The sequence below is a fragment of the Enterobacter sp. D2 genome (assembly GCF_034427575.1).
Lineage (GTDB): Bacteria > Pseudomonadota > Gammaproteobacteria > Enterobacterales > Enterobacteriaceae > Enterobacter > Enterobacter cloacae_M.
In genome coordinates, this window is the sequence record NZ_JAXQPP010000001.1 from 745578 (window position 1) to 967259 (window position 221682).

Genomic DNA, 221682 nt, shown 5'->3' on the forward strand with positions numbered 1-221682 from the left:
AAAGGGTTCTAGAGTTCGAATCTCTACGCTTCCGCCAAATTCGAAACCCTGTGATAGCAATATCGCAGGGTTTTTTCGTTTTACAGCGCAATCACCAGCTCCCCGGAATGGCTCCGCGAGCAGCACAGAGCCACCTGCTGGTTTGGCGCGCCTTTTTCCGCCTCCGACTGCACGCTATCCCGATGATCCACCTCGCCGTCAATCACCGGCGTCAGGCACGCCCCGCAGATCCCCATTTCGCATGAAAGCGGCACGTCCACGCCATTTTCCTGTAATACCTGAGCGATGGTCTTATCCGCGGGCACCGGCCAGCGCTCCCCGGTCGAGGCGAGTTTGACCGTAAAGATCTCGCCTGCGTCACCGCGTGCGGCAGGGGCCGCGGGCTGAAACGCCTCGCTGTGAAGATGGCCATCATCCCATCCCCTGGCCGTCGCCACGTCTCGCACTTTTTCCATAAACCCTGCCGGACCGCAGATCCAGGCGTGAAGCCCCGACTCAGCCACCGGAAGATGTTCTGCCAGCGCCGTGCGCGGGCTGGCGGTATGAATCTGGCACTCACCGAACCGGGAAAGTTCGCGCGTAAACGCCGCGCTTTCGCGGCGTTTGACGTAATAGTGCAGCGTAAACGGCGTTCCGGCCGCCTTCAGCTGCAGGGCCATTGCATACAGCGGCGTAATGCCAATGCCTGCCGCCAGCAGCAACACCCGCTCAGCCTGATGCAGCGGAAACAGATTGCGCGGAGCAGAAATCGCTAATTTCTGCCCGGGTCGCAGCGTCTCGTGAACGTAGCGCGATCCGCCTCGCGAGGCAGTTTCCCGCCCCACGCAGATAAGATAGCTCTCGTCTCCACATGCCCCGGTCAGGGAATACTGGCGCACCGCGCCGCAGGGCAGGTGCACATCAATGTGCGCGCCGGGCTGCCACGCCGGCAGCGCGTTACCGTCTTCAGCTACCAGCCTGACGGCGAGGCTTTTATCGCCCTCGCGCCACAGCCCGTCAACAATTACGCTCAGCATATCGGCCTCCGTCATACGAGGAAAAATTCGCCAAAGCCCATCTTCTTCAGTCCCCGACGGTAGGCAATTGAGCTTTTATCGGCGGGAATATGGGCTTCCAGCGTCAGGTCCAGCGGCAGACTTTCCGGACGCTGGGTTTCGACCATCAGGCGATCCTCTTCAAAAATGCGCAGGTTAAAGGCATGTACATCCTCCACCGGAATATGCAGGTCAAAGTTGCGCGCGATAGGGGCGAACATGCGGGTGACGCGCGATGACACCGGCGACGCGGCGTTCATGATAACCAGTCGCGATTCTCCCGGAAAATGAATCGTCAGGGTGGCGGTAAACGGCAGATGCATTTCAAAATGGCGCAGCCACTGAAACCCTTCTGGCGCCTGCACGGGTGAACTGGCGGGATAGTTGCTCACGGAGCTCCAGTAATCCGCGACGAAGCCAAACGGTGTCTCCTGCGGCTGATAGGCGGGAACCAGCTGATTACTGGGATCGGCAAAGGTATCGGTGTGGATCCAGGCAAAGTGCGCTACGTCCAGAAACCCCTCTACCTGACGACCGGCAAAGCCGTTCACCTCAAACGCCGGGCAGTTGATCTGCTGAAATCCGTCGTCATCCCAGTGCGGCATGGTGGGCAGCGGTACAGGATTGTCCGGGTCAAACGCCAGGCAGGTCCAGATCAGGCCGAAGCGCTCTTCCACGGCGTAGTTTATCAGGTTCAGCTTCGCCGGAACGGGCTGGTCGGGGCTGGACGGAATACGGTTGCAGCGCCCGTCCTCCCCAAAGCGGAGGCCGTGGTAGGGGCAGATAATCCCATGCTCATCGTGAAAGCCGAGCGTCAGCGGCACGCCGCGGTGCGGGCAGACGTCACGGGCGACCACGACCTGGTCGTTAATCCGGTAAATCACCAGCTGTTCATCCAGCAGGGTCGCCTTAACCGGTGCCGGGCCAACGTCGCAGGCGCGCGCGACCGGATGCCAGCATTTCGCCAGGCGGAGCCAGTCCTCTGGCTCAAACGTGCAGTGGGCGGGTGGAGTCGGTTCTCTTTTCATCGTTATCCCTCTTACGTTCAGCCTAACGGGCCGCCCTGAATGGTCTCGCACAGACCGTTGATGATGCGCTCGCCGGTCTCCTCTTTGAGCTCCTGATACCAGGCCTGCGTCAACGCCATGTCTTTCCCGTGGGTGACGTCGCAGCGCTTACGGGCCTTCAGGACCAGGTCGCGCACCCGGTCGCAGCGCAGCGCCTCGTACTGCCGCAGCGCCAGCGTGATGTTGTGGTTTTCTCGCAGGCATTCTCCCAGCACCACGGCGTCCTCCATCGCCGCACAGCCGCCCTGGCCGATATCCGGCGTGGTGCTGTGTCCGGCATCGCCGAGCAGCGCGACGTTGCCGCGCACCAGGCTGTCGAACGGCTCAATGTCGTGGATTTCAATGCGGTTGGTCGTTTCAGGATCCAGCGCCGCGATAAGCTTCTGCACCGGCGGCGCCCAGCCGCGGAAGTAGCCCGTAAGGTCGGCGCGCAGGGTGGTGCGATCCTCCGCCAGGCCCGCGGGCAGCGGCACGTCAAAAAAGAAGTAGAAGCGTCCGCCGGAGACGGGCATCAGCGACACGCGTTTGCCTTCGCCAACGAAGGTGGTCCACTGGTGCGCCGGGGCGATTTCTTCGTCAATCTTCACCAGCCCGTTCCAGTTCACGTACCCGGCGTAGCGGCGCTCCGGGGTATACCCCAGCACGTACGGGCGCACGGCGGAGTGGCTGCCGTCGGCGGCAATCAGAAAATCGCCGGATACCGTGGTGCCGTCGGTGAAGGTCACGTTCACGCCCGCGTCGTCTTCATGGACGCGTTCGACGCGCTTGCCGAACTGCACCCTGTCGCGCCCCCAGAAGTCCAGCATTTCGCGCTGAAGCTCGGCGCGCGAGACGGGGCAGGGACGCCCGCCGGTACGCTCAACCAGCGGGGCAAGGCTGAAGCGGGTCAGGGTGTCGCCGCGCCGGTAATCCTTGTAGGCCATAAAACGCATCGGACCGCCGTACGTCTCGATGATGTCGCCCATGCCGAGGTGCTGCATGCATTTCACGCCGTTCGGCCAGATGGAGATGGCCGCCCCGACGGGCCTGATCTCTTTGACGGCTTCAAACACGGTACAGTCGATACCCGCTTTCTTCAGCGCGACGGCGGCGCTCAGGCCGCCAATACCCGCACCAATCACGATTGCTCTCATGCTTCTCTCCTTTTGCAGGGTGTAATGACATTCAGCAATTTGCGTACCAGGCTGCAGAGTGGCGAAAACGGCGTTGTGAGGGGGACGTTTGCACTGCTAAGGTGCGCAAACGCGGTGAGCGTGCCTTTTTTTGAATCAAAAATTTCCAGTTGAGCTATACGGAATCGACTGTTTCACGCCCGCGCTCAGAGTGGCGTGGTTTGTGCAATACCCGAAGGAAGACAATAAAGGAGACGCTATGATCGCACTGCACGACTTCAATCATCTTCCTCACGAAAAGGCGTTAGCGCTAATTCATCCCTGCGTGGCGCTCCCCGAGTGGGCCGATGCGCTGGCTCTGAGGCGACCCTACGCCAGCCGGGACGAATTGTTCAGTACGGCAAACGCGCTGACGCAAAACTGGGATGAAGCGGCGCTGGCGCAGGCCCTGAACGCCCATCCGCGCATCGGGGAAAAACCCGCTGGTTCACAGGCGGAGGCGGCGCTGTCGCGCCAGGAGCAGGGCGAGGTGAACGATCGCGATGCTGACCTTGCCCGGGCGCTGCGTGAGGGAAATGCCCGCTACGAGGCCCGCTTCGGACGCGTCTTTCTGATCCGCGCGAAGGGCCGCAGCGGCGAGGAGATTTTACAGGCGCTGCACGCGCGGCTGGAGAACAGCGACGCCCAGGAAGTCCGTGCCGCGCTGGAACAGCTGCGGGAAATTACGCTGCTACGGCTGGAAGGAGTCATTAGCGAATGAGCACACTCAGCACCCATATTCTGGATATCTCGACGGGCAAACCCGCAGAGGGCGTGACGGTTCATCTCGAACGGGAGGGCGAAATCATGGCGACGGGCGTGACCAACGCCCAGGGGCGCATCGCCGCGTTCGTTCCCTCTCTGCCTGCAGGCCGCTATCGGCTGGTGGCGGAGATCGGCGCGTGGTTTAGCGAAACCGGTCGCGACACGATCTGGCACTGCGCGCAAATTGATTTTGTGACTGGAGAAACGGCAGACGAACATTTCCACCTGCCGTTTGTGATTGCGCCCGGCGGGTGGTCAACCTACCGGGGCAGTTGACCACACCCGCTCGCCGTTGACCCAGGTCTCGCTGATGTTGCGCTCGTCGCCGAGGGTCATCAGCACAAAAAGCTGCTCGTAGATATCCTGGCAGCGGCGATTGCGCAGGCGCTGCAGCGGCGTCACGTCGGGGTCGATCACCACGAAATCCGCCTCTTTCCCGGGCGCGAAGTTGCCAATCTTATCTTCGAGCCTGAGAGCGTGCGCGCCGCCCAGCGTGGCGTGATAAAACGCCTCGCTGGCGCGAAGGCGGTAGCTCTGGAGCTGGCCCACCTTGTAGGCCTCACCCAGGGTGCGCAGCATGCTGAAGGTGGTGCCCGCGCCGACGTCGGTGCCGATGCCCATCCGCACCCTGTGCTGCCAGCAGGCGGGCAGGCGAAACAGCCCGCTGCCGAGAAACAGGTTAGAGGTGGGGCAAAACGCCACCGCCGAACCGGTGTCGTGCAGGCACTGCCACTCGCTGTGGTGAAGGTGAATCGCGTGGGCAAACATGCTGCGCTCGCCGGTCAGCCCGTAGTGGTGATATACGTCCAGATAGCGCTCGTGCTCCGGCCAGAGGTCGCTCACCCAGGCCACTTCGTTGGGGTTTTCGCTCAGGTGGGTCTGCATCCAGGTATCCGGGAACTCCTCTCTGAGCAGGCTGACCGCGGCGAGCAGCTCGGGGGATGAGGTCGGCGCAAAGCGCGGGGTAATGGCGTAGCCCAGCCGTCCCCGGTGGTGCCAGCGCTGGATCAGCGCCCGCGTCTGCCGGTAGCTCTGCTTCGCGTCTTCGCTCAGGTAGTCCGGCGTGTGTCTGTCCATCATCACCTTTCCGGCGATAAGGCGCATGTTCAGGCGCAGGGCTTCGGTAAACAGCGCCTCGACCGATTCCGGATGCAGCGTGCAAAACACCAGCGCGGTGGTGGTGCCGTTGCTCACCAGCTGCTGAATGAAAAATTCGGCGATCTCTTTCGCGTAGGCTTCATCGGAAAACTGGCTCTCCACCGGGAAGGTGTAGGTGGTCAGCCACTCCAGCAGCTGTTCGCCAAAGGCGCCGATCATCTCCGTTTGCGGATAATGGACGTGGGTGTCGACAAAACCGGGCAGCAGCAGCCTGCCGCGCAGGTCGGTGTAGCCCTTGTGGGGGTCAAGATACTGCTCACCCTCCTGCCACGGCATGTGCGCCAGAATTTTCCCGCTCTGTATAAACAGCAGCCCGTCCTCAAGGTAGCGCGCGTGTTGGGCAATCGCGTCTGCGCTGTCGCAGACCTGGGCAATATCAAAAAATGCGCCGCGGATCGCTGTCTGGTAATCCATCATGGTTCCTGCCTTAGTGTTTGCGTAGCGGGGTGATAAGGCGCAGCAAGAACGGTGCCAGAATGAACGGGCCGCAGATACGCTGCGGCCGGAGGAGGGGGTTACTCTTTTTGCGTTGCCACGCGGGAGCTGAACGACGTCGCGCCCGCCGTCTCGCGCTCTTCCCGCGCCAGCCAGCGGTAGGTGACGCCGCCGAGGAAGACCCCGATAAACCAGCTGAAGTTTGCCACCTCATGCAGGGCCGGGATAAAGCTGATCACCAGGCCCACGGCCACGGACGGGATCAGCGCGCCAATGGCTTTCGGGTTAAAGCCGTTGCGGTACCAGTATTTGCCCTTTGGCGTGTCGTCGAACAGATCGTCAACCGACACCTTGCCGCGCTTAATCAGGTAGAAGTCGGCAATCAGAATGCCGAACAGCGGGCCGATAAACGCCCCGAGCACGTCGAGGGTGTAGTGGATAAGCTCCGGCGAGTTGAACAGGTTCCACGGGGTGAGCAGGATCGAGCCGACGGCGGCAATCATGCCCCCGGTGCGGAAGCTGATTTTCTGCGGCGAGCAGTTAGAGAAATCAAACGCCGGGGAGACGAAGTTCGCGACGATGTTGATCCCGATGGTAGCGGTGATCATCGTCAGCAGGCCAATCGCCACGGCCAGATCGTTGCCCACGCGGCTGACGGTTTCGATCGGGTCGGTGATCATGCGGCCAAACAGCGACTGGGTGCCGGAGACAATGACTACGGTGACGATGGAGAACAGCAGGAAGTTAAACGGCAGGCCCCAGCGGTTGCCGCGGCGGATCTCGCCCATGCTTTTGCCGTAGCGGGAGAAGTCGCCGAAGTTGAGCAGCGGGCCGGAGAAGTAAGACACCACCAGTGCGGTCGCGGTGATCATCTGCCAGGTCTGCTCGCCCGCGCTCAGGGATTTGCTGGCGAGGGTGAAGGAAATGCCGTCAAAACCGGTCTTGTATACAATCCAGCCTGCGAGGGCCAGCATCACCACGTAGACCGCCGGACCGGCGATATCAATAAAGCGCTTGATGGCGTTCATGCCGTGCCAGAAGACCATCGCCTGCAGGACCCACATAATGGCAAAGCAGATCCAGCCCAGATGCGACAGGCCAAGGAACGCGCCGGTGGTGAGCGAAGAGAGCGACGGCCAGAACTTCAGCGCCACCAGCATCAGAGCGTTGGCGGCCAGATAGGTCTGAATGCCGTACCACGCGAAGGCAATCAGCCCGCGGATCACCGCCGGAATATTGGCCCCGAAGACGCCAAACGCCTGACGGCTGATCACCGCATAGGGCACGCCCGCCATCTGGCTCGGTTTGGCCACCAGGTTGGCGCACAGCTGCACGATGCAAATCCCCACCAGCAGGCAAAGCAGCACCTGCCAGCTTGCCAGCCCGAGCGTAAAGAAGCTCGCGGCGACAACATAACCCCCCATGCTGTGAACGTCCGACATCCAGAACGAAAAGATGTTGTACCAGCTCCAGTTCTGGTCACGCGTCGGTGCCAGATCCTCATTGCAAAGACGTGGGCTGTAAACCGCACCGGAATCAGCGGCCGTACCTTGCTGCGCGTTTTGACTGTTTGGCATGAAACCTGCTCCTGTGAATGAAAACCCGTTAAGCGGGAGTGCAGACGGTGTTGCAGGATCCAGGCCAAAATAATAAATCTTGTATGCAATATTTTATTTTTATGTATACGATTCGATAACGAAGAGTAAAAGACGGAGTGGTGAATGAACAACATAAATGCCCTGCAGACCGCGCCAGACCTGCATGACAAAGATGAATCGATCTTTCAGGCGCTGATGACCGCGATTGTCGAACATCAGCTGCTGCCGGGGAGCAAACTGCCGGAAGAGGCGCTGGCCGAGGTGTTTGGCGTAAGCCGCACGGGCATCCGCAAGGTGCTTCAACGACTCGCCGCTGTGCAAATGGTCACCTTAACGCCCAAGCGTGGTGCACACGTTGCCAGCCCGACGGTGGAAGAGGCGCAGCACATCTTCCGCACCCGCGCCCTGCTGGAGGTCGCTAACCTGCCGGACGTGCTGGCCCGCTGCCAGCCGCCGCACCTTGCCGCCCTGGAAGCCATTATTCGCCAGGAGCAGCAGGCGCACGAGGCGTACGACGGCCCGGCGGCAATTCGCCACTCCGCCAATTTCCACATTCAGCTGCAGGCCATCTCCGGCAACCAGGTGCTGACGGAGATGGTGACCGGCCTGAGCCAGCGCTCGTCATTGGTGATTGCCACATGGGGCGCGCCGTGGCGCCAGGGGTGCCGCTGCAACGATCACGAAAAGCTTGTGGATCTGCTGCGCCAGAAGGCGCTCCAGCCGTTCAGCGATGCCTTAATGCACCATTTTGAACATATCGTCGCCAGCCTCTGCTTCGAGCGGGCGGGCGAGTGTCTGCCTGATTTTGCCCGGCTGTTTGCCGGCCACAAGGAGTCGTAATGTCCTCTGTCTGTATACAAGTGATCAACCCCAACACCAGCCTCGCGATGACGGAAACCATCGGCGCGGCGGCCCGCGCGGTGGCGGCGCCGGGAACGGAGATCCTCGCGGTCTGCCCGAGCGCGGGCGTGCCGTCTATAGAAGGCCACTTTGATGAGGCCATCGCCGCCGTGGGGGTTCTCGAACAGGTTAAGCTCGGCAGAGAGCAGGGCGTGGACGGTCACGTCATCGCCTGCTTTGGCGATCCGGGCCTGCTGGCGGCGCGCGAGCTGGCGCAGGGGCCGGTTATAGGCATTGCGGAAGCCGCCATGCATATGGCGACGCTGGTGGCGACGCGCTTTTCGGTGGTCACCACGCTGCCGCGCACGTTGATTATTGCCCGCCATCTGCTGCACCAGTATGGCTTTCACGATCGCTGCGCGGCGCTGCACGCTATCGATCTCCCGGTGCTGGCGCTGGAAGACGGCAGCGGTCTGGCGCAGGAAAAAGTGCGTGCGCGCTGTATACAGGCGCTGAAAGAGGACGGCTGCGGCGCCATCGTGCTGGGCTGCGGCGGCATGGCTCAGCTGGCGCAGGAGCTGACGCGCGAGCTGAGCGTGCCGGTCATCGACGGCGTCAGCGCGGCGGTGAAGATGGTGGAGTCGCTTGTGGCGCTGGGGCTGTCGACCAGCAAGCACGGGGATCTGGCCTTCCCGGAGAAAAAAGCGTTAAGCGGACAGTTTCAGGCACTGAATCCATTTTAATTTTTGGGGGTGGCAATGGGGCTTTTTGAACAGAATTACCCGCGGGATCTGCGCGGCTACGCGGGCAACCCGCCGCACGCGCGGTGGCCGAATCAGGCGCGCATCGCCGTGCAGTTTGTGCTCAATTATGAGGAAGGGGCGGAGAACCACGTTCTGCACGGCGATGCCGGATCCGAGCAGTTCCTGTCGGACATTATCGGCGCGGCCAGCTACCCGGATAAACACATGTCGATGGACTCCCTCTACGAATACGGCAGCCGCGCCGGATTCTGGCGGATCCACGGTGAATTTCAAAAGCGCGGCCTGCCGCTGACGGTCTTCGGCGTGGCGATGGCGCTGGCGCGTCATCCTGAGATCGTCGAGGCAATCAAGGCAGCGGATTACGACGTGGTGAGCCACGGCTGGCGCTGGATCCACTACCAGAGCATGGATATCAGCCAGGAGCGCGAACACCTTCACAAGGCGGTGCACGTGTTGACCGACCTTTTCGGCAAGCCGCCGACGGGCTGGTACACCGGGCGCGACAGCCCCAACACCCGCCAGCTGGTGGTGGAGCACGGCGGCTTCGACTATGACAGCGACTACTACGGCGACGATCTGCCCTTCTGGACGGAAGTGGCCTGCGGCGACGGCTCCCGTAAACCGCACCTGATCGTGCCCTATACGCTGGATGCGAACGACATGCGCTTCGCCACCGCGCAGGGGTTTAACACCGCCGAGCAGTTCTATACCTACCTGAAGGACAGTTTTGACGTGCTGTACGAAGAAGGGGAAAGCGCGCCGAAGATGATGTCCATCGGCATGCACTGCCGCCTGCTGGGGCGGCCGGGGCGTTTTCGCGCGCTGCAGCGTTTCCTGGATTACGTGCAGCAGCACGAGCGGGTGTGGGTCTGTACCCGCCAGCAGATTGCCGACCACTGGCGGGATGTGCATCCGTTTCAGAAATAACTGAGCCGTGTTTAGCCGGGTGGCGGCTGCGCCTTACCCGGCCTACAGGACCCACAGGGCATACGGGACATCGCAGGCCCGGTAAGCGCAGCGCCACCGGGCGGGTTTTTCAGCGTTACACCATCAAACTCACCTGCGCCGCCACGATCCGCCACCCGTAGGCAAACCGCACCCACGTCTGCTGCTGGCGGCCAATGCGATCCGTGCCCTCGCGGGTAAACTCGGTGCTGCACACGGCATAATCCTCCCCGAAGGTGGTAATCACGGTGTGACGCAGCGTCCGCTGCAGCCCGGCGGCGGGGCGCGCCGCGCGAAAGGCGCGGATTTCATCAATCCCATACAGGTTTTCACCCGCCCCCAGACGCACCGTGTTTTTGTCGTGCCAGAACAGCTCGTCCAGCACCGCAACGTTGTTGCTCACCAGCGCGTCTTCATAGCGGTAAAACGCGGCGGTCACCTCGGCAACCACCCACGGCAGGTTAATGTCATCGTGATTCATCATGCGGCCACCTCCGCCGGACGCGCGTCGGCGATCCCACTCTCTTCCAGCACGCGCGCGACGCGCAGGCAGGCCTGCTCGTTAAACGGCGCGGCAATCAGCTGCAGGCCAATCGGCGCACCCTGGGCGGTGCGCAGCGGAACGGTGGTCACGGGCAGGCCCAGAAATGAAATCGGTTGGGTCAGCATCCCCATGCTGGCGCGAATGGGGAGCGGCTGACCGTTAATCTCCATGGTCTGCTCACCCGCGAGCGTGGCGCTGCGCGGCGTTGCCGGAGCGATCAGCACATCGGCCTGCACGAACAGGGTTTTAAAAGCCTGCCGGGCGTGCGCGCGAAACCGCTGGGCCTGAATGTACCAGGCGGAGGGGATCATTGCGCCTGCCAGCAGGCGTTCCCGGGAGTGCGGCTCAAACCGATCGGGCTCGCGGCGAAGCGCAGGCAGGTACTGATTTCCCCCTTCGGAGGCGCTGATGATAAACGCCGCGGAACGCGCCAGTTCGGCATCAGGGAACTGCAGCTCATCCTGCACGTCGAGCGCCTTCGCCACCCGCGCCACGGCGTCTCTGGCATCCGCGTCGCACCAGGTGGTGAAGTAGCCGCCGAGCACCGCGCAGCGCAGGCCGTCGAGCCCGCGGTCGAGCAGGGGGCGCGTCTGCTCGCGCGAGCTCTCTGCCTGAAAAGCGTCGCTGCTGTCCCGGCCCTGTAGCGCATCGTATACGGACGCCAGATCGCACACGCGGCGGGCAAAGGGGCCGATATGATCGAGGCTCGCGACAAACGGATGGCTGCCGGATCGTGACAGGCGGCCAAACGTGGGCTTCAGGCCGTAGATGCCGCACAGGGAGGCCGGAACGCGAATCGAGCCGTTGGTGTCGGTGCCGAGCGAAAAATGCACCAGCCCGGCGGCCACGGCGGCGGCCGAGCCGCCGGACGAGCCGCCCGCAATGCGCGCCAGATCGTGCGGGTTACGCGTCGTGCCGTAGTGGCTGTTTTCGGTCGTGAAGCCGTAGGCGTAGGCGTCCATGTTCACCATCCCGGTCAGCAGCCCGCCCGCGCTGCGCAGCTGGCGCACCGCGAAGCTGTCAGCGGCCGCGGCGGGGCGCTGGCTGAACAGCTCTGCCCCGGCAAGGGTGGTGTGGCCGGCAACGTCGAACAGGTTTTTTACCGCGTAGGGTACGCCCGCCAGCGGCGGCAGGGGGCGCTTTTCGCGGCGCAGGGTATCGATGCTCTCGGCCTCGGCGAGCATGCGTGCTTCCGTCACGGCGGTCCAGGCGCCGATCTGCGGGTTAACGCGCGCAATCGCCTCCAGCGTCTGGCGGGCAATCTCGCGAGCGCTCAGCTCGCCCGCGCCCAGCGCATGCTGGATCGCGCTGATACTCATCTCGTGTAGCCTCATGCTTTGTACACTCCAGCGATCTCCAGACGGTCGTCGAGCGGCAGCGCCATCAGCGGGGCGGCCATGCTTGCAATGCGGCTGAACTGCACCTGCAGCTCGGCGCGGCGGGCATCGTCCAGCGTCACGCCGAGCACGGACTCCATTTGCGCCAGATACGCCTGCCAGTCGGGTTGTTGTGTCGTCATTGTTTTCTCCTCAGAATCCGGCGGCCGCGCCGTTGCTGCGCGGGTCAAATGCCCCTTCGAACAGCCCGTTGGGGTGGCGGACAATCGCGCCCGCGTGGCCCATCGCTTCGCTGAAGTCAGGGAAGATTTCCACCTCGTGTCCGAGCGCCTGAAGCCGTGAGACCGTCTCAGCGGTAAAGCGTCCTTCCAGCTTTAACGTGTCCGAGGTTTGTCCCCAGGTGCGCCCCAGCAGCCAGCGCGGGCGGGAAATGCTCTCCTGCAGTGGCACGCCCTGAATCGCGTAGCGGGTAAAGAGCGCGGCCTGGGTTTGCGGCTGGCCGTCGCCGCCCATCGATCCGTAGACCATCACGCGCCCGTCCTTAAGACGCGCCGCCGCCGGGTTCAGGGTATGGAAGGGCTGCTTGCCCGGCGCGAGGGCCAGAAGACTATCGGGATCGAGGCTGAACGATGCCCCCCGGTTCTGCCAGACGATGCCGGTGTCGGGCAGCACCACGCCGCTGCCGAACTCGTGATAGATACTCTGGATAAACGACACGGCAAGCCCGCTGCTGTCCATCACTCCCATCCACACCGTATCGCCGGGGCCTTTTCCGGTGCCCCACGGCGCGGCGCGGCCGTCGTCAACCCTGTCGGCAAGCGCCTGCAGGGCGGCGGGATCCAGCAGACCCTGAATATCGGTTTTCAGCTCGCGCGGGTCGGTGATGTGGGCATCGCGCAGGCCAAAGGCCAGCTTGGTGGCTTCAACGATGCAGTGAATGGTGTCGGCGTCGTCGGCCTCCGCCATATTCAGGCGGTCGGTGATGCCGAGTATCGCCAGCGAGACCAGCCCCTGCGTCGGCGGGGCGTGGTTAAAGATCTCCCCCTGCTGATGCTGCAGCCTCAGCGGCGCGGTGCGCCGGGCGACGTGCGTGCGCAAATCGGCCAGCGTCACGGGCAGGCCCAGCGTCTCCATGCCGTGCGCCAGCACGTCCGCCAGCGGGCCGCGATAAAAGCTGTCCAGACCGTCCTCCGCCAGGCGCGTCAACGTCGTGGCCATGGCGGGCTGGTAAAAGCGGCTCCCGACCTCTGGCGGCTTGCCGTCCACCAGCCAGGTTTCCGCGAAGCCGGGGATGTCCTTCAGCTCGTCGAATTTGCTGGCCGTGGCATGGGCCTGCGAGGCCGTGACCGGCGTGCCGTTCTGCGCATAGTCAATGGCGTCGGCCAGCAGGCGGGACAGCGGCAGCGCCTTGCCGGTCAACTCGCGCGAGACCTTCAGCGCCTCGTCCCAGCCGCTCACCGTGCCGGCGACGGTCAGCGCCGCGCGGGGGCCGCGGTGGGGAATATGCGCCAGCCCGTCGTAGGCGGCGAGCGTTGCGCGCGATCCCGCCGCGCCGCTGGCATCAATGGCGACAGGTTCGCCTTCCGGCGGCACGATAAGCCAGAAGCCATCGCCGCCCAGCCCGTTCATGTGCGGGTAAACCACGGCAACGGTGGCCGCCGCGGCGACCATCGCCTCTATCGCGCTGCCGCCTTCGCGCAGTACCGCCAGCGCGCTCTGGCTGGCAAGATGGTGGGGCGCAACGGCCATGCCGTGCGTGGAGACATTACTTTGCATAAAGCGTCCTCGTAACCCTGAAAGTCACAAGGTGCTGCAAAAGCTGTTCCAGTTCTGAAAGAAAAGTTTCAGTAAACTGGCACGTATAATGAATACGCATAATAAAAGGTACAATGTGATGAAACAAAAGTTACAGAGGCGCTATGGAACAACTGGATGAACGACTGAAAGCACAATACGCGTCACTGTCGCCGCAGGAGCAGCGGGTGGCGGACTTTATTTTCGACCATTTTGACGACCTGATTAGCTACAACAGTGCCGAGCTGGCGCAGCTGAGCGGGGTGTCGAAAGCCACGGTCAGCCGTCTGTTTAAGCGTCTGGGCTATGAGAAATATAAGGACATGCGCGACGAGCTGCGCACCCTGCGCCAGAGCGGGATGCCGCTCACCGATAACCGCGACGCGGTGCAGGGCAATACGCTGCTGGCGCGCCACTATAAGCAGGAGATGGCGAACCTGACCCAGTGGGTCAATGCCCTCGACGCGCAGCAGTTTGCCGACGCCATGGCCTGCATGGTGAAGGCGCGGCGCATCGTCATTATCGGCATGCGTAACGCCTATCCGGCGGCGCTGCACCTGCGCCAGCAGCTGCTGCAGGCGCGCGGTCAGGTGCTGGTTCTGCCGCAGCCGGGGCAGAGCCTGGGCGAGGAGCTGGTGGATTTAACGCCGGACGATCTGGTGGTCATGATGGCCTTTCGCCGCCGCCCGCGCATCATCCGCCCGCTGATGCAGCAGCTTCAGAGCAGCGGTATTCCGGTGCTGCTGATGTGCGAGCCGCAGGCGCACAGCCTGTTTCCGCTGGCGAGCTGGCAGCTCTGCGCCCCGCTGGACAGCGTCTCGGCCTATGACAGCTACTCCTCGGTCAACAGCCTGATCAACCTGCTGGCAAACGCCTTCCTGCATGAGATTCTCGATAAAGGCCGTCCGCGCATTCACGAGATTGCCTCCCTCTACCAGCAGCTGGACGAACTCGAACAGCGATAATGGGGCATCAGGGTGGTGCTTTGCATTAAAATGGTGCATGTGGCGGGTCGGGAAAACGCTCGTTTTTTCGACCCTTCCCCGTTTTATCAGGCTTTACAAGAATATTTCCCGCTTCGCCCTATCTGGCACATTAGTTGCAAAATCACATTCAAAGAATCTTTTGTTTCATGTTAACGTTACGGGGAAGCACCATGAAAAAATTGTTGATTGCACTGGCCGGGGCCGCATGTCTCTTCACACAGCTGCCGGCAAAGGCTGACCAGCTTCAGGATATCGAGAAGCGCGGCACCATCCGCATTGCCGTTCCGCAGGACTTCCCGCCGTTTGGCTCGGTGGGGACCGACCTGCAGCCGCAGGGCTATGACATCGACATGGCGCGCTATCTGGCCAAACAGATGAAGCTCAAGCTGCAGCTGGTGCCGGTGACCAGCGCCAACCGCGTGCCGTATCTGCAAACCGATAAGGTGGATCTGGTCATTTCAAGCCTCGGTAAAAACCCGGAGCGCGAGAAGGTGATCGACTTTAGCCGCGCCTACGCGCCGTTCTTCCTCGGCGTGTTTGGTCCGAAAGGCGCCGAGCTGAAAGATGCCGCCGCGCTGAGCGGAAAAACCATCGGCGTGACGCGCGGGGCGGTGGAGGACATGGTGCTGACCGGCCTGGCGCCGAAAGACGCGGACGTGAAGCGCTACGAGGATAACAACACCACGCTCTCCGCCTACCTCTCCGGACAGGTGCAGTACGTGGCAACTGGCAACCTCGTGGTGGCGGCCATTTCGCGCCAGAACGCGGATAAAGCCCCGGTGCCGAGCTTTATGCTGAAAGATTCGCCGTGCTTTATTGGCCTGAAGAAAAACGAACCGGCCCTGAAGGCAAAGGTGGATGCGCTGATTGAGCAGGGCATCAAGGACGGCACGCTGAACGGCCTGTCCGAGCAATGGCTGAAGGCCCCGCTGCCGGCAAACCTTGGCGCCTGAGCCGATGACTGAGCAACTTCATTTCTCCGCGCTCTGGCCGCACTGGCCGGAGCTGCTGGCGGGGCTGTGGGTCACCGTTCAGCTGACGGTGATGGCCACCGTAGGCGGGCTGGCGATAGGGATTTTCGGGGCGGCGATCCGCAGCGGACGCAAAACCTGGTTCAGCCGGATCTGGGGCGGCTACGTGGAAATTATCCGCAACACGCCGTTTGTGGTGCAGCTGTTTTTCATCGTCTTCGGCCTGCCGAATCTCGGGCTGAAGATGACGGCCGGGGAAGCGGCGCTGCTGGCCATGGTGGTGAACCTGGGCGCCTACAGCACAGAGATTATCCGCGCGGGCATTCAGGTCACGCCGAAAGGGCAGTGGGAGGCCGGACGCGTGCTGGGGCTGACCCGCCTGCAGACCTTTATCCGCGTGGTGCTGCCGCCCGCGCTGCAGCGCATTTACCCGGCGCTGGTGAGCCAGTGCATCATCGTGATGCTCGGCTCGTCGGTGGTGTCGCAGGTCTCGTATGAAGAGCTGACCTTCGCCGCCAACCTGATCCAGTCCAGAACGTTTCTGAGCTTTGAGGTTTATCTGGTGACAACCGGGATTTACTTAGCGCTGTCGATTACCCTGCGCCAGCTGATGATGGCGGCGGGACGCAAATGGCTGGGGGTGCAGGCATGATGACCACCTTTACCGACTGGGACATTATTCGCAACCTGCTACTGGCCGGACGCTGGACGGTGCTGCTGTCGCTGGTGGCGTTTGTCGGCGGGGCGGCGGTGACGCTGCCGCTCCTGCTGCTGCGCCTCACGGGCGGGCGCACTGTCAGGCGCATCATCCGCGGCTATATTGAGCTGTTTCAGGGCACGCCGCTGCTGATGCAGCTGTTCCTGGCCTTCTTCGGCGTGGCGCTGTTCGGCATCGACGTTTCGCCTTGGACCGCCGCCTCGCTGGCGCTCACCTTCTACACCAGCGCGTTTCTGCTCGATATCTGGAACGGCAGCATTCGCGCCCTGCCGAAAGGGCAGTGGGAAGCGTCGCGCTGTCTGGGGCTGACCTTCGGCCAGACCCTGTTTCGCGTTGTCGCCCCGCAGGCGCTGCGCATCGGCATCGCCCCGACGGTCGGCTTTGCCGTTCAGGTGATCAAAGGCACCGCGCTGGCGTCGATCATCGGCTTTATTGAGCTGACCAAGGCCGGGACCATGCTGACCAACGTGACGTATCAGCCGTTTAAGGTCTTTGCGCTGGTGGCGCTCGGCTACTTTATTCTGTGTTATCCGCTGTCGCGCTACAGCCGCTATCTGGAGACGAAATTCAATGCCTCTCATCACCATTAATCAGGTGCAGAAGTACTACGGCGATAACCACGTGCTCAAGGGCGTCGATCTGGATATCGACATGGGCCAGGTGATCTCCATTATCGGGCGCAGCGGATCGGGCAAAAGCACGCTGCTGCGCTGCATCAACGGCCTGGAAGGCTATCAGGACGGCAGCATCAAGCTGGGCGGCATGACCATTACCGACCGGGATTCTCAGGCGCGCGAAATCAGCCGCTCGGTCGGGATGGTGTTTCAGAGCTTCAACCTGTTCCCACACATGACGGCGCTGGAAAACGTGATGCTCGCCCCGCGTCGGGTGCTGAAGAAAAGCGCCGCCGAATGCCGCGAGCTGGCGCAGCGCATGCTGGAGAAAGTGGGCTTAGGCGATCGTCTGGATTACTACCCGTCGAGCCTCTCCGGCGGCCAGCAGCAGCGCGTGGCGATTGCCCGCGCGCTGGCGATGTCGCCTAAAGTTTTACTCTGCGACGAGATCACCTCCGCGCTCGACCCGGAGCTGGTGGGCGAAGTGCTCAAGGTGCTGGAGCAGCTGGCGGCCGAGGGGATGACGCTCATACTGGTTACCCATGAAATGAATTTTGCCCGCGAAGTGGGCGACCGCGTGGTGTTTATGCACCAGGGGAAAGTCTGGGAGCAGGGCGACAGCAAAACGCTGTTCGCCAACCCGCAGACCACGGAACTGAAGCAGTTCATCTCCTCCGTGCGCGGCCTCAACTGATAAGGACTGACAAATGGATATCGCACGCTTTCCGCAAATCAACCCGCCCCAGCGCCTGCTGATGGGGCCGGGCCCGATCAACGCCGACCCGCGCGTGCTGCGCGCCATGTCGAGCCAGCTGATCGGCCAGTACGATCCTGCCATGACCCACTACATGAACGAGGTGATGGCGCTCTATCGCGGGGTGTTCCGCACCGAGAACCGCTGGACGATGCTGGTGGACGGCACCTCCCGCGCGGGAATTGAAGCCATTCTGGTCTCCGCCATCCGCCCGGGAGATAAGGTGCTGGTGCCGGTCTTTGGCCGCTTTGGTCATCTGCTGTGCGAAATTGCCCGCCGCTGCCGCGCGGAGGTGCATACCATCGAGGTGCCGTGGGGCGAGGTGTTTACCCCGGACCAGGTCGAGGATGCGATTAAGCGTATTCGTCCGCGCCTGCTGCTGACCGTGCAGGGCGATACCTCCACCACCATGCTGCAGCCGCTCGCGGAGCTGGGTGCGATCTGCCGCCGCTACGACGTGCTGTTTTACACGGACGCCACCGCGTCGCTCGGCGGTAACGCGCTGGAGACCGACGCCTGGGGGCTGGATGCCGTCTCGGCCGGGATGCAGAAGTGCCTCGGCGGCCCGTCGGGCACCTCGCCGATCACCCTGAGCGCGCGCATGGAGGAGGCGATCCGCCGCCGCAAATGCGTTGAGGAAGGCATACGCACCGACGCCCACCGCGACGGCGACGAGGAGATGATCTACTCCAACTACTTCGATCTCGGCATGGTAATGGACTACTGGGGGCCGGAACGTCTTAACCACCACACCGAAGCCACCACCGCGCTGTTTGGCGCCCGCGAGTGCGCGCGTCTTATCCTGCAGGAAGGGCTGGATAACGGCATCGCTCGCCACAGGCTGCACGGCGATGCGCTCCTGAAGGGCATTCAGGCGATGGGGCTGGAGACCTTCGGCGACCTGAAGCACAAGATGAACAACGTGCTGGGCGTGGTTATCCCGCAGGGCGTCAACGGCGACCAGGTGCGTAAGCTGATGCTGGAGGATTTCGGGATTGAAATCGGCACCTCGTTTGGCCCGCTGCACGGCAAAGTGTGGCGCATCGGCACCATGGGCTACAACGCGCGCAAAGACTGCGTGATGACCACCCTGAGCGCGCTGGAGTCGGTGCTGAACTACCTGAAATTCTCCACCACGCAGGGGGCCGCCATGCAGGCCGCGTGGGACCACTATCACCGCGAGACGCCGCAATGAGCCCGGCGGCAGAACGGGTGATGGCCCGCGCCGACGCGCTGGCCGCCATCAGCGAAACCCCGGATGCGCTGACGAGGGTCTATCTCTCCACCCAGCATCTGCAGGCCAACCAGCTGGTGGGGCAGTGGATGAGCCAGGCGGGAATGACCGTCTGGCAGGACAGCGTGGGCAACATCTGTGGACGCTATGAGGGCGCGCAGGAAGGGACGCAGGCGGTGCTGCTCGGCTCGCATCTCGATACCGTGCGCAATGCCGGGCGCTACGACGGCATGCTTGGGGTGCTCACCGCCATTGAGGTGGTGGACAGCCTGCACCAGCAGGGTGTGCATCTGGCGCAGGCCATCGAGATTGTCGGCTTTTGCGACGAAGAGGGGACCCGCTTCGGCATTACGCTGTTAGGCAGCCGGGGCATTACCGGCACCTGGCCGCAGGGCTGGCTGGAGAAAGCCGACGCCAGCGGAATCAGCGTGGCGCAGGCTATGACCCTGGTGGGGCTCGATCCTGCCCGCGTGCTGCATGCCGCGCGCCGTCAGGAGGATTTCAGCGCCTATCTGGAGCTGCATATTGAGCAGGGGCCATGCCTTGAGCAGGAGGCGCTCGCCCTTGGCGTGGTGGAAGCCATTAACGGCGCGCGCCGTCTGAACTGCCGCTTTACCGGCGAGGCCGGGCACGCGGGAACCGTACCGATGCTCCACCGCAGGGACGCGCTGGCCGCCGCCGCCGAGTGGATGGTTATCATTGAAAACGCTACCCGACAGCAGGGCGGCAACCTGGTAGCGACGGTTGGCGAGCTGCGCTGTCTGCCGGGGGCGGTGAACGTAATCCCCGGCGAGGTTCAGCTCTCGCTGGATATTCGCGGTCCGCAGGATGCGCCGCTTGATCGGTTGCTTAACGACCTGCTGGAACATGCCCAGGCGATCGCATCGCGCCGCGGTCTGGACTTCAGCGCCGAGGAGTTTTACCGCATTGCCGCCACGCCGTGCGATATCCACCTGCAAAAGGTGCTGGGGGAGGCCGTCACATCGGTACAGGGGCGCTCGCTATCGCTGCCCAGCGGTGCGGGCCACGATGCGATTGCCATCGCGGAACGCTGGCCGGTCGGCATGCTGTTTGTGCGCTGCAAAGGGGGCGTCAGCCACCATCCGGCGGAATCGGTGATGGCTGAAGATGTCGCCCTGGCGATTGAGGTGTTTTCGCGAGCGGTGATCCAGCTGGCGGACCGCGTTACTCCAGCCCCAGCGTATATTGCGCGATCTTAAAGTAGATAATCAGCCCGGTGCCGTCGATAAGCGTCGCGATAAACGGCGCGGAGACGACCGCCGGGTCAATGCCGCAGCGCTTGAGCACCATCGGGATCACGGACGACACAATCGCACTCCAGAGCGTAATGCACACCAGCGTCAGGCTGACGATAAGCGTAATTTCCAGCCCAATCCCCATCATCCAGGCGCGAATGCACCCGGCGACACCGAGCGTGGCGGCAATCATCAGCGAGGTGGTCATCTCTTTACGCAGCACGCGGCCAACGTCGCGCAGGCGGACTTCCCCCAGCGCCATGGCGCGCACCAGGGTGGAGGTGATCTGCGTCCCGCTGTTGCCGCCCGTGCCGATCAGCAGCGGAATAAAGAACGCCAGCGCGATGGCGGACTCCAGCGCCTCTTCAAAATGCTGGATCACCGAGCTGGTGTAGGCCTCCGCGACAAACAGCAGCAGCAGCCAGACGGAACGTTTCTTCCACAGGCTATACGGGCTGGTGTCCAGATAGGGCTTCTCCAGCGGCAGCGTCGCCCCCTGAAGCTGGGCGTCTTCGGTGACGTCATCTTCCAGCAGATGGGCGATTTCGCGCTCGGTCAGGCAGCCGACGAGCTTGCCGTGGGTGACCACGGGCACCACATCCGCGCCGCCGTGTGCCAGCAGTCCGGCAACGTCGGCACGTTCATCCTCCGGTTTGACCTGCAAAAACTGCGAAATCATCAGCGATTTCACCGGCTGTACCGTATCGGCGGTTTGCAGCAATTTACGCACGGCAATCATGCCCGCCAGGCGGCCATTGTCTTCAATAAAAATATGAGACGGAATATCGTCGTCTTTTAATTTTTCGAAGAATTGCTCGCGCGCCAGCGCCACGCATAATGAAATATCGAGGACAATAAAATCGGTATTCATATATTGCGCAATGGCGCTGTCATTGAATGCCAGATTCTGGTTGTGAATAGCGTAAGACATAGTGAATTCCCTTTGAATAATAACATCTCTCAGGGGCGAGCAAGACAGGGCATGTCGAAGAGGAGATCCCCACGTCCTGGGTTCAGCACTGTACACCGTATCCCGCGAGGGAAGTTATACTGACAAAGCCTTGATTCGACAGTGCCTGTTTTACCCTGTGTCGGTTCTCTCGAACCTACCAGAGCGATAACGTGTATTTGTACAGGAGCCTCGCCATAACGAGATCGTTGTAAAACGAGAGGAATAATACGCTTATTTAAATTTACCGCTCAGAAAATTAAATAATGTTTAAGAACGGTTTAGACGATTTTTATTAATAAAATGTTGAGGGTTTATTTAGGTTAATTCATTTCTAATGGAGGATTAAATAATCAACGAAGGAGAGGGTAATGGCGTGGTTTGATAATCTGCTGAATCATTTTGCGCTGTATCCGGCACATCTTTTCGCGCTGTTATTTGTGATGGCGCTGAGTAAATCGACGGTGCTGATCTCCTCCGTGCTGCCGCCCGCCTCGGTGATGCTGCTGGCGGGCATTACCGTTAGCCAGACGAGCATGCATTCTGCACTGGCGTGGCTGGCCATAGTTTTGGGGGCAACGGCGGGTTCGGTGCTGAACTACCATATCGGCCAGCTGATGGGGCACACCCGGCTGGTCACGCGTTTCACCTCAAAGCATGCCGATAAGTTCTTGCGGGTACAGCATCAGTTGCAAAAGAACGGTGTCATCGTGCTGTTTACGTCGCGTTTTCTGGCGGTGTTGCGCTACATCGTGCCGCTGGCGGCGGGCATGCTCAGGCTGAATGCAGTCAAGGTCTACGCCGTCAGCCTGCTTTCCGCCTGCGCATGGGCGGCGCTGTATGTCGGCATTATCACCGGCATCAGCGCCTTTTGAGTTACAAACTCCCCATTCCGCCGTCCACCAGCAGCTCCGTTCCCACCGTGTAGCTCGACTCGTCGGACGCCAGATAGAGCGCGGCTTTTGCCAGCTCCGTCGTCGAGCCCATTCTGCCGAGCGGCACCAGCTTGATGATCTCCGCCATCATCGCGTTAAGCGCCTCCTCGCTTAAGCCCGTTTTGGTAAACGCCGGGGTTTCCACCGGACCGGGGCTCAGGCCGTTGACGCGGATCCCGCGCGGCAGCAGCTCCGCCGACAGCGTGCGCGCCAGCGACAGCAGGGCAGCCTTGCTCGCGGCATACACGCTGCTGGTGGGCAGGCCGATACGCGCGCTCACCGAGCCGCAGAGGATCACCGACGACGGGTTATTCAGCAGCGGCAGCAGCGCCTGAATTAAAAAGAACGGCCCCTTCAGGTTGATGCCCATCAGGCGGTCCCACGCCTCCTCCTGCCAGGCTTCCAGCGGCGCGTGCGTTACGTCGCCGGCGTTGAGAAACACCGCGTCCAGGCGTGGCCAGCGGGCGGCGAGGGTTTCCGCCAGCGCTTTTTGTGAGGCGATATCTCCCGCATCGGTCGGGATCACCCAGGCCTTATCGCCAAGAATACGTTCTGCTTCGGCGAGGGTGTCCGGGTTGCGTCCGGTCACGGCGACGCGCGCGCCTTCGGCGATAAACGCCTGCGCGGTGGCAAGACCGATGCCGCTGGTGCCGCCGGTAATCAGCGTATATTTATCTGTTAAACGACCCATGTTCTTCTCCTGAAATGTCTCTGGAGAAAGCACTATAGAAACGTTAGTATCGAAAGGAAACCAGGTACCAAATGGATACTAAAGAGGCAAGAGGTGTGCTATGGCAGAAATGCTGGAGGTGTGCTGCGAAAAAAAAACTGAGGCGTATACCTGCCCGATGACGCAGTTTGTTAACCTGATTTCCGGTAAATGGGCGATCCCCATTCTCTACCGCCTGATTGTCTTTAACACGCCCGTACGCTTTGGCGATCTGCTGCGGGCTGCTGCCCCCATCACGCAGAAAGAGCTGACGAAGCAGCTGCGCCTGTTTGAGCAGCGCGGGCTGGTGACGCGGACGGTCTACCCGGAGATCCCCCCGCGCGTGGAGTATCAAATCACCGCGCTGGGGTTAACCCTGCAGGACGCACTCTCCCCGCTGGCCGCCTGGATGAGCGAGTACGGCGACCAGCTTGAGCGTTAGGCTACTGTTTTGCGTAGCGCGGTGCCGGAATGCCGGTGCGCGCGCTGTTGAACAGCTCAAGACGCGCCGCTTCGTAGCGATCCCACAGGCCGGCATCATGCATCGGCGGGATGGTGATCGGTTCACCCTGATCCAGACCCGCCAGCGATGCATCCACCATATCGTCGGTGGTCATCACCGATCCTTCCGGCAGATCGTTCACCGTGACGCCCGAATGGCTCCAGATTTCCGTCGCCGTGGCGGCGGGCAGCACAGCCTGAATGCGCACGCTGCTGTCGGCAAATTCTTCCTGTAACCCACGGGTAAAGCTCAACACCCACGCCTTGGTGGCGCTGTAGAGCGCGCTACCGGCGCGGACGTGCAGCGCTAACACCGAGGCGATATTGATCAGCGTGCCGCGATTGTTCTGCGCCAGGCGCGGCAGGATGGCGTAGGTCAGACGCATCAGCGCCGTGGTGTTCAGGGTGTTAATGGCCTGATGCTGCGCCACATCGCCTGCGAGGAACGGCGCCATCTGGGCGGTGCCCGCGTTGTTAATGAGCGTATCAATGGCGGTATTGCTGCGCAGCTCCTCTTCCACGGCGCGGATCCCCTGTTCATCGGTAAGATCGGCCACCAGAATATCGACGGCCACGCCGTAGCGCGCGCGAAGGTCGGCGGCAAGGGTTTTCAGGCGATCTTCGCGACGGGCGACCAGTACCAGGTTAGCGCCGCGCGCGGCAAGGCGATCGGCATAAACGGCACCAATTCCGGAAGAGGCGCCCGTAATCAGGGCGGTGGTGATTTGCGTAGTCATCGTGTGTTACCTCAAGGCAAAGTGGGTTATTTGGTTTCAAGATGAAACTGAATAAACTCTCTGCTATTTGGTTTTATAATGCAACCATATTTGCGAGCATTTTGTGCTTTTGCCGTCGGGAACTATCAGGAGGGGAGTTTCGCCACGATCTCTTCAGGCGTCAGTTCGCGGCCATCGTCGGCGATAAGCGCCAGTTTACGCAGGGGTTTGCGCTGTTCGGTATCGACCAGAACGGTGCCGCATTCGTTTTCAGCAAACAAAAATTCATTCCCCCACTGGGAGAGGGCAACCAGCACCGTTTGCAGGGCGCGCCCCTTCTCGGTCAGGACATACTCCTGCCAGGCGCTGCCGTCGGACGCGGGCTGAAGCCGGAGGATGCCTTCGTCGACCAGCAGTTTTAGCCGCGTGGTCAGCATGTTTTTGGCGATACCAAGGCTTTTCTGGAACTCGCCGAAGCGTTTAATTCCGCGCAGCGCGTCGCGCACGATCAGCAGCGACCACCAGTCGCCGATGATATCCAGCGAACGGGCGACGGGGCAGGTGCTTTCTTCGAGGCGGGTACGTTTCACGGTCAATTCTCCGGTGGGGTGTGGTTTTATTATAAAACTTATTGGTGCACACAGTAAGCACGTTAATCATCAGTTTGAGAAATGCTTCCCGGAAAATTGTCACCAATCTGTCACACTGAAGGCGACATTTTAAAACGAGTGAGGAATTAGGGATGAGAAAAGCACTACTCGCGCTGGCAGTCGCCGGTTCCATTTCAGCAACGTTTGGCGTGCAGGCGCAAGAGACGCCGGAAGGGTATCAGCTGGAGCAAGTTTTAATCATGAGTCGTCACAACCTGCGCGCGCCGCTCGCCAATAACGGCAGCGTGCTGGAGCAGTCCACGCCGAAGCAGTGGCCGGAGTGGGAGGTGCCGGGCGGTCAGCTCACCACCAAGGGCGGCGTGCTGGAAGTCTATATGGGCCATTACATGCGCGAGTGGCTGGCGCAGCAGGGGATGGTGAAGACGGGAGAATGCCCGGCGGCGGATAGCGTTTATGCTTACGCCAACAGTCTGCAGCGTACCGTCGCCACCGCGCAGTTCTTCATCACCGGCGCGTTCCCGGGCTGCGACGTTCCCGTGCATCATCAGGACAAAATGGGCACCATGGATCCCACCTTTAATCCGGTGATTACCGATAACTCGCCGGAATTCCGCGAAAAAGCGCTCAAGGCGATGGAGTCCGAGCGGCAGAAAATGCAGCTTACCGAAAGCTATAAGCTGCTGGAGCAGATGACGAACTACGCCGATTCGCCGTCCTGCAAGGAGAAAAAGGTCTGCTCGCTGGCGGACGCGAAAGATACCTTCAGCGCCGACTATGAAAAAGAGCCTGGCGTATCCGGGCCGCTGAAGGTGGGCAACTCGCTGGTGGATGCGTTCACGCTGCAGTATTACGAAGGCTTCCCGGCCGACCAGGTGGCTTGGGGCGAAATCAAAACCGACCAGCAGTGGCGCGTGCTGTCTAAGCTGAAGAACGGCTATCAGGACTCGCTGTTTACCTCTACCGAGGTGGCGCAAAACGTGGCGAAACCTCTGGTGAAGTACATTGATAAAACGCTGGTCACCGAGCAGGCGAAAGCGCCTAAGATCACCCTGCTGGTGGGGCATGACTCGAACATTGCTTCCCTGCTGACGGCCCTGGATTTCAAACCCTATCAGCTGCACGACCAGCAGGAGCGCACCCCGATTGGCGGCAAGATTGTCTTCCAGCGCTGGCATGACAAAAACGCCAATCAGGAGCTGATGAAAATTGAGTATGTCTACCAGAGTTCAGAGCAGCTGCGTAACGCCAGCGTGCTATCGCTGAAGTCCCCCGCGCAGCGCGTGACGCTGGAGCTGAAAGGCTGCCCGGTGGATGCGAACGGCTTCTGTCCTGTCGATAAATTCAATGCGGTGATGAATAACGCGGCGAAGTAAAGGAGAACCCCCCGCTGCGGCGGGGGGGAACGCTTAGACGTTTTTACGTTCGATGGTTTGCTCGCCCCAGAAGAGCGAGTCTTTATCCGTTTTTTCGAAGGCGCGCACCAGCACCTCATCGTTACCTTCATCCCAAATCTGCTCGGCCAGCTTTTCATCGTATTTCGCGACTTCAAAGATAGCTTCGGCAATCTCCGGAGAGGTGTTGCGTAAACTTGCCCATTCGCCCACGTGGTGAGCTTTGGATTCTTGAGTTGGCATGCTTGTCCTCCTGTTGGGTGTTAGCCGTTCAGTTTTTTGGCCAGACCCGCGACGTATTCACCCTGATAGCGGGCGATAGACAGTTCTTCATTGCTTGGCTGACGTGAGCCATCCCCACCGGCAATGGTGGTTGCGCCGTACGGCGTACCGCCACGCACCTGGGAAATGTCAAACAGCTCCTGGGCGCCGTAGCCAATCGGCACAATCACCATCCCGTGATGAGCAAGGGTAGTCCAGGTTGAGGTAATCGTCTGCTCCTGACCGCCGCCGGTGCCGGTTGAGCTGAATACGCTTGCGAGTTTCCCGTAGAGCGCGCCGGATGCCCAAAGTCCGCCGGTTTGATCGAGGAAGGTGCGCATCTGGCCTGACATATTGCCGAAGCGGGTCGGTGTGCCGAAGATAATGGCATCATAGTCCGCCAGCTCCTGCGGGGTGGCGACCGGGGCGTTTTGCGTTTTCCCCCCGGCTTTCAGGAAGGCTTCCGCCTGCATGGTTTCCGGTACGCGTTTCACCACAACCTCAACGCCATCAACCCTGTTCGCACCTTCTGCTACCGCGTGAGCCATGGTTTCAATGTGTCCATACATGGAATAATAGAGCACCAGAACTTTTGCCATTTTGCATCACTCCTCGTTTGTTTTTTCTGACAGCGGATCGCTGCGCTCATTTAAAGATATGTCATCACGGCCAGACTGCAAAAATGAACGCCATTTCTTTGATTTATAACAATATGGTTACAAAAAGTCTTTGTAGCAAAATGAAACAACTTTTTGGCGGCGGATTTTTGAAATGATAAGAAAGGTTTATGAATCGTCGTCGCGTCATCTCACTCGAAAGGCTGAGTTCATGTTGCAGAATATTACCTGCGGCTTGCCGGATAGCGGCATTTCACTAAGCTTAGTTTCACGCGGCACAGATAAAGGCTCTGTCCTTGTGTCGCGAGGTGAAAGAATCCTCTTTTACTGAATGCGATATGATGTCTAATGTTTCACATTCTGGAGGTTAGAGATGGCAAACCATCGTGGTGGTTCAGGTAATTTCGCAGAAGACCGTGAAAGAGCATCAGAAGCAGGCCGTAAAGGTGGCCAGCATAGCGGGGGCAACTTCAAGAATGACCCGCAACGCGCATCTGAAGCTGGCAAGAAAGGGGGTAAAAACAGCCACGGCAGCAGTAAGTAACACGCCGGGTTGAACCCCTGCCGCCGGGATCTCCCGGCGGTTTTTTTATTTCTGCAACATTGAACTGTAACCAAAGGCAACGCACACTAGAGAATTGATCTTAACCGCGAGTACCGCATGTCTGTCTCACGCTTCAAATTCTCCGTTAAACCGCAGGAAGCCATCCTCATTCTCATCACCATGTTCTGGGGCGGGACGTTTCTGGCCGTTCAGTACGCGGTGACCCTCAGCGATCCGTTCTTTTTTGTTGGCCTGCGCTTTGCGACGGCGGCACTTGCCGTGGGGCTAATTTCGCTTAAAACGCTGCGGGGACTGACGCTGAAAGAACTTAAGGCCGGCGTGGCGATCGGGGTGGCGATAGCGATGGGCTACAGCCTGCAGACGTGGGGATTGCAGACCATCTCCAGCAGTAAATCCGCGTTTATCACCGCCATGTATGTGCCGCTGGTGCCGCTACTGCAGTGGCTGTGCCTGGGGCGGCTGCCGGGGCTAATGTCCTGTATTGGCATCGTGCTGGCGTTTATCGGCCTGATCTTACTGGCCGGGCCGGAAAACAACCTGCTTGCGCTGGGGCCGGGCGAAATCATCACCCTGATTGGGGCTATTGCCATTGCGGCGGAAATTATTCTGATTAGCGCCTGGGCGGGCAAGGTCGACGTCAAACGGGTGACGGTGGTGCAGCTCGCCACGGCGTCGCTGGTGGCGTTTGCGACAATGGTTCCGGCAGGGGAATCCGTGCCGCCGATGTCCACCGGCCTGGTGGTGGTCGCACTGGGGCTGGGTATCTTCAGCGCCATTATTCAGGTCACTATGAACTGGGCGCAGCGCAGCGTATCGCCAACCCGCGCGACGGTGATTTATACCGGCGAACCGGTCTGGGCGGGGATTTTCGGACGCATCGCAGGTGAGCGCTTGCCGCTTCTGGCGCTGGTGGGCGCGGCATTTATTGTCGCCGGGGTGCTGGTGAGCGAGTTAAAGCTCAAACGGAAGAAAAACGCGCTGCCAGAAAATGACAGCGCGGCGTTAAATCAGGAATCCTGATGCACTACGGCGCCCTGCGGCGCGGCGGCCATCCGGCGGCTCAGCAGGGCGTTAAGCAGGATCGCGCCGAAGGTCGCCGTGCCAATCCCACCAATCGTAAAGCCGCCCAGCGTCAGGGCAAAATCACCCGCGCCCAGCACCAGCGTGACCGCCACCATAATCAGGTTGCCGTTCTGGCTGAGATCGACCCGATGCTGCACCCAGATGCGCGCGCCGGCTACGGCGATCAGCCCAAACACCACAATCGATGCCCCGCCGATGACCGGGGACGGAATAGTGTGGATTAGCGCGCCGAACTTCGGTGAGAAGCCGAGCAGCATCGCCATCACCGCCGCCGCCACGAAGACCAGCGTCGAGTAGACCTTGGTCACCGCCATCACGCCGATGTTTTCAGCATAGGTGGTGACGCCGCTGCCGCCTACGGAGCCGGAGAGCATGGTCGCCAGACCGTCACCGACGAACGCGCGGCCCATGTACGGATCCATGCTGCGCCCGGTCATCCCCGCAACCGCTTTCAGGTGGCCTAAGTTCTCCGCCACCAGGATCACCGCCACCGGTGCGATAAGCATCATCGCCTGGGTGTTAAAGGTGGGCGAGGTCACCTTCGGCAGGCCGAACCAGGCGGCCTGGTGGAGCAGCGTAAAGTCAACCGACTTGCCCAGACCGAAAACGTTGGCCAGCAGGGCGTAGACCAGGCAAGCCACGATGAGTCCGACCAGAATCAGCAGCCGCTGAATCATGCCGCGCGTGAACACCGCCACCAGGCCGATGCACAGCACCGTGATCACCGCCATCCAGCTTTCAAACGGCGAGGCGGAGACGCTCCTGACCGCAATTGGCGCGAGGTTGAGGCCTATCGCCATCACCACGGCGCCCGTCACGACGGGAGGCATCATTCGCTCGATCCAGCGCGTGCCGATTTTCATCACCACCAGACCAATCAGGGTGTAGACCAGACCACAGGCGATGATGCCGCCGAGGGCCACGCTCAGGTTGGGGTTGATCCCCTGGCCGTTAAACCCGGTGGTGGCGATGACGACGCCCACAAAGGCGGCGCTGGAGCCGAGATAGCTGGGCACGCGCCCGCCGGTGACGAAAAAGAACAGCAGGGTACCGATACCCGACATCAGAATAGACAGGTTGGGATCGAGTCCCATCAGCATCGGCATCAGCACCGTGGCGCCAAACATGGCGACCGCGTGCTGGACGCCCATCACCATCGTCTGCCCGAGCGGAAGACGTTCATCCGGCGCGACCACGCCTGCTTCTGTGGAGGTCGATTTCAACTGCCAGTGGGGAAATCCGAACATGGTCTGTCTCCTTAAGGCGGGTTAACAGGCGGGTCGCATAAGCGCGTGATAGCCGCGGTCAAACCACACCAGCCCTTGCGGCGCGGGGTGGCGAATAATCGAAATAATGTCGCAAAACAGAATGTCGTGGGTGCCGACGCTCACTACCTGGCTGATGCGGCAGTCAAACGAGGCCAGCGCATCTTCCAGGCGCGGACAGCCCGTGTCGCCCGTCTGCCAGCGTGCGGCGGCAAAGCGTTCCGCCATCGGCGTTTTCCCGCCAAACAGGTTAGATAAAGGCTCCTGTCCGGCGCTCAGGGTATTCACGCAAAGGGTGCGGTTTTCGCTAAACGTTGGCCAGACGGACGCGCCGCGGTTCAGGCACACCAGCAGGGTGGGCGGTGAATCCGTTACGCTGCACACCGCGCTGGCGGTGAAGCCTGCCATCCCCGCCGGGCCGTCGGTGGTGATGATATTGACCGCCGCGCCAACGCAGGCCATGGCGTCGCGAAAGGTTTGTTTATCCGGTGTTGTCATCATCGCTCCTTACGCCAGACCGCAGGCATCCTCGAAGTCCAGGCGCGGCAGACGCCCGTACAGTTTGTTCGTGTCGCCGTAGCCAATATTGATCAGCAGATTGCTTTTAAGCGTCGTGCCGGTGAAAAAGGCTTCGTCGACCTTTTGACGGTCAAAGCCCGACATCGGACCGGTGTCCAGCCCCAGCGCGCGACAGGCGAAGATCAGGTAGGCAGCCTGCAGCGAGCTGTTGCGAAAGGCGGTCTCTTCCGCCAGCGCGGGGCTTGCGGTAAACCAGCTCTTTGCATCGCCGTGCGGGAACAGCTCGGGCAGGCGCTCGTAGAATTCACCGTCCCAGGCGACAATCGCCGTGACCGGGGCGGTGAGCGTTTTCTCGAGGTTGCCGCTGGAGAGCGCCGGGCGCAGCTTCTCTTTTCCCTCCGCGCTTCGCACAAACACAATGCGCGCCGGGGAGCAGTTGGCGGACGTTGGCCCCCATTTCATCAGGTTGTAGATTTCGCGCAGCGTTTCGTCGCTGACGGGCATATTCTGCCAGCCGTTATGGGTGCGGGCGCCGGTGAACAGCGTTTCCAGCGCGGCGGGGGTAATGGCTTCGCTCATTAAAGCTCCTTATAAAGCGGGTTCCGGGCTGTGGAGCAGGCTGGCAAGCCCGTTCAGCAGCAGGGTGTTGAAGGTATCCGGCTCGGTGACGTTGCAGGCATGCCCGCCCTGGCGCATCACCGCGACGTGGCTGTGCGGGATCGCCGCCTGCAGTTCAGACGAGCAAACCGCGGGCACCAGCATGTCGTCGGCGGAGCAGATGATCTGTACCGGGCAGCGAATGCGCGCCGCATGGCGGCTGAAGTCGGCCTTTTTCAGGGCGCTAAGCCTGTGCAGCAGGTTAGTTTTGCCCTGGAAATGGGCCAGCGCCAGCGCTTCTTCGGCCTCAAGACGGGGGGCGCGGGCGGCCATCCAGTCCGCCGGATAGAGAAACAGCGGCTGCGCCTCGACCCACGCCTGTGCGCCGCCGTAATGCAGCAGGCGCTCGCGGACCTGAAAGCAGCGCCGGGTGTGGGCGTTGAGGGTCAACCAGCCGTTAACGCACACCAGCGCGGCGAGAACGTCGGGCCTGTCGAGGGCCAGCTGCAGGCCGACCAGCGCCCCCAGCGCGTGCCCCACGACGCTGTAGCGTTCAATCCCGGCATCCGCCAGCGCCCGGGCCAGCTCGTCCGCCATCTGCGCAAGGCTGTAGTCTTCCGGCAGGGTGGCGGGGTTATTGCCCGTTCCGAGCTGGTCATAGCACACCACCTGATACTCCGGCTCCAGCGCGGCCAGCTGGGGCAGCCAGTAGCTGCCGCTGCCGCCGAGACCGGAAATAAAGACCACCACGGGCGCGCCTTCATACGGGGGCGGCGAGACGGAAAGTTTCATACCTGCCTCACTTCGCGATGTGCGCAACGGTGGCGATTTCAACCAGCGCCTCTGGCTTCACCAGCCCGCACTGAATGCAGAACCGCGCCGGTTTATCGCCGGGGAAGAACTCGGCGTAAATCTCGTTAATCGCGGCGTAGTTTTTCCAGTCGGTGATAAAGATGCTGTTGAAGGTCACATCCTCCATCGTGCCACCCGCCGTTTCGATCACGGTTTTGATCGTCTCCAGCACGTGGCGGGTTTGCGCCTTTGGGTCGTTGATAAACACCACGTTGTTGTCTTTATCAAACGGCAGCGTGCCGGAGACATACACCACGCCGTCGGCGAGTGTGCCGGGGACAAAAGGGGCAATCGGCGTGCTGGTGCCCGGCGGAATAATCACAGATTTTGGCATCAGGTATCTCCTCAGGCGATACGGGCAAGCGGGGGATTCAGGGCGTCGCAGAAATCTGCAACGTTACTGACCCAGCCAAAAAAGGTTTCGATATTGAACAGGGCCGCTTTCTGGGCGAATTCCGGCCCGGCCTGGTGGGTCGCGTCTTCCAGCACCACGCCAAAATACTCGAGGAAAAAGCCGTCGCGCAGGGTCGACTCCACGCAGACGTTGGTGGCGATCCCGGTGAATATCAGATGGCGAATGCCCCGGCTGCGCAGCAGGCTATCGAGCGGCGTGTTGAAAAAGCCGCTGTAGCGCGGTTTGGGCAGGACAATATCGCCCGCCTGCGGTACCAGTTCATCCACCAGCTGATAGTCCCAGCCGCCTTTCGCCAGCAGCTTGCCCTGCAGTTCGGGCCGTTTACGCATGGTTTTCAGGGCGTTCGACTTGTGGAAGTTGGGCGAGCCGGGGCCGCCGGCCTCGACGTACTGGTCATCCCAGCCGTTCTGGAACCAGATGATGAGCATGCCCGCGGCGCGCGCGGCGGCGACGGCGGTTTTAATGTTCTCAATCACCGGCCGGGTGGCGGAGACGTCGAACCCCGCCAGATCCAGATAGCCGCCCTGGCTGGCGTAGGCGTTTTGCATGTCCACCACGATCAGCGCGCTCTGCTGGGGCGCGAAGGTAATAGCTTCCGGGCGTGCGTTAAGGGTCGTCATTACGCCACCTCCTTCGTGACGGCGGGGATGTGGGCGCGGCACTGCATCAGCGGCTGGATGCGTTCGCCGAAGGTCTCCACGCCGGTGAGGAAATCGTCGAAGGTCAGCAGAACGCCTTCCGCACCGGGCACGGCCGCCACTTCGTCCAGCATTCTGGCGACGCTGGCGTACGAGCCGACCAGGGTGCCCATGTTGATATTGACGGCGGAGGTCGGATCGGCCATCTGGCGAACGTTGGTATCTGCCCCGGAGCGGGTATCCTTCTGGCTCTGCTCGGTCAGCCAGCTCAGGGCCTCCTCGTCGGCACCATCCTTATAGCGCTCCCATTTGGCGCGCGCGGCGTCGTCGGTTTCGTCGGCAATGACCATAAACAGCACGTAGGAGCCCACGTCGCGCCCGGTTTTATCGGCGGCCTCTTTCATCCGCGCGGCGGTCGGGGCGAAGGCGGCAGGCGTATTCACCCCTTTACCGAAGCAGAAGTTGAAGTCGGCGTATTTGGCGGAAAATTCCATCCCCGCGTCGCTTTGTCCGGCGCAAATCACCTTCATCGGCACCGACGGCTGCGGGCTGACGCGGCAGTCGTTCATGGTGAAGAAATCGCCCTTGAAATCGCTTTTGCCGGTCCCCCACAGGTCGCGCAGCACCTGCACGTATTCGGTCAGGTAGTCGTAGCGACGCGAGAAGTAGTCGTCACCCGGCCAGAGCCCCATCTGCTCGTACTCCGGTTTTTGCCAGCCGGTGACCAGGTTGACGCCAAAGCGCCCGCCGGAGATCGAGTCGATGGTGGAGGCCATGCGCGCGACGATTGCCGGGGGCAGGGTGAGGGTGGCGGCGGTGGCGTAGATTTGGATCCGCGAGGTGACCGCGGCCAGCCCGGCCATCAGGGTAAAGGACTCCAGGTTGTGGTCCCAGAATTCGGTTTTGCCGCCAAAGCCGCGCAGCTTGATCATCGAAAGCGCAAAGTCGAAATGGTAGTGTTCCGCTTTCTGCACGATGGCTTTATTGAGCTCAAAGGTCGGCATGTATTGCGGTGCAGTGGTCGAGATAAGCCAGCCGTTGTTGCCGATGGGTACAAATACGCCAATTTTCATCACGAACCTCTCTTCATTACGTCGCAGGTGTAACGGTGTTTTTGCAAAGGCAGTGCCAGTTTTTAAAATGGCTGTGTTATTAATGTGTTAATTAGAAGTTGGTGGATTGATGCGGTCAAATGTGGACTAACTGGTCAAAAACATTGCACAGAAAACAGGCATTCATGCGCGATCGGAGTGCAGGGTGTCGTGGGGAGACGGGGGTTTTGCTATGCTGAGGGCAACGCAGAATAAGGAGAGCGGGAATGACACAAGGCGCAGTGAAAACACCAGGTAAACGTTCGCAGGCGGTGAGCGCCAAGAAGCAGGCGATCCTCAGCGCGGCGCTGGAGACTTTTTCGCAGTTTGGTATTCACGGCACGCGCCTGGAGCAGGTGGCGGAGCAGTCCGGCGTATCCAAAACCAATCTGCTTTACTATTACCCGTCGAAAGAGGCGCTCTATGTGGCGGTGATGCAGCAGATCCTCGATATCTGGCTGGCGCCCCTCAAAGCGTTCCGCGCAGAGCTGGCCCCGCTGGTGGCGATCAAAGAGTATATTCGCCTGAAGCTGGAGGTGTCGCGCGATTACCCGCAGGCGTCGCGACTGTTTTGTCTTGAGATGCTGCAGGGCGCGCCGCTGCTGCAGGCGGAATTAACCGGAGATTTAAAACAGCTGGTGGACGATAAGTCGGCCATTATTGCCGGATGGGTCGCCAGCGGAAAGCTGGCCCCGGTCGACCCGCATCATCTGATCTTTATGATTTGGGCCTCCACCCAGCATTACGCTGACTTTGCGGCCCAGGTTGAGGCGGTGACCGGTAAAACGCTCCAGGACGAGGCGTTTTTCCACAGCACTCTGGAAAACGTGCAGCGGATGATTATCGAAGGGATCCGCCTGCGCTAGTTTCCCGGCGGGAGAGGGCAGCTTAAGTCGCCCTCTTCACACTGCATCAGCGAGGCCAGAAACGCTTCGCGCTCCACGGTTTTTTCCGCCAGGCACTGGTTAACAATCATTGGCTGGACGCTCCCGCCTTCTGTCCCCGAACCGATAAAAGCGCAGTCCGCATCGCGCAGGGTAATCCACGCCTGCTGCGCTTTTTTCAGCAGGTCGCGCTGGGGTGCAGCAGCGCGCTTAACGGCGGCCTGATACGTCTGGTTAAGCTTTTTATCGGCAGCCTGGTACTGCTGCGCGCTACAGGTATTCAGTTCAAGCTGGGTGGTCGCGTTGTCGCACTCGTCGGCCAGCGCGCTGGCGCTCAGCAGCAGTGCCGCACTGGCGATAAGATATCGTTTCATATACTCCCCAATAAAATAAGGCTCCGTCTCCGGAGCCTTATTAGCACAGCGTTAGCCTATTGTCATCAGGCTGGCGTTACCGCCTGCTGCCGCCGTGTTGACGCTGAGCGAGCGCTCCACGTACAGACGCTCCAGCAGCAGGTTGGTTTCCCCGCGCGCAAAGCCCTGCACGGAAACGATGGCACCGCTGCGGGCCGCCACCTGCTCGCAGAGTTCACGCAGCTGATCGGAATCACCGTGGTAGATCACCGCATCAAACGGCTGGGTTAGCAGGTTATCGGCTTTCGCGAAGCGAATGCGGGCCGAGACCGCCTTCGGCAGCTGTTTGGCGAGATCGCGATGCAGGGCATCTTCCGGCCACAGCACTTCACAGCCGGTTGCCATGGCGGCGGCCAGCTGCACCAGCGCGTCCTGCTCGTTATCGGCCACGCACAGCACGCGCTCGCGCGGCATCAGCGTCCAGGTGTTGCGCTCGCCGGTTGGACTCGGCAGCAGACGCTGCGTGCCCGCCTGCGCCAGCTCGCCGTACTGCTTCGCGACGGCACGCAGTTCAGGGCGTTTTTCCGCCCAGGCGATCAGCGCCTCCAGCGGCTGGGTCAGCACGGTTTTCAGCTGCGCATCCACCGGATAGTCCGCATCCTGGCGTGCCAGGGTGACGCCCAGGGCGTTCTCCGGACGGTTAGCCAGCAGACGGTACAGGTAGAGCGGACCGCCCGCTTTCGGACCGGTGCCGGAAAGGCCTTCGCCGCCGAACGGCTGCACGCCCACGACCGCTCCGACCATGTTGCGGTTGACGTACAGGTTGCCCACTTTGGCGCTGTCGGTCACCTGCGCGATAGTCTCGTCGATACGGGTATGCACGCCGAGCGTCAGGCCATAGCCGGAGGCGTTGATCTGCTCAACCAGCTCGTTCAGGTTGTTACGGTTGTAGCGCACCACGTGCAGCACCGGGCCGAAGACCTCTTTTTTCAGCTCGTCGAAGCTTGCCAGCTCAATCAGCGTTGGCGGCACAAAGGTGCCGGTCCGCCATTCGCGGGCATCTTCGCTGTTCTCGCGCACCGCCTGGAACACCGGACGGCCTTTCGCGCGCATGGTCTGAATGTGGTTTTCGATGTTGGCTTTGGCTTCCGCGTCGATCACCGGCCCGATGTCGGTGGTGAGACGGCCCGGGTTGCCCATGCGGCATTCGGCCATCGCGCCGCGCAGCATCTTCAGCGTGTGGTCCGCCACGTCGTCCTGCAGGCACAGCACGCGCAGGGCGGAGCAGCGCTGACCGGCGCTGTCGAACGCGGAGGCCAGCACGTCGACCACCACCTGCTCGGTGAGCGCGGAGGAGTCAACGATCATGGCGTTCATCCCGCCGGTTTCCGCGATGAGCGGCGTAGGACGGCCCTGCGCATCCAGACGGGTGGCAATATTGCGCTGCAGCAGCGACGCCACTTCGGTCGAACCGGTAAACATCACGCCGCGCACGCGGTTGTCGGAGGTCAGTTTGGCACCGACCGTTTCACCGCGGCCCGGCAGCAGCTGGACCACGCCCGCCGGCACGCCGGCTTCCAGAAGAATATTGATGCCCTGCGCGGCAATCAGCGGGGTCTGCTCTGCCGGTTTTGCCAGCACGCTGTTGCCTGCGGCCAGCGCGGCGGCAATCTGGCCGGTGAAGATCGCCAGTGGGAAGTTCCACGGGCTGATACAGACTACCGGGCCGAGCGGACGGTGGGTTTCGTTATCGAAATCATCGCGCACCTGACCGGCGTAGTAGTGCAGGAAGTCGACGGCCTCGCGCACTTCGGCAATCGCGTTGCTGAAGGTTTTACCCGCCTCGCGCACCAGAATGCCGATGAGCGACTGCATCTGATCTTCCATCAGCACCGCTGCACGCTCCAGAATCGCGGCGCGCTCCTGCGGCGGCGTGGCGAACCAGATAGGGGCGTTGTTCACCGCGCTGTCCAGCGCCTGATCCACTTCCGCTTCGGTCGCTTCACGCGCGTAGCCGACGATATCCTTCGGCTCGGCCGGGTTGATCACCGGCTGCATTTCGCCGTCTGCAACGGGCTGCTCCAGCATCGGTTTGGCCTGCCACTTCTGCAGCGCGCTGTTGAGCAGGGCAGAGGAGAGGGACGCCAGACGGTGTTCGTTGGCGAGATCCAGACCCGCCGAGTTGACGCGGCCTTTGCCGTACAGCTCGCGCGGCAGGGCAATCTTCGGATGCGGCAGGCCAACCTGGCCTTCCTGCGCCGCCATCTTCTCAACGGCCTGCACCGGATCGGCCACCAGCTCGTCCAGCGGCAGGGTGGTGTCGGCGATGCGGTTAACGAAGGAGGTGTTCGCGCCGTTTTCCAGCAGACGACGCACCAGGTACGCCAGCAGGGTTTCGTGCGTTCCCACCGGAGCATAGATTCGGCATGGGCGGTTCAGCTTGCCGTCCGCCACTTTACCGGTGACCTGCTCGTACAGCGGTTCACCCATGCCGTGCAGGCACTGGAACTCGTACTGGCCCGGGTAGTAGTTTTGCCCGGCCAGGCTGTAGATCGCCGCCAGGGTGTGGGCGTTGTGGGTAGCGAACTGCGGATAGATCAGGTTCGGCACGCCGAGCAGTTTTTTCGCACAGGCGAGGTAAGAGACGTCGGTGTAGACCTTGCGGGTATAGACCGGGTAGCCTTCCAGCCCTTCCATCTGGGCGCGTTTGATTTCGCTGTCCCAGTAGGCCCCTTTCACCAGGCGGATCATCAGGCGACGGCGGCTGCGGCTGGCCAGGTCAATCAGGTAATCAATGACGAACGGGCAGCGCTTCTGGTAGGCCTGAATAACGAAGCCAATGCCGTTCCATCCCGCCAGCTCCGGCTCGAAGCACAGTTTTTCCAGCAGGTCGAGGGAGATCTCCAGACGGTCGGCCTCTTCGGCGTCGATGTTAATGCCGATGTCATACTGGCGCGCCAGCAGGGTCAGGGACTTCAGGCGCGGGTAGAGTTCTTCCATCACACGGTCGTACTGCGCGCGGCTGTAGCGCGGGTGCAGGGCAGAAAGCTTGATAGAGATGCCCGGGCCTTCATAAATGCCGCGACCGTTGGACGCTTTACCGATGGCGTGGATCGCCTGCTGGTAAGAGACCATATAGGCCTGCGCGTCGGCGGCGGTCAGGGCCGCTTCGCCCAGCATGTCGTACGAGTAGCGGAAACCTTTATCTTCCAGCTTGCGTGCGTTCGCCAGCGCTTCGGCAATGGTTTCCCCGGTGACGAACTGTTCGCCCATCAGGCGCATTGCCATGTCCACGCCTTTACGGATCAGCGGCTCGCCGCTCTTGCCGATGATGCGGTTCAGAGAGCGGGAGAGGTTGGCTTCGTTATGGGTGGAGACCAGTTTGCCGGTAAACAGCAGGCCCCAGGTGGCGGCGTTGACGAACAGCGACGGGCTACGGCCAATATGGGAATGCCAGTTGCCGTTGCTGATCTTGTCGCGGATCAGCGCGTCGCGGGTGGCTTTATCCGGAATACGCAGCAGCGCTTCCGCCAGACACATCAGCGCCACGCCTTCCTGAGAGGAGAGGGAAAACTCCTGCAGCAGACCCTGAACCATCCCGGCGCGGCCGGTGGCGGTTTTCTGGTTGCGCAGCTTGTCGGCTAACTGATACGCCAGGCTGTGCGCCTGTGCGGCAATGGCTTCCGGCAGGCGGGCCTGCTCCAGCAGCATCGGCACGGCGTCGGTTTCGGCACGGCGCCAGGCGCCGGTAATGGCGGCACGGCTGACGGACTGCGGCAGGATCTGCTCGGCAAATTCAAGGAACGGCTGATGGTTCTCGTCGCCAGCGGCCGGGGCTTCTTCGCTTTCATTCGCCGCGCCGGCCAGCAGGGCAGGCAGTTCCGGCAGGCCCTCATCGCTCTCGAGTCTTTCGAGATAGTTAAAAATCGCCTGCTTGATTAACCAGTGCGGCGTGCGGTCAATGCGGGTTGCTGCGGTCTTAATCCGTTCGCGGGTTGCGTCATCCAGCTTAACCCCCATGGTGGTCATACCCATGCCAAAGCTCCTGTTGTTCTGTAATAGCGTTCTGTAGATAGCGTGAAATATCCCCTATGTTGCAACTTTGTGCAACCGTGTTAAATGTGACCTGGTTTGCAACCCGGAAAATGAATGGATTGTTAACGAATGGTTAGCTGGGAAAACGCGCTGGCTTTTGTGCGCGAGGCCTGGTTTTATGCGGTAGTTAACACTTTTCAAAGGTGCAACCCGTAAAAGCGTGAGCGAGTGCAACCTATAGGAAACTCGTATCAAACCGGGGATGAAATTGATGTAAATGCAGTGTTAAATCGTTTGTCAGCGGAAGGCGCATACGGCAGGATAGCGCGCCCAACCGAAACACAAGATACATTCACCTCGTTCCGGTGATCATATAACAAGGCAGCCCGGATGGTTGTCGCTCGACATTTTGGAGAATTTGAATGGCTATTAGCACACCGATGCTGGTGACATTTCTCGTTTATATTTTTGGCATGATCCTGATAGGGTTTTTGGCGTGGCGTTCTACAAAGAACTTTGACGACTACATTCTGGGCGGACGCAGTTTAGGCCCGATGGTGACCGCACTCTCTGCGGGCGCCTCCGACATGAGCGGCTGGCTGCTGATGGGGCTGCCCGGCGCGATTTTCATCTCCGGTATCTCTGAAAGCTGGATCGCCATCGGCCTGACCGTCGGCGCGTGGATCAACTGGAAGCTGGTGGCAGGCCGTCTGCGCGTGCATACCGAGGCCAACAACAACGCCCTGACGCTGCCGGATTACTTCACCGGACGTTTTGAAGATAACAGCCGCATCCTGCGCATTATCTCTGCGGTAGTTATCCTGCTGTTCTTCACCATCTACTGCGCCTCCGGCATCGTGGCCGGCGCGCGTCTGTTCGAAAGCACCTTCGGCATGAGCTACGAAACCGCCCTGTGGGCCGGTGCGGCGGCGACCATCCTCTATACCTTCGTGGGCGGGTTCCTGGCGGTAAGCTGGACCGACACCGTGCAGGCGAGCCTGATGATCTTCGCCCTGATCCTGACCCCGGTGATTGTGATTTTCACCGTTGGCGGCTTTGGCGAATCGCTGGAAGTGATCAAGCAGAAGAGCATCGAAAACGTCGACATGCTGAAAGGGCTGAACTTCGTAGCCATCGTCTCCCTGATGGGCTGGGGCCTGGGCTACTTCGGTCAGCCGCATATCCTGGCGCGCTTTATGGCGGCGGATTCTCACCACACCATCGTTCATGCCCGTCGCATCAGTATGACGTGGATGATCCTGTGTCTGGCAGGCGCGTGTGCGGTCGGCTTCTTCGGCATCGCGTACTTCAACAACAACCCGGCGCAGGCAGGCGCGGTCAACCAGAACGCCGAGCGCGTGTTCATCGAGCTGGCGCAAATTCTGTTTAACCCGTGGATTGCCGGTATTCTGCTCTCCGCAATCCTGGCGGCGGTGATGTCTACCCTGAGCTGCCAGCTGCTGGTCTGCTCCAGTGCGATCACCGAAGACCTTTACAAAGCCTTTCTGCGTAAAAACGCGAGCCAGAAAGAGCTGGTGTGGGTAGGACGCTTTATGGTGCTGCTGGTGGCGCTGATTGCCATCGCGCTGGCGGCCAACCCGGAAAACCGCGTGCTGGGCCTCGTGAGCTACGCGTGGGCGGGCTTCGGTGCGGCGTTTGGTCCGGTAGTGCTGTTCTCCGTCATGTGGTCACGTATGACCCGTAACGGCGCGCTGGCGGGGATGATCATTGGTGCGGTGACCGTTATCGTCTGGAAACAGTTCGCATGGCTGGGCCTGTACGAAATCATTCCGGGCTTCATCTTCGGCAGCATCGGCATCGTGGTGTTCAGCCTGCTGGGTAAAGCCCCGTCTGCCTCCATGCAGAAACGCTTTGCTGAAGCCGACGCGCATTACCACACTGCGCCGCCGTCTAAGCTCCAGGCAGAATAATTATTCTCGCTGCACAATGCAGGCCGGGTGAGCGCAAGCGCACCCGGCTTTTTTCTTGCCAAAATCCGTCATTTCCTGTGATATCCATGTGCTTATAACAATGAGGATAGCGAAGCATGACAATCAAAACAGGGGTAATGGCAGCAGCATTATTGATGCTCGCTGGCTGCACGACGCCATCGCAGCAGGCGGCGGTAGAGACCTGCAAAGCGGATAACCAGATGCAGCAAACCACGCTCTATTTCGGCTTAAATCGTCCTGCCGGGGCGCAGATCACCAGCAACGAGTGGCAGCAGTTTGTTGACCAGGACGTGACGCCGCGTTTCCGCGATGGCTTAACGGTGTTTGACGCGCGCGGGCAGTGGCTGGGGAACGACGGGAAAGTGGCGCGCGAACCCAGCAAAGCATTAATGCTGATCCACGGTAAAGATGCGCTGAGCGAGAAGAACATCGAAGCGTTGCGCGGGATTTATAAATCACGCTTCGCGCAGGAGTCGGTGATGCGCGTCGACCAGCCGGTGTGCGTGCAGTTCTAATAAAAACGGCGGGAAATCCCGCCGTTGCTGTATCGTAGGCCCGTGCAAGCGAAGCGCCGCCGGGCAAAAACACTTACAACACCAACCCCGCAAAGCTCGCCGACAGCAGGCTCACCAGCGTCGCGCCGTACACCAGACGCAGACCAAACCGCGACACCACGTTCCCCTGCTGCTCGTTCAGGCCCTTAATCGCCCCCGCCACAATGCCGATGGACGCGAAGTTCGCGAAGGACACCAGGAAGACGGATAAGATGCCCAGCCCGCGAGGAGACATCTGATGCGCGATTTTTTGCAGCTCAATCATCGCCACAAATTCATTCGCCACCAGCTTGGTCGCCATAATACTGCCCGCGTTCAGGGCGTCACTCAGCGGAATACCAATAAGCCATGCCAGCGGATAAAACACATAGCCCAAAATCTGCTGGAAGCTCATGCCAAATACGCTGGAGAAGAGGGCGTTAACGGCGCTAATAAGCGCGATAAAGCCAATCAGCATGGCCAGAATAATCATCGCCACCTTAAAACCGGCCAGAATATACTCGCCGAGCATTTCGAAGAAGCTCTGCGATTCATGCAGTTTTTCCAGCTTGATATCCGGCTCCGCTTCCGGGCGCGCCGGGTTGATAACGGAGAGAATAATAAAGGTGCTGAACATGTTCAGAATCAGCGCCGCGACGACAAATTTGGCGTCGAGCATGGTCATATAGGCGCCGACAATCGACAGGGAGACCGTCGACATTGCCGTGGCCGCCATGGTGAAGAGACGGCGAGAGGAGAGATCGCCCAGCACGCCTTTGTAGGCAATGAAGTTTTCCGACTGGCCGAGGATCAGCGAACTCACCGCGTTAAAGGATTCCAGCTTGCCCATACCGTTCAGTTTTGACAGCAGCGTGCCGATGACCCGAATAAAAATCGGCAGGATCCGCCAGTGCTGAAGAATACCAATCAGCGCGGAAATAAAAATAATTGGGCAAAGCACGCCGAGGAAAATGAACGCCAGCCCTTTTTCCCCCATTCCGCCAAAGACGAAATTGGTCCCTTCACCGGCAAATTTAAGCAGTGACTCAAAAAATCCCGAGACGTATTTAATCAGGAATAACCCGCTTTCGGCGTGCAGGAAAAAGAACGCCAGGGCAATCTCAATGACAATAAGCTGTAAAACATAACGAATGCGAATTTTTCGGCGGTCGAAACTCACCAGCCAGGCGAGCGCAAGAATAATCACCAGCGCCAGCAGGAAATGGACAATCTTAAACATGGTTTATTTTCAGTTGGTTTTTGAGAAGGATATTTAGCCACAGCGCTGGTTAACCGTAAATGGGCAATTTTATTATAACTTATAAACTTAACGGTAACGTCGGCAACTATTAACAGGCTTTGCGTTTACAACTCGTCATCAAAACACCACACATTTCGCTTGTGTTTCTTTTCGCCGTAATGATAATCACTATCACAAGAATTTACCTTTCTTTGCATCAGTTGACCGCGATAAACATTTAAGGTGTCGGCATGTTTGTTCCATTTCTCATTATGTTACGTGAAGGGCTCGAAGCTGCCCTCATCGTGAGCCTCATCGCCAGTTATCTGAAGCGAACTCAGCGCGGACGCTGGATTGGCGTCATGTGGGTCGGGGTATTCCTTGCCGCGGCGCTCTGTCTGGGCCTCGGTATCCTCATCAACGAAACCAGCGGGGAATTCCCGCAGAAAGAGCAGGAGCTGTTTGAGGGGATCGTCGCCGTAATTGCGGTGGTGATCCTTACCTGGATGGTGTTCTGGATGCGTAAAGTCTCGCGCAACGTGAAGGTGCAGCTGGAGCAGGCGGTGGATAACGCGCTGCAAAAGGGCAATAACCACGGCTGGGCGCTCATTATGATGGTCTTTTTCGCCGTCGCGCGTGAAGGCCTGGAGTCTGTTTTCTTCCTGCTGGCGGCGTTTCAGCAGGATGTGGGGATCTGGCCGCCGCTGGGTGCCGTGATGGGCCTCGCCACGGCCGTGGTGCTCGGGTTCCTGCTCTACTGGGGCGGTATCCGCCTGAACCTGGGCGCCTTCTTCAAGTGGACCAGCCTGTTTATTCTGCTGGTGGCGGCAGGGCTGGCGGCAGGGGCGATTCGCGCCTTCCATGAAGCGGGCCTGTGGAACCACTTCCAGGACGTGGCGTTTGACCTCAGCAACGTTCTCTCCACCCATTCTCTGACCGGCACCCTGCTTGAAGGTATCTTCGGCTATCAGGAAACGCCGAGCGTCAGCGAAGTGGCGATGTACTTTATCTATCTGGTTCCGGCGCTGGTGCTGTTCGCAATGCCGCCGCGTACCGGCACGCAGGCGTCGCGCGTTGCGCCGTAATCTTTGATTTAGTTACAACATACTTATAAAGGGAAGAGTCATGGCAATTCAGTTCCGTCGTAGTGCGTTATGCGCAGGCATTGCCGCGCTGTTCGCTTCTGCATTCTCCGCCTGGGGCGCGGATGTTCCTCAGGTTAAAGTCACCGTCAATGATAAGCAGTGTGAGCCGATGACCCTCACGGTGAACAGCGGCAAAACCCAGTTCATTATTCAGAACCACAGCCAGAAGGCGCTGGAGTGGGAGATCCTGAAAGGCGTTCTGGTAGTGGAGGAGCGCGAAAACATCGCCCCTGGCTTCAGCCAGAAGATGACCGCCAACCTGCAGCCGGGCGAGTATGAGATGACCTGCGGTCTGCTGACCAACCCTAAAGGGAAGCTGATCGTCAAAGGTGAAGCGACGGCCGATGCGGCGAAAGGCGCTGCGGTGCTGAGCCTGGGCGACGCGATTACGGCGTATAAAGCCTATGTCACGAAAGAGACGGCGGACCTGGCGGCGGCAACCAAAGCCTTTACCGATGCGGTGAAGGCCGGTGACATCGAAAAAGCGAAATCCCTCTATGCGCCAACCCGTCAGCACTACGAGCGCATCGAGCCGATTGCCGAACTGTTCTCTGACCTTGATGGCAGCATTGATGCCCGCGAAGATGATTATGAGCAGAAAGCCGCCGATCCGAAATTCACCGGTTTCCACCGTCTGGAAAAAGCCCTGTTTGGCGACAACTCTACCAAAGGGATGGAAAAATACGCCGAGCAGCTGAATGGCGACGTGCTGGAGCTGCAAAAGCGCATCAGCGAGCTGGCCTTCCCGCCGTCAAAAGTGGTGGGCGGCGCGGCCGGCCTGATTGAAGAAGTGGCCGCGAGCAAAATCAGCGGCGAAGAAGATCGCTACAGCCATACCGATCTGTGGGACTTCCAGGCCAACGTCGACGGCGCGCAGAAAATTGTTAACCTGCTGCGTCCTCAGCTGCAGAAAGAGAACGGCGAACTGCTGGCCAAAGTGGATGCCAACTTCAAAAAAGTCGACACCATTCTGGCGAAGTACCGGACTAAAGACGGGTTTGAAACCTACGACAAGCTGACCGATGCCGACCGTAACGCGCTGAAAGGCCCGATTACCGCTCTGGCGGAAGATCTCTCTCTGCTGCGCGGCGTACTGGGTCTGGACTAAGCACGATGAATAAGCATAGCGAGAACGATGTGGTTGAGCCTTCACGTCGTCGATTATTGAAAGGAGTAGGGGCGCTGGGGGGCGCTCTTGCTCTGGCCGGTGGCTGCCCTGTTGCACATGCGGCGAAACCGCAAAGCGCGCCCGGCACGCTGTCACCCAATGCCCGCATGGAGACGCAGCCATTTTATGGCGAGCATCAGTCGGGCATCCTGACGCCGCAGCAGGCGTCCATGATGCTGGTGGCCTTTGATTCGCTGGCCAGCGATAAAGCCGATCTGGAGCGCCTGTTCCGCCTGCTGACGACGCGCATCGCGTTTCTCACCGCGGGCGGACCGGCACCCGATACGCCGAACCCGCGTCTGCCGCCAATGGACTCCGGCATTCTGGGGCCGTTTATCGCCCCGGATAACCTGACCATTACCGTTTCGCTCGGCGAGTCGCTGTTTGATGCCCGCTATGGGCTGGCAAAACAGAAGCCGAAAGCGCTGCAGAAAATGACGCGTTTCCCGAACGACTCCCTGGACGCGGCGCTGTGTCATGGCGACCTGCTCCTGCAAATTTGTGCCAATACCCAGGACACGGTGATCCACGCCCTGCGCGATATCATCAAGCACACGCCGGATCTGCTGAGCGTGCGCTGGAAGCGGGAAGGTTTTATCTCGGACCACGCCGCCCGCAGTAAAGGGAAAGAGACGCCGGTGAACCTGCTGGGCTTTAAGGATGGTACGGCCAACCCGGACAGCAGCGATGCGGCGTTGATGAAAGACGTGGTATGGGTGACGGCGGATCAGGGCGAACCGGCGTGGGCGGTGGGCGGCAGCTATCAGGCGGTACGGATTATCCAGTTCCACGTGGAGTTCTGGGACCGCACGCCGCTGAAAGAACAGCAGACGATCTTTGGTCGCGATAAGCAAAGCGGCGCGCCGCTCGGCATGAAGAACGAGCATGACGTGCCCGACTACGCCAGCGATCCCAATGGCGATACCATCGCGCTGGACAGCCACATTCGTCTGGCTAATCCGCGCACCAAAGAGACGCAGTCCAGCCTGATGATGCGTCGAGGATACAGCTATTCGCTCGGCGTGACCAATTCCGGCCAGCTTGATATGGGCCTGCTGTTCGTCTGCTATCAGCACGATCTGGAAAAAGGCTTCCTGACCGTGCAGAAGCGGCTCAACGGCGAAGCGCTGGAAGAGTACATTAAGCCTATCGGCGGCGGCTATTTCTTTGCCCTGCCGGGCGTGCGCGATCGGAACGCGTACCTCGCTCAAGGTCTTATTGAAGACTGATAATTGTCCCCGCAACCGTTCGCGGGGACATTATTTTTTCATATGACTATCCTCCTGTTATATTTCTGTAATATTTCTATATGAGACTGATTTCACCTGTAGGGACAGTCTTAAAAGTTGCACTCAGGTAAAATAAATGTTGCATTTATGATAACTCCTGATGTAATTAAGATAAGACAGCGGTAGTTCCCGGCAGTGATGCTGAATCACTATGGAGATCGCGAATGGTTGCGTCCTGTACTGGACAAGGTAAACATAACAACCGCAGCACCCGGCGCGGAGGCTCAGACTCCGGCAGCGATTTCCTCACCACTAAATTCTCCCCCCTTCCTCAAGAATCTGATTCGACCGACGTGCAGAACGGTGCGCGTAGCTGTTCCGTATCGTTATCCGATAAAGCAAGCAATGGCTTACAAGGAAGCCAACCCTCTGATGTTCGTGCGCATAATCGTGCCGAAGCTGGCGCGTGTGATGAATACCAACAACTCAAGGTGCTATCCATGGGAAGACAAAAAGCAGTGATCAAAGCTCGTCGCGAAGCAAAACGTGTGCTGAGACGGGATTCACGTAGCCATAAACAGCGTGAAGAAGAATCGGTCACCTCGCTTGTGCAGATGAGTGGCGTAGAAGCAATTGGCATGGCCCGAGACAGCCGTGATAATTCTCCAATTGTGGCGCGCAATGAGGCTCAGGCGCACTACCTGAATGCTATCGAGAGTAAACAGCTCATCTTTGCAACCGGTGAAGCCGGATGCGGGAAAACCTGGATTAGTGCAGCCAAAGCGGCGGAGGCGCTGATTCATAAGGACGTGGAGCGCATTATTGTTACCCGTCCTGTACTGCAGGCTGATGAAGATCTCGGCTTCCTGCCCGGAGATATTTCGGAGAAGTTTGCTCCGTACTTCAGGCCCGTCTATGACGTGCTGGTGAAGCGACTGGGTGCATCCTTTATGCAGTACTGCCTGCGACCAGAGATTGGCAAGGTGGAAATCGCGCCGTTCGCCTATATGCGCGGACGTACATTTGAAAATGCGGTCGTCATTCTTGACGAGGCTCAGAACGTGACCGCTGCGCAAATGAAGATGTTTTTAACGCGCCTCGGGGAGAACGTGACGGTTATCGTTAACGGCGATATTACCCAGTGTGACCTGCCATCCGGCGTGAAATCCGGGCTGAGCGACGCCATGTCACGTTTTGAGGAAGATGAGATGATTGGGGTGGTACGCTTCACCAAAGAGGACTGCGTGCGTTCAGCGCTCTGTCAGCGCACGCTGCAGGTCTATTCCGACTAAAGGTAAAGCATTATCGCTTTGCCTCTTTCCTGTAATGTCTTCCCGGCGTAATGCCGGGAAGTGTCGTTTATACTCCACAGAAATTCTCCTTATTTAAACACCAGGTTGCTGAATTAATAATTTCGATTATTAAGTGGGTGGGTGTTCTTATTCTTTTTTACAGAAGTGTGATATGAAGTGATAATACCCACAAAATACCTGTGAATATAATGAGCGCGCTAATTGTTAGTTAAAAATTAAACGTGAATGTGGTCACAGAACATTACTATGAAGTAAAAATTAAGTTGGTGTCTTCAGGTGAGTTATCTATGTTTCGTACTTGTTCGAACAAAATTCTAAGAAGAAACACAACAGGGGAGCTTTTTCCCTGAAACATCACGCTGAGGGTCATACATGAACGAACTGGTTGGTGCTATTAATGGTGTAATCTGGAGCCCTGCGTTAATATTTTTATGTCTGGGTGTCGGCCTCTATTTCTCGCTGCGTAGTCGCTTCCTGCAATTACGGCATATCAAACATATGATTACCCTGATGTTCCAGGGGCGTCCTACCGATGCAGGCGTATCGTCGTTTCAGGCGCTGACGATGACGCTGGCAGGCCGCGTGGGGACAGGGAATATCGCCGGTGTGGCCACGGCAATTACCTTTGGCGGTCCGGGCGCGCTTTTCTGGATGTGGATAGTCGCTTTTTTAGGTGCCAGCTCCGCATTTGTCGAATCCACCCTGGGACAAGTTTATAAAGAAAAAATTAACGGTGAATATCGCGGCGGCCCTGCCTTTTATATTGAAAAAGGTTTAGGCGTTAAGTGGTACGCATGGTTATTTGCTATTGTGACTATTTTCTCCTGCGGATTATTACTTCCGGGCGTGCAGGCAAACTCGATAGGAGCGAGCCTGGATATTGCTTTTGGTCTGAGTCCGAACGTTACGGCGGCATTACTTGCGGTGCTGTTAAGTTTTATTATATTCGGCGGTGTGAAAAGGATCGCCAGCTTTAGCAGCATGGTCGTTCCATTTATGGCGCTGGGGTATATTATTGTCGCCTGCGTGATTATCGCTATTAATATTAACCAGCTCCCTTCGGTTATTCTGCTGATCTGGAAAAGTGCGTTCGGCCTTGAAGCAGGTTTCGGTGCCATCCTGGGTCAGGCCATCATGTGGGGCGTTAAGCGCGGCGTCTATTCCAACGAGGCCGCGCAGGGGACCGGGCCGCATGCATCCTCTGCGGCGGCAGTAAGCCATCCGGTGAAGCAGGGGCTGGTTCAGGCGTTCTCGGTCTACATCGACACGCTGTTTGTCTGCTCCGCGACCGGGTTTATGCTGCTGATCACCGGGCTGTATAACGTCCAGGGCGTCGACGGTGCAGCGCTTTATACCGGGATTGCTGGCGTGGCCGCGGGTCCTGGCTATGTGCAGACGGCGATGGAAAGTATGATGCCAGGTTTTGGTAATTACTTTGTTGCCATTGCGCTGTTCTTCTTTGCCTTCACGACGATTATTGCCTACTACTATATTGCCGAAACTAATATCGCCTTCATTAACCGTAAAATTCACCGTCCATGGCTGACATTCCTGCTCAAGCTATGTCTGATGGCCTCCACGGTATATGGCACGGTTCGCACCGCGGATCTGGCATGGGGACTGGGGGATATCGGGGTAGGGCTGATGGCGTGGCTCAACATTATTGCCATTGTTCTGTTGCATAAAAAAGCGTTTGCCAGCCTTAAGGATTATGAAATCCAGAATGCGCAGGGGCTGGATCCACAGTTTGACCCGGTTCGGCTGGGAATTAAAAATGCGGATTACTGGCTTGATGGGCGTAAGGATGAGGATGGTGTTCAGCCTGAACAGGTTTCATCGCTTGAAAGAAAGCAGCCTGCAGCAAAGTTGAATAGCTGAGTAATCGAATAAAAAAGCCCGGGCATTAGTTCGGGCTTTTTTTTGTAAGGCGGCTCAGTCCGCACCGGGGGGGGATTGACTCGCTTCGCTCGCCCTACGGGCAGCCTGTTCGCTGCGCTCTCAGTCTGTCCAACTGGCTACCGCCAGTTGTCGAACCCCGGTCGGGGGTTCTCATCCCCCCGCAGGCATGCAATATGCGAAAAAAAAACCCGCATTTTCATGCGAGCTCTTCTTCAAATATGGCGGTGAGGGGGGGATTGACTCGCTTCGCTCGCCCTACGGGCAGCCTGTTCGCTGCGCTCTCCGTCTGTCCAACTGGCTGTCGCCAGTTGTCGGACCCCGGTCCGGGGTTCTCATCCCCCCCTTTTCGGAGAAGAGAAAAGAAAAAAGCCCGTACTTTCGTACGAGCTCTCATCTTAAATATGGCGGTGAGGGGGGGATTCGAACCCCCGATACGTTGCCGTATACACACTTTCCAGGCGTGCTCCTTCAGCCACTCGGACACCTCACCATATTGTTTTGCTGCCTGACCGCTTGGGGGGCAACGGGGCGCTACTATAGGGAGTTGCGCTAACACGGTCAAGCAGATTTTCAGCTTTAGTGCCTGTTCGGTTAAGCATTAATCAGCTCCACGGTTTTTACGTCGTGGAGCAGAGGATTAACGCTGTGAATCGAGCACTTCGCTGTTTTTAACCACTTCCTGTGCTTTACCGTAGCTTTCGATCAACAGCCGGTAAGCCGGGAAGATGTGGGTATACACCTCAGCCCACTCAGCCGCGTCCTCACGGTTCCAGGTTCGCTGGATCTCGGAGGCCACCGCCGCCGTATCCATCGGAACCGCGCCGGCCTGCACCACGCGCGCCAGGGTGATCTCCTGCGCCATTTTGCTGTAGGTACCTGAGGCATCAATCACCGCAAACACTTTATAGCCGTCCGCCACCGCGCTGATTGACGGGAAAGCCATGCAGACGCTGGTGATTGTGCCCGCGATAATCAACGTCTTACGCCCTGTCGCTTTCACCGCCGCCACAAACTCCGGGTTATCGCAGGCGTTGATCTCGCCTTTACGGGCAACATACTGCGCATGCGGCGCGTTGGCGTGGATCTCCGGGATAAGCGGTCCGTTCGGTCCCTGTGGGACGGACGCGGTGGTGATCACCGGGATCTTCGCCAGGGTAGCGATTTTTGCCAGCGCAGCCGCACGGGCGCGCAGTTCCGGCATTGGCATATCCCCAACGGTCTGGAACAGACCGCTCTGGTGATCGATAAGCAACATCACCGCATCGTTCACATCAATAACCGGACGTGCGCCATTAAAATTCGCGGGTGTAGACATTATCTTCTCTTTTATTACGTTCAGATCTGGCCGAAGCGGCCGGAGTTAAAATCACGAATGGCTTCGTTGATTTCGCTTTTACTGTTCATCACAAACGGACCATAGCCCACGATGGGTTCATTCAGCGGCTCGCCGGCCATCAGCAGCACTTTGCTATCGCTGTTCGCCTCCAGGTGCAGTTTGTCGCCTTCCTGACTCAATACGACCAGTTGAGCTTCACCCGCCTGCGTTGTACCGTTTACCGTGATGTTGCCTTCAAGCACGACCAGCGCGGTGCTCCAGCCTTCGGGCTGATTGAGCGTCAGGTGGCTTCCCTGGTTCAGCGCAATATCCCAGACGTTGAGCGGTGAGAAGGTGTGCGCCGGGCCGGTTACAGCCTCGTAGCGACCGGCAATAACCCGCAGCGAACCACTGTTGTCCGGTAGCGTCACGGTTGGGATCGCATCCTTCGTAATGCTCTGGTAGCCCGGTGCCGCCATCTTGTCTTTGGCCGGCAGGTTGACCCAAAGCTGCATCATTTTCAGTTCTCCGCCTTTCTGCGAGAACGCGCTGGAGTGGAACTCCTCGTGCAAAATGCCTGCACCTGCCGTCATCCACTGCACGTCGCCGGGGCCAATGACGCCGCCTTTGCCCGTAGAATCGCGATGCTCCACTTCACCGGAATAGACGATGGTGACCGTTTCAAAACCCCGGTGAGGGTGTTGGCCTACGCCGCGTTTCGCCCCATCTGCCGGAAAGGTGTACGGGCCCGCGTAGTCCAGCAGCAGGAACGGGCTTAGTGGCTCGCCGTGCGTCTGATAAGAGAACATTGAACGGACCGGGAAACCATCGCCAACCCAGTGCTGGCGGGGAGCGATATAAACGCCTGTTACGTTTTTCATGCTTAACTCCTGATGTTCTGTCGATGTAATTAGCTTATATTCAGAGTTAATATCCCGGTAGATAGTGAAAATGGCATTCACTGTTCTTAAAATAGAACAATGAGGATTTATGCAGGATCTCAATGACTTCGTCTGGTTTGTGAAGGTGGTGGACTACGGTGGCTTTGCCGCAGCGGGAAGGGCGCTTGATCTGCCAAAGTCCAGGCTAAGCCGCCGTATAGCGCAGCTGGAAGAACGCCTTGGCGTGCGGCTTATCCACCGAACAACCCGACAGTTTACGGTGACCGAGGTCGGGCAGACCTTCTACCAGCACTGTAAAGCGATGATGGTGGAGGCCGAGGCCGCGGAGGAAGCCGTTGCGGCACTGCAGGCTGAACCGCGCGGTGTTGTCAGAATTACGTGCCCGATAACTCTGTTGCATGTCCACGTGGGTCCGATGCTGGCCAGATTTATGGCGCGCTACCCCGGGATCAATCTTCAGCTTGAGGCGACCAACCGGCGGGTAGACCTGGTGGGTGAGGGGGTTGATATCGCTATCCGCGTACGCCCGCGTCCGTTTGATGACAGCGACCTGGTATTAAGGGTGCTGGCTGACAGGGGTCATTGTCTGGTCGCCGGTCCGGCCTTAATTCAACGCCTGGGCGAACCCGTTGTGCCATCTGAACTCAGCGCCTGGCCCGGGTTAAGCATGAACGAGGGGAAACATATTCATAAATGGGCGCTGTCAGGTCCCGGAGGTGCCAAAGCGGAGATCCATTACCACCCCCGATTGATTACCACCGATATGCTGGCGCTACGTGAAGCTTCCATGGCCGGCATCGGCGTGGTGCAGCTGCCGATTTTGATGGTCAAGGACCAGCTGGCGTCAGGGGAACTGGTACGGGTTCTCAACGCGTGGGAACCCCGACGGGAAGTGATTCACGCAGTTTATCCTTCGCGGCGCGGCCTGCTGCCGTCCGTCAGGACGCTTGTGGATTTTCTGACCGAAGAGTATGCGCGGATGGTGGAAGAGTAATACTTCCCTCTCCCCTGGGGAGAGGGGAAGGGTGAGGGGCTCAGGCCGCACCGAGCTGCATATAGCACCGGGGGGGGATTGACTCGCTTCGCTCGCAGTTACTCGGCCCATCCATGGGCCTCGCCCCTTTGGGGCCAACGCAGGCGTTGTTCAAAAACGCTCCCGGCGTTTTTGTGCGGGCAGCCTGTTCGCTGCGCTCTCAGTCTGTCCAACTGGCTGTCGCCAGTTGTCGAACCCCGGTCGGGGGTTCTCATCCCCCCCTTTCGGAGAATATAAAAGAAAAAAGCCCGTACTTTCGTACGAGCTCTCATCTTAAATATGGCGGTGAGGGGGGGATTCGAACCCCCGATACGTTGCCGTATACACACTTTCCAGGCGTGCTCCTTCAGCCACTCGGACACCTCACCATATTGTCATCCCGTTGTTGCCGGGACGGGCGCTAATGTAAGGAAAAGCCGAACTGCCGTCAACTCACTTTTTCAGTAATTTAGCGCGTTTAGACAAACTTCAAGCAACCTGACTCCTAAATGTGCACAAAGCGCCTCTTTTATCAGCAACGCGGTTTCCTGATAAATTTGTTATGCTGGCAATCCACTTGAAAACGAAAACAAAACAGCGCAATAAGAGGCAGGAATGACCATGGATATTCTCTTCTATCACCCTACATTTGATACCGCTTACTGGATTGACGCACTTTCGGCGGCGCTGCCCGGCGCACGCGTACGCGAGTGGAAGCGTGGCGATAATGAACATGCTGATTATGCGCTGGTCTGGCACCCGCCGGTTGAGATGCTACAGGGGCGCAAACTGAAGGCGGTTTTCGCGCTGGGGGCGGGCGTTGATTCGATCCTCAGTAAACTGAAAGCGCACCCAGAAATGCTGCCTGAAAATATTCCGTTGTTCCGTCTTGAAGATACGGGAATGGGCCAGCAGATGCAGGAGTATGCCGTGAGCCAGGTGCTGCACTGGTTCCGCCGCTTCGACGATTATCAGGCCTTTAAACAGCAATCCCACTGGGAGCCGCTGCCGGATTATCGACATGAAGATTTTACCGTTGGGATCCTCGGCGCGGGTGTGCTCGGCTCAAAAGTGGCAGAAGCACTCGCTCCGTGGGGCTTCCCGCTACGTTGCTGGAGCCGCAGCCGTAAGGACTATCCGGGCGTTGAGAGTTTTGCCGGAACGGATGAGCTTCCGGCCTTTCTGAAAGGCACGCGTGTGCTTATTAACCTGCTGCCGAATACCGCCGAAACGGTGGGCATTATCAATAGTACTCTCCTGAACCAGTTAGCCGAGCAGAGCTATTTAATGAACCTCGCGCGCGGGGTCCATGTCGTGGAAGGCGATCTGCTGAAGGCGCTGGAAAGCGGAAAGCTCAAAGGCGCCATGCTGGATGTCTTTAGCCGTGAGCCGCTGCCCGCGGAAAGTCCGCTGTGGTCGCATCCACGCGTCGCGATGACCCCGCACGTGGCTGCCGTGACGCGTCCGGCAGAAGCGGTGGCGTATATATCCCATACCATCAGCGAAATGGAAAAGGGTAACGCGGTCACCGGACAGGTCGACAGACAGCGCGGCTACTGAGAGAAACCCGGCGTTCGCCGGGTTTTTGCTAATATTCGCCGCTGATACCTGCTATCCTTTGGAAAAACCGCAGAGGAGAGAGAGATGTATCCCGTTGACCTGCATATGCACACCGTCGCCAGCACCCACGCATATAGCAACCTCCATGATTATATCGCCCAGGCGAAGCTTAAAGGCATCAAGCTGTTCGCGATCACCGATCATGGCCCGGACATGGCGGATGCGCCGCACTACTGGCATTTTGTGAATATGCGGATCTGGCCACGCCTGGTGGACGGTATTGGGATACTGCGCGGCATTGAAGCGAACATCAAAAATACCGACGGTGAGATCGACTGCACCGGCCCGATGCTGACGTCTCTTGACCTTATCCTCGCCGGTTTCCATGAGCCGGTTTTCCCTCCTCAGGATAAAGACACCAACACCGCGGCGATGATTGCCACCATTGCCAGCGGAAATGTGCACATTATCAGCCATCCCGGTAACCCGAAGTATCCGATTGATATTCAGGCTGTCGCGCAGGCGGCAGCGAAGCACCGCGTGGCGCTGGAGATTAATAACTCCTCCTTTGTTCACTCGCGTAAGGGCAGCGAAGCCAACTGCCGCGACGTGGCGGCCGCCGTGCGTGACGCGGGTGGCATGGTGGCGCTGGGATCAGACTCTCATACCGCGTTTACGCTGGGTGATTTCAGCGAGTGCCTGAAAGTGCTGAATGATGTTAACTTCCCGGAAGCGCAAATCCTGAACGTGACCCCACGCCGCATGCTCGATTTCCTCGAGTCGCGCGGAATGGAGCCGATTGCCGAATTTGCCGATCTTTAATTGTGTAATGGAATCATAAAAATGAACGAGTTTTCCATCCTCTGCCGCGTGCTGGGTACGCTCTATTATCGCCAGCCGCAAGACCCGCTGTTGGTTCCGCTCTTTACGTTAATTCGTGAAGGCAAACTGGCGCAGAACTGGCCGCTGGAACAGGATGATTTACTGGAACGTCTACAAAAAAGCTGCGACATGCAGCAGATCGCGACGGACTACAATGCGCTGTTCGTCGGCGATGAGTGCCGCGTTTCGCCATACCGTTCAGCCTGGCAGGAAGGGGCAACGGAAGCGGAAGTCCGCGCGTTCCTCTCCACGCGCGGTATGCCGCTGAGCGATACGCCGGCCGATCATATCGGTACGCTGCTGCTGGCGGCGTCCTGGATCGAAGACAACGCTGGTGATGATGAGAACGACGCCATTGAAACCCTGTTCGAAACGTACCTGCTGCCGTGGGTCGGGACATTCCTGGGTAAAGTCGAAGCGCATGCCACCTCGCCATTCTGGAGAACGCTGGCCCCGCTGACCCGCGACGCTATCGCGGCAATGTGGGATGAGCTGGAAGAAGAAAACGAAGAGTGATTCAGATCACATAAATCCTGCAACTAAACATTCCAACTTGCACGTAATGTGCTGCTGATCTCATTTCTATGGTGCGCTTCTGCTAAGATGCGCGCCATGAACATATTACTTTGTATCGCAATAACGACAGGTATTCTCTCCGGACTCTGGGGATGGGTTGCCGTGTCTCTCGGATTGCTCAGCTGGGCCGGGTTCCTCGGCTGTACCGCCTATTTCGCCTGTCCGCAGGGGGGTGTCAAAGGGCTCTTTATCTCTGGCTGCACGCTGATGAGCGGTGTTATATGGGCGCTGGTGATCGTGAAGGGCAGCGCGCTGGCGCCGCATCTGGAGATGCTGGGGTACGTCATGACGGGTGTCGTTGCCTTTTTAATGTGCATCCAGGCTAAGCATCTGCTGCTTTCATTTGTGCCGGGGACCTTTATGGGGGCGTGCGCGACCTTTGCAGGGCAGGGTGACTGGAAGCTGGTGGTACCCTCCCTGGCGCTGGGGTTGCTGTTTGGCTATGCCATGAAAAACAGCGGTCTTTGGCTGGCGTCGCGGCGGGGAAAAGCGCAAAACATCACTGCGGTGAGCGAATAAAAAAAAGGCGAGATAATCATCTCGCCTTTTTTATGCGATTCCTGTCAGGATTCCGGAGGGACTGACATATCGCGGTATTTCACCAGAATCGGGTTCTGCACGTCTGCTTTGTTTTGCAGATCCCACAGCCCGCGGTCTATACCGTCGTTAATTAAGTAGATCACGCCGGTTTCAATGGCTGACATCAGACACATCATGACCGGTTCGTTAGAGGTGTAGCCGATTTCACCTTCCAGCAAACGCTGGTAATCGATGAAGCGGAATACCCCAGCCTGAACTTCATAAGACAGAATGGTTTTGCTGGTGTTCACTGAAGAGAGCACTTCGCCTGTACTGACGTTAACCACACGCAGGTTAACGGCGATTTGGTCGAGCTGATACTGGGTATCCGCACCGATACCGAAGTAACGTGCTCCCGCACCACCTGATTTAACGTTACTTTCGTAGCCAATAATCGATCCTTCAATCATCACGTTCGCTGCTGCCAGAGATTCCAGAGGCGTTCGGTTATTGGCCGCGACGGTACCATTTTCCTGTGCGGCGCGAATGATTTTCCGTTCATTCAACAGGTTCTGGAGACCCTGACGTTCCAGCGGAATAAACCAGTGCGAATCCTTGAGCGCGGTAACCAGCATCGCGGTGGCGCTTTGCGGCACGGCCGTGGAGAAGTTACTTGCCGGGTAAGGTTTAAATTGCCCGGTTTCATCCTGAATGTTGTATACGGAGACAAATATTTTCCCCGTTGGAGCAGGTAAATGCGTTAAATCAAGATAACTCTGGGCCCGAGGCATTAATGTAGGTTTTGCAGCTTCTTTAGGTGGAGCAGTTAAACAACCGCTCAATAAGCACACTGCAACAAATATCAGGAAGCGCTGCATGATCGTTGTCCTTATTTAGCTATTGTTTAAAAGTCAGTTGAATTACTTTGTAGACCGGAAACCTGAATGGTGGAGATTCTTCCGGTTTTTCGATCGGTTACGTTCAACTGAAGCTGTCCGTCCGTGTTGGCGATATCAACGATAAAGTCGTTGGTCACCATCCGGCCGGGTTTACCGGTATTAATGTTGGTCAATAACCCACCTAAAATCTGCGACTGGATAGCCTGAGTGAAGTTGTCCAGTGCGGACGGGGTATCAATGCTAAAATCCTTTAAGCTCGGATCCTTATAGGAGTTTTGCGCCTGGGCTTCGTTCAGCAGGAACGCGCCGTTATTAGGGTTACCGCCAAAGTTAGGGTTACGGAACTGAAACGTCATGTTTCCGGCCCAGCTGATGGGTGTTATCAGCATTATCGAAACAACTGCATATGCAATACGCATGACAGCCTCCGGATATCGGTTCGCTAGAACTCGTCTTTTGCTAAATCGCTGGTGCTTAATAGGGCTTTATCTATTTGCAGGCGATTAATAGCGTCTTCTGATTGTTCCAGTGCTAAGACGACGTTTTTATCGAAGTCTATTTTGGTCGGGAATAAAAACGTTTGATAAATAACGTTCTGATTAGCCGTTATTGTTATCCAACTTCCCCATCGTGCACTGGGCCGCTCGTTGATTGTTATATTACCCGTGTAAGTACTGTCCCATTTGTCACTGAAGGCACGGTAAAAAGTGTGCCCGACCGATGAGACAGTGTGGTCTGTTAACAATCCGGGAACTTCGACCTCGACGGCCTTCAGATTCCCGGCAGCGAGCAGGAAACTCGCTGCGGCGATCCAACTCAACGTGCGCTTCATGTGATTAACGCCTGAGGTTATCGTTTGCCCACGAAACAGCCTGAGTTCGGTTTTTCACAGCTATCTTCTTGAAAAGATTATAAAGGTGCGTCTTTACCGTATTTTCGCTGATAAATAACGAACGGGCGATTTCAATATTTGAAGCACCAATGCGTAACTTGTTCAGGATCTCTTTCTCACGGTGCGTGAGCAGGGCTGACTCTGAGCTGTTATAGCGATAATTTCCGGAATGCGTGATGAGATAGCTGGCAAGCTTTTGCGAAAAATAACACTCTCCGCGCAATATACCTTGCAGCCCCTCTACCACCCGGTCTTCTTCTTCCGTGACGTAGAACACGCCATTGATATGCGGCCAGCTTTCAATATCTCTGAAAGGATATTCATCAGGCGTATTCAACAATAGCACGCGGATATTATTGTTTTTCCTGCTTAAAATATCTTGCCAGTAATGGATAAGCTTTTTATCAGCTTCCATCATATCGAAAAGAATGATGCTGCCAGGTGCAATATCATCAAAAGAACGTTGAATATTATGCAATTTCCCGTTCAGTGATAATGATTGCTTTAAATGTTGTAATAAAGCTGTCGCTTGCAAAGAAGGTTTTGTGATCAACAGTAATGTATGACCATGTAAACTATGGACTTCATTATACATGATGAAACCCCACTTTTTTTTGGCACCTGGCAGCTGTCCTCCTGTTTAAAAGAGGACACCAGAAGTACTGACAGATGTTGCACTGCTGTGTGTAGAATCAGACCATAACCTCCACAGGGAGGTAAATATAAACCAATTTCGTACATCTAATTTCAATCTAGCTTTTACGAAGTTTAAAGCAAGTGTTAAACATGTAACAAGATGTAAAAATCAATATTAATTTGTGAAAATCGGTTGTTTGGAATGGCAATAATTGATGAGAAAGTTGTACACATAAATAGAGGTGCACAGATTTTAAAAATCATACAAATATTTCTAATGGATTGATTTTTAATATCATTTTTTATTTTTGTAAAGCGATAATTAAGTATGAGTTTCAGATGATTTCTAAGCCCACGAATGAGTGAATGACTGGCTTAAGAAAAGAGGCTTCGTGTCACGCGTTGAGAAAAATGTTCTCCTGCCGTTACGTTTAAACAACCCGGGAGGAAGCGTGGACAGCCTTCGTGTCGTTGTACAACCCTTTCGTAATACACCTTTAATAAAAAATATAAGCTGGCCTGATTAAAGTCATTTTTGACGTAAATTACGACTTTGTGGTGAGCCGATAAATAAAAATAAGCCGCGTGGGTGAGATATTTAAAATGTTTCAGCGGACATACTCTTCACCGTAACGACGCGTTAACACAATACGAGTCGTTTTAACAAGTAACATTGTTAAAGGGTTATGGCACGATTAAATAGCCAGGTCCAGGGTGACAACATGAAAAACGCATCGTTAATTATGATGTTTACATTACTGGGTGCGCCTGGATTTGTAACCGCAGCGAATTCAGATTTGGCAAATTCTGAATATAACTTTGCGGTTAACGAATTAAGTCTTTCATCACTAAATCAGGCAGCCATTATTGGTCAACGGGGCGTTTTCAATAACGCTGAGGTTAGCCAGGACGGTTCAAGACTCTTATCCATTGTATCCCAGGATGGGGTAGGTAACAGAGCGAGAGTTGATCAATCAGGGGGTTACAATATTGCCTGGATCGATCAGAGCGGTAACGCGAATGATGCAGGTATTACGCAAGATGGATACGGTAATAGCGCGAAAATTATCCAGAAAGGGTCGGGTAATAGAGCAAATATTACGCAGTACGGTACGCAGAAAACCGCAGTTGTAGTGCAGAAACAGTCGCAAATGGCGATTAACGTTATTCAACATTAGCGCGTTGGCGACGACTTTAATCAATCCGATGGGGGTTTACCATGAAATTTCTCAAAGTGGCAGCGCTTGCAGCAATCGTAGTTTCTGGTAGTGCTATGGCGGGTTCTATTAATCAGGGCGGCTGGGGTCATGGACATGGTCATGGCGGATACAGTGGCCCAAATTCCACCCTGAATATTTATCAGGACGGTGGCGGTAACTCAGCGGTAGCTCTGCAGACAGACGCCAGAAATTCTGTCCTGAATATTAGCCAGAAAGGTGGCGGTAACGGCGCTGACGTTGGTCAGGGTTCTGATGATAGTAAAATCAACCTGTCCCAGAAAGGTTTTGGCAACAGTGCGACACTTGATCAGTGGAACAGTAAAAAATCCGTTATGAACGTTAGCCAGTCCGGCGGCTTTAACGGTGCACTCGTAGACCAGACTGCTTCCAACTCGACTGTCAACGTGACCCAGATCGGTTTTGGTAACCACGCGACAGCTCATCAGTACTGATACTGAAATCTGTGCTACAAAAAAAACAGGGCTGATGCCCTGTTTTTTTTCGGGAGTTCATCATGAATACTTTAATTCTCCTTGCCGCGCTTTCCAGCCAGATCACCTTCAAAACGTCACAGCAGGAAAATATGACCACCATTATTCCTCAGGTCACTCTGGCGCAGTCGTGTGATTGTCAGGTTCAGATTGTTTCTTTACGAGAAGGGCAGGGGGGGCAAAGTTCTTCCCGGCAGCAAAACACACTTTTTATACCCGCTAATCAGACGATTGATTTAATGCGCCTGAGTTTAAATATTAGCGCGGGAGACACGGTGAAAATCGTTGTCACCGTTTCAGACGGTAAATCGCTACATTTATCACAACAGTGGTCGCCAACGGAACGCTCGCTCTAAACATTCATGAAATCAATATGTTGAGAATATGGCGGGTCTGTACCGTTGAGCTATGCTGATATCACGGACCTGGTCGTTATGTTCCGTAACGTGAAACTTCGTTTGCCCTAATAAATGAAGCGCGTTTACCCCTCATGGACGATTTTCTTTGAGGAGTACCTATAATGAACAACTATTTTGCTCGACTCGTGGCAGGTCTGGGTCTGGTCGTTTCTGCTTTGAGTATCCCGGCTTATTCGGCCACGGTTGTTGACGGTGGCGTCATTCATTTCCGCGGTGCTATTGTTGCAGACCCCTGTGAAGTCGCCCCCCAGAAGCAACAGATTGCAATGTCATGTCCAAATAATAACCGTATGCAAACGCGTATGGTCAGCTATACAGAGGCGCTTAACGGGAAAGTGAGCGACTCAAACCTGGCAACGCTCAATATGAAATACCTTAATCCTGAAAAAACGCTCGCGGTTGTCGAAATCCAGTATCGCTAGTGCGCGTTCTCGCGCCCTGCGGTGAAAGAGGATTTTTTCTGATAGTTTTTTCTCCCGGTCTCCTCTGCGATACACTTAAGAAAATGGCGGGTTGCAGAGGGGCTTTATGAAACCGCAAATTGAAATTATTCATGGCGATATTACGACAGTGCACGTCGACGTCATCGTCAATGCGGCCAATCCATCCCTGATGGGAGGGGGCGGCGTGGACGGGGCTATCCACCGGGCTGCCGGACCGCAGCTGCTGGAAGCCTGTAAAACCGTGCGCCAACAGCAGGGCGAATGTCCTCCCGGTCACGCGGTGATTACGCTGGCGGGCAATCTGCCTGCGAGAGCGGTAATTCACGCCGTAGGGCCTGTCTGGCATGGCGGGGATCAGCACGAAGCGAGTATTCTGGAAGAGGCTTACCGGAACTGTCTGCGACTGGCTGCCGACAATGGTTATAAAACGATGGCGTTTCCGGCCATCAGCACAGGCGTGTATGGTTACCCTAAGGCCGCTGCCGCAACGATTGCCGTAGAAACGGTTTACCGCTATTTGTCGTTAAAACCGCTGCCAGAGAAGGTGATTTTTGTCTGTTTCGACGACGACACCACGCATCTTTATCAGCGGCTTCTGACTCAGCGCAGACAAGAACTGGAGAGCTGATGCAAACGCGGCGCATCGGATGCGCCGCGTGATTTATGAGGCTTTTGCCTGTGGTTTTCCTGAAAAGAGGAAGCGCAGGAGCGGGATCCGCAGATGGATTTCGTAGAGTACGATTGCTACCCCTACAACAAACACCAGCCCGGTAAAAAAACCCAGCGTGTTGGAGGCGATGTGCGGTGTGATGTAAGCCCCGAAGAAAAGCGTCAACGGATGATGCACCAGATAGATAAACAGTGACGCATTAACGAAGTAGGTCACGCGACTGGACTTAAAGTTCAGCAAGCGGTGGCCCAGCGCGAATACCACGTTCACCATCCACAGCCCAAGCAGCATAGTGATCACGCTTTCCGTTTCATACATCCAGGCATCGCCGCTGCCGTAGCGCTGATTCAGCAGATAGGCCGCGAACGCGAGGCTTGCCCCCAGCGCGCACCACGGTGACGGGGTGACAAACAGCGATTTAAGCTTCGGATGAATAAAGGCCAGCGCGCCGATTAAAAAGAACGGAATGTAGAACAGGGACTGCATCACCACAAAATTAAATAACCCGTCGCTCAAAATCGGCGGGTAGACGATAAGCAGCGTTCGGCGCACGGCCGCATAGGCAATCCCCAACAGCAAGAAGAGCACTGACAATTTGCCCATCGTAACGTTGGCGAAGAAGGTGTCGGCTTTTGTACTCAGACGGTGGCGCAGGCGGCTGAAAATCAACAGGCTCACCGTTGTGAGCACCACCAGGACCAGCAGGAACCACAGGTGAGACACCAGCTCCCAGACCAGCGTATTGTACTTTTCATACAGCGACAGATTTGGCCAGTTCTCCGCTTTGCCTTTGACGTATTGCAACATAATGAACTGAGGCAGCGTCAGCAGTGGAATTGCGGTCAGCATGGGGATCCCCACGCGCTCTACGCGCACTTTCCACCAGCGCTTGAGCGGGTATCGCAGAAACAGCATGTAAGAAAAATAGCCGGATATGACGAAGAACACCTGCATACGGAAGGCGTGAATAAAGTCATTAAACAGCGTCAGCCACCAGGAGGGCATCTGGCTATTCACATGCCAGGTGTGGCTGGAGTAAATCAGTGAAATGTGAAAGGGGATCCCCAATAGCATCAGCCAGGCCCTGATCGAGTCGAGGAAATATTCACGTTCTGTTGGTGTTGTGCTCATATAACGTTGTGCATTCTCAGACTTTTCGTCTTATCCCTAAGACTCATAATGGTTACATTCGAAGCCAACCCTACACCAAGACCGACACCCTGTCTCCAGGATAAGCACGCAAAGTGAATAGCGGGTTCTTTCATTTGCTTATTCCCTGAGCCAGCAGCTGAACAAAGCAGTGATAATGTTGTCGGATTGCCTGAGTTTCCATTAAAATGGATCGGATCGATATAAGCACACAAAGGGGGAAGTGCTTACTTATTATGAAACATAAACCACAGATGAAGAAAATGCGTTGGTTGGGTGCTGCAGTGGTGTTATCACTGTATACCTCATCGGCACTGGCCTTTAACATCGACGATGTCGCAAAACAGGCAAAATCGATGGCAGGCAAGAGCTACGAAGCGCCGAAAAGTAACTTGCCCTCCGTTTTCCGCGACATGAAGTATGCGGACTATCAGCAGATCCAGTTCAATCACGACAAAGCGTACTGGAGCAATATTAAAACCCCGTTCAAGCTTGAATTTTATCATCAGGGTATGTACTTCGACACGCCTGTTGCCATCAATGAAGTGACGGCAACCGCGGTACGTAAGATCAAGTACAGCCCGGATTACTTCAATTTTGGCAATGTGCAACACGACAAAGATACGGTGAAAGACCTGGGCTTCGCAGGCTTTAAGGTGCTTTACCCAATCAACAGCAAAGATAAAAATGACGAAATCGTCAGCATGCTTGGAGCCAGCTATTTCCGCGTCATTGGCGCGGGGCAGGTGTACGGGCTTTCTGCGCGCGGTCTGGCTATTGATACCGCGCTGCCATCAGGTGAAGAGTTCCCACGTTTCCGTGAGTTCTGGATTGAACGTCCAAAACCAACGGATAAGCGTCTGACCATTTATGCACTCCTGGATTCCCCGCGTGCAACCGGTGCCTATCGCTTTGTGATTATGCCGGGTCGTGACACGGTAGTTGACGTGCAGTCCAAGGTTTACCTGCGTGATAAAGTGGGCAAGCTGGGCGTTGCGCCGTTGACCAGTATGTTCCTGTTCGGGCCGAACCAGCCGTCACCGGCAACCAACTTCCGCCCGGAACTGCATGACTCCAACGGTCTGTCTATTCATGCCGGTAACGGTGAGTGGATCTGGCGTCCGCTGAATAACCCGAAACATCTGGCGGTTAGCAGCTTCGCAATGGAAAACCCGCAAGGTTTTGGCCTGCTGCAGCGTGGTCGTCAGTTCTCCCGCTTTGAAGATTTGGACGATCGCTATGACCAGCGTCCAAGCGCCTGGGTCACGCCAAACGGTGACTGGGGTAAAGGTAAGGTCGAGCTGGTAGAAATTCCAACCAACGACGAAACCAACGATAACATCGTCGCTTACTGGACGCCGGATCAGCTGCCGGAAGCCGGTAAAGAGATGAACTTCAAGTACACCATTACCTTCAGCCGCGACGAAGATAAGCTGCATGCGCCGGATAACGCGTATGTAATGCAGACTCGCCGCTCAACGGGTGATGTGAAGCAGTCTAATCTTATCCGTCAGCCTGACGGTACCGTGGCGTTTGTCGTGGACTTCACAGGCCAGGATATGAAGAAACTGTCACCGGACACCGCCGTTGCCGCTCAGGCCAGCATCGGTGATAACGGTGAAATCGTTGAGAATACCGTGCGTTACAACCCGGTAACCAAAGGCTGGCGTCTGACCCTGCGCGTGAAAGTGAAAGATCCGAAACAGACCACAGAAATGCGTGCTGCGCTGGTCAGTAACGATCAGCCGCTGAGTGAAACCTGGAGCTATCAGCTACCTGCCAATGAATAATACATCTGAATATATTGATGCCATGCCGCTGACGGATATCGAAAAAGCGGCACTGCCAAAGAGCGACATCCGCGCGGTTCACACCGCGCTGGATGGTGAACATCATACGTTTTCCCGTGATGATGATACGCCGCTTGGGTCAGTCAAGGCGCGTCTGGAGCAGGCCTGGCCGGACTCGCTGGCGGAAGGGCAGTTGATTAAAGACGATGAAGGACGCGATCAGCTTCAGGCGATGCCGAAGGCTACGCGTTCCTCTATGTTCCCCGATCCATGGCGCACCAACCCGGTGGGTCGCTTCTGGGATCGCCTGCGCGGGCGTGATGTGACGCCGCGCTATCTGTCGCGCCTGACGAAAGAAGAGCAGGCGTCCGAACAGAAATGGCGTACCGTCGGGACAATCCGTCGCTATATCCTGCTGCTTCTGACGCTTGCGCAGACGGTCGTCGCAACCTGGTACATGAAAACTATCCTGCCTTACCAAGGCTGGGCGTTTATCAATCCGACGGACATGATGGGCCAGGATCTCTGGGTCTCCTTCATGCAGCTGCTGCCGTATATCCTGCAGAGTGGCATTCTCCTGCTGTTCGCGGTCCTCTTCTGCTGGGTCTCGGCCGGTTTCTGGACCGCGCTGATGGGCTTCCTGCAGCTGCTCATGGGGCGTGACAAATACAGCATTTCAGCGTCAACGGTCGGGGATGAACCCCTCAATCCCGAGCACCGTACCGCGCTGATTATGCCTATCTGTAACGAAGACGTTGACCGCGTATTTGCGGGCCTGCGTGCGACCTGGGAGTCCGTGAAGGCGACCGGCAACGCGGAGCATTTCGACGTTTACATCCTGAGCGACAGCTACAACCCGGATATCTGCGTTGCGGAACAAAAAGCGTGGATGGAGCTGATTGCAGAAGTGCAGGGCAAAGGCCAGATCTTCTACCGCCGCCGCCGTCGTCGCGTGAAGCGTAAAAGCGGTAACATCGATGACTTCTGCCGTCGCTGGGGTAACCAGTACAGCTACATGGTGGTGCTGGATGCTGACTCCGTCATGAGCGGAGACTGCCTGAGCGGTCTGGTGCGCCTGATGGAAGCCAACCCTAACGCGGGTATCATTCAGTCTTCGCCAAAAGCGTCCGGTATGGACACGCTGTATGCGCGCTGCCAGCAGTTCGCCACCCGTGTTTACGGGCCGCTGTTTACGGCGGGTCTGCACTTCTGGCAGTTGGGTGAATCGCACTACTGGGGCCACAACGCCATTATCCGCGTGAAGCCGTTCATTGAGCACTGTGCGCTGGCGCCGCTGCCGGGTGAGGGTTCGTTTGCCGGTTCTATTCTGTCGCACGACTTCGTAGAAGCGGCGCTGATGCGTCGTGCTGGCTGGGGCGTCTGGATTGCCTACGACCTGCCGGGATCGTACGAAGAGCTGCCGCCGAACCTTCTGGACGAGCTCAAGCGTGACCGCCGCTGGTGTCATGGTAACCTGATGAACTTCCGCCTGTTCCTGGTAAAAGGGATGCACCCGGTTCACCGTGCGGTATTCCTGACCGGCGTGATGTCCTATCTCTCTGCACCGCTGTGGTTTATGTTCCTGGCGCTGTCGACTGCCTTACAGGTGGTTCATGCCCTGACGGAGCCGCAATACTTCCTGCAACCGCGGCAGCTGTTCCCGGTGTGGCCGCAGTGGCGTCCGGAGCTGGCGATTGCGCTGTTTGCTTCCACCATGGTGCTGCTGTTCCTGCCTAAGCTGCTCAGTATCATTCTGATCTGGTGCAAAGGCTCGAAAGAGTACGGCGGTTTCTTCCGCGTAACCCTTTCACTGCTGCTGGAAGTGCTGTTCTCCGTCCTGCTGGCGCCGGTACGTATGCTGTTCCACACCGTGTTTGTGGTCAGTGCGTTCCTGGGCTGGGAAGTGGTCTGGAACTCGCCGCAGCGTGACGATGACTCCACGCCGTGGGGAGAAGCCTTTATGCGACACGGCTCTCAGCTGCTGCTGGGTCTGGTGTGGGCGGCCGGGATGGCCTGGCTGGATCTGCGCTTCCTGTTCTGGCTGGCACCGATTGTCTTCTCGCTGATCCTGTCGCCGTTTGTGTCCGTGATTTCCAGCCGTTCAACGGTGGGGCTGCGAACCAAACGCTGGAAACTCTTCCTGATCCCGGAAGAATATTCCCCGCCGCAGGTGCTGGTGGATACCGATCGTTACCTGGAACAGAACCGCAGTCGCTCGCTGGATGACGGCTTCATGCACGCCGTGTTTAACCCGTCATTCAACGCCCTGGCAACGGCAATGGCGACGGCGCGTCACCGCGCCAGCCAGGTGCTTGAGATTGCCCGCGATCGTCACGTTGAGCAGGCGCTTAACGAGACCCCGGAAAAACTCAACCGCGACCGTCGTCTGGTGCTGTTGAGCGACCCGGTGACAATGGCGCGTCTTCACTACCGCGTGTGGTCCGCTCCGGAGAAATACTCTTCGTGGGTGAATTACTATAAGGACGTGAAGCTGAACCCGCTCGCGCTGAAGGCGAAGTAAGTTGTTAAGAAGGGACGGGTAAGCGAATCGCCACCCGCCAGATAAAATACCGGCTTAATCGCCGGTATTTTTTTAGAGGTTAAAGATGAGAATAATCATCGTCGTTATGGTGGCATGCCTGCTCAGCGGCTGCGGCAGTATCATCAGTCGCACCATTCCAGGGCAAGGCCACGGAAATCAGTATTACCCGGGCGTGAAATGGGATCTTCGTGATTCCGCATGGCGCTACCTGACCGTGCTCGATCTGCCGTTCTCGCTGATTTTCGACACGCTGTTGCTGCCGATCGACGCCAGCCACGGCCCTTACGAATAGCGTAAATTAACGCTCGTCCCACTCATCGGCTGCGGTTTGACCTTCTTCCGTATCCAGCGGCGGCTCAAGCTGAAACTCACCCTCATCCCACTCGTGCAGGGTGTTCTCTTCCAGCCATTCCTGCCGAAGTTCGATTTCGTCATAGTCGCCATCAAAGACGGCCTGCGCACCTTCACCACTTAATATCGGCAAACATTCCCCTTCTTCACCTTCATCGGCAAAGAATTCGGCCTGCCACATAATATCTCCATCCTGCAGAACGTATTTTTGGATATTAAGCTGTTGCACGTCAGCATCTTCTTCTTCAACGCCGGGGTTGTCGGCGAGGAACTCTTCACGAGCGGCATCAATAGCTTCTTCCAGCGTGGCGTACATGGTCATTGGTGTCTCCCTGTTTTCCAGAAGGTTTCAGGGAAAGAATAGCTGAATATAAGATTCTGCAAGTATGAATGCGAAAATAAGCTGTCAGGCGTTCGTCTTATTCCGTCACGGGCCGCAGCGCGCGGGATAAACTGAACCATGAATAAATGGCATTGAACAACACGACGCCCGCCGTCACGATAAAGACGGCGCGAAAACCGAAGCTGGCTGAGATCCCGGCTCCGAGCAGCGGTCCGGTGACGTTACCGATATCGCGGAATGACTGGTTATAGCTGAAAATACGCCCGGCAATCTGGTTCGTTGAGTTGTAAATCAGCAGGGTCTGTACGGCGGGAAGCAACGCGCCGTCGGCGGCTCCCAGCAAAAAGCGAAGTAAGCCCAGCTGCCACGGAGCCTGCACCATCGACATCGGGATAAGCAGCAGGACGGAGATCACCAGCGCGGAGATCAGGATTTTCTCCGGACCCACCCGGTCTCCCAGTTTACCCAGTCTCGGGGCGCTCAGCAGCGCCGCCACGCCGGGTACGGAGGCAATCAGTCCGCTGATGAACGCAATATTGCTGACGTTACCCGCCAGGTCGCGAACGTACAGCGTCAGAATAGGGGCAATCGACCCGGTAGCCACCTGGATAATCATTGTCGTCACGAACAGGCTCAGCACCAGTCTGGGATTTTTGAGCGAGGTCAGCACCTCTCTGGCGTGGAGAATCTCTTTTTTGGCGACAGGCGTGAAGTTTTCCCGGATACAGAGCAGGGTGACGATAAAGCACAGGAACAACACGCTGGCGGTGATAAAGAAGACCGGGCGCAGGCCGTAGTTATCCGCCAGTAATCCCCCGGCCAGCGGTCCAAGCAGAGCACCGCTCACGCCACCGGTTGAGAGCGTGCCCAGCGCCCAGCCGCTTTTATGGCGGGGAATTTGCGTGGCAATCAGGGCATTCGCGTTGGGAATAAATCCACCCAACAGGCCCAGCAGCGCGCGCAGGATCAGAAACTGCCAGACGTTCTGCGCCACGCCCATCAGCGCCATGATAATGGCCATCCCCAGCGCCGAACGCAGCAGCATAATTTTCCGCCCCTTGCGATCGGCAAGGCCGCCCCAGAAGGGCGAGGCCATCGCGGAAAAGAGAAACGTGATGCTGAATACCAGACCGGACCACATATTGAGCGCGCTGTGGCCCGTCACGCCTAGCTGTTCGACGTAGAGCGGCAGGAAGGGCATAACCAGGCTAAAGGCCGCGCCGGTAAGAAAACAGCCAAGCCACGCAACCGCGAGGTTACGCTTCCAGTTTATGGGGGCATCTGAGGGTGACATAACTATCCGCATAATGAGGTGCAGAGCACCTGAAGCATAAAGTAATAAGCCTGCTAATTATGCGCCGGGGTTATGATTGCCGCAATGACGAGGAGCTTTTAAAGCTAAAACGGCATGCGGCCCTGAGGACCGCATGAGGATTAATAGCGGGACGGCGTGCCTTGTGGCCGCGTTTTAAAGCGGCGGTGCAGCCACATGTACTGCTCGGGCGCCAGCATGATGCACTTCTCCACAACGCTGTTCATCCAGCGTGCGGTGGTTTCCGCATCGTCGAGCGGCGGCGCAAGCTCCGGCTCCAGCATCATCAGCTCGTAGCCTGAACCATCCGGCTTACGGCGAGGGACGAAAGGCACGATGGCAGCTTTAGACATCCGCGCCAGCATCCAGGTACCGGTCGTTGTGGCGGCCTCTTCAACGGCGAAGAAGGGAACAAATACGCTGGCCTGTGGGCCATAGTCGTGGTCGGGGGCATACCAGACCACTTCGCCGGATTTCAGCGCGCGGATCATCCCCTTCAGATCCTTACGGTCGATCATGCTTTTGTTGGAGCGCATGCGGCCGTTGGTCTGGATTAAATCGATGACCGGGTTATCGTTAGGACGATAAACGCCAATGCCCGGCGCCTGCATGCCGAACATGCGCGCCCCGATTTCCAGCGTCAGGAAATGGACGCCGATCAGCAAAACGCCCGTCTGGTTGGCCTGAAGCGTATGCACAGGCTCCATGCCGGTTCCCGTCACCTCGCTCCAGCGGGCCATGCGTTTGTCCGGCCAGAACCACGCCATGCCGGTCTCCATAAGCCCCATCCCGACGGATTCGAAATTCTTCGCGACCATATCGTGACGCTCTGGCTCGCTCATCTGCGGAAAACAGAGCTCAAGATTGCGGTACGCAATTCTGGCGCGACGCTTCATAAACAGCTGTGCGAAACGGCCCAGAAACTTACCCAACCGAAAAATAACAGGGTAGGGAAGCTGTACCAGAAGCCATAAAAAGCCGATGCCAAGCCAGGTCAACCAATAGCGGGGATGCAAAAGGGCGGCAGTAAATTTTGGTAACTGGGTCATGTCTTTCCTGTGTTCAAACGTCCTGTTTTGCTAGTGTCTCATTTTTTGAGACATAGCCAAAATATCTGCTTTCGAAGCGTGCACGAATACAGCAATTGTTAAGCCTGATTAATCAGGGTGTGTGAAATGTAGCGTAAATTGTGTGGATGTAAATTGGTTTTGTTTGCTATATGATGCCGACCGATTTTTAATTCTCTCTAACGATTCCAGGACTGTACACCATGCCAGTGTTACACAACCGCGTGTCGAATGAGATGTTGAAAGCGCGTATGTTGGCTGAAACCGAACCGCGCACAACCATCTCTTTCTATAAATACTTCACGATCGACGATCCGCAGGCGACCCGCGATGCGCTTTATCAGGCGTTCACGGCCCTGAATGTCTTCGGCCGCGTCTACCTTGCCCGTGAAGGCATTAACGCGCAAATTAGCGTACCGGAAAGCAAAGTCAGCGCCTTCCGCGACGTGCTTTATCAGTTCGATCCGGCCCTCGACGGCTTGCGCCTGAACATTGCTCTGGACGATGACGGGAAATCCTTCTGGGTGCTGCGCATGAAGGTGCGTGAGCGCATCGTGGCGGACGGTATCGACGATCCCGAGTTTAACCCGGCGGATGTCGGTGAATATCTGAAGGCCGCGGAAGTGAATGCGATGCTGGACGATCCGGATGCCGTGTTCATTGATATGCGTAACCACTATGAGTACGAAGTGGGGCATTTCGAGAACGCGATGGAAATCCCGGCCGACACCTTCCGTGAGCAGCTGCCCAAAGCGGTTGAGATGATGCAGGAACATAAAGATAAAAAGATCGTTATGTACTGCACCGGCGGTATCCGCTGTGAGAAAGCCAGCGCGTGGATGAAGCACAACGGCTTTAATAAGGTCTGGCATATTGAAGGCGGCATTATCGAGTACGCCCGCCGCGCCCGCGAGCAGGGTTTACCGGTGCGCTTTATCGGGAAAAACTTTGTCTTTGACGAGCGTATGGGTGAGCGTATCTCGGAAGACGTTATTGCCCAGTGCCACCAGTGCGGCGCACCGTGCGATACCCACACCAACTGCAAAAACGACGGGTGTCATCTGCTGTTCATTCAGTGCCCGGCCTGTGCCGAGAAGTTTAACGGCTGCTGTAGCGAACTGTGCAGCGAAGAGAGCATCCTGCCGGAAGAAGAGCAGCGTCGCCGTCGCGCAGGACGTGAAAACGGCAACAAGATTTTCAATAAATCACGCGGCCGTCTGAATACCAAACTGGGTATCCCTGACCCGGAATGATAATAACGCCCGGCACGGCGAAAGCCTGCCGGGCGAATCTATTATGATTTCTGCTGTACACCTTCAACGGAAATAATCAGCTCAACGTCCTGAGACGCCGGACCTAAATCCGTTGTGATATTAAAATCTTTCAGGTGAATTTTACCCGCCGCTTCAAAACCTGCGCGTTTACCGCCCCACGGATCGTCACCCTGACCCAGTAATTTAGCATCAAGCGTGACCGGTTTTGTTACGCCGTTAAGCGTCAGGTTGCCGGTAATATTCAGTTTATCACCGTCTTTCTTCACCTCAGTAGAAGTGAAGGTCGCCTGCGGGAATTTCGCGACGTTGAGGAACTCCCCACTGCGCAGGTGTTTATCGCGCTCTGCGTGGTTCGTGTCGACGCTGTTCGTATTAATCGTCACATTGACTTTATCGGCCGCGGGATTTTTCTCGTCAAAAGTGAACGTGCCGTCAAAATCCTTAAAGGTGCCGTACAGCCAGCTGTAGCCCAGGTGCTGAATACGGAAATTGACGAAAGCGTGCTGGCCCTCTTTATCAATCTTATAATCCGCCGCCACGGCGGAACCGGCGGTGAATAACAGAGAACCCAGGGCGATACCCAGCAGGTGTTTTTTCATTTTATGCTCCAGAGTCAACTGACGAGCGGCCAAGCATGCGCTTTAGCGTATCGTCTTTATCAATAAAATGGTGTTTGAGGGCGGCAAGCCCGTGCAGCACGGAGAGGATCACCACGCTCCACGCAAGCCAGAGGTGAACAACCCCCGCCGTGTCGGCCTGCGTCCCAGCATCGCTAAGCGTTGCCGGAACCTCGAACAGGCCAAAAACGTTAATCGGCTTACCGTCCGCCGTCGAGATAAGGTAGCCGCTAATCAGAATGGCGAAGAGCAGCGCATAGAGCGCGATATGCGCGGCAACCGCACTCAGGCGGGTTATTTTTCCGTGAGTCTTCGGCGCGGCGGGCGGAGGGGAAACATGTCGCCAGATTACGCGAAAAATCAGCCCCATCATCAGGAGAACGCCAATGCTTTTATGTAACTCCGGTGCCTGGTGATACCAGCCGTCATAATAGCTGAGCGTGACCATCCAGAGTCCAAGTCCAAACATACCGTAGACGGCAAGAGCAAATATCCAGTGCAAACCTATGGATATTATTCCGTAGCGCCGGGAGGAGTTACGCAATTGCATCAGAATGTCCATTTTCAAATTAACCGGAAAGTAAAAATGAACGGGAAGGCGGGATATTGCAACTGAAATAATTGTCTATTAATTTTTATTTTATTTATTTCAGCAATTTTGAAAAGGATCGCTAAAGCTAATTCAATCTCTTCGTGCAAGCGAAATGGTGAGCTTCAATAAAGATAAATTAACGTCAATTATTGTCAGTAAGGCTTTTCAGTAAAATACAATGTAAACAAAATCAATAATGGCCAGCAGCGCCCACAATAAGATGTAGAGCATGAAATGCTCGCGAATATTATTCATCAGAAAGTTAACGATCCTGCGCATAACGCCCCGTAATGCAGTGTGAATGAAACGGGCCCCGAAACCTCCGGAGCCCGTGGCGGATTATCCGTTAAAACGCGAGAGTGAGAAGGGCGTCAGATCAAACTGCGGCGCGATGCCCTGGGCAAACTGTGCGGCGATCTCGCCCAGCACGGAAGCAAACTTAAAGCCGTGGCCGCTCAGCCCGGTAATCAGCAGGACGTTGTCATGCCCCGGCAGCGTATCAATGATAAAGTCTTCATCCGGGGTGTTGTCGTAGGTACAGGCCGCGCCATACAGCAAGCCGCCGACGCCCGGAAGAATAGTACGCAGGAACGTGAAGGCTTCTGAACCATCCTGCGGAAAGGCGCCGAAAGGCTTACGCCCTTCAGGGGTGGAGATAGCCTGGCCACCGTTGTGTTTACCGATTTTCAGCGCGTCTTTCTCGGAAGGGAAACCGTAGAACTGATCGCCATTCGGCAATTCGCCGGTGAAGGCCGGGAATTTATTCTGCGCGCTGTAGCGGCCATCCGACTGGAACCAGGAGAAGACCTTGCGCACCGGCTGGATCGGCAGTTCCTGCAGCAGGCGCGTGACCCAGGTTCCTGCGCTGACGAGCAGGCGGGACGCTGAATAGTCGCCGTCAAGAGTCGTTACCGTGACGCCATCAGCGTCATGCGTGATGGCCTCCACTGGACAATTAAACAGCTGCGCACAGCCGGCCTTCGCGGCAAGATCGATCCAGGTTTTGATCGCCGTTTCACAATGCAGCACGCCGGAGTGGGCTTCAAAGAGGCCGATGTAATCGTCCGGGACGGTAATTTCAGGCCAGCGTGCGGTAATGCCCGTCGCGTCCAGCTTCTCAATGTCCAGATTAAAGGCTTTCGCGCTGCGCTCGACGCCTGCGAGAAATTCAGACTGGGCCGGGCCCAGGTTGACGACGCCGGTACGTTCGAAAATGCGATCTTCGGTCTGTTTCGCCAGTTCATCCCACAGCGTCTGGGCGCGAAGCACCAGCGGGACATAGCGCTCGCCTTCGCCATACGCATGGCGGATGAGGCGGGTATCGCCATGATGGCTACCCTCCGAATGAGGAGGGAGGTGGGCATCGATCATCAGGACCTTCAGACCTGCCTGTGTTGCGTAATAACCGGCAGCGGAACCCACGGAGCCGCTACCAATAATGATTAAGTCGTATCTCATATGCATCTCGTAACCTGATGTTTTGTTAGCAGAGTAATTAACAACGCGGGGTTAGACAAGGGAGAAATAAATAAGGCACCGCGAGGGTGCCTGTAGAGAGAAAAGTGGGCATAAGCTTAGTGCCGTTTATACTCATTTTCCTGATAGTCGCCAGATTCTATTTTTGCAATACCTGCCTCTAAAATAGAAATAAACTGACGGGCGACGTCTGTTGTTAGCCACAACGTCTGTCCAACTTCCGCTTCTTCACGGTTGAGTTGATTCGGGGTCTGGTAGTGCAAACGCAGCATCAGCGCATCGTAGCTATCTACGGTACTGATATCCCAGCCAACCAGTGGATGGGTCTGGATCACTTCACTATTCTTTTCCATTATAACCCCCTTAATGCGTGTTAGAAGACAACGGCTTTGAGGTTCAATGCATGTTTTTCTGAAAGCATCTTCAGTATACCAAGTAATAAGGGTTCCAACGGGAAAAATAAACAGGTGGCAACACATTTTTCTGCTTTTTAGGATTGTTCGAACAATAAAACACCATCTCGTTCACGATTTTTAAAGAAGATGCCGAATTAATTTGAACTTGCAGGATTTTTAGACAAAAAAAAGCCGGGGCGACCCGGCAAAAAAACACAATGAGGGAGCAGTGTTAATCTGCGATAAACCAGTCGTCTGCGCTTTCCCACGTTTCCTGCAGGATTTCGCTGATGCGATCTTTATCTTCTTTCGCAGCACCAATGACGGAGAGGTTGTTCGCCGCGGCGTAACGCACCGTTACGGCACCCGCGTTGTCGGGAAAGGTGTTGTTAATACGGCGGGATAATTCGCCTGCCAGTGCATCAAGCGCGCCGGCAGGTAGAACAGTTGTTTTGGCTATGGTGACTTCAATACGCATAAATGCCCCCTGTGTAATATACTGTTTATTTATACAGGTATATTATCGGTTTGACAACAAGGGGCATTGATTTTTTAACGTTTTACCGTCCAGTTAACGGTTTCGCCCGCCAGGAATGGGATCAGCGTGTCATCCGTCAGCGCAATGGACTCCTCAACGTGGCTCGCTTTACGCTCCAGTTCGATGAAGGTGTCGTTGACCGGCAGGCCGTAGAAGCGCGGGCCGTTAAGGGAGCAGAACGCTTCAAAATGTTCGAGCGCGTTCATCTCTTCAAAGACGGTCGCGTAGCTGGCCAGTGCCGTTGGGGCGTTGAAGCAGCCTGCACAGCCGCAGCTCGCCTCTTTGCGGTGGCGGGCGTGAGGTGCGGAATCGGTGCCGAGGAACGCGCGGGAGAACCCGCTGGCAACCAGCTCGCGCAGCGCCTGCTGGTGGATGTTGCGCTTGAGAATAGGCAGACAGTACAGGTGAGGACGCACCCCGCCCACCAGCATGTGGTTACGGTTAAACATCAGGTGCTGTGGCGTAATGGTGGCGGCGATAAGATCGTTGCCGTCGCGCACATACTCTGCCGCGTCTTTGGTGGTGATATGCTCAAAGACCACTTTAAGCGCGGGCAGGCGCTGGCGCAGAGGCTCCATCACGGTCTCGATAAAGCGGGCTTCACGGTCGAAGATGTCAATCTCGGCATGCGTGACTTCACCATGGACCAGCAGCGGCATGCCCAGTTTCTGCATACGTTCCAGAACCGGCATGATGGCATCAATGCTGGTGACGCCGTGGCTGGAGTTGGTGGTGGCATTTGCCGGGTAGAGTTTCGCCGCCGTAAATACGCCTTCGTTAAACCCGCGCTCCACTTCGTTCGGATCCAGCGAGTCGGTAAGATAGCAGGTCATCAGCGGGGTAAAATCGTGTCCCGCAGGAACGGCATCCAGGATGCGCTGGCGATAGGCAATCGCGGCATCGACGGTGGTGACTGGTGGAACCAGGTTAGGCATGACAATCGCGCGGCCATAAATTTCGCTGGTATAAGGCACGACGGTTTTCAGCATATCGCCATCACGCAGATGGATATGCCAGTCGTCAGGGCGGCGGATTTTAAGAACCTGGGGTTGTGCAGTCATGGAAGCTCCGGCTTGTCAGGAATCAGTCATAAGGATGGCTGTTTTTGCCGGACACAAATCATAAGCGGAAACGTTTTCGTTTGCACACTTTTCCGTAAAAAAAAGGGCGCCACAGCGCCCTTCAGGTTAATCGGTGAAAGGAATGATAATTTCTCCCGGTTTCACCTCTATACCTTTTGCATATTTTTTCGCCAGAGCTTCACCCTTGCTTTTGTCTTCGCTTAAGACGTACGCGGGCTGCTGGTTAAAGTAATTTCGCAGCGACTGGTTGAGATAGGGCATCAGGGTTTGCAGAACCGGTGCCATCTTGTCCGGCGACACCTGCGCATCGACGACTTCCATCTCCTGCAGGAAAATTGCCCCTTTCTCTTTATTGAAAACAGGGAGTGCCTTCAGCTTGAGCTTGATGTTGGCTTTCTGATTGCCAAAGAGGGAGGACATATCGAGATCCGCATCACCGGCAAGGGTGACTTTGTTTGGCTCTTCACGACCGATCTGGCTGGTCAGGTTTGTGAGGACGATATGGGCGTCTGCCAGACCCGGCACGCCAATGTCTCTAGAGAAATTGTTATGTTTTTCCAGCGCCTGATTAATTTCCTGTTCACTGACGGTATATTGCGTGAGCTGGTTACAGCCAACCAGCAGGCCGCTGACAACTAATGCCACGGCAAAGACAATTTTCTTCATAGTGTTCCTCAACGAAAAATCGGCGCTTCTGTCCTGTTGCGCCAGTATGTCAGTGTGAATTGGCAGAAACCAGCAGAAAAAACTGAGAAGTGGGGCGGGAGTAGCTCCCGCCCGAGGGAAAGGCTACGCGCCAGGCTCGAGCATCCCGCTCGCGCTGCGTTTCTGGCTGAACTGCCACCACAGGGCAAGGAGCGTCATAAAGCCCACCGCGCCGAGCATCATCCACGGAAGTTCGGGCTGGTTAAACGCTTTGCCGGCATCAAACAACCAGCCGCCACCGGCGTAACCTAATGCGCCGCCAAGCGCTAGCCCCAGCCGGCTGAAACCCATATAGCTGCCGCGCGCACGCGCATCCGCAAGCGAGGCGCTCAGCGTTTCACGGGCAGGCTCGGCGATGATTGAGCCAATATAGAACGTGCAAATCAGCGTAAACAGCTGCTGGAGAGAGTTCACCAGACCGATCGGCATCATGCTCAGCGTCATCAGGAACAGCCCGGTCATCAGGCGATGCTCCAGACGAAAACGCCGTTCGCTCCAGCGGGCAATCGGATAGAGCAGCGTTAACGACAGGCAGGCTTCGATGGCGTACATCCATTTAACGGCTGCAGGCGTGCCAGCAATGTCGTTAACCATGATCGGCAGCATCAGCATGACCTGCACAGCCAGCATGTAGTATCCCGTCAGGGTCAACACATAGGTGACAAAACGCCTGTCGCGCAGGACGCGGCCAAGCCCTTCCCGGACCGGCGCTTTGACCGTCGACAGTTTCCAGGCGGGCAGGAACAGGCCATTAAACAGCGCGCACAGAATAAAAAGCACCGCCCCAGCGGCGCAGACCAGACGGAAGTCATACTGCAGCAGCCAGCTTCCCAGCAGGGCGCCGATAACCGCCCCGGCACTGTCCTGCATCATCAGAATCGAGAAGTAACGGCCGCGGTGCTGAGGGCGAATAAGCTTCACCACCAGCGCGGTGCGCGGCGGATCGAACAGCGTGCCGCCGATACCGGAGAGGAAACAGGAGAACCAGAGCAGCCAGGGCTCCTGGGCGACCGCCATCGTGGCAAAACCTGCCGCGCGCAGCAGCATACCGGTAACGATCATCGGTTTAGCGCCAAAGCGGTCGGCAATGGCCCCGCCAAAGACGCCCAGGCCCTGCTGGACAAACTGGCGTAACCCCAGGGCAATGCCAACCATTAATGCCGCCCAGCCCATCTGATCGACAAAGCGGATCGATATCAGCGGAAAAACGACAAAAAAGCCGAGCACAACCAGCATGTTATCGACGAGCAGGAAATATTTACCCAGGCTCCTGGCCTGTGATACGCGGGACATTTTCCCTCCAGGGAAAATAAGAAGGTGAGCACGCTAACATTCTGCGGTGTCGCCGCGTTTTTTCCCACCCCTGGGCGTGACAATATTTTTTTATCAAAAGGGTGCTTTGATAGAGAGTTCTCATCGAAAATAATGAAAAGAGGGCAAAATGGTATGTCACTGTTTTCACAGACGGCGCAGGCGCAGGTATAGTAAAGCTAATGGGTCAGCAGAAGTGACGGGAAGGAGTGGTATCGATGTTTGGCTATCGCAGTAATGTGCCAAAAGTGCGTCTGACAACGGACAGGCTGGTCGTTCGTCTGGTGCATGAGCGTGATGCCTGGCGTCTGGCGGATTATTACGCCGAGAATCGCCAGTTTTTAAAACCCTGGGAACCCGTTCGGGATGAGAGCCATTGTTACCCTTCCGGCTGGCAGGCGCGCCTCAGCATGATTACGGAATTTCACAAGCAGGGCAGCGCGTTTTATTTCGCGCTGCTGGATCCTGAAGAGAAAGAGATTATCGGGATCGCTAATTTTTCAAACGTGGTGCGTGGGTCTTTTCACGCCTGCTACCTTGGCTACTCCATCGGCCAGAAATGGCAGGGGCAGGGGCTGATGTACGAGGCGTTAACGGTGGCGATCCGCTATATGCAACGCACGCAGCATATCCATCGCATCATGGCGAACTATATGCCGCACAATCAGCGCAGCGGCAATTTGCTGGCGCGCTTAGGGTTCGAGAAAGAGGGTTACGCCAAAGACTATCTGCTGATAGACGGAGAGTGGCGCGACCACGTTCTGACGGCGTTAACCACCCGGGACTGGACCGCAGGTCGTTAAGGAGAAAAGATGAAGTATCAGCTAAACGGTACCGAAGCGCGCGTAATTGGGTGCTTACTCGAAAAACAGGTCACCACGCCGGAGCAGTATCCGCTCTCCGTCAATGCCGTGACCATGGCCTGCAACCAGAAAACCAACCGCGAGCCGGTGATGAACCTCAGCGAGCATGAGGTTCAGGACGTGCTGGATGCGCTGGTAAAACGCCACTATCTGCGCACCGTCAGCGGCTTCGGCAACCGCGTGACCAAATACGAACAGCGCTTTTGTAACTCCGAATTTGGCGACCTGAAGCTGAGCAGTGCGGAAGTGGCGGTCATCACTACGCTGTTGCTGCGCGGAGCGCAGACGCCGGGAGAACTGCGCACGCGCGCTTCGCGCATGCATGAGTTCAGCGATATGCAGGAGGTCGAGCAGACCCTGGAAGGGCTGGCCTCACGCGAAGACGGCCCATATGTGGTGCGTCTGGCGCGCGAGCCGGGCAAACGTGAAAGCCGCTATATGCACCTGTTCAGCGGCGACGTCGATGTCGCAACCGTGGAGAGCGACGCAGCAAGCAATGACACTCTTGCCGCGCGCGTAGAGGCGCTGGAAGAAGAGGTCGCCGGGCTGAAACAGCGTCTGGACGCATTGCTGGCACATCTGGGAGACTGACGGTGAAAAAATTACGCGTAGGCGTGGTGGGGCTCGGCGGCATCGCGCAAAAAGCCTGGCTGCCTGTATTAGGTGCGGCGACGGACTGGACCCTGCAAGGGGCATGGTCACCCACCCGAGAAAAGGCAGAACGTATCTGCGAAACCTGGCGCATTCCGTATGCCGCCTCACTGCAGGATCTGGCCCGCGAGTGTGATGCGGTTTTTGTGCATACCTCAACGGCAACCCACTATCAGGTGGTGAGCGAGCTGCTCAATGCGGGGGTTCACGTCTGCGTGGATAAGCCGCTGGCGGAAAATGTTCAGGATGCCGAACGGCTGATTGAGCTGGCGGCGCGCAAAAAACTGACGCTGATGGTGGGCTTCAACCGCCGCTTCGCACCGCTTTACCAGCAGCTGAAGGCACAGTCGGGCACGCTTGCCTCGCTGCGGATGGATAAGCACCGCACCGACAGCATTGGGCCAAACGATCTGCGTTTCACCCTTCTGGATGATTATCTGCACGTTGTGGATACGGCGCTGTGGCTGAGCAACGGCGAAGCGCTGCTGAAAAGCGGTACCCTGTTAACGAATGACCAGGGGGAGATGGTCTACGCGGAGCACCACTTTGCCGTTGAGCATCTTCAGATTACCACCAGCATGCACCGTCGGGCGGGAAGTCAGCGTGAATCCGTGCAGGCGGTGACCGACGGCGCGCTGTACGACATTACGGACATGCGCGAGTGGCGGGAAGAGAAGGGCAACGGCGTGGTGACGCTGCCGGCGCCAGGCTGGCAGAGCACACTCGAGCAGCGCGGTTTCGCAGGATGCGCCCGTCACTTTATCACCTGCGTGCAAAATCAGACGGTTCCTGAAACGTCCGGCGAGCAGGCCATTCTGGCGCAGCGCATTGTGGAAAGGCTCTGGCGCGATGCCATGAGCGAATAACTCGCTGTAACATCTGCGGATAGTAATTCGTTGAAATCCGGTTAGACTAAGCGCCGCTTGTTGGCTTTGCCGGGTGGCGCTTACGCTAATCTGGCCTACAAATCCGTATGGTTCTGGAAATTCACGTTAATGAACTTATTAAAATCGCTGGCGGCCGTCAGCTCGATGACCATGTTTTCCCGCGTGCTGGGTTTTGCGCGCGACGCCATTGTGGCAAGGGTATTTGGTGCAGGGATGGCCACGGACGCCTTTTTCGTCGCGTTCAAATTGCCAAACCTGCTGCGTCGTATTTTTGCTGAAGGGGCGTTTTCCCAGGCATTCGTACCTATTCTGGCGGAATATAAAAGCAAGCAGGGCGAAGACGCGACGCGCGTCTTTGTCTCTTATGTCTCCGGGCTGCTGACGCTGGCTTTGGCGGTGGTGACCGTACTCGGGATGCTGGCCGCGCCGTGGGTGATTATGGTGACCGCGCCCGGTTTTGCCGATACGGCTGACAAATTTGCGCTGACCTCGCAGCTGCTGCGCATTACTTTCCCCTATATTCTGCTCATCTCGCTGGCCTCGCTGGTGGGGGCGATCCTGAACACCTGGAACCGCTTCTCTGTTCCGGCGTTTGCGCCAACGTTTCTCAACGTCAGCATGATCGGTTTTGCCCTGTTCGCCGCGCCGCACTTCAACCCGCCGGTGCTGGCGCTGGCCTGGGCGGTTACCGTCGGCGGCGTGCTGCAGCTGGCGTACCAGCTGCCGCATCTGAAAAAAATCGGCATGCTGGTGCTGCCGCGCATCAATCTCAAAGATGCCGGGGCGATGCGCGTGATCAGGCAGATGGGGCCCGCTATTCTCGGCGTCTCCGTCAGCCAGATCTCGCTTATCATCAACACCATTTTTGCCTCTTTCCTCGTGTCCGGCTCGGTTTCCTGGATGTACTACGCTGACCGTCTGATGGAGTTCCCGTCCGGGGTGCTGGGCGTGGCGCTGGGGACCATCCTGCTGCCGTCGCTGTCGAAAAGTTTTGCCAGCGGCAACCATGATGAATATTGCCGCCTGATGGACTGGGGTTTACGTCTCTGCTTCCTGCTGGCCCTGCCAAGCGCGGTGGCGCTGGGCATTCTGGCCAAACCGCTGACGGTGTCGCTCTTCCAGTACGGGAAATTCACCGCCTTTGATGCCGCCATGACCCAGCGCGCGCTGATTGCCTACTCGGTCGGCTTGATGGGGCTGATCGTCGTCAAGGTGCTGGCGCCCGGGTTCTACTCGCGTCAGGACATCAAAACGCCGGTGAAAATTGCCATCGTGACGCTGATTATGACCCAGCTGATGAACCTGGCGTTTATTGGTCCGCTGAAGCATGCTGGCCTGTCGCTGTCTATTGGTCTGGCGGCCTGTCTGAATGCCGGGCTGCTGTACTGGCAGCTGCGCAAGCAGGATATCTTTACGCCGCAGCCGGGGTGGGGAAGTTTCCTGGTACGTCTGATCGTTGCGGTACTGGTGATGTCGGCGGCGCTTCTCGGCATGATGTACGTGATGCCGGAGTGGTCCCTCGGCACTATGCCTTATCGTCTGATGCGGCTGATGGCCGTGGTAGGCGTCGGGGTCGTGGCTTACTTTGCCACGCTCGCGGTGCTGGGGTTCAAAGTGAAAGAGTTTGCCCGCCGTACGGCATAAACGCCAAAAGGGGAGTTCACCTTATGGTGCTCCCCGCTGCATGATTTGTCGCCCAGGCGTCAAATCGAAATCTTTTTAACTCCCGCAATACGCGCAGTCGCTGTTTGACCATCCGCACCGTACAGTCCGGTTTCTTTATGCGGTTTCAATACCTCAAGCGCCTGCTGATTACGCTCAATCTGACCTTCCAGTAGCCAGCCGTTGTGCTGGTTAAGGTCGCGCAGGTGCTGGGTTTTTTCGGTAATGGTTTGCCAGCGCTCAATAATATCGTCATTGGCGCTACGCTTAGGATCCTGCTCAGCGCGGCGCTGCTGCTCCAGATAATCCAGCGTCGCCAGTAGCGAACTCTTATCTTCAGTAATACGCTGCAGCGCGCTGCCGTTGATGTGACCGGAAGAGAGATGCTGCTGTTCAGCGTCCATTACCGTTTTCAGGTCGTTAAGAACAACCGTCATTTGATCCAGTATTTCTGACAGTCGACTCATACGGTTAGTTACTCTGTAAGAAACTCTGTGCTTCCTGAATCAGGGCATCAGCAATCTTGCTGGTGTCCATTTTCAGCTCACCGTTACGAATAGCCGTTTTCAGCGCTTCAACACGTTCCATATTGATATCGTTGCTGCCTGGCTGCATCAGTTTTGCCTGCGCGTCGCTCAGGGTCACGCTGGTGCTGTTGGATGTTGACGGTTTTTCCAGACGCGTTTTCTGCGCAGGAGCGTCATTCGTTTCGCGAGGTTGTACAGCGCTTACCGGCTTCAGGGCTGATGTACGATCAATGCTCATAGTGTTGTCCTCATCGAGGGTTCGCGGCGTTTGCGCCTGACATCATCATTAGTGGAATATTTATCGGCACGCGCCGCGAAATCTTTAAAAAGATTATAGGTTAATCAGAATATTCCCATCAGAATCGACGGTTCCGCTCACCACCTGGCCTGAGGACATTCTGACGCGGGCGTTTTGCGCCACCGCGGCATTGTTTAACGCTTTCCCTTCACTGTTGATGCTAAAGCCATCTCCGTTGGCCACCACCATCACCTGTTGACCCGCTTTTACCCGCCACGACTGACGCAGCATGGAGAGCTGTATCGGCTGGCCAGGGGCGACATCACGCAGGCTGACGGCGTCCTGTGCCTGGTTCATTTCCAGCATGGTACGTGGAGGCAGCTGATCCAGACGGCCGCGCTTTAACGTCACGCTGTTCGTCTGCAGCACGCTGCCGCGCGCAATGGGTACGGCGGCGACAACATAATTGCCCGTCGCCTGAACTGCAACCTGTAAATAGCGTTTTTCGTTCGCGCAGCGTGCCAGCACGTTCACATTTCCCCACAGCCGGGTGGTTCCCGTCACGCTGAATGACGGTTGGTCACAGGTCGGGTACAGATTCGGTGGGGTGCGCACGGTAACGTTAACCTCATCGCTAAAGCCCGCCAGCTTTTCAGCAAAAAAAGCCGTCAGCCGATCCTGTAAGCCTTCAGCCTGCACCAGAGGGCTAAACAGCAAGAAAGTTGCCACCAGGCCACGTTTTAACGTTTGCATCGCAAGTTCCACCGTTTCCAGAGTTGAATGAATTCTACCTGCAGTGGTTTTGCATCAACGCAATAAATAGCGACGCATTTTGCGCTTATTCCGTCGATAGGAGAGACCGGGTGAGATTTAAGCTGTGAACTGAAATTTTGCCATCAGCGGAGGAGACATGCTCGATAAACTCGACGCCGCGTTACGTTTTCAGCAGGAAGCGCTCAATTTACGCGCCCAGCGGCAGGAGATTTTAGCCGCCAACATTGCTAACGCCGATACCCCAGGGTTTCAGGCGCGCGATATTGATTTTTCCAGTGAACTCAAAAAGGTGATGGAGCGTGGACGTGCCGAAGGAACGGGTGTTGCACTTGCCATGACATCCTCTCGCCATATTCCTGCTCAGGCGATGACCGCGCCAGCGACCGATTTACTTTACCGCATTCCCGATCAGCCCTCACTCGACGGTAACACCGTGGATATGGACCGGGAGCGTACGCAGTTTGCCGATAACAGTCTGAAATACCAGACGGGCTTAACCGTACTCGGCGGACAAATCAAAGGCATGATGAACGTCCTGCAGGGGGGGAACTGATAGATGGCCTTGTTGAATATTTTTGATATTGCCGGTTCGGCGTTAACCGCGCAGTCCAAACGCCTGAACGTGGCTGCCAGTAACCTGGCGAACGCCGACAGCGTAACCGGACCAGACGGCCAGCCTTATCGTGCCAAACAGGTTGTCTTTCAGGTCGATGCTGCGCCGGGCGCGGCGACGGGCGGCGTGAAGGTGTCTGATGTGGTAGAGAGCAAGGCGCCGGACAGGCTGGTGTATGAGCCGGGTAACCCGCTCGCGGATGCCAGCGGATACGTGAAAATGCCAAACGTGGATGTGGTGGGTGAGATGGTGAACTCCATGTCGGCTTCTCGCAGCTACCAGGCCAACGTTGAAGTGCTTAATACCGTGAAGAGCATGATGCTCAAAACGCTCACTCTCGGCCAGTAAAGGAGACATGCATGTCCATCGCCGTAAATGTGAATGATCCTACGAACTCGGGTGTTAATAACACGAAGAGTACGACGGGTTCTAACTCCCTCACCGGGAGCAATGCCTCCGATCTTCAGGGCAGCTTTCTGACACTGCTGGTGGCGCAGCTTAAGAACCAGGATCCCACCAACCCAATGCAGAACAACGAACTGACCACGCAGCTTGCGCAGATCAGCACCGTTAGCGGCATTGAGAAACTCAACACCACCCTCGGCTCCGTCTCCGGGCAGATTAACAGCGCCCAGTCTCTGCAGGCGGCAAGCCTGATTGGCCACGGGGTGATGATCCCTGGAACCACGATTCTGGCGGGCACCAGCACCACCGAAGGCAACACCACAACGACCACCACGCCGTTTGGCGTTGAGTTGCAGCAGGCGGCGGAGAAAGTTACCGCCACCATTACCGACAGCAACGGCACGGTCGTGCGCACTATTGATATCGGCGAGCTGAAGGCGGGCGTTCACACCTTTACGTGGGATGGCAGCCTGACCGACGGCACTAAAGCACCAAACGGTTCTTACAAAGTAGCGATCAGCGCCAGCAACGGGACAACCCAGCTGGTGGCGCAGCCGCTGCAGTTCGCGCTGGTCCAGGGCGTGATTAAAGGAAGCGACGGCAACAAACTGGATTTGGGAACCTCTGGTTCCACCACACTCGACGAAGTTCGGCAGATTATCTAAGCCTTAACACTTATCAGGAGTAAGTCATGGCCTTTTCTCAAGCGGTCAGCGGCCTGAATGCTGCGGCCACCAACCTGGACGTCATTGGCAACAACATCGCCAACTCCGCGACCTATGGTTTTAAATCCGGTTCTGCTTCATTTGCGGACATGTTTGCCGGTTCCAAAGTCGGCCTGGGCGTGAAAGTTGCGGGCATCACTCAGGACTTTACCGACGGCACCACCACCAACACCGGTCGTGGTCTGGACGTTGCGATCAGCCAGAACGGCTTCTTCCGTATGGTCGATTCCAACGGTTCTGTGTTCTACAGCCGTAACGGCCAGTTCAAGCTGGACGAAAACCGTACGCTGGTTAACATGCAGGGCATGCAGCTGACGGGCTACCCGGCAGCCGGAACGCCTCCAACCGTTCAGACCGGTGCGAACCCTCAGGCGATTACTATCCCGAACACCCTGATGGCGGCGAAATCAACCACCACCGCGACGCAGCAGATCAACCTGAACTCAACCGATCCTGTTCAAACTGCCCCGTTCGATGCGACCAACCCGGACACCTACAACAAAAAAGGGACCGTGACCGTATTCGACAGCCAGGGTAACGCCCACAACATGTACGTCTACTACGTGAAGACGGCCAACAATAAATGGGATCTTTACACTCAGGACGGCAGCGTTGCGGGTTCAACAGCGGCAAAAGCGGCGCAGATGAACTTTGATGCGAACGGTAACCTGGCGGGTGTCTACAACTACGACGCTGCGGGTGTACTGAGCGCAACGCCAAACGCCACGCCGGCCATTAACATCACCACGGGTTCTGTCAGCGGTGCGACGGCGGCGACCTTCTCCCTGAGCTTCCAGAACTCCATGCAGCAGAACACCGGTGCAAACAGCGTTGTGGCAACCAATCAGAACGGCTACAAGCCTGGCGACCTGGTGAGCTACCAGATCAACGACGATGGCACCGTGGTGGGAAGCTACTCTAACGAACAGTCTCAGGTTCTGGGGCAGATCGTGCTGGCAAACTTCGCCAACAACGAAGGCCTGAAATCGGAAGGCGACAACGTCTGGTCTGCCACACAGTCCTCCGGCGTGGCGCTGCTGGGTACCGCAGGCACCGGTAACTTCGGCAAGCTGACCAACGGCGCGCTGGAAGCCTCCAACGTGGATATGAGTAAAGAACTGGTGAATATGATCGTCGCACAGCGTAACTATCAGTCGAACGCGCAGACCATCAAAACCCAGGACCAGATCCTCAATACGCTGGTTAACCTGCGTTAAGCGGCTAACAGGAAAGCGCAATGGATCACGCAATATATACCGCGATGGGCGCGGCAAGTCAGACGCTCAATCAGCAGGCCGTTACCGCCAGCAACCTGGCAAACGCCTCTACGCCGGGCTTTCGCGCGCAGCTTAACGCGCTGCGCGCGGTGCCGGTTGAAGGGCTGTCCCTGCCGACCCGTACGCTGGTGACGGCATCAACCCCTGGCGCAGATATGACGCCAGGGCAGATGGACTACACCTCGCGCCCGCTGGACGTTGCCCTGCAGCAGGACGGCTGGCTGGCGGTGCAAACGGCCGACGGCAGCGAAGGCTATACCCGTAACGGCAATATCCAGGTGAGCGCGACGGGCCAGCTGACGATTCAGGGTCATCCGGTGATGGGGGAAGCGGGTCCGCTGACCGTTCCGGAAGGCTCTGAGCTGACTATCGCCGCGGACGGCACCATTTCGGCGCTGAACCCGGGCGATCCGGCCAACACCGTTGCACCCGTCGGACGTCTTAAGCTGGTTAAAGCGGAAGGCAAAGAGGTGCAGCGCGGCGACGACGGCATGTTTCGTCTGACCCAGGCGGCGCAGGCGACGCGTGGTGCCACATTACAGGCCGATCCGAGCATCCGCGTGATGTCCGGCGTTCTGGAAGGCAGCAACGTCAAGCCGGTAGCCGCCATGAGCGACATGATTGCCAGCGCCCGTCGTTTTGAAATGCAGATGAAGATCATCAGCAGCGTGGATGAAAACGCGGGCAAAGCTAACCAACTTCTGGCTATGAGTTAACAGGACTCCTTATGATCAGTTCTTTATGGATCGCGAAAACTGGCCTGGACGCCCAGCAAACCAATATGGACGTGATTGCCAACAACCTGGCAAACGTGAGCACCAATGGTTTCAAGCGTCAGCGTGCCGTTTTCGAAGATTTGCTTTATCAAACCATCCGTCAGCCGGGCGCGCAGTCTTCTGAACAGACGACGCTGCCGTCGGGCCTGCAGATTGGTACCGGCGTTCGCCCGGTGGCTACCGAGCGTCTGCACAGCCAGGGCAACCTGTCTCAGACCAACAACAGTAAAGACGTGGCAATCAAAGGCCAGGGCTTCTTCCAGGTGCAGCTGCCTGACGGGACCTCTGCCTATACCCGCGACGGTTCGTTCCAGGTCGATCAGAACGGCCAGCTGGTGACGGCGGGCGGTTTCCAGGTTCAGCCTGCGATTACCATCCCGGCGAACGCCCTGAGCATCACCATCGGACGCGACGGTGTGGTCAGCGTGACCCAGCAGGGACAGGCCGCGCCGGTTCAGGTTGGGCAGCTTAACCTGACCACCTTCATGAACGATACCGGTCTGGAAAGCATTGGTGAGAACCTCTACACCGAAACGCAATCCTCCGGTACGCCGAATGAGAGCACCCCGGGCCTGAACGGCGCGGGTCTGCTGTACCAGGGTTATGTTGAAACGTCCAACGTAAACGTGGCGGAAGAGCTGGTGAATATGATCCAGGTCCAGCGCGCGTATGAAATTAACAGTAAAGCAGTGTCGACGACCGACCAGATGCTGCAGAAACTGACGCAACTCTAAGGTGTAGCCCGGTGCGGTAAACGCCGCACCGGCTCCCTGTTTTCGAAGATGAAGGCAATGCAAAAAAACGCGGCGTTTCGTTATCCGATACTGACTGTTCTGGCTGTCACCCTCAGCGGGTGTGCTTTGATCCCGTCTAAACCATTGGTCCAGGGTGCGACGACTGCCCAACCCGTTCCCGGCCCTGCGCCAGTGGTCAACGGCTCCATTTTCCAGACCGCGCAGCCGATTAATTACGGCTATCAGCCGCTGTTTGAAGATCGCCGCCCGCGTAACGTCGGCGATACATTGACCATTGTGCTGCAGGAAAACGTCAGCGCGAGCAAGAGCTCGTCGGCGAACGCCAGCCGCGATGGCAAAACGAATTTTGGCTTCGATACCGTCCCGCGCTACCTGCAGGGACTGTTCGGCAACGCGCGAGCAGATGTCGAGGCCTCTGGCGGCAATACCTTTAACGGTAAAGGTGGCGCGAACGCCAGCAACACCTTCAGCGGTACGCTGACGGTCACGGTTGACCAGGTTCTGGTTAACGGCAACTTGCACGTTGTGGGTGAAAAACAGATCGCCATCAACCAGGGCACTGAATTCATTCGCTTCTCGGGCGTGGTTAACCCTCGCACCATCAGCGGCACCAACACCGTTCCGTCTACCCAGGTGGCGGATGCGCGCATTGAGTACGTCGGTAACGGCTATATCAATGAAGCCCAAAATATGGGTTGGCTGCAGCGCTTCTTCCTTAATTTATCGCCGATGTAAGCGAGGTGACCCATGTTTAAATCGATCTTCGCCGTGGCGCTCGCGCTGGTGACAACATTTGCCCAGGCTGACCGTATTCGCGATCTCACCAGCGTTCAGGGTGTGCGTGAAAACTCCCTGATTGGCTACGGCCTGGTGGTTGGTCTGGATGGTACCGGTGACCAGACGACCCAGACGCCGTTCACCACCCAAAGCCTGAACAACATGCTTTCCCAACTCGGCATTACCGTGCCGGCGGGAACCAACATGCAGCTGAAAAACGTGGCCGCGGTAATGGTAACCGCGTCCTACCCGGCGTTTGCGCGTCAGGGGCAGACCATTGATGTGGTGGTCTCCTCAATGGGTAACGCCAAAAGCCTGCGCGGCGGTACGCTGCTGATGACCCCGCTGAAAGGCGTTGATAGCCAGGTGTATGCTCTGGCGCAGGGGAACATTCTGGTTGGCGGTGCGGGGGCATCCGCAGGCGGAAGCAGCGTGCAGGTGAACCAGCTGAACGGTGGACGTATCACCAACGGTGCAATCATTGAGCGTGAACTGCCGACCCAGTTTGGCGCGGGCAACACCATCAACCTGCAGCTTAATAATGAAGACTTCACGATGGCGCAGCAAATTGCCGATACCATCAACCGCAGCCGCGGCTACGGTAACGCAACGGCACTCGATGCGCGCACCGTGCAGATCCGCACCTCCACCGGCAGCAGCAACCAGGTGCGCATGCTGGCTGATATTCAGAATATGGAAGTTAACGTTCCGGTCCAGGATGCGAAAGTGATCATCAACTCCCGTACCGGCTCGGTGGTGATGAACCGGGAAGTGTCGCTGGACAGCTGTGCCGTGGCGCAGGGTAACCTCTCCGTGACGGTTAACCGCTCCGCGAACGTGAGCCAGCCGAACACGCCATTTGGCGGCGGTCAGACGGTGGTAACACCGCAAACGCAGATTGATATGCGCCAGAGCGGTGGGTCGCTGCAGAGCGTTCGCTCCAGCGCCAACCTGAATAGCGTGGTGCGTGCCCTGAACGCCCTGGGCGCAACGCCGATGGATCTGATGTCCATCCTGCAATCCATGCAAAGCGCGGGCTGCCTGCGCGCCAAACTGGAAATCATCTAATGCTGACCGATAGCAAACTGTTGACCAGTGCAGCCTGGGACGCCCAGTCCCTCAACGAACTGAAAACCAAAGCAGGCAAAGACCCGGCGGCGAACATCCGCCCGGTCGCCCGCCAGGTGGAAGGGATGTTTGTACAGATGATGCTGAAAAGCATGCGCGAAACCCTGCCGAAAGACGGGATGTTCAGCAGTGATTCAACGCGTCTCTACACCAGCATGTATGACCAGCAGATTGCGCAGCAGATGACCGCCGGTAAAGGCCTCGGTCTGGCTGACATGATTGTGAAACAGACCGAAGCCGCGCAGGGCATTCAGCCTCAGGAACAGACGCAGCAGGTGCCGATGAAGTTCGACCTGGAAACGGTGACCAGTTATCAGAACCAGGCTCTGACGCAAATGGTGCGTAAAGCGATGCCAAAAGCCACGGGCAGCGGCGATGAGCCGCTCTCCGGTGACAGCAAAGACTTCCTGGCGCAGCTTTCTCTGCCCGCGCGTCTCGCCAGCGAACAGAGCGGTGTGCCGCATCACCTGATTCTGGCGCAGGCCGCGCTGGAGTCGGGCTGGGGTCAGCGTCAGATCCGCAAGGAAAACGGCGATCCGAGCTTCAACATCTTCGGCGTGAAGGCCACCTCCAGCTGGAAGGGGCCAACAACGGAGATCACGACCACTGAATACGAGAACGGTGCGGCGGTGAAGGTCAAAGCAAAATTCCGCGTCTACAGCTCCTATCTGGAAGCATTGTCCGACTACGTTGGCCTGCTGAGCCGCAATCCGCGTTATACCGCCGTTACGCAGGCGGCGACGGCGGAGCAGGGCGCTCAGGCCTTACAAAACGCGGGCTACGCGACTGACCCGAACTATGCACGCAAGCTCACCAGCATGATCCAGCAGCTGAAATCCATGGGCGAGAAGGTCAGCAAAGCCTATAGCACAGATATTGAAAATCTGTTCTGAAAGTTCTCAAGTCCCGGTGGAGGTTGCCGATAACCTTCATCAGGACTCGTGTCTGAACGTATAAAAGGAACCCCCATGTCCAGTTTGATTAACAGCGCCATGAGTGGCCTCAGTGCCGCGCAGTCGGCACTCAATACCGTCAGTAATAATATTTCAAGCTATAACGTGGCAGGTTACACCCGCCAGACCACGGTGCTGGGCGCATCTAACAGCACGCTGACCGGCGGTGGCTGGGTGGGTAACGGGGTTTATGTCTCCGGTGTCCAGCGTGAGTATGACGCCTTCATCACCAACCAGCTGCGCGCCGCGCAGACGCAGAGCAGCAGTCTGACGACGCGCTATCAGCAGATGTCAAAAATTGACGATGTGCTCTCCGATACCACCAACTCGCTCTCCACCACCCTGCAGGATTTCTTCAAAAGCCTGCAAACCCTGGTGAGCAACGCGGAAGACCCGGCTGCACGTCAGACGGTGCTGGGTAAAGCGAGTGGTCTGGTCAATCAGTTTAAAACCAACGATCAGTATCTCCGTGACCAGGACGCGCAGGTTAATACCGCCATCTCAAGCAGCGTGTCTCAGATCAACAACTACGCGGCACAGATTGCGAATCTGAACGATCAGATCTCCCGTCTGACCGGCGTTGGCGCGGGCGCGTCACCTAACGATCTTCTGGACCAGCGCGATCAGCTCGTGACTGAACTGAACAAAATCGTGGGCGTGGAAGTCTCCGTGCAGGATAGCGGCACGTTTAATATCTCTCTCGGTAACGGTTACAGCCTGGTACAGGGCAGCAAAGCCAGCCAGCTGGCGGCCGTGAAGTCCAGCGCCGATCCGGCTCGTACCACTATCGCCTACGTCGATGACGTGGCGGGCAATATTGAGATCCCGGAGAAATTTATCACCACCGGTTCTTTAGGCGGTTTACTGACCTTCCGCACGGAAGATCTGGATAAAGCCCGTAACAGCCTGAACCAGATGGCGCTGGCCTTTGCCGACGCGATGAATACGCAGCATGAAGCCGGTTTTGATGCGAACGGTGATGCGGGCGGTAAGCTGTTCAACTTTGGTTCTCCGGCGGTCCTGTCCAACAGCAAGAATGGCGGTTCGGCCGTTGTTACGGCATCTGTGGCGGACAGCAAACAGGTCCAGGCGACAGACTATAAGCTGCAGTTTAACGGCACTGACTGGACGGTCACCCGCTCGTCAGACAAAACCAGCTTTACGATGAGCCCGGATGCCAGCGGCAATCTGTCTTTTGATGGCCTTAACGTCAACGTGAGCGGCACGGCAAATACCAAAGACAGCTTTACCGTGAAGCCTGTTTCCAACGTCATCATGAACATGGATCTCGCGATCGGCGACGAGTCTAAACTGGCGATGGCATCTGTGCAGAACGGCGGCGAAAGTGACAACCGTAACGGCCAGAAACTGCTCGATCTGCAAAACGGCAAAGTGGTGGGTGGAAATAAAACCTTCAACGATGCGTATGCCTCTCTCGTCAGTACCGTCGGTAGCTCAACGGCGTCACTGAAGGTAAGCAGCCAGACGAAAGCCAACGTGGAAACGCAGTTAATCAAGCAGCAGCAGACCATCTCTGGGGTAAACCTCGACGAAGAGTATGGCAATTTGCAGCGTTATCAGCAGTATTACCTGGCCAATGCCCAGGTTCTACAAACTGCCAGTACGCTCTTCGATGCAATTATCAACATTCGTTAAGGTTGAGGTGAACAATGCGTATTAGCACCCAGATGATGTACGAGCAGAACATGCGTGGGATCACCGATTCCCAGAGCAGATGGCTGAGCTACGGTGAGCAGATGTCCACCGGCAAGCGCGTCAATCGTCCTTCGGACGATCCTATCGCCGCGTCGCAGGCCATCGTGCTGTCACAGTCTCAGTCGCAAAACAGCCAGTTCGCGCTCGCGCGTACCTTTGCAACGCAGAAGGTCTCGCTGGAAGATAACGTGTTAACCCAGGTCAACACTGCGATCTCAAGCGTGCGCGAGAAGCTGGTTTACGCCTCAAACGGCACATTAAGCGATGACGACCGTCTTTCTCTGGCGACCGATATTCAGGGGATCCGCGATCAGCTGATGAACCTTGCCAACACGACGGATGGTAATGGCCGCTTTATCTTTGCGGGATACAAAACCGAGAGCGCACCGTTTGATGCCGCGACCGGAGATTACAACGGCGGCGCTGAGGCTATCACGCAGCAGGTTGATACGGCGCGAAATATGACCATCAGCCATACCGGCCAGCAAATTTTCGAAAGCATTACCAGTAATGCGGAACAGCTGCCGGGCGGTGGATATGGCCAGACCAACATGTTCAAAATTCTGGACTCTGCTATTGCCTCGCTGAAGATACCGATTGAGAACGATCCGGCTGCCGCAACGGCGCAAAGCCAGGTGATTGCCAATGCGCAAATCGGCATCAAAAACTCCCAGAACAATATCCTGACGGTCGTTGCGGATGTGGGAACCAAGATGAACGAGCTGGAAAAACTCGATACGCTGGGCGATGACCGCGCGCTGGGTCAGACCAAGCAGATGAGTGACCTGGTTGATGTTGACTGGAACGAAGCGATTTCCTCTTACACCATGCAGCAGGCGGCCCTGCAGGCGTCTTATAAAGCGTTTAGCGATATGCAGGGCATGTCTCTGTTCCAGCTGAACAAATAACATCTTGACCTCTTGGAACATGTCTTGAAACTGGGCATGTTTTACTGCCCAATCCGTCTGGATTGGGCATTTTTTTTATGCAACTTCTGCTGATGCGGAGGTGACTCGTGCGCTTTCTATCAGACGGATTGCCAGCGCAATGACGCCACAGACCGTCGCCAGCGCGACCACGCCCGTCCAGCCGGCCAGCGAGTAAATATTGCTGCCTAACGCGGAACCCAGCGCCATCCCGATAAAGACCACCGTAAAGAGCAGGGCGTTGAGACGGCCCCGCGCCTGCGGTTCAAGGCTATATACCAGGTTCTGGTGAGCGACCAGGCTGGACTGCAGACCCAGGTCGAACCCAACGGCGGAGATGGCGATCAGAATCAGCTGTCCATGAACGCCCAGCGCGGGCATCAGGAACATCAGGGCGAATGAGACGGTCACAAGAACGGCACCAAGCTGCGTGACTTTTCCTGCGCCCAGTTTGTCTGCCAGACCCCCTGCCAGCGGGGCAGCTAACGCACCGGCGGCACCTGCAATACCAAAACCACCCGCTACGGCACTCCCCAGGTGATAGCGTTCCAGCAGCATGACCGCAAGCGTAGACCAGAAGGCGCTAAAGGCAATCGACAGAAAACCCTGAGCCAGCGCCGCACGGCGCAGCGCCGGATAGCGACGCCAGAGATGTTCCATTGAGCGCATCAGCGCGGGGTAGCTCAGCGTGGAGTGAATGGCAAAACGGGGAAGCACAAACCACATCATCACCCCGATGAACGCAATGCTCGCCGCCGCCAGCTGGTACATGACGCGCCAGCCAAACGCTTCGCCCACCACGCCGCTCACGGTTCTGGATAATAAGATACCCATCAGCAGCCCGGTCATTACCGTGCCCACGGTTTTCCCCTGTTTACCTTCCGGCGCAAGGATGGCTGCGGCAGGGACGATATCCTGTGCCATGGTGGCGGCCATGCCGATGAGCAGGCTTGCCAGCAGCAGAGAGTGGATCTGCCCGGTCAGGCTACAGCCGAGAAGAAACAGCGCCAGCGCCGCACTCTTTATCAGGATTAACGTCCTGCGGTCGTGGCGATCGCCGAGCGGCAGCAGGAACAGGATCCCCAGGGCATATCCCGCCTGGGTGAGCGTCGGAACCAGGCCCATTCCTTCGATACTCAGATGAAGGTCTGCGCCCATCAGCGGCAGCAGAGGCTGGGCATAATAGATAGATGCCACGCTGAAACCTGCACCTATCGCCAGCATTAAGATTACCCAGCGGCTCACGGCATGGGCGGCGGTTGTTGTGTTCATAAGATGTTCCTCATTCGTCGTGTGAGGCTATTTTTTATCAGTACGCCTTGCGACGGTAGCGGGCCCGGTGGTAAAACGCTTATACGTTGAACGTATAAGTGAAAGTGTGATGAAAAGAGCTGAGCGTATAGACAGGGTGGAGTTAATGCGGACGTTTGTTCGTATCGTTGAGGCGGGCTCCCTCTCAGCGGCGGCGCGGCAGCTGGCCACTACCCAGGCCACGGTAAGCAGACGGTTACAGTCGCTTGAGACCATGCTGGGCGTGCGCCTGATTTTGCGCACCACCCACACGACGCGGCTGACGGATGACGGCGAGCGCTGCTATCAGCACGCCCGTCGGGTGATTGACAGCTGGCTGGCGCTGGAAGATGAGGTGGGGCAGACGGAAGATGAGCCGGTAGGCGTGCTGCGGGTGCGCGCTCCGCACGCGTTTGGTCAGGATCAGCTTCTGAAACCCGTAACCGAGTTTTTGCAACGCTATCCGCAGCTTTCGATTGAGTGGATGCTCAACGATCGGTCGGCGGACTTTCTCGGCGACAACCTTGACTGTGCGATTCGGGTGGGCGTGGAAGTCGATCCGGCGACCGTGTCCGTGCTGCTGGCCGAAGTGCCGCGCTCGGTGGTGGCTTCACCGGCACTGCTGGCCCGTTTTCCGACGGTCAACACGCCGGAGGATTTGCAGCAGTTTCCCTGGATAGCGATCAGCTCTTTCTACCAGCGCCATGTGGAGCTTTTTCACGATGCATCACCCGCCACCGCGCGAGTGGCGATTACCCCGCGCCTCAGCACCGATAGTCTGTATGTCGCACGCAATACGGCGCTCACCGGCCTTGGCGTGGCGGTGGTATCCAGCTGGACGGTACAGGATGATATTCGGGAAGGGCGGCTGGTGCATTTGCTGCCAGACTGGCAGCCAGCGGCGTTACCGGTGCATCTTGTTTACCCCTGGTCCCGCTATTATCCGGCACGCTTGCGGCGTTTTCTGGAGTTGATGCGGCAGGTCATGCCTGAGGTGACCGGAATGAGAAAGCCCGTGCAGCAGCCATAAAAAAAGCCGACCCGATGGTCGGCTTTTTACTTTCAGCGTCGTTATTCGACAGACTGCGGACGCGTCGCCGGTGCAGTCGCCTGATGCGTTGCACTGTGGCCGCCTGCAGCGCCTTTACCGTCGAAGCTGAACGCCGGGCGTACCCAGTCACTGTGACGCGGGGCATCAGGCACGTAATCCGGCGCCGGGGCGCGCGTCATTGGTGCTGTCGCCACGTGGGCTGCGGCTGGTGCAGAAACAACCGGCTCAGGTTTCACCTCAGGCGCTTTCGCTTCTTCGACAACCGGTTCAACCTGAATCTCAACGTCCTGAACAACTTCTTCAGTGGTGGTTTCAATCAGGGTTTCGGCGGTGTTTTCCACTGCGGCTACAGGTTCAGCCTCTTCAGCGACTTCCTCAGCCACCACGGCATCTTCTTCGGCGATAAGCTGCGGTGCGGCATCAACCGGCGCGGCAATCACTTCTGGATGGGTGGTTTCTACTTCCACTGCGTGAGGGGCTTCAGCTTCAACAACCTCAGGTTCAACCACGGTTGCCGCTTCAGTCACGACAGCTTCTACCGCGGCTGCTGGTGCAATCACCTCTTCGGTTACAGGCTGTTCTTCAACAACCTGCTCAGGACGAGCAACCGGGTAACGGATCCAGACTTTGCCGGACGCCATTTCTGGCGAAGCACAGGCAATAGTCAGCGGCATTGGCGACTGAGTCGGGTAACGCTCGTCACGATAGCGACGACGGCGCTGGCCGCTGACGCGCAGATGACGTGGAGAACGGCGTGAACGGCGCGGCATACCGGCGTTATCGCGGTTTTCACCGTTATCATCCTGCTCAACGTTGTTTTCAACGACCGCTGGCAGGTCAACTTTCGCCAGCTGCGTGCCGGTTGTGCTCTCGCTGGTTTCAACCGCGATAGCGCCAGACTCTTCGGTTGCTTCAGAGGCGAAGCGAACTTTCTGAGAAAGCTGGCGCTGCTTACGACGTGGCATTACCTGAGTACGTTCTTCCTGCTCGCCGTCCTGCTGTTCAACAGGCTCTTCGCGGTTCAGGTTTTTGACTTCCTGCTGTGCCTGACGCTTCTCGTCGTTACGGCGACGGTTGCGTTCACGGCGCGGCTGCTGGTCGTCACGCTGTTTGCTCTTCTCAGACTCATCGCCCGCCTGCTGGCGAATTTCACGATCTTCAACATTCTGCTGCTGTTTCTCGCGACGGTTGCGACGGTTATCTTCGCGTTGCTCACGGCCTTCGTTATTCTCAGAGCGGTTGTCACGGTTGTCACGACGCTCGCTGCGGTCGTTACGATCGCGGCGGTTGTTCTGACGCTTGCGACGGTCCTGCTGACGCTCTGGCTTGGCTGCTTTTGGCTCTTCTTTCGGCTGCTCTGGCTGAACTTCTTCTTCAGCAAACATCTTCTTCAGCGCGCCGAAGAAGCGGCTCAGCAGACCCGGCTGTGCCGGCTGGGCTTTCGCTACCGCTGCTTCTGGTTTCTGCGCTGCAGGTTTGACAGCAGGTTTTTCCAGAGCTGCTTCCGGTGGTGCTTCAGGCATGATGAAGGTCGCTAACGCAGGCTGCTCTGGCAGTTTGCGCTCGGCTGGCTCTTCATCGGAAGGCAGGGACATCTCTTCTTCATGCAGCTTCGGCAGCAGGTAGCTGAGGGTGGTCGTCTCTTCGCCCTTACGCACGCGCAGCACGTGATAGTGTGGGGTCTGCATCTGGTCGTTTGGCACGATGATGCAGCGAACGCCACCCTGACGCGCTTCAATCGCACTTACCGCTGCACGTTTTTCGTTAAGCAGGTAAGAGGCAACGGGCACCGGCACAATGGCGTGAACCTCTTTGGTGTTCTCTTTTAGCGCTTCTTCTTCAATCAGACGCAGAATGGAGAGGGACAGCGATTCGTTATCACGCACGGTACCGGTGCCGGAGCAGCGCGGACAAACGTGATGGCTGGACTCGCCGAGAGACGGGCTCAGACGCTGACGGGACATCTCCAGCAGGCCAAAGCGTGAGATATGGCTAATCTGGATACGCGCCCTGTCCTGACGCACCGCTTCGCGTAGACGGTTTTCAACCGCACGCTGGTGGCGAACAGGGGTCATGTCGATGAAGTCGATAACAATCAGACCACCCAGGTCGCGCAGGCGGAGCTGGCGGGCGATTTCATCAGCGGCTTCGAGGTTAGTGTTGTAGGCGGTCTCTTCGATATCGCCACCGCGCGTTGCACGCGCGGAGTTGATGTCGATAGCGGTCAGCGCTTCAGTGGTATCGATAACGATAGAACCGCCGGATGGTAGACGCACTTCACGCTGGAAGGCGGACTCAATCTGGGATTCGATCTGATAGTGGCTGAACAGCGGGATTTCGCCGGTGTACAGTTTAATTTTGCTGGTGAAATCCGGACGACCCAGCGCGGCGATGTGCTGGCGCGCCAGCTCAAGCACTTTCGGATTATCGATCAGAATCTCACCGATGTCCTGACGCAGGTAATCACGGAAGGCACGCACAATAACGTTGCTTTCCTGGTGGATCAGGAACGGAGCAGGGCGGCTTTCGGCTGCTTTCTGAATGGCTTCCCAGTGCTTCAGACGGAAGCTCAGGTCCCACTGCAGCGCTTCGGCTGATTTGCCAACGCCTGCGGTACGCACGATAAGCCCCATGCCGTCAGGCAGTTCGAGGCTTGCCAGCGCTTCTTTCAGCTCGGTACGGTCATCACCTTCGATACGGCGAGAGATGCCACCCGCACGCGGGTTGTTAGGCATCAGAACCAGATAGCTCCCTGCGAGGCTGATAAAGGTGGTCAGCGCGGCACCTTTGTTGCCACGCTCTTCTTTATCAATCTGAACGATAACTTCCTGACCTTCACGCAGGACATCTTTGATGTTTGGGCGGCCATGGGCGTTGTAGTTTGCGGGGAAATATTCGCGGGCGATTTCTTTCAGAGGGAGGAAACCATGACGCTCAGCACCGTAATCGACAAATGCAGCTTCAAGGCTTGGTTCAATGCGGGTGATTTTACCTTTGTAAATGTTCGCTTTTTTCTGTTCGTGTCCAGGACTTTCGATATCCAGATCGTACAGGCGCTGCCCATCCACAAGGGCGACACGCAACTCTTCTTGCTGAGTTGCGTTGATTAACATTCTTTTCATCGTAACTTACTCGTTATTCTTACATTGACGACAAAGCTGCGGGCAAGGTGACGCTTTCCGGGGTATGAACCGATGGCCTCGTGTCTGTTCACGTCGCCAACCTCACGGTTGTCGCTCGCTTAAGAGGCGCAGAGTGTCGGTTGCCTGTATTTCATACGGAAACACAGCGCAATTATCAGGGGAATTGCCTGGGTAGAACTCTCCAGAGAACAATCCTTATACCGGGAAGTACTGCAACCCGCAGCCCGCTAACTGCCTGAAAGATCAATACGTCTTACGCCATTGCTGCGTGGATGATCGGTCAGACAAAATTGGTCATTCCGTCAACATCCTTACTTAACCAGGATTTAACACGGAAAACAGCCTCATTATTCCACTGCTCGCCGGGTTATAGCAAGATGACTTTTACCAATTATCACCCGGTTACTCACAGTTTCTTCACTTCAGAATGGCGATTGGTTTAATAACCACCAAATCGGTTGCGCGAAACGGGGAGCTGGCCGGATAAAAGTAAATATAAGCATAGAAAAATGAGTGGCGCTAATGGCTGACGATATTTAGAATCGCCAACCATGAAAACAGAGACTCCAGCCGTAAAAATGGTTGCCATCGCCGAAGATGACGCGGGGCAACGTATCGATAACTTTTTGCGCACCCAGTTGAAAGGTGTGCCAAAGAGCATGATTTACCGCATCCTGCGTAAGGGCGAAGTGCGGGTGAACAAAAAACGCGTGAAGCCCGAGTACAAACTCGAGGCGGGCGATGAAGTGCGTATTCCGCCGGTGCGCGTTGCGGAACGTGAAGAAGAGACCGTTTCACCGAAGCTACAGAAAGTGGCGGCCCTGAGCGATGTGATCCTGTACGAAGATGACCACATTCTGGTGCTCAATAAACCGTCAGGAACAGCTGTTCATGGCGGTAGCGGCCTGAGCTTCGGCGTGATTGAAGGGCTGCGAGCCCTGCGCCCGGAAGCACGCTTCCTTGAACTGGTGCACCGTCTTGACCGTGATACCTCTGGCGTACTGCTGGTGGCGAAAAAGCGTTCTGCGCTGCGTTCGCTGCATGAACAGCTGCGTGAAAAAGGGATGCAGAAAGACTACCTGGCGCTGGTGCGCGGTCAGTGGCAGTCCCATGTAAAAGTAGTGCAGGCGCCGCTGCTGAAGAATATTCTGCAAAGCGGCGAACGTATTGTCCGCGTAAGCCAGGAAGGGAAACCGTCTGAGACACGCTTTAAAGTTGAAGAGCGCTATGAGTTTGCCACGCTGGTGCGCTGCAGTCCGGTGACAGGTCGTACCCATCAGATCCGCGTGCATACGCAGTTTGCAGGGCACCCAATTGCCTTTGATGACCGCTATGGCGACCGCGAGTTTGATAAGCAGCTGGCGGGGACGGGGCTGTCGCGTCTGTTCCTGCATGCGGCAGCGCTGAAGTTTACCCATCCAAATACGGGGGAAGTCATCCGTATTGAAGCGCCGCTGGACGAGCAGTTGAAACGCTGTCTTAAGGTTCTGCGCGGCTGATTTTGCTTCCCCCCTCTCCCTGTGGGAGAGGGCTGGGGTGAGGGCATCAGGCCGCAACCTTCCAGTCATATGGTCAGCGGATTACACTCTTCTCGTCTTAACATCTGACACAGGGCAATCAGCGGTAACCCCACCAGCGTGTTGGGATCGCGTCCGTCCAGCTTGTCGAACAGCGCAATCCCCAATCCTTCACTTTTAAAGCTTCCCGCACAGTTCAGCGGACGTTCCCGGCGCACATAATCCACGATCTCTTGCTCGCTGAGATGGCGGAAGTGTACGTCGAACGGCTCGCATTCGGTTTGCAGATGACCGGTGGCGGAGTTATAGAGCGCCAGGCCGGTATAAAAGGTCACGATAGTGCCTCGCGCACGCAGAAGCTGCTGACAGGCGTTCTCCTCCGTATGGGGCTTGCCGGTGATTTCGCCGTCCAGCACGCAAACCTGGTCTGAGCCTATAATCAAATGTGCGGGGTAACGTGCGGCCAGCGACTGCGCTTTCTCTTTAGCAAGACGCATCACCAGATGACGCGGTGATTCGCCCGGCTGTGGCGTCTCATCCACCTCTGGCGCGGCGCATTCAAACGGGATCCCGAGCTTTTCCAGCAGCGTTCGGCGGTAGGGAGATGTGGAAGCAAGGACGAGATTTGGCATATTTTTATCACCAGATATAGCGTATCGATGCCAGCCATTTTAAACTACAGGCCGCAATGTGTGCGAATAATTGGCAAAAGGCAGCTCTGGTTGCCTTTTTCTTTGACTCTATGACGTTACAAAGTTAATATGCGCGCCCTATGCAAAAGGTAAAATTACCCCTGACTCTTGATCCGGTTCGTACGGCTCAAAAACGCCTCGATTACGAAGGTATCTATACTTCCGATCAGGCTGAGCGTATTGCCGAATCCGTAGTCAGTGTGGACAGTGATGTAGAATGCTCCATGTCGTTCGCTATCGACAACCAGCGTCTCGCCGTTTTAACCGGTGATGCAAAGGTGACGGTAACGCTCGAGTGTCAGCGTTGCGGGAAACCGTTTGTACAGCATGTTCACACAACGTATTGTTTCAGTCCGGTTCGTTCTGACGAACAGGCTGAAGCACTCCCGGAAGCGTATGAGCCGATTGAGGTTAACGAATTCGGTGAAATCGATCTTCTGGCTCTGGTTGAAGATGAAATCATCCTCACCTTGCCAGTGGTTCCGGTGCATGATTCTGAACACTGTGAAGTGTCCGAGGCGGACATGGTCTTTGGGGAACTGCCTGATGAAGCGCAAAAACCAAACCCATTTGCCGTATTAGCCAGCTTAAAGCGTAAGTAATTGAGGAGTAAGGTCCATGGCCGTACAACAGAATAAACCAACCCGTTCCAAACGTGGCATGCGTCGTTCCCATGACGCGCTGACTGCAGTTACCAGCCTGTCTGTAGACAAGACTTCTGGTGAGAAACACCTGCGTCACCACATCACCGCTGACGGTTTCTACCGCGGCCGCAAGGTTATCACTAAGTAATCACGCGCAAGCGTGATTAGGCTTAGTGAGGATTTCCCCGTGCAAACGGGGAATTTACCGAACCAGGCTGCGACGATACCTTGACACGTCTAACCCTGGCGTTAGATGTCATGGGGGGTGATTTTGGCCCTTCCGTGACAGTGCCTGCAGCATTGCAGGCACTGAATTCTAATTCGCAACTCACACTCCTTTTAGTCGGCAATCCCGACACAATCACGCCATTACTCGCAAAAGCTGACTTTGAACAACGTTCGCGTCTGCAGATTATCCCTGCGCAGTCAGTTATTGCCAGTGATGCCCGACCCTCGCAGGCCATTCGCAATAGTCGTGGCAGCTCTATGCGGATAGCGCTGGAGCTGGTGAAAGAAGGGCGAGCTCAGGCTTGCGTCAGCGCGGGGAATACCGGCGCGCTGATGGGCCTCTCGAAATTGCTGCTCAAACCTATTGAAGGTATTGAGCGTCCGGCGCTGGTAACGGTGTTACCGCATCAGCAGAAGGGCAAGACGGTAGTGCTCGATTTGGGCGCTAACGTCGACTGTGATAGTACTATGCTGGCTCAGTTTGCCGTGATGGGATCGGTGCTGGCAGAAGAAGTTGTCGGAATCAACACTCCCCGTGTTGCGTTACTGAACATTGGTGAAGAAGAGACCAAAGGCCTGGACAGCATTCGCGAAGCGGCTGAATTGCTCAAACAGGTTCCCTCCATCAACTATATTGGTTATCTCGAAGCCAATGAGTTGTTGACGGGTAAAACGGATGTTCTGGTGTGCGATGGCTTCACCGGGAACGTCACGTTGAAGACCATGGAAGGGGTCGTACGCATGTTTCTTTCTCTGCTGAAATCTCAGGGAGAAGGTAAAAAAAGCGCCTGGTGGCTGATTTTATTGAAGCGTTGGTTACAAAAGAGCCTGACGCGGCGATTCAGTCACCTCAACCCCGACCAGTATAATGGCGCCTGTCTGTTAGGATTGCGCGGCATCGTGATTAAGAGTCATGGCGCCGCCAATCAGCGAGCATTTGCTGTCGCGATTGAACAGGCAGTGCAGGCGGTGCAGCGACAAGTCCCTCAGCGGATTGCCGCTCGCCTGGAATCTGTATTAGCTAAAAGTGACTGAGCGTACATGTATACGAAGATTTTAGGTACCGGCAGCTACCTGCCAAAACAAGTGCGTACTAACGCCGATCTGGAAAAAATGGTAGATACGTCTGACGAGTGGATTGTCACGCGCACAGGTATCCGTGAACGTCGTATTGCCGCGCCAGACGAAACCGTGTCGACCATGGGTTACGAAGCCGCACAGCGTGCTATCGAAATGGCGGGCATTGATAAAGAACAGATTGGTTTGATCGTGGTCGCCACGACGTCTGCCACACATGCTTTCCCAAGCGCGGCATGCCAGGTGCAGAACATGCTCGGTATTAAAGGCTGTCCGGCGTTTGACGTCGCTGCCGCGTGCGCAGGCTTCACCTATGCGCTGAGCGTCGCCGATCAGTACGTGAAATCCGGTGCCGTTAAATATGCGCTGGTGATCGGTGCTGACGTGCTGGCGCGTACCTGCGATCCAACCGATCGTGGAACGATCATTATTTTTGGTGATGGTGCGGGCGCGGTGCTGCTGGGGCAGTCCGAAGAGCCGGGTATCATCTCTACGCATCTGCATGCTGATGGCAGCTACGGCGAACTGTTGACCCTGCCTAACGCCGATCGCGTTAATCCGGACAACTCGATTTACCTGACTATGGCAGGGAACGAGGTGTTCAAGGTGGCGGTAACCGAGCTTGCACATATCGTTGATGAAACGCTGGAAGCGAATAACCTTGAGCGTACCGCGCTCGACTGGCTGGTGCCGCATCAGGCGAACCTGCGTATCATCAGCGCGACCGCGAAAAAGCTGGGCATGTCGATGGATAACGTTGTCGTGACGCTGGATCGTCACGGCAACACCTCTGCGGCGTCGGTACCGTGCGCATTTGATGAAGCGGTACGCGATGGACGAATCAAACGGGGCCAGCTGGTCTTGCTTGAAGCCTTCGGTGGCGGGTTCACCTGGGGTTCCGCGCTGGTTCGTTTCTAGTATAAGGAATAAAAAATGACGCAATTTGCTTTTGTGTTCCCGGGCCAGGGCTCTCAAACCGTTGGGATGTTGTCTGAAATGGCAGCACACTATCCGGTAATTGAAGAGACTTTCCGTGAAGCTTCTGATGCACTGGGTTATGATTTATGGGCGCTGACCCAGCAGGGTCCGGCCGAAGAACTGAACAAAACCTGGCAGACTCAGCCAGCGCTGCTGACCGCGTCCGTTGCGCTGTGGCGCGTCTGGCAGCAGCAGTGCGGTAAAGCGCCAGCGCTGCTCGCGGGTCATAGCCTGGGTGAATACTCTGCGCTAGTGTGTGCCGGCGTGATCGCGTTTGCTGACGCGGTACGTCTGGTGGAACTGCGCGGTAAATTCATGCAGGAAGCGGTGCCGGAAGGTACGGGCGGCATGTCTGCCATCATCGGTCTGGATGATGCTGCAATTGCAAAAGCGTGTGAAGAATCTGCTGAAGGCCAGGTTGTCTCTCCGGTAAACTTCAACTCGCCGGGCCAGGTGGTTATTGCCGGTCATAAAGAAGCGGTTGAACGCGCGGGTGCGGCCTGTAAAGCAGCGGGTGCTAAGCGTGCGCTGCCACTGCCGGTCAGCGTGCCGTCTCACTGTGCTCTGATGAAGCCTGCCGCCGAGAAGCTGGCGGTTGAGCTGGAAAAAATAACGTTTAACACACCGACGATTTCCGTTGTGAACAACGTCGATGTGAAATGCGAAACCGCACCGGAAGCTATCCGCGACGCGCTGGTTCGCCAGCTCTACAGCCCGGTACAGTGGACCAAAACCGTTGAGTTTATGGCCTCTCAGGGCGTTGAGCACCTGTATGAAGTCGGCCCAGGTAAAGTCCTCACCGGTCTGACAAAACGTATTGTTGACACCCTGACAGCCTCGGCGATTAACGAGCCGGAAGCGATGTCAGCGGCACTCTCGCAATAAAAGAGGAATACCATGAGTTTTGAAGGAAAAATCGCCCTGGTCACTGGCGCAAGCCGCGGTATCGGGCGTGCAATTGCTGAAACACTGGTTGCGCGCGGCGCGAAGGTGATTGGTACAGCAACCAGCGAGAATGGCGCTCAGGCCATCAGCGAGTATCTGGGTGCAAACGGTAAAGGTCTGGTACTGAATGTGACTGAACCTGCATCTATTGAATCTGTTCTGGAAAATATTCGCGCAGAGTTTGGTGAAGTGGATATTCTGGTAAACAATGCCGGGATCACTCGCGATAACCTGTTAATGCGAATGAAAGACGACGAGTGGAACGATATCATCGAAACCAACCTGTCATCTGTATTCCGTCTGTCAAAAGCGGTAATGCGCGCTATGATGAAAAAGCGTCATGGTCGTATTATCACTGTCGGTTCTGTGGTTGGTACCATGGGAAATGCTGGTCAGGCTAACTACGCTGCGGCGAAAGCAGGTCTGATTGGTTTCAGTAAGTCGCTGGCGCGTGAAGTTGCGTCCCGCGGTATTACGGTAAACGTTGTTGCTCCGGGCTTTATTGAAACGGACATGACGCGTGCGCTGACTGATGAGCAGCGTGCGGGTACGCTGGCGGCAGTTCCGGCGGGTCGTCTTGGCGACCCTAAAGAAATCGCCAGTGCGGTTGCATTTTTAGCCTCTGACGAAGCGGGTTACATCACTGGTGAGACCCTCCACGTCAACGGCGGGATGTATATGGTTTAACCACGATGAAAAATATTTGCGTTATTAGGGCGAATGGCCTCAAAATAACGTAAAATCGTGGTACGAACTGCCGGGATTTAGTTGCAAATTTTTCAACATTTTATACACTACGAAAACCATCGCGAAAGCGAGTTTTGATAGGAAATTTAAGAGTATGAGCACTATCGAAGAACGCGTTAAGAAAATTATCGGCGAACAGCTGGGCGTTAAGCAGGAAGAAGTTGTGAACTCCGCTTCCTTCGTTGAAGACCTGGGCGCAGATTCTCTTGACACCGTTGAGCTGGTAATGGCTCTGGAAGAAGAGTTTGATACTGAGATTCCGGACGAGGAAGCTGAGAAGATCACCACCGTTCAGGCTGCCATTGATTACATCAACGGTCACCAGGCGTAAGTGAACATCTCCAGGCGGTCATTCGACCGCCTGAGTTTTATCTTTATTTAGTCCCACGAATCTCTTTTTTTTATCCCTCCCTGGAGGACAAACGTGTCTAAGCGTCGTGTAGTTGTGACCGGACTTGGCATGTTGTCTCCTGTCGGCAATACCGTAGAGTCTACCTGGAAAGCTCTCCTTGCCGGTCAGAGCGGCATCAGCCTAATCGACCATTTCGATACTAGCGCCTATGCAACAAAATTTGCTGGCTTAGTAAAGGATTTTAACTGTGAAGATATCATCTCGCGCAAAGAACAGCGCAAGATGGATGCCTTCATTCAATATGGAATTGTCGCTGGCGTTCAGGCCATGCAGGATTCTGGTCTTGAAATTACGGAAGAGAACGCAACCCGTATCGGCGCCGCTATCGGCTCCGGGATTGGCGGTCTTGGTCTGATCGAGGAAAACCATACATCTCTGATGAATGGCGGCCCGCGTAAGATCAGCCCGTTCTTCGTTCCGTCCACGATTGTTAACATGGTGGCGGGTCACCTGACCATCATGTTCGGCCTGCGTGGGCCAAGCATTTCAATCGCGACTGCCTGTACGTCTGGCGTACATAACATCGGCCAGGCCGCGCGCATTATTGCGTACGGCGATGCAGATGCTATGGTTGCGGGCGGTGCTGAAAAAGCCAGTACCCCACTGGGTGTCGGCGGTTTCGGTGCGGCGCGTGCGCTGTCTACCCGTAATGATAATCCGCAGGCGGCGAGCCGTCCGTGGGATAAAGATCGTGACGGCTTCGTGCTGGGCGACGGGGCGGGCATGATCGTACTGGAAGAATACGAACACGCGAAAAAACGCGGCGCGAAAATTTATGCTGAAATCGTTGGTTTCGGCATGAGCAGCGATGCTTACCACATGACGTCTCCTCCTGAGAACGGCGCGGGTGCTGCGCTGGCGATGGAAAACGCGATTCGTGATGCGGGTATTACCCCAGCACAAATTGGCTACGTGAACGCGCACGGTACTTCTACACCTGCAGGCGATAAAGCTGAAGCTCAGGCGGTTAAGTCTATCTTCGGCGAATCTGCCAGCCGCGTAATGGTGAGCTCAACCAAGTCCATGACCGGTCACCTGCTGGGTGCGGCGGGTGCGGTAGAGTCAATCTACTCCATCCTTGCGCTGCGCGATCAGGCTGTTCCGCCAACCATCAACCTGGATAACCCGGATGAAGGTTGCGATCTGGACTTCGTTCCTCACGAAGCGCGTCAGGTTAGCGGTATGGAGTACACCCTGTGTAACTCCTTCGGCTTCGGTGGTACCAACGGTTCTCTGATCTTCAAAAAGATCTGATCCTGACGTCCCTGTCGCATTTAAAAAGGTCCGCTTGCCGGGCCTTTTTTATTAAGCCTAATCTTCTTGTCGGCTGCATGACATCCTGCCAGACTAATTGCCCACGCATAAGGAGCCACCATGTTTTTAATCAATGGCCTTGAGCAGGACACGCTGCCTGCCAGCGACAGGGCGATACAGTTCGGTGATGGTTGCTTTACGACGGCGCGCATTCTGGACGGCGATGTCTGCTTGCTGGAGGCGCACATTCGACGCCTGCAGCATGGCTGTGAAAAGCTCATGATCCCCTTTACGCACTGGGACACGCTGCGTCAGGAAATGTGCGAGCTGGGAACCGGGAAGGACAGCGGCGTACTCAAAGTCATCATCAGCCGCGGCAGTGGTGGCCGGGGTTACAGCGCTGCATCGTGCCTCAACCCAACGCGTATCCTCTCCGTTTCTGCTTATCCCGCGCATTATTCTCGCTGGCGAGAAGACGGCGTCACGCTGACGCTGAGCCCTGTACGAATGGGACGAAACCCGATGCTGGCCGGGCTTAAGCATCTCAACCGCCTCGAGCAGGTGCTCATTCGTACTCATCTTGAACAGACGGACGCCGATGAGGCGCTGGTTCTTGACAGCGAAGGGTTCATTACGGAATGCTGTGCGGCTAATTTACTCTGGCGGCAGGGGGAAGAGGTGTTCACTCCGTCGCTGGAATACGCTGGCGTAAATGGGTTAATGCGTCAGTTTTGTCTGCAACAGCTGGCACGCTCTGGCTTTCGCGTTGTCGAAGTTAGCGCAGGAGAAGCGGCGCTACGGACCGCCGATGAAGTCATCATCTGCAATGCGCTGATGCCTGTTGTACCCGTCCGTGCGTATGGTCAACAACGCTGGTCTTCGCGCGAGCTGTTTCAGTTTTTAGCCCCGATATGTGAGCAAAACAGATAGTCATGAAAAAAATGTTGCGCTTTGTCCTTATTCTCATCGTTGCGCTGGGCGTCGCCGGCGGAGCGGGCGTATGGAAAGTTCGCCAGCTGGCGAACAGCAAGATCCTGGTTAAAGACGAAACGATCTTTACCCTGAAAGCGGGAACCGGCCGTCAGGCGCTTGGGGAACAGCTCTATGGCGACAAGATTATCAATCGTCCACGGGTATTCCAGTGGCTATTGCGCGTGGAGCCTGAGCTGTCACATTTCAAAGCTGGTACCTATCGCTTTACGCCGGGAATGACCGTCAGAGAGATGCTGCAGCTGCTGGAAAGCGGTAAAGAAGCCCAGTTCCCACTGCGGTTTGTGGAAGGGATGCGCCTGAGCGATTACCTCAAACAGCTGCGTGACGCGCCGTATATCAAACATACCTTAAAAGACGATAGCTATCAGACGGTGGCAGAAGCGCTGAAGCTTGAACATCCGGAATGGGTGGAAGGCTGGTTCTGGCCAGACACCTGGATGTACACGGCAGGCACGACCGATGTGGCTATCCTAAAGCGGGCGCACAAAAAAATGGTTGCCGCCGTAGATGCCGCCTGGGAAGGGCGGATGGAAGGATTGCCTTACAGCGATCCGAACCAGTTCGTGACCATGGCCTCGATCGTCGAGAAAGAGACTGCCGTCGCTGCTGAGCGCGATCGGGTGGCGTCGGTATTTATCAACCGTCTGCGCATCGGCATGCGCCTGCAAACCGATCCTACCGTTATCTACGGCATGGGAGAGAGCTATATGGGCAAGATTTCCAGAAAAGATCTGGAGACGCCAACGGCGTATAATACCTACGTGATAAGCGGTTTGCCGCCAGGCCCGATTGCCACGCCGAGCGAAGCGTCGCTGAAAGCCGCCGCGCATCCGGCTAAAACACCGTATCTCTATTTTGTGGCTGATGGAAAAGGGGGGCATACCTTTAACACCAACCTTGCCAGCCACAATCGCTCTGTTCAGGACTATCTGAAGGCACTTAAGGAAAAAAATGCGCAGTAAATACATTGTCATTGAGGGACTCGAAGGGGCGGGTAAAACCACTGCCCGCAACGTGGTGGTGGATACGCTCAAAGCGCTTGGCGTGGCGGACATGGTATTTACCCGCGAGCCGGGCGGCACGCAGCTGGCTGAAAAGCTGCGCAGCCTGGTACTGGATATCAAATCCGTCGGCGACGAAGTTATCACTGACAAGGCCGAAGTGCTGATGTTCTACGCGGCGCGCGTTCAGCTGGTTGAGACGGTGATCAAACCCGCCCTGGCCGAGGGCAAGTGGGTGATCGGCGACCGTCACGATCTGTCGACTCAGGCGTATCAGGGCGGAGGACGCGGCATCGACCAGACAATGCTCGCAACGCTGCGTAATGCCGTATTGGGTGATTTTCGCCCCGACCTGACGCTCTATCTGGATGTGACCCCGGAAGTGGGCCTCAAGCGTGCCCGCGCGCGCGGCGAGCTGGACCGCATTGAACAAGAGTCGTTTGATTTCTTTAACCGCACCCGCGCGCGCTATCTTGAGCTGGCCGCACAGGACAGCTCAATTTGTACCATTGATGCGACGCAGTCCCTGGACGACGTCACGCGCGACATTCAACACACCATTACGCAGTGGGTGCAGGAGCAGCAGGCATGAAATGGTATCCATGGTTGCGCCCACACTTTGAACAGCTGATCGGCAGCTATCAGGCGGGTCGGGGGCATCATGCGTTACTGATTCAGGCATTGCCAGGGATGGGTGATGATGCGCTGATTTATGCCATCACCCGTTTTCTGATGTGTCAGCAGCCGGAAGGGCACAAGAGCTGTGGTAAATGCCGTGGCTGCCAGCTCATGCAGGCGGGGACGCATCCAGACTACTACACCCTTGAGCCTGAGAAGGGCAAAAGCGCGCTCGGTATTGATGCCGTGCGTGAAGTCAGTGAAAAATTGTATGAGCACGCGCGACTGGGCGGCGCTAAAGTGGTCTGGCTTAAAGACGCCACCTTGCTTACCGAGGCGGCGGCTAACGCCCTGCTTAAAACCCTGGAAGAGCCGCCGGTTAAAACGTGGTTTTTCCTCTCATGCCGTGACCCGGGACGATTGCTGGCGACGTTGCGCAGCCGCTGTCGTCTTCATCACCTGGCGGTACCTCAGGAATCGTGGGCGCTGAGCTGGCTTGAACGAGAGGTGACAACGTCACCAGAGAGCGCGCTGTCCGCCTTGCGCCTGAGCAGCGGCGCGCCCGCGGCGGCGCTGGCACTACTGCAGCCTGACGTCTGGTCAGAGCGAGAAACGCTCTGCCGGGCCCTGGATGCCTCACTGAACAGTCAGGACTGGCTAAGTTTACTGCCTGAGCTTAACAGCGATCGGGCCGTTGAGCGTCTGCACTGGCTGGCCTCCTTGCTGTTGGATGCGCTCAAAATCCAGCAGGGGGCTACGCTTCTGACCAACCCGGACGCGTTGCCGCTGGTGAATACGCTGACGAACCGGCTCTCAGGGACGGTTCTTCACGCGATGCTCCATGACATCTGCCAGAGCCGTGAACAGCTTTTAACCGTGACGGGTCTTAATCGCGAGCTTTTACTGACCGACCAGTTACTGCGTATCGAACATTACCTGCAACCCGGCGTCACACCGCCTGTTTCCCATCTCTGAGAGAGACATTATGTTTTTAGTCGACTCACACTGCCATCTTGATGGCCTGGATTATCAATCCCTGCATAAAAACGTGGATGACGTGCTGGCAAAAGCCGCTGCCCGCGATGTGAAATTCTGTCTTGCGGTGGCGACCACGCTGCCGGGCTACCGCTCCATGCGTGAGCTGGTGGGCGTTCGCGATAACGTGGTGTTCTCCTGCGGCGTGCATCCGTTGAATCAGGACGAGGCGTACGACGTTGAGGATCTGCGCCGACTGGCAGCCGAAGAGGGCGTGGTGGCGATGGGCGAGACCGGGCTGGACTATTTTTACACGCCGGAAACCAAACCGCGCCAGCAGGAGTCCTTCCGCAACCATATTCGCATTGGCCGGGAACTGAACAAGCCGGTTATCGTCCACACCCGCGATGCGCGCGCGGATACCCTGGCTATCCTCCGGGAAGAAAAGGTGACGGATTGCGGTGGCGTACTACACTGTTTCACAGAAGACAGAGAAACGGCGGGGAAGCTGCTTGATTTGGGGTTTTATATCTCGTTTTCGGGGATCGTGACGTTCCGTAACGCTGAGCAGCTGCGTGATGCTGCACGTTATGTTCCGCTCGATCGTATTCTGGTGGAGACGGATTCTCCGTACCTGGCACCGGTACCGCATCGCGGTAAAGAGAACCAGCCCGCTATGACGAGAGACGTGGCTGAGTACATGGCCGTACTGAAGGGCGTCAGCATCGATGAGCTGGCCCGCGTGACGACGGAAAACTTCTCCACGCTGTTCCATATCGACCCCGCCCGCCTGCAATCTGTCTGATACACATGTTTTTTTTAGGCTCGTAATTAATAAGTAAAGCGAGTAAAGTTCACCGCCTCATTTGGGGCGGTGAGTGTGTATTTAGACACATCCGGACATGCTTTTTGTAAATAACTGAAAGTTTTTCGACCGCCTCAAGCTGAAACGTGATAGCCGTCAAACAAACTCAGAGGGAATTATTTTACTCTGTGTAATAAATAAAGGGCGCTTAGATGTCCTGTCCACGGCACGGTACTCCCCCCGGGCCAATGCGTGAAAGCGTAAAAAAAGCACAAATACTCAGGAGCACTCTCAATTATGTTTAAGAATGCATTTGCTAACCTGCAAAAGGTCGGTAAATCGCTGATGCTGCCAGTATCCGTACTGCCTATCGCAGGTATCCTGCTGGGTGTCGGTTCTGCTAACTTCAGCTGGCTGCCAGCCGTAGTGTCCCACGTGATGGCCGAAGCAGGCGGTTCTGTCTTTGCTAACATGCCACTGATCTTCGCGATCGGTGTGGCTCTGGGCTTCACCAATAACGACGGCGTTTCTGCGCTGGCTGCAGTGGTTGCCTACGGCATCATGGTGAAAACCATGGCTGTGGTTGCGCCGCTGGTTCTGCATTTACCGGCAGAAGAGATCGCCGCGAAACACCTGGCGGACACCGGTGTTCTGGGCGGTATCATCTCCGGTGCGATTGCAGCGTATATGTTTAACCGCTTCTATCGCATCAAGCTGCCTGAGTATCTGGGCTTCTTCGCGGGCAAGCGTTTCGTTCCGATCATCTCTGGTCTGGCAGCGATTTTCACTGGCGTGATCCTGTCCTTCATCTGGCCACCAATCGGCTCTGCTATCCAGACCTTCTCTCAGTGGGCTGCTTACCAGAACCCGGTTGTGGCGTTTGGTATCTACGGCTTCATCGAGCGTTGCCTGGTGCCATTCGGTCTGCACCACATCTGGAACGTTCCATTCCAGATGCAGATTGGTGAATTCACCAACGCAGCAGGCCAGGTATTCCACGGCGATATCCCACGTTATATGGCGGGCGACCCAACTGCAGGTAAACTGTCTGGTGGCTTCCTGTTCAAAATGTACGGTCTGCCAGCCGCGGCGATTGCTATCTGGCACTCTGCTAAGCCAGAGAACCGTGCAAAAGTGGGCGGTATCATGATCTCCGCAGCGCTGACCTCGTTCCTGACCGGTATCACCGAGCCGATCGAGTTCTCCTTCATGTTCGTTGCGCCGATCCTGTACGTTATCCACGCGATTCTGGCGGGCCTGGCGTTCCCAATCTGTATCCTGCTGGGTATGCGTGACGGTACGTCCTTCTCTCACGGTCTGATCGACTTCATCGTTCTGTCCGGCAACAGCAGCAAACTGTGGCTGTTCCCAATCGTGGGTGCGTGCTATGCCGTTGTTTACTACACTATCTTCCGCGTGCTGATTAAAGCACTAGACCTGAAAACTCCGGGTCGTGAAGATGCGACAGAAGACAGCAAAGCTGGCGCTACCAGCGAAATGGCTCCGGCACTGGTCGCAGCGTTCGGCGGTAAAGAGAACATCACTAACCTGGACGCGTGCATCACTCGTCTGCGTGTGAGCGTTGCCGACGTCGCGAAAGTAGACCAGCCGGGTCTGAAAAAACTGGGCGCAGCGGGCGTAGTTGTTGCAGGTTCTGGTGTACAGGCAATCTTCGGTACCAAATCCGATAACCTGAAAACCGAAATGGATGAGTACATCCGCAGCAACTAAGTTGTGACCTGGGGAGACTAAGGCAGCCGAATGGCTGCCTTTTTTATTTGTGTCTTAAAAAACGCCACTGAGACGCGAGAGCGGTCACTCTTCAGTCAGCTGATGAACATTCAGGAAAGAAATCGAGGGAGGAGGTTGAAAGGACAGGAGAAACTCGCTCATACTCTTGGATTGTGTCACACACCGATTCCGGGAGTGTGTTTACAGCGGACGCATTGCGCCAGATTAAACAAAAAAGGAAAAGGTCATGGCTGAAGAAACGATTTTCAGTAAAATTATCCGCCGCGAAATTCCGTCAGATATCGTCTATCAGGATGAACTGGTGACGGCTTTCCGGGACATTTCCCCTCAGGCTCCGACGCACATCCTTATCATTCCCAATATTCTGATTCCGACTGTAAACGACGTAAAAACCGAGCATGAAGTGGCGTTAGGTCGTATGCTGACGGTGGCTGCCAAAATCGCTGAACAGGAAGGGATTGCAGAAGACGGTTACCGTCTGATCATGAACTGCAACCGCCATGGTGGCCAGGAAGTTTATCATATTCACATGCATCTGCTGGGTGGACGTCCTCTGGGGCCGATGCTGGCACATAAAGGTCTTTGACATGCTGAAAGGGCGTATTGCAGCGCTGGTAATGGCGATGATGATTGTGGGGTGCAGCTCGCGTCCGGCGATCCCCGTGAATGATGAACAGACGCTGGTCATGGAATCTTCCGTGCTTGCTGCGGGCATCACGGCGCAACAGCCCGCGTTGACTATCAGTGAAATCAACTCATCTGCCTCCTCTACGCTCTTTAATGAAAGACATGAACCAGTGACGGTCCACTACCGTTTTTTCTGGTATGACGTAAGAGGTCTTGAAATGCATCCGCTGGAGGCGCCGCGCAGCGTCACCATTCCGGCCAGGTCGTCGGTAACGCTCTATGGCAGCGCCAACTATCTGGGTGCGCATAAGGTGAGACTTTATCTTTATCTCTGAGGGGTGAACCTTGATTAAAAATTTGAGCCGCTATGCGCTCGTGACAGCTTTCGCTCTGTTTCTCGCAGGGTGTGTGACCCGAACTGAACAGCCTGCGCCTGTGGAAGAGGCTAAACCGGGTACTGAACAGCCGACGCCGCCAACGCAGCAGCAGCCAACCGTGCCGTCTGTACCGTCTATTCCGGCGCAGCCAGGCCCGATTGAGCATCCGGACCAGACGTCACAGCCCACGCCGCGCGTGCGCCATTACGACTGGAACGGGGCAATGCAGCCGATGGTAGGCAAAATGCTGCAGGCGCAGGGCGTGACGGCGGGCAGCGTGTTGCTGGTCGACAGCGTCAACAACCGTACCAACGGTTCGCTGAACGCGGGTGAGGCGACGGAAACCCTGCGCAATGCTCTGGCTAACAACGGTAAGTTTACGCTGGTCTCGGCTCAGCAGCTCGCGGTAGCCAAACAGCAGCTGGGCCTGTCGCCGCAGGATAGCCTCGGCACACGCAGCAAGGCGATCGGCATCGCCCGTAACGTTGGCGCACAGTATGTGCTGTACTCTAACGCCACAGGTAACGTGAATACACCGGCCCTGCAGATGCAGCTGATGCTGGTTCAGACTGGCGAAATTATCTGGTCAGGTAAAGGTGCGGTTACGCAACAATGACAGCACGCGTGAAGAGATTCTGACGCGCTATTTTCCTCAGTATCGCCCTATCGCGCCGCAGGCCCACTCCGGGCTTGGCGGCGCGAGTTGCATTATAGCGCAGGGCGAACGACGTCTGGTCTTGCGGCAAAATCACGACCCCTTTGCGCCAGCCTCCCATTTCCGTCGTCAGTTTCGTGCCCTGAGGCGTCTTCCGTCAGATCTCGTGCCTGCGCCCCGTTTTTTCAAAGAGGGCTGGATGGCCGTCGACTATCTGGACGGTGACGTTAAAAGCGCGCTGCCGGACACGCCGGCGCTCGCGGCGATGCTGTATCATCTGCACCGGCAGCCGCGTCTGGGGTGGCGAATTACGTTATTCCCGCTGCTTGAACATTACTGGCAGCAAGCCCTGCCAGACAGGCGTACCCCAGTATGGCTGGCGCATCTCAGGCGGCTGCGTAAAACGGGCGAGCCCCAGCCGATTCGGCTCTCGCCGCTGCACATGGATGTTCATGCCGGAAATATTGTGCATACGCCAGCGGGCATCAGGCTTATCGACTGGGAATATGCCGGAGATGGCGACGTGGCGCTGGAACTGGCGGCAGTCTGGACGGAGAGTGAAGCCGCGCGGCAGACGCTTATCAGGGACTACGCCGAGGCGGCACACATTGACGTCGACGCGCTGAGGCGGCAGGTCAAACGCTGGCGACCGTGGGTCGTCATGTTAATGGCTGGCTGGTTTGAAATGCGCTATCGGCAGTCCAGAGACGAACACTTTATTGCGCTGGCAGACGATGCCTGGCGTCAGTTACAAACTAAAGGATAAGAGAGGTGGATGTGGGTCCAGTCATGTTGAATGTAGAAGGGTTTGAGCTGGATGCGGAGGAGCGTGAAATTCTGGCGCATCCGCTGGTGGGTGGCCTGATCCTGTTTACCCGCAACTATCACGATCCGGCGCAGCTGCGCGAGCTGGTGCGTCAGATCCGCGCCGCGTCGCGCAATCATCTGGTGGTCGCCGTCGATCAGGAAGGCGGACGCGTGCAGCGTTTTCGCGACGGTTTTACCCGTCTCCCGGCAGCCCAGTCATTTGCCGCGCTGCTCGGCACAGAAGAGGGTGGAAAACTGGCGCAGGAGGCCGGCTGGCTGATGGCCAGCGAAATGATTGCCATGGATATCGACATCAGCTTTGCCCCGGTGCTGGATGTAGGGCATATCAGCGCTGCCATTGGCGAGCGCTCATACCATGAAGACCCGCGTATTGCGCTGGCAATGGCGACCCGGTTCATCGACGGCATGCACGATGCCGGGATGAAAACCACCGGGAAACACTTCCCGGGTCACGGGGCGGTGACGGCGGATTCTCACAAAGAGACCCCGCGCGATCCTCGCCCGGAAGCGGAGATTCGCGCCAAAGATATGTCGGTTTTCCAGTCGCTTATCACCGATAACAAGCTGGATGCCATTATGCCCGCGCACGTGATTTACAGCGACGTCGACCCGCGTCCTGCCAGCGGTTCTCCGCACTGGCTGAAAACCGTTCTGCGCCAGGAACTGGGCTTCAACGGCGTGATTTTCTCTGACGATTTGTCGATGGAAGGGGCCGCGATCATGGGCAGCTACGCTGAACGCGGTCAGGCATCTCTGGATGCAGGTTGCGATATGATCCTGGTCTGCAATAATCGTAAAGGTGCCGTTAGCGTGCTGGATAACCTGTCGCCGATCAATGCAGAGCGTGTTACACAATTGTATCATAAAGGTTCATTTAGCCGTCAGGAGCTGATGGATTCGGCGCGCTGGAAGACGGTCAACGCCCGGCTTGAAGACCTGAATGAGCGCTGGCAGGCACATAAAGCCAGCCTGTAAACCCTCCCGGAAGGCGTAGCGTGGTGAGAAGACGATGATCATCTATTTACACGGTTTTGACTCAAACAGTCCTGGTAATCATGAGAAGGTGCTGCAGCTGCAGTTTATCGATCCGGATGTACGGTTGATCAGCTACAGCACGCGCCATCCGAAGCATGATATGCAGCATCTGCTCAAAGAGGTGTACAAGATGTTGCAGCTCAACGTCGACGATCGGCCATTGATTTGCGGCGTGGGGCTGGGCGGCTACTGGGCGGAGCGGATTGGCTTCCTGTGCGACATTCGCCAGGTGGTGTTCAATCCTAATCTGTTCCCGAACGAGAACATGGAAGGCAAAATTGACCGCCCGGAAGAGTATGTCGATATTGCGACCAAGTGCGTGAGCAACTTCCGTGAGAAAAACCGCGACCGCTGCCTGGTGATCCTTTCGCGTAATGATGAAGCGCTCAACAGCCATCGTGCAGCAGAGCTCCTGCATCATTACTATGAGATCGTCTGGGACGAAGAACAGACCCACAAGTTCAAAAACATCTCTCCGCATCTGCAGCGTATCAAAGCGTTTAAAACGCTGGGTTAATCAATTACCCGCATGCATCAAAGCCCGGCCGCGAAAGCGTACCGGGCTTTCTTTTTGACCAGAATTGTCTACTTTTAAGCCATCAAAACTTGATGCATATCAATTTTGGTATGACCAATGCGCCTGACGTGGTATTCTCAATGCACCTGAATGGTTTCAGTGCTGTAACCTGTTGTTAATTAAGGGTTATTTTTATAACTTTTAATTAACAATTGGTTAATAATTTGAGGGGGTCACGTTGACTACGCCATTGAAAAAGATAGTGATTGTAGGCGGTGGTGCTGGCGGGCTGGAGCTGGCTACACAGCTGGGCAAGAAGCTGGGTCGCGGTAAAAAAGCCAAAATTACGCTGGTCGATCGTAACCACAGCCACCTGTGGAAACCGCTGCTGCACGAAGTGGCGACCGGTTCTCTGGATGAGGGCGTGGACGCGCTCAGCTATCTGGCGCACGCGCGCAACCATCATTTCCAGTTCCAGCTGGGCTCGGTGGTGGACATCAACCGTGAAAGCAAAACCATCACCCTGGCAGAGCTGCGCGATGATAAAGGGGATCTGCTGGTTCCCGAGCGTAAACTGGCGTACGACACGCTGGTCATGGCGCTGGGCAGTACCTCCAACGACTTCAACACGCCGGGGGTGAAAGAGCACTGTATCTTCCTCGATAACCCGCACCAGGCGCGTCGTTTCCATCAGGAAATGCTGAACCTGTTCCTGAAGTACACCAGCAATATGGGTGCGAACGGTAAGGTGAATATCGCTATTGTCGGCGGCGGCGCGACGGGCGTTGAGCTGTCAGCGGAGCTGCACAATGCGGTGAAACAGCTGCACAGCTACGGTTATAAAGGGTTAACTAACGAAGCGCTGAACGTCACGCTGGTTGAAGCCGGTGAACGCATCCTGCCTGCGCTGCCTCCGCGTATTTCCGGTGCGGCGCACAATGAGCTCACCAAATTGGGCGTGCGGGTGCTGACGCAGACCATGGTGACCAGCGCCGACGAAGGCGGCCTGCATACCAAAGACGGCGAGTATATCAAAGCGGATCTGATGGTCTGGGCGGCAGGTATCAAAGCGCCTGACTTTATGAAAGAGATCGGCGGTCTGGAAACCAACCGCATTAACCAGCTGGTAACCGAGCCAACGCTGCAAACCACGCGTGACCCTGAAATCTTTGCTATCGGTGACTGCGCCTCCTGTGCGCGTCCTGAAGGCGGATTCGTGCCGCCGCGCGCGCAGGCCGCTCACCAGATGGCAAGCCTGGTGCTGCACAACATTCTGGCGCAGTACAAAGGCAAGCCAATGAAAGCCTATGTCTACAAAGACCACGGTTCACTGGTGTCGCTGTCAAACTTCTCTACCGTCGGCAGCCTGATGGGCAACCTGATGCGCGGCTCAATGATGGTAGAAGGGCGCATTGCCCGCTTCGTGTATATCTCCCTGTACCGCATGCACCAGATTGCGCTGCACGGCTACTTCAAAACCGGGCTGATGATGCTGGTGGGCAGAATCAACCGCGTGATCCGTCCGCGTCTGAAGCTGCACTAATCTTTCACTCCCTCCGGGCCCTCCGGAGGGAGTTTTTAGCATTTCATGCTGTAGATCACAGTTTGACTGCTTAAGAGTTCTCCTAAATACAATATATCTCCTCTTAACGCTCCTTTTTTGATCCTTTATCTTATTGGCGAAGCCGTGCCTCCATTGCAAAATTGTTACCAATAGCAACAAAGGAGGAAGTCCCGTGAATAAATCAATGTTGGCGGGTATAGGGATTGGCGTCGCGGCTGCGTTAGGTGTGGCTGCCGTTGCCAGTCTCAACGTATTAGATCGCGGCCCGCAGTATGCACAGGTGGTTTCTGCTACACCGATTAAAGAAACCGTAAAAACCCCTCGTCAGGAGTGCCGCAACGTTTCCGTGACGCACCGTCGTCCGGTGCAGGATGAAAACCGCATTGCCGGTTCTGTTCTGGGTGCGGTAGCGGGTGGCGTAATTGGTCACCAGTTCGGCGGCGGCCGGGGTAAAGACGTAGCGACCGTGGTCGGCGCTCTGGGTGGCGGCTATGCCGGTAACCAGGTGCAGGGCGCGATGCAGGATAATGATACCTACACCACGACTCAGCAACGCTGCAAAACCGTCTATGATAAGTCGGAAAAAATGCTGGGCTATGACGTGACGTACAAGATTGGCGATCAGCAGGGCAAAATCCGCATGGATAAAGACCCGGGCACGCAAATTCCACTGGATGGAAACGGCCAGCTGGTTCTGAATAACAAAGTGTAAAAAAGATGTTCTCTGAATTTAGCTCCTCATGCGCTCAGGCTGAGGAGCTTTTTTTTGCTTTAGATTTTGAGTAGCTCAGGCCACAGCCGCAGCGTGGTTTCGCTAATATTCTGCAGTTTTTCCAGCGTGGCCCCTTCACGGGCACTGATCGACATCCCCTGCAAAATACAGCTCAGGTATTGTGCCAGCAGCTGAGGGTTGCATTGCGCGGGGAGTTCACCGCGCTGCTGGCGCTGAGCCAGAAAGGCGCTGAGGGTCTCCTCCTGCATCGCATGCCGCGATTTCACCGTATTGGCAATCTCTTTGGAGGACGCCGCAAGGGTGGCAGAAGTGTTAATCATAAAGCAGCCCGCAGGCGTCTCTTTACTGGTAAAGCAGGTCGCGACGGCGGTGAAATAGTCGCGAAGCGCCTGTTCAACGCTTTTCTCTTCGCAGAACAGCTGGGCTTCATGTTTCGCCGCAAAACGCGAAATGTATCTGTCCAGCACCGCCCTGAACAGTCCCTCTTTATTGGTAAATTCGGCATACAGCGTCGGCGCTTTGGCTCCGGTGGCTTCTACCAGATCGGAAAGCGAGGTTGCTTCATACCCATGTTGCCAGAAGAGAGTCATGGCCTTATCAAGCGCTGCATCCCTGTCAAACACTTTTGGTCGGCCACGGCTTTTCTTCGCACAACTCGTGACATCGGTTGTCATTTGCCGTTGGTCCTCTGTTGGTTTGGTGAATGACCATTATAAAAATAAACGCAACCCACCACCAGTGCAGAATGCTTAAAAATAAATTAATCATATATGTATGAAAAATAACAATTTTAAAATTAAATTAATGGTCGTTATAAAATTATGTTGACGCGTGACCTGGATCACGTTTATGATTTACCTATCGATCGTTAACTAAATGATTAACGACCTCAAATTCATCTGCTAAAGGTAAACATCATGAAAAACGTAAAAACCCTCGTCGCTGCTGCTGTTCTGAGTTCACTCTCTTTCGCAAGCTTTGCTGCTGTACAAGTGCAATCCACCCCTGCTGACCAGCATAAAGTCGGGACAATCTCCGCGTCTGCCGGTACTAACCTGGGTTCACTGGAAGATCAGCTGGCACAAAAAGCGCAAGAGATGGGTGCTAAATCTTACCGCATCACCTCTGTGACCGGTCCTAACACCCTGCACGGCACTGCGGTCATCTACAAATAAGCCGGGCATAAACCCTCATTTATGCCACTGCAATAAAAAACGCCCTGCTGAGCAGGGCGTTTTTTTATTTCTGATTTACATCGACTGCTGGACGACGTCGTGATGCCGGGTGACATCGGTCGGCATGCCTGACCGGGCTTCCATCGCGCGCTCCATCACCACGCTGTTGGTATTCGCATTCGTTTTGAAGCTTACCATCGCGGCATTCAGGTTAATGGGCAGCGTCTGCGGATCGTCGCCAATATTTTTCGATAACGGCTGATGAATCTCAACCAGCCGCACGCCGCCGGGCTCCTCTGAAACCTTAATCGGCGTATTGATAATATTCACTTTGGTTCCAGGCGTAACGACGTTAAACAGCGTTTTGATATCGTCATCGCGCAGACGAATACAGCCGGAGCTGACGCGCATGCCGATGCCAAAGTCTGCATTCGTTCCGTGCAGCAGGTAGACGCCGCCGTATGCCGCGAGGCGTATCGCGTGATGCCCCATCGGGTTATCCGGACCAGCCGGCACCACGGCAGGAAGATCGATCCCCTGGGCCTTATAACGGGCACGAATGTTGGCCGTCGGGGTCCAGGTTGGATTCGCGCGTTTATCCGAGACGGTGGTGACCATCGTCGGCGTCAGGGTGTCGCCGCCCAGCTGACCAATACCGATAGGGTAGACGGTGACTTCATTTTTACCCGGCGGATAATAGTACAGACGCAGTTCGGCCAGGTTTATCACGATCCCCTCGCGCGGGGCGTCCGGCAGGATAGTCTGTAACGGGATGGTCAGTACGCTGCCCGCGCGCGGGACGTACGGATCGACGCCGGGGTTCGCCTGCAGCAGGGCCAGAAAACCGACGTTATATTTTTTGGCAATCGCTTCCAGCGAACCACCATTGTTTTCAACCACATGAAAGCGGTTTTCGCCCACGACCTTGCTGCCGGGAGGGGGAAGGGGCCAGGTGTTTGCCCGAGCGGGAAGCGCAACCGCGACGGTGGCTGCCAGCGCAAACAGGGTCATCCAGCGAGTAAAACGCGAAGAGGTCATCATTACCATAGTCCATGCAAATGATAAGGTTATTGTTTTATAAAGCGTTAATGATAATTATGGCGAATGGGTGTGTCGGGAAGATCGGGTGAAGTGCAAAGAGTTTGTAAATTGTCCCCCCGTAGCGCCGGGCTAACAGGGGAAGGGATCCCCATAAAATAATGCCTGCACGGACGACCCCCTCTCCCTTGAGGGAGAGGGCTGGGGTGTGGGGGAACATACGACTCTGGTGGTCATTCCGTTCACTTTATGTTCCTTAGTACTCTGTAACGACATGACCTGTGAACGTGCCAGGGTGGCTCAGTCGCCACCACCCTGGCGACCCGGGCTCCCGGCGGTAAATCGCCGCTACGCGGTACCTTCGGCTTATTCCTTCCGGCTTTTCGGGGACGGGCGGAGGTAACATCCCTGTAAAGCCCGCCCTCTCGGCGCATCCCTGCGCCTCGCCCCGGCCTGCAGGAAACGCCTCAGCGATTTACAGCCGGACCAGGGTGTCGCTGTAAGCTATTCATTTTCCGGAAGCAACTTTTATCGCTTCTGGTTAATAAACTACATGAAATTCCTCAGTTAAGAGGGGAATGGAGGTCAGGCGATCGCGTTCTCTTCCAGCTGGCGCATAAAGTTACGCACCCAGTCCATACGGGTTTTGCGCTCCGTCAGCTCCTGGGTAAATTTCAGACGGGTTGGACCATCCAGACGGAAATGCTGCGGCTGTTTTTGCAGCAGGCCGATGAGCCACATCGGGTTGACGTGATTCTTCTCGGCGAATTCAATCACGCCGCCTTTTTCATTGCCTTCGAGCTTGCGGATCCCCAGCTTTTGCGCCTGCTGGCGCAGCCTCGCGATATCCAGCAAATTTCTCGCCGGATCGGGCAGCAGGCCAAAGCGGTCAATCAGCTCCACCTTAATCTCTTCCAGCTCGTTCTCCTTCTTCGCGCTGGCGATGCGCTTGTAGAACGACAGTCGGGTATTCACGTCCGGAATAAAATCGTCCGGCAGCAGGGAAGGCATACGCAGCTCGACCTCGGTCTGCTGGCTGGTGAGATCTTCCAGCGACGGCTCGCGTCCGGCCTTCAGGGCATCAACCGCGTTTTCCAGCAGCTCCATATAGAGCGAGAAGCCGATGGTTTCCATGGAGCCGCTCTGGTCTTCACCCAGCAGCTCGCCGGCACCGCGGATCTCGAGATCGTGCGTGGCCAGCGCAAAGCCTGCGCCGAGGTCTTCCAGCGAGGCGATGGCTTCCAGACGCTTTTGCGCGTCGGTGGTCATCGCTTTCGGATGCGGCGTCAGCAGCCAGGCGTAGGCCTGATGGTGCGAACGCCCGACGCGGCCGCGCAGCTGGTGAAGCTGCGCCAGGCCAAAGTGATCCGCACGCTCAATGATGATGGTGTTTGCCGTCGGAATGTCGATCCCGGTTTCAATGATGGTGGTACACACCAGCACGTTAAAGCGCTGGTGGTGGAAGTCGTTCATTACCCGTTCCAGCTCGCGCTCGCGCATCTGCCCGTGACCGATAGCGATGCGCGCTTCCGGCACCAGCTCCGCCAGCCTGTCCGCCGCTTTCTGGATGTTTTCCACGTCGTTGTACAGGTAATAGACCTGACCCCCGCGCAGCACCTCACGCAGAATGGCCTCCCGCACCACCAGATTATCGTACTCGCGGACAAAGGTTTTCACTGCCAGACGGCGCGCCGGCGGCGTGGCAATAATCGACAGATCGCGCATGCCGCTCATCGCCATGTTGAGTGTTCGCGGGATTGGCGTTGCGGTCAGGGTCAGGATATCGACGTCGGCGCGCATCGCTTTGATGCGCTCTTTATGACGTACCCCGAAGCGGTGCTCTTCGTCGACGATCAGCAGCCCCAGATCTTTCCACTTCACGTCGCTTTGCAGCAGCTTGTGGGTGCCGATCAGAATATCGATTTTGCCTTCACTTGCCTGTTCGAGGATCTGCGTCTGTTCTTTGGTACTGCGAAAACGCGAGAGCATCTCGATACGTACCGGCCAGTTGGCGAAACGGTCGCGGAAGTTGTCGAAGTGCTGCTGAGCGAGCAGGGTGGTCGGCACCAGCACCGCCACCTGCTTGTTGTTTTCCACCGCAAGGAAGGCGGCGCGCATCGCCACTTCGGTTTTACCGAAGCCGACGTCGCCGCAGACTAAGCGGTCCATAGCCAGCGGCTGGCACATGTCGCTCAGCACGGCGTTGATGGCCTGGGCCTGATCCGGCGTGGTTTCAAACGGGAAGCTGTCGCAGAACAGCTGGTACTGTTCTTTATCATGCTTAAAGGCGAAGCCCTGTTTAGCCGCGCGCTGGGCGTAGATATCCAGCAGCTCGGCCGCCACGTCGCGCACTTTTTCCGCCGCCTTCTGGCGCGCGCGCGCCCAGGCGTCGCCGCCCAGCTTGTGCAGCGGCGCATTCTCTTCGGCGCCGCCCGCGTAGCGGCTGATCAGATGCAGGGAGGAGACCGGGACATACAGTTTGGCGTCGTTAGCATAGGTGAGCATCAGGTATTCACCTTTGATGCCGCCCGCTTCCAGCGTGGTCATCCCCTGATAGCGCCCAACGCCGTGCTCCAGGTGAACAATCGGCTGGCCCGGGTGCAGCTCGGCAAGGTTACGGATCAGCGTGTCCGGGTTGATGGTCCGACGGCTGTCCTGACGGCGGCGCGCGACGCGCTCGCCCAGCAGGTCGCTTTCGCAAATCAGCGCCAGGTTGTTGAGCGTGTCGATGAACCCGTGCTCGGCGGCGCCAATCATCAGATAACGACCGTTTCCGGTCGCTTCGCTCAGGCGCAGGATGCGCTTCGGCGCCACCTTAATGCGTCCCAGCAGTTCACCTAACGCTTCACGGCGGCCTTCACTCTCAACGGAGAACACCACCGGGCCGGTGAAGGACTCCAGGAACTTGCGCAGATTATCCAGCGGGGATTTCTGCTGCGCCTGAACGGCCAGGTCCGGCAGCGTCCGGAAGGCGAGGTTGGTATTGGCGGCCTTATCGGCAAGCGAATCGGTTTTCAGCTGCATGCGCGGCCAGCGCTTCAGCTCGGCGTTGAGCTCGTCGGTGCGCAGCCACAGCGCTTCCGGCGGCAGCAGTGGACGCATTGGGTCAACGCCACGGTTTTCAAAGCGGGCGCGGGTTTCGCTCTCAAAGCGGCTGGCGCTGGCGTCGATATCCCCGGTGTTGACAATCAGCGTATTCGCCGGGAAGTAGCTGAACAGGGCAGGCAGCGGCTCGTTGAAGAACAGCGGCTGCCAGTATTCGATCCCGGCAGGAAGCGTGCCTTTACTGACCTGCTGATAAATATGTTCCGCGTCGCGCTTCACCTCGAACTTATCGCGCCACTGGCTGCGGAACAGTTCAATAGCGGTTTTGTCCGTGGGGAACTCATGCGCGGGCAGTAAATTGATGGACTCCACTTCTTCCAGCGTGCGCTGCGTGTCGGCGTCGAATACGCGCAGGCTGTCGATTTCATCATCAAAGAAATCCAGACGATACGGCTGGTCGCTGCCCATCGGGTAAAGGTCAAGCAGCGCGCCGCGGGTGGCGTATTCCCCGTGCTCCATCACCTGGTCGACGTGGCGATAGCCGGCACCGTCAAGCTGCGCGCGCAGGGCGTCACGGGACAGGCGCTGGCCTTTTTTCATCACCAGCGCGTGACCGTGCAGATAGCTGTGCGGACAGACGCGCTGCATCAGGGTGTTCACCGGCACAATCAGCACGCCGCGCTGCATGGTCGGCAGCTGATAGAGCGTCGACAGGCGCGAGGAGATGATCTCCTGATGCGGAGAGAAGCTGTCATACGGCAGCGTCTCCCAGTCGGCCAGGCTGAACACCAGGCTATCGGTGAACTGGCGAATTTCATCGTGCAGGCGCAGGGCGTTTTGCATATCCGGGGCAACAAGAATCACCGGGCCTGGATGACGCTCGGCGATTTCCGCCACCAGCGTGGCGCACGCCGCGCCCGTGAGTTCACCCAGCTGGCGCTGGTCGCCCGCTTTGACAGGCAAGGAATAACGATAGTGTTCAGGCATGGCTATGTCAGAGTCTCTTATGGATATACCAACAGTATTGGGGCATATCACTGATACGCAATGTCTTTATTATCCTCGATCGTTTTACATAAGCAAATCGTAACCGCACGGCAGGGCTAAACGCCCCCAAAACGGGGGCGGAGAGGGCATTAACGCGTTGAAGGTGACAGGGTCAGCGTAGACGGAGGAGAGAAGAAAACGTCCCCAAAAAGCGCGGTGGAGATCTTACGCACCCCGAGCCCGGCAAGGGTACAGATAAACAGGCTGGCAAACGGGTAGACCAGCACCAGGGTGAGCTCTGCCCAGACCGGCCACGAGGCGGCATTCATTTCGCCAATCAGGAACAGGCTAAAGGCCTCAATCAGGATGCGGTGGGTGGTATAAATCGCAATGGTATTTGAGCCAATCACGTTCAGCAGATTGTTTGGGTGAACGGCATAGCGCTGCTCAAGGCTGTAGAACAGCTTCATGATCAGCACAATCGACAGCAATGAGAGCAGCAGCGGAACGTTAGCAAACCACAGCACCACGGAGACGGCGGCGAAAGCCCCGATTGCCAGCCAGATGCGGCGCAGGTTGACGCTTTTCATCCACGCCATCAGCTCTGCGCCATACCACGCCCCGAGGCTGTAGTAGATCATGTTGCGTACCACGCTGTTCATTCCCCACCACGGCAGCGGCAGGAAGTTAATCGCGATGCTTGCCAGCGCCAGCAGTCCCAGTACCGGCAGCTTCCAGCGGCTCAGCAGTTTAGACAGCGTGAAGTAGACCACCAGAGCATACAGATACCACAAACTGGTGCTGGCGGTGATCATCCCCAGCACAAAGCCTGAGAACGAGTCGGCGTAGGCCGCGTTCGACGAGGTGGCAAGCTCACGCTCGGGCGCCAGCCAGGCGTTCAGGTGGGTCAACGCCTGCCATTGCAGGACGCCCCACAGCGCCAGGACCCAGACAATGCTCCAGATCCGTTTATCGAGACTGGTTCGCCAGTCCACTTCGTCAATATAACGACGGATCAGATAGCCGGAGATAAAGAAGAAGACCGGCATACGAAACGGTGCGAGATAGAGGTTAAAATAGACCCAGCATTTGGCGAGAAGGCCGGAGAGCGGGTGTTGTAGCCCGATCAGATGCGGATAAAACGTGATAACCGAATGATAGATAACCACCAGGCAGATACACAGCCCTTTTATCTGGTTAATCCATAATGCTTTTTGCTTCATTGTTCGCCACTACCTTATTGCCATAAACGAACGAGCAATTGTTGTAAAACGACACCAGGATGTAATGGGTAACAGTCTGTATCAGGAGGTTTTTCGGAAAAGGTGGAGGTTGCGAGGTGAGTATTCAGACAATAGCACCCTGATTTATCTGAATTTTTCGGAAAAATGATTACCAAAGCTTACTGTTTCAGTCATTTACGCTTAACGGATTCGCTTATATACTCGTGGGTCTGCTATCAGCAAACAGACGGACTTCATGTATCAACCTGTCGCACTCTTCATAGGCTTACGCTACATGCGTGGGCGCGCCGCGGACCGCTTCGGTCGCTTTGTCTCCTGGCTTTCGACTATTGGCATTACGCTTGGCGTGATGGCACTGGTGACGGTACTTTCCGTCATGAATGGCTTCGAACGCGAGCTGCAAAACAATATCCTGGGGCTGATGCCGCAGGCCGTTCTTTCATCATCCAACGGTTCGGTTAACCCGCAACAGCTGCCGGAAAGCGCGGCGAAGTTACAGGGCGTCACGCGCGTAGCGCCGTTGACGACCGGCGACGTGGTGCTGCAAAGCGCCCGCAGCGTGGCGGTCGGCGTGATGCTGGGTATTGACCCGGCGCAAAACGATCCGCTGACGCCGTATCTGGTTAACGTGAAGCAGTCCGATCTGGAAGCCGGAAAATACAACGTGATTCTGGGTGAACAGCTTGCCGGCCAGCTTGGCGTCAACCGTGGCGATCAGCTGCGCGTGATGGTCCCTTCTGCCAGCCAGTTTACGCCGATGGGGCGCCTGCCAAGCCAGCGCCTGTTCAACGTGATTGGTACCTTTGCCGCCAACAGCGAAGTCGATGGCTACCAGATGCTGGTGAACATTCAGGACGCTTCACGCCTGATGCGCTACCCGGCAGGGAATATTACCGGCTGGCGCCTGTGGCTCGATGCGCCGCTGAAGGTCGATACCCTCAGCCAGCAAAAACTGCCGGACGGCACTAAATGGCAGGACTGGCGCGAGCGTAAAGGCGAACTGTTCCAGGCCGTGCGGATGGAAAAAAACATGATGGGGCTGCTGCTGAGCCTGATCGTGGCCGTGGCCGCATTTAACATCATTACCTCGCTGGGCCTGATGGTGATGGAGAAGCAGGGCGAAGTCGCCATTCTGCAAACCCAGGGGCTCACGCCGCGCCAGATCATGGCGGTGTTTATGGTGCAGGGGGCCAGCGCAGGCATCATCGGCGCGCTGCTCGGCGCCGTGCTGGGGGCCTTGCTTGCCAGCCAGCTTAATAACTTAATGCCGATCATCGGCGCCCTGCTCGACGGCGCGGCGCTGCCGGTGGCTATCGAGCCGCTGCAGGTGGTCGGTATTGCGCTGGCCGCGATGGCCATTGCGCTGCTTTCTACGCTTTATCCTTCCTGGCGCGCTGCCGCCACTCAACCCGCTGAGGCTTTACGTTATGAATAAGATCCTGTTGCAATGCGACAACCTGTCCAAACGCTATCAGGAAGGCACTGTGCAAACCGACGTGCTGCACAATGTGAGTTTTAGCGTGGGCGAAGGCGAGATGATGGCGATTGTTGGCAGCTCCGGCTCGGGCAAAAGTACGCTGCTGCATCTGCTGGGCGGGCTGGATACGCCAACCGAGGGCGACGTGATTTTCTCCGGCCAGCCGATGAGCAAAATGTCCTCCGCGGCGAAGGCCGAGCTGCGCAACCGCGAGCTGGGCTTTATCTACCAGTTCCACCACCTGCTGCCGGATTTCACGGCGCTGGAAAACGTGGCGATGCCGCTGCTGATTGGTAAAAAGAAACCGGCAGAAATTAACGCCCGCGCCAGCGACATGCTGAAAGCGGTAGGCCTGGGCCATCGCGGTAACCATCGTCCCTCTGAGCTTTCCGGCGGCGAGCGCCAGCGCGTGGCGATTGCCCGCGCGCTGGTCAACAACCCGCGCCTGGTGCTGGCGGATGAGCCTACCGGTAACCTGGATGCCCGCAATGCGGACAGTATTTTCCAGCTTCTGGGCGAGCTGAACGCCTCGCAGGGCACCGCGTTTCTGGTCGTAACCCACGATCTGCAGCTGGCAAAACGCATGGGGCGTCAGCTTGAGATGCGCGACGGCCATCTGAACGCGGAACTGACCCTGATGGGAGCAGAGTAATGGCGTCACCGTTATCCTTACTCATCGGTTTACGTTTTAGCCGCGGCCGCCGTCGCGGCGGCATGGTGTCGCTGATCTCCGTCATCTCGACCATCGGTATTGCGCTCGGTGTGGCGGTGCTGATTGTCGGCCTGAGCGCCATGAACGGCTTTGAGCGCGAGCTGAATAACCGCATTCTGGCGGTGGTGCCGCACGGGGAGATCGAGCCGGTTAACCAGCCGTGGACGAACTGGAGCGATGCGCTCGCCAAAGTCGAAAAAGTGCCGGGCATTGCCGCGGCCGCGCCCTATATTAACTTTACCGGGCTGGTGGAGAGCGGGGTCAACCTGCGCGCCATACAGGTGAAAGGGGTCAACCCCGTCCAGGAAGCGCGCCTCAGCGCGCTGCCAAACTATGTGCAGAACGGCGCGTGGGCCAACTTTAAGGCCGGCGAGCAGCAGATCATCATGGGTAAAGGCGTGGCCGATGCCCTGAAGGTGAAGCAGGGCGACTGGGTGTCAATCATGATCCCGAACGCCAGCGCCGACCACAAGCTGCAGCAGCCTAAGCGCGTGCGCCTGCACGTCACCGGTATTCTTCAGCTGAGCGGTCAGCTTGACCATAGTTTTGCGATGGTGCCGATGGAGGATGCGCGCCAGTATCTCGACATGGCTGACAGCGTGACGGGCATTGCCATTAAGGTGAACGACGTCTTTAACGCCAATAAGCTGGTACGCGACGCGGGCAGCGTGACCAATAACTATGTCTACATCAAGAGCTGGATCGGCACTTACGGGTATATGTACCGTGATATCCAGATGATCCGCGCCATCATGTATCTGGCGATGGTGCTGGTGATTGGTGTGGCGTGCTTTAATATCGTCTCGACGCTGGTGATGGCGGTCAAGGACAAGAGCGGCGACATCGCCGTGCTGCGTACGCTGGGGGCGAAAGACGGTCTTATTCGCGCCATCTTCGTCTGGTACGGTTTGCTGGCGGGGCTGTTCGGCAGCCTGTGCGGCGTGGTGATTGGCGTGGTGGTTTCCCTGCAGCTGACCCCGATTATCAACGGGATCGAAAAGCTTATCGGCCACCAGTTCCTGTCGGGTGATATCTACTTTATTGACTTCCTGCCGTCTGAACTGCACTGGCTGGACGTTTTTTATGTGCTGGTTACAGCACTTTTACTGAGTCTGCTGGCAAGCTGGTACCCGGCGCGTCGCGCAAGCCGAATTGATCCGGCGAGGGTATTAAGTGGCCAGTAATTACGTCATGATCTAGCGGCTTTCGGGCCGCCAGGTTAAAGGAGGAATGCGTTATGTATTACGGATTTGATATTGGCGGCACCAAGATTGCGCTCGGCGCGTTTGATAAAGACCTCAAACTGCAGTGGGAAACCCGCGTTCCCACGCCGCGCGAAAGCTACGACGAATTTTTAACCGCGATTGCCGCGCTGGTGTCGCAGGCCGATGAACGCTTTGGCGTCAAAGGCAGCGTCGGCATCGGCATTCCGGGTATGCCCGAAACCGACGACGGCACGCTGTATGCCGCCAACGTGCCTGCCACCAGCGGTAAACCGCTGCGCGCCGATCTCTCTGCTCTCCTTGAACGCGACGTGCGTTTAGACAATGATGCTAACTGCTTTGCGCTCTCTGAAGCCTGGGATGATGAATTCCGTCAGTATCCGCTGGTGATGGGGCTGATCCTCGGTACCGGCGTCGGCGGGGGGATTGTGATCGACGGTAAGCCCATCACCGGTCGCAGCTACATCACCGGCGAGTTTGGCCATATCCGCCTGCCGGTGGATGCTCTCGAGGTGGTGGGACGCGATTTCCCGCTGACCCGCTGCGGCTGCGGCCAGCACGGCTGCATCGAGAACTACCTTTCCGGCCGCGGGTTTGCATGGCTTTACGAACACTTCTATCATCAGAAACTTGAGGCCCCTCAAATCATTACCCTGTGGGAGCAAGGGGATGCGCAGGCGCGTGAGCACGTCGAGCGCTATCTGGATCTGCTGGCGGTGTGTCTGGGAAATATTCTCACCATCGTCGACCCGGATCTGCTGGTGATCGGGGGAGGGCTGTCAAACTTTACCGCGATTACGGAACGGTTGTCCGGGCGTTTGCCCCGACATTTATTGCCGGTTGCCCGCGTGCCGCGTATCGAACGCGCGCGACACGGGGATGCAGGAGGCATGCGCGGAGCCGCATTCCTTCATCTCACCGATTAGTTTACGAGGTTTCTATGCTGTCGCGTCGCCAGGGTCGACTCAGCCGTTTTCGCAAAAACAAACGCCGCTTGCGTGAGCGCTTGCGCCAGCGGATCTTTTTCAGAGACAGAATGATGCCAGAAGCGATGGATAAACCCAGAGTGGTGGTGCTGACCGGGGCGGGGATCTCCGCCGAGTCAGGAATTCGAACCTTCCGCGCGGCGGACGGGCTGTGGGAAGAGCACCGCGTGGAGGATGTGGCCACGCCGGAAGGCTTTGCCCGCGATCCGGATCTCGTCCAGGCGTTTTACAACGCCCGCCGCCGCCAGCTTCAGCAGCCTGACGTTGCGCCGAATGCGGCGCATCTGGCGCTGGCGAAGCTGGAAGAGGCGCTCGGCGATCGTTTTCTGCTGGTAACGCAGAATATCGACAACCTGCACGAGCGGGCCGGTAACAAGAACATCATTCACATGCACGGCGAGCTGCTCAAGGTTCGCTGCGCCTGGAGCGGTCAGGTGCTGGACTGGCAAGAGGACGTGCTGGCTGAGGATAAGTGCCACTGCTGCCAGTTCCCGTCGCGCCTGCGTCCGCACGTGGTCTGGTTCGGTGAAATGCCGCTGGGAATGGATGATATCTACAGCGCGCTGGCGATGGCCGACGTATTTATCGCCATCGGCACATCCGGCCATGTTTACCCGGCGGCGGGGTTTGTCCACGAAGCGCGGCTGCACGGCGCGCATACGGTAGAACTCAATCTTGAGCCAAGCCAGGTGGGCAGCGAGTTTGAAGAGAAACACTACGGTCTGGCAAGCACGGTCGTCCCGGAGTTTGTCGACAAGCTGCTGAAAGGGCTGTAACGGCAATCGCGTGAAAAGGCACCCGTCCAGCGGGTGCCTTTTTATTTATGAATGGAAGAACGCCAGCGTCTTCTCGAGCGATTTAGCCTGCTCATCCAGCGAGAGCGCCGCCGCAGAGATCTGCTGAACCAGAGAGGCATTCTGCTGGGTCGTGCTGTCCATCTGGTTAACGGCGGTGCTGACCTGGCTAATCCCGCGATTTTGCTCATCCAGCGCCTGAACGATATCGTTGATGACCAGATGCACATGCGATACCGCTTCAATCACCTGTTTCATCATCACCCCCGTTTCATTGACCAGCTCAACGCCTTTGCTCACGCGCCCTGAGGACTCGGCAATCAGCTGAGAGATCTCTTTTGCCGCGTTAGCGCTTCGCTGGGCAAGATTGCGCTCTTCCCCTGCGACGACCGCGAAGCCGCGCCCCTGTTCGCCAGCCCGTGCCGCTTCAACGGCAGCATTCAGCGCCAGGATATTAGTCTGGAAGGCGATGCCATCGACAATGCTGTTAATCTCGCCGATCTTACGTGCGCTCTCGTCAATCTCCCCGATCACCACGACCACGTCGTTTACCAGCGTTTCGCCATGCCCGGCGAGGCTCGCGGCGCGATCGGTCAGCGTGGTCGCCTTGTGGGCGTTGTCGGCGTTATTCTTCACCGTGACCGAAATCTCTTCCATGCTGGCTGCCGTTTCAACAATCGCAGCCGCCTGTTCCTCGGTTCGCGAGGCGAGGTCAAGGTTGCCCGCCGAAATTTCGCTGGTGCCGCCGTGCACGGAGTGGCTGGCTTCGCTGATATTGTCGACGATGCGCTTGAGCTGCATCTGCATGGTGTGCAGGGCATAAAAAATGCTGTGGGTATCTCCGGAACGAACCGGGATGGTGTTGTTCAGATCTCCCCGGGCAACGGCCAGGGCGATCCCGGCGGCCTCCGAAGGTTCGCCCCCAACCGGACGGTCAACTTTACGGGTGAAGATCTGTGCCATGACCAGGCTAACCGCCACGATGCTTAACACCATCATGATGATGGCTTTCAGTAAAAATGCGCGCGCTTCGGCCATCACTTCGCTGACCGGCGTGATAATGGCGAGTTTCCACGGCGTCTGGCTGTTACCGACGGCGATGTCCTGCCAGGTGATGAACACGTCCTCCTTCAGCAGCGGATCGTTTACCCGGGTGACGTCATGACCGGCAATCTGACCGGCGTAAGGCTTGCCCGCCGCGCGTTTGTCCGGGCTGGACACCACGTTATTAGCTGCGGAGAGGAGCAGGGCGTAGCCTGTGCCGTTCCACGGTTTAATCGCGCCGATCGTCGATTGCAGCGTGGCGAGGGAGAAGTCAGAGGTGACCGAACCCAGAAACTGACCGTCGCGCATGATGGGGGCGGCAATCGAGGTGAGCATCACGTCCACGCCGTTGTAGGGATAGATATAGGGCTCGATGATCACATCTTTATGGCGTTGTTTCGGCAGCAGATAATAATCGCCGCTGCCGGGCGTTTCGATGTCCGTCAGCAGGTGTAATGCCGGTTTGCCGGTGGCGTCCCGGTCGACGTAGCGGGCGTAGCGCCCGGCAGGATCTTCACCGCTCTGACCGGCCCAGACGGCATCTTTATCGTCGAACGCGTTAGGCTCAAAGGCCATCGACATGGAGAGAAACTGTGGGTGAGCCGAAAGGTAGTGGATGAGCAGCTGGTTCAGGCTCTGGCGTTCGGTCACGCCCGCCTCGCGCAGCGCCAGGGCGCTGTTGCCCATGTCCCGGGCGGCAGTCAGGGCAGAATCCAGCTGTTTGCTGACCTGCAACGCTTGCACCTCGGCAATCTGGCGGATATGTTTTTTGGCCAGAACCTCCTGCTGTGCCATCCACTGCCACATCATAAACCCGATCGTTGCCGTAAAGCCCACCGTTACGGTGAGGAAAATGGACAACAGCATCAACGTCTTGACGCTTATTTTTTTTCTTCGGACCATGGCGTCTTTCATTCTCATCTCCCGTAATATCGTGCATGTCGGGCAGGCACATATTCCTTATCGGATATTTTCTCCTCTTTCTGTAGAGCGTCAGAAATATTTAATTTAAATTTTGTTTCGTAAATCCAGTTAATTAGTGTGGATGCTTTTATTTTGTGCATTCAATCAAAATAGTGCTCGATAAAGCTCGTTATCGTCGTGTAGAAAGAGGATGCTAATAAATATAAAGTTGTAGAGGAGGATGGGATATGTACGGATTTATTGCGCGACAACCCATTTTTAACCCTGAGATGAAGACGGTGGCCTACGAGCTGCTGTTCAGAGATGGGATGACAAACCGTTTTCCGGATGTGTCGGCGGAATATGCCACCTCCAGGATGATCTCAGATCAGTTTTTATGCGTGCCGTCCCAGCGCATCGCCGGGGCACATACGTCGTTTATTAATTTCCCGTCGCGAATGGTCATAGACCGCAGTGGAGAAGCGCTGGATAAAGAAAGCGTGGTCATTGAGATCCTGGAAGATGCTGTGCCGGGAGCGGAGCTGTTGCAGGCTGTCAGGGAGATGAGTGCGGATGGTTATCAGTTTGCGCTTGATGATTTCACGCTTGCGCCAGAATGGGATGTTTTTTTACCCTATATTTCAATACTGAAGTTTGACGTCAGGAATTATACCTTAGCGCAAATTAAACAGTATCTGAAAGAGCGTAAACATTTAACCGGGCATATTAAATATCTCGCTGAAAAAATTGAGACTAAAGAGGAATTCAGCGAATACAGGGAAGAGGGATTCTCGCTGTTCCAGGGCTATTTTTTCTGCCGTCCGGAGGTCATTAAATATAAACGGCTATCGCAAAATCAGCTGGCGATTTTTCGGCTGCAAATGGAGGTCGGACGCAATAAACCCGATTTTCGGATCGTCGAGTCGTTGATTAAAACCGATCTCACGCTGTCCTATAAGATTATGCGCTACATGAAGCACACCGCATTTAAACATATCGGTGCCTGTAATTTCAGCAAGTTAACCCTGAGCGAAGTCCTCAGATACCTCGGGGAAAACCAGCTGAGACGGTTTGTTGCGGTCGTGGTCCTCGCCAGTGCGGGCAATGACACCGTCAGCGAGCTTTACCCGCTGAGCATGATGCGCGGCAAGTTCTGCGAACTGATCGCCGAGACGATGAACGAACCGACGCTGGCTGAAAATGCCTTCATGTGCGGCCTGTTTTCTCTGCTCGATACCCTCCTTGAGCTGCCGATGGCCGAGTTGATGAAGCAAATTGCGGTCCCGCAGAGCGTGAGCAATGCCCTGTGCCACCAGGAGGGACGGTTAGCCGATATGGTGAGCCTGTGCCGATACTATGAACAGCAGCAGTGGGACGAGGCGACCCGGGTTCGTCAGGTGCTGGGTCTGTCGGATGAGGATGTGGTTGAGGCGATGAGAAAGGCGACAATCTGGGCAGGGGAGAATGCGGTCAGTTAATCCTCCTCACGCCGTCCGGGCGGCGTGAGGAAGAACGTGATACCGTTACCGGCCCGCTTTTAATTTCTGGTAATACTCTTCGTAGAGGCGGCTGGCGTCACCGACATCGTTCTGCCATTCACCTTTGCTGATGGTTTCGGCATCCGGATAGAGCGATTTATCGTTAGCTACCTCAGGCTTCAGCAGCTTGCGTGCGGCGAGGTTTGGCGTCGGGTAGCCAATCGTCTCGGCAACCTGTTTCGCTACGTCCGGGCGCAGCAGGAAGTTAATCAGCTTGTGCGCCCCTTCAGCGTTTTTCGCGTTGGCGGGGATCGCAAGGCTGTCCATCCAGAAGATCCCGCCTTCTTTCGGCCAGACCACCTCAAGCGGCGTACCGGCCTGGCGGGCGACATACGCGGAGCCGTTCCACACCATCCCCAGGTTCACTTCGCCTTCCATATACGGATTTGCCGGGTTATCAGAGTTAAACGCCGCCACGTTAGGCATCAGCTTTTTCAGCTCGTTATACGCCGCTTCAATCTCTTTCGGATCCGTCGTGTTGCCCGAGTAGCCCAGCTTGCGCAGCGCGACCTGAAACACTTCACGCGCGTCGTCGGTTAACAGCAGGCTACCCTTGTACTCTGGTTTCCAGAGATCGGCCCAGCTTGTCACCGTTTTTGGATCGACGGCCTCGCTGTTCACGCCAATCGCGGTTGCCCCCCAGATATACGGAATGGAGTAGTCGTTATTCGGGTCGAACGGCTTGTTGAGCATCTCAGGATCGAGGTTTGCAAAATTGGTTAGCTTCGTTTTGTCGATCTTCTGGATCATGCCCTCTTTGCGCATTTTGTCGACAAAGTAGGTGGAAGGCACGACCAGATCGTACGCGCCGTCTTTGTAGGTTTTCAGCTTGGCGTACATGGTTTCATTCGACTCGTAGGTCGAGTAGATAACCTTGATGCCCGTTTCCTTTGTGAACTGTTCCAGCAGGCCCGGCGGCACGTACTCGGTCCAGTTGTAGAAGTAGAGCGTTTTGCTGTCATCAGCGTGCGCGGCACCCATGCCAAGCACCAGCGCCGCAGCGGCGAGCATTTTTTTCATTTCATTGTCCCCTGAGATTTTGTTTTATCACGAGCAATAACCTGGCTGGCAATCACCAGAACCAGCGAAAACACCAGCAGAATGGTCGCCAGCGCGTTCACCTCCGGTGAGACGCCGACTTTCACCATTGAATAGATCTTCAACGGCAGAATTTCATAGCTCGGACCGGTGACGAAGGAGGACACGACCACGTCATCCATCGACAGGGTGAAGCTAAGTAGCCATCCGGCCGCCACGGCGGGCATCGCCAGAGGCAGGATGATTTTGCGCAGGATGATCATCTCGCTGGCACCCAGATCTTTCGCCGCCTCCAGCATGCGCACGTCGAACCCTTTCAGGCGCGCGAAAACGGTCACCACCACAAACGGCAGGCAGAAGGTGATGTGCGAGAACAGCAGCGACCAGAAGCCAAGCTGTACGCCCAGCAGCATAAACAGCACCAGCAGCGAAATGGCCATCACGATGTCCGGCGACATCATCACCACAAACAGCATGCCGCTGACGAACGGTTTGCCGCGAAAGCGATAGCGGTAGAGCGCCACGGCGGTGAGCGAGCCAATCAGCGTCGCGAAGGTGGCGGAGAAGATCGCCATCGTCAGCGAGTGCTGCGCGGCCTGCAGCAGGCTATCGTTGTTCATCAGCAGGCTGTACCAGTTGGTGGTAAAGCCTTGCCAGTTAATCCCGAAGCGCGAGCTGTTAAACGAGTTCACGATCAAAATGATAATCGGGATATAAAGGTAAGCGTAAATGGCGGTCATAAAACCGCCGCGAAGCAGTCGACCGATCATTCGAGTTCCACCTTTTTATTCAGCAAGCGTGAGGCGCGCCAGTAGACCAGCAGCATCAGCCCCATGACCACCGTCAGCGTAATGCTGGTCGCGGACCCGAACGGCCAGTCGCGGATGTTCAGGAACTGGCTCTTGATTACGTTACCGATCAGCAGGTTTTTCGCGCCGCCCATCAGATCCGACACGTAGAACAAACCCATCGCCGGGAGCATTACCAGCAGACAGCCCGCGATAATGCCCGGCATGGTCAGCGGGATAATAATGCGGATGAAGGTCTGCAGCTTATTAGCGCCCAGATCTTTTGCCGCCTCCAGCAGCGGTTTATCCAGCTTCTCGATGCTGGAGTAGAGCGGCATCACCATAAACGGCAGCAGGATATAGACCAGGCCGACAATCACCGCGCTCGGGGTAAACATGATGCGGATCGGCGTATCAATCACTCCCAGCCACAGCAGAAACTCGTTGAGATAGCCTTTAGTGCTGAGGAAGATCTTCAGCCCGTAGATGCGGATTAACGAGTTGGTCCAGAAGGGAACAATCAGTAAAAACAGCAGCAGGGGCCGCACCTTTTGCGGCAGGCCCGCGAGGAACCATGCGAAAGGATAGCCCAGCACCAGACAGGCAAGGGTGGCGATCAGCGCCATATTGAGCGAGTGCAGCAGCACGTCAAAATAGAGCGGATCGAGCAGGCGCGCGTAGTTGTCCAGCGTAAAGACCAGCGAAACGAAATTAGCGTCGTCGCGGGTCAGGAAGCTGGTGGCAACGATCATCAGGTTGGGTAAAAAGACAAACAGCACAAGCCAACCGACGATCGTGGCAATCACCACATTCTGGAATTTACTTGTGTTCTTCATCAGCCAGCACAACCTCCCAGCTTTCTACCCAGTTGATAACCATTTTCTGGTCGAGAGAGTGGTCGAAGTCAGGGTCGTCTTCGTTAAAGAACTCGCTGACCATCACCATTTTGCCGTTCTCCAGTTCGACAACGGACTCCAGCGTCATCCCTTTGTAGTTGCGCTCGCGGATATAGCCGATTAACCCTTCGGCCTCGGTATTGCCGTGAATTTCATCAACGCGCAGATCTTCCGGGCGCAGCAGAACGTTGAGCTTTTGTCCCTTTTCGACGGGGAAATTCACCGTGATATTGCACTCGCGCCCTTCGACGCTGGCTCGCACGCGCTGGTCGTCCAGACGCTCGATCACCGTGGCGTCGAAAATATTGATCTCGCCAATGAAGCTGGCGACAAACAGATTCTTCGGCTCTTCGTAGATTTCGCGCGGCGTGCCGTCCTGCTCGATTTTGCCGTCGCGCATCACCACGATGCGGTCGGACATGGTCAGGGCCTCTTCCTGATCGTGGGTGACGAAGACAAAGGTAATGCCGAGCTTGCGCTGCAGGGCTTTGAGCTCGTTCTGCATCTGCTTGCGCAGCTTGTAATCCAGCGCCGAGAGGGATTCATCCAGCAGGAGCAGACGCGGCTTGTTGACCACGGCGCGGGCGATGGCCACGCGCTGCTGCTGGCCGCCGGAAAGCTGATGGGGTTTACGCTGGGCAAACGTCTCAAGCTGCACCATGCGCAGGGCGTCGGTGACGCGCGGTTCAATCTCGTTCGCCGGCGTTTTTTGCATCCGCAGGCCAAACGCCACGTTTTCAAACACGGTCATGTGCGGGAACAGGGCGTAGCTCTGAAAGACGGTATTGACGTGGCGATCTTCGGCGGGAACCCGGGTGATGTCCTGGTTCTCAAGATGGATATGGCCGTTATCGACGCTTTCCAGCCCGGCGATAAGGCGCAGAACGGTTGTTTTGCCGCAGCCCGAGGGGCCAAGCAGCGTCAGAAACTCACCGTCATTGATGGTAAGAGTGAGGTCGGAAATAACGTCTTTACCATCAAAACTTTTACGAATTCGTTCCAGTTGCACCAGCGGTGAACGTGAACGGGATTGTGTATTCAATTTTTGCGCTGTCCCATATAGACGCCTCAGGCAGCAGACTGAAGCGGGGTTTGTGTGTAACCACCTTGGTGACTCGTAATGAGGGCGGACATTCTACGGCAATCCCCTGCAATCGCCAATCCTTGTCACTGATTCATAAGCTACATTTACTAACGCATAACGATATAAACGGAAAATATTCTCGTTTGCGGGATAAAAGTGACCTGACGCAATATTTGCGTTTTGATGCTTATTGATAATGTTGTCACGAAAAGTGAGGGTGACTGCATGGATAAATTACTTGAGCGTTTTTTACAGTACGTTTCGCTGGATACCCAATCTAAGCCGGGTGTTCGCCAGGTGCCGAGCACCGAAGGCCAGTGGAAGTTGTTAAACCTGCTTAAAGAGCAGCTTGACGCCATGGGGCTGGTCAACGTCACGTTAAGCGAAAAAGGCACTGTGATGGGAACGCTGCCGGCGAATGTCCAGGGTGACATTCCGGCGATTGGCTTTATCTCCCATGTCGACACCTCTCCGGATTTTAGCGGCAAACATGTGAACCCGCAGATTGTGGAAAATTACCGCGGCGGCGACATTGCGCTGGGCATTGGTGACGAAGTGCTCTCGCCCGTAATGTTCCCCGTGCTGCACCAGCTGCTGGGCCAGACGCTGATCACCACCGACGGGAAGACGCTGCTGGGGGCAGATGACAAGGCGGGTATCGCGGAGATCATGACGGCGCTGGCGGTGCTGAAGGGCAAAAACATCCCGCACGGGGATATCCGCGTGGCCTTTACGCCGGATGAAGAGGTCGGCAAGGGCGCGAAGCATTTCGACGTGGAAGCCTTTAACGCGCAGTGGGCCTATACCGTCGACGGCGGTGGCGTCGGTGAACTGGAGTATGAAAACTTCAATGCCGCGTCCGTCACGATCAAAATTGTCGGCAACAACGTTCATCCTGGCTCGGCGAAAGGTGTTATGGTGAACGCGCTGTCGCTGGCGTCCAGAATTCATGCAGAAGTCCCGGCGGAAGAGAGCCCTGAACAGACCGAAGGGTATGAAGGTTTCTATCACCTGACCAGCATCAAAGGCACCGTGGACAGCGCGCAGATGCACTACATCATCCGCGATTTCGACCGCAAAGCCTTTGAGGCGCGCAAGCGCAAGATGATGGAGATCGCGAAGAAGGTCGGTAAAGGATTACACCCAGATTGCTATATTGAGCTGATCATTGAAGACAGCTATTACAACATGCGCGAGAAGGTGATGGCGCATCCGCATATTCTCGATATTGCCCAGCAGGCGATGCGCGACTGCGATATTGAACCGCAGCTCAAGCCGATTCGCGGCGGCACCGACGGTTCTCAGCTGTCGTTTATGGGGCTGCCGTGCCCGAACCTGTTTACCGGTGGCTACAACTACCATGGCAAGCATGAGTTTGTGACGCTGGAAGGGATGGAAAAAGCGGTGAAGGTGATAGTACGGATAGCGGAGTTGACCGCGAAGCGGTAAGAAAAAGCCCGGTGGCGCTACGCTTACCGAGCCTACGATAGGAATGTAGGCCGGGTAAGGCGAAGCCGCCACCCGGCAAATATCACGACTCAGTCCTCAAAGAACCAGTATCCGCTGTTGACCAGCGCGGCCAGCATCGCGAGGAAAGAAGGATCTTCCAGCGCATCGCCAAAGGTGTCGGCAGTCAGCACCAGATGGCTGGCAATGGCTTCCAGCGCCGGGCGGTGCGGAGAGTCCAGCTTCTCGCCGTTGACGAACACCTCTTCACCAATGCGCAGCACGCGCAACCCGCCCAGACGTACCAGCTTGTCACCCTGCTGGAGCGCATCATAAATCTCGTCAGCCTGATAAGGCGGCTCCGGTGGCGCAACGTCCAGCTCATGACGAGACTGGCTGATAAACTCACCAAACCACTGTTTGAAGTGCTCCGGCTCGTTAATCAAATCCAGCATCATGCCGCGCAGCTTATCGAGTTCTTCTGGCAGAATATCCGCCGGATGCTCGCGCGCAGGCACATCAGGGTCGCTGTAACGATAGCTGCCCAGCTCGCGCTGCAGAACGTAGTCGGCAAATCCGCTGATCATCTCGCGGCCGCTCGGCGCGCGGAACCCCACGGAGTAGTTGAGTGAGTTTTCCAGGGAGTAGCCTTCGTGAGGGAATCCCGGCGGAATATAGAGAATATCGCCCGGCTCCAGCTCTTCGTCGATAATTCCTTCAAACGGGTCAACCTGAAGCAGGTCAGGATGCGGGCAGTGCTGCTTCATCGGCACTTTTTCGCCCACGCGCCAGCGGCGGCGGCCCGTACCCTGAATGATGAACACGTCGTACTGGTCAAGATGTGGACCTACGCCGCCGCCCGGCACGGAGAAAGAGATCATCAGATCGTCCATGCGCCAGTCGGGCAGGGCGCGGAACGGGCGCATTAATGCGGCAGTGGGCTCATGCCAGTGGTTGACCGCCTGCACCAGCAGCGACCAGTTGTTTTCACCGAGGTGATCGTAGCTTTCGAAAGGTCCGTGGCTAACCTGCCATTTCCCGTCCTGGTGGCTGACCAGACGGCTGTCGACTTCGTTTTCCATGGCCAGACCTGCCAGCTCGTCAGGCGAGATAGGGTCGACAAAATTGCTGAATCCGCGTTTCAGAACCACCGGGCGTTTTTGCCAGTAACGTTCAATAAACTCGGGCCAGTTAAGCGTTAAGTGATAATCCATAATTTTTTTATTCCGCAGGCTCTTACTGACTCGGATTATAACGGAAGCTCAGTCCCCCGGCTGCGAGATCCTCGCATTTTTCACATAACGGGTTAACTATCGTTCAATGTGGGCTGCTGGCGACCAAAAATAACCTCCATTCTGGCGCCGCCCAGCAGGCTTTCACTGGTTTCTATTTTCCCGTCGTACTGGTCAACAATCTCACGGGCGACGGCCAATCCTACGCCCTGGCCAGGACGTAGCGTATCGGCGCGCTGACCGCGATCGAACACCACGTCACGCTTATTGCGCGGGATGCCTGGACCATCATCCTCAACGATAATATGCAGTTCGGTTTCCGTCTGACGCGCAGACACTTCCACGAACTCCAGGCAGTATTTGCAGGCGTTATCCAGCAGGTTACCCATCACTTCCATGAAGTCATTTTTTTCACCCACAAAGCTTATCTCTGGCGAGATATCGAGGCTGATGTTCACCCCTTTACGCTGATACACTTTGTTGAGGGCGGACGTGAGGTTATCCAGAAGCGGGGCTACCGGGTGCAGCTCGCGGCTCAGAAGCGCGCTGCCGGAACGCATGCTGGCGCGATGCAGGTAATAGCCAATTTGCTGTGAAATACGGCTGATCTGTTCCAGCATCACCGGCTCGGCATCATCGACGCTCAGCTTCGAACTGCGCATTGAACGCAGGGTACTTTGCATGACGGCCAGCGGTGTTTTCAGGCTGTGGGTCAGGTCGGTAAGGGTGGTACGGTATTTATCGTAGCGTTCGCGTTCACTTTTAAGCAGGCGGTTGAGGTTACGCACCAGGCTGGTGAGCTCACGGGTGGTCTCCGGGTTCAGCTTCTCGCGATGATGTTCTTCCAGCTCACGAACCTCTTTCGCCAGTGATTCAATGGGGCGCAAGCTCCACCACGCCGCCACCCACAGCAGCGGGATCACCAGCAGGAGATTCGCAGCCAGAACGTAGATGAACCAGCTCCAGACCATATAAGAACGCTTCAGCTCGACCGGAATGGTGTCGATCACCACGATGGTCAGCTGCGGCATGTTCAGCGTCGCTGGATAGAGGTTGATCGCGACGGAGTGCGTCATCTCCGTTTCGGCGTTGTCGGCGCGGATCTCGTTCAGCTTTTGCTGCAGGGAGCGATCTTCATGGATCAGCGAGCTGGTGGTGTTGAGATCGGCTTCAATTTCGTGAAATCCGTTGGTTTTGAGCCATTCCGGACGAATGCTTTTGACCAGCCAGGGAATATCACGCTGCGCCCACAGTAATTTCCCCTTTTCGTTATAAATCAGGGCCAGCGTTGGACTCTGCTGGTTGAGGTTTTCCGGCATTTCGACGGTGATTCGGTTGCTTTCCCACTTCGCCAGGGTATAAAACAGATTGCTTTCGCCACGCAACAGCCGAAAGGTGGTTTTATCAAAGCTGACGCTGTAGCCCACCAGAGCGACCATGCCGTAGGAGAGCGACAGCACCAGCACGACGGCAGCCGTGGCCAGTAAGAAACGAACCCGCAGCGAGAGGGGCAGTATGTGGCGTAAAATCCCTCTCATTTAGCGTAATTCGAACAGGTAGCCCTGGCCACGGACGGTGGTAATCACATCCTGCGGATACTGCGCCTGAATTTTCTTACGCAAACGTCCCATCAGCACGTCAATGGTATGGCTCTCGCGCAGTTCAGCATCAGGGTAAAGCTGGAGCATTAAGGAATCTTTGCTCACCACTTTGCCATTGTTACGGATCAGCGTTTCCATAATGGTGTATTCGAAGGCGGTGAGTTTGATCACTTCATCATTAATCGCTAATTCCCGGCGGGAGAGATCGACCTGGAAAGGCGGGATGGAAATAACCTGTGAAGCCAGCCCGCTGTTGCGGCGTAACAGCGCCTGCATGCGCGCCGCCACCTCTTCAATATGAAACGGCTTGGTGACGTAATCGTCTGCACCCGCGCTGAGCACTTCGACCTTATCCTGCCAGCCTTCACGGGCGGTCAGAACCAGAACCGGCAGGGAGACATCGTGGCTGCGCCAGCGGCGAATTAACGACAGACCGTCTTCGTCAGGCAACCCTAAATCGACAATGGCGATATCCGGCAGGTGTTCATTGAGATAATAATCGGCTTCTTTTGCATCTTCAGCATCGTCCACCTGATGTCCCATCTCCTGAAGCTGAACCTTCAGGTGATGGCGTAGTAATGCGTTATCCTCAACAACCAGTACGCGCATCATCTCTTCTCCCTAAAAAATTGGTATGAATAGTTTAACGCTGATTATGGAGTTTGGAACCAGCGTCATGAAATTAAATGACTTTTTTAATACTTCCAATCCCTTGGGGGCGTCCTGGGGGCAAAGCTGTCGGCATCTGATTGTTCAGCATGTTGACCTGATCTTGGTTCATATCTCCGATCCACTTCGAATACACCTCATACACCATGCGCGCATCCTCATGGCCCATCTGGCTGGCGATAAAGGAAGGGTTCGCACCGGCCATAAGCGTCCAGCAGGCGTATGTGTGTCGGGACTGATAAGGATTTCTCTCACGTATTCCCGAAAGTTTAGTGCCCCGTTTCCATCCATACGAAATCGAGTTTTTGGAAAAAAAGCTCTCATTCACTGACGATTTCTTTTCCGGGGAAAACACAAACCGCAGATTTTGTGGCTCTGTTTTGCCGATTTCCCGGTGATGGAAAATGATCTGATGTCTTGGGTTATTGCCTGTGATTTCGAACTGCTCCAGCAACGCATCATGTGCAGGCTTAAGCAGGGTGATCGTTCGTATACCAGCATCTGTTTTCGGCGGCACAAACACCCGCTTGTTCGTCAGGCTTCTTGATACGTGAATTTCACCTTTTCTCAGATCGATATCCTCCCACGCCAGAGCACAAATCTCGCCGGGCCTCATTCCCGTGTGGACGGCTACAATGATGATCAAAGCCAGTTTTCGGGGAAGGGCGGCAATCAGTGCCTGGTACTCATGAAGTAGAAGCGGATCGGGGTCTGCCTTAGATAGCTTCAGCCGGGACACTCCCTCATAAGGAGCGTGTAATATAAACTGACTTCGATTAGCAAGCTTCAGCATTTCTGATAAAACCGCCATCTGTTTATTGACTGTTGAGGGCGCACGTCCCTTTTTAACCAGGTTAGGCATTGAAGGGTTTAATACGCTGCCGGTCAGCAGTTCTTTGCGGTAATTCAGGATATCGGCGTGCTGAATATCAGCCAGTGGAGTATTTTCTCCCACAACACGTTTCAGTGTGTTAACTGCAGATGTGAGTGAATGAAGGGTAGCCCCCGACACCTCCAGAGCCTTTGTATCAATGAAAAAATCGCTCAGCTCATTAAATGTCGTGATCCGCTTTGTTGATGAAAACTTTTTCAGAGCCTTCGATTCAGGGAAGCGCGCAGCGTAGTCGAACTGGCCGAACTGGATCTCACTCACGATAACTGCGCGAAGGTTTCCCGCCTTCTTGATGTTACTGCTGTTAACCACCCAGCCACGGAGAACTTCGCGGCAGCGAATGCCGCGATAGGTAAACGTGATTCTGATTTTTCCGTTATGAAGTTCAACGCCGGTTGGAAAGTTCATCATGCTTCCTGAATAAATCTATTAATCAGCGGAAAGTTGTACCAGACCAAAGCGCGTTTGCTTTCTCCACCGGGTACCGCGGGTACTCGCTTAAAATGAACCCCTTCAATCCAGCATCCGAGGCGATAAGCTTTTATTTGCCTGTCATCCAGCCCCGTTTTCTCAGTGAGCTTTCCCGCCACCATCCACTCTTCATCAAAAATGATTTGCGCCATGCTTAACTCCATGACGCCGCCACGATACCGCAGCGGCAGATAGTAATTTGATTGTCAAAAATCACCGACCAAGCCCGGGCAGACATTGGAGGCTCCTGGCGCGGGTCATTGCCGTGGCCACGTAACTACGTGGGCGGTTTACAACCTCAACCGTAATTTTTCTCCCCTGGATCCTGATGGTGTAAAACGTCTGTTTGTCGCTGCGACCATGCTCGCCATATTTCTCAAAATGGCATTTGAGCGCGGCGGCGCATGCTGGCCCGCCGATGCTGTCTCCCTTACTACGGTTAATCAGACGCACAGGAGCCTTCCTGATGGTTGATCACGCTGAGGGCAAGCCCGGCGGCCATAGCCGGTAGTTCCTGATACTGATTGCAATATGCCGGGTTGGAACATAAACCCTGTAGCGCGGCAATTGTCAGCTGCTGCAGGTAGGTAATCGATGAGAGCGGCGCGTTTGTTTCAGCTACCGGTTTGGGCTCGGCATCCGGCTTTACAGTTACGGCTGGAGGATCGAGCTCGACAGATCTTGGTGGTGCTGGGCGGCGGTATTCCACGATCGCATCAAGCGCTATTTTCTGACGAACGCTGATATCGTCAGACCACTGTTCAAGAATCGTAGTAGCAACGTCCTGTACTTCTTCATCACTGAAATCAGGCGACAGACAGAATTCAGTCGTGGTGATATCTGCAATCAGTAACGGGAAAATATGCTTGATGTCTTTACCTGTGGTGGTGATAAGATTTTCGATATCACCCTGGTCACCGATGTTTGTGCGCCCGGACATCAGCTCGTTTAATGCATGGGCGATTTCAATCTCGCGAACACTTAGCGCTGGTGACACTTCCTGTTTTTCGACTTCATTTGAGGGGGCGGTATTTATCAGTGTATCGACAGAAAAGACGCCTCCGCCCAGGTTCTCCACTTTCGGCTGGTCCGTGGGCTGCTGCACTGGCGCTGAACTCTGAGCGAATGCCTCATTGAGTTCTTTGTCGAGCTGCGCAGCTTTGGCAGGGCAAACTGCTGGTGGCTGAGTTTCGCCAGGTAAAGGCGGTTTGGCTTCATCATTTTCGTTTACCTCAGGGGTGGCGCGGGATTTTGGGCGGCAAGCCGCATCAACCGTTTTCTGATCTGGGTGCGCGTGGTCAAATTCAACCAACTCGCGATTGATGTACTCGCGCAGCGCGACAGGATCTATCCAGAGTTCTTCCGGAGCCGATTTAATCAAGGCGATGATGGCTGCCCGGGAATAATCCAGAATACCGGGGGTGCCGCGAAGTTTTTTCCACCATGCAGTAAAGCGGGGGTCCTGTTCTGCTTCGGCCATAGCTTTCGCCGGAATAAATAATCTATTCGGGATCCCGTAAATATCGATCTCGTCGTACATGCCCAGAATCGCAACAGCAACCTCTATCTTCAGCGTAGACAGGTTGTGTGCCAGATCCGGGCTACGGTCTGTCTTGTTTCCTCCGCCCAGAGTGGAGTCATTGTCCGTGCGGTTTTCTTCGGTGTTAGTGCTAGCAGGCTGAGGTCGCTTATCAATCGGCGTATCGATCCATTTAGTGATCTGCTTTTTAATGTCCGGCCACTGTGCAGATTCTTTTGTGTTCTCACGTACCCAGGCGAGTAATTGCTCCTGCCGTTCCGGTGCAAGGGCCAGCGATCGTGTTTCTTTGGATAGTGCTTCGGCCAGCTCGCGGGCAAAGCTGGGTTCATCATCATTCTTCAGATCGATGATCTGGCCGTACTGCGCTGAAGTGATTCCAGAGACCGGGCCGAACAGTGCCAGACAAGCTGCCCGGGATGCCTGGTCGAGCTGCGCAACGATTTTAATTTCTTCCTGTGCCTTGTTGTCGTCCCATTCCGTCTTTTCTTCAGATTCAGGTTGTGGCGCCGCAGCTGGTTCACCTGCGTTCACATTCCAGATAGCCACGGTATCGAAAAATTCAGGTGAGAAAACATCAAGCTCAGGGCACAGCAAACCATCACGATGCTCCCAGATTTTCACTTTAAAATAATCATCAATATGTTCAGGGTGCTCAGCCGCCAGCTTACCGAAAATAACGGCTTCAGCGATGGCTTTTGTTGCCGCATTAACTGCGGTTGCAAGCGGTTTTAAATCTGGGTGTTTTTTTAATGCTTTATCTTTTGGGAAATAAGCACCGCCGAAAACTTTTAATTCAACAGACATAATTACCTCTATGATTTTAGGAGGGTGTTTTTTAGCGATATGGTTTTCGAATAACACGCTTTACATTTTTTAACGCGTTACGCCTTTCTCTTTTTACATTGCATTGCTCACATAAATAAATCGTGCGCTTAAAGGGGTATATGTCTTTTTTCCTTTCATGCATTTCCGATTTTTTATATTCGTGGCAGCAAACAGCGCAATGACAAATAATGTCACCCATATCAGTTAAGTTGTTGGCGTTTGTGATCATAATAAGACATGCCACAAGCGTTCTGCGCTTCTGCGAAGTTCACAGACAGCAAGCTAATATGCTTAACAGCGCAAACAGGGCAATGATACTCACCGAGCACGTAGCCACCGTCAAGCACAACGGTAACAGGGCCTGATGATGGCAAATGAACCACGCCTGAAATAGCACCGCTTATATTAAAAGTGGCAATTTCTTTATTTACGACAGCAAGATTTAGCTCAACAGTTGTTACGCTTACTTTCATTTCGAACTCCATGGTTCAGGGTGTGAAAATCCCTGCCGTTTAAGGCATGGATTTTAAGTTGGTAAAATTAAGTTATTTTTAAGCTATTTCGCCATTCCTGATGAGGTTGGCGATGCACAACGAAATTTCTGTATTTGCGTAATACTTTCCAGGCGGCATGACAACCGGCCACATCACGAAGAAATACTGAAGTGACGAGCTTACCCTGCGCCCAAGCAATTTGTTGTTCTGGTGTTAGTTGTGTTTTATCCATTTCTGAATACTCCACTTTGCAATTCACAATAAAAAGGGCGGTATAAGCATGGACCACGGGAACGCATATACCGCCAAGCGATCAAATCTTATTTCGCTTGAAGTATTTGACGCGGAGCTAAACTGTTTTCCCATAGTCGGAGGGCTGTAGCTTTTGCCCAACGATACCATTCACGGCCTGCTTCTTTGTAAGAATTACCGAGGCGCACAAGATCCCAGGTTTCTTGTAAAAAATCGGGTTCTTTATTTGCGATTTGCTGCCGGGCTTCGATCATACTGTCGATTGCTGCGTTGATTTCCAGAGCTTCGGCGTGGGCCTCTCCCATATCAAGTTCTTCTGCGAAGGAGTTGGTGATTTTCATCACACCATCCACAAACTCGATCATTTGCGAAGGGACAACCGAACAATCAATCGACTCTTCACCCACCAGTTCGTAACCATCCTCCCCGTCAGTGAGATCGATATTAAATGCAGCAAAGCACCAGTCTGCTGATTTGTTCGGACGGGCCAGCATGTCCATTCCGTTAGCAAGACGGGTCCCAGTTGCTTCTTCTGCGATCTGAAAACCATCGCGGCGCTGATAAATCATGAATTTTCTTTCCATCACCTATCTCCTCTTCACCCTTATCGCCGGGTAGGCGGAACGTTTACTGATTACTGCTGTTAAGTTTTGATAACGCTGATTGTTATTTAAACCTAACAAATCGTCAAGTTTAAATTTCGTAAAACCTAACGTAAGGGGTGCGGCAAACGCAAAGAGGCCGCTGCGGGAGCGGCCTATAGGGGTGAAAATTATTTGATGTCGAGGTTTTTGAGGATCTGCAGGATTTCTTCTTTGCTTTTGGTTTTTATGAGGTCATTGAACGTTTCATCATAGTCCTTGACCTTATCCCGCAAATTGATGATGTGTTGCTCTTTCTCTGCATTAGGAAGCTTGTCGAAGAGCTCTAGAAGCTGATGCTGCTGTGGGGATAACAATCTGTAGGATTCGGCTGGTGGTGGTTCATACCCCTCATCCCCCTTAATAATCCAGCCAGGCTCTACGTTCAGTGCTGCAGCTAGTTTGAAAAGGTTATCGCCTCTCGGTGAGGTTTCATCACGTTCCCACTGAGAGATTGTGACATGGGCAACCCCAGCCTGTTTACCTAGGCTGCGCTGGGTATATTTCAAGGCAGAGCGCCGTTCTTTTATACGCTGACCGATCGTTTTCATAGTTCGGAAATCCTAACGCGCATTGACTCTTGTTTCCTTAACATATAAAGTTAGGAAAACTTACCAAGGAGAACCCAATGAAAACCGAAGATGTAATAAAACACTTTGGGAAAAAAGCCAATGTGGCGAGAGCTCTCAACATCGCTCGATCCTCTGTCAGTGAATGGGGGGAGTTGGTCCCCGAACGACGAGCCGCGCGACTGGAAAAGATAACGGGTGGTGCATTGAAGTACGACTCAGTTTTGTATGAGCACAAAGATAACCCAAAAGATTCAAAGGAGTCTGACTGATGGAAATCAAAAAGCTGGCATGCGAGCTGGAGTCCTGGGCGCAGGAAAAGGGCTGGAAGACAGTCACACAGCTGATAACCCCGCATCACTTTGGCGATCTGCTTCAGCCATTGGATAACGTGACGGAACCTGACGAGTACGCGCGGCGCTTGCACAACAACAAGCAGATTATTCAGCGTGCATTCCGCAACGATACGCCTAACTACCTGAAACAGGCGGAAGCCCTGAGCTATGCCATCCGTACCGCCATTGATAACGAGCTGGAGCAGAAAGACTGCATGCTCTACCGGGCTGCCAGGGTTAACAAAGAGTGTATCGAAGCCACCAACGCGGTATTCACAGGGAAACCGCAACCGGTAATCCGCCGCGAGACTCTGGAAGCTATCGACGCGCTGGCGCAGCTGGTCGGCGTCAAAGTGAAGCTGGTTTCTACTTGTTCAAACGTAGCCTAGTTCAGCTGTATCGAGGTGTTCTATGAGCATGGAACTGATGGTTCAGGCGATGAAGGTCAAGGTGGGAAACCCGCTTCGTAAGCTGGTCTTGCTTAAGCTGGCCGATAACGCAAGTGACCAGGGCGAGTGCTGGCCGAGCTATCAGCATATCGCTGATCAGTGTGAGATCAGCCGTCGTTCCGTCATGAATCATGTTGCCGCGCTTTGCGAGTCTGGACTGATGCGAAAAGAGACCAGATCGGGGCCGAAAGGCAATGGCAGCAATTTCTACCGACTAACCCTGAGCGGTGCAAATACCAGTGCGAGGGTAGTGCAGGAGATTCACCAGGATGGTGAAGCAAATTCACCAGGGGCTGGTGTAGGAGATTCACCAGATGGTGCAACACATTCACCAGGGGATAGTGAAGGAGATTCACCCAGAATCAGTCACTCTTCTGAACCAGTCAAAGAACCAGAAAATACTTCTTGTCCGGACGCTCCGCCTTCGGACGGAAAATTGACAAAAACCGATTTTTTAAAGCGCCACCCAGAAGCGGTGGTCTACAGCCCTGCAAAACGCCAGTGGGGCAGCCAGGAAGATTTGACCTGTGCGCAATGGATCTGGAAGCGCGTGCTGAAACTCTACGAGGAGGCCGCAACCTTTGACGGCGAGATCGTTCGCCCGAAAGAGCCGAACTGGACGGCATGGGCGAACGAAGTTCGTCTGATGCGCACCCTTGATGGCCGTAGCCACAAGCAAATTTGTGAAATGTTCAAGCGCGTTCAGAGCGATACGTTCTGGGTTCGCCAGGTCAAATGCCCGGCCAAACTGCGCGAAAAATGGGATGACTTGATTATCCGCCTGCCGCCGCCGGGCACAGGGCATTACCAGGCTGGTGGACGGGATATCAATCAGATCTCCCGTCCCGATAACACCGTTCCGCCAGGATTCAGGGGGTAAGCATGCAAAACGCAGGTTCCATTCTCGATCGCCTTCGCCGCGTCATTCCGCCGGGCGTAGAACCCAAATTTAAGAGCGCTGCAGAGCTGATGGCCTGGCAGCGCGAAGAAGGGCAAAAGCGCGCAGCGGAGATCGACAAGATCAACCAGCAGGCGTGGGCAGAGAAAATTTTCGGGCGATCCGGGATCCAGAACCTGCACCGCAGCTGCAGCTTCGCGAACTACAAGGTGGAGGGGGATGGCCAGCGGCATGCACTGAGTATGGCAAAGAGCTATGCGCAAAATTTTGGTACAGGGTTCGCCAGTTTCGTTTTCACCGGAAAGCCAGGTACCGGGAAAAACCACCTTTCAGCGGCCATCGGCAACTACCTGCTGAAGCAGGGGAAAACGGTCCTGATTGTGACGGTTCCGGATCTGACTCTTCGCGCTAGGGCCTGTTATGACGAAGGGCGTTCTGAAGCCGCGCTGCTGGACGACCTCTGCAAAGTTGATCTGCTGGTGCTCGACGAAGTCGGTATTCAGCGCGACAGCCGCGGCGAGAAAGTTTTGTTGAACCAGATTATCGATCGCCGCCTGGCCGCCATGCGCCCGGTTGGTGTTCTGACCAACCTGAATTACGACGCGCTGGTAGAAACCCTGGGTGAAAGGGTTGTTGACCGCCTGCGCATGGATAACGGCATTTGGGTGAACTTTGACTGGGAGAGCTATCGCGGAAACGTTAGCCACCTGTGACCTGTTAAGTAAATTTTGAGGAGAAAATTATGGAATCTGTAATCGACGCACTGAAAGCCATGAAAAAAGCGACATATCGTGAGGTTGCCGCCCGTCTTGATATTGAGCCCGTAGAAGCACTGAATATGCTGCGCGAGCACAAACAGCAGGGTTTGTGTGATTTCTTCGATGGATCATGGTCGGTCGGTAGCGCGAAGGAACATAAGCCGAAGCGTATCAGACCCAAGCAGCCATCGCCGCTGGTGGAGAGGGTATTGTCAGCAATGCAGGGGCAGGGGGCCATGACGGCCAATCAGGTCGCAGAAAAACTGGGTAAAGGTTCGCGAGCCCTGAATGCATCGCTGGGTGCAATGTGCAAGGACGGTCTGGTCCTACGCCATGTGGACGGTAAAAACATTACTTGGAGCCTGGCGGGTGAACCGGTAATACAACCAGAGCAGCAGGAGCCCGCGGCAGCGGAAGTCAAGGCTGCATCGGCTCCGGAAAGCAAACCCCTTGAAGAAATTATTGGGGATATCCCGGCTTTCGTCAGCCGTCCGGATGATCTGATTATTCCTTCATCGCGTTATATCTCGACTGAAATCCGCCGCACGAAAGCGAAGCTGGCAAACCTGCAGCGTCTGCAGGGGGCCGTTCGCGAGTTGCGCCGCCACAAACATTTGCTGCAGAGGATGGGAAATGACTGATTTACCGAAATGCCCTGTATGTGGCATGTCCCCTGCACTGAGGGTTCGCTGCCGGGGAATGAACTGGGGGGCCGCAGAAATTAGGTGCTCTAACGGTTGTTCAGAATGGCGAGTTGGATTCTCTTTTCCGCCAGGAGGGGAGAGGGAGGCTCGAAGAGAGCTTGAAGATAACTGGCGTAGGCTTGTGGAAAAAACTTAACGCTATAATTGTAGTATTTGCTCTTATGCATGAAAAAGGTCAACAACACCGACAAAATGGATCGACTAGCAAATCTGCAATATAATTATTTCATTTTTCAATCCACTGACTAAACTCAGAGGGACAAGTTCGAAACACAGGGTAGGTGAAATGTCTATGAAGCAAGTTGAATCAAGGAGTTTGACAAATATTGCGGCAAAAAGAATGTATTATATTTTTCTTGTCGGGGTTATACCTTTGATTCTGATTTTTTTATCATATACTAACAACCAAGGGAGCGATTCTCTAACTTATTTATATGCGTTATCTGGTAAAGTTCCTGAGTTAATTTCAGCCAATAACCCAACATTAAGTAGTGTTATGAGTTTTTATGTTAAAATTGCTCCTTTGTTAGGTGTTTTGTTTTTCTTGATTGCCCGGAGGAAATTAACTTTAAAAACCAATTTTTCTTTCACAAAAGGTATTTTGGCTTTTATGTTATTCACCGTGTTTTATATTGCAATTATTTATTATTTGTTGGTGTCGAACGTGGAGCTAACTGAATCAGGAAGATTTATGAGGCTTTTATCAGGGAACGATTATCTTCTTACTGTTTTTTTCGTTAGCGTATTTTATGTGTGTTATATCCTCACCTGCTATTACATCAGCTATGCTTATGCAGTTTTCTTAGTATTAAAATTAAAAATTAAGCACCGGTGATAGTTAAGGGGCAGATAACATCTCTGCCCCCTTTTAGATCAATGAGCTGGTCTGATTATTTCATTGTTGATTTTATCAACGATTTTATCGTCAATGAATGAAGCTAGGTAACTAATGCCTATAATTCCTGCAATTGTTAATGCAGTAATTGGTAGCCCGACGGTTGTCGCAACAAAAGACGCCAGGGCGCCAAAGATCCCCATTGCTACACCGACAGCAATACCACTAATAACCCAGGACTCAACCTCTAGCATCAATGGACCCCAGTTTCCTGTTTCGTAGCCTTGGATGCTTTTCTCTCGGATTTTTTCTACTTTGATCACCAGATCTGCAGTCTTAAATGCTTTGCTTAGATTGCCGAGTTTGTTTGCCATATCACTCGCATTCAGGCTTTTCCAGGCGTTAACAATCGCAGTTTTATCACCTTGATTAATTTTCATCCCCGGATTAGCAATAATCTTATTCAGAGAGGCCATTGCATCATTGTAGTTACGAATTGTTTTACCTTGGAAGTTCTTAACGTTACTTGCAATTTCCCTTGACACATCCTTATATTTTTGCCCTAAGTAACTACCAACTTTTTCCCCCATGTCAGCAATAATTTCGCTGGCTTTTTGTAATGCTTCAATTTGATTATCTTCATCGAGCATCTTCTGGACATTTTCGCGCAAATTACCCCGGGCTGCTTTTGGTATACTTCCATCCCGCACTGCTTGCTCATATAAGTTCTTAAGCGCTTTCCGGGAAACTTTATCATTGGAGCCATAGTACTTTGCCGTTCTATCCCAGGTAGATGGAGCGCTCGTAGTGCTAATTCCATTTTGATTCTGGGAGTTATTACTACCAGACTGTGAACCTGAGTTACCACCATTACCACCGGAGCCTTTACCTGAATGACTGTCTACTCCTGAACTGATAGCAATTGCACCACCGGCAGAAAATACTCCAGCCGCATCACCTCTGTTAGCAGCATTCACCTGTGCACTGTTGTTTGGATCCACAGAAAATCCATTAATATTCTGTGTACGGCCACCATTCCCACCATTACCCGACGTACCGGAATTACTGCCAGAACCAGAGTTACCGATGCCAGGATTTTTGCCACCACTGAACGCATTGTTGTGTGCATTGTCGCCACCATTACCACTCATAGTTAATTCCTCTTTGACGATTAAAAGTTATAAAAACTGCATATAAACAACTGGGTATATATACAGTGATTCGAATCCTACGCCGCTGTTTTGACCGTGTCAATGACAGATTTTGGGGTATGACTATGAGTGAAAAATCCTGATAAGCTACTGATGGGAATGTTTTTTACTGGAATGGAGATCTCCATGAATAAATCTACCGGAGTATTCGTGTGTGCATTGTTAACATCATCCTTGATGAGCAGCGCATGCACCCCTCAAACAAGTGCAGAACGCCATGCACGCCAGTATGTATATGCTGCAGATGACGGCTTTGACCCGAATGTACGCGTTATAAAAGCCGACAGTATTAAGATGGCGGTGCCATTCTTTAAAACTTTTCATGATCTGGGAGCAAAAGACCGCTCATCAGGCATGTCTATAGAGGACGCCAACAAGCGTGCAGATAGTTTTCGTAGCGAGTCATTTCTGAACTCCATTCAGAGTGAAACAATTTTCGCGGGAACTCGTTACGTCGAAAATAAATCATGGTCTGCTAAACAGCGTAAAGCTATGAGCGACGCTATCTCTGAAGCCTACATTGATGGCTATGAAGGAAGAATGTGAGTAGTAATAACAGAACATTTCGGTACCAGTTTCTGCATTACATTCACGAACACACGTGGTTGTAGCTCACTAACGTAAAAGTTTTAGTTAGAGATGATTTTGTATGGTTTCTCTTAAGTTAAAGAATGGAGTTTAGTGCTTTTTTATTAATCACTTACCCGCTTATGCGGGTTTTTTTGACCCAAATTCTTGACCCTCATTTTTTTAGTGGTACTGTATAAATATACAGTTAAGTGCTAAGGGGGTTATCATGGGATTTCAATCACCAGCATTAGACCTCGCTGAGCAGATTCTCACTATTACCAACCTTTACGGTAATGACGACAACTGCCGAACCATCGAAACATCAGCTGGATACGTGATAATAAACATTGCCAGAGAGCCGAAGTTAGGTGACACCATCTTAATTGCGTTCTGCGGTAGTCTGGACTTCGCAAAAGTTCAGGGGAGGGCATTAATAACTCAGGATGGCGAGGCTATAGAGGGTGATTCACTTTATGATGCGACCATAATGGGAGTTGTGACGTACTTTCTGAATCGAGTGACAGATACCGATGATCGGCCTGTGATTTAAAAAGCTGGACCTGAGTACTGAGTTTTGAAAGCAGATCGGTTAGACAGGTCAATTATGATTAATTGATCTTTCTAACCTATTAGACATCTGGTTAGCGGAAACCTAAATGAAATCAGTTCACAGGGAGAAAAGGACCGCCCCCGCAAGGGGAAATCCATTTTTAGGGAATTGCCCATGAAATTGAATGAATTTGCTGCCGGTCTCACCAAAGACGGAATGCTTGTTTTATGTCTTACTGATGGTGAAATAACAGACTACCTTGTGACCAGCAAGGCATTGCGCACACTGATTCGCCGGGAAGGAGGCGGGCTTTCAGCCCAGATTCTGGACGATGAAGATCGGATTATCAATTTGAACTCCCTGCCAGAAGCACTTAAGGTTCTCAAGCCGTAAGTGTTGATTTATAATAATCAAACGGGCTGAACACCCACTGATTACTGCGCCAACCTGAGGAATCAAAATGGCGCAGAGCATTACCCTAAACAACTCTCACCGCCCGTCTATGTGCGGTGTTTCTGCTTATGCTGGTGGTCCAGCATGAAGAAAGCAGATAGCCTCCATCTTTCGCGTGTGGCCGCATTGGGCTGCATCGTGTGCAGAAATCAGAACCTGGGCGAAACGCCTGCGGAAATCCACCACATCCGAACCGGGCAGGGCGCAAGCCAGCGCGCTGACCATCGGAAATCAATTCCTCTGTGCCATATGCACCATCGCAACGGCGGTTATGGTGTAGCCATTCATGCTGGCCGTAAGCAATGGGAGAGAAACTTCGGTACCGAGTTGCAGCTGCTGGAGCAGGTCCAGTTAGAGCTGGGAGTATTCTATGCCTAAATACCTCATCACTCCTGTCGGAAAACCCCGCATGACCCGCGCTGATAAGTGGAAGCAGCGTCCGCCGGTGATGCGCTATCGCATGTTTTGCGATGAAGCCCGCCTTCATAGAATTCAGGTACCGGAGAACGGCACCCATATCACCTTCGTTTTGCCGATGCCGCAGAGCTGGAGCAAGAAAAAGCGTGCGGCTATGGACGGCCAGCCCCATCAGCAAAAGCCCGATCTGGACAACTTAACAAAATCTCTGTTGGACGCCTTGTTTGAGGATGATTCCCACATTTGGGACGCCCGGACATCAAAAGTATGGGGTGACACCGGAATGATACTTATCGAAGACATTGGAGAGAAAAATGCGTGACATGTACGAGGTAATGGATCGCTGGGGAGCCTGGGCTGCTGCTGATAGCAGTGGCGTCGACTGGCAGCCTATAGCTGCTGGTTTTAAAGGATTACTACCGCACGGTAAAAAGTCACGCCTGCAATGTGATGACGATGAGGGAATTAAGATTGATGGTTGCGTTACACGACTAAAGCACTATGAGCCTGAAGAGTATGAGTTGGTTATTGCTCATTTTGTGATCGGTATTTCACTGAGAGCTATTGCGAAAAAACGGAAATGCTCAGATGGAACGATTCGAAAAGAGCTACAAACCGCATTAGGATTCATTTGCGGTGTTATGCTTATGGTAGAAAGTAGATAATATTAAGGAGTCGCTTATACTACAGCGACTCCACTATTTAATGTTTAATACCACCATTGAAAATCGTCGACCTGCTTCTATAAGATAAAGGATACTTATACAAAGGAAAAATATTATCATATAGAAGAAACACTTGATTAAATAGTCTTGGGATACGAGACATATTAGACAAACTACAATCAGTGAAAGTAGAAATGCACATGTCATTATTGTATCCGCGATCAACCGTCTGTAGTGGCCAGTTTTGATCATATTTATAACTAGTCTTTTGTCCATCAATGCTGTTATTAGAGACATAGACGTGATCAAGAAGCCTAAGAGAGTTCCCGCTAATCCAGTAATAACCCCTGAGGCGCTCACTAACACCTCAACTTTTACACTATCTGATTTTAACCAAAATAATCCTACCACTAAGGCGCTTACAACAGACCTAGAGCAGAGCGTCTTCCATTGCACCAAAGTACCCATCTAACGCCTCCTGACATTCTGCTTTAGCTGTGTCAATGATACCATACATTGTAAAACTTGGAGGAAAATGAGAATTCGTCTCAACAGACTGCCACGAAAAAACCCGGTCAGCAACAAGATCGATAGGGTATTCAATACCATCCTCAAAAACATGAGCTCGAGCTGTAGTAGCCCCGGTACGCATCAAATTTCTTAAAGTCCTTTTTAATCGGTTAGTTAATCTTCCTTCAGTATCTGCTCTTCTTAAATCCACCCCCATGCTGATTTTTAAGCTATCTGCATCTGCATCATTCATCATGCCGAGAATGCTGGAACCGAAATCATCATCTGGATAGAGTGCTGGATTTGTAGGCCTTGGCAAAGTGATTTCAATTTTTTTCAATTCAATATCACCGCTCATAAGACGCGCAATTGCGTCTGACTGTAAAATTGGCCCTGCTGAAACCCTGATACCAGCTGTACTACTTAAGAAATTGACGAATTGATTGATTCCACTGGAATGGTTGTTCCTGTGCCAGGCGAGAATATTGTTTTCTTCGTAGTATATGAAAAAGTTCTTTTCAATAAGCCCTTCGCCATCCTCTAACTCTATCTGTTCTGCATCTTCGCCGGGGAGACCGATCTCAGGGATGTCTGTATCCCTGAATTTCCGAAACTGTCCGCAAACACTCTCAGGGAACCGATCGAATACTAACCCCCAAACCTCACGTGTAAACCCGCCAATTTCAAACGATGTATCATATTCTTCATCTCTCAAAGCTTCGAATAGATCGCGAACTGAAGCTAAATTTTGATTTGGCACAAGATTCAATTGAAAGAATTCAATTTTATATGAACGCTGAGGCATATCGTTTCCCTTTAGAATTCTATAGGAGGTTTCCTAAAGCAGGCTGATTCAATGATACGAAAAGTGTAACGCGTACGCAAAAACTATCGTAACCTGTTAAGACTGGTCTCTAAGCATCCTACTTAGGTATGTCTTTCACCACCCAAAAATCGATCTATGTCAACGATATATCCGTTGCTCTTTGCTATTGCTATCCTTTAGCCAAAGGAAGGAGTAGTTCTATGGGAGGTTGTGCTGTCTGTGGATGTTCTCTAAACGATTCCCAAGATGCTGTGCATAAAGGTATTGATTATAAGTCTTGTCCAAAGTGTTCAGCAGATGCTGGAGTTCATGTGTTTTATAAAACAGAAGACTTTGGGTACAGAGATATGGGCGATGGTCGGCACATAGTTCAATCTTGGTGTCCTTCGTGCCGCTCTGGTGATAATCCATCTCTTCCTGAAGCATTCAGATGTAAGTGACATAATCTTTTTAACAAGGCTGCCTAATAGGCGGCCTTTTTTTGTTTCCGCTCTTTCTGAGAGGACTCACAGCAACAGGGGGCTAAATGTCCGCAGAACCAATAACTGCAACAGTAACGGCGGGCGTGGCTGCTGGTACAACCGGAATCACTTTCGCCACGCTTTTTCCAGAGGCTACACCAGCAGTGATGGTCTGCTCCCTGGCTGGGGCCGCGCTGTATATCCTCAGTTCTGAGGACCACAAAATCTGGAAGCAGATTCTTTTTGCGCTCATTTCGTTTATCGGTGGCATTTACTGTGCCGGTACTGCTTCAGAAATTATCGCCGCCCTTATCAACGCCGGACTGAATCAGCTTAGCCCGCCAGTCACTATCAAGGTATCGCCCGCGATTGGCGCACTGGCAGCTTCAACGGTTTCCGTGACAATTCTGCTGCGCATTCTTGCCCGATCAAAAACAGGCAACCTGCCCGGCGTGAAGGGGGAAGAATGACGTGGCTGCTGCAGAACTTTCCATGGCTGTTGCTTCACCTTAATGCACTGGCCTGCATCATGATTTCGTTCCGCCTGATGTTTTTCCGTAAGCGCAGTATGCGGCGCCGCCGGGTAATGGAGTTTCTGGCCTATGGGCTGATTCTGGCCCCTGCATACACGGCTTTCCGCATCTGGCACGGCGATTATGTGCAGGTCGATTACGGTGAAATCCTCATTAACGTTGTTGTCTGTGTCGCTGTCTGGCGTGCGGGCGGCAATATCGCTCGTATTACTGGAGAGAGCACAACGTGAACCAAACACAATTTCAAAAGGCGGCAGGTATCAGCGCCGGGCTGGCAGCGCGCTGGTTTCCGCAGATAGGCAAGGTTATGCGGGAATACGGTATTACCGCACCGCTTGACCAGGCCATGTTTATCGCACAGATGGGGCACGAGTCCTCAGGCTTCACCCGGCTGGTGGAGAATCTGAATTACGCGGCTGAAAACCTGGTACCCACATTCGGCAGGCACCGCATCACACCCCAGCAGGCCGCCGCGCTCGGCAGAACGGCAACGCAACCGGCCAACCAGAAAGCGATCGCCAATCTTGTTTACGGTGGCGAGTGGGGGAAAAAGAATCTGGGTAATCAGGTAGCGGGCGACGGCTGGAAATATCGCGGGCGCGGGCTGAAGCAAATCACCGGGCTGAGCAACTACCGCAGTTGCGGTCAGGCGCTGAAGCTGGATTTGGTTACACAGCCAGAATTGCTGGAGGTGGACGAAAACGCCGCGCGCTCAGCTGCGTGGTTCTATGCTTCCCGCGGCTGCCTGCTCCACTCCGGCGATGTTGAGCGCGTTACGCTGCTAATCAATGGTGGACGAAACGGGCTGGAGCAACGCCGCGCACTGTTTAATTTGGCAAAATCCGTGCTGGTCTGAGGTGGCTATGAGCATCATCGAAATGATTTTGGGCGGTATTGCTGCGCTGGTGGCCGTCGCATTCAGCGGGTTTGTTGCTGGAAATATTCGCGGAAGCGGAAAGGCAGAAGCAAAAGCTAAGCAGCAGCGCACCGAAGAGAATGCAGCGGCGACCGTTGCCGCGGCGGAACGTAAAGCAGAAGTCACTAAAGAGGCCAGTAATGTCCAGCAGACTGTTAATCACATGCCTGATGACGATGTTGATCGCGAGCTGCGCGAAAACTTCACCCGCCCCGGTGGTGGTTGATACGGGCTGTCTGTGGACTCGGATTGTCTATCTGACAAACCACGATATTGACGTTCTGGACAAGCAGACCAAGCGCGACATCCTGGCGCATAACAAAGCGTGGCAGGCGAACTGCCAGCCAACCAAAGACAGGAAATGAAGTTACGGGTAAAAATGGAAAGGCCCTTTCTTGAAGGGCCTTGGAATTATTACCTGTTAAATACCATGAGGTGCAAGTCTTAAAACTGAGGATATTTCTTCTACATTGAGATTGAACAATCGATTCGGTGCATCGAATTTTTTATACTCCGCCAGCATTTTTGAGTAGTCATCAACTGTTTCGTTGTGGGTATTTTCAATGGGCTCTTTCTGCTCAACGTAACGATCGAATTTAATGAATGCTTCTACGATAGAGAAGTACTGCGCTTCATTATTACCATCGAATCCAGGGATTTGAATGTTCTTGTCAATCATCCTTAATTCAAATCTCTCGGTGAGACTCTGCTGAGTATCCTCAGGTAATTTCCGGATTGCAGCAGATAGACCTCGATACATATTCAATATATCAATAACAAATTCACGATCCTGCTTAGAAGCTTCTTCTGCGTTAAAGAATGAGTACTTAGCTTCAAGGATCCATGAGTTACCTGAGGTAATTGCATATTTTACGAGTTCAGTATCAATTTCAGTTTCAATTCCGAGATGTTTGGCAATGTCACAAAGCAGAATGGTGTCAATTTTATTCCTAATGTCCATATGCGATACCTTTGATTATGGGTACTAGTAGATAGTGTGTGGTTACTATAGCCATAGGAACCGCACAGATCATTACCCTTTTAAAAAAACAGTCCACCGTGATGATAATGAATCGTATTTGCAAAAGGTACTCCTGGTGATTCTGAACACCGAGGGGGCGAGGACACGCGGAAAACGGCTAGTTTTTTGCATTTTATTGGTTTCATCATCATCCGTTTAACCTCTTGATATTTCAGTCCTGATCATTTGCAGGATGTCGAAATGACTATTTTTTGTTCACCATCATGGATAACGAACTCAAAAATTTCCGGCTGAATATCACGCAGCTGGCAGCCATTACCGATCTGCACCGCCAGACGGTCGCTAGCAAGCTTGCAAATGTTCAGCCGGCACCGGGCAGCAATCCGAAACTTAAGCTTTTTGCCATCACCGATATCCTCAGGGAGTTGCTGACGAGTACCACACCGTCGGAGCTGGTGGACGTCGACAAAATGCTTCCCCCCGATCGTAAAGCCTGGTTTCAGTCGGAGCGTGAAAGGCTCAAGTTTCAGCAGGAAACTGGGGAGCTGATCCCGGCGTCAGAAGTCACCAGAGAATTTTCCTCCATGGCAAAAGCAATGGTTCAGGTGCTGGAGACGTTACCCGACATTCTTGAACGAGACTGCGCCATGACCCCTTCCGCAGTTGTCAGGGTGCAGCAGGTTATTGACGATCTGCGCGACCAGATAGCCCTCAAAGTTGAGCAGGCCGACTCACCGGAACAGGAGGATATGCCAGAAGAGGAGTAAATCATGCGACAGGCCACGGCAGCGGAAGTCAGGCGTAACGCTTCCGCCATTCTCAAAGCCCCGCGCCGTATGCCTGTGGCTGAGGCGGTTCAAAAATTTATGCGCGTACCTATGGGAGCCGGTAAACGCCTGTCCGGCAGCGATCATTTGCGCCAGTCCGTCAGCGACATCCTCTCCACCCCCGTCGGCAGCCGCGTGCTGGTTCGTGATTACGGCAGTGACCTGTTTTCGCTGGTGGACAACCCTCGCGACGATCTTACCCGACTGCGGATTATCGCGGCCACGGCCTCAGCGCTGGCGCGCTGGGAGCCCCGGTTGCGGGTCACGCGTGTAATGGTCACTTTCCCGGCAGATGAAGCAGGGTGTGTCGTCGATATCGAGGGGATCAATAAAGAGAATAATCTTCCCGTCAGCACCGGAGGCATACAGATTTATGGCAAGTAGTTATGACGTAATTAACCTGTCTGCGCTGGCGGTACCGGATGCGATTGTGGTACCGGATGCCGCCGATATTTTTACCCGCTGGCTGGCGCGCCTGCGCGAACTGGATCCAGAATTCGACGCGCTGGTCGAATCTGATCCGGCGTATAAACAGGGGGAAATCAACGCTTACCAGCTCACCCTGGCGTTTCAGCGTGTCAATGATGCGGTACGTGCTGTTTTCCTTGCCAGCGCCAGAGGAGCCGATCTTGACCAGATAGGTGCGGGTTTTAATGTTTCCCGCCTGGTGATAAATCCCGGTGATCCGGATGCCGTGCCACCCGTCGATCCTGTCTATGAAGACGATGACGCTTTCCGTGAGCGTATCCAGCTTTCGTGGGCGCAGCTGAATACGGCAGGTGCGCGCAACGCTTACCGCTTTCATGCCAAATCCGCGGATAACGATGTGCTGGATGCGGATGCCTATGGCCCGGAAACGCACAACCGCCCGGGTGAAGTGGATGTCTATGTCCTGTCGCGAACCGGTAATGGTGAGGCCAGCCCCGGCCTGACGGAAAAGGTGATGAGCGAACTAAGCGCCGATGAGGTCAGGCCTCTGACTGATTATGTCAGCGTCAAAAGCGCCACCATTGTCAGTTATGCGGTAACAGCTGAACTGGACATACCCGACGGACCGGATTCGCAGACGGTGCTGGAGCATGCCATCAGCACGCTGACCAGCTACACCCTGCTTTCACATCGCATAAACGGCCTCGTGCCGCTTTCCGCGATTTACGCTGCACTCCAGCAGCCCGGTGTTTCCAGAGTCAGGCTGATAAGTCCGGTCGCAGATCTTGAAGCGGCCGCCGGGCAGGCTCCCTGGTGTAGTGCGATAAACGTCACCCGCAAAGGAGGCTCCGTTGGATAAATTTCGTTCCCTGCTACCGCCCTCCGCCATTCAGCCTGAGCGGGCGCAGGAGCAGGCCAGCTCGGAGCAGAGCACCGCACTGGATACGGGCATGGTGCGTAAAGTGAAAGACCCCGATACCTGCCCGGCGCACTTGCTGCCCTGGCTAGCATGGGAATTTGCGGTTGATTCCTGGGAAGACGCCTGGACAGAGGCTGAAAAGCGGCAAGTGTTAAAAAATGCCGCCTATGTCCATCAGCATCGCGGTACTGCCGGCGCTGTCAGGCGGTCACTGAGCGCTGTCAGTCTCCCGACGACAGTGGTGGAGTGGTGGGAGGATCAGCCGCGTAAGGCTCCCTACACCTTCCGCGTTGAGGTTTACAGCCTTCAGGAAGTTGATGACGCTTTGTATCAGCGTATCCGGCGGCAGGTCGATAAAGCGAAGAACCTGAGGAGTCTGTTGACCTCCATTGACGTGATTGCCGACCTGGGCGCCAGGGGAACTTATTATACCGGCGGTGCTGTTACCGCCTGGATTGATGTCGATATTGAGGCAGGAGTTTAGCCATGGCTGAGAAATATTACAGTATTCTGACCAACAGAGGTAAAGAGCTGGAGGCGCAGTCTTCTGCGACCGGGAAACCCGTCATTATTAAAGACTTTGTGGTGGGTGACGGTAACGGCCAGCCCGTAACACCTAATCCGGCATTAACCGCCCTGATACATGAGGTGTATCGTTCGGGAATTTCAGCGTTGCAAGTCTCGCCGGATCAGGCGAATCAGTTTATTGCGCAGCTGGTACTGCCTCCCGGTGTGGGGGGCTTTGTTGTTCGTGAGGTCGGGCTGTTAACCGATGCCGGCGAACTGTATGCCGTGGCGAACTGTGCAGCAATTGAGAAGCCAGTAAGTGGCATCAGTGTGACGCTCCAGTTTCGCCTTGCCGTTTCAGAAACGGCGGATATCGAACTGAAGGTGGCAACCGGGGACGGCCTGTTCCTTCGCCAGGATGCAAACCTGCGCGATGTGAAGGATGCCAGTGAATCCCGGAAAAATATTGGGCTAAAAGGTGCCGCTGTACTGGATGTTGGTACAACGGCGAATACAGTCGCCGCCGGGGATGACCATCGTATCGTTAATGCCCTGCAGAAAGAAAATAATCTTTCTGATGTTCAGGATAAGGCGTTAGCCAGAGAACATTTAGAACTCAGGGCGGCGGCTGTCAGGGATGTTGCTGACAATGTAGCGGGTGCGCTCGTGCCGGTTGGTTATAAAGGGAACTTTAGTTCCGACTCAAATCATGGTGCGATTGATTTTGCGACTTACCCCTTTGTCGTCGGTGAATCACTGTTTATAGATACCCGTGGATGTACCAACACCCCGCCATTCCTGACGCAGGATTTTTACTATATCGATGTCGTATGTGCTACCGGCCCCGCTCAGGGGGGAAGGGTAAACCGGCCGTTAGTCCAGTTCGTGAGTTACACGAATTCGAAGTTGATCCTCGCCATTCGTGAGGATGATGGCAACAATATCGGCTGGCGGTATTTCAGGGCGGTGCAATACGATAATGATAATAATACTGTTACCATCCCTGGGGCGCTTAAGGCTGTCAATGGAGGTGCAGAGCTTTCACAAAATGCGATAAATATTCGAGGTGCAGGTAATAAACACCTCTGGTTTTTTAATGCTTCCGGTTCAGAAATGGGGCTCGTTTATGCCTCAGATGATAAAGTGCTTCATCTTCGCGCAGCGCAGGGACCTTCAGTCGATGTTCAATCAAACGGAAACGTGATTGCGCCTAACTATCTTGAGGCAAAGGATGATATCCATTCAGGGCGAAACATCAGCAGTGTGGGGCTGATTCAGGCGGGGGCGGGCCTGTACGACACGCCAGGAGTACGGGTGTACTCGCCAAATAACCCTCCGCCACAACAGGATTTAAGCCCATACGCGAGACGTGACTCAATTACTACCGTTGGGCTTTCATCAAACAATCCTGCATACCCTTATATGCGGCAGGAATCAACTGGAGCGATTATCAATCTTGCTCCGCAAGACTGGGTTAGCGGTAATTTTGCAACAAATGCATGGACGTCGTCTAATTTCTTGCAGGGTGGTGTCAGGTTAGCTTCACCTGGAACGGCAGATAACGGAAATAATGATGGTAACTTTGCATATGCTCCAGATGGGGCTGTAGTTACTGCTGTGATGCAAAAGACAAACTATACGGCAGTACAATTTCGATATATTCAATATAACATCAACGGCAACTGGTATACTGCATGGGTATCTTAATGGAAATGCAATCAGGCGTGTTTAAAAAATACAACCCATTAGAAATCTGGGAGAACTATACAGCGGAGCAGGTCGCTAAGTTATCACAATGTGAACTTGAATTATATTACATTGCAAAAGCTCCAGATATGAATGTCGTTTTTCTAAGGGATGAGTATGGAAATGATTGGTATCAGTGGCTAAAGACGCTCTCCAAAAAAAATCTAAAAGTATCATACGATCCTGAAACCAAAAAGATAATTCATTTTTCATATGATGCTAGTTCGATATTCCCTATTAATCAGATTGTGGTGGAAGTCTTGCCTGAAAATGTACCAGATGGATTTGTTGATGCTGGATATAATGCGTTTGGAGGTTCTTTCATCTTTGATAAAGGGAAAATCATAACTGCACCAGTAGATTATGAGCTAAAAGCTCAACGCAAAAAACAGGAGTTATTAGCCTACGCAAATAATATAATTGAACCTCTTAAAGATGCTATTGATTTGAGGATGGCAACAGAAGACGAGCAAAATACTTTATTAGCGTGGAGGCAATATCGAGTACTTTTATTGCGCGTTGATACATCGCATACATCTAATATAATCTGGCCGATCACACCCTCGTCATAGTTGCAGGAGATTTATAAAGTGTATATTAAGAAGCGCTGATTTTAATCAGCGCTTGGAAAATCACTGCTTGATTATTTTCTGAAATGGACGATGGAAAAGAAGGGTGCAAGCTTTAGCTATTTTGACTTTAAAAGAACGGCTTGAATAAATAGCCTTCCATGCTTCATCCTTTTTTTTCTTGGTTATATCGTCATTCCGATTGCCGATGGTGGTTACACTCTCATAAACTGGGTTGGTGTTGATGTATTCAGGTATAACCCCACGTAAATTAATAAAGCCGAATTCTTTAAATGTTTGCCACTGATCGGCTACGCACCAAATAGGGAATAATTTTTTGCAAAGAATGCGAGCGGCGGCTTTATTTATAATATAAGCATGAGAAAAGGCTGCATTATAAACATCATGAACAGAATGTCCGTTAGCTAATTTTAAAATGCTTTTATTGTTGTAATGGTTAACTTTAGAAAGCAAGTAAACATATGGAATGTTTTTTGGGATTGATAACTCAATTTCATCAAGGAAAACAGAAATATCTTCAGGTAAGTAAATGTCATCCTCAAGCACCAGCGCGCACTCATCTTTGGAGGCATCAAGTGCTTTATAAACTGTCAAATGGCTCAGGGAACATCCAATTTCCCCAGGAGTCACCGCGTAGCTATGTTCTCTTTTCAAAAGAGAAAACACATTTTTTGGAATACATTTTCCGTTTACAGCTGGAATTAACTCGTAATCAAGCATTAGACGCTTTGCTTGGGATTCCATTGATTCCCTTCGTTCAGTATCGCCTTCCAGATTAATAATATATATTTTCATTATTTAGAAGCTCCTTGCCAATAATCATTTGCCATACTTGAAAGAATAATTGTAGTGGAAAAAATAACTATCAATTCTATTGATGTCAACAATACATCTGTGGAACCATAGAATAAAACTGCTAAGGTAGGTATGCCAACTGGCCCAATTATAGCAGGGTGGCTACTTTTAAAAATCAACATAAAGAAAAAAATAAACAATACAAGTATGCCGAGAATACCAAAAATTGATGCGTACTGAATAAATTCATTATGTAAATGCACTGTTAGATAACCTGCTGCCTCTGATTTCTCGTTAGCATTTTTCAAAAAATTTTTTATTTCATTATTTCGATGAGTCTCACTTTGTCCAAAAGGTGATTTAGCAAAAGCCATGGCTCCAAGTTTCCACATGCTGAATCTGGCTCCCAAAGAGGTATGGTCATTTCCAAGATTGTACTCCCTTATTTCAATCATGGTGGAATCGAGACGATTAATTATTATTTTGGAATTTAAGGAAGCAACTACTACCAACGACAAAATTGAAAGAATCAGCGTCTTGAAATTAAGTAACTTATCTCGCCACATCCATGAAAGAAGCAACAGCAAGCCGAGCAAAGGATGGATAAGCATGGCCGTTCTTGTTTGAGTTAAGAAAATGATATAAGTGGAAATTATAAGAACGATTAATTGAAATAGATACTTCTTTTTAGTTGTAATGGTAGCTGCTATGATCGCTGAAAAAGCTAATGAAAATGCACTGAAAGCATATGCCGTCAGAGTTGCTCTATTAATGCCAAGAAGAATGCGCGTATCGCTGTTCATTCCTTGCAAGATCCCATAAGTGCTTGCAATAATGAAAGCCAAAGTCATCACTGATACTATGATCGTAGCGCTGGGGAATTTCTTTAGCTTATCCTTACCGTTTAAGATAAAGAGAGAAATTATTGCTGCTATAAGCCATCTTTTTCCTGGTGTATATAACAATTCAGATGATGTTTCTCCTGATAAAAACCCAGATAACAATGACCATCCCAAGAAAAGAACAGATAGCATCAAAAAAGAAAAAGCAATCCTGTTGCAATTTATTTTCTCTTCTTTTTTGATTAAGTTGAGTAATAAACCTGCTAGCGATAAATACCCGCACCAATAAAATATTACGCGCGAAGTTTTTTCATGGATAAATGCACAAGGCAGCACTACCAATAAAAGCGTAAATGTTGTTATGTAAAGTGCTTTACTAATGAACTGCACTTGTTGTGAATTAATCATTTTTTTGCATATCCTTTGATCATCAACTCTTCTTGATATGTTGTTGTTAACATAAGTCTCAAATTCTAGTGAAGCCCCTTCCTCATTTTATGCTAACTGAGCAGCCACGCCATGTGCAATAGCGGGCTGTTGTTTCTGACTAATGTTAACTCACGTGCTATGCGGTTCATTCCTGTAACATGCAACGTCGGCGTAATTTTGTTCTCTTAAATCTACCATTGAATAATTTACGAAATCAATAATTCGAACCGTCACAGAAACTTAGAAACGAAGCGGCGAATTTTTAGACAGTCATAGGGGATCTGGCGTATTGCGCACCCTCAAAGAGAAAGCTACTGTATATAAAAACAGTATATGAGGTATGTGTAATGGAATTTATCAGACCTGCTGAACTGCGAGAAATTATCGCGCTTCCGCTTTTCAGCGACTTAGTCCAGTGTGGTTTCCCAAGCCCAGCGGCTGATTATGTAGAACAACGCATTGATCTTAATGAGCTTCTTGTTGCTCATCCCAGCTCGACATATTTCGTCAAGGCTGCAGGCGACTCGATGATTGAGGCTGGGATCAGCGACGGCGATCTGCTGGTGGTGGATAGTTCCCGCAATGCTGAGCATGGAGATATCGTTATCGCCGCGGTAGAAGGGGAATTTACAGTTAAGCGCCTGCAGCTACGCCCGACAGTCCAGCTAATACCGATGAACAGCGCTTACTCACCGATCATCGTCGGTAGCGAGGACACGCTCGATGTGTTCGGTGTCGTGACTTTCATCGTTAAATCTGCGAGCTGACCATGTTTGCGCTCTGTGATGTGAATTCATTCTACGCATCATGCGAGACGGTGTTCAGGCCAGATCTGAGAGGGCGTCCGGTTGTTGTTCTCTCGAACAATGATGGCTGCGTAATCGCGCGCAGCGCCGAGGCCAAGGCCGCTGGAATTACAATGGGGGAGCCTTTCTTCAAGCAAAGAGAGTTGTTCCGGCGCGCTGGCGTGGTTTGCTTCAGCAGCAATTACGAGCTTTACGCTGACATGTCCAACAGGGTAATGACGACGCTTGAGGAAATGAGCCCCCGCGTCGAAATTTACAGTATTGACGAAGCTTTTTGCGACCTGACAGGGGTTCGCAATTGCCGGGACTTGACGGAGTTTGGCAAAGAGATACGCGCGAAGGTTCTGAAGCGTACGCACCTGACTGTCGGTGTTGGCATCGCGCAGACTAAAACCCTCGCTAAGCTCGCAAATCACGCCGCTAAGAAATGGCAGAGGCAGACGGGCGGGGTGGTCGATTTGTCGAATATCGATCGGCAACGTCGGTTGTTGGCTCTGGTACCAGTAGAGGATGTGTGGGGCGTCGGTAGGCGTATCAGCAAGAAGCTTAACGCCATGGGCATCAAAACGGCTCTGGGCCTCTCAGAACAAAGTACCTGGATTATCCGTAAACACTTTAACGTGGTACTTGAGCGAACGGTCAGGGAGCTGCGTGGCGAGCCATGCCTCGATCTGGAAGAGTTTGCACCTGCAAAGCAGGAAATTGTCTGCAGCAGGTCTTTCGGCGAACGCGTCACCGAGTACGAACAGATGCGCCAGGCCATTTGCAGCTATGCGGCGCGTGGCGCCGAAAAGCTTCGTGGTGAGCACCAGTATTGCCGCTTTATCTCTGCGTTCGTGAAAACCTCTCCCTTTGCGCTTAACGAGCCGTATTACGGTAACAGTGCGTCCATGAAGCTTCTCACCCCCACTCAGGATTCCCGCGACATTATCAACGCCGCGGTAAAGTGCCTGGACAAGATCTGGAAGGATGGCTACCGGTACCAGAAAGCTGGCATTATGCTGGGTGACTTCTTCAGCCAAGGCGTGGCCCAGCTAAACTTATTTGACGAAAACGCACCACGAGCAGGTAGCGAAAGGTTGATGGAAGTGCTCGATCACCTGAACGCTAAAGATGGAAAAGGCACGCTTTATTTTGCTGGGCAGGGCATACAGCAGCAGTGGCAGATGAAGCGTGAAATGCTATCCCCTCGGTATACGACCAGATTCTCTGATCTACTTATAGTCAGGTAAGGTTGTGGAAAATATTCATTAATCCTTAAATGATTTTATTGGCTTTAAAGAAAGCGCCTGCCAAGTATGCGAAATGTTGTTATATTGATGCCTTGCATGAAATGTATGTATCTAATTTTCGATTTTTGAGGTGGGTTAACATGATGATTTTAAAGGAAATTATTGTCATTTTTGATAAGAATTTTGAATCAATCTCATCTTTTATTACGGCATTAATAGGTGCGATTATTGGCGGGATGTTTACTCTTAAAGGGGTTGACCGTGAAGCCAGAATAACAAGGACAGAAGCTGAAAAAGAAGCGCTGGAGTTGCAATTATCTGTATTGAAGGGCATTAAAGGCGAGTTGGTAACATTATTTGATTTATATAACAAAAGAATGCGGATTCATGTAGACAATATTGTTCCGGGTCAGGCTTTGAATTTAGGGTTTCCTATTGGTGATGATAATTTTACATTTTATGAGCAAAATGCCAAATTTATAGCAAAGCTTAGTGACGATGCAAGGGATTCGATAATAAACATATATACTTATGCTCGCTCTCTGATACAGTCCTATAAAGGCAATAATCAACTTATTGAGGAGTATGAAAAAATATTATTCGGCATGGCTGAGAATAATAAAGACAAAGAAATGTATGAAAGGTTGCATGATAAAAAAGTTGAGGTCATGATTGACTATGCACAAGGCATCAAAGCGATCGATGCGGAGTTAAAAGAGGCCATCGATAAAGGTTTTAATGTCATTGATAATGAAATCGCCTCGCTTCAATGCAAACTGGAAAATAATAAAATATAAGATTTATAATTTTATTGGGTTATAGAATAAACTTTAATCATCCTTAAGTTGAGAGCGGTTCTATTAAGAATTGCCCTTGATTATTTGGATTACCCACTGCACGCGACACAGCGTGCCATATAAACTTGTCGGCTGGCACGGCACCGTCGGCCGCTATTTCTTCTGCTTCTTTCCCGCCTATATCCTGGCGCATCCATTCGTGTGCTGCTGCCGTCGACAGAACCAGTGGCCGTCGGTCGTGAATGTCGATCAGGCCTTTATCAGCTGCAGACGTTACAATCAGAAAGCCTTCAGCTTCATCACCCCGTTCAAACGGTGTGCAGCCGATCGCCGCCATGAAAATAGGCTGGTTGTCTGCGCGGTGGATGAAGTAGGGCTGTTTTTTATCACCATCTTTCTTCCACTCAAACCAACCATCTGCAAAGCAGATCGCCCTCCCATGCTGCCAGAGAGACTTAAACATTCGGCTGGTGGCCGCAGTTTCAACACGCGCGTTAATCAGGGGCGGCTTATCCCACCACCCGGGCGCGTAACCCCAGAGCACTGGATCGAGGTGCAGCTGCTCGTCGCGTTCGCTCAACAGCAGGACTTTTGTACCGGGCGCCACATTGTACCGACCAATAGGCTCTGGGTCATATGCGATATCACGATCGGCTTCATCGGCCAGGTAAGAAAGATATTCTTCACGGGTTTGGGCTTGTGCAAAACGTCCACACATAGAAACCTCCAGTCGGATGTCAGACTGAAAGTATAGGGCAGGGAGAAAAATCAGCGCGCTGGTTAAGTCTTACAAACGGATTCGTGGCGATTATGCTGATCAGGTAGAGAGGTGTAAAGCGGTGTGTTACGAAACTGTAAGAAGCTACGCAAAAGCGTGAATTTTGGGGGCAAATCTGGGGGCAAAATCGTGCTGGGGGCATGATTTGGGGCGATAAAATGACCATTATTGTCCGATAATGTCTGCACTGTAATTGTTGTAAGCTGCTGAAAAATATATAAGTTGTTGTTTTGATGTTGTTTGTAGTTTTCGCTAAGCAGTCTAACGCTGATTATGTTGTTGTGGGGATAAACATTGAGTAAACCGGGGAAAAGCATCCCCCTTTTCGGGCGAAAAGGGGGAGAGGGGCGTTACTTCAGCTCGTCGACCATAGTGATGGCGCGGCCAATGTAGTTCGCCGGGGTCATCGCCTTCAGGCGCGTTTTCTCTTCTTCCGGCAGCGCCAGACCGTCGATAAACTGCTTCATGCCTTCGGCGTCAACGCGTTTTCCGCGGGTCAGCTCTTTCAGCTTCTCGTACGGTTTTTCGATACCGTAACGGCGCATCACGGTCTGGATTGGCTCCGCCAGCACTTCCCAGTTGTGGTCCAGCTCGTCCAGCAGACGGTCACGGTTCACTTCCAGTTTGCTCACGCCTTTCAGGGTGGACTGATACGCGATTAGCGCGTAGCCAATGCCCACGCCCAGGTTACGCAGTACGGTGGAGTCGGTCAGGTCGCGCTGCCAGCGGGATACCGGCAGTTTGCTCGCCATATGCTGCAGCACGGCGTTCGCCAGTCCCAGGTTGCCTTCGGAGTTTTCGAAGTCGATTGGGTTTACCTTGTGCGGCATGGTGGAAGAGCCGATTTCACCGGCGATGGTTTTCTGCTTGAAGTGGTTCAGGGCGATGTAGCCCCACACGTCACGATCGAAGTCGATCAGGATGGTGTTGAAGCGGGCGATGCAGTCAAACAGTTCGGCGATATAGTCGTGCGGCTCAATCTGCGTGGTGTACGGGTTCCACTGAATGCCCAGAGAGGTCACGAACTCTTCGCTGAACTGGTGCCAGTCCACTTCCGGATAAGCGGCGATGTGGGCGTTATAGTTACCGACCGCGCCGTTGATTTTGCCGAGGATCTCAATCTGCTCCAGCTGACGATACTGGCGCTCCATGCGGTACGCGACGTTCGCCATCTCTTTACCCATCGTGGATGGGGTGGCTGGCTGGCCGTGGGTACGGGAGAGCAGCGGAATGTCGCGGTATTCCACGGACAGCGCTTTTACCGCGTCGATGATTTTACGCCAGTAAGGCAGCACCACCTCTTTACGCGCGGTGGAGAGCATCAGCGCGTGAGAGAGGTTGTTGATGTCTTCAGAGGTACAGGCGAAGTGAATGAACTCAGACACGGCGTGCAGCGCAGGGACGCTTTCCACTTTCTCTTTCAGGAAGTACTCAACCGCTTTCACGTCGTGGTTGGTGGTGCGTTCGATGGTTTTAATGCGCGCGGCGTCTTGTTCGCTAAACTCGGCAACGATTTTATCAAGGTAATCGTTTGCCTTTTCGTCAAAAGCAGGAACTTCCTTGATTGCTGCCTGGGCGGCCAGCTTCTGCAGCCAGCGTACTTCAACCTGAACACGGAACTTCAGCAAACCATATTCGCTGAAGATCCCGCGCAGCGCGCTGACTTTATCGCCGTAGCGTCCATCGACAGGGGATACGGCGGTCAGTGAGGATAATTCCATAATTCGCAACTCCGGGAGGTTAACAATGAGCAAGAATTTGTTTTGCCTGAGTGGTCAGGCGATTACGAGAAAACATTAACTGCAGGCGGCCACCGCCCACCTGGTGCCACAGCACGGCGGCGCGGATACCTGCCAGCAGGGACGCGCGCACTTTTGCCTGTACCTGCGGACTTTGCAGCACGGCAGGGGATCCGGTGACCTGAATACGCGGGCCCAGCGGGCTGATGACGTCAACATAAATGCTGGCCATAGCGCTCAGCAGCGTTTCCGACTGCAGGTCAAAATGATCGAGCTGACGCTGCAGCCCGGCAATGCGATCGCCCAGCGTATTCATTGCGCCTTTTGCGGCGTTCAGCTTACGTTCCAGCACCATCAGGCTCAACGTGTAGCGGGTCAGCTCCGCGTTTAATCCCTGACGGCTGCTGGCGTTAAGCACGCCCAGCAGAGTTTCAAGACCGAGACGAAGATTGGTTTCACTGCCGCCGAACACGCCCAGGGTCGAGCCGGGGTTGAGATCGATAACGCTGTTCAGCGAAACGTGCAGGGCGTCAGCGTCGCAATGACCCTGATGCGCCAGCTGTTGCACCAGACGGGCTGACTGGCAAATTCCCGCCAGCGCCAGGGTGATGTCATAGTAGTTCTTCGCCACACGGTCTCCTTTATGTGTGAATCGTATTAAACAGCAGGCAGCGGCAGGCGCTGTTCAATGATCCCGCCGCCCAGACAGATTTCGCCGCTGTAGAAGACAGCAGACTGACCCGGGGTGACGGCGGCGACCGGCTCGTCGAAACGCACGTCAATGCGATCGTCATCGAGCGCGGTAACGGTGCAAGGAATATCGGTCTGACGGTAGCGGGTTTTCACCGTGCAGCGCAGCGTGCCTTTCAGCGGCTCACGATCGACCCAGTGCAGCTGCTGCGCGATCAGGCCAACGGACATCAGACGCGGATGGTCGTGACCCTGAGCAACAACCAGAATATTGTTTTCGACATCTTTGTCGACGACGTACCACGGATCTTCGCTACCTTCTTTCGTCCCGCCGATACCCAGGCCTTTACGCTGGCCTAAGGTGTGGTACATCAGCCCCTGGTGCTGGCCAATCTCTTCCCCGTCGACGGTGACAATTTTACCCGGCTGTGCGGGCAGGTAGCGCCCCAGGAAATCGCGGAATTTACGCTCGCCGATGAAGCAGATGCCGGTAGAGTCTTTTTTCTTCGCGGTGATCAGGTCCAGCTCTTCGGCGATTTTACGCACCTGCGGCTTTTCCAGCTCGCCGACCGGGAACAGGCTCTGGGCGATCTGCTCGTGGCTCAGCGTATAGAGGAAATAGCTTTGATCTTTGTTGCCGTCCAGACCGCGCAGCAGCTGGCTTTTGCCATTCACGTCTGCACGGCGCACGTAGTGACCGGTCGCAATATAGTCTGCGCCCAAATCTTCTGCGGCGAATTCCAGGAAGGCCTTAAATTTGATCTCTTTGTTGCACAGAATATCTGGGTTCGGCGTGCGGCCCGCTTTGTACTCTTCGAGGAAGAGTTCAAAAACGTTATCCCAGTATTCTGCGGCAAAGTTAACGGTGTGCAGCTCAATGCCGAGCTTATCGCATACGGCCTGCGCGTCGGCGAGATCCGCTGCGGCGGTGCAGTATTCCTCGCCATCATCTTCCTCCCAGTTCTTCATGAACAGGCCCTCCACCTTATAGCCCTGTTGCTGTAACAGGTAGGCGGAAACGGAGGAATCGACACCGCCGGACATGCCGACGATCACTTTTTTCTGGCTGTTATCTGACATGGAATACTCACGACATTGAACTTCAAGGCGGCGTATTCTATCACGCCCCCCCACCATTGGCACCCTCTGTAAACGGCCAGTTAAATGCGCCGATAACATCCAGCGGCAGGCGTGCGCCTGACTGCCAGCAGCGAATGCTTTCCGCAACCAGCGGCGAGCGCAGGTTTGGCGCGTTCAGGATCTCGTCGGCAGTGACCCACAGACAGCGGTCGATATCGTCGTCCTGCGGCTCTGTGGCGCACGTTTCGCTAAGCTCAACGGCGAATAAAAAGCGCAGGAAGGGCGTGTGGTCAGGTGCGATCCACTGATGCATGCGGATGAGGTGCTGAGGCTCAGCGTGAATACCGGTCTCTTCCCACAGCTCGCGTTTCGCTGCCTGCAGCAGGGTCTCATTGGCTTCAAGGTGTCCGGCAGGCTGGTTCCACAGCGCTTTGCCGTTAATGCTCTCTTCGACAACAAGGAATTTACCCCGGGCGTGGACCACGCAGGCAACCGTGACATGAGGTTTAAACATAGTGACTCCTTAAGGGGTAACGTCGCGCCATTCGCCGTTTGCCAGCGTTTCCAGGGTGTAGCTGCCCATGGCGTAGCGAATCAGACGCAGGGTAGGGAAGCCGACGTGTGCGGTCATGCGCCGAACCTGGCGGTTGCGGCCTTCATAAAGGGTGATTTTGAGCCAGCTTGTTGGAATGGATTTGCGTTCGCGAATCGGCGGGTTGCGCGGCCAAAGCCACTCCGGTTCATTCACGCGTTCAATACCCGCCGGCAGGGTTGGGCCGTCGTTCAACGTCACGCCGCTGCGTAGCGCTGCCAGCGTCGCGTCATCCGGCTCGCCTTCCACCTGGACGAAGTAAATTTTGCCGGTGCGTTTGCCCGGCTGCGTGAGCTTCGCCTGCAACGCGCCGTCGTTGGTTAAGACCAGAAGGCCTTCGCTGTCGCGGTCCAGGCGCCCGGCCGCGTAGACGCCCTGAACAGGGATATAATCCTTCAGCGTGCTGCGTCCGGCTTCATCGGTAAACTGAGGCAAAACATCGTAGGGTTTATTGAACAAAATAACCCGCTTCGGCTGGGTTTCCTGCGGTCTTCTGACGGCTTGTCGCGAGCTGAATCGCTCAACCCGGTGTTTTGTAAAAGAAGTTTTCTTCATGGTATTTTCAGGCGTTATCAATTGCCGCATTATAGCCTAATAACGAAGACCTTTCATGGCGCAGGACAATCAGGTACTATCGAAGGGCTCATTACAATTTATTAACATAAGATCAGTAACAACCAGAAGCGCTCGAAGGAGAGGTTAATGGAAAGCAAAGTAGTTGTTCCGGCGGAAGGTAAAAAGATCACCCTGCAAAACGGCAAGATTAACGTTCCTCACAATCCGATTATCCCGTTCATCGAAGGTGACGGTATCGGTGTAGACGTTACCCCGGCGATGCTGAAAGTGGTTGATGCCGCTGTTGAGAAAGCCTACAAAGGCGAGCGTAAAATTTCCTGGATGGAAATTTACACCGGTGAGAAATCTACTCAAGTTTATGGCCAGGACGTCTGGCTGCCAGCAGAAACGCTGGATCTGATCCGCGACTACCGCGTTGCTATTAAAGGCCCACTGACGACGCCAGTTGGCGGCGGTATCCGTTCCCTGAACGTGGCACTGCGTCAGGAGCTGGACCTGTACGTGTGTCTGCGTCCGGTTCGTTACTATCAGGGCACCCCAAGCCCGGTTAAGCACCCTGAACTGACCGATATGGTTATCTTCCGCGAAAACTCAGAAGACATCTACGCGGGTATCGAATGGAAAGCGGACTCTGCTGACGCAGAAAAAGTGATTAAATTCCTGCGCGAAGAGATGGGCGTGAAGAAAATTCGCTTCCCTGAGCATTGCGGTATCGGCATCAAGCCATGCTCTGAAGAGGGTACTAAACGTCTGGTGCGTGCGGCTATCGAATACGCGATCACCAACGACCGTGACTCTGTGACCCTGGTTCACAAAGGCAACATCATGAAGTTCACCGAAGGCGCGTTCAAAGACTGGGGTTACCAGTTGGCGAAAGAAGAGTTCGGTGGTGAGCTGATCGACGGTGGCCCATGGCAGAAAATTAAGAACCCGAACACCGGCAAAGAGATCATCATTAAAGATGTGATCGCCGATGCGTTCCTGCAGCAGATCCTGCTGCGTCCTGCAGAATACGACGTAATTGCCTGTATGAACCTGAACGGTGACTACATCTCTGACGCCCTGGCAGCACAGGTTGGCGGTATCGGTATCGCCCCTGGCGCGAACATCGGTGACGAGTGCGCCCTGTTCGAAGCGACCCACGGCACTGCACCAAAATACGCGGGTCAGGACAAAGTGAACCCAGGCTCTATCATCCTGTCCGCAGAGATGATGCTGCGTCATATGGAATGGTTCGAAGCCGCAGACCTGATCGTTAAAGGTATGGAAGGCGCGATCAACGCGAAAACCGTCACCTATGACTTCGAACGTCTGATGGAAGGCGCTAAGCTGTTGAAATGCTCAGAGTTTGGCGACGCGATTATCGCGAACATGTAATCCACTCGCTGGGTTAGTAAAGAACGGGAACCACTTGGTTCCCGTTTTTATTATTAGTTTTCGAACATTTATCAAAAGTTTATCAAAAAAAATTATCAAAATTCCGGTGATTCTCAGCCAATTGGTTACGTAAAAGTACTGAAATTAAAGATACCTGTTTCGCACACCCTTCCCATCTCTGATCGCTTAGCTCAATATTATGTCAATTCTGGCATTATCTTCCCATTGTAAGGATTGTGTGGTATCTTGTAATCTAGAAAAAATGAGGTGGGTTTATGATTATAAATTTTGGAGCAAAAAATTTTTTTAGTTTTAAAGAAGGGTTTGATATTTCATTCGAATTAGGCAAAACTTGTCCCTCCAAAATATCCAAAGGGAAAAGTGTATCTAATATCCTGTGTGTCAAAGGAGCAAATGGTTCTGGTAAGACAAATATATTGAAAGCCATCAATTTCATATCTAACTTTGTTAGCTCATCTTTTAATAACAAGGTCGATGGTTATTTAATGTTTGATCCCTATTTTACAAGCAAAGAAGTTACTGAGTTTTATGTGACTTTTATTTTAGGTGGTACTATTTATCGCTACGAAGCTGATTTGACGGAAACGGAGGTTAAGCGCGAAACGCTTTTTAAAAAAAATAAGAGAGAAGTAAAAGCGATTGAAAGAATTAATGATGTTGTGACATATGCAATTAAAGAGTTCGATGAACTTAAAACTATAAAAATGAGGAAAAATGTTTCATTATTCAGCATGGCAATGCAATATGATGTAAAAAGCATCAAGAATATTCACGCAAAATTTAATAATGTTATTTCTAATGTGTCTTATACTGGTTTGCTTCCTCATACTCATGAGTTAGAGTTTGTAAATAAATTCTACTACGAAAATGACGAAGCTTTCTCTTTTGCTAAAGAAATAATTAAGAGGTTTGATCCTTCTATTAAAGATATTTATATAACTAAAAAGACAGATGAAGAAGGAAAGGACGTATATCGGCCCTGGTTCTTGTTTGAATTTGATAATGAAAAAGATATTCTTAGCTTGAATCAGCAATCAAGTGGCACAAAGTCGCTTTACAAACAACTTGGAAGTTATAAAGCTGTACTTGTTTTGGGTGGTTTTTTAGTTTTAGATGAGTTTGATATAAATCTACACCCTCATATTCTACCTCACTTGTTAGAGTTTTTCTTAAACGAAGATACAAATGCAGAAAATGCACAATTAATATTCACCACACATAATACTGAGATTCTTGATTTTTTAGGAAAACATAGAACCTATTTGGTGAACAAGGAAAACACAGAAAGTTATTGCTATAGACTCGATGAGATCCCAAGCGATATACTTAGGAATGATAGACTGATTTCACCAGCTTACAATCAGGGTAAAATTGGCGGAGTACCGAAAATATGACCAAGAAATTTGGTAATGCTCGGGCAGAGCGCTTTTTAAAGTCTTTCATAGATATTGCAAGCCTTGATTCTGGTGAATGTAATCTTTCATTAAGGTGTAAGTTTAATTTCTCCTATTTCGACAGCAACCAAGAGCATTCTGGGCGATTCTCGGATTGGTCTTTAGAGAATATTTGCGAGTTCATTGATAAACTTATTGATTATTCTTCGCGCTCTTTAGGTCAGTTGCAACAAATTGGGATTGGAAAAAATAGAAACGGCTTGTTATCTTTTTATGATGCATTTCCTCCTCATAGTCTATTTACAATGCCTAAGAGCGTCCCCCATCAAGCTCGTTGGGGACGTTTCAGATTAGACCAGAACAAAAGACTTGTAGGGTTTGTGGTGCCAGACGAATATCATGGAGTTAAGCATGAATCAACAGGAATGTTATATGATAAAAATACCTTTTATGTGGTGTTCTTAGACAATAATCATGACTTTTATCCACCAAGGTCGAAACGATAATAGTAATTTATGTTTATCTAAATGTAACTTACATCCTTTTAACTGGGAGTAAGTTACATTGATATTGTATTCTTTGTCATAATATCTTTACCCAATCTTTACCTCGGTCATCATGATACCTAGCTGTCTGATTGGGCGATTTATGTCCCAGTAGTTTTTGGGTATCGATGCCCTGGGCTTCATAAAGGCGCTCTGCTAAAGATCGTTGTTCGTGGAACGTTGCTGGCGTACCGTCCCCCCAATTTATTTCCGCTTTATCACGGGCCTTACTGAAATTCATTGTTATAGTGTTCGACTTCACCTGTGCACCTCGTTCGGCCATTGAGGTCGCCCGGAAGAAATGTATAAGGTATGGACTCACGGCATAGTCACGACAACGCGCAACTACATCCCTCAAACTCCAGTCAATCGCATTAAGTCTCAGGGATAGAGGGATCGCTAGCTTACTTCCCGTCTTCTCCTGAACGACATGAAGATGGTCATCCCAAATGTCGCTAAACTTCATGTTAGAAATATCTCCGAGGCGCTGACCAGTAACGAGGGCTAATAGCATTGCATTACCCATGTATTGATGGCGGGCATCAGCTATCTCGAAAATCTTTTGCCATTCGTCGAGGTTAAGACGTTGTCGGGTAATCCGCCGGCGTGGTTGTTTTGTAGCAAGAGCCGGGTTATAACCCGGCGGTACCTCGCCATAATGCTGTGCTTCTTTGAACACATCTATTAACACTGAGCGTATGACCTGAGCCATTCGCGGCTGGCCCTCTGCAACATAGGACTCCAGTATCTGGGCAACATCCCGAACATCGACGGCTGATATCAATTTCATTCCTACGCTCTCGCGAAGTAGGGCGACGGGTTTAGCCTTTTGCTTATGAGTGTTCGGCTTGATATCACCATTCTCCAGTCTTTCATCCTGAATTTTCCAATAACGATCTAACCACGTATTTGTTGTTATCGCCTTTCCTTTGCTGGTGGCGATCTTGTCACTGAGAGCCAAAACCTGCCTGGTGCGCTGTTCAGCTAGTCGCTCATTAGCTTCGATTGCTATTGCTGTTGCTTCAGCCTCGTTAGTTCCGAGGCTGTGAAATTTACCAGTAACAGGATGCTTATAACGCCAGTAGATTTTATTTACCTTACGACTGTAGAGCGGATAAAGATTAGGTATCTTAACGTTGTTTTTACGTGGTCGGGCAGCCATCAGACAGTATCCTTTGAAGCATAGGAGAATCAGATTTTTTAATAACGGGTTGGGTTAAATTACCTGTAATCTCGGCATCTTCTCTTACCCGCCAATATCTTCCTTCTTTGGTGGCCGGGGGAGTGAACATGCTCTCTTTAGCATATCGACGTAAAGTATTCAGACTTGGAGGATTACTCCGGTATTTTTCCGCAGCCCATTCTTCTAAAGTCAGCATTTGAAGCATGTGATTTACCTCATAATGGCCCATATCAGGGCCATTTTCTGAAATTAAAAAATCAGTGTTCTGTCAGACGCTGCCAGATTGCTGACACGTATTTGACCTGGTGAAGAGCATCCGAAATAGCCTTGTGAGGTTCACCCTCAAATGGGATCTCATAGCGAGGCTCGCAGCCAACGGCTTTACCCAACTCGACAACAGTTCTTACATCCCGGTTATTCCAGAACTTCCATGGGCAGGGGATCCCCGTCCGGTCATAAGATGCCTCAAGCAGGACATTGTCATAAGTGGCACCATTACCCCAGACCTGAACAGAATCAGGGCCGTTAACCGCATTCTCGCCTATAAACTCATTTAGCTGCAGTAATGCATCATCGAGCGGAATAGCATCATCCATCACTAACTCTGAACGAGCTTCAGGTGAAGCTTTGAGCCAGAAGATTATGGTAGATGCATCCGGAACTCCGCCGCTGGCCATGGCAGATTCCAGGCTAATCACTTTGTAAAAATCCGAACCGGTATTACCTGTTGATGGATCAAAGAACACGGCCCCGATAGATACGACTGGTGAATCAGCTTTTTTACCAAAAGCTTCAATGTCGATCATAAGGTGTTTATAGAGCATTTCAGGCTCGATATGATTATGATGACCGGAATCATTATTTATGGCAGTTGTGCTGCTATAAGTTTCCGTAGCGCTTGCGCTTGAGATAGTTTCTTCAGTGCCTTCTGATAACGCAGCACCGTCCGGTGTTTCATCATTGCCAGTTTCTTCCATCTGCACATTATCAACGTACTCCGCCGCGGTATTTTGTTGGTCGATTACAGCTTTGCTGGTGGCCAGCCCTTCAATAGAAAAAAGACCATTACCAACTTTTTCGAAAACCGGCAGCGTGCCGCCGTCGACTTGTGCCCCTTCATTCTGGCCGCGAGTTTCAAAAGCAGAATCAGTCACTATCTCGTTTGTCCAGCTCACCTCAGGGTTATGTCGCGCAGCCGCAAGAGTTTCGTCTGATTGAGCAGAATGATCGCTTTCAGTCAGGTTCGCGTTAATGAATCCGCTGAGAAGTGCCGGATACAGGTAATGCTCTGGGTGAGCGCTGCGGATAAGTGCAAAGATAGCTGCACGCGAGTAGTCCAAAATCCCCGGAGTTGCGCGAAGAGCTCTAGACCATTCTTTGAATGGACTTTCTTTTTTACTAACGATCTCTTTTGCCCGACGGAAAACACCACCAGGGATATCATAAATGTTGAAATCCATTGGTAACGTGGCCAGCGCAATCTCTAAATCGAGAGTGTCGAGATCATGTTTAAGGTCAGGGTTTCTGTCGGTCTTGTTGCCTCCGCCAGCATTCGTACCGCTTTCAGTACGCTGTATTTCTGCAATGCGATTGCCTTTGGCCCATTCTTTTACCAGCAGGCCGCGGTCTATGTAATCAGTCGCCGCCCAGATTCTGGTGAATCGGAGAACCAAAGCGAGTTCGTGACGCTTTTCCTGGCTGAACACTTTGCGAATGGCGTCGGTATAGCGCCACAGGTCTTTGGTGTCGTAACCCTTAACCTGTTCGCAGTTTTCTGCCGCCAGCAGCAGGTTCTGGACATAGCTATTGTCAGTGTCCATCTCCAGCGCGCTGATACCTTCGTATTCATCGCGTGTAATGTGGTGGCGCAGTTCGTCGGAGGTGAACTGGGCGAGTAGCTGCTTGCGAAAGGGCATGCTAACGACTGGATAACGTGTGGTCTCGTCATCATTCTCGTCAATCTGGATACCGTTATCAGGTTCAAGACCCTGACCTGCTATAACTCCGGTGTCGCTGGTGCTTTCAGATTTCACATGGGTTAATTTGCCGCTGCGCCAGGCTTCCACTAATTGGTTGCGATCGCTGTCATCTGCTGTAGCCCAGTCAGCCATGAATGCAGCGATATTTTCAGTTTCGTGGACTTCATCTGGCGCGAATACCTGCTTAATCGCCTGAACGAGTTTCCACTCAGCGTTCAGGCTAAGTTCGGCAACTTCAGGGATGTTGCTCTTCGCCAGCAGCAGGTTCTGAAGATAGGTGTTGCCTTCATCCAGTGACATTTCGCTGGCAGCCAGCTGCTGCTCTTTTGTGATGTGTGATTGATACTTGTCGCTGGTCAGGTGAACGGCAAAACGTACTGCTGAAGTGCGGTTTTCAAGTGGGACACTCTCGACGGTGGTTTCAACTGTAGTGGTCGCTTCCTGAGCGGCAGTGTTGTTGTCCACGGCTCCAGTAGACTCAGCTCCAGCCTTTGGCAGCCAGGTGCGTCCATCGTCCTGCAGTTCGTAGCGTTTGCACCAGGTGTAATCTACTGTGCTTTCTTCCGGCAGGTCGTCGTAAACAGGAAAATCGGTACGGACAGGCTTGCTATAATCCTTGCCCCGGCCAGTTTCAATACCAGCATCTTCCAGCTCAACATCCAGCTGCAAATTGGCTCGCGCTTCTGATTTAGCAGTGAACCAGATAACGGCATCTTCTTTGCCGGATTTCTGTGTTGCCTTGATTAAATGAAAGAATTCCATATCGGGGCCTTAATTTTGGTTGTAAGATACCCGCAGCTAGTGATTGCCGCCTTGGGTAGTGGTCATTGGTCAAAACTCGATTCCGGAAAGCTTTGGTCGGCTGACCGGGTACTTAACCCGCCTTGCGCGGGTTTTGTGCTTTATGAAGCGCTGGGATCGCCTTTTTGAGCGAGGGCGTAGCAAATGCGGCGGACTACCACCCAAAAATAGGGTAGATGTACGGCCTGGCACCGTGCTGGTTTTCTAGCGAAATCGGTCATAGTTGATCTTCTCCTGTTAATGCCTGCCTTTTAACCACCTCAGTCTCAGTGCTATCCTGAAATCTGAAATCAGCCTGCAAGGACATAAAAATGGCAACCCGTCCAATAAGTGTTTATTGGTTCAAAAACCGCGACCAATATGATTCCTGCATAGAGTTACTGACAGATTCGTGGGTTCTACCTGACGATTACCGGGATTGGCTTATCCGTTTCAATCAGATGATTGATCGTTATGAACGCAGCGGTATCGAGGTTATCAAAGTAGAAATAGAGCCCAACGAGTTCACCAACTGGTGCCTCGCCAACGGGTGTGAAATAAGCACCAAGAGCTGCAACGACTTCGCTGTTTTCCATGGCGGAAGCCAGTCGCTCCGCTACAGAGATTCTGATGGGGGATATGAGTAAACAAGCTCGCCCTTCAATTCTGAAAATTTCGATATGCATTATTTCCTACCTTGATATTTAACCCCTGTGTCGTTTGTCCCAAGGGGGCTCACTAATTTCGCCTTATCGCCGGCTATGAGCGAGCAGCGGACCTTAAACAGTTAGTTCCGCACTAAATGGTTGCTAAGCTTAGCCATGCCTTAATCTGTTATGTGACTAGGAGCATTGATTGATCCAAGCTGTGCATTACTGATAATATTCAAGATATAAAATGGCCTATACTTTACAATTGAGTTTATAATGGATTTTTCCCGATTTATGAAGCCGCAAGATCTTGAGGGCATCGAGTTAGAACACGCACCGATTGGTTTAACTATTCATTACACGGTTCTTTGCTTTAATGATAGTTTTAATCATAGTGGAAAGGAATTTTTTACCAATTTCATAAATGAATTTGGTAAAGTAAAAAAATGGATCATTTCTTCAGATTATGCATTTTATGATAAAGATAAGAAAAATGACGTAGTGACATTTTCTATTTTTCCACATCTTGCACATTTTAACAAAATGTCTGATTACATAAATGCAATTGCTCCGGCAGACATTAAAAAGGTGAAATCAGTCAGTGATGAATTCATAACTTTTCTGAGCAGTGGCCCTGTGTTTAATATTTCATTTATTCTTGATCGAGAAAGGCGGATGCACAGTGATGAAAGAAGTTATCACTTGCACCGGTTGGAGTCGATGATTCGCCTTCTGGAATATTGGTGCAAATCTACCCCTGAGGGAAAAGAAAATTATCAAAAAAGAATATTAGAGCTGAACAAGGCTAAAGACTTAATCAATTCGCCTGGGGTAAATCTACGAATTTTTAGGGACATTGAAATAGTTGCTCAGTTGGCTGCCTTTCTCCTTGCAGAAATAAGCATGACCGCTGATGTGGAAATTATTTCGTGGTTATCAGACCGGGATAGCATGTTAACCTTTAAAAATAAAATCATTGGCGACTACATGCTTGAGCAGGTAGCCTCCACCTATCATGTTTTATGTGGGAATAATGGAGTGGACTCTTCGGAGAAATTATTATTACCTAAACCTGAACTGGAGGGGGATAATTTTTATGATAGCTTCATTCGCATTCCTGATTATATCTCCGGCACTCTTGCAGATTTTGATTTCGAAAAAAACAAATCATCTCGCCCAAAGTTTGAAAAGGTGAAAAATGGCACTTTTTCCGAGGAGAGTAGAAATATCATCTATCAACTTTTTTTTCATCCGAATTTCAGAGCTTACAGGATCCCATGGGAAGTCGAAAGTGATGGTGATATTAAAGTAATTGACTGAGAAATTATCACTGCGTTTCTGCAGGAACGGCTATAAAAAAAATATACAATGCATGTCAGTATGGCGTAATTACTTATCCTATATTAAATATTTTAAACTAAAGCAGACCTACTCTTTGACTAACAACAACAACTGTCAAAAAAGTCCGTTCCTGGCACGAAGCAGAATGCCTAAAGCACAACAAAGTCTGCTGTGAAAGAAAAGCAGCCATAGCACATGCAGTAAAAATTGCTTAGATATAATAATTTTTACTGCAATATTCCGATTTTTGAATTATCCGCTTTTGGCTCAAATCTGCCAATAAATCGATTTCGATCGATTAGGTTCGTAAGCGGATCCACTAATATTATCAATTAAACATGGGTTAGAAATATCCATCTGTAAACCTTTGTCTGACCAATGAATACCCAGACGCACAAAGCATATCTCGTGCAGCTTCAGCAGCTCTCTTCAACAAAATAGGAGGGGGATTATCGATTGGCGTGGCTATTAGCGAAGATCCTTCCGTCATATTTATACTTAGCGGACAAATCACGCTAAATGAACTTATAACTAAATTTCGAACACTCTCATCAAAACAAGACACTTCTATAAAAACATCGCGGTTGTCATCATAAACGGATAATTTAAGATCAAATGCATGTGGATTTAATCTTGCAGTATTGGTTAATGCCAACTTTATTGTAGCTAATGATTCTATATCGCGATAGTATTCATGGTCATCTGGGTCCCACCCATATTTTAAAGCTAGCTCAGCAGCAGCTGATATGCTTATACATGCCATAAAACCCGTTTCCACTACTTGATCGTTACGACATAGACTATCGGTAACTACGCCTATTGCTTCTCCTCTGTCATTGATAATTGGACCTCCACTGAATCCTCCTCTAGCCATTGTTGCTATAACATAACTCAGATATTGACTTCCTCGCATAATAATTAACGAACTAATTGTGGATTTTACAGCAACTTGAAATGGATGCGCAGTAATGGGGATAGGTGGATAACCAACACATAATACATTCGTCAGTAATGCTAAATCCTCAGACTGATGGATATCATGCGTCGAACTTAGCAAGATAGAAGGTATGGATTCGTACTTTTCCACTTTGAAAACAGCCACATCGTCAACGTCACTTTCTAAAAATACGGGTTCTAAACATACTTTTAAAATTTGGGGGCGTTCTTCTTCTGAAAGTGGTGCCGCGTGATACTCAACAATCTTGTTATGTGGCTGAGTGATTCCGACTTCGATTATTGTGTTGTTAAAAACCACATGCTTGGCAGTAATAAAGTAGCCTTGGCCTATGTGAAAAGCTGTACCTATAGACTCATCACCCTCCGATGTCTGGACCGTTACGTATGCAATACTTCGCCGACATTCATGATAAACTTGTTGCAATCTCGCCTCCAATTAATTATTTGCACTACTACTTGTTTAATATATACCAGATTCTCAATGTTAATACATATCTATTAGATTCTAACGAATTAGCTTTTTCCAGATATGCCCGAAGGCTTACCCGTAAAAAGTTCTGGTGCACCTTAAGCACTCGTTAACGTCTCATCATTCTCGGGTTATTATTTTTTTTACCAGTTCAGCCAGAACGTTGAGCTGTTCGTGTAGAGGTTGTGGCAAGTAGCGAACTGATTAGTTAGCAACGTCCGCTTCTGGCACAGGGCTGCTGTTGCAGCCCTGATAACCTTAGACTTCAATCGATTCAGATATCTCTAACGCATCATCGACTTCGATGCCCAGATAACGGACTGTGCTTTCCAGTTTCTTATGGCCCAACAGAAGTTGGATCACCCGGAGATTCTTGGATTTCTTGTATATCAAGTAAGGTTTTGTTCTTCTCATGGAATGTGTGCTGTAAAGCGAAGATTCGAGACCAAGCTTTTCTACCCACCCATGAAAAATTCGGCTGTATTGTCGGGTTGATATGTGCCGGTTAGTTCCGATCCGAGACCGAAACAAGAAGTCTTTGCTGTGCAAATTGCCAAGCTTTATCAATGCAGCAACAGCTTCTCTTGTCCCTTTGGTTATCTCAAATTGCACAGGGCTACCGGTTTTCTGTTGCAGCACCGTAGCTCTGCTTGAAACCGAGCTACCATATGCAACATCAGATACTTTGAGGCTCACCAGATCGCAGCCTCGTAGCTTACTGTCTAAGGCCATATTGAACAGAGCTAAATCACGCGTTTTACCTTCCAGTTCAAGCCGGATTCGAATCCCCCAGATATGAGATATCTGAAGTGGTCTTTTTTGGCCTATGATACGGTCTTTATTCCACGGTGACGTGTTCATACTCAAATCTCCTGCAATGTGGGAGATTTGAGTATGGTTGTCCCTTATGAGCGAGAAGCGGAAGCTCTCAGTAATGGAACAACGGTGAATTTTTGCATTAGATAGTTCATATTGATTGGAAATGGGTCTCTTCCTCTAAGCAAATCAAATTAACAAAGGCTAAAAATGGCAAAGCTCGAAGAATTAAAAAAAATTTATCCCGGTGCACTGACATGGCAATTTGGCGACAGCCCAGAACTTGCTGACGAACTCGTACAACTGGTTTTGAGTGGGAGTAAAACAGCGACATGCTCTTCGATAGTTTCTTTTCAGCATGAGTATGAACGAGGCGAAGCTCCCTGCGTTGGAAGTTATAATATCATTCTTAACGGAGCCGGACAGCCAATGTGCGTGATTAGAACTCTCAGGATGCAAGTCATCCGCTTCAGTGAAATGACGAGTGAACTCGCCAGTAAGGAAGGTGAAGGCGATTTAAGTCTGGAGTATTGGAATGAAGGTCATAAGCGTTATTTTGAACGTGAAGGCACTTTTTCTGAAGAAATGGAACTTATCTTTGAGGAATTTGAACTTACAGAGATTTTGTAACTGTCTGCTCCTGGCACAGAACGGACTGGCTAACTGGGAATGGGCCCACTGTGAGAGAGGAGATGACACCCTGTTTCACAAAAAGTACTATTGTTCTACAAGCAGCTTTCATAATGAGGTTTTATGAAAATAAGAAGGTTCCGTAATGGGGATGAAATCCCATTATTTAACGTGTTTTATTCTTCTGTACATACCATCGCATCAGACTACTACACACATGAACAAATTGATGCTTGGGCCCCGGCAGAAATCGACTTGGAACAATGGGCCAATCACATGAGGCAACTACGCCCTTTTGTTGTAGAGCTTGATGGTGAAATAGCTGGATATGCAGATCTCCAACCAAATGGGTACATTGACCATTTTTATGTCTCAGGAATCTATTCAGGACAGGGGGTAGGGACGTTACTAATGAATTGCATTCATGAGGAAGCGAGGCAACATGGAACTAGTGAGCTTACTTCAAATGTAAGTAAGGCTGCGGAAGCGTTCTTTCTACGACACGGCTTTCATGTAGTGGAGAGAGGTTTTCCTATTTGCCGTGGAATTACATTAGAAAATGCACTGATGCGAAAACATTTGGCAAAATAATAAATAACCTGCAGCAGGCAGCATTGTTTGCCTGTTTGAGCTCAACAAACCAGTACAATGAATGTCCGCTCCTTTCACACTGGGGAATTATATGGCACAGCCAAAAATTACATCCTGTGATAAGCACTTGAAATATAGATTAAATCGTTGATTTAAATTCTTTTTTTAGTAAGGCATAAACAAATGTATTGTCATATCTTTCCTCGCCTTCATCCGTAATAAATGAAACAAACTCTTTAAAGCAACCCTCCTGTCGCATACCAAGGCGGGAGCACAATCTTTGAGAGGACAGGTTGTAGTCTTCAACGTACGCATAGAGACGCCTTGCCTGTTTCACGTTAAACAAATATTTAAACAGGGCCCCAACTGATTCTGTTGCATACCCGTACCCTTCATAGCGCTGATTGAAGTGCCAACCTACTGACCACGTATTAGCATCTGGTTCGCCACTATTTTCTGCAAACAGATGGCCAATCACGAGGTCGGTGTCTTTGAGGCAAACAGCAAATTGGCTTGGATCATTTGCTCTTCTGCATACTTCGTCTACGGCATCCTCAACTGAGTTGAGCGTTTCGTCCTGAAAACAGGGAGTACGTGGCGAAGACAGATAATCCAGAAGTGCTAAAGCATCACTCTCTTTAAATGAACGAAGAATGAGTCTGGGTGAAGTGGCTATTGTCATGGCTTGTCGATTCCATTAAAGATTAGTTATATGGTGCTGATTTAATGAAGAATTTATTGGGTGAATTATACTTGCTTCGACATTAACGCCCACTGTCCTGTTTGTAAACAACATAATCAAACTTTAACAATTCGTGCTGTTAAGGCGTTGATCAAACTTCTCCATAAGTGTACTGTATAAACATACAGCTTTTGCAGTGGAGGCGCTTATGAAAGTTGAATTAACCATTGATCGTACTAAAGAACTTCCAGAGGGTGCAGTCCCGGCACTTGAGAGAGAATTATTAAAACGGATCCAGAGTCAGTTCGGTAACTGCAGTCTGATTGTGCGTCGCTCAGGTTCCGATTGGTTAAGTGTTTACGGTGGCGAAAAAGAAGCGAAGAAAAAGGTTGAGGAAATCCTCCAGCAGACCTGGGAAAGTGCAGACGACTGGTTTTATTGAAACAGCATGCTGAAATTTTCCAGTTTGGAGGGGAGATTGGTGGAACAAAAAGAAGAATTACCAAACAAGGGCTATGCGGTCATCAGATGCAACGATGGGGTTATCGTTGCGCGACTGCACTCATTTCCTGATAGTGGTCGCGCGCTCATGTACAGACGTGGGGATGAAGTATCATTTATGCCGTTACAGGATGATGAGATAGTAGGAACACCGACACTCTTTACGCAGATGCTTGAACGGGCTGGTTATCGCGTTTCCAAGAATTCTGTTACACTCCCGTCATAGGCCTGAACACCCTATACCTGCTGCGCCACTGGAGAGAAACCATGGCGCAAACACCAAACCCGAATAAATGCCTACTGACCCCTCAACGGGCCAGCATTTTTCTTTTGATGTCACTCCTGCAGGAGGCGGCATGAAGAAAAGCTGGTTCACTCACACCGGGCTGACAACCGAAGAAGCCAATGAACTGGTGGCTCGCTACAAGTCTAAAGGCGTCCCCGTCGAGAAAAGCCTCGATATTGACCCTCGTCTTTGGATAGTCAGCGCATTACTACCTCAGCAAAAATCCTCAGCTAAGACAGCGCAAAGTATGCGTTCCCGGGCATGGGGGTGATCGTGACAGTCTACAACATCCTCCCGATGGGTAACCTGATGAAGTCTTTGATGGATGCGCTCTTCGAAGACGACACGCATATATGGGATTCAAGGATAACAAAGCTCTGGGGCGAGAACGGGCAGATCATTATCAGGGAGCGCAAATATGGCTCGCAGCTGGAAATGATCATTAGAGTGCTGGACCGGGCCTACGCGCTCGGCGTTCTGGCGTAAGGAGCGAACAGGATGACACCACGTCAACGCCGTAATCATATTGAAGCGCTGGGTAAAGCAGCGAGTGCGCCGCGTAAAAGCTGGTTGGGTAAAAGCATGCTTCTTACAGGTATTCAGTCGGCATGGATTAAATCATTGCTGACAACATGGGGCGAGGGGGTAACGCCTGCCGCTTCCCCGGCACTGAGCGGCCAGAAGTATGGAATTCTTGTGTCGGACATTATCTCGGTTGATGGACTGGCGCAGGCTATGTCTCAGCTCATCAAAGAATATGACGAGAACATTGGCGCGTGGGAGACATTCGCCACCACCTCAGCCAATCAGAGCATCACCGTAACTATCAACGGCACCGCCGTAATCATCCCTAGCATCGGTAAACTGGTTCAGAAAGGGAGCAATGGAGCGACCCCGATTACGCAGGGCGGGACAGGGGCAACGAATGCCGCTGATGCTCGTACAAACCTCGAATTAGGAACTGCCTCAACAAAAAATACTGGCACCTCAACAGGCGAAGTTCCGCTAATTGGCACTCTTGGTTTTGGATTTGCCCAAACGGTCGATTACTACAACCAATACTTTGATCGTGCTATTTTTCTTGCGACTAACTCGCCACAGACGTGGTTCCCTGGGAGCCAGCAGGGAACAATCATTAATGTGGCCTATCCTTCTAACACACAATTTGTTTCCCGCTGGATGGGTGACACAAGCGGCAGAGCATTTTTCCAGTCAGTAGTTAACGGGGCGTACAGCAACGCATCAGAAATTTGTATGATTGGTAAGAGCGTCACAGTAGATGGAAACGGGTTCATCAAGAAGGCATCACCCATAGTAAATATTTTTGGGGATGGAAGTGCAGAAACTAACGAAGAATCCGATGGGGTAACCGTCCAGCGCATCGACAAGGGGGTATATCTCATTGAAGGCTGCATGGGATTGAATTCAGATGCCGCCTGGGGTGGTATAGATGGAGGCTTTGAAATACCCACTGATCGAAATAAGCAGCCTTTAATCTGGCTGGATTTTGAGGTCAATGCTGACGGTTCTGTGTTGGTGAAAACCTACCACCGCACACATTCTTCAGCACCTGCTTTTGCCAGGAATGAACGTGACGGGATTAATGACGGAGAGCCTATTGATATCCCGTCAGATCAGTTCGTCAGCGTTCGTGTAGAAATGCCAGCTAATAGCATCTGGAATAAAAAACTCGATGAGGCCAGAACAGCGCTTAATGACGAGCCGGAACAAACTATTTAAAAGATGGCTTAATTCTGCTCACTTAGGGTCATTGTTGAAAAATTTACAAAAGCCATAATTCGAAGCGAGAGAAAAGCTTAGAAACGAAGCGGCGAAGCTTTAAGCAGTCAGGGTAGTACCTCTGTCTTGCGCGCTTACTCAAATAAAACTACTGTATATAAAAACAGTGTTTGAGGTGTGGGTTATGGAATTCATAAGGCCAACAGAACTGAGAGAAATTATCGCTCTCCCGCTTTTCAGTGACTTAGTACAGTGTGGTTTCCCGAGCCCGGCGGCTGATTACGTTGAACAGCGCATCGATCTCAATGAGTTACTTGTTGCTCATCCGAGCTCAACATACTTCGTCAAAGCAGCGGGTGATTCAATGATCGAGGCCGGGATCAGCGACGGTGATTTGCTGGTGGTGGACAGTTCGCGCACGGCTGAGCACGGTGACATTGTCATCGCAGCAGTAGAAGGGGAATTTACTGTTAAACGCCTGCAGCTGCGCCCGACAGTGCAACTCAATCCAATGAACAGCGCCTACAGTCCGATTGTTGTTGGCAGCGAAGACACGCTGGACGTTTTCGGCGTCGTGACTTTCATCGTTAAATCTGCGAGCTGAATATGTTTGCTCTCTGTGATGTGAATTCGTTCTACGCATCATGCGAGACTGTATTCAGGCCGGACCTGAGAGGGCGGCCGGTTGTCGTTCTCTCAAATAACGATGGCTGCGTAATCGCGCGCAGCGCCGAGGCAAAAGCCGTCGGGATAGCCATGGGCGAGCCGTTCTTCAAGCAAAAGGATTTATTCCGGCGCGCTGGCGTTGTTTGCTTCAGCAGCAATTACGAGCTTTACGCTGACATGTCAAACCGGGTAATGACGACGCTGGAAGAAATGAGCCCCCGCGTCGAAATTTACAGTATCGATGAAGCTTTTTGTGATCTGACGGGTGTTAGGAGCTGCCGGGATCTGACTGACTTTGGCAAAGAGATCCGCGCTACGGTTCTGAAACGTACGCATCTGACGGTCGGGGTTGGCATTGCCCAGACGAAGACACTGGCGAAGCTGGCCAACCACGCCGCCAAAAAATGGCAGCGCCAGACGGGCGGGGTCGTAGACCTGTCCAATATCGATCGCCAGCGCCGACTGCTTGCCCTGGTTCCGGTGGAGGACGTCTGGGGCGTCGGAAGGCGAATCAGCAAGAGGCTGAATGCCATGGGTATTAAAACGGCTCTGGACCTATCAGAACAAAGCGCATGGATTATTCGCAAACACTTCAATGTCGTGCTGGAGCGAACCGTCCGAGAGTTGCGCGGCGAGCCTTGTCTGGATCTAGAGGAGTTTGCACCAGCAAAACAGGAAATCGTCTGCAGCAGATCGTTCGGTGAACGTGTTACCGAGTATGAACAGATGCGCCAGGCTATCTGCAGCTATGCGGCGCGTGGTGCCGAAAAGCTCCGTGGTGAGCATCAGTATTGCCGTTTTATTTCGGCGTTCGTGAAGACCTCTCCCTTTGCGCTTAACGAGCCGTATTATGGCAACAGCTCATCGGTGAAGCTGTTGACTCCAACACAGGATTCCCGCGACATTATCAACGCCGCGGTAAAGTGCCTGGACAAAATCTGGAAGGATGGCCACAGGTACCAGAAAGCGGGGATCATGCTGGGAGACTTTTTCAGCCAAGGGGTGGCCCAGCTCAACCTGTTTGATGAGAACGCGCCGCGGGCCGGAAGCGAAAGGTTGATGGAAGTTCTCGATCACCTGAACGCTAAAGATGGAAAAGGCACACTCTATTTTGCCGGGCAGGGTATACAGCAGCAGTGGCAGATGAAGCGGGAAATGCTTTCGCCGCGGTACACGACAAGATACTCAGATCTGCTTGTGGTCAGGTAATGGGCTCGATTAACTCTGAACCCTGATTTTTCACATTCCCCACGGCGCGCGTCACGGCGTGCCATATAAACTTGTCTGCCGGCACGGAACCGTCAGCTGCAATCTCTTCAGCTTCTTTCCCGCCTACATCCTGGCGCATCCACTCCCTTGCCGCTTCTGGCGACAAAACAAGTGGCCGACGGTCGTGAATATCTATCAGACCTTTATCCGCTGCCGATGTCACAATGAGAAAACCTTCCGCATCATCGCCGCGCTCAAACGGTGTGCTGCCGATCGCCGCCATAAAAATCGGCTGGCCGTCTACCCGGTGAATGAAATATGGCTGCTTCTTGTCGCCTTCCTTCTTCCACTCGAACCATCCATCAGCAAAGCAGATTGCCCGGCCATGCTGCCAGAGAGGTTTGAACATCCTGCTGGTGGCCGCTGTCTCAACACGCGCGTTTATCAATGGTGCTTTATCCCACCATCCGGGGGCATAAGACCACAGGACCGGATCGAGATGCAACTGCTCGTCACGTTCGCTCAGCAACAGAACTTTTGTACCTGGCGCCACGTTGTAACGTCCAATAGGCTCAGGGTCGTATGCGATGTCGCGATCGGCTTCATCGGCTAGGTAAGCCAGATATTCTTCACGCGTTTGAGCTTGTGCAAAACGTCCACACATATAAACCTCCAGTCAAAGCTATGACTGAAAGTATAAGGCAGGGAGAAAAAACAGGTGCGCACCGAAACTTTATGATTTTGAAACAGGGGCATGATGAAGGAAGTCAGCGAGATGGTAAAGCGATGCGTTGCGAAACTGGAAGGATCTACGCAAAGTTTCGAAAATAGTGTAAAGAGGAAATCTAACCCGGTAGTGGGTCCGGGTTTGCTGTGATGACATTAGGTAAATTCATTCATTTGTAAGCCACATATCAGACTCTTCAAACATTTCCTCCAGCATACGGTTCAACTTTTCACGGTCGCTTTTGCTGGCATCACTATTCAATCCGTTAGCCTGCATAGGTTTAACCTTCACTTCAGCATCAGGGAATATGTGATGAACTCGCCTCGTCAGCTCAGCCAGAATAATTTCTCTGGCTCCATCCAAGCCCTGGACATTTCGCTTATCGTAAACCAACTCAACAAACATAACAGTCTCCTTAATCTGTTTGAGAGGAGGTTATATTTTTACTGTAAAAATATACAGTGTCAAGGCGAGTAAAACGATTTAAAGGATGGGATTTTTTCGTCCGATTGAACAGAAAGTACGGGCAATTATTCCCCAGTTTTTCCCCAATGTTTCCCCGTATAAAAATACCAATAAAAAAAACCAGCCATAAGAGGCTGGTTTTCAATGTGATTTTGGTCGGTACGAGAGGATTTGAACCTCCGACACCCCATGACGGAACGCTACTTGAACTCAAGCATCGTTTGGCCTTTATGCTGATAGATTGACATTACTGGGTGCTCCTTACAGTTTTCACACCAAAAGCCAATCTTTAATCCATGCCTTCTTCGTGATGGGTTACCTGATAAATTACGGTTTATAGTTACGTCATCGTTATCGATAATTACATGAGTACCTTCTTTTGCATCCTCCTGTCGCTCAAAGACCTCAACTTTGCCTTGATGAAGGTAATTTGAATTGCAATAAGGACAGAACAGCACATGCTCAAAGTCTGTAGATGTGAAACGAATTTCTAAGCTCATTTCTTTCCCCAAAACAAAAAACAAAGATAGTGGTATCAGCAAGTTAGCACATGGCGTTATTGGCGTAAAATTAAACAAAGATAGTTGATAATTATCTTTGAAAGCATTAGCTTATGAAAAGTTCTCGCATATAATGCTGCGTCATATGGAATGGTTCGAAGCCGCAGACCTGATCGTTAAAGGTATGGAAGGCGCGATCAACGCGAAAACCGTAACTTACGATTTCGAACGTCTGATGGAAGGCGCTAAGCTGCTGAAATGCTCAGAGTTTGGCGACGCGATTATCGCGAACATGTAATCCAGATTCTGGATTAAACAAGAGCGGGGGCCTGAGGGTTCCCGTTTTTTTTGCCTCTGCCTGCGGGAGACAACACGATGTTAGCCACCGTCCTTATCGCTGTCGTTGCATTCATCCATCTCTACATTCTTGTGTTGGAAATGTTCCTGTGGAATACCAAAACAGGGCACAAGGCCTTTAATCTGCGTCCTGATTTTGCGCGCGAGACCCGCGTGCTGGCCGCAAACCAAGGGTTGTATAACGGTTTTCTGGCTGCCGGTCTGCTCTGGAGCCTCTGGCTCGGCGAAAAGGGTATTCAGGTGGCCATCTTCTTCCTGACCTGCGTATTAATCGCCGGGCTCTTTGGCGCAGCCACCGCCAGCCGAAAAATTTTGTATGTCCAGGCCGCGCCCGCTCTCGCAGCGCTGCTTGCGTTACTCATCTGAAGCAATGCTTTGGTTGAGATTAGGCGTCCGATATACTGATGGCTTTACCTGTAAAGATTAGCGACGAGACAGTTATGAACAACGATATCCCACTGAAATATTATGACATTGCCGATGAGTACGCGACGGAAGCCGCAGAGCCCGTCGCTGACTCAGAGCGCGACGCGCTGGCACATTATTTCCAGCTGCTGCTCACCCGTTTATCGAATAATGAGGAGATTAGCGAGGAAGCCCAGCAGGAGATGGCCGCTGAGGCCGGGATCCGTGCGGGTCGCATCGATGATATTGCGAACTTCCTCAATCAGTGGGGAAATGAATAGTCTGCTTCAAAAGCCGTTATGCTGATGCTTTGCGATACAGCTTAGCATCACGCTATCGGACCACATGCATTTTTTCCGCAGAATATGCGACGCGGGGGCGTCTATAAACAGCGCGAAAATAACGGTCAGACAAAAGAGTACCACTGGTAATAGTAAGGATAATTTCACGTTTTTAACCAAAATATGAGTGTGCTTCAGGGTAATCTACCGTCTGAATGTGACGACTATATGTTTTTGCGTAAAAAATAGAAATGCCCGACTGGAAAAAAACGGACGCGCAAGGCTTCGGATTACGGTGCGACCCCGGTGAGTCGCTTCGCCAGCTCGCTTCGGGTGAGTGCTTTTGAAAAATACCATCCCTGAATCAGCGCATCGGGATATCTGCTTGCAATAAAGCGATATTGAATTTCATTTTCCACGCCCTCGAAAACAAGCGTTTTATTCAATCTTGCAAGGGCATCGCTGAAGATTACAAAGATGTTTTGCTTATAATGCTCGCTGATGCCGTCCACCAGCGACTTATCGATTTTGATTTCATCATATTCAAGCAGCGAAAGGCGGGCGAGGTTCGAGTTCTGCACGCCAAAATCATCTATTGATATTTTTACGCCGAGCGATTTCAGCTCCTGACAGAATCCCTCGAGGATATCTGCCGTGGAAACGGCTTTCTCAGAGAGTTCGACCTTCATCAGGGAAAGGGGAAGGTGATTGGCAAAACACGCACGGCGCAAAATGGTAATGAACTGTCCATCTTCAATTTCCTTGTGCCCAACGTTTATTGAGACTATCAGCTGGTGTTTTATCGCCAGAGGGGCAATTTCGGAAAGGGATTTTTCGATAATATTACTGTAATATTTTTTATACAGACCGATCTTCTTAATTAATGGGATAAACAGCTCCGGAGAGACGTCCCCGTGCTTTTGATCGCGCCATCTCGACAGAACTTCGACGCCCACGATTTTTTGATCGTGAATGCGAATAATGGGCTGATAGTTAACGCTGATGGTATTCGTGATGACGGCTTTTATCAGCGTACGTTCCAGAGAAAAACGGTCTTCATAGATACGGAAGATAAATAACGTTATCGCAATCCAGATAAAACAGAGAATGACTGCGAGAAGCGCAAAGATAAACGGAGGCAACGAGGCCAGCCCGGCGTCGTGATGCTTCACGATGACGCACAGGTCCCAGAAGGTGCTGCACTGTGTCAGAGTCAGGGTAAACAACGTCGAATGCAGCCAGCTCTGCTGATTTAGCTCCGTGGCGGCCGAAAAAAAGACTCTGCCGAAGTCTTTGGTGGTAGCACTGAGCGAATAGCTTGCGGTAACCGGGGTGAATTTATCGTAAGCATAGCGGGAGGTGAAGATAATAATATTATTATAAATTGCCGCATTGCCCGTGAAAAAGTCTTTTCTCGAAAACTGGGCCAGGAGAAAGCCCCTCGGCGTTTTATGCAGTTCTGCAGGAAGTGCAACGGGCGTCGCGAGTTTTCCCCAAAAAGCGGTACAGACAATTTTTCCCTTCTCAATATAGCCGATATCGGCAAAATAAAGATTATTAAGCTTAATTTGTCTGTAGCGATCGAGGCTGGTTTTATCACATCCCTGCGTCGTGATGCTTTTGAGACCCAGCGCCACGCTTTGGGACACGTCTTCTGAATAATGTAAAAGGGTACGGGATATTTCACGCTGTTTGCTCTTCTGCTGACCGATGATTACAACATTGACCGCATAAAGAGACAGGAAAACCAGAAGCGTTGAAGCAATAGCAACGGCAATGAGCTTTTTCATTTTCCAGTTATCCAGTCCGCTCCCTGATTTCACAAATCTTAACACAGCCAGGGCAAGGAACAAGCCTGATAGTCACGTCATGTGAGTAAATGCCGGCAGGTGAACTCATACGAAAGTATCAGTTTTTTAAGACAATTCTCATCTAAGCTATTTTCATTGTTATAAGCAATACCGGGTTAGCACAGGCTCTTCAACCAGAACATCCATGCTTGATTTTTCTATTAAGGAAAACATCGTGCGCAACGTGATGATCCCTATTCTTAGCGCTCTGTTTCTTTTTCTGAGCGGCATTTTGATTATTAACTGGCAGCTATGGCAGATGGCGAAGCTGAGTAATAGTCATACCGCCACGGCCAGCACCCAAAAAATAGAAAACATTCTGGCTGAAGCAGTCAGTGCGGCCAGCACGGCGAAGCGCGTTGCGGCCCAAGGGTGTACCAGTAGCGGACAGCTGGCGCTGGGGACAGAGGCAGCGCTAAAACCGCATCTGCGCGCCATCATGATCGAGCAGCAGGGTAAGATCATCTGTACTTCCCTTCCCGGGAATGGCGTGTTGATTATTCATCCTGAGACGTTACCTGCCGAAAAATTGGTGCTGTTACCGGGCAGTCGACTGGTGAACGGCATTCCGGTGCTTGTCTTTCAGATGCCCATCGTGGGAGGGCGCGTCATCGTCAGCATCAGTGATGCGCATTTACAGGACGTCATTGCAAGCGCATCGAACAGCATGGATCTGGGGCTGGTTGTCGGCGAAAGCATGCTTGTTCGCAACGGTGCAGTGAGGGGCTGGAAAGTGGCCTCCTGGGCGGGGGCGCTTACGGCATCAACGCAATTTCCCTTCAGCCTCGTCTGGCAACCTCCTGCCTTTTTCAGCCTGACGCGGCTTTTGCAACAGGGATGGAGCCTGATACTGCTTATTCTTGCGCTATCGGTGGCGTTGGGTATTTTGATCCGCCGATACAAGGGGAAAAGTACCTCATTTGAAGACGACTTACGTAAGGCCATTTTGCAGGGGGAGATCGTGCCTTATTACCAGCCGATCGTGAACGGCGATACCGGCGGGTTATATGGCGTTGAGGTCCTGGCAAGATGGAAGCATCCAAAGTCAGGCTTTATCCCGCCGGATGTCTTTATTCCGATTGCCGAACGTAGCGGGTTGATTATACCGCTGACCAAAGGGTTAATGGCAAAAGTGGTGGCCCAGCTTAAGCCGCTTTTGCCTAAGCTACCGGACGGGTTTCATATCGGGGTAAACATCAGCGCCAGACATATTAATGCGCCTTCATTTATCGGTGACTGCCGCGTCTTCGGGAAGGGGTTTCAGGGTAAAGAGGTCAAGCTGGTTCTCGAGGTGACCGAGCGTGAACCGCTGATCGATAATCCCCACCTCGTGCAAAACCTCAACATGCTGCATAACGCCGGCTTTGTTATTGCCCTGGATGATTTTGGTACGGGTTATTCCGGGCTGTCATGCCTTAATGCGCTGGCCATTGATTATATTAAAATTGATAAAAGCTTTGTGAACCGGGTTTCAGAGGAAAAGGACTCAACGATCCTGCTGGACTGCGTCATTGACCTGGCGAAAAAACTCTCTTTACGCATTGTTGCTGAAGGCGTAGAAACAAAAGAGCAACTGGAGTATCTCAACCGTAATGAGATAACCCTGTTACAGGGATATTATTTTGGTAAGCCCGTCTCCTATATCGATTTTATTAAAGTCATTTTATCTAAACCCAGGGAGACCGTTAGTTTGTAAAACGAAATAAAGACGAGCTTCAGTTGCATGCTTAAGTGCAATTCATTTTCCTCTTATCCCGAGCTTTGTTACAGTGACAAGAGTTGTCAGCCAGGGATGTCAGGCGTGATAAGGTGGAAAAGCTCGTGCATGTGAAAAATACTTTTTACACAACAACCATTACCGTCATCATTGTCTCATTGATCATCTCGCTGTCGCTTGCCGTCCAAATTGCCACGTCCAGACAGCAGTCAATTCAGCAAATTAATACCAGCGTGGCTAACCTGAGCCATACCCTTGATGTCTACACCGAGGGGATCATGCGCCAAAGCGAAATGTTAATTACTACCGTTTCCGACATAATCGAAATTTATGGCATGACGCCGCAACAGGCGACCAATATTCAGCGGATGATAAATAATCAGGATAATCTTCTTACCCAGATTAATAATGTGGTTGTTTACGACGCTCAGGGCGATATCTTTACCGCGTTGCACGAAACTTTTACAGGCCCACGCAAAGGATCGGACAGGTCATTTTTTATCTATCACAAGGAAAATAAAAATCAGCAGATTTTTATTGGTGAGCCCGTGGTAAGCAGAACCAATGGCAAATGGGTCATTACCATTAGTCGTCGCCTTGAAACCCACACCGGGGCATTTAACGGTGTTGTGGTGGTGACGCTGGGTATCGAGAATTTTCTCGCGCTTTACGGGCAGATTAATATTGGTCACCTGGGCGTCATTGGCTTAACGACGCAATCCGGCGTGCTGCTGATCCGTCACCCCTTTAAAAATACCTACGTCGGCACGATTTTTTCTGATTCACCCCTCTTCAGGAAATACCTAAAGGTACAAAATACCGGGATAGCCAGTTCCGTTTCGCGGTTTGATAAAATCGAACGCATTTACGCCTATGAAAAAAACCGACGCTACGGGCTCGTGACCACCGTGGCCGTCAGCATTGATGAAGCCCTCGCTCCGTGGCGCAAGCAGGCTATTCAGCTGGCGCTGCTCATTTTCGTGTTCACTGCGATACTTATCGTGGCGTCGTACTTCCTGTATTCCGACTTATCCAGAAAAACCAGAGATAATAAGGCGCTGAAGATTATCGCTTCCGAGGATGCGTTGACCGGGCTGTACAATCGTCGCATCTTTGATGAAAGAATCCTCTCTGAAATCGCGACGTGTGCCGCGCATGACGCAGCGATTTCGATACTGATTGTGGACGTGGACTACTTCAAAAAATACAACGATAACTACGGCCATCCGGAAGGGGACCGTTGTCTGGCGCTGCTGGGAAACAGTCTCAGGGAGAGCCTTACCCGTGATAATCAGATTGTGGCGCGCTACGGCGGAGAGGAGTTTGCGCTGATATTACCTGATACGGATATCCAGGAGGCGCTTCGACTGGCGCAGACGATCATTCGCAACGTGTTTTCCCTGCAAATCGCGCATGCTTTTAGCCCCTTCGGACGGGTGACGGTAAGCGTCGGGATTTCCACCGCGCGTGCGGTCGACATCGCGGGCAGCCAGCAGAATATCATTATTGCCGCTGACCAGGCGCTCTACCAGGCAAAACGCGCAGGACGTAACCGGTACGCGTTTGTTGGGGTATGAACAGAAAAAAAGCCCACTCAGGAGTGGGCAAAAAATACTGGAAGCAATGTGAGCAATGTCGTACTGAATACCTGAGTGTTACGCTCAACCATTCAGTGTTGAGAAAGATAATCTTTCTCAACAAAAGATGCAACCCCACAGTTTATGCGGCAGGCTCTTTTTGTTGGTGAATAATTGCGCACTCTCTCATTGTGATGCCTGTCACAAATTTCCTTTCTGAAATCCTGTGCTATTCTTTTTTGTGTCGTTGATTTAATGACAAAAACCATACAGAGAGGAAAGTTATGGGAATTTTATCCTGGATTATCTTTGGGCTTATTGCGGGTATTCTGGCGAAGTGGATTATGCCGGGCAAAGATGGCGGTGGTTTTATCGTCACCGTAATACTGGGTATTATCGGCGCGGTAGTCGGCGGCTGGATCAGTACGCTGTTCGGTTTTGGCAAAGTCGATGGCTTTAACTTCGGCAGCTTTGCCGTCGCGGTCATCGGTGCGCTGGTTGTTCTGTTTATCTACAGAAAAATCAAAAGCTAAGGCTTAAAAGCGTTAAAAAAGGCTGCCAGATGGCGGCCTTTTTTACGTGGCGGGTTTACCACCAGCCAAGCTGCGTGCCGGCAAACGCCGCGATGGCTACGATCAGCATAATGAGGGTCGTTTTTCTCATTTATGCCCCAGGCGCCGCGTAACCACCGACAAAAAACCATGCTAAAAAAATCACCGCCGTTATAAAAATAACGACCGGGAAGAGGATCCCTATTCTCATATCATCACCTGTTTCGGTTTTTGTAACGCCGTAGAGTGTACGGGGTTAATCCATAGTGAGAAAGCGTGTTTTGCTTTTTCCTTTCTTATCCTGATACATCGCGACATCCGCGTCGCGTAATGCGCTGTCCGGATCGGTTACCCCAGGGTCTACTTCGATAACGCCGACGCTGGCTCCGGGGTAAATGAGGTTGACGCTACCCAGCCAGTATTCACCGGCAATACAGGCGCTGAGGCGCGTTTTAAGCAGCGTGACCTGCGCGTTATCTCCTTCACTGTGGGATGTGCTCAACGACGCCACCAGAAACTCATCGCCACCCAGCCGGCCAATGATATCGTCCTGCTGTTTTTCTTCCGTCAGACGCTTGCCCACTTCAATCAGGAACTGGTCGCCAGCCTCGTGGCCGTAGCGATCGTTAATCAGCTTGAAATCATCCAGATCGATGAACGCGATGACGGTGTTACGCTTAAGGTGCCGCGCCAGGGAAAACAGCGTGGTCAGATCTTCAAAAATGGAGCGACGGTTGGGTAAACCGGTAAGGGCATCCGTGTAAGAGTGCGCGATGAGGGCCGCATTGGCTTCGCGAAGCTGGGTTACCAGCGACTCTTTCTGAATAGACTGGGCAATCAGCCCGGCGAATAACTTCAGAACCTGTTCACCGCGCTCGCTAAGCGGCTTTCTGGCCGTGCTGGTGGCACAAAGCGTTCCGTAGAGTGAACCATCCGCAAGATGGACAGGAATACTCATGTAGGTCGTAATGCCGAGCGCTTTCGCCGCCTCGCACTCCGGCCAGCGTTCGGGAACGTCGTTGCTGAATACGGTGTCGCTATCCAGCGCGCGCTTACACAGCGTTTCATCCCACGGGACGCTCAGCCCCTCAGGGATTGTCATCTGCTTGCTGTTGCGGGCGTAGAGGATATGCTGCAGTCGGGCTTCGATATCTACCTTGGTGAGGTAAGTCGACTCCATGTCAGTCACGATCTCCAGCATCTCCAGCAGCTGACGAACGAGACCTTCAAGGGATTGTTCAGTGGCGAGGGTTTCTGAAACACGGGCAAGGATAATATCCGACATGACGTAGAATGACTCCCAGGCAGAAGACGTCTGCATCTGCATGTTATGCTGAGTTTTTAGACTTCAGGCATAGTAAAACATGAATATAAAAAATTTAATATATGCAGGGAGTGGGCCGCAGGATAGAAAAAAGGCCCCGTTGTTGAGACCGGGGCAAAGACATCTTGATTACGGAATGATGTTCTCTGGTCATATCGAGAACATGCAACACTATAGTGTTGAAAAGTGCAGTTAAAATGGAGAAATCATGGAGAAAGCGGCGATGACCCGTTACCCTTAGACTGTCATGATGTCACAAGGATCAATGAGATGAGATTTCTGCTTCTGGCGCTGGCGCTTCCCCTGGCTGCCTGCACCGCGAAAACAACCCCACCCGATGCGCCGAAACCGCCTCACGCTATCGGTATGGCGAACCCGGCCTCCGTGTACTGCCTGGAGAAAGGCGGGGAACAGATCCCGGTTCAAAGCCCGCAGGGCGTACGCACGGAGTGCAAACTACCGGGCGGCGAAGTGATTGATGAATGGACGCTCTACCGTCGCGATCGTCCGCAACCCACCAGGTGACAGACGTATATTGCCTGCGATACACTTCTCTTTAGGATTATTCTTAGTCAGCCCCTGGCTACCGTTACCGTGAGAGAAGTATGTTTCAGCTTAAACCGGGCAGCATGGCGATGATCATCGGTGCCCGCACGGCGTCAGGCCGTCGCAATATTGGTAAATCTGTTGAGCTGTTTGGCCTGTGTCAGCCCGGCCTGCGTTTCGTTAACCCGGTCAACGGCGTGATGACGCAATTACCCGCTACCGCCGATCGCGCGCTTTGGCTGGTGACTGGCGATGTTTATGCCTTTGACAATCAGCACGGCTTTGCCTTTGTCCGCGCCGAACATCTGATGCCGCTCACCCCCGATGAAGCGCCGCAAATGCTTGACGAGCTGGCGATCGGCTGATCAGAGATGGCGCAGCCAGTCGGCTAATACCAGGGCGTGATTTTGCTTCGTGTCTTTGGCAGCGTAGAGCAGGGTGACGGTTTGCCTGTTCGCCAGCGTCGCAAGACGCATTCCCTCGTCAGCATGCTGCGCCAGCTCTTCCCTATAGGCCTCACTGAAGGCGGCGAAATCAATGGTTTCGCTATGAAAGGCCTTGCGTAATTCATTCGAGGGCGTGAGCGCTTTACACCATTCATCATACGCGAGGTCCGTCTTTTTAACCCCGCGCGGCCACAGTTTGTCCACCAGCACCCGATAGCCGTCGTCCGGGCCTGCCTGCTCGTATACGCGTTTGCATTGGATCATGATTCCACCCTCCCAATTTAAGGTATTGTGATAATTGCAGAAGATCGGTAGTCTGAGGTTCCTTATGTTATCTGATAATACTCTGGCATAAGGAACTTTCATGGAACACCTCCCGGTTAAAACGACGCTGCGCATTGCGCTGGTTGGCGATTACAATTCCAGTGTTATTGCGCATCAGGCGATCCCGCTGGCCATTGACGACGCCGCCGCAGTCCTTGACCTCACCGCCGATTACGACTGGCTTGCTACCACTGAGCTGACAAGCCCTGAAGATCTGGTGGGCTACGATGCCATCTGGCTGGTGCCTGCCAGCCCCTATAAAAACACCGAGGCGGCCTTTATCGCCGCGCGCTACGCCCGTGAAAACGGCGTACCGTTCCTTGGCACCTGCGGCGGATTCCAGCACGCGCTGATTGAGTATGCCCGAAACGTGCTGGGCTGGGCCGATGCGGCACATGCCGAGACGGATACCGAAGGCACGATGGTGATTGCGCCGCTGACCTGCTCGCTGGTGGAAAAAACCGATGCGATTGAGCTGCGCAAAAATACGCTGATCGCAAAAGCGTACGGCAAGCCGGAAATTGAAGAGGGGTATCACTGTAACTATGGCGTGTCGCCGGCGTTTGCACAGGCGCTGGAAAGCGGTGATATGCACGTTACGGGCTGGGACGAACAGGGGGAAATTCGCGCCGCAGAACTGGTTACGCACCCGTTCTTCGTGATCACCTTATTCCAGCACGAGCGTGCCGCGCTCGAAGGGCGTCCGGTCGTGCTGGTGCAGGCGATGCTGCGCGCCGCTCGCGGGTAAAAAAGGCAGACCCGAGGGTCTGCCACACTGTTTAACGGGGCGCGATCTCCCGGTCTCGCCCGGCTAAGATGCCGCAGAGGGCCATTATCACGGCGGCCAGGGCGCAGCCCAGAAGCGGGATTTGCCAGTCTCCCGCGCTATCGTGAATTTTCCCCATCAGCGGGGGACCGCAGGCGGCGAGCAGATAGCCAATCGACTGCGCCATGCCGGACAACGCCGCCGCCTGGTGTGCAGAACTGGCGCGCAGACCGATGAACGTCAGGCCGAGGATCATCGTTGCTCCTGTGCCAAAGCCAAACACCAGCGTCCACATCACCGCCATGCCCGGCATAAACCATAATCCCGCCGCGCTTATCGCGCACATCAGCGCCACCGCGCCTGCGATCGCCCGCTGGTCTTTCAGACGGTGGAGGATCAGCGGAACGGCGAGTCCCGGCACGGCCGTAGCCAGCTGCAACAGACCGTGCACCGAGCCAGCCTGCGCTTCGCTGTAGCCGTGGCTCAGCAGTATCGCCGGCAGCCAGCCGATGATGACGTAGTAAATCAGCGAGTTTATCCCCAAAAAGAGCGTGACCTGCCAGGCGAGGGCCGAGCGCCAGATCGCGCGGTTATGCAGCGCGCCTGCGGCCGTTACCGTTGCGACGTGTTTCTGACGCCACTGGGGCAGCCAGAGCAGCAGCGCGACCAGCGGAAACGCCATCAGCATCAGCAGCGCGCCATGCCAGCCGGCGCTACCCTGTGCCAGGGGAACGATCATTGCCGAACCGAACGCCGCCGAGACGCCCATCGTCAGGGAATAGGCGCCGGTGAGCTTCGCCACCTGGCCGGGAAAATCACGCTTAATTAATCCGGGTAACAGCACGTTCCCGAGCGCAATACCGCAGCCGACGATCGCCGTTCCGGTGAAAAGCAAAGCGGCGGAAGGCAGGGAGCGAACGGCAATCCCGACGCAAATCAGCAGCAGGGCGATAAACAGGCTGCGCTCCATGCCGATACGCCGGGCAACGCCCGCGGCGAGCGGCGAGACAATGGCGAAAGCCAGCAGGGGCAGGGTGGTCAGCAGACCGGTTTGCGCCGTACTTAAGCCATAATCAAGACGAATTGTATCGAGCAGCGGCGCTGCGCCGGTAAAGGTGACGCGAAGCGTAGTGGCAATCATCAGGATGCCTGCAACCAACAGCGCGACGTGTTTTCCTGAGGTGCGAATAGCAGTAGTCATTATGTTCTCATACGTTCAAGCGAGCGCACACAATACCCATTTTATCAGCGGTTGAAATCAGGCTAAAATGACAGTTTATCGCTAATATCGGACAAACTGATGATTGGTCTGGGACTGGAAGGCTACGATCCTGATAGCCAGTACGATGCGGCCGTCGCATTTCGCATTCAGGTAGTGGCGGAGGAACAGTATATTCCCCGGCATCATCACCGTAAGGGGCAGCTGATTCTGGCCCTCGGCGGCGCAATCACCTGTGAAGTGGAAAATGCCATGCTGATGGTTCCGCCTCAGTATGCCGTCTGGATCCCCGGCCAGATGCCTCACAGCAACAGGGCTACCCCGGGGGCGCAGCTCTGCTTTTTGTTCATTGAACCGGGGGCGGCAAGCTTGCCCGACCGCTGCTGCACCCTGAAAATCTCTCCTCTGGTGCGGGAGCTAATTTTATCCCTGGCGGAAAAGTCGCGTGAACAACTCCCACTTGCGGCCACATCGCGCCTGGTGGACGTTCTGTTTGACGAGCTGCCGCTCCAGCGGCAGGAGCATCTGCAGCTGCCCGTCTCGCCCCATCCTAAAATTCGGCTGATGAGCGAGAAGATGGCGGAAGAGCCTGCCGCCTGGCAGACGCTGGCGCAGTGGGCGAGCCACTTCGCCATGAGCGAACGCAGCCTGGCGCGGCTGGTGGTGAAAGAGACCGGTTTAAGCTTTCGCCGCTGGCGTCACCAGCTGCAGCTGATTGTGGCATTACAGCATTTGATTGGCGGGAAATCGGTACAGCAGGTGGCACAGTCACTGGGCTATGACTCGACCACCGCGTTTATCACCATGTTCAGAAAGGGACTGGGCCAGACGCCAGCGCGTTATATGGCCAGCCTGACTACGACTTCCCGATAAACAGAGAGACAAGGCCTGCCGCAATGAGCGGGCCGACCGGTACGCCACGAAAGAGCGCCACGCCCAGCACGGTGCCCACCAGCAGACCCGCCACCAGCGAGGGCTGGCTGCTCATCAGCGTAACGCCGCGTCCCCCCAGCCACGAAACAAAAATCCCCACCGCGATCGCCACCAGCGATTTCCAGTTTACAAACGAGTGCAGCAGGGTTGATGCGGGAAGGGTGCCGCTGGCAATCGGCGCCATCACCCCAATGGTTAAGATGATAATCCCGATGGTGAGGCCTTGTTTTTCTATCCACGGGAAAAAGGTATTTAACGGGGTCACGCGCACAATGATCAGCACCAGAATCGAGATGGCGACGGTGGTGTTATGGCTGACAAAGCCGAGCGCGGCGAGTGCCAGAAGAATGAGCAGAGTAGGGTCAAACATAGGGAATCCTTGCCAGAAAAATTGTGCTGTTTACTGTACGCGCAAACGCGGCAGAGAACAGTTTTAAAAAGATTTTGTCGTTGTCATAACCTTGTCATTTACGCGGATTAAAACGAAGGCAGATATCGCAAAAGGGGTCGCCATCATGAACGATCACATGTTTGTGGAAACGCTGATTATCTCCTCATCGTTTTTCGCTATTGCCGTTATTCTCATCGCCTCCGTGCTGTTTCTGGAAAGAAAAGGCTGACAGGTCGTCAGCCATCACGGTTACGCTTTGTGGAAGGTCACCAGCTCAGGACGGGCGATGCGCAGGTAATCCTGGGTATCCATAATCACGGATTTCTCCAGCAGGCCGGCGTTAAAGGCGATTTCGTCAAAACGCTCGAACAGCAGCGGGTCGGCAACCAGCGCCAGATCAGGATGGAAGCTAAAGGGCGGGATCGCGCCGAAAACGCAGGCGGTCAGGGTATCGACCTCAGCCGGGCTGGCGAGGGAGGCCTTCAGCCCGCCAAAATGGCGGGCAAGCTGGCTCAGGTCGGCCTGCAGATCGGCGGCGAGGATAGCCAGAACGTGTTTTTTTACGCCGTTTCCCTTCACCTTGCAGACGAGGGCCTTTGCGCCTTGTCGCAGATCGGTCCCGCGAATTTCACTTACCGCTTCACATTTCCCGACCGCCTCGTGCTCCATGACGCGAAACCGCGCGCCCTGCTCGGTGAGTAAGGTAATCAGCTGCTGGTGGGTGCCTGTTCCAATAACGTCGTCAGTCATAACGATTTTCCCGGTGATAATCCAGTATGCAGCGTTCTACATTAGCACGGGATGAACGGGGTCGAAAGAAAACAGCCAGCGCGTTCGCTGGCTGTTGGATTATGCGTTGCTGGTAGCAGATTGCTTGTGGAACAGCTCCCTGAACACCGGATAAATATCATCCTGGTCACGGATATGCTGCATGGCAAAATTATCGAACATTGCTTGCAGATGTTCATACTCCCGCCACAGGGTCTGGTGCGCGCGACGGGTAATTTCGATATAGCTGTAGTAACGCACCACCGGCAGAATTTTCTTCGCCAGAATCTCGTGACACAGCGGTGAGTCATCGGCCCAGTTGTCGCCATCGGACGCCTGCGCGGCATAAATGTTCCACTGCGCCGGGTCGTAACGCTCTTTGACCACTTCATCCATCAGCTTCAGAGCGCTTGATACGATGGTCCCGCCGGTCTCCTGCGAGTAGAAAAACTCATGTTCATCTACTTCTTTCGCCTGAGTATGGTGACGAATATAAACCACCTCCACGTTCTTATAGGTTCTGCTCAGGAACAGATAGAGCAGAATATAAAAACGCTTCGCCATATCCTTCGTGGCCTGGTCCATCGAGCCGGACACGTCCATCAGACAGAACATCACCGCCTGGCTGGAGGGCTCGGGGCGTTTTTCGTAATTCTTGTAGCGCAGGTCGAAGGTGTCGATAAACGGTACCCGTTCGATCTTCGCTCTTAGTTCCGCAATCTCTTTACGCAGGCGCTCCTCTTCCAGCAGTTGCGCCGGTTCCGTGGTTTCCACGACCTTCAGGCTGCTCTCCAGCTCGCGCAGTTCGCGCCGTTTGCCCGCCGTCATGGCCGTTCGTCGCGCCAGTGAATTCTGCAACGAACGCACGACGCTGATATTGGCGGGCACGCCGTTGGCGGTATAGCCCGCGCGATGGGTTTTATATTCATTAAGCTGACGATGCTGATTCTTTTTTAGATTCGGCAGCGCCAGGTCTTCAAACAGCAGGTCGAGATATTCGTCTTTCGAAATCTGGAAGACAAATTCGTCCTGACCTTCACCGTCCTGGCTGGCCTGTCCCTGACCGCTTCCTGAACCACCGCCGCCGCCCTGAGGACGCTCAATTCTGTCGTTCTGAACGAAGTGGTCATTACCTGGGTGTACGCGATGGCGCAGGCCGCCTCGCCCCTGATGAAACATCGGTTCGCTGATGTCATCGGTGGGGATGGAGACAGACTCGCCGCTGTCGACGTCGGTCACCGAGCGTTTGTTGATGGCCTCGGAGATAGACTGTTTAATTTGCGCTTTATAACGACGCAAGAAGCGCTGGCGGTTCACCGTGCTCTTGTTTTTGCCGTTAAGACGCCGGTCAATAAACCAGGTCATATACCCCCCGTACTGCATTTGCCAACTTGCATTTTGTAGGCCCGGTCAGCGCTAACCGCCACCGGGCACTTGTTTTTAAGACGATTTACGCACGCGCAGATACCATTCGCAGAGCAGGCGGACCTGCTTGCGGGTGTAGCCTTTTTCCATCATACGGTCGACAAAGTCGTCGTGCTTTTTCTGCTCATCGGTTGAGGTTTTGGCGTTAAACGAGATCACCGGCAGCAGCTCTTCGGTATTGGAGAACATTTTCTTCTCAATGACCGTGCGCAGCTTCTCGTAGCTGGTCCAGTTCGGATTGCGCCCGTTGTTATGCGCTCTGGCGCGCAGGACGAAGTTCACAATCTCGTTACGGAAGTCTTTCGGGTTGCTGATCCCGGCAGGCTTCTCGATTTTTTCCAGCTCCGCGTTCAGGGATTCACGGTCAAACAGCTGGCCGGTATCCGGGTCGCGGTACTCCTGATCCTGGATCCAGAAGTCAGCATAGGTGACGTAACGGTCGAAAATGTTCTGCCCGTATTCTGAATAGGATTCCAGGTAGGCCGTCTGGATCTCTTTGCCAATGAACTCGGCGTATTTCGGGATCAGGTAACCTTTGAGGAACTCAAGGTAGCGTTCAGCCTGCTCCTGCGGGAACTGCTCGCGTTCGATTTGCTGCTCCAGCACGTAGAACAGATGAACCGGGTTGGCCGCCACTTCCGCATGGTCGAAGTTAAAGACGCGGGAGAGGATCTTAAACGCGAAACGCGTGGACAGACCGTTCATCCCCTCGTCGACGCCAGCGTAATCGCGGTACTCCTGATACGACTTCGCTTTCGGGTCGGTATCTTTCAGGCTTTCACCGTCATAGACGCGCATTTTCGAATAGATGCTGGAGTTTTCCGGCTCTTTCAGACGCGAAAGGATGGAGAAGCGCGACAGCGTTTCCAGCGTTCCCGGTGCGCAAGGAGCGTGCACCAGCTCGCTGTGGTTAAGCAGTTTCTCGTAAATTTTGATCTCTTCGGAGATCCGCAGGCAATAAGGCACCTTGACGATGTACACGCGGTCAAGGAAGGCCTCATTGTTTTTGTTATTACGGAAGGTCACCCATTCAGATTCGTTCGAGTGGGCGAGAATAATCCCGTTAAACGGCAGGGCGGAGATACCTTCCGTCCCGTTGTAGTTGCCTTCCTGGGTAGCCGTCAGCAGAGGATGCAGCACTTTAATCGGTGCTTTAAACATCTCGACGAATTCCATAATCCCCTGGTTCGCACGGCACAGCGCGCCTGAGTAACCGTAGGCGTCCGGATCGTTTTGCGCGAAGTTTTCCAGCTTACGGATATCGACTTTACCTACCAGAGCCGAGATATCCTGGTTGTTCTCATCACCCGGTTCTGTTTTGGCGATGGCGATCTGCTCAAGGATAGACGGCCAGACCTTCACCACGCGGAATTTGGTGATGTCGCCACCAAACTCATGCAGGCGTTTTGCCGCCCACGGCGACATGATGGTCCCGAGATAGCGACGCGGGATGCCATACTCTTTATCCAGAATCTGCGCGTCTTCCTGCGGATTGAACAGGCACAGCGGATGGTCGTTCACCGGGCTGCGTTCACCGTTGGCGCTCAGCACATAGATAGGGACGCGCTGCATCAGCGACTTCAGGCGTTCAGCCAGCGAGGATTTACCGCCACCCACCGGGCCGAGTAAATAGAGGATCTGTTTCTTCTCTTCCAGACCCTGAGCGGCATGCTTCAGATAGGAGACAATCTGTTCGATGGCATCTTCCATACCATAGAACTCTTCAAACGCCGGGTATCGGGCGACCACCCGATTTGAAAAAAGACGGGAAAGCCGAGGCTCCAGGGCAGTGTCAACCATGTTTGGCTCACCAATAGCCATCAATAGCCGTTCTGCCGCATTGGCATAGGCACTGCGATCTTGCCGACAGATGGTAAGAAACTCCTGCAGTGTGAACTCTTCGTCCTTGGCAGCTTCATAGCGCTGGCGATAGTGATCGAATATATTCATGGCATGCCGTCCTTTCGTTTTTTAGCACAGGATAAGAGCCGTTCGTATGAGTAGTGGAGGCTCCCGGAAGAGAATCTCTCGCACCTCACTGCCAGAGCAGCAACCTGTGTGCCAGGTCAGACGCTAAGAACCGCAGGGTGTTCAGGAAAACTCTTCTTAAATTAAAGCGTAGATGGCATTTGCAAAACTTGCATGCCCAGAAAATCTACTTTCAATGACATATCAATAACTCATCCAAAAATTTCCACTGTCGTTATAAGACAAATGCACGTTTTTCATTCAGTGGTCATATAAATGAAAGCGGGTTGTCATCTGAAAAGTTAAAAATAACGGGTTAATCAGACTGATTAGCAGGCAAAAAATTTTGGGATGTACGGGAATGGCGGTTACACTTCATCCGCTGATTATTTGACTACAGGAAAGAATGGATTGTGACCAAACTCAAACTTCTGGCATTAGGCATCTTTGCCGCGACCGCAGTGAATACCGCACAGGCGGAAAGTCAGTGGACGGTTGGCGCGGGTGTTGGCGTCATTAACAGCCCGTATAAACAGTATGACCGTGATGTTTATCCTGTTCCCGTTATCACCTATGAAGGCGACAACGTCTGGTTCCGCGGGCTCGGCGGCGGTTACTATCTCTGGAACGATAAGGCCGATAAGCTCTCCATCATGGCCTACTACGATCCAACGCACTTCAAGCCGGGTGACAGCGACAGCCATGCGCTTCGCCAGCTCGACAAGCGTAAAAGCACCATGATGGCCGGGCTCTCTTATGTACATAACACCGAGTATGGCTTCCTGCGTACGGCCCTGGCGGGTGATACGCTGGATAACAGCAACGGCTTTATCTGGGATCTGGCGTGGTTGTACCGCTACACCAACGGCGGGCTCACCCTGACGCCGGGTATCGGTGTGCAGTACAACAGCGAGAACTACAACGACTACTATTACGGCGTCTCTAAAAACGAGTCACGCCGAAGTGGTCTGAAAAGCTACAGTGCAGATGACGGCTGGGATCCTTATCTGGAGCTGACCGCGAGCTACAACTTCCTTGGCGACTGGAGCGTGTACGGTACCGGCCGCTATGAGCGTCTGAGCGACGAAGTGAAGGATAGCCCGATGGTCGATAAGTCCTGGGCAGGCATCTTCTCTGTGGGTGTGAGCTACAAGTTCTGATTGCGCACTAATATCGTGCAATTGATGCATTAAAACGGGGCGCTTGCGCCCCGTTTGCTTTAGCGTGGTGCAGAGAATTTATCGCTTAACAATGCGAATCGTCTGCCCTAAACGAGACGGTTTTTCTTCACTCGCTTTCTGCGGGTTGGTCACGCGAGCCGTTTCCACGCAGACAAACGTTTTATACCCATCATCCGTCATGTCGGCCATGCTGACGGACAGCGCCGGACCCGGGTTCCAGCCCACCACGTCGCTGTGATGATGATGAACCACTTCAATGCCGCGGTTCAGGGCGCCGTCGTGGATCACGCTGCACGCTTCCGGGTGCAGGTAAACGCGGTCGGTACGGTCAGGGAATGCCTGAACGCCGTCGCTCAGTTTGCCTTCTTTCGCGTTATCGACTTTATCAATATAGGTATCGCCAAGGCCGCTCACCTTCACGGCGCTGATATCACCCACGTTGAAATAGGTGTGCAGGGCAGAGGTGGTTTCGAACTCGCCGTGAGCTTCCAGTTCGATTTCACAGGTTTTACCCAGTTTGAAGCGGGCATACAGGGTGAAATCGTGCGGCCAGAGGGCGCGGGTTTCATCGTTTGCCTGCAGCTCAAAGGTCAGCGCTGTGCCGTTGTCATCTTCGTTATGCGCTTTCAGCGTCCACTGCTGGTTGCGGGCAAAACCGTGAGACGGCAAACCCGGCTGTGCGGACGGGCCGAACCACGGCCAGCAGATCGGCACGCCGCCGCGAATAGCCGCCCCCTTTTTGAAGGAGGTCGCATCGCTCAGCCACAAACCTTCGGCTTCACCTTCCGGTTTCCAGGAGAGCAGGTGCGCGCCGTTCAGCGCCACGGAAGCTTTAACGCGTGGGTGGTCAACGACGATAACGTCGGCACCGTCAATCTGACGGCGGGAGAGCACAGGGGTAAGTTGTTCGACTACCGGAAGTGCAAAAATTTTATTAATCATTAAGCAATCCTCTGTCTTATAAATAAAAAAAGGCGACCGAAGTCGCCTTTTGGATCAAGCACTCATCTCAACTTATTTAGAGATGTGAGCGATCAGGTCCAGTACTTTGTTAGAGTAGCCAGTTTCGTTGTCGTACCAGGAAACCAGTTTAACGAAGTTGTCGTTCAGTGCGATACCTGCTTTAGCATCGAACACGGAAGTGCAGATTTCGCCGTTGAAGTCGGTAGAAACAACGTCGTCTTCGGTGTAGCCCAGAACGCCTTTCATTGCGCCTTCGGAAGCAGCTTTGATTGCTTTCTTAATTTCTTCATAAGAAGCAGCTTTTTCCAGACGAACGGTCAGGTCAACAACGGATACGTTAGGAGTTGGAACGCGGAACGCCATACCAGTCAGTTTGCCATTCAGTTCTGGCAGTACTTTACCTACAGCTTTAGCAGCACCGGTAGAGGATGGGATGATGTTCTGAGCCGCGCCACGGCCGCCGCGCCAGTCTTTGTGAGACGGGCCATCAACGGTTTTCTGAGTAGCGGTGGTTGCGTGAACGGTAGTCATCAGACCTTCGATGATGCCGAAGTTGTCGTTGATAACTTTAGCCAGCGGTGCCAGGCAGTTGGTGGTGCAGGATGCGTTAGACACGATATCCTGGCCAGCGTAAGTTTCGAAGTTTGCACCACGAACGAACATTGGGGTGTTGTCTTTGGAAGGACCAGTCAGAACAACTTTCTTCGCACCCGCAGTGATGTGTTTACGTGCAGTTTCGTCGGTCAGGAAGATACCGGTTGCTTCAGCAACAACGTCAACACCGATTTCGTTCCATTTCAGGTTAGCTGGGTCTTTTTCAGCAGTAACGCGGATGGTTTTGCCATTAACAACCAGGTGGCCGTCTTTCACTTCAACGGTGCCGTCGAAACGACCGTGAGTTGAGTCGTACTTCAGCATGTACGCCATGTATTCAGCGTCCAGGAGATCGTTGATACCAACGATTTCGATGTCAGAACGTTTCTGAGCAGCACGGAAAACAATACGGCCGATACGGCCAAAACCGTTGATACCTACTTTGATAGTCATATATTCCACCAGCTATTTGTTAGTGAATAAAAGGTTGCCTGTAAAATTACAAAAACCTTACGCAGCGTCAAGCGGAATCGTGTCAATCATTGCGACAAATCAATCCTGTGACTAACGTTTGTGCGACTGACTCGCCTCACTTTCCCTTTGAGCTTGCACCCATATGGGGGCTGAGCCGGGATTTTAAAGTCATCGCAGGATAAAAATGTGAACATGATCACAATTGCCTGACCGCTTATTCGCGACACATAAGTTTAGATCAAAAGTGCACGCAAGGGTGTTAATGTTTTGTTAGAATCCGGGTTGAAAGATGTCTGTTTCTACAGCGAGATGTAAGCATATGTCGAACCAACGTAACCCTGACGATTTGAAAAAAAACCTCACAGAAATGCAGTTTTACGTGACGCAGAATCACGGAACGGAACCGCCGTTCACCGGGCGTTTACTGCACAACAAGCGAGACGGCGTCTACCACTGTCTGGTCTGTGATGCCCCGTTGTTCAATTCACAAACGAAATTTGATTCTGGCTGCGGCTGGCCGAGTTTTTACGAGCCGGTGAGCGATGAGGCCATCCGCTACCTGACCGACTCGTCGCACGGCATGGTGCGCACGGAAATTCGCTGCGGCAACTGCGATGCGCACCTTGGGCACGTCTTCCCGGATGGCCCACAGCCTACGGGCGAGCGTTTCTGCGTAAACTCTGCCTCAATGAGCTTCACCGATGATGAGAACGGTGACCAGATTAAGGGTTGAAAAAACGATTCAGCAAATTATTCCTTTGAAAGGGCGCGAGTGTGAATATTGATGACATGATTAGCGGCATGACGCCGGAAATTTATCAGCGTCTGGTGACCGCCGTAGAACTGGGAAAATGGCCCGACGGCGTCGCGCTGACGCCGGAGCAAAAAGAGAACAGTTTACAGCTGGTGATGCTGTGGCAGGCGCGCAATAACACCGACGCGCAGCACATGACGATCGACACCAAAGGCCAGATGGTGATGAAGAGCAAGCGCGAGCTGAAAGAAGACTTCGGCATCACGCCGAAGCCGATTGCGACGATGAAAATGCAATAACGGTGCGGGTTGATGCCCTCTCCCACAGGGAGAGGGCGTAAAAGACTACGCCTGCGTTTCCAGCCAGTCTTCGAGCGTATACAGCGTTGCGCCTTCCGCAGCCATATCCATAAACGCCTGAGCGCTGTCCTGCGGATGAATGTTTACCCCGCGGCAGCCGTCGGTGATGACGCTGACGGTATAACCTAACTGGAGCGCGTCCAGCACGGTAAACTTCACGCAGTAATCCGTCGCCAGGCCCAGCACGATCAGCTCCGTGATTTCGTGATGACGTAACCACGCGTCCAGCGCCGTTTTCTGGCGATGCCCGTTATCAAAAAACGCGCTATAGCTGTCGATAGCCGGGTTTTCACCTTTATGGAACACCGCGTCGACGGCTTTCTGATTCAGGAGCGGATGCAGCTCCGCGCCTTCCGTCTGCTGTACGCAGTGATCCGGCCAGAAGGTTTGCGCCAGCCCGTCGAGTTCACCCTGAGTGAAAGGCTCGACGTTGTGCTGGCTGGCAAAGCTGCCGTGGTTCGCCGGGTGCCAGTCCTGGCTTGCGACAACCGCTACACCGCGGGCTTTGCACCAGTCAATCAGCGTGTTTGCCACGTCAACGGTGCTGTCACCTTCGGCGACGGCCAGCGCACCGCCCGCGCAGAAATCATTTTGCAAATCGACCAGTAGCAGGGCGCGTTGCTTCATGAGCACTCCTTATTCGTCCGGGGTCAGCTCGCCGCGCAGGTTTTTCATCATCGCGCTGCGAATGGACTGAATGTCCAGATCCTGACTCAGTAAATAGTGAAGTTTAGTCAGCGTTGCCTCAACGGTCATATCGAAGCCGCTGATGACTCCCGCATGAGCCAGCGCGTTGCCGGTGGCATAGCCGCCCATGTTGACCTTTCCGGACATGCACTGGGTCAGGTTCACGACCACAATTCCGCGCTCGCTGGCTTCCTGGAGCTCTTTCAGGAATTCGCCGTTCTGCGGGGCATTACCTACGCCATAGGAGCGCAGGATCAGCGCTTTCACCGGCTGGCGCAGGAAGTTACGCACAACGTCAGCAGAGATACCCGGGTAAATAGTGACCACGCCAATCGGTTGCGGAGTGATCGGATGCACGATCAGCTCGCCGGCGGTGTTCGGCGCAGGCGGCGTGCCCAGACGACGGATATGAATCCCGGCCTCCAGCAGCGGCTGCAGGTTAGGGGAGGCGAAGGCGTCAAAGCCGTCGGCATGGGCTTTGGTGGTGCGGTTGCCGCGATACAGACGGTTGTTGAAAAACAGCGACACTTCGTTAATCGGGTAATTCGCCGCCACGTACAGGGAGTTCAGCAGGTTGATCTGCCCGTCCGAGCGCAGCTCCGCCAGCGGAATTTGCGACCCGGTAACGATAACCGGCTTGCTCAGGTTCTCCAGCATGAAAGAGAGCGCCGAGGCGGTAAACGCCATGGTGTCGGTGCCGTGCAGGATCACGAAGCCGTCGTACTGGTCGTAATGGGCTTTAATGTCATCCGCGATGTGCTGCCAGTCTTCCGGCGTCATGTCGGAGGAGTCCATCAGCGGCTCGTATTCGTGGATGGTGAAGTCTGGCATTTCCGGACGGTGGAATTCAGGCATCAGCGCAAGCTGACGCTGAAGGTGGCCGGAGACAGGGATATAGCCGTTTTCAGAGCGCTGCATACCGATGGTACCGCCAGTGTAGGCTACATAAATCGATTTCTTCTGCATGGTAGTGAGTTCTTGTTCTTCAAAAGAAAAAAATCCCCTCTTCGCGGGAAGAGGGGACGGTTTTTAACGGACGTTAGCGCAGGTCAGGCAAAACGCGTAACGACTCTGTGGATCGTTAAAGGCCGCGAGCTTATCGCTTTCCGCCTTCATCGCTTTCGCCGCTGTGGCGACTGGCGCAGGCAGGTAAGCCTGCATCGCCTCCGGCAGCATGGCGCGTACCGAGCCGGACATGCTGTCCATGACCATATCGAAGAACGAAGGCTCGTCCTGGTAATACTCGATATGCCATTGCTTGAGCTTCGCCAGCTCGGCGGCTTTTTTCACCGCGTCATCGAAGTCGCCCAGGCTGTCCACCAGACCGTTGCTCTTCGCATCCTGGCCGGTCCAGACGTGGCCCTGCGCGATCTGGTCGATCTGCTCAGGCGTCTTTTTACGCGAGTCCGCTACCAGGGTGATAAAGCGCTTATAGCCGTTCTCAATGCTGAGCTGCATCATCTCAGAGACTTCTGGCGGCAGGGATTTGGTCACCGACACATCAGCCAGCGGAGAGGTGGCCACGCCATCGGTATGCACGCCCAGAGAATCCAGGCTGTTTTCCACGGTGTTGATCACCCCGAAGATGCCAATCGAACCGGTCAGCGTGCTTGGGTTGGCCACGATGTAGTTGGCTGGCGTTGAGATCCAGTAACCCCCGGAGGCGGCCATTCCGCCCATGGATACGACGACCGGCTTGCCGGCGGCACGCGCCGCAGCCAGTTCAGCGCGGATCACCTC

At 54.2% G+C, this 221682-nt stretch carries 240 protein-coding genes, 3 tRNA genes, 1 other RNA gene, 3 pseudogenes and 1 riboswitch (2 of these 248 running past the window's edge); of the genes and pseudogenes, 139 read left to right on the forward strand and 108 right to left on the reverse strand.

Features of this window, described 5'->3' with window-relative positions:
- Positions 1–37: transfer RNA gene (locus SPG90_RS03460), tRNA-Ser, on the forward strand; it begins 51 nt to the left of the window's first position.
- Positions 38–80: 43 nt separating this feature from the next.
- Here the strand turns inward: SPG90_RS03460 and SPG90_RS03465 are convergent.
- The 3 genes from SPG90_RS03465 to hpxO are packed head-to-tail and all read right to left on the reverse strand — an operon-like array spanning position 81 to position 3234.
- On the reverse strand, positions 81–1016 hold the full coding sequence (locus SPG90_RS03465; protein ID WP_322407930.1) for a PDR/VanB family oxidoreductase: 936 nt from the start codon (positions 1014–1016) through the stop codon (positions 81–83).
- Between the two features lie 11 nt (positions 1017–1027).
- Positions 1028–2062: a molybdenum cofactor-independent xanthine hydroxylase subunit HpxD gene (hpxD, locus tag SPG90_RS03470; RefSeq protein WP_047174517.1), complete on the reverse strand. Its 1035-nt coding sequence runs from the start codon at positions 2060–2062 to the stop codon at positions 1028–1030.
- A 17-nt stretch (positions 2063–2079) separates the two neighbouring features.
- Positions 2080–3234 carry an FAD-dependent urate hydroxylase HpxO gene (gene hpxO, locus SPG90_RS03475; RefSeq protein ID WP_248182598.1) on the reverse strand — a complete coding sequence of 385 codons (1155 nt, stop codon included), beginning with the start codon at positions 3232–3234 and terminating at the stop codon, positions 2080–2082.
- Between the two features lie 238 nt (positions 3235–3472).
- Here hpxO and uraD point away from each other — a divergent pair, with 238 nt between their 5' ends.
- Both uraD and uraH read left to right on the forward strand, forming a co-directional pair.
- Positions 3473–3973 carry a 2-oxo-4-hydroxy-4-carboxy-5-ureidoimidazoline decarboxylase gene (gene uraD, locus SPG90_RS03480; protein WP_223603878.1) on the forward strand — a complete coding sequence of 167 codons (501 nt, stop codon included), beginning with the start codon at positions 3473–3475 and terminating at the stop codon, positions 3971–3973.
- Positions 3970–4293: a hydroxyisourate hydrolase gene (gene uraH / locus SPG90_RS03485; protein ID WP_322407931.1), complete on the forward strand. Its 324-nt coding sequence runs from the start codon at positions 3970–3972 to the stop codon at positions 4291–4293. Before uraD ends, uraH begins: the two co-directional genes overlap by 4 nt.
- On the opposite strand, the gene guaD is transcribed toward uraH, so the two are convergent.
- A complete protein-coding gene (gene guaD / locus SPG90_RS03490) occupies positions 4273–5592 on the reverse strand; it encodes a guanine deaminase (RefSeq protein ID WP_248161268.1) in 1320 nt (439 codons plus the stop codon). The two genes, uraH and guaD, sit on opposite strands and share 21 nt — an antisense overlap.
- Before the next feature lie 98 nt (positions 5593–5690).
- On the reverse strand, positions 5691–7187 hold the full coding sequence (locus SPG90_RS03495; protein WP_045401732.1) for an NCS1 family nucleobase:cation symporter-1: 1497 nt from the start codon (positions 7185–7187) through the stop codon (positions 5691–5693).
- Positions 7188–7331: 144 nt separating this feature from the next.
- On the opposite strand from SPG90_RS03495, the gene SPG90_RS03500 reads away from it, so the two are divergent.
- The 3 genes and pseudogenes from SPG90_RS03500 (at position 7332) to puuE (ending at position 9739) form a co-directional block, all read left to right on the forward strand.
- Positions 7332–8048 (forward strand): GntR family transcriptional regulator, encoded by a 717-nt coding sequence (locus SPG90_RS03500; RefSeq protein ID WP_248161255.1) that lies wholly within the window; start codon positions 7332–7334, stop codon positions 8046–8048.
- Positions 8048–8922: pseudogene (gene hpxA / locus SPG90_RS03505) on the forward strand (allantoin racemase). Before SPG90_RS03500 ends, hpxA begins: the two are co-directional and overlap by 1 nt.
- Positions 8840–9739, forward strand: a complete 900-nt coding sequence (gene puuE, locus SPG90_RS03510) for an allantoinase PuuE (protein ID WP_240337784.1) — start codon at positions 8840–8842, stop codon at positions 9737–9739. The pseudogene hpxA and the gene puuE overlap by 83 nt, the downstream one beginning before the upstream one ends.
- Positions 9740–9854: 115 nt before the next feature.
- On the opposite strand, the gene hpxZ is transcribed toward puuE, so the two are convergent.
- The 4 genes from hpxZ to hpxW are packed head-to-tail and all read right to left on the reverse strand — an operon-like array spanning position 9855 to position 13414.
- A complete protein-coding gene (gene hpxZ / locus SPG90_RS03515; protein ID WP_045401744.1) occupies positions 9855–10241 on the reverse strand; it encodes an oxalurate catabolism protein HpxZ in 387 nt (128 codons plus the stop codon).
- A complete protein-coding gene (locus tag SPG90_RS03520) occupies positions 10238–11635 on the reverse strand; it encodes an AtzE family amidohydrolase (RefSeq protein ID WP_322407932.1) in 1398 nt (465 codons plus the stop codon). Before SPG90_RS03520 ends, hpxZ begins: the two co-directional genes overlap by 4 nt.
- Positions 11632–11820, reverse strand: a complete 189-nt coding sequence (gene hpxX / locus SPG90_RS03525) for an oxalurate catabolism protein HpxX (protein ID WP_047174808.1) — start codon at positions 11818–11820, stop codon at positions 11632–11634. Before hpxX ends, SPG90_RS03520 begins: the two co-directional genes overlap by 4 nt.
- A 10-nt stretch (positions 11821–11830) precedes the next feature.
- The gene (hpxW, locus tag SPG90_RS03530; RefSeq protein ID WP_322407933.1) at positions 11831–13414 is read right to left on the reverse strand and encodes an oxamate amidohydrolase; all 1584 of its coding nucleotides are present in this window, start codon (positions 13412–13414) and stop codon (positions 11831–11833) included.
- Positions 13415–13557: 143 nt separating this feature from the next.
- On the opposite strand from hpxW, the gene hpxU reads away from it, so the two are divergent.
- The 7 genes from hpxU to hpxK all read left to right on the forward strand — a co-directional run bounded on the left by hpxU (position 13558) and on the right by hpxK (position 19929).
- Positions 13558–14397: a MurR/RpiR family transcriptional regulator HpxU gene (hpxU, locus tag SPG90_RS03535; RefSeq protein WP_059445856.1), complete on the forward strand. Its 840-nt coding sequence runs from the start codon at positions 13558–13560 to the stop codon at positions 14395–14397.
- Between the two features lie 191 nt (positions 14398–14588).
- Positions 14589–15371 carry a transporter substrate-binding domain-containing protein gene (locus tag SPG90_RS03540; protein WP_023311064.1) on the forward strand — a complete coding sequence of 261 codons (783 nt, stop codon included), beginning with the start codon at positions 14589–14591 and terminating at the stop codon, positions 15369–15371.
- 4 nt (positions 15372–15375) lie between these two features.
- The gene (locus SPG90_RS03545; protein WP_023311065.1) at positions 15376–16041 is read left to right on the forward strand and encodes an amino acid ABC transporter permease; all 666 of its coding nucleotides are present in this window, start codon (positions 15376–15378) and stop codon (positions 16039–16041) included.
- Positions 16041–16697, forward strand: a complete 657-nt coding sequence (locus SPG90_RS03550) for an amino acid ABC transporter permease (RefSeq protein WP_064791110.1) — start codon at positions 16041–16043, stop codon at positions 16695–16697. Before SPG90_RS03545 ends, SPG90_RS03550 begins: the two co-directional genes overlap by 1 nt.
- Complete coding sequence (locus SPG90_RS03555; protein ID WP_008499843.1) at positions 16678–17415, forward strand: amino acid ABC transporter ATP-binding protein; 738 nt, start codon at positions 16678–16680, stop codon at positions 17413–17415. The genes SPG90_RS03550 and SPG90_RS03555 overlap by 20 nt, the downstream gene beginning before the upstream one ends.
- A 13-nt stretch (positions 17416–17428) precedes the next feature.
- Positions 17429–18670 carry a pyridoxal-phosphate-dependent aminotransferase family protein gene (locus tag SPG90_RS03560; RefSeq protein ID WP_248161251.1) on the forward strand — a complete coding sequence of 414 codons (1242 nt, stop codon included), beginning with the start codon at positions 17429–17431 and terminating at the stop codon, positions 18668–18670.
- A complete protein-coding gene (gene hpxK / locus SPG90_RS03565; protein WP_322407934.1) occupies positions 18667–19929 on the forward strand; it encodes an allantoate amidohydrolase in 1263 nt (420 codons plus the stop codon). Before SPG90_RS03560 ends, hpxK begins: the two co-directional genes overlap by 4 nt.
- Here hpxK and SPG90_RS03570 read toward each other — a convergent pair.
- Complete coding sequence (locus SPG90_RS03570) at positions 19895–20896, reverse strand: magnesium transporter (protein ID WP_023311069.1); 1002 nt, start codon at positions 20894–20896, stop codon at positions 19895–19897. The two genes, hpxK and SPG90_RS03570, sit on opposite strands and share 35 nt — an antisense overlap.
- 60 nt (positions 20897–20956) lie before the next feature.
- Positions 20957–21126: riboswitch (M-box (ykoK) riboswitch) on the reverse strand.
- A gap of 159 nt (positions 21127–21285) precedes the next feature.
- Between SPG90_RS03570 and SPG90_RS03575 the strand changes: the two genes are divergently transcribed.
- Positions 21286–21789, forward strand: a complete 504-nt coding sequence (locus tag SPG90_RS03575; protein WP_045401766.1) for a DedA family protein — start codon at positions 21286–21288, stop codon at positions 21787–21789.
- Position 21790: 1 nt separating this feature from the next.
- Here the strand turns inward: SPG90_RS03575 and SPG90_RS03580 are convergent, their stop codons facing one another.
- Positions 21791–22540: an SDR family oxidoreductase gene (locus tag SPG90_RS03580; protein WP_047173167.1), complete on the reverse strand. Its 750-nt coding sequence runs from the start codon at positions 22538–22540 to the stop codon at positions 21791–21793.
- A gap of 100 nt (positions 22541–22640) precedes the next feature.
- Here SPG90_RS03580 and SPG90_RS03585 point away from each other — a divergent pair, with 100 nt between their 5' ends.
- Positions 22641–23000 (forward strand): winged helix-turn-helix transcriptional regulator, encoded by a 360-nt coding sequence (locus tag SPG90_RS03585; RefSeq protein ID WP_033145157.1) that lies wholly within the window; start codon positions 22641–22643, stop codon positions 22998–23000.
- Position 23001: 1 nt separating this feature from the next.
- Here the strand turns inward: SPG90_RS03585 and SPG90_RS03590 are convergent, their stop codons facing one another.
- Complete coding sequence (locus SPG90_RS03590; protein ID WP_023311073.1) at positions 23002–23796, reverse strand: SDR family NAD(P)-dependent oxidoreductase; 795 nt, start codon at positions 23794–23796, stop codon at positions 23002–23004.
- Between the two features lie 125 nt (positions 23797–23921).
- Positions 23922–24365, reverse strand: coding sequence for a winged helix-turn-helix transcriptional regulator (locus tag SPG90_RS03595; protein ID WP_047173168.1), 444 nt, complete (start codon positions 24363–24365; stop codon positions 23922–23924).
- Between the two features lie 152 nt (positions 24366–24517).
- Here SPG90_RS03595 and agp point away from each other — a divergent pair, with 152 nt between their 5' ends.
- The gene (gene agp / locus SPG90_RS03600; protein WP_045401775.1) at positions 24518–25759 is read left to right on the forward strand and encodes a bifunctional glucose-1-phosphatase/inositol phosphatase; all 1242 of its coding nucleotides are present in this window, start codon (positions 24518–24520) and stop codon (positions 25757–25759) included.
- Positions 25760–25792: 33 nt separating this feature from the next.
- On the opposite strand, the gene SPG90_RS03605 is transcribed toward agp, so the two are convergent.
- Together SPG90_RS03605 and wrbA are read right to left on the reverse strand one after the other, a co-directional pair.
- A complete protein-coding gene (locus SPG90_RS03605; protein ID WP_322407935.1) occupies positions 25793–26020 on the reverse strand; it encodes a YccJ family protein in 228 nt (75 codons plus the stop codon).
- Between the two features lie 20 nt (positions 26021–26040).
- Complete coding sequence (wrbA, locus tag SPG90_RS03610) at positions 26041–26637, reverse strand: NAD(P)H:quinone oxidoreductase (protein WP_023311076.1); 597 nt, start codon at positions 26635–26637, stop codon at positions 26041–26043.
- A 391-nt stretch (positions 26638–27028) separates the two neighbouring features.
- Between wrbA and SPG90_RS03615 the strand changes: the two genes are divergently transcribed.
- Positions 27029–27199 (forward strand): general stress protein, encoded by a 171-nt coding sequence (locus SPG90_RS03615; RefSeq protein WP_023311077.1) that lies wholly within the window; start codon positions 27029–27031, stop codon positions 27197–27199.
- Between the two features lie 117 nt (positions 27200–27316).
- Positions 27317–28240: a DMT family transporter gene (locus SPG90_RS03620; protein ID WP_063439637.1), complete on the forward strand. Its 924-nt coding sequence runs from the start codon at positions 27317–27319 to the stop codon at positions 28238–28240.
- Here SPG90_RS03620 and rutG read toward each other — a convergent pair.
- From rutG to rutA, 7 genes are read right to left on the reverse strand one after another with little or no spacing between them, the layout of a single operon-like run.
- Positions 28228–29550: a pyrimidine utilization transport protein G gene (rutG, locus tag SPG90_RS03625; protein WP_322407936.1), complete on the reverse strand. Its 1323-nt coding sequence runs from the start codon at positions 29548–29550 to the stop codon at positions 28228–28230. The two genes, SPG90_RS03620 and rutG, sit on opposite strands and share 13 nt — an antisense overlap.
- Before the next feature lie 21 nt (positions 29551–29571).
- A complete protein-coding gene (rutF, locus tag SPG90_RS03630; protein ID WP_023311082.1) occupies positions 29572–30066 on the reverse strand; it encodes an NADH-dependent FMN reductase RutF in 495 nt (164 codons plus the stop codon).
- Positions 30067–30075: 9 nt separating this feature from the next.
- Positions 30076–30666, reverse strand: a complete 591-nt coding sequence (locus tag SPG90_RS03635; RefSeq protein ID WP_045401786.1) for a malonic semialdehyde reductase — start codon at positions 30664–30666, stop codon at positions 30076–30078.
- 9 nt (positions 30667–30675) lie between these two features.
- The gene (gene rutD, locus SPG90_RS03640) at positions 30676–31476 is read right to left on the reverse strand and encodes a pyrimidine utilization protein D (protein WP_322407937.1); all 801 of its coding nucleotides are present in this window, start codon (positions 31474–31476) and stop codon (positions 30676–30678) included.
- A gap of 7 nt (positions 31477–31483) precedes the next feature.
- Complete coding sequence (gene rutC / locus SPG90_RS03645; RefSeq protein WP_010429508.1) at positions 31484–31870, reverse strand: pyrimidine utilization protein C; 387 nt, start codon at positions 31868–31870, stop codon at positions 31484–31486.
- An 11-nt stretch (positions 31871–31881) separates the two neighbouring features.
- Positions 31882–32571 carry a pyrimidine utilization protein B gene (gene rutB / locus SPG90_RS03650; protein WP_023311085.1) on the reverse strand — a complete coding sequence of 230 codons (690 nt, stop codon included), beginning with the start codon at positions 32569–32571 and terminating at the stop codon, positions 31882–31884.
- Positions 32571–33662 carry a pyrimidine utilization protein A gene (gene rutA / locus SPG90_RS03655; protein WP_023617762.1) on the reverse strand — a complete coding sequence of 364 codons (1092 nt, stop codon included), beginning with the start codon at positions 33660–33662 and terminating at the stop codon, positions 32571–32573. Before rutA ends, rutB begins: the two co-directional genes overlap by 1 nt.
- Before the next feature lie 245 nt (positions 33663–33907).
- Between rutA and rutR the strand changes: the two genes are divergently transcribed.
- Positions 33908–34546, forward strand: coding sequence for an HTH-type transcriptional regulator RutR (gene rutR, locus SPG90_RS03660; RefSeq protein ID WP_023311087.1), 639 nt, complete (start codon positions 33908–33910; stop codon positions 34544–34546).
- Here rutR and SPG90_RS03665 read toward each other — a convergent pair.
- Both SPG90_RS03665 and putA read right to left on the reverse strand, forming a co-directional pair.
- Positions 34543–34938: a lysozyme inhibitor LprI family protein gene (locus tag SPG90_RS03665; RefSeq protein WP_045401798.1), complete on the reverse strand. Its 396-nt coding sequence runs from the start codon at positions 34936–34938 to the stop codon at positions 34543–34545. The two genes, rutR and SPG90_RS03665, sit on opposite strands and share 4 nt — an antisense overlap.
- A gap of 51 nt (positions 34939–34989) precedes the next feature.
- A complete protein-coding gene (gene putA, locus SPG90_RS03670; RefSeq protein WP_322407938.1) occupies positions 34990–38952 on the reverse strand; it encodes a trifunctional transcriptional regulator/proline dehydrogenase/L-glutamate gamma-semialdehyde dehydrogenase in 3963 nt (1320 codons plus the stop codon).
- A gap of 422 nt (positions 38953–39374) precedes the next feature.
- Between putA and putP the strand changes: the two genes are divergently transcribed.
- Positions 39375–40883: a sodium/proline symporter PutP gene (gene putP, locus SPG90_RS03675; protein ID WP_023311090.1), complete on the forward strand. Its 1509-nt coding sequence runs from the start codon at positions 39375–39377 to the stop codon at positions 40881–40883.
- A gap of 116 nt (positions 40884–40999) precedes the next feature.
- Complete coding sequence (locus SPG90_RS03680) at positions 41000–41419, forward strand: DUF3574 domain-containing protein (RefSeq protein ID WP_047742239.1); 420 nt, start codon at positions 41000–41002, stop codon at positions 41417–41419.
- A 73-nt stretch (positions 41420–41492) separates the two neighbouring features.
- Here SPG90_RS03680 and SPG90_RS03685 read toward each other — a convergent pair whose 3' ends face one another.
- Positions 41493–42677, reverse strand: coding sequence for a NupC/NupG family nucleoside CNT transporter (locus tag SPG90_RS03685; protein WP_045354577.1), 1185 nt, complete (start codon positions 42675–42677; stop codon positions 41493–41495).
- A 251-nt stretch (positions 42678–42928) separates the two neighbouring features.
- On the opposite strand from SPG90_RS03685, the gene efeU reads away from it, so the two are divergent.
- The 5 genes from efeU to SPG90_RS03710 all read left to right on the forward strand — a co-directional run bounded on the left by efeU (position 42929) and on the right by SPG90_RS03710 (position 49410).
- Entirely contained in the window at positions 42929–43762 is an 834-nt protein-coding gene (gene efeU / locus SPG90_RS03690) for an iron uptake transporter permease EfeU (protein WP_322407939.1), read from the forward strand.
- A 40-nt stretch (positions 43763–43802) separates the two neighbouring features.
- Positions 43803–44930, forward strand: coding sequence for an iron uptake system protein EfeO (gene efeO / locus SPG90_RS03695; RefSeq protein ID WP_045354579.1), 1128 nt, complete (start codon positions 43803–43805; stop codon positions 44928–44930).
- Positions 44931–44935: 5 nt separating this feature from the next.
- A complete protein-coding gene (gene efeB / locus SPG90_RS03700; protein WP_126302764.1) occupies positions 44936–46219 on the forward strand; it encodes an iron uptake transporter deferrochelatase/peroxidase subunit in 1284 nt (427 codons plus the stop codon).
- A 500-nt stretch (positions 46220–46719) separates the two neighbouring features.
- Complete coding sequence (gene phoH / locus SPG90_RS03705) at positions 46720–47511, forward strand: phosphate starvation-inducible protein PhoH (RefSeq protein ID WP_029740192.1); 792 nt, start codon at positions 46720–46722, stop codon at positions 47509–47511.
- Between the two features lie 393 nt (positions 47512–47904).
- A complete protein-coding gene (locus SPG90_RS03710; RefSeq protein WP_045354582.1) occupies positions 47905–49410 on the forward strand; it encodes an alanine/glycine:cation symporter family protein in 1506 nt (501 codons plus the stop codon).
- 240 nt (positions 49411–49650) lie between these two features.
- On the opposite strand, the gene SPG90_RS03715 is transcribed toward SPG90_RS03710, so the two are convergent.
- The 4 genes from SPG90_RS03715 to SPG90_RS03730 all read right to left on the reverse strand — a co-directional run bounded on the left by SPG90_RS03715 (position 49651) and on the right by SPG90_RS03730 (position 51627).
- Positions 49651–49788: non-coding RNA, RtT sRNA (locus tag SPG90_RS03715), on the reverse strand.
- 45 nt (positions 49789–49833) lie between these two features.
- A tRNA-Ser gene (locus SPG90_RS03720) sits at positions 49834–49921 on the reverse strand.
- A 147-nt stretch (positions 49922–50068) separates the two neighbouring features.
- Positions 50069–50746 carry an isochorismatase family protein gene (locus tag SPG90_RS03725; protein ID WP_126304670.1) on the reverse strand — a complete coding sequence of 226 codons (678 nt, stop codon included), beginning with the start codon at positions 50744–50746 and terminating at the stop codon, positions 50069–50071.
- A 20-nt stretch (positions 50747–50766) separates the two neighbouring features.
- A complete protein-coding gene (locus SPG90_RS03730) occupies positions 50767–51627 on the reverse strand; it encodes a pirin family protein (RefSeq protein WP_126304672.1) in 861 nt (286 codons plus the stop codon).
- Positions 51628–51736: 109 nt separating this feature from the next.
- On the opposite strand from SPG90_RS03730, the gene SPG90_RS03735 reads away from it, so the two are divergent.
- Positions 51737–52642: a LysR family transcriptional regulator gene (locus SPG90_RS03735; protein WP_126304674.1), complete on the forward strand. Its 906-nt coding sequence runs from the start codon at positions 51737–51739 to the stop codon at positions 52640–52642.
- A gap of 319 nt (positions 52643–52961) precedes the next feature.
- Here the strand turns inward: SPG90_RS03735 and SPG90_RS03740 are convergent.
- Positions 52962–53049, reverse strand: a tRNA-Ser gene (locus SPG90_RS03740).
- A gap of 232 nt (positions 53050–53281) precedes the next feature.
- On the opposite strand from SPG90_RS03740, the gene ghrA reads away from it, so the two are divergent.
- From ghrA to SPG90_RS03760, 4 genes are all read left to right on the forward strand, one after another.
- Positions 53282–54220 carry a glyoxylate/hydroxypyruvate reductase GhrA gene (ghrA, locus tag SPG90_RS03745; RefSeq protein WP_126304423.1) on the forward strand — a complete coding sequence of 313 codons (939 nt, stop codon included), beginning with the start codon at positions 53282–53284 and terminating at the stop codon, positions 54218–54220.
- A gap of 84 nt (positions 54221–54304) precedes the next feature.
- On the forward strand, positions 54305–55042 hold the full coding sequence (locus SPG90_RS03750) for a phosphatase (RefSeq protein ID WP_047174857.1): 738 nt from the start codon (positions 54305–54307) through the stop codon (positions 55040–55042).
- 21 nt (positions 55043–55063) lie between these two features.
- Positions 55064–55618, forward strand: coding sequence for a TorD/DmsD family molecular chaperone (locus tag SPG90_RS03755; protein WP_023311103.1), 555 nt, complete (start codon positions 55064–55066; stop codon positions 55616–55618).
- Between the two features lie 96 nt (positions 55619–55714).
- Entirely contained in the window at positions 55715–56197 is a 483-nt protein-coding gene (locus tag SPG90_RS03760) for a DUF1097 domain-containing protein (RefSeq protein WP_074400214.1), read from the forward strand.
- Positions 56198–56241: 44 nt separating this feature from the next.
- On the opposite strand, the gene csgG is transcribed toward SPG90_RS03760, so the two are convergent.
- The 4 genes from csgG to csgD are packed head-to-tail and all read right to left on the reverse strand — an operon-like array spanning position 56242 to position 58583.
- Positions 56242–57075, reverse strand: coding sequence for a curli production assembly/transport protein CsgG (csgG, locus tag SPG90_RS03765; RefSeq protein WP_322407940.1), 834 nt, complete (start codon positions 57073–57075; stop codon positions 56242–56244).
- A 26-nt stretch (positions 57076–57101) separates the two neighbouring features.
- Complete coding sequence (gene csgF / locus SPG90_RS03770; protein WP_023311106.1) at positions 57102–57515, reverse strand: curli production assembly/transport protein CsgF; 414 nt, start codon at positions 57513–57515, stop codon at positions 57102–57104.
- A 23-nt stretch (positions 57516–57538) separates the two neighbouring features.
- Positions 57539–57928, reverse strand: a complete 390-nt coding sequence (gene csgE / locus SPG90_RS03775; RefSeq protein ID WP_045401843.1) for a curli production assembly/transport protein CsgE — start codon at positions 57926–57928, stop codon at positions 57539–57541.
- 4 nt (positions 57929–57932) lie between these two features.
- Positions 57933–58583 (reverse strand): biofilm master transcriptional regulator CsgD, encoded by a 651-nt coding sequence (gene csgD, locus SPG90_RS03780; RefSeq protein WP_021240790.1) that lies wholly within the window; start codon positions 58581–58583, stop codon positions 57933–57935.
- Positions 58584–59346: 763 nt separating this feature from the next.
- On the opposite strand from csgD, the gene csgB reads away from it, so the two are divergent.
- From csgB to ymdB, 5 genes are all read left to right on the forward strand, one after another.
- Entirely contained in the window at positions 59347–59802 is a 456-nt protein-coding gene (gene csgB / locus SPG90_RS03785; protein ID WP_029739999.1) for a curli minor subunit CsgB, read from the forward strand.
- Between the two features lie 41 nt (positions 59803–59843).
- Positions 59844–60296 (forward strand): curli major subunit CsgA, encoded by a 453-nt coding sequence (gene csgA / locus SPG90_RS03790; protein WP_023311110.1) that lies wholly within the window; start codon positions 59844–59846, stop codon positions 60294–60296.
- Positions 60297–60358: 62 nt separating this feature from the next.
- Positions 60359–60691: a curli assembly chaperone CsgC gene (gene csgC / locus SPG90_RS03795; protein WP_023311111.1), complete on the forward strand. Its 333-nt coding sequence runs from the start codon at positions 60359–60361 to the stop codon at positions 60689–60691.
- A 164-nt stretch (positions 60692–60855) separates the two neighbouring features.
- Entirely contained in the window at positions 60856–61176 is a 321-nt protein-coding gene (locus SPG90_RS03800; protein ID WP_023311112.1) for a hypothetical protein, read from the forward strand.
- A 106-nt stretch (positions 61177–61282) separates the two neighbouring features.
- Positions 61283–61825: an O-acetyl-ADP-ribose deacetylase gene (gene ymdB / locus SPG90_RS03805; RefSeq protein WP_023311113.1), complete on the forward strand. Its 543-nt coding sequence runs from the start codon at positions 61283–61285 to the stop codon at positions 61823–61825.
- A 33-nt stretch (positions 61826–61858) separates the two neighbouring features.
- On the opposite strand, the gene mdoC is transcribed toward ymdB, so the two are convergent.
- Positions 61859–62998, reverse strand: coding sequence for a glucans biosynthesis protein MdoC (gene mdoC, locus SPG90_RS03810; protein ID WP_023311114.1), 1140 nt, complete (start codon positions 62996–62998; stop codon positions 61859–61861).
- 254 nt (positions 62999–63252) lie between these two features.
- Between mdoC and mdoG the strand changes: the two genes are divergently transcribed.
- The 3 genes from mdoG to SPG90_RS03825 all read left to right on the forward strand — a co-directional run bounded on the left by mdoG (position 63253) and on the right by SPG90_RS03825 (position 67640).
- Complete coding sequence (gene mdoG, locus SPG90_RS03815) at positions 63253–64806, forward strand: glucans biosynthesis protein MdoG (RefSeq protein WP_045357108.1); 1554 nt, start codon at positions 63253–63255, stop codon at positions 64804–64806.
- Positions 64799–67327: a glucans biosynthesis glucosyltransferase MdoH gene (gene mdoH, locus SPG90_RS03820; protein WP_163353677.1), complete on the forward strand. Its 2529-nt coding sequence runs from the start codon at positions 64799–64801 to the stop codon at positions 67325–67327. Before mdoG ends, mdoH begins: the two co-directional genes overlap by 8 nt.
- An 85-nt stretch (positions 67328–67412) precedes the next feature.
- The gene (locus SPG90_RS03825) at positions 67413–67640 is read left to right on the forward strand and encodes a YceK/YidQ family lipoprotein (protein WP_033145189.1); all 228 of its coding nucleotides are present in this window, start codon (positions 67413–67415) and stop codon (positions 67638–67640) included.
- Positions 67641–67646: 6 nt separating this feature from the next.
- Here the strand turns inward: SPG90_RS03825 and SPG90_RS03830 are convergent, their stop codons facing one another.
- From SPG90_RS03830 to SPG90_RS03840, 3 genes are all read right to left on the reverse strand, one after another.
- Positions 67647–68021 (reverse strand): MysB family protein, encoded by a 375-nt coding sequence (locus SPG90_RS03830; RefSeq protein WP_023311118.1) that lies wholly within the window; start codon positions 68019–68021, stop codon positions 67647–67649.
- 97 nt (positions 68022–68118) lie between these two features.
- A complete protein-coding gene (gene mdtG / locus SPG90_RS03835) occupies positions 68119–69336 on the reverse strand; it encodes a multidrug efflux MFS transporter MdtG (protein ID WP_045401848.1) in 1218 nt (405 codons plus the stop codon).
- Positions 69337–69476: 140 nt separating this feature from the next.
- Positions 69477–70403 (reverse strand): Kdo(2)-lipid IV(A) acyltransferase, encoded by a 927-nt coding sequence (locus SPG90_RS03840; RefSeq protein WP_023311120.1) that lies wholly within the window; start codon positions 70401–70403, stop codon positions 69477–69479.
- 221 nt (positions 70404–70624) lie between these two features.
- On the opposite strand from SPG90_RS03840, the gene SPG90_RS03845 reads away from it, so the two are divergent.
- Positions 70625–71674 carry a rhodanese-related sulfurtransferase gene (locus SPG90_RS03845; protein WP_039261862.1) on the forward strand — a complete coding sequence of 350 codons (1050 nt, stop codon included), beginning with the start codon at positions 70625–70627 and terminating at the stop codon, positions 71672–71674.
- Between the two features lie 41 nt (positions 71675–71715).
- On the opposite strand, the gene SPG90_RS03850 is transcribed toward SPG90_RS03845, so the two are convergent.
- The 9 genes from SPG90_RS03850 to mdtH all read right to left on the reverse strand — a co-directional run bounded on the left by SPG90_RS03850 (position 71716) and on the right by mdtH (position 78393).
- Entirely contained in the window at positions 71716–72294 is a 579-nt protein-coding gene (locus tag SPG90_RS03850; protein WP_045401851.1) for a YceI family protein, read from the reverse strand.
- A 1-nt stretch (position 72295) separates the two neighbouring features.
- Entirely contained in the window at positions 72296–72862 is a 567-nt protein-coding gene (locus SPG90_RS03855; protein ID WP_045401937.1) for a cytochrome b, read from the reverse strand.
- 207 nt (positions 72863–73069) lie between these two features.
- Positions 73070–73183: a YceO family protein gene (locus SPG90_RS03860; RefSeq protein ID WP_032639612.1), complete on the reverse strand. Its 114-nt coding sequence runs from the start codon at positions 73181–73183 to the stop codon at positions 73070–73072.
- Between the two features lie 60 nt (positions 73184–73243).
- Positions 73244–74362, reverse strand: coding sequence for an N-methyl-L-tryptophan oxidase (solA, locus tag SPG90_RS03865; protein WP_322407941.1), 1119 nt, complete (start codon positions 74360–74362; stop codon positions 73244–73246).
- Positions 74363–74478: 116 nt separating this feature from the next.
- On the reverse strand, positions 74479–74733 hold the full coding sequence (gene bssS, locus SPG90_RS03870; RefSeq protein WP_008500827.1) for a biofilm formation regulator BssS: 255 nt from the start codon (positions 74731–74733) through the stop codon (positions 74479–74481).
- Between the two features lie 274 nt (positions 74734–75007).
- On the reverse strand, positions 75008–75253 hold the full coding sequence (dinI, locus tag SPG90_RS03875) for a DNA damage-inducible protein I (protein WP_126304417.1): 246 nt from the start codon (positions 75251–75253) through the stop codon (positions 75008–75010).
- Positions 75254–75327: 74 nt separating this feature from the next.
- Complete coding sequence (gene pyrC, locus SPG90_RS03880) at positions 75328–76374, reverse strand: dihydroorotase (RefSeq protein ID WP_023311125.1); 1047 nt, start codon at positions 76372–76374, stop codon at positions 75328–75330.
- 126 nt (positions 76375–76500) lie between these two features.
- Positions 76501–77061, reverse strand: a complete 561-nt coding sequence (locus tag SPG90_RS03885) for a lipoprotein (protein ID WP_126304414.1) — start codon at positions 77059–77061, stop codon at positions 76501–76503.
- Between the two features lie 123 nt (positions 77062–77184).
- Positions 77185–78393: a multidrug efflux MFS transporter MdtH gene (mdtH, locus tag SPG90_RS03890; RefSeq protein ID WP_322407942.1), complete on the reverse strand. Its 1209-nt coding sequence runs from the start codon at positions 78391–78393 to the stop codon at positions 77185–77187.
- Between the two features lie 236 nt (positions 78394–78629).
- Here mdtH and rimJ point away from each other — a divergent pair, with 236 nt between their 5' ends.
- The 4 genes from rimJ (at position 78630) to murJ (ending at position 82456) form a co-directional block, all read left to right on the forward strand.
- Complete coding sequence (gene rimJ, locus SPG90_RS03895) at positions 78630–79214, forward strand: ribosomal protein S5-alanine N-acetyltransferase (protein ID WP_008500822.1); 585 nt, start codon at positions 78630–78632, stop codon at positions 79212–79214.
- 9 nt (positions 79215–79223) lie between these two features.
- Positions 79224–79865 carry a YceH family protein gene (locus SPG90_RS03900; protein ID WP_126304410.1) on the forward strand — a complete coding sequence of 214 codons (642 nt, stop codon included), beginning with the start codon at positions 79224–79226 and terminating at the stop codon, positions 79863–79865.
- Between the two features lie 2 nt (positions 79866–79867).
- Positions 79868–80791 carry a Gfo/Idh/MocA family oxidoreductase gene (locus SPG90_RS03905; RefSeq protein ID WP_322407943.1) on the forward strand — a complete coding sequence of 308 codons (924 nt, stop codon included), beginning with the start codon at positions 79868–79870 and terminating at the stop codon, positions 80789–80791.
- A 129-nt stretch (positions 80792–80920) separates the two neighbouring features.
- Entirely contained in the window at positions 80921–82456 is a 1536-nt protein-coding gene (gene murJ, locus SPG90_RS03910; protein WP_045357088.1) for a murein biosynthesis integral membrane protein MurJ, read from the forward strand.
- 59 nt (positions 82457–82515) lie between these two features.
- On the opposite strand, the gene flgN is transcribed toward murJ, so the two are convergent.
- The 3 genes from flgN to flgA form a co-directional block, all read right to left on the reverse strand.
- Positions 82516–82941: a flagella biosynthesis chaperone FlgN gene (flgN, locus tag SPG90_RS03915; RefSeq protein ID WP_008500818.1), complete on the reverse strand. Its 426-nt coding sequence runs from the start codon at positions 82939–82941 to the stop codon at positions 82516–82518.
- Between the two features lie 4 nt (positions 82942–82945).
- Positions 82946–83239, reverse strand: a complete 294-nt coding sequence (gene flgM / locus SPG90_RS03920; RefSeq protein ID WP_023311133.1) for a flagellar biosynthesis anti-sigma factor FlgM — start codon at positions 83237–83239, stop codon at positions 82946–82948.
- A gap of 93 nt (positions 83240–83332) precedes the next feature.
- Complete coding sequence (gene flgA / locus SPG90_RS03925) at positions 83333–83992, reverse strand: flagellar basal body P-ring formation chaperone FlgA (protein ID WP_023311134.1); 660 nt, start codon at positions 83990–83992, stop codon at positions 83333–83335.
- Positions 83993–84149: 157 nt separating this feature from the next.
- Here flgA and flgB point away from each other — a divergent pair, with 157 nt between their 5' ends.
- The 11 genes from flgB to flgL all read left to right on the forward strand — a co-directional run bounded on the left by flgB (position 84150) and on the right by flgL (position 94046).
- On the forward strand, positions 84150–84566 hold the full coding sequence (gene flgB, locus SPG90_RS03930; protein WP_023311135.1) for a flagellar basal body rod protein FlgB: 417 nt from the start codon (positions 84150–84152) through the stop codon (positions 84564–84566).
- A 3-nt stretch (positions 84567–84569) separates the two neighbouring features.
- The gene (flgC, locus tag SPG90_RS03935) at positions 84570–84974 is read left to right on the forward strand and encodes a flagellar basal body rod protein FlgC (protein ID WP_055321342.1); all 405 of its coding nucleotides are present in this window, start codon (positions 84570–84572) and stop codon (positions 84972–84974) included.
- Between the two features lie 11 nt (positions 84975–84985).
- Entirely contained in the window at positions 84986–85696 is a 711-nt protein-coding gene (gene flgD / locus SPG90_RS03940) for a flagellar hook assembly protein FlgD (protein WP_045401867.1), read from the forward strand.
- A 26-nt stretch (positions 85697–85722) separates the two neighbouring features.
- Positions 85723–86973, forward strand: a complete 1251-nt coding sequence (gene flgE, locus SPG90_RS03945) for a flagellar hook protein FlgE (protein WP_023311137.1) — start codon at positions 85723–85725, stop codon at positions 86971–86973.
- Between the two features lie 20 nt (positions 86974–86993).
- A complete protein-coding gene (locus SPG90_RS03950; RefSeq protein ID WP_023311138.1) occupies positions 86994–87749 on the forward strand; it encodes a flagellar basal body rod protein FlgF in 756 nt (251 codons plus the stop codon).
- Positions 87750–87760: 11 nt separating this feature from the next.
- Positions 87761–88543: a flagellar basal-body rod protein FlgG gene (flgG, locus tag SPG90_RS03955; protein WP_008500810.1), complete on the forward strand. Its 783-nt coding sequence runs from the start codon at positions 87761–87763 to the stop codon at positions 88541–88543.
- 57 nt (positions 88544–88600) lie between these two features.
- Positions 88601–89299, forward strand: coding sequence for a flagellar basal body L-ring protein FlgH (gene flgH / locus SPG90_RS03960; protein WP_023311139.1), 699 nt, complete (start codon positions 88601–88603; stop codon positions 89297–89299).
- Between the two features lie 12 nt (positions 89300–89311).
- A complete protein-coding gene (locus tag SPG90_RS03965; RefSeq protein WP_023311140.1) occupies positions 89312–90409 on the forward strand; it encodes a flagellar basal body P-ring protein FlgI in 1098 nt (365 codons plus the stop codon).
- Positions 90409–91362 (forward strand): flagellar assembly peptidoglycan hydrolase FlgJ, encoded by a 954-nt coding sequence (gene flgJ, locus SPG90_RS03970; RefSeq protein ID WP_023311141.1) that lies wholly within the window; start codon positions 90409–90411, stop codon positions 91360–91362. The genes SPG90_RS03965 and flgJ overlap by 1 nt, the downstream gene beginning before the upstream one ends.
- 75 nt (positions 91363–91437) lie before the next feature.
- Complete coding sequence (gene flgK, locus SPG90_RS03975; protein WP_126304406.1) at positions 91438–93078, forward strand: flagellar hook-associated protein FlgK; 1641 nt, start codon at positions 91438–91440, stop codon at positions 93076–93078.
- A 14-nt stretch (positions 93079–93092) separates the two neighbouring features.
- Positions 93093–94046, forward strand: coding sequence for a flagellar hook-associated protein FlgL (gene flgL / locus SPG90_RS03980; protein ID WP_045357072.1), 954 nt, complete (start codon positions 93093–93095; stop codon positions 94044–94046).
- A gap of 75 nt (positions 94047–94121) precedes the next feature.
- Here flgL and SPG90_RS03985 read toward each other — a convergent pair whose 3' ends face one another.
- On the reverse strand, positions 94122–95336 hold the full coding sequence (locus SPG90_RS03985) for an MFS transporter (RefSeq protein ID WP_023311144.1): 1215 nt from the start codon (positions 95334–95336) through the stop codon (positions 94122–94124).
- Positions 95337–95481: 145 nt separating this feature from the next.
- Between SPG90_RS03985 and SPG90_RS03990 the strand changes: the two genes are divergently transcribed.
- On the forward strand, positions 95482–96384 hold the full coding sequence (locus SPG90_RS03990) for a LysR family transcriptional regulator (RefSeq protein WP_023311145.1): 903 nt from the start codon (positions 95482–95484) through the stop codon (positions 96382–96384).
- Between the two features lie 41 nt (positions 96385–96425).
- Here the strand turns inward: SPG90_RS03990 and rne are convergent, their stop codons facing one another.
- On the reverse strand, positions 96426–99527 hold the full coding sequence (gene rne / locus SPG90_RS03995) for a ribonuclease E (RefSeq protein WP_322407945.1): 3102 nt from the start codon (positions 99525–99527) through the stop codon (positions 96426–96428).
- Positions 99528–100099: 572 nt separating this feature from the next.
- On the opposite strand from rne, the gene rluC reads away from it, so the two are divergent.
- A complete protein-coding gene (gene rluC, locus SPG90_RS04000; RefSeq protein ID WP_024909023.1) occupies positions 100100–101047 on the forward strand; it encodes a 23S rRNA pseudouridine(955/2504/2580) synthase RluC in 948 nt (315 codons plus the stop codon).
- 65 nt (positions 101048–101112) lie between these two features.
- Here rluC and SPG90_RS04005 read toward each other — a convergent pair whose 3' ends face one another.
- Positions 101113–101697, reverse strand: a complete 585-nt coding sequence (locus tag SPG90_RS04005) for a Maf family protein (RefSeq protein WP_045620260.1) — start codon at positions 101695–101697, stop codon at positions 101113–101115.
- Positions 101698–101837: 140 nt separating this feature from the next.
- Here SPG90_RS04005 and yceD point away from each other — a divergent pair, with 140 nt between their 5' ends.
- The 22 genes from yceD to SPG90_RS04115 all read left to right on the forward strand — a co-directional run bounded on the left by yceD (position 101838) and on the right by SPG90_RS04115 (position 120501).
- Complete coding sequence (gene yceD, locus SPG90_RS04010; RefSeq protein WP_014883375.1) at positions 101838–102359, forward strand: 23S rRNA accumulation protein YceD; 522 nt, start codon at positions 101838–101840, stop codon at positions 102357–102359.
- 16 nt (positions 102360–102375) lie between these two features.
- Entirely contained in the window at positions 102376–102549 is a 174-nt protein-coding gene (rpmF, locus tag SPG90_RS04015; protein WP_003857964.1) for a 50S ribosomal protein L32, read from the forward strand.
- An 80-nt stretch (positions 102550–102629) separates the two neighbouring features.
- Complete coding sequence (gene plsX, locus SPG90_RS04020; RefSeq protein WP_059290957.1) at positions 102630–103664, forward strand: phosphate acyltransferase PlsX; 1035 nt, start codon at positions 102630–102632, stop codon at positions 103662–103664.
- A 6-nt stretch (positions 103665–103670) separates the two neighbouring features.
- Positions 103671–104624 (forward strand): beta-ketoacyl-ACP synthase III, encoded by a 954-nt coding sequence (locus tag SPG90_RS04025; protein WP_023311150.1) that lies wholly within the window; start codon positions 103671–103673, stop codon positions 104622–104624.
- A 15-nt stretch (positions 104625–104639) separates the two neighbouring features.
- Positions 104640–105569, forward strand: coding sequence for an ACP S-malonyltransferase (fabD, locus tag SPG90_RS04030; protein ID WP_045401883.1), 930 nt, complete (start codon positions 104640–104642; stop codon positions 105567–105569).
- Between the two features lie 12 nt (positions 105570–105581).
- A complete protein-coding gene (fabG, locus tag SPG90_RS04035; protein ID WP_008500795.1) occupies positions 105582–106316 on the forward strand; it encodes a 3-oxoacyl-ACP reductase FabG in 735 nt (244 codons plus the stop codon).
- Positions 106317–106470: 154 nt separating this feature from the next.
- On the forward strand, positions 106471–106707 hold the full coding sequence (gene acpP / locus SPG90_RS04040) for an acyl carrier protein (protein ID WP_003857954.1): 237 nt from the start codon (positions 106471–106473) through the stop codon (positions 106705–106707).
- Positions 106708–106800: 93 nt separating this feature from the next.
- Entirely contained in the window at positions 106801–108042 is a 1242-nt protein-coding gene (gene fabF / locus SPG90_RS04045; RefSeq protein ID WP_023311152.1) for a beta-ketoacyl-ACP synthase II, read from the forward strand.
- A 120-nt stretch (positions 108043–108162) separates the two neighbouring features.
- Positions 108163–108972 (forward strand): aminodeoxychorismate lyase, encoded by an 810-nt coding sequence (gene pabC, locus SPG90_RS04050; protein ID WP_322407951.1) that lies wholly within the window; start codon positions 108163–108165, stop codon positions 108970–108972.
- A 2-nt stretch (positions 108973–108974) separates the two neighbouring features.
- Entirely contained in the window at positions 108975–109997 is a 1023-nt protein-coding gene (gene yceG / locus SPG90_RS04055; protein ID WP_023311154.1) for a cell division protein YceG, read from the forward strand.
- Positions 109987–110628 carry a dTMP kinase gene (gene tmk / locus SPG90_RS04060; protein WP_023311155.1) on the forward strand — a complete coding sequence of 214 codons (642 nt, stop codon included), beginning with the start codon at positions 109987–109989 and terminating at the stop codon, positions 110626–110628. The genes yceG and tmk overlap by 11 nt, the downstream gene beginning before the upstream one ends.
- A complete protein-coding gene (gene holB, locus SPG90_RS04065) occupies positions 110625–111629 on the forward strand; it encodes a DNA polymerase III subunit delta' (protein ID WP_126304400.1) in 1005 nt (334 codons plus the stop codon). The genes tmk and holB overlap by 4 nt, the downstream gene beginning before the upstream one ends.
- A gap of 10 nt (positions 111630–111639) precedes the next feature.
- The gene (locus SPG90_RS04070; RefSeq protein WP_023311157.1) at positions 111640–112434 is read left to right on the forward strand and encodes a metal-dependent hydrolase; all 795 of its coding nucleotides are present in this window, start codon (positions 111640–111642) and stop codon (positions 112432–112434) included.
- Positions 112435–112731: 297 nt separating this feature from the next.
- Entirely contained in the window at positions 112732–114165 is a 1434-nt protein-coding gene (gene ptsG, locus SPG90_RS04075; protein ID WP_023311158.1) for a PTS glucose transporter subunit IIBC, read from the forward strand.
- 247 nt (positions 114166–114412) lie between these two features.
- Positions 114413–114772 (forward strand): purine nucleoside phosphoramidase, encoded by a 360-nt coding sequence (gene hinT / locus SPG90_RS04080; RefSeq protein ID WP_006809243.1) that lies wholly within the window; start codon positions 114413–114415, stop codon positions 114770–114772.
- A 1-nt stretch (position 114773) separates the two neighbouring features.
- Positions 114774–115148 (forward strand): YcfL family protein, encoded by a 375-nt coding sequence (locus SPG90_RS04085; protein ID WP_023311159.1) that lies wholly within the window; start codon positions 114774–114776, stop codon positions 115146–115148.
- 10 nt (positions 115149–115158) lie between these two features.
- Positions 115159–115806 (forward strand): penicillin-binding protein activator LpoB, encoded by a 648-nt coding sequence (lpoB, locus tag SPG90_RS04090; RefSeq protein ID WP_023311160.1) that lies wholly within the window; start codon positions 115159–115161, stop codon positions 115804–115806.
- Positions 115787–116611, forward strand: a complete 825-nt coding sequence (gene thiK / locus SPG90_RS04095) for a thiamine kinase (RefSeq protein WP_163353683.1) — start codon at positions 115787–115789, stop codon at positions 116609–116611. Before lpoB ends, thiK begins: the two co-directional genes overlap by 20 nt.
- A gap of 11 nt (positions 116612–116622) precedes the next feature.
- Positions 116623–117648, forward strand: a complete 1026-nt coding sequence (gene nagZ, locus SPG90_RS04100; protein WP_163354093.1) for a beta-N-acetylhexosaminidase — start codon at positions 116623–116625, stop codon at positions 117646–117648.
- 34 nt (positions 117649–117682) lie between these two features.
- Positions 117683–118225, forward strand: a complete 543-nt coding sequence (gene ycfP, locus SPG90_RS04105; RefSeq protein WP_322407953.1) for an alpha/beta hydrolase YcfP — start codon at positions 117683–117685, stop codon at positions 118223–118225.
- Positions 118226–118463: 238 nt separating this feature from the next.
- Positions 118464–119768 (forward strand): NAD(P)/FAD-dependent oxidoreductase, encoded by a 1305-nt coding sequence (locus SPG90_RS04110; RefSeq protein WP_023311163.1) that lies wholly within the window; start codon positions 118464–118466, stop codon positions 119766–119768.
- Between the two features lie 193 nt (positions 119769–119961).
- Entirely contained in the window at positions 119962–120501 is a 540-nt protein-coding gene (locus SPG90_RS04115; RefSeq protein WP_008500779.1) for a glycine zipper 2TM domain-containing protein, read from the forward strand.
- A gap of 59 nt (positions 120502–120560) precedes the next feature.
- Here SPG90_RS04115 and SPG90_RS04120 read toward each other — a convergent pair whose 3' ends face one another.
- The gene (locus SPG90_RS04120) at positions 120561–121196 is read right to left on the reverse strand and encodes a TetR/AcrR family transcriptional regulator (protein ID WP_023311164.1); all 636 of its coding nucleotides are present in this window, start codon (positions 121194–121196) and stop codon (positions 120561–120563) included.
- 243 nt (positions 121197–121439) lie between these two features.
- On the opposite strand from SPG90_RS04120, the gene bhsA reads away from it, so the two are divergent.
- Positions 121440–121697, forward strand: a complete 258-nt coding sequence (gene bhsA / locus SPG90_RS04125; RefSeq protein WP_126304394.1) for a multiple stress resistance protein BhsA — start codon at positions 121440–121442, stop codon at positions 121695–121697.
- A 75-nt stretch (positions 121698–121772) separates the two neighbouring features.
- On the opposite strand, the gene ldtC is transcribed toward bhsA, so the two are convergent.
- From ldtC to SPG90_RS04140, 3 genes are all read right to left on the reverse strand, one after another.
- Positions 121773–122738, reverse strand: coding sequence for a L,D-transpeptidase LdtC (gene ldtC, locus SPG90_RS04130; protein WP_126304392.1), 966 nt, complete (start codon positions 122736–122738; stop codon positions 121773–121775).
- A gap of 582 nt (positions 122739–123320) precedes the next feature.
- Entirely contained in the window at positions 123321–126767 is a 3447-nt protein-coding gene (gene mfd, locus SPG90_RS04135) for a transcription-repair coupling factor (RefSeq protein WP_023311167.1), read from the reverse strand.
- A 149-nt stretch (positions 126768–126916) separates the two neighbouring features.
- Entirely contained in the window at positions 126917–127990 is a 1074-nt protein-coding gene (locus tag SPG90_RS04140) for an acyltransferase family protein (RefSeq protein ID WP_126304390.1), read from the reverse strand.
- A gap of 256 nt (positions 127991–128246) precedes the next feature.
- Here SPG90_RS04140 and lolC point away from each other — a divergent pair, with 256 nt between their 5' ends.
- The 5 genes from lolC to cobB are packed head-to-tail and all read left to right on the forward strand — an operon-like array spanning position 128247 to position 133185.
- Positions 128247–129446, forward strand: coding sequence for a lipoprotein-releasing ABC transporter permease subunit LolC (lolC, locus tag SPG90_RS04145; protein ID WP_032657987.1), 1200 nt, complete (start codon positions 128247–128249; stop codon positions 129444–129446).
- Positions 129439–130140 (forward strand): lipoprotein-releasing ABC transporter ATP-binding protein LolD, encoded by a 702-nt coding sequence (lolD, locus tag SPG90_RS04150; protein ID WP_010429765.1) that lies wholly within the window; start codon positions 129439–129441, stop codon positions 130138–130140. Before lolC ends, lolD begins: the two co-directional genes overlap by 8 nt.
- The gene (gene lolE / locus SPG90_RS04155; protein ID WP_045401911.1) at positions 130140–131384 is read left to right on the forward strand and encodes a lipoprotein-releasing ABC transporter permease subunit LolE; all 1245 of its coding nucleotides are present in this window, start codon (positions 130140–130142) and stop codon (positions 131382–131384) included. The genes lolD and lolE overlap by 1 nt, the downstream gene beginning before the upstream one ends.
- Positions 131385–131437: 53 nt before the next feature.
- Positions 131438–132349 (forward strand): N-acetylglucosamine kinase, encoded by a 912-nt coding sequence (gene nagK / locus SPG90_RS04160; protein WP_126304386.1) that lies wholly within the window; start codon positions 131438–131440, stop codon positions 132347–132349.
- A 14-nt stretch (positions 132350–132363) separates the two neighbouring features.
- The gene (gene cobB, locus SPG90_RS04165; RefSeq protein WP_126304384.1) at positions 132364–133185 is read left to right on the forward strand and encodes a Sir2 family NAD+-dependent deacetylase; all 822 of its coding nucleotides are present in this window, start codon (positions 132364–132366) and stop codon (positions 133183–133185) included.
- Positions 133186–133230: 45 nt separating this feature from the next.
- Here cobB and SPG90_RS04170 read toward each other — a convergent pair whose 3' ends face one another.
- A complete protein-coding gene (locus SPG90_RS04170; RefSeq protein ID WP_322407954.1) occupies positions 133231–135162 on the reverse strand; it encodes a methyl-accepting chemotaxis protein in 1932 nt (643 codons plus the stop codon).
- 236 nt (positions 135163–135398) lie between these two features.
- Between SPG90_RS04170 and SPG90_RS04175 the strand changes: the two genes are divergently transcribed.
- Positions 135399–136628 carry an EAL and HDOD domain-containing protein gene (locus tag SPG90_RS04175; RefSeq protein WP_126304382.1) on the forward strand — a complete coding sequence of 410 codons (1230 nt, stop codon included), beginning with the start codon at positions 135399–135401 and terminating at the stop codon, positions 136626–136628.
- 45 nt (positions 136629–136673) lie between these two features.
- On the opposite strand, the gene potD is transcribed toward SPG90_RS04175, so the two are convergent.
- The 4 genes from potD to potA are packed head-to-tail and all read right to left on the reverse strand — an operon-like array spanning position 136674 to position 140482.
- Positions 136674–137708, reverse strand: coding sequence for a spermidine/putrescine ABC transporter substrate-binding protein PotD (gene potD, locus SPG90_RS04180; protein ID WP_023311175.1), 1035 nt, complete (start codon positions 137706–137708; stop codon positions 136674–136676).
- The gene (potC, locus tag SPG90_RS04185; RefSeq protein WP_047174455.1) at positions 137705–138496 is read right to left on the reverse strand and encodes a spermidine/putrescine ABC transporter permease PotC; all 792 of its coding nucleotides are present in this window, start codon (positions 138494–138496) and stop codon (positions 137705–137707) included. The genes potD and potC overlap by 4 nt, the downstream gene beginning before the upstream one ends.
- A complete protein-coding gene (gene potB / locus SPG90_RS04190) occupies positions 138493–139350 on the reverse strand; it encodes a spermidine/putrescine ABC transporter permease PotB (RefSeq protein ID WP_047174456.1) in 858 nt (285 codons plus the stop codon). Before potB ends, potC begins: the two co-directional genes overlap by 4 nt.
- Positions 139334–140482 (reverse strand): spermidine/putrescine ABC transporter ATP-binding protein PotA, encoded by a 1149-nt coding sequence (gene potA, locus SPG90_RS04195; RefSeq protein ID WP_174259824.1) that lies wholly within the window; start codon positions 140480–140482, stop codon positions 139334–139336. The genes potB and potA overlap by 17 nt, the downstream gene beginning before the upstream one ends.
- A 237-nt stretch (positions 140483–140719) precedes the next feature.
- On the opposite strand from potA, the gene pepT reads away from it, so the two are divergent.
- Entirely contained in the window at positions 140720–141943 is a 1224-nt protein-coding gene (gene pepT / locus SPG90_RS04200) for a peptidase T (RefSeq protein ID WP_023311179.1), read from the forward strand.
- A gap of 89 nt (positions 141944–142032) precedes the next feature.
- Here the strand turns inward: pepT and SPG90_RS04205 are convergent, their stop codons facing one another.
- The 11 genes from SPG90_RS04205 to SPG90_RS04255 form a co-directional block, all read right to left on the reverse strand.
- Positions 142033–143154, reverse strand: a complete 1122-nt coding sequence (locus tag SPG90_RS04205) for a cupin domain-containing protein (RefSeq protein WP_045401586.1) — start codon at positions 143152–143154, stop codon at positions 142033–142035.
- Positions 143155–143246: 92 nt separating this feature from the next.
- The gene (gene phoQ, locus SPG90_RS04210) at positions 143247–144710 is read right to left on the reverse strand and encodes a two-component system sensor histidine kinase PhoQ (protein WP_322407955.1); all 1464 of its coding nucleotides are present in this window, start codon (positions 144708–144710) and stop codon (positions 143247–143249) included.
- Positions 144711–145382 carry a two-component system response regulator PhoP gene (gene phoP, locus SPG90_RS04215; RefSeq protein WP_028019015.1) on the reverse strand — a complete coding sequence of 224 codons (672 nt, stop codon included), beginning with the start codon at positions 145380–145382 and terminating at the stop codon, positions 144711–144713. It abuts the gene before it with no gap.
- A gap of 73 nt (positions 145383–145455) precedes the next feature.
- Complete coding sequence (locus tag SPG90_RS04220; RefSeq protein WP_047749233.1) at positions 145456–146742, reverse strand: site-specific integrase; 1287 nt, start codon at positions 146740–146742, stop codon at positions 145456–145458.
- Positions 146742–146957 (reverse strand): excisionase family protein, encoded by a 216-nt coding sequence (gene xisR / locus SPG90_RS04225; protein ID WP_010429804.1) that lies wholly within the window; start codon positions 146955–146957, stop codon positions 146742–146744. Before xisR ends, SPG90_RS04220 begins: the two co-directional genes overlap by 1 nt.
- 61 nt (positions 146958–147018) lie before the next feature.
- Positions 147019–147258, reverse strand: coding sequence for a DUF4060 family protein (locus tag SPG90_RS04230; RefSeq protein WP_047749235.1), 240 nt, complete (start codon positions 147256–147258; stop codon positions 147019–147021).
- On the reverse strand, positions 147245–149149 hold the full coding sequence (locus tag SPG90_RS04235) for an exodeoxyribonuclease VIII (RefSeq protein WP_322407956.1): 1905 nt from the start codon (positions 149147–149149) through the stop codon (positions 147245–147247). Before SPG90_RS04235 ends, SPG90_RS04230 begins: the two co-directional genes overlap by 14 nt.
- A 221-nt stretch (positions 149150–149370) precedes the next feature.
- Entirely contained in the window at positions 149371–149643 is a 273-nt protein-coding gene (locus tag SPG90_RS04240) for a hypothetical protein (RefSeq protein ID WP_126326177.1), read from the reverse strand.
- Positions 149644–149710: 67 nt separating this feature from the next.
- Positions 149711–149896 (reverse strand): hypothetical protein, encoded by a 186-nt coding sequence (locus SPG90_RS04245; RefSeq protein WP_126296505.1) that lies wholly within the window; start codon positions 149894–149896, stop codon positions 149711–149713.
- An 88-nt stretch (positions 149897–149984) separates the two neighbouring features.
- The gene (locus tag SPG90_RS04250) at positions 149985–150500 is read right to left on the reverse strand and encodes a hypothetical protein (protein WP_126304374.1); all 516 of its coding nucleotides are present in this window, start codon (positions 150498–150500) and stop codon (positions 149985–149987) included.
- 188 nt (positions 150501–150688) lie between these two features.
- Entirely contained in the window at positions 150689–151108 is a 420-nt protein-coding gene (locus tag SPG90_RS04255; protein WP_047749229.1) for a helix-turn-helix domain-containing protein, read from the reverse strand.
- Positions 151109–151185: 77 nt separating this feature from the next.
- Between SPG90_RS04255 and SPG90_RS04260 the strand changes: the two genes are divergently transcribed.
- The 6 genes from SPG90_RS04260 (at position 151186) to cui (ending at position 155105) form a co-directional block, all read left to right on the forward strand.
- Positions 151186–151398, forward strand: coding sequence for a Cro/CI family transcriptional regulator (locus SPG90_RS04260; protein ID WP_047749228.1), 213 nt, complete (start codon positions 151186–151188; stop codon positions 151396–151398).
- Complete coding sequence (locus SPG90_RS04265) at positions 151398–151850, forward strand: hypothetical protein (RefSeq protein ID WP_047749227.1); 453 nt, start codon at positions 151398–151400, stop codon at positions 151848–151850. Before SPG90_RS04260 ends, SPG90_RS04265 begins: the two co-directional genes overlap by 1 nt.
- 22 nt (positions 151851–151872) lie before the next feature.
- Entirely contained in the window at positions 151873–152790 is a 918-nt protein-coding gene (locus SPG90_RS04270) for a helix-turn-helix domain-containing protein (protein WP_047749226.1), read from the forward strand.
- A gap of 2 nt (positions 152791–152792) precedes the next feature.
- Positions 152793–153521, forward strand: coding sequence for an ATP-binding protein (locus SPG90_RS04275; protein WP_047749225.1), 729 nt, complete (start codon positions 152793–152795; stop codon positions 153519–153521).
- A 29-nt stretch (positions 153522–153550) separates the two neighbouring features.
- Entirely contained in the window at positions 153551–154207 is a 657-nt protein-coding gene (locus tag SPG90_RS04280; protein ID WP_322407958.1) for a DUF1627 domain-containing protein, read from the forward strand.
- A 355-nt stretch (positions 154208–154562) separates the two neighbouring features.
- On the forward strand, positions 154563–155105 hold the full coding sequence (gene cui / locus SPG90_RS04285; RefSeq protein WP_162269439.1) for a colicin immunity protein Cui: 543 nt from the start codon (positions 154563–154565) through the stop codon (positions 155103–155105).
- 38 nt (positions 155106–155143) lie between these two features.
- Here the strand turns inward: cui and SPG90_RS04290 are convergent, their stop codons facing one another.
- Positions 155144–156256, reverse strand: a complete 1113-nt coding sequence (locus SPG90_RS04290) for a colicin-like pore-forming protein (RefSeq protein ID WP_057060214.1) — start codon at positions 156254–156256, stop codon at positions 155144–155146.
- Between the two features lie 186 nt (positions 156257–156442).
- On the opposite strand from SPG90_RS04290, the gene SPG90_RS04295 reads away from it, so the two are divergent.
- The 6 genes from SPG90_RS04295 to SPG90_RS04320 all read left to right on the forward strand — a co-directional run bounded on the left by SPG90_RS04295 (position 156443) and on the right by SPG90_RS04320 (position 158971).
- Positions 156443–156862 carry an Exc2 family lipoprotein gene (locus SPG90_RS04295; protein ID WP_322407959.1) on the forward strand — a complete coding sequence of 140 codons (420 nt, stop codon included), beginning with the start codon at positions 156443–156445 and terminating at the stop codon, positions 156860–156862.
- A 250-nt stretch (positions 156863–157112) separates the two neighbouring features.
- On the forward strand, positions 157113–157436 hold the full coding sequence (locus SPG90_RS04300) for a hypothetical protein (RefSeq protein ID WP_047749289.1): 324 nt from the start codon (positions 157113–157115) through the stop codon (positions 157434–157436).
- Positions 157437–157610: 174 nt separating this feature from the next.
- Positions 157611–157829, forward strand: coding sequence for a hypothetical protein (locus SPG90_RS04305; protein ID WP_047749290.1), 219 nt, complete (start codon positions 157611–157613; stop codon positions 157827–157829).
- A gap of 144 nt (positions 157830–157973) precedes the next feature.
- On the forward strand, positions 157974–158267 hold the full coding sequence (locus tag SPG90_RS04310) for a Ref family recombination enhancement nuclease (protein WP_039261958.1): 294 nt from the start codon (positions 157974–157976) through the stop codon (positions 158265–158267).
- Complete coding sequence (locus SPG90_RS04315; protein WP_322407960.1) at positions 158260–158628, forward strand: RusA family crossover junction endodeoxyribonuclease; 369 nt, start codon at positions 158260–158262, stop codon at positions 158626–158628. The genes SPG90_RS04310 and SPG90_RS04315 overlap by 8 nt, the downstream gene beginning before the upstream one ends.
- A complete protein-coding gene (locus tag SPG90_RS04320; protein ID WP_045897147.1) occupies positions 158621–158971 on the forward strand; it encodes an antiterminator Q family protein in 351 nt (116 codons plus the stop codon). Before SPG90_RS04315 ends, SPG90_RS04320 begins: the two co-directional genes overlap by 8 nt.
- A gap of 430 nt (positions 158972–159401) precedes the next feature.
- Here the strand turns inward: SPG90_RS04320 and SPG90_RS04325 are convergent, their stop codons facing one another.
- Positions 159402–160286: a DUF6731 family protein gene (locus tag SPG90_RS04325; protein ID WP_063453573.1), complete on the reverse strand. Its 885-nt coding sequence runs from the start codon at positions 160284–160286 to the stop codon at positions 159402–159404.
- Between the two features lie 547 nt (positions 160287–160833).
- On the opposite strand from SPG90_RS04325, the gene SPG90_RS04330 reads away from it, so the two are divergent.
- Genes SPG90_RS04330 through SPG90_RS04350 form a run of 5 tightly spaced genes read left to right on the forward strand, consistent with a single transcriptional unit; the run spans position 160834 to position 162582 of the window.
- A complete protein-coding gene (locus SPG90_RS04330; RefSeq protein WP_047056281.1) occupies positions 160834–161238 on the forward strand; it encodes a putative holin in 405 nt (134 codons plus the stop codon).
- Positions 161235–161531, forward strand: coding sequence for a phage holin family protein (locus SPG90_RS04335; RefSeq protein WP_322407961.1), 297 nt, complete (start codon positions 161235–161237; stop codon positions 161529–161531). The genes SPG90_RS04330 and SPG90_RS04335 overlap by 4 nt, the downstream gene beginning before the upstream one ends.
- A complete protein-coding gene (locus tag SPG90_RS04340) occupies positions 161528–162157 on the forward strand; it encodes a glycoside hydrolase family 19 protein (protein ID WP_322407962.1) in 630 nt (209 codons plus the stop codon). Before SPG90_RS04335 ends, SPG90_RS04340 begins: the two co-directional genes overlap by 4 nt.
- Positions 162158–162179: 22 nt before the next feature.
- Complete coding sequence (locus SPG90_RS04345) at positions 162180–162443, forward strand: hypothetical protein (RefSeq protein WP_416208401.1); 264 nt, start codon at positions 162180–162182, stop codon at positions 162441–162443.
- Positions 162394–162582: a hypothetical protein gene (locus tag SPG90_RS04350; RefSeq protein WP_322407964.1), complete on the forward strand. Its 189-nt coding sequence runs from the start codon at positions 162394–162396 to the stop codon at positions 162580–162582. Before SPG90_RS04345 ends, SPG90_RS04350 begins: the two co-directional genes overlap by 50 nt.
- A gap of 56 nt (positions 162583–162638) precedes the next feature.
- On the opposite strand, the gene SPG90_RS04355 is transcribed toward SPG90_RS04350, so the two are convergent.
- Positions 162639–163178, reverse strand: a complete 540-nt coding sequence (locus tag SPG90_RS04355; RefSeq protein WP_322407965.1) for a YfbU family protein — start codon at positions 163176–163178, stop codon at positions 162639–162641.
- A 284-nt stretch (positions 163179–163462) separates the two neighbouring features.
- Here SPG90_RS04355 and SPG90_RS04360 point away from each other — a divergent pair, with 284 nt between their 5' ends.
- The 6 genes from SPG90_RS04360 (at position 163463) to SPG90_RS04385 (ending at position 168199) form a co-directional block, all read left to right on the forward strand.
- Complete coding sequence (locus SPG90_RS04360; RefSeq protein ID WP_322408155.1) at positions 163463–163966, forward strand: DUF1441 family protein; 504 nt, start codon at positions 163463–163465, stop codon at positions 163964–163966.
- A 99-nt stretch (positions 163967–164065) separates the two neighbouring features.
- Positions 164066–164410, forward strand: a complete 345-nt coding sequence (locus SPG90_RS04365) for a GPW/gp25 family protein (RefSeq protein ID WP_322408156.1) — start codon at positions 164066–164068, stop codon at positions 164408–164410.
- The gene (locus tag SPG90_RS04370; protein WP_214581306.1) at positions 164400–165314 is read left to right on the forward strand and encodes a baseplate assembly protein; all 915 of its coding nucleotides are present in this window, start codon (positions 164400–164402) and stop codon (positions 165312–165314) included. Before SPG90_RS04365 ends, SPG90_RS04370 begins: the two co-directional genes overlap by 11 nt.
- Positions 165307–165858, forward strand: coding sequence for a phage tail protein I (locus tag SPG90_RS04375; protein WP_192979443.1), 552 nt, complete (start codon positions 165307–165309; stop codon positions 165856–165858). Before SPG90_RS04370 ends, SPG90_RS04375 begins: the two co-directional genes overlap by 8 nt.
- A gap of 2 nt (positions 165859–165860) precedes the next feature.
- Positions 165861–167588 (forward strand): phage tail protein, encoded by a 1728-nt coding sequence (locus SPG90_RS04380; protein WP_322407966.1) that lies wholly within the window; start codon positions 165861–165863, stop codon positions 167586–167588.
- Complete coding sequence (locus SPG90_RS04385) at positions 167576–168199, forward strand: tail fiber assembly protein (RefSeq protein ID WP_192979441.1); 624 nt, start codon at positions 167576–167578, stop codon at positions 168197–168199. Before SPG90_RS04380 ends, SPG90_RS04385 begins: the two co-directional genes overlap by 13 nt.
- Before the next feature lie 60 nt (positions 168200–168259).
- Here the strand turns inward: SPG90_RS04385 and SPG90_RS04390 are convergent, their stop codons facing one another.
- Positions 168260–169012: a glycosyltransferase family 25 protein gene (locus SPG90_RS04390; RefSeq protein WP_322407967.1), complete on the reverse strand. Its 753-nt coding sequence runs from the start codon at positions 169010–169012 to the stop codon at positions 168260–168262.
- A complete protein-coding gene (locus SPG90_RS04395; protein ID WP_222563479.1) occupies positions 169012–170262 on the reverse strand; it encodes an O-antigen ligase family protein in 1251 nt (416 codons plus the stop codon). Before SPG90_RS04395 ends, SPG90_RS04390 begins: the two co-directional genes overlap by 1 nt.
- A gap of 368 nt (positions 170263–170630) precedes the next feature.
- Here SPG90_RS04395 and SPG90_RS04400 point away from each other — a divergent pair, with 368 nt between their 5' ends.
- The 3 genes from SPG90_RS04400 to SPG90_RS04410 all read left to right on the forward strand — a co-directional run bounded on the left by SPG90_RS04400 (position 170631) and on the right by SPG90_RS04410 (position 173118).
- Entirely contained in the window at positions 170631–171050 is a 420-nt protein-coding gene (locus SPG90_RS04400; RefSeq protein ID WP_032637749.1) for a translesion error-prone DNA polymerase V autoproteolytic subunit, read from the forward strand.
- A gap of 2 nt (positions 171051–171052) precedes the next feature.
- Positions 171053–172321: a Y-family DNA polymerase gene (locus SPG90_RS04405; RefSeq protein ID WP_322407968.1), complete on the forward strand. Its 1269-nt coding sequence runs from the start codon at positions 171053–171055 to the stop codon at positions 172319–172321.
- A 140-nt stretch (positions 172322–172461) separates the two neighbouring features.
- A complete protein-coding gene (locus SPG90_RS04410; RefSeq protein ID WP_252039297.1) occupies positions 172462–173118 on the forward strand; it encodes a hypothetical protein in 657 nt (218 codons plus the stop codon).
- Between the two features lie 43 nt (positions 173119–173161).
- Here SPG90_RS04410 and SPG90_RS04415 read toward each other — a convergent pair whose 3' ends face one another.
- The 6 genes from SPG90_RS04415 to rluE form a co-directional block, all read right to left on the reverse strand.
- Positions 173162–173836, reverse strand: a complete 675-nt coding sequence (locus SPG90_RS04415; protein ID WP_222563477.1) for an SOS response-associated peptidase — start codon at positions 173834–173836, stop codon at positions 173162–173164.
- 410 nt (positions 173837–174246) lie between these two features.
- Positions 174247–175617: an adenylosuccinate lyase gene (gene purB, locus SPG90_RS04420; RefSeq protein WP_044596802.1), complete on the reverse strand. Its 1371-nt coding sequence runs from the start codon at positions 175615–175617 to the stop codon at positions 174247–174249.
- Between the two features lie 19 nt (positions 175618–175636).
- The gene (gene hflD / locus SPG90_RS04425) at positions 175637–176266 is read right to left on the reverse strand and encodes a high frequency lysogenization protein HflD (RefSeq protein WP_322407969.1); all 630 of its coding nucleotides are present in this window, start codon (positions 176264–176266) and stop codon (positions 175637–175639) included.
- A 26-nt stretch (positions 176267–176292) separates the two neighbouring features.
- The gene (gene mnmA, locus SPG90_RS04430) at positions 176293–177405 is read right to left on the reverse strand and encodes a tRNA 2-thiouridine(34) synthase MnmA (protein WP_021241033.1); all 1113 of its coding nucleotides are present in this window, start codon (positions 177403–177405) and stop codon (positions 176293–176295) included.
- Positions 177406–177445: 40 nt separating this feature from the next.
- Positions 177446–177919: an NUDIX hydrolase gene (locus SPG90_RS04435; RefSeq protein ID WP_045358066.1), complete on the reverse strand. Its 474-nt coding sequence runs from the start codon at positions 177917–177919 to the stop codon at positions 177446–177448.
- 9 nt (positions 177920–177928) lie between these two features.
- On the reverse strand, positions 177929–178582 hold the full coding sequence (gene rluE / locus SPG90_RS04440) for a 23S rRNA pseudouridine(2457) synthase RluE (RefSeq protein WP_126304606.1): 654 nt from the start codon (positions 178580–178582) through the stop codon (positions 177929–177931).
- A gap of 117 nt (positions 178583–178699) precedes the next feature.
- Between rluE and icd the strand changes: the two genes are divergently transcribed.
- The 3 genes from icd (at position 178700) to SPG90_RS04455 (ending at position 181871) form a co-directional block, all read left to right on the forward strand.
- Positions 178700–179950 carry an NADP-dependent isocitrate dehydrogenase gene (gene icd / locus SPG90_RS04445; protein WP_008500752.1) on the forward strand — a complete coding sequence of 417 codons (1251 nt, stop codon included), beginning with the start codon at positions 178700–178702 and terminating at the stop codon, positions 179948–179950.
- A gap of 275 nt (positions 179951–180225) precedes the next feature.
- Positions 180226–181365, forward strand: a complete 1140-nt coding sequence (locus tag SPG90_RS04450) for an AAA family ATPase (protein ID WP_322407971.1) — start codon at positions 180226–180228, stop codon at positions 181363–181365.
- The gene (locus tag SPG90_RS04455) at positions 181362–181871 is read left to right on the forward strand and encodes a hypothetical protein (protein WP_322407972.1); all 510 of its coding nucleotides are present in this window, start codon (positions 181362–181364) and stop codon (positions 181869–181871) included. The genes SPG90_RS04450 and SPG90_RS04455 overlap by 4 nt, the downstream gene beginning before the upstream one ends.
- Before the next feature lie 76 nt (positions 181872–181947).
- Here the strand turns inward: SPG90_RS04455 and SPG90_RS04460 are convergent, their stop codons facing one another.
- The 4 genes from SPG90_RS04460 to SPG90_RS04475 all read right to left on the reverse strand — a co-directional run bounded on the left by SPG90_RS04460 (position 181948) and on the right by SPG90_RS04475 (position 186538).
- Positions 181948–183072 (reverse strand): site-specific integrase, encoded by a 1125-nt coding sequence (locus SPG90_RS04460; protein WP_322407973.1) that lies wholly within the window; start codon positions 183070–183072, stop codon positions 181948–181950.
- Complete coding sequence (locus SPG90_RS04465; protein ID WP_071785721.1) at positions 183053–183298, reverse strand: excisionase; 246 nt, start codon at positions 183296–183298, stop codon at positions 183053–183055. The genes SPG90_RS04460 and SPG90_RS04465 overlap by 20 nt, the downstream gene beginning before the upstream one ends.
- 52 nt (positions 183299–183350) lie before the next feature.
- Complete coding sequence (locus SPG90_RS04470; protein ID WP_322407974.1) at positions 183351–185834, reverse strand: exonuclease; 2484 nt, start codon at positions 185832–185834, stop codon at positions 183351–183353.
- Positions 185835–186271: 437 nt separating this feature from the next.
- Complete coding sequence (locus tag SPG90_RS04475) at positions 186272–186538, reverse strand: hypothetical protein (RefSeq protein ID WP_157986882.1); 267 nt, start codon at positions 186536–186538, stop codon at positions 186272–186274.
- A 258-nt stretch (positions 186539–186796) separates the two neighbouring features.
- On the opposite strand from SPG90_RS04475, the gene SPG90_RS04480 reads away from it, so the two are divergent.
- A complete protein-coding gene (locus SPG90_RS04480; protein ID WP_322407975.1) occupies positions 186797–187822 on the forward strand; it encodes a hypothetical protein in 1026 nt (341 codons plus the stop codon).
- A gap of 364 nt (positions 187823–188186) precedes the next feature.
- Here the strand turns inward: SPG90_RS04480 and SPG90_RS04485 are convergent, their stop codons facing one another.
- Together SPG90_RS04485 and SPG90_RS04490 are read right to left on the reverse strand one after the other, a co-directional pair.
- Positions 188187–189224 carry a S1 family peptidase gene (locus SPG90_RS04485; protein ID WP_322407976.1) on the reverse strand — a complete coding sequence of 346 codons (1038 nt, stop codon included), beginning with the start codon at positions 189222–189224 and terminating at the stop codon, positions 188187–188189.
- 303 nt (positions 189225–189527) lie between these two features.
- Entirely contained in the window at positions 189528–190130 is a 603-nt protein-coding gene (locus SPG90_RS04490) for a site-specific integrase (protein WP_322407977.1), read from the reverse strand.
- Between the two features lie 165 nt (positions 190131–190295).
- Here SPG90_RS04490 and SPG90_RS04495 point away from each other — a divergent pair, with 165 nt between their 5' ends.
- Together SPG90_RS04495 and SPG90_RS04500 are read left to right on the forward strand one after the other, a co-directional pair.
- Positions 190296–190715: an ASCH domain-containing protein gene (locus SPG90_RS04495; protein WP_126303413.1), complete on the forward strand. Its 420-nt coding sequence runs from the start codon at positions 190296–190298 to the stop codon at positions 190713–190715.
- Positions 190716–190838: 123 nt separating this feature from the next.
- Positions 190839–191306, forward strand: a complete 468-nt coding sequence (locus tag SPG90_RS04500; protein WP_045350068.1) for a GNAT family N-acetyltransferase — start codon at positions 190839–190841, stop codon at positions 191304–191306.
- A gap of 139 nt (positions 191307–191445) precedes the next feature.
- On the opposite strand, the gene SPG90_RS04505 is transcribed toward SPG90_RS04500, so the two are convergent.
- A complete protein-coding gene (locus SPG90_RS04505; RefSeq protein ID WP_322407978.1) occupies positions 191446–191988 on the reverse strand; it encodes a GNAT family N-acetyltransferase in 543 nt (180 codons plus the stop codon).
- Between the two features lie 208 nt (positions 191989–192196).
- On the opposite strand from SPG90_RS04505, the gene SPG90_RS04510 reads away from it, so the two are divergent.
- From SPG90_RS04510 to SPG90_RS04535, 6 genes and pseudogenes are all read left to right on the forward strand, one after another.
- Positions 192197–192430: a DinI-like family protein gene (locus SPG90_RS04510; RefSeq protein ID WP_322407979.1), complete on the forward strand. Its 234-nt coding sequence runs from the start codon at positions 192197–192199 to the stop codon at positions 192428–192430.
- A 415-nt stretch (positions 192431–192845) separates the two neighbouring features.
- Positions 192846–193046 (forward strand): hypothetical protein, encoded by a 201-nt coding sequence (locus SPG90_RS04515; protein WP_047174588.1) that lies wholly within the window; start codon positions 192846–192848, stop codon positions 193044–193046.
- A gap of 32 nt (positions 193047–193078) precedes the next feature.
- Positions 193079–193261: pseudogene (locus SPG90_RS04520) on the forward strand (hypothetical protein); the annotation flags it as partial.
- 12 nt (positions 193262–193273) lie between these two features.
- Complete coding sequence (locus SPG90_RS04525) at positions 193274–194515, forward strand: phage tail protein (protein ID WP_322407980.1); 1242 nt, start codon at positions 193274–193276, stop codon at positions 194513–194515.
- Between the two features lie 184 nt (positions 194516–194699).
- Entirely contained in the window at positions 194700–195119 is a 420-nt protein-coding gene (locus SPG90_RS04530; RefSeq protein ID WP_020884462.1) for a translesion error-prone DNA polymerase V autoproteolytic subunit, read from the forward strand.
- Positions 195120–195121: 2 nt separating this feature from the next.
- On the forward strand, positions 195122–196390 hold the full coding sequence (locus SPG90_RS04535; protein WP_322407981.1) for a Y-family DNA polymerase: 1269 nt from the start codon (positions 195122–195124) through the stop codon (positions 196388–196390).
- On the opposite strand, the gene SPG90_RS04540 is transcribed toward SPG90_RS04535, so the two are convergent.
- From SPG90_RS04540 to SPG90_RS04550, 3 genes are all read right to left on the reverse strand, one after another.
- Positions 196383–197054, reverse strand: a complete 672-nt coding sequence (locus SPG90_RS04540) for an SOS response-associated peptidase (RefSeq protein ID WP_322407982.1) — start codon at positions 197052–197054, stop codon at positions 196383–196385. The two genes, SPG90_RS04535 and SPG90_RS04540, sit on opposite strands and share 8 nt — an antisense overlap.
- 228 nt (positions 197055–197282) lie before the next feature.
- Positions 197283–197522: a DinI family protein gene (locus tag SPG90_RS04545; protein ID WP_139507332.1), complete on the reverse strand. Its 240-nt coding sequence runs from the start codon at positions 197520–197522 to the stop codon at positions 197283–197285.
- 260 nt (positions 197523–197782) lie between these two features.
- Entirely contained in the window at positions 197783–198082 is a 300-nt protein-coding gene (locus SPG90_RS04550; RefSeq protein ID WP_322407983.1) for a hypothetical protein, read from the reverse strand.
- 124 nt (positions 198083–198206) lie between these two features.
- Here SPG90_RS04550 and SPG90_RS04555 point away from each other — a divergent pair.
- The 3 genes and pseudogenes from SPG90_RS04555 to SPG90_RS04565 all read left to right on the forward strand — a co-directional run.
- A pseudogene (locus SPG90_RS04555) lies at positions 198207–198380 on the forward strand (isocitrate/isopropylmalate family dehydrogenase); the annotation flags it as partial.
- 77 nt (positions 198381–198457) lie between these two features.
- The gene (locus tag SPG90_RS04560) at positions 198458–198805 is read left to right on the forward strand and encodes a DUF1304 domain-containing protein (protein ID WP_023311240.1); all 348 of its coding nucleotides are present in this window, start codon (positions 198458–198460) and stop codon (positions 198803–198805) included.
- Between the two features lie 74 nt (positions 198806–198879).
- A complete protein-coding gene (locus SPG90_RS04565) occupies positions 198880–199125 on the forward strand; it encodes a YmjA family protein (protein WP_045401572.1) in 246 nt (81 codons plus the stop codon).
- A 290-nt stretch (positions 199126–199415) separates the two neighbouring features.
- On the opposite strand, the gene SPG90_RS04570 is transcribed toward SPG90_RS04565, so the two are convergent.
- Positions 199416–200915 carry a cyclic diguanylate phosphodiesterase gene (locus tag SPG90_RS04570; protein WP_045401569.1) on the reverse strand — a complete coding sequence of 500 codons (1500 nt, stop codon included), beginning with the start codon at positions 200913–200915 and terminating at the stop codon, positions 199416–199418.
- Between the two features lie 205 nt (positions 200916–201120).
- On the opposite strand from SPG90_RS04570, the gene SPG90_RS04575 reads away from it, so the two are divergent.
- From SPG90_RS04575 to SPG90_RS04585, 3 genes are all read left to right on the forward strand, one after another.
- On the forward strand, positions 201121–202671 hold the full coding sequence (locus tag SPG90_RS04575) for a cyclic diguanylate phosphodiesterase (protein ID WP_241238646.1): 1551 nt from the start codon (positions 201121–201123) through the stop codon (positions 202669–202671).
- Positions 202672–202784: 113 nt separating this feature from the next.
- Entirely contained in the window at positions 202785–204269 is a 1485-nt protein-coding gene (locus tag SPG90_RS04580; protein WP_416208399.1) for a diguanylate cyclase, read from the forward strand.
- A gap of 284 nt (positions 204270–204553) precedes the next feature.
- A complete protein-coding gene (locus tag SPG90_RS04585) occupies positions 204554–204802 on the forward strand; it encodes a GlsB/YeaQ/YmgE family stress response membrane protein (protein WP_006174788.1) in 249 nt (82 codons plus the stop codon).
- Positions 204803–204932: 130 nt separating this feature from the next.
- On the opposite strand, the gene SPG90_RS04590 is transcribed toward SPG90_RS04585, so the two are convergent.
- Both SPG90_RS04590 and SPG90_RS04595 read right to left on the reverse strand, forming a co-directional pair.
- Entirely contained in the window at positions 204933–205031 is a 99-nt protein-coding gene (locus SPG90_RS04590; protein WP_029739841.1) for a YoaK family small membrane protein, read from the reverse strand.
- Positions 205032–205076: 45 nt separating this feature from the next.
- On the reverse strand, positions 205077–206105 hold the full coding sequence (locus SPG90_RS04595; RefSeq protein ID WP_126304623.1) for a sensor domain-containing diguanylate cyclase: 1029 nt from the start codon (positions 206103–206105) through the stop codon (positions 205077–205079).
- Positions 206106–206414: 309 nt separating this feature from the next.
- On the opposite strand from SPG90_RS04595, the gene SPG90_RS04600 reads away from it, so the two are divergent.
- Positions 206415–206669, forward strand: a complete 255-nt coding sequence (locus tag SPG90_RS04600; RefSeq protein ID WP_023311246.1) for a DUF333 domain-containing protein — start codon at positions 206415–206417, stop codon at positions 206667–206669.
- Between the two features lie 80 nt (positions 206670–206749).
- The gene (locus tag SPG90_RS04605) at positions 206750–207055 is read left to right on the forward strand and encodes a hypothetical protein (protein ID WP_023311247.1); all 306 of its coding nucleotides are present in this window, start codon (positions 206750–206752) and stop codon (positions 207053–207055) included.
- Here SPG90_RS04605 and SPG90_RS04610 read toward each other — a convergent pair whose 3' ends face one another.
- Positions 207056–207400, reverse strand: coding sequence for a DUF488 domain-containing protein (locus SPG90_RS04610; protein ID WP_047174023.1), 345 nt, complete (start codon positions 207398–207400; stop codon positions 207056–207058).
- A 100-nt stretch (positions 207401–207500) separates the two neighbouring features.
- Here SPG90_RS04610 and SPG90_RS04615 point away from each other — a divergent pair, with 100 nt between their 5' ends.
- Positions 207501–208208 carry a CTP synthase gene (locus SPG90_RS04615; protein ID WP_126304604.1) on the forward strand — a complete coding sequence of 236 codons (708 nt, stop codon included), beginning with the start codon at positions 207501–207503 and terminating at the stop codon, positions 208206–208208.
- 31 nt (positions 208209–208239) lie between these two features.
- Here SPG90_RS04615 and SPG90_RS04620 read toward each other — a convergent pair whose 3' ends face one another.
- On the reverse strand, positions 208240–209427 hold the full coding sequence (locus tag SPG90_RS04620; protein WP_126304602.1) for a CynX/NimT family MFS transporter: 1188 nt from the start codon (positions 209425–209427) through the stop codon (positions 208240–208242).
- 99 nt (positions 209428–209526) lie between these two features.
- Here SPG90_RS04620 and SPG90_RS04625 point away from each other — a divergent pair, with 99 nt between their 5' ends.
- Positions 209527–210318, forward strand: coding sequence for an AraC family transcriptional regulator (locus SPG90_RS04625; protein WP_126304600.1), 792 nt, complete (start codon positions 209527–209529; stop codon positions 210316–210318).
- Here the strand turns inward: SPG90_RS04625 and SPG90_RS04630 are convergent.
- Positions 210302–210748, reverse strand: a complete 447-nt coding sequence (locus SPG90_RS04630) for a DUF441 domain-containing protein (RefSeq protein WP_024908579.1) — start codon at positions 210746–210748, stop codon at positions 210302–210304. The two genes, SPG90_RS04625 and SPG90_RS04630, sit on opposite strands and share 17 nt — an antisense overlap.
- Before the next feature lie 145 nt (positions 210749–210893).
- Between SPG90_RS04630 and yoaI the strand changes: the two genes are divergently transcribed.
- Entirely contained in the window at positions 210894–210998 is a 105-nt protein-coding gene (gene yoaI / locus SPG90_RS04635; protein ID WP_088544756.1) for a small membrane protein YoaI, read from the forward strand.
- A 20-nt stretch (positions 210999–211018) separates the two neighbouring features.
- On the opposite strand, the gene SPG90_RS04640 is transcribed toward yoaI, so the two are convergent.
- The 3 genes from SPG90_RS04640 to yeaG form a co-directional block, all read right to left on the reverse strand.
- Positions 211019–211519 (reverse strand): YbaK/prolyl-tRNA synthetase associated domain-containing protein, encoded by a 501-nt coding sequence (locus SPG90_RS04640; protein ID WP_023311253.1) that lies wholly within the window; start codon positions 211517–211519, stop codon positions 211019–211021.
- Between the two features lie 99 nt (positions 211520–211618).
- Positions 211619–212902 carry a YeaH/YhbH family protein gene (locus SPG90_RS04645; protein WP_047174028.1) on the reverse strand — a complete coding sequence of 428 codons (1284 nt, stop codon included), beginning with the start codon at positions 212900–212902 and terminating at the stop codon, positions 211619–211621.
- A 75-nt stretch (positions 212903–212977) separates the two neighbouring features.
- The gene (yeaG, locus tag SPG90_RS04650; RefSeq protein ID WP_008500713.1) at positions 212978–214912 is read right to left on the reverse strand and encodes a protein kinase YeaG; all 1935 of its coding nucleotides are present in this window, start codon (positions 214910–214912) and stop codon (positions 212978–212980) included.
- Between the two features lie 431 nt (positions 214913–215343).
- Here yeaG and SPG90_RS04655 point away from each other — a divergent pair, with 431 nt between their 5' ends.
- Positions 215344–216090, forward strand: coding sequence for a MipA/OmpV family protein (locus SPG90_RS04655; protein WP_023311255.1), 747 nt, complete (start codon positions 215344–215346; stop codon positions 216088–216090).
- Positions 216091–216168: 78 nt separating this feature from the next.
- Here SPG90_RS04655 and SPG90_RS04660 read toward each other — a convergent pair whose 3' ends face one another.
- Positions 216169–217053 carry a D-hexose-6-phosphate mutarotase gene (locus SPG90_RS04660; RefSeq protein WP_322407984.1) on the reverse strand — a complete coding sequence of 295 codons (885 nt, stop codon included), beginning with the start codon at positions 217051–217053 and terminating at the stop codon, positions 216169–216171.
- A gap of 72 nt (positions 217054–217125) precedes the next feature.
- A complete protein-coding gene (gene gapA, locus SPG90_RS04665; RefSeq protein ID WP_023311257.1) occupies positions 217126–218121 on the reverse strand; it encodes a glyceraldehyde-3-phosphate dehydrogenase in 996 nt (331 codons plus the stop codon).
- A gap of 340 nt (positions 218122–218461) precedes the next feature.
- Here gapA and msrB point away from each other — a divergent pair, with 340 nt between their 5' ends.
- Together msrB and SPG90_RS04675 are read left to right on the forward strand one after the other, a co-directional pair.
- On the forward strand, positions 218462–218875 hold the full coding sequence (gene msrB, locus SPG90_RS04670) for a peptide-methionine (R)-S-oxide reductase MsrB (protein WP_008500710.1): 414 nt from the start codon (positions 218462–218464) through the stop codon (positions 218873–218875).
- Positions 218876–218931: 56 nt separating this feature from the next.
- Positions 218932–219195: a YeaC family protein gene (locus SPG90_RS04675; protein WP_196238666.1), complete on the forward strand. Its 264-nt coding sequence runs from the start codon at positions 218932–218934 to the stop codon at positions 219193–219195.
- A 45-nt stretch (positions 219196–219240) separates the two neighbouring features.
- Here SPG90_RS04675 and pncA read toward each other — a convergent pair whose 3' ends face one another.
- From pncA to sppA, 3 genes are all read right to left on the reverse strand, one after another.
- Positions 219241–219882: a bifunctional nicotinamidase/pyrazinamidase gene (gene pncA / locus SPG90_RS04680; protein ID WP_064791064.1), complete on the reverse strand. Its 642-nt coding sequence runs from the start codon at positions 219880–219882 to the stop codon at positions 219241–219243.
- 9 nt (positions 219883–219891) lie between these two features.
- Entirely contained in the window at positions 219892–220908 is a 1017-nt protein-coding gene (ansA, locus tag SPG90_RS04685; protein ID WP_047174034.1) for an asparaginase, read from the reverse strand.
- A 63-nt stretch (positions 220909–220971) separates the two neighbouring features.
- A protein-coding gene (gene sppA / locus SPG90_RS04690) for a signal peptide peptidase SppA (RefSeq protein WP_045353656.1) crosses the window boundary here: on the reverse strand, positions 220972–221682 show its 3' end. Its footprint extends 1146 nt past the window's final position; 711 of the gene's 1857 nt are visible here — the last part of the coding sequence; its start codon lies off the right edge, out of view; its stop codon occupies positions 220972–220974.

What these genes read in the sequence shown, in the direction of transcription:
- SPG90_RS03465 (WP_322407930.1), bottom strand. Translation starts at nt 1,016, where the DNA reads ATGCTGAGCGTAATTGTTGACGGGCTGTGGCGCGAGGGCGATAAAAGC.
- hpxD (WP_047174517.1), bottom strand. Translation starts at nt 2,062, where the DNA reads ATGAAAAGAGAACCGACTCCACCCGCCCACTGCACGTTTGAGCCAGAG.
- hpxO (WP_248182598.1), bottom strand. Translation starts at nt 3,234, where the DNA reads ATGAGAGCAATCGTGATTGGTGCGGGTATTGGCGGCCTGAGCGCCGCC.
- uraD (WP_223603878.1), top strand. Translation starts at nt 3,473, where the DNA reads ATGATCGCACTGCACGACTTCAATCATCTTCCTCACGAAAAGGCGTTA.
- uraH (WP_322407931.1), top strand. Translation starts at nt 3,970, where the DNA reads ATGAGCACACTCAGCACCCATATTCTGGATATCTCGACGGGCAAACCC.
- guaD (WP_248161268.1), bottom strand. Translation starts at nt 5,592, where the DNA reads ATGATGGATTACCAGACAGCGATCCGCGGCGCATTTTTTGATATTGCC.
- SPG90_RS03495 (WP_045401732.1), bottom strand. Translation starts at nt 7,187, where the DNA reads ATGCCAAACAGTCAAAACGCGCAGCAAGGTACGGCCGCTGATTCCGGT.
- SPG90_RS03500 (WP_248161255.1), top strand. Translation starts at nt 7,332, where the DNA reads ATGAACAACATAAATGCCCTGCAGACCGCGCCAGACCTGCATGACAAA.
- hpxZ (WP_045401744.1), bottom strand. Translation starts at nt 10,241, where the DNA reads ATGATGAATCACGATGACATTAACCTGCCGTGGGTGGTTGCCGAGGTG.
- SPG90_RS03520 (WP_322407932.1), bottom strand. Translation starts at nt 11,635, where the DNA reads ATGAGGCTACACGAGATGAGTATCAGCGCGATCCAGCATGCGCTGGGC.
- hpxX (WP_047174808.1), bottom strand. Translation starts at nt 11,820, where the DNA reads ATGACGACACAACAACCCGACTGGCAGGCGTATCTGGCGCAAATGGAG.
- hpxW (WP_322407933.1), bottom strand. Translation starts at nt 13,414, where the DNA reads ATGCAAAGTAATGTCTCCACGCACGGCATGGCCGTTGCGCCCCACCAT.
- hpxU (WP_059445856.1), top strand. Translation starts at nt 13,558, where the DNA reads ATGGAACAACTGGATGAACGACTGAAAGCACAATACGCGTCACTGTCG.
- SPG90_RS03540 (WP_023311064.1), top strand. Translation starts at nt 14,589, where the DNA reads ATGAAAAAATTGTTGATTGCACTGGCCGGGGCCGCATGTCTCTTCACA.
- SPG90_RS03545 (WP_023311065.1), top strand. Translation starts at nt 15,376, where the DNA reads ATGACTGAGCAACTTCATTTCTCCGCGCTCTGGCCGCACTGGCCGGAG.
- SPG90_RS03550 (WP_064791110.1), top strand. Translation starts at nt 16,041, where the DNA reads ATGACCACCTTTACCGACTGGGACATTATTCGCAACCTGCTACTGGCC.
- SPG90_RS03555 (WP_008499843.1), top strand. Translation starts at nt 16,678, where the DNA reads ATGCCTCTCATCACCATTAATCAGGTGCAGAAGTACTACGGCGATAAC.
- SPG90_RS03560 (WP_248161251.1), top strand. Translation starts at nt 17,429, where the DNA reads ATGGATATCGCACGCTTTCCGCAAATCAACCCGCCCCAGCGCCTGCTG.
- hpxK (WP_322407934.1), top strand. Translation starts at nt 18,667, where the DNA reads ATGAGCCCGGCGGCAGAACGGGTGATGGCCCGCGCCGACGCGCTGGCC.
- SPG90_RS03570 (WP_023311069.1), bottom strand. Translation starts at nt 20,896, where the DNA reads ATGTCTTACGCTATTCACAACCAGAATCTGGCATTCAATGACAGCGCC.
- SPG90_RS03575 (WP_045401766.1), top strand. Translation starts at nt 21,286, where the DNA reads ATGGCGTGGTTTGATAATCTGCTGAATCATTTTGCGCTGTATCCGGCA.
- SPG90_RS03580 (WP_047173167.1), bottom strand. Translation starts at nt 22,540, where the DNA reads ATGGGTCGTTTAACAGATAAATATACGCTGATTACCGGCGGCACCAGC.
- SPG90_RS03585 (WP_033145157.1), top strand. Translation starts at nt 22,641, where the DNA reads ATGGCAGAAATGCTGGAGGTGTGCTGCGAAAAAAAAACTGAGGCGTAT.
- SPG90_RS03590 (WP_023311073.1), bottom strand. Translation starts at nt 23,796, where the DNA reads ATGACTACGCAAATCACCACCGCCCTGATTACGGGCGCCTCTTCCGGA.
- agp (WP_045401775.1), top strand. Translation starts at nt 24,518, where the DNA reads ATGAGAAAAGCACTACTCGCGCTGGCAGTCGCCGGTTCCATTTCAGCA.
- SPG90_RS03605 (WP_322407935.1), bottom strand. Translation starts at nt 26,020, where the DNA reads ATGCCAACTCAAGAATCCAAAGCTCACCACGTGGGCGAATGGGCAAGT.
- wrbA (WP_023311076.1), bottom strand. Translation starts at nt 26,637, where the DNA reads ATGGCAAAAGTTCTGGTGCTCTATTATTCCATGTATGGACACATTGAA.
- SPG90_RS03615 (WP_023311077.1), top strand. Translation starts at nt 27,029, where the DNA reads ATGGCAAACCATCGTGGTGGTTCAGGTAATTTCGCAGAAGACCGTGAA.
- SPG90_RS03620 (WP_063439637.1), top strand. Translation starts at nt 27,317, where the DNA reads ATGTCTGTCTCACGCTTCAAATTCTCCGTTAAACCGCAGGAAGCCATC.
- rutG (WP_322407936.1), bottom strand. Translation starts at nt 29,550, where the DNA reads ATGTTCGGATTTCCCCACTGGCAGTTGAAATCGACCTCCACAGAAGCA.
- rutF (WP_023311082.1), bottom strand. Translation starts at nt 30,066, where the DNA reads ATGACAACACCGGATAAACAAACCTTTCGCGACGCCATGGCCTGCGTT.
- SPG90_RS03635 (WP_045401786.1), bottom strand. Translation starts at nt 30,666, where the DNA reads ATGAGCGAAGCCATTACCCCCGCCGCGCTGGAAACGCTGTTCACCGGC.
- rutD (WP_322407937.1), bottom strand. Translation starts at nt 31,476, where the DNA reads ATGAAACTTTCCGTCTCGCCGCCCCCGTATGAAGGCGCGCCCGTGGTG.
- rutC (WP_010429508.1), bottom strand. Translation starts at nt 31,870, where the DNA reads ATGCCAAAATCTGTGATTATTCCGCCGGGCACCAGCACGCCGATTGCC.
- rutB (WP_023311085.1), bottom strand. Translation starts at nt 32,571, where the DNA reads ATGACGACCCTTAACGCACGCCCGGAAGCTATTACCTTCGCGCCCCAG.
- rutA (WP_023617762.1), bottom strand. Translation starts at nt 33,662, where the DNA reads ATGAAAATTGGCGTATTTGTACCCATCGGCAACAACGGCTGGCTTATC.
- rutR (WP_023311087.1), top strand. Translation starts at nt 33,908, where the DNA reads ATGACACAAGGCGCAGTGAAAACACCAGGTAAACGTTCGCAGGCGGTG.
- SPG90_RS03665 (WP_045401798.1), bottom strand. Translation starts at nt 34,938, where the DNA reads ATGAAACGATATCTTATCGCCAGTGCGGCACTGCTGCTGAGCGCCAGC.
- putA (WP_322407938.1), bottom strand. Translation starts at nt 38,952, where the DNA reads ATGGGTATGACCACCATGGGGGTTAAGCTGGATGACGCAACCCGCGAA.
- putP (WP_023311090.1), top strand. Translation starts at nt 39,375, where the DNA reads ATGGCTATTAGCACACCGATGCTGGTGACATTTCTCGTTTATATTTTT.
- SPG90_RS03680 (WP_047742239.1), top strand. Translation starts at nt 41,000, where the DNA reads ATGACAATCAAAACAGGGGTAATGGCAGCAGCATTATTGATGCTCGCT.
- SPG90_RS03685 (WP_045354577.1), bottom strand. Translation starts at nt 42,677, where the DNA reads ATGTTTAAGATTGTCCATTTCCTGCTGGCGCTGGTGATTATTCTTGCG.
- efeU (WP_322407939.1), top strand. Translation starts at nt 42,929, where the DNA reads ATGTTTGTTCCATTTCTCATTATGTTACGTGAAGGGCTCGAAGCTGCC.
- efeO (WP_045354579.1), top strand. Translation starts at nt 43,803, where the DNA reads ATGGCAATTCAGTTCCGTCGTAGTGCGTTATGCGCAGGCATTGCCGCG.
- efeB (WP_126302764.1), top strand. Translation starts at nt 44,936, where the DNA reads ATGAATAAGCATAGCGAGAACGATGTGGTTGAGCCTTCACGTCGTCGA.
- phoH (WP_029740192.1), top strand. Translation starts at nt 46,720, where the DNA reads ATGGGAAGACAAAAAGCAGTGATCAAAGCTCGTCGCGAAGCAAAACGT.
- SPG90_RS03710 (WP_045354582.1), top strand. Translation starts at nt 47,905, where the DNA reads ATGAACGAACTGGTTGGTGCTATTAATGGTGTAATCTGGAGCCCTGCG.
- SPG90_RS03725 (WP_126304670.1), bottom strand. Translation starts at nt 50,746, where the DNA reads ATGTCTACACCCGCGAATTTTAATGGCGCACGTCCGGTTATTGATGTG.
- SPG90_RS03730 (WP_126304672.1), bottom strand. Translation starts at nt 51,627, where the DNA reads ATGAAAAACGTAACAGGCGTTTATATCGCTCCCCGCCAGCACTGGGTT.
- SPG90_RS03735 (WP_126304674.1), top strand. Translation starts at nt 51,737, where the DNA reads ATGCAGGATCTCAATGACTTCGTCTGGTTTGTGAAGGTGGTGGACTAC.
- ghrA (WP_126304423.1), top strand. Translation starts at nt 53,282, where the DNA reads ATGGATATTCTCTTCTATCACCCTACATTTGATACCGCTTACTGGATT.
- SPG90_RS03750 (WP_047174857.1), top strand. Translation starts at nt 54,305, where the DNA reads ATGTATCCCGTTGACCTGCATATGCACACCGTCGCCAGCACCCACGCA.
- SPG90_RS03755 (WP_023311103.1), top strand. Translation starts at nt 55,064, where the DNA reads ATGAACGAGTTTTCCATCCTCTGCCGCGTGCTGGGTACGCTCTATTAT.
- SPG90_RS03760 (WP_074400214.1), top strand. Translation starts at nt 55,715, where the DNA reads ATGAACATATTACTTTGTATCGCAATAACGACAGGTATTCTCTCCGGA.
- csgG (WP_322407940.1), bottom strand. Translation starts at nt 57,075, where the DNA reads ATGCAGCGCTTCCTGATATTTGTTGCAGTGTGCTTATTGAGCGGTTGT.
- csgF (WP_023311106.1), bottom strand. Translation starts at nt 57,515, where the DNA reads ATGCGTATTGCATATGCAGTTGTTTCGATAATGCTGATAACACCCATC.
- csgE (WP_045401843.1), bottom strand. Translation starts at nt 57,928, where the DNA reads ATGAAGCGCACGTTGAGTTGGATCGCCGCAGCGAGTTTCCTGCTCGCT.
- csgD (WP_021240790.1), bottom strand. Translation starts at nt 58,583, where the DNA reads ATGTATAATGAAGTCCATAGTTTACATGGTCATACATTACTGTTGATC.
- csgB (WP_029739999.1), top strand. Translation starts at nt 59,347, where the DNA reads ATGAAAAACGCATCGTTAATTATGATGTTTACATTACTGGGTGCGCCT.
- csgA (WP_023311110.1), top strand. Translation starts at nt 59,844, where the DNA reads ATGAAATTTCTCAAAGTGGCAGCGCTTGCAGCAATCGTAGTTTCTGGT.
- csgC (WP_023311111.1), top strand. Translation starts at nt 60,359, where the DNA reads ATGAATACTTTAATTCTCCTTGCCGCGCTTTCCAGCCAGATCACCTTC.
- SPG90_RS03800 (WP_023311112.1), top strand. Translation starts at nt 60,856, where the DNA reads ATGAACAACTATTTTGCTCGACTCGTGGCAGGTCTGGGTCTGGTCGTT.
- ymdB (WP_023311113.1), top strand. Translation starts at nt 61,283, where the DNA reads ATGAAACCGCAAATTGAAATTATTCATGGCGATATTACGACAGTGCAC.
- mdoC (WP_023311114.1), bottom strand. Translation starts at nt 62,998, where the DNA reads ATGAGCACAACACCAACAGAACGTGAATATTTCCTCGACTCGATCAGG.
- mdoG (WP_045357108.1), top strand. Translation starts at nt 63,253, where the DNA reads ATGAAACATAAACCACAGATGAAGAAAATGCGTTGGTTGGGTGCTGCA.
- mdoH (WP_163353677.1), top strand. Translation starts at nt 64,799, where the DNA reads ATGAATAATACATCTGAATATATTGATGCCATGCCGCTGACGGATATC.
- SPG90_RS03825 (WP_033145189.1), top strand. Translation starts at nt 67,413, where the DNA reads ATGAGAATAATCATCGTCGTTATGGTGGCATGCCTGCTCAGCGGCTGC.
- SPG90_RS03830 (WP_023311118.1), bottom strand. Translation starts at nt 68,021, where the DNA reads ATGACCATGTACGCCACGCTGGAAGAAGCTATTGATGCCGCTCGTGAA.
- mdtG (WP_045401848.1), bottom strand. Translation starts at nt 69,336, where the DNA reads ATGTCACCCTCAGATGCCCCCATAAACTGGAAGCGTAACCTCGCGGTT.
- SPG90_RS03840 (WP_023311120.1), bottom strand. Translation starts at nt 70,403, where the DNA reads ATGACCCAGTTACCAAAATTTACTGCCGCCCTTTTGCATCCCCGCTAT.
- SPG90_RS03845 (WP_039261862.1), top strand. Translation starts at nt 70,625, where the DNA reads ATGCCAGTGTTACACAACCGCGTGTCGAATGAGATGTTGAAAGCGCGT.
- SPG90_RS03850 (WP_045401851.1), bottom strand. Translation starts at nt 72,294, where the DNA reads ATGAAAAAACACCTGCTGGGTATCGCCCTGGGTTCTCTGTTATTCACC.
- SPG90_RS03855 (WP_045401937.1), bottom strand. Translation starts at nt 72,862, where the DNA reads ATGCAATTGCGTAACTCCTCCCGGCGCTACGGAATAATATCCATAGGT.
- SPG90_RS03860 (WP_032639612.1), bottom strand. Translation starts at nt 73,183, where the DNA reads ATGCGCAGGATCGTTAACTTTCTGATGAATAATATTCGCGAGCATTTC.
- solA (WP_322407941.1), bottom strand. Translation starts at nt 74,362, where the DNA reads ATGAGATACGACTTAATCATTATTGGTAGCGGCTCCGTGGGTTCCGCT.
- bssS (WP_008500827.1), bottom strand. Translation starts at nt 74,733, where the DNA reads ATGGAAAAGAATAGTGAAGTGATCCAGACCCATCCACTGGTTGGCTGG.
- dinI (WP_126304417.1), bottom strand. Translation starts at nt 75,253, where the DNA reads ATGCGTATTGAAGTCACCATAGCCAAAACAACTGTTCTACCTGCCGGC.
- pyrC (WP_023311125.1), bottom strand. Translation starts at nt 76,374, where the DNA reads ATGACTGCACAACCCCAGGTTCTTAAAATCCGCCGCCCTGACGACTGG.
- SPG90_RS03885 (WP_126304414.1), bottom strand. Translation starts at nt 77,061, where the DNA reads ATGAAGAAAATTGTCTTTGCCGTGGCATTAGTTGTCAGCGGCCTGCTG.
- mdtH (WP_322407942.1), bottom strand. Translation starts at nt 78,393, where the DNA reads ATGTCCCGCGTATCACAGGCCAGGAGCCTGGGTAAATATTTCCTGCTC.
- rimJ (WP_008500822.1), top strand. Translation starts at nt 78,630, where the DNA reads ATGTTTGGCTATCGCAGTAATGTGCCAAAAGTGCGTCTGACAACGGAC.
- SPG90_RS03900 (WP_126304410.1), top strand. Translation starts at nt 79,224, where the DNA reads ATGAAGTATCAGCTAAACGGTACCGAAGCGCGCGTAATTGGGTGCTTA.
- murJ (WP_045357088.1), top strand. Translation starts at nt 80,921, where the DNA reads ATGAACTTATTAAAATCGCTGGCGGCCGTCAGCTCGATGACCATGTTT.
- flgN (WP_008500818.1), bottom strand. Translation starts at nt 82,941, where the DNA reads ATGAGTCGACTGTCAGAAATACTGGATCAAATGACGGTTGTTCTTAAC.
- flgM (WP_023311133.1), bottom strand. Translation starts at nt 83,239, where the DNA reads ATGAGCATTGATCGTACATCAGCCCTGAAGCCGGTAAGCGCTGTACAA.
- flgA (WP_023311134.1), bottom strand. Translation starts at nt 83,992, where the DNA reads ATGCAAACGTTAAAACGTGGCCTGGTGGCAACTTTCTTGCTGTTTAGC.
- flgB (WP_023311135.1), top strand. Translation starts at nt 84,150, where the DNA reads ATGCTCGATAAACTCGACGCCGCGTTACGTTTTCAGCAGGAAGCGCTC.
- flgC (WP_055321342.1), top strand. Translation starts at nt 84,570, where the DNA reads ATGGCCTTGTTGAATATTTTTGATATTGCCGGTTCGGCGTTAACCGCG.
- flgD (WP_045401867.1), top strand. Translation starts at nt 84,986, where the DNA reads ATGTCCATCGCCGTAAATGTGAATGATCCTACGAACTCGGGTGTTAAT.
- flgE (WP_023311137.1), top strand. Translation starts at nt 85,723, where the DNA reads ATGGCCTTTTCTCAAGCGGTCAGCGGCCTGAATGCTGCGGCCACCAAC.
- SPG90_RS03950 (WP_023311138.1), top strand. Translation starts at nt 86,994, where the DNA reads ATGGATCACGCAATATATACCGCGATGGGCGCGGCAAGTCAGACGCTC.
- flgG (WP_008500810.1), top strand. Translation starts at nt 87,761, where the DNA reads ATGATCAGTTCTTTATGGATCGCGAAAACTGGCCTGGACGCCCAGCAA.
- flgH (WP_023311139.1), top strand. Translation starts at nt 88,601, where the DNA reads ATGCAAAAAAACGCGGCGTTTCGTTATCCGATACTGACTGTTCTGGCT.
- SPG90_RS03965 (WP_023311140.1), top strand. Translation starts at nt 89,312, where the DNA reads ATGTTTAAATCGATCTTCGCCGTGGCGCTCGCGCTGGTGACAACATTT.
- flgJ (WP_023311141.1), top strand. Translation starts at nt 90,409, where the DNA reads ATGCTGACCGATAGCAAACTGTTGACCAGTGCAGCCTGGGACGCCCAG.
- flgK (WP_126304406.1), top strand. Translation starts at nt 91,438, where the DNA reads ATGTCCAGTTTGATTAACAGCGCCATGAGTGGCCTCAGTGCCGCGCAG.
- flgL (WP_045357072.1), top strand. Translation starts at nt 93,093, where the DNA reads ATGCGTATTAGCACCCAGATGATGTACGAGCAGAACATGCGTGGGATC.
- SPG90_RS03985 (WP_023311144.1), bottom strand. Translation starts at nt 95,336, where the DNA reads ATGAACACAACAACCGCCGCCCATGCCGTGAGCCGCTGGGTAATCTTA.
- SPG90_RS03990 (WP_023311145.1), top strand. Translation starts at nt 95,482, where the DNA reads ATGCGGACGTTTGTTCGTATCGTTGAGGCGGGCTCCCTCTCAGCGGCG.
- rne (WP_322407945.1), bottom strand. Translation starts at nt 99,527, where the DNA reads ATGAAAAGAATGTTAATCAACGCAACTCAGCAAGAAGAGTTGCGTGTC.
- rluC (WP_024909023.1), top strand. Translation starts at nt 100,100, where the DNA reads ATGAAAACAGAGACTCCAGCCGTAAAAATGGTTGCCATCGCCGAAGAT.
- SPG90_RS04005 (WP_045620260.1), bottom strand. Translation starts at nt 101,697, where the DNA reads ATGCCAAATCTCGTCCTTGCTTCCACATCTCCCTACCGCCGAACGCTG.
- yceD (WP_014883375.1), top strand. Translation starts at nt 101,838, where the DNA reads ATGCAAAAGGTAAAATTACCCCTGACTCTTGATCCGGTTCGTACGGCT.
- rpmF (WP_003857964.1), top strand. Translation starts at nt 102,376, where the DNA reads ATGGCCGTACAACAGAATAAACCAACCCGTTCCAAACGTGGCATGCGT.
- SPG90_RS04025 (WP_023311150.1), top strand. Translation starts at nt 103,671, where the DNA reads ATGTATACGAAGATTTTAGGTACCGGCAGCTACCTGCCAAAACAAGTG.
- fabD (WP_045401883.1), top strand. Translation starts at nt 104,640, where the DNA reads ATGACGCAATTTGCTTTTGTGTTCCCGGGCCAGGGCTCTCAAACCGTT.
- fabG (WP_008500795.1), top strand. Translation starts at nt 105,582, where the DNA reads ATGAGTTTTGAAGGAAAAATCGCCCTGGTCACTGGCGCAAGCCGCGGT.
- acpP (WP_003857954.1), top strand. Translation starts at nt 106,471, where the DNA reads ATGAGCACTATCGAAGAACGCGTTAAGAAAATTATCGGCGAACAGCTG.
- pabC (WP_322407951.1), top strand. Translation starts at nt 108,163, where the DNA reads ATGTTTTTAATCAATGGCCTTGAGCAGGACACGCTGCCTGCCAGCGAC.
- yceG (WP_023311154.1), top strand. Translation starts at nt 108,975, where the DNA reads ATGAAAAAAATGTTGCGCTTTGTCCTTATTCTCATCGTTGCGCTGGGC.
- tmk (WP_023311155.1), top strand. Translation starts at nt 109,987, where the DNA reads ATGCGCAGTAAATACATTGTCATTGAGGGACTCGAAGGGGCGGGTAAA.
- holB (WP_126304400.1), top strand. Translation starts at nt 110,625, where the DNA reads ATGAAATGGTATCCATGGTTGCGCCCACACTTTGAACAGCTGATCGGC.
- SPG90_RS04070 (WP_023311157.1), top strand. Translation starts at nt 111,640, where the DNA reads ATGTTTTTAGTCGACTCACACTGCCATCTTGATGGCCTGGATTATCAA.
- ptsG (WP_023311158.1), top strand. Translation starts at nt 112,732, where the DNA reads ATGTTTAAGAATGCATTTGCTAACCTGCAAAAGGTCGGTAAATCGCTG.
- hinT (WP_006809243.1), top strand. Translation starts at nt 114,413, where the DNA reads ATGGCTGAAGAAACGATTTTCAGTAAAATTATCCGCCGCGAAATTCCG.
- SPG90_RS04085 (WP_023311159.1), top strand. Translation starts at nt 114,774, where the DNA reads ATGCTGAAAGGGCGTATTGCAGCGCTGGTAATGGCGATGATGATTGTG.
- ycfP (WP_322407953.1), top strand. Translation starts at nt 117,683, where the DNA reads ATGATCATCTATTTACACGGTTTTGACTCAAACAGTCCTGGTAATCAT.
- SPG90_RS04120 (WP_023311164.1), bottom strand. Translation starts at nt 121,196, where the DNA reads ATGACAACCGATGTCACGAGTTGTGCGAAGAAAAGCCGTGGCCGACCA.
- bhsA (WP_126304394.1), top strand. Translation starts at nt 121,440, where the DNA reads ATGAAAAACGTAAAAACCCTCGTCGCTGCTGCTGTTCTGAGTTCACTC.
- ldtC (WP_126304392.1), bottom strand. Translation starts at nt 122,738, where the DNA reads ATGATGACCTCTTCGCGTTTTACTCGCTGGATGACCCTGTTTGCGCTG.
- mfd (WP_023311167.1), bottom strand. Translation starts at nt 126,767, where the DNA reads ATGCCTGAACACTATCGTTATTCCTTGCCTGTCAAAGCGGGCGACCAG.
- SPG90_RS04140 (WP_126304390.1), bottom strand. Translation starts at nt 127,990, where the DNA reads ATGAAGCAAAAAGCATTATGGATTAACCAGATAAAAGGGCTGTGTATC.
- lolC (WP_032657987.1), top strand. Translation starts at nt 128,247, where the DNA reads ATGTATCAACCTGTCGCACTCTTCATAGGCTTACGCTACATGCGTGGG.
- lolD (WP_010429765.1), top strand. Translation starts at nt 129,439, where the DNA reads ATGAATAAGATCCTGTTGCAATGCGACAACCTGTCCAAACGCTATCAG.
- lolE (WP_045401911.1), top strand. Translation starts at nt 130,140, where the DNA reads ATGGCGTCACCGTTATCCTTACTCATCGGTTTACGTTTTAGCCGCGGC.
- nagK (WP_126304386.1), top strand. Translation starts at nt 131,438, where the DNA reads ATGTATTACGGATTTGATATTGGCGGCACCAAGATTGCGCTCGGCGCG.
- cobB (WP_126304384.1), top strand. Translation starts at nt 132,364, where the DNA reads ATGCTGTCGCGTCGCCAGGGTCGACTCAGCCGTTTTCGCAAAAACAAA.
- SPG90_RS04170 (WP_322407954.1), bottom strand. Translation starts at nt 135,162, where the DNA reads ATGAAAGACGCCATGGTCCGAAGAAAAAAAATAAGCGTCAAGACGTTG.
- SPG90_RS04175 (WP_126304382.1), top strand. Translation starts at nt 135,399, where the DNA reads ATGTACGGATTTATTGCGCGACAACCCATTTTTAACCCTGAGATGAAG.
- potD (WP_023311175.1), bottom strand. Translation starts at nt 137,708, where the DNA reads ATGAAAAAAATGCTCGCCGCTGCGGCGCTGGTGCTTGGCATGGGTGCC.
- potC (WP_047174455.1), bottom strand. Translation starts at nt 138,496, where the DNA reads ATGATCGGTCGACTGCTTCGCGGCGGTTTTATGACCGCCATTTACGCT.
- potB (WP_047174456.1), bottom strand. Translation starts at nt 139,350, where the DNA reads ATGAAGAACACAAGTAAATTCCAGAATGTGGTGATTGCCACGATCGTC.
- pepT (WP_023311179.1), top strand. Translation starts at nt 140,720, where the DNA reads ATGGATAAATTACTTGAGCGTTTTTTACAGTACGTTTCGCTGGATACC.
- SPG90_RS04205 (WP_045401586.1), bottom strand. Translation starts at nt 143,154, where the DNA reads ATGGATTATCACTTAACGCTTAACTGGCCCGAGTTTATTGAACGTTAC.
- phoQ (WP_322407955.1), bottom strand. Translation starts at nt 144,710, where the DNA reads ATGAGAGGGATTTTACGCCACATACTGCCCCTCTCGCTGCGGGTTCGT.
- phoP (WP_028019015.1), bottom strand. Translation starts at nt 145,382, where the DNA reads ATGCGCGTACTGGTTGTTGAGGATAACGCATTACTACGCCATCACCTG.
- SPG90_RS04220 (WP_047749233.1), bottom strand. Translation starts at nt 146,742, where the DNA reads ATGAACTTTCCAACCGGCGTTGAACTTCATAACGGAAAAATCAGAATC.
- xisR (WP_010429804.1), bottom strand. Translation starts at nt 146,957, where the DNA reads ATGGCGCAAATCATTTTTGATGAAGAGTGGATGGTGGCGGGAAAGCTC.
- SPG90_RS04235 (WP_322407956.1), bottom strand. Translation starts at nt 149,149, where the DNA reads ATGTCTGTTGAATTAAAAGTTTTCGGCGGTGCTTATTTCCCAAAAGAT.
- SPG90_RS04240 (WP_126326177.1), bottom strand. Translation starts at nt 149,643, where the DNA reads ATGAAAGTAAGCGTAACAACTGTTGAGCTAAATCTTGCTGTCGTAAAT.
- SPG90_RS04245 (WP_126296505.1), bottom strand. Translation starts at nt 149,896, where the DNA reads ATGGATAAAACACAACTAACACCAGAACAACAAATTGCTTGGGCGCAG.
- SPG90_RS04250 (WP_126304374.1), bottom strand. Translation starts at nt 150,500, where the DNA reads ATGGAAAGAAAATTCATGATTTATCAGCGCCGCGATGGTTTTCAGATC.
- SPG90_RS04255 (WP_047749229.1), bottom strand. Translation starts at nt 151,108, where the DNA reads ATGAAAACGATCGGTCAGCGTATAAAAGAACGGCGCTCTGCCTTGAAA.
- SPG90_RS04260 (WP_047749228.1), top strand. Translation starts at nt 151,186, where the DNA reads ATGAAAACCGAAGATGTAATAAAACACTTTGGGAAAAAAGCCAATGTG.
- SPG90_RS04265 (WP_047749227.1), top strand. Translation starts at nt 151,398, where the DNA reads ATGGAAATCAAAAAGCTGGCATGCGAGCTGGAGTCCTGGGCGCAGGAA.
- SPG90_RS04270 (WP_047749226.1), top strand. Translation starts at nt 151,873, where the DNA reads ATGAGCATGGAACTGATGGTTCAGGCGATGAAGGTCAAGGTGGGAAAC.
- SPG90_RS04275 (WP_047749225.1), top strand. Translation starts at nt 152,793, where the DNA reads ATGCAAAACGCAGGTTCCATTCTCGATCGCCTTCGCCGCGTCATTCCG.
- SPG90_RS04280 (WP_322407958.1), top strand. Translation starts at nt 153,551, where the DNA reads ATGGAATCTGTAATCGACGCACTGAAAGCCATGAAAAAAGCGACATAT.
- cui (WP_162269439.1), top strand. Translation starts at nt 154,563, where the DNA reads ATGAAGCAAGTTGAATCAAGGAGTTTGACAAATATTGCGGCAAAAAGA.
- SPG90_RS04290 (WP_057060214.1), bottom strand. Translation starts at nt 156,256, where the DNA reads ATGAGTGGTAATGGTGGCGACAATGCACACAACAATGCGTTCAGTGGT.
- SPG90_RS04295 (WP_322407959.1), top strand. Translation starts at nt 156,443, where the DNA reads ATGAATAAATCTACCGGAGTATTCGTGTGTGCATTGTTAACATCATCC.
- SPG90_RS04300 (WP_047749289.1), top strand. Translation starts at nt 157,113, where the DNA reads ATGGGATTTCAATCACCAGCATTAGACCTCGCTGAGCAGATTCTCACT.
- SPG90_RS04305 (WP_047749290.1), top strand. Translation starts at nt 157,611, where the DNA reads ATGAAATTGAATGAATTTGCTGCCGGTCTCACCAAAGACGGAATGCTT.
- SPG90_RS04310 (WP_039261958.1), top strand. Translation starts at nt 157,974, where the DNA reads ATGAAGAAAGCAGATAGCCTCCATCTTTCGCGTGTGGCCGCATTGGGC.
- SPG90_RS04315 (WP_322407960.1), top strand. Translation starts at nt 158,260, where the DNA reads ATGCCTAAATACCTCATCACTCCTGTCGGAAAACCCCGCATGACCCGC.
- SPG90_RS04320 (WP_045897147.1), top strand. Translation starts at nt 158,621, where the DNA reads ATGCGTGACATGTACGAGGTAATGGATCGCTGGGGAGCCTGGGCTGCT.
- SPG90_RS04325 (WP_063453573.1), bottom strand. Translation starts at nt 160,286, where the DNA reads ATGCCTCAGCGTTCATATAAAATTGAATTCTTTCAATTGAATCTTGTG.
- SPG90_RS04330 (WP_047056281.1), top strand. Translation starts at nt 160,834, where the DNA reads ATGTCCGCAGAACCAATAACTGCAACAGTAACGGCGGGCGTGGCTGCT.
- SPG90_RS04335 (WP_322407961.1), top strand. Translation starts at nt 161,235, where the DNA reads ATGACGTGGCTGCTGCAGAACTTTCCATGGCTGTTGCTTCACCTTAAT.
- SPG90_RS04345 (WP_416208401.1), top strand. Translation starts at nt 162,180, where the DNA reads ATGATTTTGGGCGGTATTGCTGCGCTGGTGGCCGTCGCATTCAGCGGG.
- SPG90_RS04350 (WP_322407964.1), top strand. Translation starts at nt 162,394, where the DNA reads ATGTTGATCGCGAGCTGCGCGAAAACTTCACCCGCCCCGGTGGTGGTT.
- SPG90_RS04355 (WP_322407965.1), bottom strand. Translation starts at nt 163,178, where the DNA reads ATGGACATTAGGAATAAAATTGACACCATTCTGCTTTGTGACATTGCC.
- SPG90_RS04360 (WP_322408155.1), top strand. Translation starts at nt 163,463, where the DNA reads ATGGATAACGAACTCAAAAATTTCCGGCTGAATATCACGCAGCTGGCA.
- SPG90_RS04365 (WP_322408156.1), top strand. Translation starts at nt 164,066, where the DNA reads ATGCGCGTACCTATGGGAGCCGGTAAACGCCTGTCCGGCAGCGATCAT.
- SPG90_RS04370 (WP_214581306.1), top strand. Translation starts at nt 164,400, where the DNA reads ATGGCAAGTAGTTATGACGTAATTAACCTGTCTGCGCTGGCGGTACCG.
- SPG90_RS04380 (WP_322407966.1), top strand. Translation starts at nt 165,861, where the DNA reads ATGGCTGAGAAATATTACAGTATTCTGACCAACAGAGGTAAAGAGCTG.
- SPG90_RS04385 (WP_192979441.1), top strand. Translation starts at nt 167,576, where the DNA reads ATGGGTATCTTAATGGAAATGCAATCAGGCGTGTTTAAAAAATACAAC.
- SPG90_RS04390 (WP_322407967.1), bottom strand. Translation starts at nt 169,012, where the DNA reads ATGAAAATATATATTATTAATCTGGAAGGCGATACTGAACGAAGGGAA.
- SPG90_RS04395 (WP_222563479.1), bottom strand. Translation starts at nt 170,262, where the DNA reads ATGATTAATTCACAACAAGTGCAGTTCATTAGTAAAGCACTTTACATA.
- SPG90_RS04400 (WP_032637749.1), top strand. Translation starts at nt 170,631, where the DNA reads ATGGAATTTATCAGACCTGCTGAACTGCGAGAAATTATCGCGCTTCCG.
- SPG90_RS04405 (WP_322407968.1), top strand. Translation starts at nt 171,053, where the DNA reads ATGTTTGCGCTCTGTGATGTGAATTCATTCTACGCATCATGCGAGACG.
- SPG90_RS04410 (WP_252039297.1), top strand. Translation starts at nt 172,462, where the DNA reads ATGATGATTTTAAAGGAAATTATTGTCATTTTTGATAAGAATTTTGAA.
- SPG90_RS04415 (WP_222563477.1), bottom strand. Translation starts at nt 173,836, where the DNA reads ATGTGTGGACGTTTTGCACAAGCCCAAACCCGTGAAGAATATCTTTCT.
- purB (WP_044596802.1), bottom strand. Translation starts at nt 175,617, where the DNA reads ATGGAATTATCCTCACTGACCGCCGTATCCCCTGTCGATGGACGCTAC.
- mnmA (WP_021241033.1), bottom strand. Translation starts at nt 177,405, where the DNA reads ATGTCAGATAACAGCCAGAAAAAAGTGATCGTCGGCATGTCCGGCGGT.
- SPG90_RS04435 (WP_045358066.1), bottom strand. Translation starts at nt 177,919, where the DNA reads ATGTTTAAACCTCATGTCACGGTTGCCTGCGTGGTCCACGCCCGGGGT.
- rluE (WP_126304606.1), bottom strand. Translation starts at nt 178,582, where the DNA reads ATGCGGCAATTGATAACGCCTGAAAATACCATGAAGAAAACTTCTTTT.
- icd (WP_008500752.1), top strand. Translation starts at nt 178,700, where the DNA reads ATGGAAAGCAAAGTAGTTGTTCCGGCGGAAGGTAAAAAGATCACCCTG.
- SPG90_RS04450 (WP_322407971.1), top strand. Translation starts at nt 180,226, where the DNA reads ATGATTATAAATTTTGGAGCAAAAAATTTTTTTAGTTTTAAAGAAGGG.
- SPG90_RS04455 (WP_322407972.1), top strand. Translation starts at nt 181,362, where the DNA reads ATGACCAAGAAATTTGGTAATGCTCGGGCAGAGCGCTTTTTAAAGTCT.
- SPG90_RS04460 (WP_322407973.1), bottom strand. Translation starts at nt 183,072, where the DNA reads ATGGCTGCCCGACCACGTAAAAACAACGTTAAGATACCTAATCTTTAT.
- SPG90_RS04465 (WP_071785721.1), bottom strand. Translation starts at nt 183,298, where the DNA reads ATGCTTCAAATGCTGACTTTAGAAGAATGGGCTGCGGAAAAATACCGG.
- SPG90_RS04470 (WP_322407974.1), bottom strand. Translation starts at nt 185,834, where the DNA reads ATGGAATTCTTTCATTTAATCAAGGCAACACAGAAATCCGGCAAAGAA.
- SPG90_RS04475 (WP_157986882.1), bottom strand. Translation starts at nt 186,538, where the DNA reads ATGCATATCGAAATTTTCAGAATTGAAGGGCGAGCTTGTTTACTCATA.
- SPG90_RS04480 (WP_322407975.1), top strand. Translation starts at nt 186,797, where the DNA reads ATGAAGCCGCAAGATCTTGAGGGCATCGAGTTAGAACACGCACCGATT.
- SPG90_RS04490 (WP_322407977.1), bottom strand. Translation starts at nt 190,130, where the DNA reads ATGAACACGTCACCGTGGAATAAAGACCGTATCATAGGCCAAAAAAGA.
- SPG90_RS04495 (WP_126303413.1), top strand. Translation starts at nt 190,296, where the DNA reads ATGGCAAAGCTCGAAGAATTAAAAAAAATTTATCCCGGTGCACTGACA.
- SPG90_RS04500 (WP_045350068.1), top strand. Translation starts at nt 190,839, where the DNA reads ATGAAAATAAGAAGGTTCCGTAATGGGGATGAAATCCCATTATTTAAC.
- SPG90_RS04505 (WP_322407978.1), bottom strand. Translation starts at nt 191,988, where the DNA reads ATGACAATAGCCACTTCACCCAGACTCATTCTTCGTTCATTTAAAGAG.
- SPG90_RS04510 (WP_322407979.1), top strand. Translation starts at nt 192,197, where the DNA reads ATGAAAGTTGAATTAACCATTGATCGTACTAAAGAACTTCCAGAGGGT.
- SPG90_RS04515 (WP_047174588.1), top strand. Translation starts at nt 192,846, where the DNA reads ATGAAGAAAAGCTGGTTCACTCACACCGGGCTGACAACCGAAGAAGCC.
- SPG90_RS04525 (WP_322407980.1), top strand. Translation starts at nt 193,274, where the DNA reads ATGACACCACGTCAACGCCGTAATCATATTGAAGCGCTGGGTAAAGCA.
- SPG90_RS04530 (WP_020884462.1), top strand. Translation starts at nt 194,700, where the DNA reads ATGGAATTCATAAGGCCAACAGAACTGAGAGAAATTATCGCTCTCCCG.
- SPG90_RS04535 (WP_322407981.1), top strand. Translation starts at nt 195,122, where the DNA reads ATGTTTGCTCTCTGTGATGTGAATTCGTTCTACGCATCATGCGAGACT.
- SPG90_RS04540 (WP_322407982.1), bottom strand. Translation starts at nt 197,054, where the DNA reads ATGTGTGGACGTTTTGCACAAGCTCAAACGCGTGAAGAATATCTGGCT.
- SPG90_RS04545 (WP_139507332.1), bottom strand. Translation starts at nt 197,522, where the DNA reads ATGTTTGTTGAGTTGGTTTACGATAAGCGAAATGTCCAGGGCTTGGAT.
- SPG90_RS04550 (WP_322407983.1), bottom strand. Translation starts at nt 198,082, where the DNA reads ATGAGCTTAGAAATTCGTTTCACATCTACAGACTTTGAGCATGTGCTG.
- SPG90_RS04560 (WP_023311240.1), top strand. Translation starts at nt 198,458, where the DNA reads ATGTTAGCCACCGTCCTTATCGCTGTCGTTGCATTCATCCATCTCTAC.
- SPG90_RS04565 (WP_045401572.1), top strand. Translation starts at nt 198,880, where the DNA reads ATGAACAACGATATCCCACTGAAATATTATGACATTGCCGATGAGTAC.
- SPG90_RS04570 (WP_045401569.1), bottom strand. Translation starts at nt 200,915, where the DNA reads ATGAAAAAGCTCATTGCCGTTGCTATTGCTTCAACGCTTCTGGTTTTC.
- SPG90_RS04575 (WP_241238646.1), top strand. Translation starts at nt 201,121, where the DNA reads ATGCTTGATTTTTCTATTAAGGAAAACATCGTGCGCAACGTGATGATC.
- SPG90_RS04585 (WP_006174788.1), top strand. Translation starts at nt 204,554, where the DNA reads ATGGGAATTTTATCCTGGATTATCTTTGGGCTTATTGCGGGTATTCTG.
- SPG90_RS04590 (WP_029739841.1), bottom strand. Translation starts at nt 205,031, where the DNA reads ATGAGAATAGGGATCCTCTTCCCGGTCGTTATTTTTATAACGGCGGTG.
- SPG90_RS04595 (WP_126304623.1), bottom strand. Translation starts at nt 206,105, where the DNA reads ATGTCGGATATTATCCTTGCCCGTGTTTCAGAAACCCTCGCCACTGAA.
- SPG90_RS04600 (WP_023311246.1), top strand. Translation starts at nt 206,415, where the DNA reads ATGAGATTTCTGCTTCTGGCGCTGGCGCTTCCCCTGGCTGCCTGCACC.
- SPG90_RS04605 (WP_023311247.1), top strand. Translation starts at nt 206,750, where the DNA reads ATGTTTCAGCTTAAACCGGGCAGCATGGCGATGATCATCGGTGCCCGC.
- SPG90_RS04610 (WP_047174023.1), bottom strand. Translation starts at nt 207,400, where the DNA reads ATGATCCAATGCAAACGCGTATACGAGCAGGCAGGCCCGGACGACGGC.
- SPG90_RS04615 (WP_126304604.1), top strand. Translation starts at nt 207,501, where the DNA reads ATGGAACACCTCCCGGTTAAAACGACGCTGCGCATTGCGCTGGTTGGC.
- SPG90_RS04620 (WP_126304602.1), bottom strand. Translation starts at nt 209,427, where the DNA reads ATGACTACTGCTATTCGCACCTCAGGAAAACACGTCGCGCTGTTGGTT.
- SPG90_RS04625 (WP_126304600.1), top strand. Translation starts at nt 209,527, where the DNA reads ATGATTGGTCTGGGACTGGAAGGCTACGATCCTGATAGCCAGTACGAT.
- SPG90_RS04630 (WP_024908579.1), bottom strand. Translation starts at nt 210,748, where the DNA reads ATGTTTGACCCTACTCTGCTCATTCTTCTGGCACTCGCCGCGCTCGGC.
- yoaI (WP_088544756.1), top strand. Translation starts at nt 210,894, where the DNA reads ATGAACGATCACATGTTTGTGGAAACGCTGATTATCTCCTCATCGTTT.
- SPG90_RS04640 (WP_023311253.1), bottom strand. Translation starts at nt 211,519, where the DNA reads ATGACTGACGACGTTATTGGAACAGGCACCCACCAGCAGCTGATTACC.
- SPG90_RS04645 (WP_047174028.1), bottom strand. Translation starts at nt 212,902, where the DNA reads ATGACCTGGTTTATTGACCGGCGTCTTAACGGCAAAAACAAGAGCACG.
- yeaG (WP_008500713.1), bottom strand. Translation starts at nt 214,912, where the DNA reads ATGAATATATTCGATCACTATCGCCAGCGCTATGAAGCTGCCAAGGAC.
- SPG90_RS04660 (WP_322407984.1), bottom strand. Translation starts at nt 217,053, where the DNA reads ATGATTAATAAAATTTTTGCACTTCCGGTAGTCGAACAACTTACCCCT.
- gapA (WP_023311257.1), bottom strand. Translation starts at nt 218,121, where the DNA reads ATGACTATCAAAGTAGGTATCAACGGTTTTGGCCGTATCGGCCGTATT.
- msrB (WP_008500710.1), top strand. Translation starts at nt 218,462, where the DNA reads ATGTCGAACCAACGTAACCCTGACGATTTGAAAAAAAACCTCACAGAA.
- SPG90_RS04675 (WP_196238666.1), top strand. Translation starts at nt 218,932, where the DNA reads ATGATTAGCGGCATGACGCCGGAAATTTATCAGCGTCTGGTGACCGCC.
- pncA (WP_064791064.1), bottom strand. Translation starts at nt 219,882, where the DNA reads ATGAAGCAACGCGCCCTGCTACTGGTCGATTTGCAAAATGATTTCTGC.
- ansA (WP_047174034.1), bottom strand. Translation starts at nt 220,908, where the DNA reads ATGCAGAAGAAATCGATTTATGTAGCCTACACTGGCGGTACCATCGGT.